The 228,880-nt window shown below is 65.6% G+C and carries 185 protein-coding genes, 1 tRNA gene, 1 pseudogene and 1 riboswitch (1 of these 188 cut by a window edge); of the genes and pseudogenes, 95 read left to right on the top strand and 92 right to left on the bottom strand.

What is annotated here, in order from left to right; all coding sequences use genetic code 11:
- Positions 1-165: 165 nt before the first annotated feature.
- Positions 166-1,128: an NAD(P)/FAD-dependent oxidoreductase gene (locus tag ACYVKQ_RS16520; protein ID WP_460676453.1), complete on the bottom strand. Its 963-nt coding sequence runs from the start codon at positions 1,126-1,128 to the stop codon at positions 166-168.
- Between the two features lie 352 nt (positions 1,129-1,480).
- On the opposite strand from ACYVKQ_RS16520, the gene ACYVKQ_RS16525 reads away from it, so the two are divergent.
- On the top strand, positions 1,481-5,026 hold the full coding sequence (locus tag ACYVKQ_RS16525; RefSeq protein ID WP_460676454.1) for a T9SS type A sorting domain-containing protein: 3,546 nt from the start codon (positions 1,481-1,483) through the stop codon (positions 5,024-5,026).
- A gap of 76 nt (positions 5,027-5,102) precedes the next feature.
- Here ACYVKQ_RS16525 and ACYVKQ_RS16530 read toward each other — a convergent pair whose 3' ends face one another.
- Positions 5,103-7,853, bottom strand: a complete 2,751-nt coding sequence (locus tag ACYVKQ_RS16530) for a 4-alpha-glucanotransferase (RefSeq protein WP_460676455.1) — start codon at positions 7,851-7,853, stop codon at positions 5,103-5,105.
- A 319-nt stretch (positions 7,854-8,172) separates the two neighbouring features.
- On the opposite strand from ACYVKQ_RS16530, the gene ACYVKQ_RS16535 reads away from it, so the two are divergent.
- Both ACYVKQ_RS16535 and tamL read left to right on the top strand, forming a co-directional pair.
- Positions 8,173-13,416 (top strand): translocation/assembly module TamB domain-containing protein, encoded by a 5,244-nt coding sequence (locus ACYVKQ_RS16535; RefSeq protein WP_460676456.1) that lies wholly within the window; start codon positions 8,173-8,175, stop codon positions 13,414-13,416.
- 6 nt (positions 13,417-13,422) lie between these two features.
- A complete protein-coding gene (gene tamL, locus ACYVKQ_RS16540) occupies positions 13,423-15,801 on the top strand; it encodes a translocation and assembly module lipoprotein TamL (protein ID WP_460676457.1) in 2,379 nt (792 codons plus the stop codon).
- 57 nt (positions 15,802-15,858) lie between these two features.
- Here tamL and ACYVKQ_RS16545 read toward each other — a convergent pair whose 3' ends face one another.
- The 9 genes from ACYVKQ_RS16545 to ACYVKQ_RS16585 form a co-directional block, all read right to left on the bottom strand.
- On the bottom strand, positions 15,859-16,983 hold the full coding sequence (locus ACYVKQ_RS16545; protein WP_460676458.1) for a serine hydrolase domain-containing protein: 1,125 nt from the start codon (positions 16,981-16,983) through the stop codon (positions 15,859-15,861).
- Between the two features lie 121 nt (positions 16,984-17,104).
- Positions 17,105-18,676 (bottom strand): N-acetylmuramoyl-L-alanine amidase, encoded by a 1,572-nt coding sequence (locus tag ACYVKQ_RS16550; protein ID WP_460676459.1) that lies wholly within the window; start codon positions 18,674-18,676, stop codon positions 17,105-17,107.
- 44 nt (positions 18,677-18,720) lie between these two features.
- Complete coding sequence (locus ACYVKQ_RS16555) at positions 18,721-20,268, bottom strand: hypothetical protein (RefSeq protein ID WP_460676460.1); 1,548 nt, start codon at positions 20,266-20,268, stop codon at positions 18,721-18,723.
- A 128-nt stretch (positions 20,269-20,396) separates the two neighbouring features.
- Positions 20,397-20,963, bottom strand: a complete 567-nt coding sequence (locus tag ACYVKQ_RS16560; protein ID WP_460676461.1) for a hypothetical protein — start codon at positions 20,961-20,963, stop codon at positions 20,397-20,399.
- A 36-nt stretch (positions 20,964-20,999) separates the two neighbouring features.
- Positions 21,000-21,581 carry an energy transducer TonB gene (locus tag ACYVKQ_RS16565; protein ID WP_460676462.1) on the bottom strand — a complete coding sequence of 194 codons (582 nt, stop codon included), beginning with the start codon at positions 21,579-21,581 and terminating at the stop codon, positions 21,000-21,002.
- Positions 21,582-21,759: 178 nt separating this feature from the next.
- Positions 21,760-22,251: a tetratricopeptide repeat protein gene (locus ACYVKQ_RS16570; protein ID WP_460676463.1), complete on the bottom strand. Its 492-nt coding sequence runs from the start codon at positions 22,249-22,251 to the stop codon at positions 21,760-21,762.
- A 184-nt stretch (positions 22,252-22,435) separates the two neighbouring features.
- Positions 22,436-23,392 carry a methylenetetrahydrofolate reductase [NAD(P)H] gene (gene metF / locus ACYVKQ_RS16575; protein ID WP_460676464.1) on the bottom strand — a complete coding sequence of 319 codons (957 nt, stop codon included), beginning with the start codon at positions 23,390-23,392 and terminating at the stop codon, positions 22,436-22,438.
- A gap of 244 nt (positions 23,393-23,636) precedes the next feature.
- Positions 23,637-27,380, bottom strand: coding sequence for a methionine synthase (gene metH / locus ACYVKQ_RS16580; protein ID WP_460676465.1), 3,744 nt, complete (start codon positions 27,378-27,380; stop codon positions 23,637-23,639).
- Between the two features lie 70 nt (positions 27,381-27,450).
- Positions 27,451-27,567: riboswitch (SAM riboswitch) on the bottom strand.
- 192 nt (positions 27,568-27,759) lie between these two features.
- A complete protein-coding gene (locus ACYVKQ_RS16585) occupies positions 27,760-27,882 on the bottom strand; it encodes a hypothetical protein (RefSeq protein WP_460676466.1) in 123 nt (40 codons plus the stop codon).
- A gap of 282 nt (positions 27,883-28,164) precedes the next feature.
- Here ACYVKQ_RS16585 and ACYVKQ_RS16590 point away from each other — a divergent pair, with 282 nt between their 5' ends.
- From ACYVKQ_RS16590 to ACYVKQ_RS16620, 7 genes are all read left to right on the top strand, one after another.
- Positions 28,165-29,247: a PA14 domain-containing protein gene (locus tag ACYVKQ_RS16590; RefSeq protein WP_460676467.1), complete on the top strand. Its 1,083-nt coding sequence runs from the start codon at positions 28,165-28,167 to the stop codon at positions 29,245-29,247.
- A gap of 190 nt (positions 29,248-29,437) precedes the next feature.
- Complete coding sequence (locus ACYVKQ_RS16595) at positions 29,438-30,574, top strand: alkene reductase (RefSeq protein ID WP_460676468.1); 1,137 nt, start codon at positions 29,438-29,440, stop codon at positions 30,572-30,574.
- Between the two features lie 285 nt (positions 30,575-30,859).
- The gene (locus ACYVKQ_RS16600; RefSeq protein ID WP_460676469.1) at positions 30,860-31,705 is read left to right on the top strand and encodes an SDR family oxidoreductase; all 846 of its coding nucleotides are present in this window, start codon (positions 30,860-30,862) and stop codon (positions 31,703-31,705) included.
- 100 nt (positions 31,706-31,805) lie between these two features.
- Positions 31,806-32,399: a gluconate 2-dehydrogenase subunit 3 family protein gene (locus tag ACYVKQ_RS16605; RefSeq protein WP_460676470.1), complete on the top strand. Its 594-nt coding sequence runs from the start codon at positions 31,806-31,808 to the stop codon at positions 32,397-32,399.
- Positions 32,400-32,502: 103 nt separating this feature from the next.
- The gene (locus tag ACYVKQ_RS16610) at positions 32,503-34,188 is read left to right on the top strand and encodes a GMC family oxidoreductase (protein ID WP_460676471.1); all 1,686 of its coding nucleotides are present in this window, start codon (positions 32,503-32,505) and stop codon (positions 34,186-34,188) included.
- Positions 34,189-34,366: 178 nt separating this feature from the next.
- Positions 34,367-35,704, top strand: a complete 1,338-nt coding sequence (locus tag ACYVKQ_RS16615; protein WP_460676472.1) for a family 1 glycosylhydrolase — start codon at positions 34,367-34,369, stop codon at positions 35,702-35,704.
- Between the two features lie 104 nt (positions 35,705-35,808).
- A complete protein-coding gene (locus ACYVKQ_RS16620; protein WP_460676473.1) occupies positions 35,809-37,761 on the top strand; it encodes a T9SS type A sorting domain-containing protein in 1,953 nt (650 codons plus the stop codon).
- A gap of 229 nt (positions 37,762-37,990) precedes the next feature.
- On the opposite strand, the gene ACYVKQ_RS16625 is transcribed toward ACYVKQ_RS16620, so the two are convergent.
- Entirely contained in the window at positions 37,991-39,499 is a 1,509-nt protein-coding gene (locus tag ACYVKQ_RS16625; protein WP_460676474.1) for a catalase, read from the bottom strand.
- 150 nt (positions 39,500-39,649) lie between these two features.
- Between ACYVKQ_RS16625 and ACYVKQ_RS16630 the strand changes: the two genes are divergently transcribed.
- Positions 39,650-40,582: a LysR substrate-binding domain-containing protein gene (locus ACYVKQ_RS16630; protein ID WP_460676475.1), complete on the top strand. Its 933-nt coding sequence runs from the start codon at positions 39,650-39,652 to the stop codon at positions 40,580-40,582.
- A 21-nt stretch (positions 40,583-40,603) separates the two neighbouring features.
- Here ACYVKQ_RS16630 and ACYVKQ_RS16635 read toward each other — a convergent pair whose 3' ends face one another.
- Entirely contained in the window at positions 40,604-41,527 is a 924-nt protein-coding gene (locus tag ACYVKQ_RS16635; RefSeq protein WP_460676476.1) for a DUF5996 family protein, read from the bottom strand.
- A 147-nt stretch (positions 41,528-41,674) separates the two neighbouring features.
- Between ACYVKQ_RS16635 and ACYVKQ_RS16640 the strand changes: the two genes are divergently transcribed.
- The 3 genes from ACYVKQ_RS16640 (at position 41,675) to ACYVKQ_RS16650 (ending at position 44,097) form a co-directional block, all read left to right on the top strand.
- Positions 41,675-42,436, top strand: a complete 762-nt coding sequence (locus ACYVKQ_RS16640) for an alpha/beta fold hydrolase (RefSeq protein ID WP_460676477.1) — start codon at positions 41,675-41,677, stop codon at positions 42,434-42,436.
- Positions 42,437-42,472: 36 nt separating this feature from the next.
- Entirely contained in the window at positions 42,473-43,330 is an 858-nt protein-coding gene (locus ACYVKQ_RS16645; protein ID WP_460676478.1) for an MIP/aquaporin family protein, read from the top strand.
- Between the two features lie 98 nt (positions 43,331-43,428).
- Positions 43,429-44,097, top strand: a complete 669-nt coding sequence (locus ACYVKQ_RS16650; protein WP_460676479.1) for an SOS response-associated peptidase — start codon at positions 43,429-43,431, stop codon at positions 44,095-44,097.
- An 11-nt stretch (positions 44,098-44,108) separates the two neighbouring features.
- Here the strand turns inward: ACYVKQ_RS16650 and ACYVKQ_RS16655 are convergent, their stop codons facing one another.
- The 6 genes from ACYVKQ_RS16655 to queA form a co-directional block, all read right to left on the bottom strand.
- Entirely contained in the window at positions 44,109-44,333 is a 225-nt protein-coding gene (locus ACYVKQ_RS16655) for a hypothetical protein (RefSeq protein ID WP_460676480.1), read from the bottom strand.
- Between the two features lie 215 nt (positions 44,334-44,548).
- On the bottom strand, positions 44,549-44,761 hold the full coding sequence (locus tag ACYVKQ_RS16660; protein WP_460676481.1) for a hypothetical protein: 213 nt from the start codon (positions 44,759-44,761) through the stop codon (positions 44,549-44,551).
- Between the two features lie 188 nt (positions 44,762-44,949).
- A complete protein-coding gene (locus ACYVKQ_RS16665; RefSeq protein WP_460676482.1) occupies positions 44,950-45,303 on the bottom strand; it encodes a hypothetical protein in 354 nt (117 codons plus the stop codon).
- 357 nt (positions 45,304-45,660) lie between these two features.
- Positions 45,661-46,461: an enoyl-CoA hydratase-related protein gene (locus ACYVKQ_RS16670; protein ID WP_460676483.1), complete on the bottom strand. Its 801-nt coding sequence runs from the start codon at positions 46,459-46,461 to the stop codon at positions 45,661-45,663.
- Positions 46,462-46,578: 117 nt separating this feature from the next.
- On the bottom strand, positions 46,579-47,262 hold the full coding sequence (locus ACYVKQ_RS16675) for a 2-C-methyl-D-erythritol 4-phosphate cytidylyltransferase (RefSeq protein WP_460676484.1): 684 nt from the start codon (positions 47,260-47,262) through the stop codon (positions 46,579-46,581).
- A gap of 135 nt (positions 47,263-47,397) precedes the next feature.
- Complete coding sequence (gene queA / locus ACYVKQ_RS16680) at positions 47,398-48,450, bottom strand: tRNA preQ1(34) S-adenosylmethionine ribosyltransferase-isomerase QueA (RefSeq protein WP_460676485.1); 1,053 nt, start codon at positions 48,448-48,450, stop codon at positions 47,398-47,400.
- A gap of 238 nt (positions 48,451-48,688) precedes the next feature.
- On the opposite strand from queA, the gene ACYVKQ_RS16685 reads away from it, so the two are divergent.
- The 4 genes from ACYVKQ_RS16685 (at position 48,689) to ACYVKQ_RS16700 (ending at position 53,202) form a co-directional block, all read left to right on the top strand.
- Positions 48,689-49,951 carry an ABC transporter permease gene (locus tag ACYVKQ_RS16685; protein ID WP_460676486.1) on the top strand — a complete coding sequence of 421 codons (1,263 nt, stop codon included), beginning with the start codon at positions 48,689-48,691 and terminating at the stop codon, positions 49,949-49,951.
- A 316-nt stretch (positions 49,952-50,267) separates the two neighbouring features.
- The gene (locus ACYVKQ_RS16690; RefSeq protein ID WP_460676487.1) at positions 50,268-51,131 is read left to right on the top strand and encodes an LOG family protein; all 864 of its coding nucleotides are present in this window, start codon (positions 50,268-50,270) and stop codon (positions 51,129-51,131) included.
- 189 nt (positions 51,132-51,320) lie between these two features.
- Positions 51,321-51,959, top strand: a complete 639-nt coding sequence (locus ACYVKQ_RS16695; protein WP_460676488.1) for an alpha/beta hydrolase — start codon at positions 51,321-51,323, stop codon at positions 51,957-51,959.
- A 73-nt stretch (positions 51,960-52,032) separates the two neighbouring features.
- Entirely contained in the window at positions 52,033-53,202 is a 1,170-nt protein-coding gene (locus ACYVKQ_RS16700) for a lycopene cyclase family protein (protein WP_460676913.1), read from the top strand.
- Positions 53,203-53,309: 107 nt separating this feature from the next.
- Here the strand turns inward: ACYVKQ_RS16700 and ACYVKQ_RS16705 are convergent, their stop codons facing one another.
- The 3 genes from ACYVKQ_RS16705 to ACYVKQ_RS16715 form a co-directional block, all read right to left on the bottom strand.
- Complete coding sequence (locus ACYVKQ_RS16705; RefSeq protein ID WP_460676489.1) at positions 53,310-54,002, bottom strand: ABC transporter ATP-binding protein; 693 nt, start codon at positions 54,000-54,002, stop codon at positions 53,310-53,312.
- 126 nt (positions 54,003-54,128) lie between these two features.
- Complete coding sequence (locus ACYVKQ_RS16710) at positions 54,129-54,350, bottom strand: DUF2795 domain-containing protein (protein WP_022821757.1); 222 nt, start codon at positions 54,348-54,350, stop codon at positions 54,129-54,131.
- A gap of 147 nt (positions 54,351-54,497) precedes the next feature.
- Positions 54,498-55,802, bottom strand: coding sequence for a DUF349 domain-containing protein (locus tag ACYVKQ_RS16715; RefSeq protein ID WP_460676490.1), 1,305 nt, complete (start codon positions 55,800-55,802; stop codon positions 54,498-54,500).
- A 408-nt stretch (positions 55,803-56,210) separates the two neighbouring features.
- Here ACYVKQ_RS16715 and ettA point away from each other — a divergent pair, with 408 nt between their 5' ends.
- From ettA to ACYVKQ_RS16740, 5 genes and pseudogenes are all read left to right on the top strand, one after another.
- The gene (gene ettA, locus ACYVKQ_RS16720; protein WP_460676491.1) at positions 56,211-57,878 is read left to right on the top strand and encodes an energy-dependent translational throttle protein EttA; all 1,668 of its coding nucleotides are present in this window, start codon (positions 56,211-56,213) and stop codon (positions 57,876-57,878) included.
- Positions 57,879-58,096: 218 nt separating this feature from the next.
- Entirely contained in the window at positions 58,097-59,164 is a 1,068-nt protein-coding gene (locus ACYVKQ_RS16725; RefSeq protein WP_460676492.1) for a Fic family protein, read from the top strand.
- Positions 59,165-59,371, top strand: a pseudogene (locus tag ACYVKQ_RS16730) (energy-dependent translational throttle protein EttA); the annotation flags it as partial.
- A gap of 98 nt (positions 59,372-59,469) precedes the next feature.
- Positions 59,470-60,423, top strand: coding sequence for an HNH endonuclease (locus ACYVKQ_RS16735; protein ID WP_460676493.1), 954 nt, complete (start codon positions 59,470-59,472; stop codon positions 60,421-60,423).
- 211 nt (positions 60,424-60,634) lie between these two features.
- Complete coding sequence (locus ACYVKQ_RS16740) at positions 60,635-62,110, top strand: M48 family metalloprotease (RefSeq protein WP_460676494.1); 1,476 nt, start codon at positions 60,635-60,637, stop codon at positions 62,108-62,110.
- Positions 62,111-62,188: 78 nt separating this feature from the next.
- On the opposite strand, the gene ACYVKQ_RS16745 is transcribed toward ACYVKQ_RS16740, so the two are convergent.
- From ACYVKQ_RS16745 to ACYVKQ_RS16755, 3 genes are all read right to left on the bottom strand, one after another.
- A complete protein-coding gene (locus ACYVKQ_RS16745; RefSeq protein ID WP_460676495.1) occupies positions 62,189-62,632 on the bottom strand; it encodes a carboxypeptidase-like regulatory domain-containing protein in 444 nt (147 codons plus the stop codon).
- 397 nt (positions 62,633-63,029) lie between these two features.
- Positions 63,030-63,665 (bottom strand): helix-turn-helix transcriptional regulator, encoded by a 636-nt coding sequence (locus tag ACYVKQ_RS16750; RefSeq protein ID WP_460676496.1) that lies wholly within the window; start codon positions 63,663-63,665, stop codon positions 63,030-63,032.
- An 847-nt stretch (positions 63,666-64,512) separates the two neighbouring features.
- Positions 64,513-64,929, bottom strand: a complete 417-nt coding sequence (locus ACYVKQ_RS16755; protein ID WP_460676497.1) for a carboxypeptidase-like regulatory domain-containing protein — start codon at positions 64,927-64,929, stop codon at positions 64,513-64,515.
- Positions 64,930-65,220: 291 nt separating this feature from the next.
- Between ACYVKQ_RS16755 and ACYVKQ_RS16760 the strand changes: the two genes are divergently transcribed.
- Positions 65,221-65,847: a hypothetical protein gene (locus ACYVKQ_RS16760; protein ID WP_460676498.1), complete on the top strand. Its 627-nt coding sequence runs from the start codon at positions 65,221-65,223 to the stop codon at positions 65,845-65,847.
- Between the two features lie 88 nt (positions 65,848-65,935).
- Here ACYVKQ_RS16760 and ACYVKQ_RS16765 read toward each other — a convergent pair whose 3' ends face one another.
- Complete coding sequence (locus ACYVKQ_RS16765) at positions 65,936-67,267, bottom strand: NAD(P)/FAD-dependent oxidoreductase (RefSeq protein ID WP_460676499.1); 1,332 nt, start codon at positions 67,265-67,267, stop codon at positions 65,936-65,938.
- 168 nt (positions 67,268-67,435) lie between these two features.
- On the opposite strand from ACYVKQ_RS16765, the gene ACYVKQ_RS16770 reads away from it, so the two are divergent.
- The 7 genes from ACYVKQ_RS16770 (at position 67,436) to treF (ending at position 76,157) form a co-directional block, all read left to right on the top strand.
- Positions 67,436-67,846 carry a hypothetical protein gene (locus ACYVKQ_RS16770; protein ID WP_460676500.1) on the top strand — a complete coding sequence of 137 codons (411 nt, stop codon included), beginning with the start codon at positions 67,436-67,438 and terminating at the stop codon, positions 67,844-67,846.
- Positions 67,847-68,172: 326 nt separating this feature from the next.
- A complete protein-coding gene (locus ACYVKQ_RS16775; RefSeq protein WP_460676501.1) occupies positions 68,173-69,333 on the top strand; it encodes an alpha-xenorhabdolysin family binary toxin subunit A in 1,161 nt (386 codons plus the stop codon).
- A 15-nt stretch (positions 69,334-69,348) separates the two neighbouring features.
- Entirely contained in the window at positions 69,349-71,838 is a 2,490-nt protein-coding gene (locus ACYVKQ_RS16780) for a hypothetical protein (RefSeq protein ID WP_460676502.1), read from the top strand.
- A 122-nt stretch (positions 71,839-71,960) separates the two neighbouring features.
- Positions 71,961-72,668: a hypothetical protein gene (locus ACYVKQ_RS16785; protein WP_460676503.1), complete on the top strand. Its 708-nt coding sequence runs from the start codon at positions 71,961-71,963 to the stop codon at positions 72,666-72,668.
- A gap of 32 nt (positions 72,669-72,700) precedes the next feature.
- Positions 72,701-73,309, top strand: a complete 609-nt coding sequence (locus ACYVKQ_RS16790; protein WP_460676504.1) for a hypothetical protein — start codon at positions 72,701-72,703, stop codon at positions 73,307-73,309.
- Positions 73,310-73,449: 140 nt separating this feature from the next.
- Positions 73,450-74,457, top strand: a complete 1,008-nt coding sequence (locus ACYVKQ_RS16795) for a glycoside hydrolase family 43 protein (RefSeq protein ID WP_460676505.1) — start codon at positions 73,450-73,452, stop codon at positions 74,455-74,457.
- 137 nt (positions 74,458-74,594) lie between these two features.
- Positions 74,595-76,157 carry an alpha,alpha-trehalase TreF gene (gene treF, locus ACYVKQ_RS16800; RefSeq protein WP_460676506.1) on the top strand — a complete coding sequence of 521 codons (1,563 nt, stop codon included), beginning with the start codon at positions 74,595-74,597 and terminating at the stop codon, positions 76,155-76,157.
- Positions 76,158-76,200: 43 nt separating this feature from the next.
- Here treF and ACYVKQ_RS16805 read toward each other — a convergent pair whose 3' ends face one another.
- Positions 76,201-77,796 (bottom strand): hypothetical protein, encoded by a 1,596-nt coding sequence (locus ACYVKQ_RS16805; RefSeq protein WP_460676507.1) that lies wholly within the window; start codon positions 77,794-77,796, stop codon positions 76,201-76,203.
- Positions 77,797-77,959: 163 nt separating this feature from the next.
- Positions 77,960-79,765 carry a M61 family metallopeptidase gene (locus ACYVKQ_RS16810; protein ID WP_460676508.1) on the bottom strand — a complete coding sequence of 602 codons (1,806 nt, stop codon included), beginning with the start codon at positions 79,763-79,765 and terminating at the stop codon, positions 77,960-77,962.
- Between the two features lie 133 nt (positions 79,766-79,898).
- Here ACYVKQ_RS16810 and ACYVKQ_RS16815 point away from each other — a divergent pair, with 133 nt between their 5' ends.
- Positions 79,899-80,084, top strand: coding sequence for a hypothetical protein (locus ACYVKQ_RS16815; protein WP_460676509.1), 186 nt, complete (start codon positions 79,899-79,901; stop codon positions 80,082-80,084).
- Positions 80,085-80,442: 358 nt separating this feature from the next.
- Positions 80,443-82,626, top strand: coding sequence for a T9SS type A sorting domain-containing protein (locus tag ACYVKQ_RS16820; RefSeq protein ID WP_460676510.1), 2,184 nt, complete (start codon positions 80,443-80,445; stop codon positions 82,624-82,626).
- Positions 82,627-82,746: 120 nt separating this feature from the next.
- Here ACYVKQ_RS16820 and ACYVKQ_RS16825 read toward each other — a convergent pair whose 3' ends face one another.
- The 6 genes from ACYVKQ_RS16825 to ACYVKQ_RS16850 form a co-directional block, all read right to left on the bottom strand.
- Positions 82,747-87,750 (bottom strand): LamG-like jellyroll fold domain-containing protein, encoded by a 5,004-nt coding sequence (locus ACYVKQ_RS16825; protein WP_460676511.1) that lies wholly within the window; start codon positions 87,748-87,750, stop codon positions 82,747-82,749.
- A gap of 420 nt (positions 87,751-88,170) precedes the next feature.
- A complete protein-coding gene (locus ACYVKQ_RS16830) occupies positions 88,171-89,127 on the bottom strand; it encodes a methionyl-tRNA formyltransferase (RefSeq protein ID WP_460676512.1) in 957 nt (318 codons plus the stop codon).
- A gap of 99 nt (positions 89,128-89,226) precedes the next feature.
- Entirely contained in the window at positions 89,227-89,760 is a 534-nt protein-coding gene (locus ACYVKQ_RS16835; protein WP_460676513.1) for a phage tail protein, read from the bottom strand.
- Between the two features lie 42 nt (positions 89,761-89,802).
- The gene (locus ACYVKQ_RS16840; protein WP_460676514.1) at positions 89,803-90,342 is read right to left on the bottom strand and encodes a phage tail protein; all 540 of its coding nucleotides are present in this window, start codon (positions 90,340-90,342) and stop codon (positions 89,803-89,805) included.
- A gap of 37 nt (positions 90,343-90,379) precedes the next feature.
- Positions 90,380-90,916, bottom strand: a complete 537-nt coding sequence (locus ACYVKQ_RS16845) for a phage tail protein (protein ID WP_460676515.1) — start codon at positions 90,914-90,916, stop codon at positions 90,380-90,382.
- A 636-nt stretch (positions 90,917-91,552) separates the two neighbouring features.
- Complete coding sequence (locus tag ACYVKQ_RS16850) at positions 91,553-93,901, bottom strand: patatin-like phospholipase family protein (RefSeq protein WP_460676516.1); 2,349 nt, start codon at positions 93,899-93,901, stop codon at positions 91,553-91,555.
- A 139-nt stretch (positions 93,902-94,040) separates the two neighbouring features.
- Here ACYVKQ_RS16850 and ACYVKQ_RS16855 point away from each other — a divergent pair, with 139 nt between their 5' ends.
- A complete protein-coding gene (locus ACYVKQ_RS16855; RefSeq protein ID WP_460676517.1) occupies positions 94,041-95,573 on the top strand; it encodes a T9SS type A sorting domain-containing protein in 1,533 nt (510 codons plus the stop codon).
- A gap of 94 nt (positions 95,574-95,667) precedes the next feature.
- On the opposite strand, the gene ACYVKQ_RS16860 is transcribed toward ACYVKQ_RS16855, so the two are convergent.
- The 6 genes from ACYVKQ_RS16860 to ruvX form a co-directional block, all read right to left on the bottom strand.
- The gene (locus ACYVKQ_RS16860) at positions 95,668-96,039 is read right to left on the bottom strand and encodes a DMT family protein (RefSeq protein ID WP_460676518.1); all 372 of its coding nucleotides are present in this window, start codon (positions 96,037-96,039) and stop codon (positions 95,668-95,670) included.
- A 99-nt stretch (positions 96,040-96,138) separates the two neighbouring features.
- Positions 96,139-97,359, bottom strand: a complete 1,221-nt coding sequence (locus ACYVKQ_RS16865; RefSeq protein WP_460676519.1) for a hypothetical protein — start codon at positions 97,357-97,359, stop codon at positions 96,139-96,141.
- Between the two features lie 107 nt (positions 97,360-97,466).
- A complete protein-coding gene (locus ACYVKQ_RS16870; protein ID WP_460676520.1) occupies positions 97,467-98,450 on the bottom strand; it encodes a zinc dependent phospholipase C family protein in 984 nt (327 codons plus the stop codon).
- Positions 98,451-98,477: 27 nt separating this feature from the next.
- On the bottom strand, positions 98,478-99,239 hold the full coding sequence (locus tag ACYVKQ_RS16875) for a DUF4241 domain-containing protein (protein WP_460676521.1): 762 nt from the start codon (positions 99,237-99,239) through the stop codon (positions 98,478-98,480).
- 75 nt (positions 99,240-99,314) lie between these two features.
- On the bottom strand, positions 99,315-99,902 hold the full coding sequence (gene def / locus ACYVKQ_RS16880; RefSeq protein ID WP_460676522.1) for a peptide deformylase: 588 nt from the start codon (positions 99,900-99,902) through the stop codon (positions 99,315-99,317).
- Positions 99,899-100,318 (bottom strand): Holliday junction resolvase RuvX, encoded by a 420-nt coding sequence (ruvX, locus tag ACYVKQ_RS16885; protein WP_460676523.1) that lies wholly within the window; start codon positions 100,316-100,318, stop codon positions 99,899-99,901. The genes def and ruvX overlap by 4 nt, the downstream gene beginning before the upstream one ends.
- A 449-nt stretch (positions 100,319-100,767) precedes the next feature.
- Between ruvX and ACYVKQ_RS16890 the strand changes: the two genes are divergently transcribed.
- Together ACYVKQ_RS16890 and ACYVKQ_RS16895 are read left to right on the top strand one after the other, a co-directional pair.
- The gene (locus ACYVKQ_RS16890; protein WP_460676524.1) at positions 100,768-102,657 is read left to right on the top strand and encodes a tetratricopeptide repeat-containing sensor histidine kinase; all 1,890 of its coding nucleotides are present in this window, start codon (positions 100,768-100,770) and stop codon (positions 102,655-102,657) included.
- A gap of 313 nt (positions 102,658-102,970) precedes the next feature.
- Positions 102,971-104,665, top strand: a complete 1,695-nt coding sequence (locus tag ACYVKQ_RS16895) for a S41 family peptidase (RefSeq protein WP_460676525.1) — start codon at positions 102,971-102,973, stop codon at positions 104,663-104,665.
- 62 nt (positions 104,666-104,727) lie between these two features.
- Here the strand turns inward: ACYVKQ_RS16895 and ACYVKQ_RS16900 are convergent, their stop codons facing one another.
- From ACYVKQ_RS16900 to ACYVKQ_RS16910, 3 genes are all read right to left on the bottom strand, one after another.
- Positions 104,728-106,575 carry a sensor histidine kinase gene (locus tag ACYVKQ_RS16900; protein ID WP_460676526.1) on the bottom strand — a complete coding sequence of 616 codons (1,848 nt, stop codon included), beginning with the start codon at positions 106,573-106,575 and terminating at the stop codon, positions 104,728-104,730.
- Positions 106,576-106,708: 133 nt separating this feature from the next.
- Positions 106,709-107,476 carry a response regulator gene (locus ACYVKQ_RS16905; protein ID WP_460676527.1) on the bottom strand — a complete coding sequence of 256 codons (768 nt, stop codon included), beginning with the start codon at positions 107,474-107,476 and terminating at the stop codon, positions 106,709-106,711.
- A 132-nt stretch (positions 107,477-107,608) separates the two neighbouring features.
- A complete protein-coding gene (locus ACYVKQ_RS16910) occupies positions 107,609-108,349 on the bottom strand; it encodes a hypothetical protein (RefSeq protein ID WP_460676528.1) in 741 nt (246 codons plus the stop codon).
- A 189-nt stretch (positions 108,350-108,538) separates the two neighbouring features.
- Between ACYVKQ_RS16910 and ACYVKQ_RS16915 the strand changes: the two genes are divergently transcribed.
- The 3 genes from ACYVKQ_RS16915 to ACYVKQ_RS16925 all read left to right on the top strand — a co-directional run bounded on the left by ACYVKQ_RS16915 (position 108,539) and on the right by ACYVKQ_RS16925 (position 111,182).
- Positions 108,539-109,744 carry a homogentisate 1,2-dioxygenase gene (locus ACYVKQ_RS16915; protein ID WP_460676529.1) on the top strand — a complete coding sequence of 402 codons (1,206 nt, stop codon included), beginning with the start codon at positions 108,539-108,541 and terminating at the stop codon, positions 109,742-109,744.
- A gap of 196 nt (positions 109,745-109,940) precedes the next feature.
- Entirely contained in the window at positions 109,941-110,471 is a 531-nt protein-coding gene (locus tag ACYVKQ_RS16920) for a hypothetical protein (protein ID WP_460676530.1), read from the top strand.
- 159 nt (positions 110,472-110,630) lie between these two features.
- Entirely contained in the window at positions 110,631-111,182 is a 552-nt protein-coding gene (locus ACYVKQ_RS16925) for a hypothetical protein (RefSeq protein WP_460676531.1), read from the top strand.
- A gap of 104 nt (positions 111,183-111,286) precedes the next feature.
- Here ACYVKQ_RS16925 and ACYVKQ_RS16930 read toward each other — a convergent pair whose 3' ends face one another.
- From ACYVKQ_RS16930 to ACYVKQ_RS16945, 4 genes are all read right to left on the bottom strand, one after another.
- On the bottom strand, positions 111,287-112,846 hold the full coding sequence (locus tag ACYVKQ_RS16930; protein ID WP_460676532.1) for a hydroxymethylglutaryl-CoA reductase: 1,560 nt from the start codon (positions 112,844-112,846) through the stop codon (positions 111,287-111,289).
- 140 nt (positions 112,847-112,986) lie between these two features.
- The gene (locus ACYVKQ_RS16935; RefSeq protein WP_460676533.1) at positions 112,987-113,757 is read right to left on the bottom strand and encodes a TonB family protein; all 771 of its coding nucleotides are present in this window, start codon (positions 113,755-113,757) and stop codon (positions 112,987-112,989) included.
- Positions 113,758-113,823: 66 nt separating this feature from the next.
- Positions 113,824-114,621, bottom strand: coding sequence for a WG repeat-containing protein (locus tag ACYVKQ_RS16940; RefSeq protein ID WP_460676534.1), 798 nt, complete (start codon positions 114,619-114,621; stop codon positions 113,824-113,826).
- Between the two features lie 408 nt (positions 114,622-115,029).
- Complete coding sequence (locus ACYVKQ_RS16945) at positions 115,030-117,843, bottom strand: right-handed parallel beta-helix repeat-containing protein (protein ID WP_460676535.1); 2,814 nt, start codon at positions 117,841-117,843, stop codon at positions 115,030-115,032.
- Between the two features lie 301 nt (positions 117,844-118,144).
- Here ACYVKQ_RS16945 and ACYVKQ_RS16950 point away from each other — a divergent pair, with 301 nt between their 5' ends.
- The 3 genes from ACYVKQ_RS16950 to ACYVKQ_RS16960 all read left to right on the top strand — a co-directional run bounded on the left by ACYVKQ_RS16950 (position 118,145) and on the right by ACYVKQ_RS16960 (position 123,337).
- Positions 118,145-119,467, top strand: a complete 1,323-nt coding sequence (locus tag ACYVKQ_RS16950) for an amidohydrolase (RefSeq protein ID WP_460676536.1) — start codon at positions 118,145-118,147, stop codon at positions 119,465-119,467.
- A gap of 387 nt (positions 119,468-119,854) precedes the next feature.
- Positions 119,855-122,332, top strand: a complete 2,478-nt coding sequence (locus ACYVKQ_RS16955; RefSeq protein ID WP_460676537.1) for a M4 family metallopeptidase — start codon at positions 119,855-119,857, stop codon at positions 122,330-122,332.
- 123 nt (positions 122,333-122,455) lie between these two features.
- Positions 122,456-123,337 carry an ATP-grasp domain-containing protein gene (locus ACYVKQ_RS16960; RefSeq protein ID WP_460676538.1) on the top strand — a complete coding sequence of 294 codons (882 nt, stop codon included), beginning with the start codon at positions 122,456-122,458 and terminating at the stop codon, positions 123,335-123,337.
- A 237-nt stretch (positions 123,338-123,574) separates the two neighbouring features.
- Here ACYVKQ_RS16960 and ACYVKQ_RS16965 read toward each other — a convergent pair whose 3' ends face one another.
- The 3 genes from ACYVKQ_RS16965 to ACYVKQ_RS16975 all read right to left on the bottom strand — a co-directional run bounded on the left by ACYVKQ_RS16965 (position 123,575) and on the right by ACYVKQ_RS16975 (position 125,869).
- Positions 123,575-124,360, bottom strand: a complete 786-nt coding sequence (locus ACYVKQ_RS16965) for an SDR family oxidoreductase (RefSeq protein ID WP_460676539.1) — start codon at positions 124,358-124,360, stop codon at positions 123,575-123,577.
- A gap of 8 nt (positions 124,361-124,368) precedes the next feature.
- The gene (locus ACYVKQ_RS16970) at positions 124,369-125,070 is read right to left on the bottom strand and encodes a hypothetical protein (RefSeq protein WP_460676540.1); all 702 of its coding nucleotides are present in this window, start codon (positions 125,068-125,070) and stop codon (positions 124,369-124,371) included.
- 64 nt (positions 125,071-125,134) lie between these two features.
- Positions 125,135-125,869 carry a tetratricopeptide repeat protein gene (locus ACYVKQ_RS16975; RefSeq protein ID WP_460676541.1) on the bottom strand — a complete coding sequence of 245 codons (735 nt, stop codon included), beginning with the start codon at positions 125,867-125,869 and terminating at the stop codon, positions 125,135-125,137.
- A 204-nt stretch (positions 125,870-126,073) separates the two neighbouring features.
- Between ACYVKQ_RS16975 and ACYVKQ_RS16980 the strand changes: the two genes are divergently transcribed.
- Complete coding sequence (locus ACYVKQ_RS16980; RefSeq protein WP_460676542.1) at positions 126,074-127,009, top strand: alpha/beta hydrolase; 936 nt, start codon at positions 126,074-126,076, stop codon at positions 127,007-127,009.
- A 15-nt stretch (positions 127,010-127,024) separates the two neighbouring features.
- Here ACYVKQ_RS16980 and ACYVKQ_RS16985 read toward each other — a convergent pair whose 3' ends face one another.
- Both ACYVKQ_RS16985 and ACYVKQ_RS16990 read right to left on the bottom strand, forming a co-directional pair.
- Complete coding sequence (locus ACYVKQ_RS16985) at positions 127,025-127,729, bottom strand: phospholipase D-like domain-containing protein (protein WP_460676543.1); 705 nt, start codon at positions 127,727-127,729, stop codon at positions 127,025-127,027.
- Entirely contained in the window at positions 127,726-128,970 is a 1,245-nt protein-coding gene (locus tag ACYVKQ_RS16990; RefSeq protein ID WP_460676544.1) for a glycoside hydrolase family 1 protein, read from the bottom strand. The genes ACYVKQ_RS16985 and ACYVKQ_RS16990 overlap by 4 nt, the downstream gene beginning before the upstream one ends.
- A 565-nt stretch (positions 128,971-129,535) precedes the next feature.
- On the opposite strand from ACYVKQ_RS16990, the gene ACYVKQ_RS16995 reads away from it, so the two are divergent.
- Positions 129,536-130,954 carry an APC family permease gene (locus ACYVKQ_RS16995; RefSeq protein WP_460676545.1) on the top strand — a complete coding sequence of 473 codons (1,419 nt, stop codon included), beginning with the start codon at positions 129,536-129,538 and terminating at the stop codon, positions 130,952-130,954.
- A 366-nt stretch (positions 130,955-131,320) separates the two neighbouring features.
- Here ACYVKQ_RS16995 and ACYVKQ_RS17000 read toward each other — a convergent pair whose 3' ends face one another.
- The 6 genes from ACYVKQ_RS17000 to rocD form a co-directional block, all read right to left on the bottom strand.
- Entirely contained in the window at positions 131,321-132,547 is a 1,227-nt protein-coding gene (locus ACYVKQ_RS17000) for a transglutaminase domain-containing protein (protein WP_460676546.1), read from the bottom strand.
- Positions 132,548-132,653: 106 nt separating this feature from the next.
- Positions 132,654-133,646: a porphobilinogen synthase gene (hemB, locus tag ACYVKQ_RS17005; RefSeq protein ID WP_460676547.1), complete on the bottom strand. Its 993-nt coding sequence runs from the start codon at positions 133,644-133,646 to the stop codon at positions 132,654-132,656.
- A 57-nt stretch (positions 133,647-133,703) separates the two neighbouring features.
- Complete coding sequence (locus tag ACYVKQ_RS17010; protein WP_460676548.1) at positions 133,704-133,982, bottom strand: hypothetical protein; 279 nt, start codon at positions 133,980-133,982, stop codon at positions 133,704-133,706.
- A 254-nt stretch (positions 133,983-134,236) separates the two neighbouring features.
- Positions 134,237-134,473, bottom strand: a complete 237-nt coding sequence (locus ACYVKQ_RS17015) for a hypothetical protein (RefSeq protein WP_460676549.1) — start codon at positions 134,471-134,473, stop codon at positions 134,237-134,239.
- Between the two features lie 445 nt (positions 134,474-134,918).
- Positions 134,919-135,155, bottom strand: coding sequence for a hypothetical protein (locus ACYVKQ_RS17020; RefSeq protein ID WP_460676550.1), 237 nt, complete (start codon positions 135,153-135,155; stop codon positions 134,919-134,921).
- Positions 135,156-135,401: 246 nt separating this feature from the next.
- Positions 135,402-136,664: an ornithine--oxo-acid transaminase gene (rocD, locus tag ACYVKQ_RS17025; RefSeq protein ID WP_460676551.1), complete on the bottom strand. Its 1,263-nt coding sequence runs from the start codon at positions 136,662-136,664 to the stop codon at positions 135,402-135,404.
- A gap of 196 nt (positions 136,665-136,860) precedes the next feature.
- Here rocD and ACYVKQ_RS17030 point away from each other — a divergent pair, with 196 nt between their 5' ends.
- From ACYVKQ_RS17030 to ACYVKQ_RS17080, 11 genes are all read left to right on the top strand, one after another.
- Entirely contained in the window at positions 136,861-137,769 is a 909-nt protein-coding gene (locus ACYVKQ_RS17030) for an LEA type 2 family protein (protein ID WP_460676552.1), read from the top strand.
- Between the two features lie 57 nt (positions 137,770-137,826).
- Positions 137,827-138,207: a RidA family protein gene (locus tag ACYVKQ_RS17035; protein ID WP_460676553.1), complete on the top strand. Its 381-nt coding sequence runs from the start codon at positions 137,827-137,829 to the stop codon at positions 138,205-138,207.
- A 9-nt stretch (positions 138,208-138,216) separates the two neighbouring features.
- On the top strand, positions 138,217-138,381 hold the full coding sequence (locus ACYVKQ_RS17040) for a DUF5522 domain-containing protein (RefSeq protein WP_460676554.1): 165 nt from the start codon (positions 138,217-138,219) through the stop codon (positions 138,379-138,381).
- Positions 138,382-138,487: 106 nt separating this feature from the next.
- Positions 138,488-138,727 (top strand): 50S ribosomal protein L28, encoded by a 240-nt coding sequence (gene rpmB, locus ACYVKQ_RS17045; protein ID WP_138076465.1) that lies wholly within the window; start codon positions 138,488-138,490, stop codon positions 138,725-138,727.
- A 206-nt stretch (positions 138,728-138,933) separates the two neighbouring features.
- Positions 138,934-140,580 carry an aminopeptidase P family protein gene (locus ACYVKQ_RS17050; protein ID WP_460676555.1) on the top strand — a complete coding sequence of 549 codons (1,647 nt, stop codon included), beginning with the start codon at positions 138,934-138,936 and terminating at the stop codon, positions 140,578-140,580.
- A gap of 156 nt (positions 140,581-140,736) precedes the next feature.
- A complete protein-coding gene (rpmG, locus tag ACYVKQ_RS17055) occupies positions 140,737-140,919 on the top strand; it encodes a 50S ribosomal protein L33 (protein ID WP_059068866.1) in 183 nt (60 codons plus the stop codon).
- 8 nt (positions 140,920-140,927) lie between these two features.
- Positions 140,928-141,089, top strand: coding sequence for a DUF4295 domain-containing protein (locus ACYVKQ_RS17060; protein WP_460676556.1), 162 nt, complete (start codon positions 140,928-140,930; stop codon positions 141,087-141,089).
- A 262-nt stretch (positions 141,090-141,351) separates the two neighbouring features.
- On the top strand, positions 141,352-142,326 hold the full coding sequence (ftsY, locus tag ACYVKQ_RS17065; RefSeq protein WP_460676557.1) for a signal recognition particle-docking protein FtsY: 975 nt from the start codon (positions 141,352-141,354) through the stop codon (positions 142,324-142,326).
- 398 nt (positions 142,327-142,724) lie between these two features.
- The gene (locus ACYVKQ_RS17070; protein WP_460676558.1) at positions 142,725-143,000 is read left to right on the top strand and encodes a hypothetical protein; all 276 of its coding nucleotides are present in this window, start codon (positions 142,725-142,727) and stop codon (positions 142,998-143,000) included.
- A 203-nt stretch (positions 143,001-143,203) separates the two neighbouring features.
- A complete protein-coding gene (locus ACYVKQ_RS17075; protein ID WP_460676559.1) occupies positions 143,204-144,349 on the top strand; it encodes an acyltransferase family protein in 1,146 nt (381 codons plus the stop codon).
- 157 nt (positions 144,350-144,506) lie between these two features.
- The gene (locus ACYVKQ_RS17080; RefSeq protein WP_460676560.1) at positions 144,507-144,833 is read left to right on the top strand and encodes a DMT family transporter; all 327 of its coding nucleotides are present in this window, start codon (positions 144,507-144,509) and stop codon (positions 144,831-144,833) included.
- Here ACYVKQ_RS17080 and ACYVKQ_RS17085 read toward each other — a convergent pair.
- Complete coding sequence (locus ACYVKQ_RS17085) at positions 144,830-145,411, bottom strand: Crp/Fnr family transcriptional regulator (RefSeq protein ID WP_460676561.1); 582 nt, start codon at positions 145,409-145,411, stop codon at positions 144,830-144,832. The two genes, ACYVKQ_RS17080 and ACYVKQ_RS17085, sit on opposite strands and share 4 nt — an antisense overlap.
- A 107-nt stretch (positions 145,412-145,518) precedes the next feature.
- Between ACYVKQ_RS17085 and ACYVKQ_RS17090 the strand changes: the two genes are divergently transcribed.
- Positions 145,519-146,052: a GNAT family N-acetyltransferase gene (locus ACYVKQ_RS17090; RefSeq protein ID WP_460676562.1), complete on the top strand. Its 534-nt coding sequence runs from the start codon at positions 145,519-145,521 to the stop codon at positions 146,050-146,052.
- Positions 146,053-146,216: 164 nt separating this feature from the next.
- Positions 146,217-147,530: a 30S ribosomal protein S12 methylthiotransferase RimO gene (gene rimO / locus ACYVKQ_RS17095; protein ID WP_460676563.1), complete on the top strand. Its 1,314-nt coding sequence runs from the start codon at positions 146,217-146,219 to the stop codon at positions 147,528-147,530.
- 222 nt (positions 147,531-147,752) lie between these two features.
- On the opposite strand, the gene ACYVKQ_RS17100 is transcribed toward rimO, so the two are convergent.
- A complete protein-coding gene (locus ACYVKQ_RS17100) occupies positions 147,753-147,956 on the bottom strand; it encodes a hypothetical protein (RefSeq protein ID WP_460676564.1) in 204 nt (67 codons plus the stop codon).
- Between the two features lie 159 nt (positions 147,957-148,115).
- Between ACYVKQ_RS17100 and bshC the strand changes: the two genes are divergently transcribed.
- From bshC to ACYVKQ_RS17120, 4 genes are all read left to right on the top strand, one after another.
- On the top strand, positions 148,116-149,696 hold the full coding sequence (gene bshC / locus ACYVKQ_RS17105; RefSeq protein WP_460676565.1) for a bacillithiol biosynthesis cysteine-adding enzyme BshC: 1,581 nt from the start codon (positions 148,116-148,118) through the stop codon (positions 149,694-149,696).
- A gap of 57 nt (positions 149,697-149,753) precedes the next feature.
- Positions 149,754-150,713 (top strand): hypothetical protein, encoded by a 960-nt coding sequence (locus ACYVKQ_RS17110; protein WP_460676566.1) that lies wholly within the window; start codon positions 149,754-149,756, stop codon positions 150,711-150,713.
- Positions 150,710-151,294 carry a 5-formyltetrahydrofolate cyclo-ligase gene (locus tag ACYVKQ_RS17115; RefSeq protein WP_460676567.1) on the top strand — a complete coding sequence of 195 codons (585 nt, stop codon included), beginning with the start codon at positions 150,710-150,712 and terminating at the stop codon, positions 151,292-151,294. The genes ACYVKQ_RS17110 and ACYVKQ_RS17115 overlap by 4 nt, the downstream gene beginning before the upstream one ends.
- Before the next feature lie 68 nt (positions 151,295-151,362).
- Positions 151,363-151,872 (top strand): ExbD/TolR family protein, encoded by a 510-nt coding sequence (locus ACYVKQ_RS17120; protein WP_460676568.1) that lies wholly within the window; start codon positions 151,363-151,365, stop codon positions 151,870-151,872.
- Between the two features lie 76 nt (positions 151,873-151,948).
- Here the strand turns inward: ACYVKQ_RS17120 and ACYVKQ_RS17125 are convergent, their stop codons facing one another.
- The 4 genes from ACYVKQ_RS17125 to mnmC2 all read right to left on the bottom strand — a co-directional run bounded on the left by ACYVKQ_RS17125 (position 151,949) and on the right by mnmC2 (position 155,128).
- On the bottom strand, positions 151,949-152,521 hold the full coding sequence (locus ACYVKQ_RS17125) for a GDYXXLXY domain-containing protein (protein ID WP_460676569.1): 573 nt from the start codon (positions 152,519-152,521) through the stop codon (positions 151,949-151,951).
- Positions 152,518-153,744: a DUF2157 domain-containing protein gene (locus tag ACYVKQ_RS17130; RefSeq protein ID WP_460676570.1), complete on the bottom strand. Its 1,227-nt coding sequence runs from the start codon at positions 153,742-153,744 to the stop codon at positions 152,518-152,520. Before ACYVKQ_RS17130 ends, ACYVKQ_RS17125 begins: the two co-directional genes overlap by 4 nt.
- Before the next feature lie 62 nt (positions 153,745-153,806).
- Complete coding sequence (locus ACYVKQ_RS17135) at positions 153,807-154,355, bottom strand: hypothetical protein (protein WP_460676571.1); 549 nt, start codon at positions 154,353-154,355, stop codon at positions 153,807-153,809.
- 92 nt (positions 154,356-154,447) lie between these two features.
- Positions 154,448-155,128, bottom strand: coding sequence for a tRNA (5-methylaminomethyl-2-thiouridine)(34)-methyltransferase MnmC2 (gene mnmC2, locus ACYVKQ_RS17140; protein WP_460676572.1), 681 nt, complete (start codon positions 155,126-155,128; stop codon positions 154,448-154,450).
- A 196-nt stretch (positions 155,129-155,324) separates the two neighbouring features.
- Here mnmC2 and ACYVKQ_RS17145 point away from each other — a divergent pair, with 196 nt between their 5' ends.
- Both ACYVKQ_RS17145 and rlmN read left to right on the top strand, forming a co-directional pair.
- Positions 155,325-155,753, top strand: coding sequence for a thioesterase family protein (locus ACYVKQ_RS17145; RefSeq protein WP_460676573.1), 429 nt, complete (start codon positions 155,325-155,327; stop codon positions 155,751-155,753).
- Between the two features lie 76 nt (positions 155,754-155,829).
- Positions 155,830-156,897, top strand: coding sequence for a dual-specificity RNA methyltransferase RlmN (gene rlmN, locus ACYVKQ_RS17150; protein ID WP_460676574.1), 1,068 nt, complete (start codon positions 155,830-155,832; stop codon positions 156,895-156,897).
- Positions 156,898-157,005: 108 nt separating this feature from the next.
- Here the strand turns inward: rlmN and ACYVKQ_RS17155 are convergent, their stop codons facing one another.
- From ACYVKQ_RS17155 to ACYVKQ_RS17180, 6 genes are all read right to left on the bottom strand, one after another.
- Complete coding sequence (locus ACYVKQ_RS17155; protein ID WP_460676575.1) at positions 157,006-157,707, bottom strand: hypothetical protein; 702 nt, start codon at positions 157,705-157,707, stop codon at positions 157,006-157,008.
- 44 nt (positions 157,708-157,751) lie between these two features.
- The gene (locus ACYVKQ_RS17160) at positions 157,752-158,420 is read right to left on the bottom strand and encodes a spondin domain-containing protein (protein WP_460676576.1); all 669 of its coding nucleotides are present in this window, start codon (positions 158,418-158,420) and stop codon (positions 157,752-157,754) included.
- Between the two features lie 65 nt (positions 158,421-158,485).
- Entirely contained in the window at positions 158,486-159,664 is a 1,179-nt protein-coding gene (locus ACYVKQ_RS17165) for a hypothetical protein (RefSeq protein ID WP_460676577.1), read from the bottom strand.
- 70 nt (positions 159,665-159,734) lie between these two features.
- The gene (locus ACYVKQ_RS17170) at positions 159,735-160,712 is read right to left on the bottom strand and encodes a YihY/virulence factor BrkB family protein (protein ID WP_460676578.1); all 978 of its coding nucleotides are present in this window, start codon (positions 160,710-160,712) and stop codon (positions 159,735-159,737) included.
- Between the two features lie 75 nt (positions 160,713-160,787).
- Positions 160,788-161,513, bottom strand: a complete 726-nt coding sequence (locus ACYVKQ_RS17175) for a DUF3891 family protein (protein WP_460676579.1) — start codon at positions 161,511-161,513, stop codon at positions 160,788-160,790.
- 155 nt (positions 161,514-161,668) lie between these two features.
- Complete coding sequence (locus ACYVKQ_RS17180) at positions 161,669-162,667, bottom strand: NAD-dependent epimerase/dehydratase family protein (protein WP_460676580.1); 999 nt, start codon at positions 162,665-162,667, stop codon at positions 161,669-161,671.
- A 153-nt stretch (positions 162,668-162,820) separates the two neighbouring features.
- On the opposite strand from ACYVKQ_RS17180, the gene ACYVKQ_RS17185 reads away from it, so the two are divergent.
- The 3 genes from ACYVKQ_RS17185 (at position 162,821) to ACYVKQ_RS17195 (ending at position 168,348) form a co-directional block, all read left to right on the top strand.
- The gene (locus tag ACYVKQ_RS17185) at positions 162,821-163,945 is read left to right on the top strand and encodes a patatin-like phospholipase family protein (RefSeq protein ID WP_460676581.1); all 1,125 of its coding nucleotides are present in this window, start codon (positions 162,821-162,823) and stop codon (positions 163,943-163,945) included.
- 665 nt (positions 163,946-164,610) lie between these two features.
- A complete protein-coding gene (locus ACYVKQ_RS17190) occupies positions 164,611-167,061 on the top strand; it encodes a TonB-dependent receptor domain-containing protein (RefSeq protein ID WP_460676582.1) in 2,451 nt (816 codons plus the stop codon).
- A 147-nt stretch (positions 167,062-167,208) separates the two neighbouring features.
- Complete coding sequence (locus ACYVKQ_RS17195; protein ID WP_460676583.1) at positions 167,209-168,348, top strand: PepSY-associated TM helix domain-containing protein; 1,140 nt, start codon at positions 167,209-167,211, stop codon at positions 168,346-168,348.
- Positions 168,349-168,442: 94 nt separating this feature from the next.
- Here the strand turns inward: ACYVKQ_RS17195 and ACYVKQ_RS17200 are convergent, their stop codons facing one another.
- The gene (locus ACYVKQ_RS17200) at positions 168,443-169,225 is read right to left on the bottom strand and encodes a DUF475 domain-containing protein (protein WP_460676584.1); all 783 of its coding nucleotides are present in this window, start codon (positions 169,223-169,225) and stop codon (positions 168,443-168,445) included.
- 141 nt (positions 169,226-169,366) lie between these two features.
- A complete protein-coding gene (locus ACYVKQ_RS17205; RefSeq protein ID WP_460676585.1) occupies positions 169,367-170,809 on the bottom strand; it encodes an amidohydrolase family protein in 1,443 nt (480 codons plus the stop codon).
- 270 nt (positions 170,810-171,079) lie between these two features.
- Here ACYVKQ_RS17205 and ACYVKQ_RS17210 point away from each other — a divergent pair, with 270 nt between their 5' ends.
- A complete protein-coding gene (locus ACYVKQ_RS17210; protein WP_460676586.1) occupies positions 171,080-172,465 on the top strand; it encodes a S41 family peptidase in 1,386 nt (461 codons plus the stop codon).
- A gap of 57 nt (positions 172,466-172,522) precedes the next feature.
- Here ACYVKQ_RS17210 and ACYVKQ_RS17215 read toward each other — a convergent pair whose 3' ends face one another.
- On the bottom strand, positions 172,523-173,350 hold the full coding sequence (locus ACYVKQ_RS17215) for a DUF6920 family protein (RefSeq protein WP_460676587.1): 828 nt from the start codon (positions 173,348-173,350) through the stop codon (positions 172,523-172,525).
- 227 nt (positions 173,351-173,577) lie between these two features.
- On the opposite strand from ACYVKQ_RS17215, the gene kbl reads away from it, so the two are divergent.
- From kbl to ACYVKQ_RS17230, 3 genes are all read left to right on the top strand, one after another.
- Entirely contained in the window at positions 173,578-174,825 is a 1,248-nt protein-coding gene (kbl, locus tag ACYVKQ_RS17220) for a glycine C-acetyltransferase (RefSeq protein WP_460676588.1), read from the top strand.
- A gap of 206 nt (positions 174,826-175,031) precedes the next feature.
- Positions 175,032-175,769 carry a DUF4386 domain-containing protein gene (locus ACYVKQ_RS17225; RefSeq protein WP_460676589.1) on the top strand — a complete coding sequence of 246 codons (738 nt, stop codon included), beginning with the start codon at positions 175,032-175,034 and terminating at the stop codon, positions 175,767-175,769.
- A 95-nt stretch (positions 175,770-175,864) separates the two neighbouring features.
- Positions 175,865-177,103, top strand: a complete 1,239-nt coding sequence (locus tag ACYVKQ_RS17230) for an exo-beta-N-acetylmuramidase NamZ family protein (RefSeq protein ID WP_460676590.1) — start codon at positions 175,865-175,867, stop codon at positions 177,101-177,103.
- A gap of 14 nt (positions 177,104-177,117) precedes the next feature.
- Here the strand turns inward: ACYVKQ_RS17230 and cdaA are convergent, their stop codons facing one another.
- The gene (gene cdaA / locus ACYVKQ_RS17235) at positions 177,118-177,963 is read right to left on the bottom strand and encodes a diadenylate cyclase CdaA (protein ID WP_460676591.1); all 846 of its coding nucleotides are present in this window, start codon (positions 177,961-177,963) and stop codon (positions 177,118-177,120) included.
- An 18-nt stretch (positions 177,964-177,981) separates the two neighbouring features.
- Complete coding sequence (folP, locus tag ACYVKQ_RS17240) at positions 177,982-178,863, bottom strand: dihydropteroate synthase (RefSeq protein WP_460676592.1); 882 nt, start codon at positions 178,861-178,863, stop codon at positions 177,982-177,984.
- Between the two features lie 138 nt (positions 178,864-179,001).
- On the opposite strand from folP, the gene ACYVKQ_RS17245 reads away from it, so the two are divergent.
- The 6 genes from ACYVKQ_RS17245 (at position 179,002) to ACYVKQ_RS17270 (ending at position 186,059) form a co-directional block, all read left to right on the top strand.
- The gene (locus tag ACYVKQ_RS17245; RefSeq protein WP_460676593.1) at positions 179,002-179,556 is read left to right on the top strand and encodes a DUF1599 domain-containing protein; all 555 of its coding nucleotides are present in this window, start codon (positions 179,002-179,004) and stop codon (positions 179,554-179,556) included.
- Positions 179,557-179,765: 209 nt separating this feature from the next.
- Positions 179,766-180,932 carry a BT_3928 family protein gene (locus tag ACYVKQ_RS17250; protein ID WP_460676594.1) on the top strand — a complete coding sequence of 389 codons (1,167 nt, stop codon included), beginning with the start codon at positions 179,766-179,768 and terminating at the stop codon, positions 180,930-180,932.
- 92 nt (positions 180,933-181,024) lie between these two features.
- On the top strand, positions 181,025-182,086 hold the full coding sequence (locus ACYVKQ_RS17255; protein WP_460676595.1) for an ABC transporter permease: 1,062 nt from the start codon (positions 181,025-181,027) through the stop codon (positions 182,084-182,086).
- Positions 182,087-182,165: 79 nt separating this feature from the next.
- Positions 182,166-182,687: a shikimate kinase gene (locus ACYVKQ_RS17260; RefSeq protein ID WP_460676596.1), complete on the top strand. Its 522-nt coding sequence runs from the start codon at positions 182,166-182,168 to the stop codon at positions 182,685-182,687.
- 72 nt (positions 182,688-182,759) lie between these two features.
- Positions 182,760-183,413: a sterol desaturase family protein gene (locus tag ACYVKQ_RS17265; protein ID WP_460676597.1), complete on the top strand. Its 654-nt coding sequence runs from the start codon at positions 182,760-182,762 to the stop codon at positions 183,411-183,413.
- 270 nt (positions 183,414-183,683) lie between these two features.
- Complete coding sequence (locus ACYVKQ_RS17270) at positions 183,684-186,059, top strand: T9SS type A sorting domain-containing protein (RefSeq protein ID WP_460676598.1); 2,376 nt, start codon at positions 183,684-183,686, stop codon at positions 186,057-186,059.
- A gap of 74 nt (positions 186,060-186,133) precedes the next feature.
- On the opposite strand, the gene ACYVKQ_RS17275 is transcribed toward ACYVKQ_RS17270, so the two are convergent.
- Entirely contained in the window at positions 186,134-186,310 is a 177-nt protein-coding gene (locus ACYVKQ_RS17275; protein WP_460676599.1) for a hypothetical protein, read from the bottom strand.
- A gap of 237 nt (positions 186,311-186,547) precedes the next feature.
- Here ACYVKQ_RS17275 and ACYVKQ_RS17280 point away from each other — a divergent pair, with 237 nt between their 5' ends.
- Together ACYVKQ_RS17280 and ACYVKQ_RS17285 are read left to right on the top strand one after the other, a co-directional pair.
- On the top strand, positions 186,548-186,820 hold the full coding sequence (locus ACYVKQ_RS17280; protein WP_460676600.1) for a hypothetical protein: 273 nt from the start codon (positions 186,548-186,550) through the stop codon (positions 186,818-186,820).
- 384 nt (positions 186,821-187,204) lie between these two features.
- Positions 187,205-191,464: a right-handed parallel beta-helix repeat-containing protein gene (locus tag ACYVKQ_RS17285; RefSeq protein WP_460676601.1), complete on the top strand. Its 4,260-nt coding sequence runs from the start codon at positions 187,205-187,207 to the stop codon at positions 191,462-191,464.
- 77 nt (positions 191,465-191,541) lie between these two features.
- Here the strand turns inward: ACYVKQ_RS17285 and ACYVKQ_RS17290 are convergent, their stop codons facing one another.
- The 3 genes from ACYVKQ_RS17290 to ACYVKQ_RS17300 all read right to left on the bottom strand — a co-directional run bounded on the left by ACYVKQ_RS17290 (position 191,542) and on the right by ACYVKQ_RS17300 (position 193,715).
- On the bottom strand, positions 191,542-192,276 hold the full coding sequence (locus ACYVKQ_RS17290) for a hypothetical protein (RefSeq protein ID WP_460676602.1): 735 nt from the start codon (positions 192,274-192,276) through the stop codon (positions 191,542-191,544).
- Positions 192,277-192,285: 9 nt separating this feature from the next.
- On the bottom strand, positions 192,286-192,966 hold the full coding sequence (locus ACYVKQ_RS17295; protein WP_460676603.1) for a hypothetical protein: 681 nt from the start codon (positions 192,964-192,966) through the stop codon (positions 192,286-192,288).
- 206 nt (positions 192,967-193,172) lie between these two features.
- Positions 193,173-193,715: a hypothetical protein gene (locus tag ACYVKQ_RS17300; RefSeq protein WP_460676604.1), complete on the bottom strand. Its 543-nt coding sequence runs from the start codon at positions 193,713-193,715 to the stop codon at positions 193,173-193,175.
- A gap of 202 nt (positions 193,716-193,917) precedes the next feature.
- Here ACYVKQ_RS17300 and ACYVKQ_RS17305 point away from each other — a divergent pair, with 202 nt between their 5' ends.
- From ACYVKQ_RS17305 to ACYVKQ_RS17325, 5 genes are all read left to right on the top strand, one after another.
- The gene (locus tag ACYVKQ_RS17305; protein WP_460676605.1) at positions 193,918-194,778 is read left to right on the top strand and encodes a ferritin-like domain-containing protein; all 861 of its coding nucleotides are present in this window, start codon (positions 193,918-193,920) and stop codon (positions 194,776-194,778) included.
- Positions 194,779-195,239: 461 nt separating this feature from the next.
- A complete protein-coding gene (locus tag ACYVKQ_RS17310; protein ID WP_460676606.1) occupies positions 195,240-195,923 on the top strand; it encodes a GAF domain-containing protein in 684 nt (227 codons plus the stop codon).
- A 140-nt stretch (positions 195,924-196,063) separates the two neighbouring features.
- Entirely contained in the window at positions 196,064-198,676 is a 2,613-nt protein-coding gene (locus ACYVKQ_RS17315) for a PAS domain-containing sensor histidine kinase (protein ID WP_460676607.1), read from the top strand.
- 264 nt (positions 198,677-198,940) lie between these two features.
- Positions 198,941-201,085: a glycoside hydrolase family 97 protein gene (locus ACYVKQ_RS17320; RefSeq protein ID WP_460676608.1), complete on the top strand. Its 2,145-nt coding sequence runs from the start codon at positions 198,941-198,943 to the stop codon at positions 201,083-201,085.
- 623 nt (positions 201,086-201,708) lie between these two features.
- The gene (locus ACYVKQ_RS17325) at positions 201,709-202,986 is read left to right on the top strand and encodes a PQQ-dependent sugar dehydrogenase (RefSeq protein WP_460676609.1); all 1,278 of its coding nucleotides are present in this window, start codon (positions 201,709-201,711) and stop codon (positions 202,984-202,986) included.
- A gap of 200 nt (positions 202,987-203,186) precedes the next feature.
- On the opposite strand, the gene ACYVKQ_RS17330 is transcribed toward ACYVKQ_RS17325, so the two are convergent.
- The 3 genes from ACYVKQ_RS17330 to pheS form a co-directional block, all read right to left on the bottom strand.
- Positions 203,187-203,260: transfer RNA gene (locus ACYVKQ_RS17330), tRNA-Asn, on the bottom strand.
- Positions 203,261-203,355: 95 nt separating this feature from the next.
- Positions 203,356-203,802, bottom strand: a complete 447-nt coding sequence (locus tag ACYVKQ_RS17335) for a hypothetical protein (RefSeq protein ID WP_460676610.1) — start codon at positions 203,800-203,802, stop codon at positions 203,356-203,358.
- 181 nt (positions 203,803-203,983) lie between these two features.
- Positions 203,984-205,024: a phenylalanine--tRNA ligase subunit alpha gene (pheS, locus tag ACYVKQ_RS17340; protein WP_460676611.1), complete on the bottom strand. Its 1,041-nt coding sequence runs from the start codon at positions 205,022-205,024 to the stop codon at positions 203,984-203,986.
- Between the two features lie 215 nt (positions 205,025-205,239).
- On the opposite strand from pheS, the gene ACYVKQ_RS17345 reads away from it, so the two are divergent.
- Both ACYVKQ_RS17345 and ACYVKQ_RS17350 read left to right on the top strand, forming a co-directional pair.
- A complete protein-coding gene (locus ACYVKQ_RS17345) occupies positions 205,240-205,578 on the top strand; it encodes a hypothetical protein (protein WP_460676612.1) in 339 nt (112 codons plus the stop codon).
- Positions 205,579-205,704: 126 nt separating this feature from the next.
- A complete protein-coding gene (locus ACYVKQ_RS17350; RefSeq protein ID WP_460676613.1) occupies positions 205,705-206,178 on the top strand; it encodes a hypothetical protein in 474 nt (157 codons plus the stop codon).
- Positions 206,179-206,279: 101 nt separating this feature from the next.
- On the opposite strand, the gene ACYVKQ_RS17355 is transcribed toward ACYVKQ_RS17350, so the two are convergent.
- The 4 genes from ACYVKQ_RS17355 to ACYVKQ_RS17370 form a co-directional block, all read right to left on the bottom strand.
- On the bottom strand, positions 206,280-207,566 hold the full coding sequence (locus tag ACYVKQ_RS17355; RefSeq protein WP_460676614.1) for a M16 family metallopeptidase: 1,287 nt from the start codon (positions 207,564-207,566) through the stop codon (positions 206,280-206,282).
- Between the two features lie 133 nt (positions 207,567-207,699).
- Positions 207,700-210,387 carry a TonB-dependent receptor plug domain-containing protein gene (locus ACYVKQ_RS17360; RefSeq protein WP_460676615.1) on the bottom strand — a complete coding sequence of 896 codons (2,688 nt, stop codon included), beginning with the start codon at positions 210,385-210,387 and terminating at the stop codon, positions 207,700-207,702.
- A 110-nt stretch (positions 210,388-210,497) separates the two neighbouring features.
- The gene (locus ACYVKQ_RS17365; protein WP_460676616.1) at positions 210,498-211,979 is read right to left on the bottom strand and encodes an ArnT family glycosyltransferase; all 1,482 of its coding nucleotides are present in this window, start codon (positions 211,977-211,979) and stop codon (positions 210,498-210,500) included.
- 162 nt (positions 211,980-212,141) lie between these two features.
- The gene (locus ACYVKQ_RS17370; protein WP_460676617.1) at positions 212,142-213,620 is read right to left on the bottom strand and encodes an ArnT family glycosyltransferase; all 1,479 of its coding nucleotides are present in this window, start codon (positions 213,618-213,620) and stop codon (positions 212,142-212,144) included.
- Between the two features lie 173 nt (positions 213,621-213,793).
- Here ACYVKQ_RS17370 and ACYVKQ_RS17375 point away from each other — a divergent pair, with 173 nt between their 5' ends.
- The 4 genes from ACYVKQ_RS17375 to ytxJ all read left to right on the top strand — a co-directional run bounded on the left by ACYVKQ_RS17375 (position 213,794) and on the right by ytxJ (position 216,956).
- Positions 213,794-215,773, top strand: a complete 1,980-nt coding sequence (locus ACYVKQ_RS17375; RefSeq protein WP_460676618.1) for an alpha-ketoacid dehydrogenase subunit alpha/beta — start codon at positions 213,794-213,796, stop codon at positions 215,771-215,773.
- 104 nt (positions 215,774-215,877) lie between these two features.
- Positions 215,878-216,213: a hypothetical protein gene (locus ACYVKQ_RS17380; protein ID WP_460676619.1), complete on the top strand. Its 336-nt coding sequence runs from the start codon at positions 215,878-215,880 to the stop codon at positions 216,211-216,213.
- Positions 216,214-216,273: 60 nt separating this feature from the next.
- Positions 216,274-216,615 (top strand): hypothetical protein, encoded by a 342-nt coding sequence (locus tag ACYVKQ_RS17385; RefSeq protein WP_460676620.1) that lies wholly within the window; start codon positions 216,274-216,276, stop codon positions 216,613-216,615.
- Positions 216,615-216,956, top strand: coding sequence for a bacillithiol system redox-active protein YtxJ (gene ytxJ, locus ACYVKQ_RS17390; RefSeq protein ID WP_460676621.1), 342 nt, complete (start codon positions 216,615-216,617; stop codon positions 216,954-216,956). Before ACYVKQ_RS17385 ends, ytxJ begins: the two co-directional genes overlap by 1 nt.
- A gap of 109 nt (positions 216,957-217,065) precedes the next feature.
- Here ytxJ and ACYVKQ_RS17395 read toward each other — a convergent pair whose 3' ends face one another.
- On the bottom strand, positions 217,066-217,473 hold the full coding sequence (locus ACYVKQ_RS17395) for an OsmC family protein (RefSeq protein WP_460676622.1): 408 nt from the start codon (positions 217,471-217,473) through the stop codon (positions 217,066-217,068).
- Positions 217,474-217,583: 110 nt separating this feature from the next.
- On the opposite strand from ACYVKQ_RS17395, the gene ACYVKQ_RS17400 reads away from it, so the two are divergent.
- The gene (locus ACYVKQ_RS17400; protein ID WP_460676623.1) at positions 217,584-218,360 is read left to right on the top strand and encodes a hypothetical protein; all 777 of its coding nucleotides are present in this window, start codon (positions 217,584-217,586) and stop codon (positions 218,358-218,360) included.
- A gap of 175 nt (positions 218,361-218,535) precedes the next feature.
- Entirely contained in the window at positions 218,536-219,438 is a 903-nt protein-coding gene (gene lipA, locus ACYVKQ_RS17405; RefSeq protein WP_460676624.1) for a lipoyl synthase, read from the top strand.
- A gap of 80 nt (positions 219,439-219,518) precedes the next feature.
- Here the strand turns inward: lipA and ACYVKQ_RS17410 are convergent, their stop codons facing one another.
- Positions 219,519-220,115 (bottom strand): DUF4136 domain-containing protein, encoded by a 597-nt coding sequence (locus tag ACYVKQ_RS17410; protein WP_460676625.1) that lies wholly within the window; start codon positions 220,113-220,115, stop codon positions 219,519-219,521.
- A 214-nt stretch (positions 220,116-220,329) separates the two neighbouring features.
- Here ACYVKQ_RS17410 and ACYVKQ_RS17415 point away from each other — a divergent pair, with 214 nt between their 5' ends.
- Both ACYVKQ_RS17415 and ACYVKQ_RS17420 read left to right on the top strand, forming a co-directional pair.
- The gene (locus tag ACYVKQ_RS17415; protein WP_460676626.1) at positions 220,330-220,626 is read left to right on the top strand and encodes an SH3 domain-containing protein; all 297 of its coding nucleotides are present in this window, start codon (positions 220,330-220,332) and stop codon (positions 220,624-220,626) included.
- A 66-nt stretch (positions 220,627-220,692) separates the two neighbouring features.
- Positions 220,693-220,989: an SH3 domain-containing protein gene (locus ACYVKQ_RS17420; protein ID WP_460676627.1), complete on the top strand. Its 297-nt coding sequence runs from the start codon at positions 220,693-220,695 to the stop codon at positions 220,987-220,989.
- Positions 220,990-221,076: 87 nt separating this feature from the next.
- Here ACYVKQ_RS17420 and gcvP read toward each other — a convergent pair whose 3' ends face one another.
- Positions 221,077-224,004 (bottom strand): aminomethyl-transferring glycine dehydrogenase, encoded by a 2,928-nt coding sequence (gene gcvP / locus ACYVKQ_RS17425; RefSeq protein WP_460676628.1) that lies wholly within the window; start codon positions 224,002-224,004, stop codon positions 221,077-221,079.
- A gap of 209 nt (positions 224,005-224,213) precedes the next feature.
- Between gcvP and ACYVKQ_RS17430 the strand changes: the two genes are divergently transcribed.
- Positions 224,214-225,449, top strand: a complete 1,236-nt coding sequence (locus ACYVKQ_RS17430; protein ID WP_460676629.1) for an NAD(P)-dependent oxidoreductase — start codon at positions 224,214-224,216, stop codon at positions 225,447-225,449.
- Positions 225,450-225,531: 82 nt separating this feature from the next.
- On the opposite strand, the gene ACYVKQ_RS17435 is transcribed toward ACYVKQ_RS17430, so the two are convergent.
- From ACYVKQ_RS17435 to ACYVKQ_RS17445, 3 genes are all read right to left on the bottom strand, one after another.
- Positions 225,532-226,371, bottom strand: a complete 840-nt coding sequence (locus ACYVKQ_RS17435; protein WP_460676630.1) for a DUF1206 domain-containing protein — start codon at positions 226,369-226,371, stop codon at positions 225,532-225,534.
- Between the two features lie 60 nt (positions 226,372-226,431).
- Entirely contained in the window at positions 226,432-226,998 is a 567-nt protein-coding gene (locus tag ACYVKQ_RS17440) for a hypothetical protein (RefSeq protein WP_460676631.1), read from the bottom strand.
- 436 nt (positions 226,999-227,434) lie between these two features.
- Positions 227,435-228,127: a hypothetical protein gene (locus ACYVKQ_RS17445; RefSeq protein WP_460676632.1), complete on the bottom strand. Its 693-nt coding sequence runs from the start codon at positions 228,125-228,127 to the stop codon at positions 227,435-227,437.
- A gap of 212 nt (positions 228,128-228,339) precedes the next feature.
- On the opposite strand from ACYVKQ_RS17445, the gene ACYVKQ_RS17450 reads away from it, so the two are divergent.
- Positions 228,340-228,880: the 5' end (the start) of a tetratricopeptide repeat protein gene (locus ACYVKQ_RS17450; protein WP_460676633.1), read on the top strand. It continues 1,007 nt past the right edge of the window; the window shows 541 of its 1,548 coding nt (coding positions 1-541); the start codon lies at positions 228,340-228,342; the stop codon falls past the right edge of the window.

Raw genomic sequence — 228,880 nt, forward strand, 5'->3', positions numbered from 1 at the left:
GCGCCCCGCGGTCCTTCCTGGACCGCGGGGCGCGCCTGTTTGCCCCCCCCCGTACCGGCGGCCTCTGCCAGGCGGCGGCCAAAGAGCGGCGCCCGGGTGGGGCGCTGGCCGCGAACCCCCAGCGGCTGGGTAAACTTATGGTACCGATTAACTACCCCCTGCGGATCAGGAGCATTCTTCGCGGGTTAGCTGCTCGTTACAACTAATAGCCGCTTGGGCACCTTCAGCTGCGGCAATGAGAGCTTGTTGTGCTGCAGGAGTGGTATCCCCCGCTGCATAGACACCGGGTACTGACGTTTGTATCCGCTTATCAACCCACACAGCTCCGTTACGCTGTAGATGTCGACAGCCTAGCTGTTGTGCTAAATCAGAACGCTGTTTCTGGTTGGGATGAATGAAAAGAGCATGACGTGCGAGCGTGGATCCATCATTGAATTCAATGTAGCGCATTTGCCCATCGGCCCGGCCAACCAGTTCGCGAATGGGCTGCTCGTACAGCTGGATGCCGTGCCGTCTGAGCCGATGGCGTGCGTGTTCGGACATCTTCGTCCAGCCATCCGTGCAAACGGCTACGTCTTTGGACCAGCGGCTGATGAGTAGGGCGAAGCCCGCGACGGATTTATCGTTGCCATACACCGCCAAGGCTTGGTCGCTGACTTCAAATCCGTGGCAGTAGGGGCAATGCAACACGCCGCGGCCCCAGAGCTCGTGCATGCCGTTGATGCTGGGCAGAATATCCATGATGCCCGTAGCCAGAATTATTTTACGCGTGGTGACTTCCCGGCCTGAGTCAAGGGTAAGATGAAAGGTACCGGTCTCAGGGTCACGAATAGCCTGCGAAACGCAGTTCTCGCGTTGTTCAATGGTAGGGTAGGGCTGTAACTGCTGATGGCCGATGCGCAATAGCTCTTGAGGCTTTATCCCGTCGCGGCTCAGAAAGCCGTGCACCGCGGGAGAAGGAAAGTTGCGGGTGCGGCCGCCGTCGCAAAGGAGCACGCGGCGTCGGCAGCGACCCAATACCAAGGCGGCACTAAGACCAGCGGCTCCGGCACCAACAATGACGACTTCGTAATCGGTAGCGGGGACGTGGCTTGGGCGCTTAAAAGGACGGCGGGCAGAAGCGGGCATGAAATAGTGAATACGAAGTGCTAGCCCAGCATACCCGGCATGCCAAGCTTGGGTTGTGGTTCATGGGGAAAATACATTTGAAGCCCTGCCGGATTTTCTGGTATTTGGCCCAGGTTTTTTCTCCCTGCCTATGCGACACCTCTTCCTCTTATTCGCTGCCAGCGCAATCAGCACGGTAGCCACAGCCCAGCTTACGGGCATCAAGACCATCGACCCTGGAGGCACCCCCGGCCCCAACAACTATTCTACCTTCAGTGCGGCTGTACAAGCACTGAATGCAGGCGGCGTAGGCGCAGGCGGGGTAACGTTTCAGGTAAAAGCCGGGGCGACATTCACCGAGATTGTCCCCGCTTTGACTGTAACCGGGACAGCTGCCAATCCCATACGGTTTGTCAAGGACGGCCGCGGTGCTAACCCTGTGCTGCAGACGGTGGGCACAGGTGCGGGTGACGCAGTGCTGACGCTGGACGGCGCAGACTACGTACGGCTCGACAGCCTGACGCTGCGGGAAAACCCAGCCAATACCACCGCCGCTCAAATGACCGAGTATGGTCTTTGGCTAAAGGGCGGCGCGACCAATAATACCGTGCAGGGTTGCAACATCGAGCTAAGCCGCAACAACGCCAACAAGTCGTACGGATTGTACCTGCTTGACGGTGGCAACAATGCCAACCGCTTTTACAACACGTCCGTGGTGAACTGCACCAGCGCCTACTACCTGGCGGGTGCCGCGGCCGTGTACGACACGGACATCGAAATCGGAACATTGCCGGGCGGACGCAGCCGCATCGCGCAGATCGGAGTGCCGGCCACGGGGGGGCCGCCCACCACGACCATCGTGTACGCCTTGTACCTGAAGTCGCAGCAGCGGCTGCGGGTGTACGGGCTGGAGGTAACCGACGTGCAGGGTCCGGGCAGCGTGTACGGGCTGTATTCGACGGGCACCACCAACTCGGCGGACCTGACGGGCAATACGCTGCGCAATGTGGTGAGCAATGCTACGGGTACCGGCATCGTGGAGGCCATCTACATCGACAACGGCACCACACACAACATCATCGGCAATCGGCTCGACAACATCCGGGCTACTGGCAGCAGCGCTTTCGCCGTGGGCATCGACGTGACGGGGGGCACCACCAGCAACGTCGTCAACAACTTTGTGTACAACGTGGCGGCCCCGGCCAGCACGGCGGGCACGGCGGTGCGGGCCCTGAGCCTGCGCGGCGGTACCACCAACAACGTGTTTCACAACACGGTGTTGGTGGAATATGCAGCCACGGTGGCCAGCAACAAGAGCGGCGCATTCTTCATGTCGGGCGCCAATACGCCGGCTTACCTGGCCAACAACATCTTTGTGAACCGCGTGACGGGCCTGACGCCCGGCGCGGGTGGTATCGGGGCCGCTTTTTTCAAGGCTACCAATACGCTGACTACGCTGGCCAACGGCTCGGGTAACAACCTGTACTACGCCGGCACGCCCAGCGCCGAACACCCCCTCTTTTTCGGAGCTAACACCGCCAATCCGGCCTTGGATATTACGCTGACGGACTACAAGCAGCGGGCCGCGCCGGCCGAGCAAACCTCCGTCACGGAGAACCCGCCGTTTGTGGGCGCGGGCGACCTGCACATCAGCCCGACGGTGCCCACGCAGGTGGAAAGCGGCGGGCAAAGCCTGGCTGGCGGCACGGGCGTGCCCCAGGACATCGACGGCGAAGCGCGCAACATTGCTACCCCAGACCTCGGGGCGGACGAAGGCAGATTCCTGCGCAATGACCTGACCGGCCCGGCCATCGTGTTGACGCCGCTGGGCAACACCAGCGCCCTGACCAGCCGTACGCTGAGCGGGGTGACCATCACCGACCCTAGCGGCGTCAACGTGGCGGCCGGCACCAAGCCCCGGCTATATTTTAAGAAGACCACCGACGCGAACGTGTTTACGGCCACCAACGACGCGACCGGCAACGGCTGGAAGTGGACCGAGGCCACTAACGCCGCTACTCCGTTCAGCTTCACGCTCGATGTGAGCAAGCTGCGCGCGGCCCCGGTGGCCGGCGACTCGCTGCAGTACTTCGTGGTGGCCCAGGACCTGGCCACCACGCTCAACGTAACTGCCAGCCCGGGCGTGGGCTTTGCGGGCACGTCGGTAACGGCCATCAGCAGCGCCCCGCAGCGGCCGTACGTGTTCCGCATCCTCGGTTTCCTCAGCGGGATAAAGACGGTGGGCGTATCGGCTGCGGCGGATTACCCTACGCTGACGGCGGCCGTGGCCGACCTAAACCGCAGCGAGCTAAGCGGCAACCTAGTACTCCGGCTGATCGACGCCAACTACCCCAGTGAAACGTACCCGATAACGCTCAACGCCAACCCCGGCACGCGGCCGACGCCCGCCACCGCGCCCCGCGCCGTGCTGATTCAGCCCGCCGCGGGCACCGGCAACGTGGTGCTGCGCGGCGCGGCCACCACGCCGCTGCTCGTCATCAATGCCAGCTATGTGGGCATCGACGGGGGCACGGCCCAGAACCGCCGGCTGCGGCTGCGCAACGACGGCACGGGCTCGGCCAGCGGGGTAATCTTCGCGGCGGGCCGCAACGTGGCTGTCAGCAACACCGAACTGGTAGCGGGTAGCAGCACCACGGGTTACGGTCTGGCTTTTGACGCCGTAACAGCCGGCCGGGTGGCCAACTGCTTGGTGCAGCGGGCCAACATCGGCGTGCAGTTGCAGAACGGCTGCGACTCGATCCAAGTCGTGGGCAACGAGCTGGGCGCTACCGTGGCCGCGGAGAAGCTCGGTACGGCCGGCGTGGTGGTGCTCAGCAGCCAGCACTTCGACGTGCGCGGCAACGCCATTGCCGGCGTGACGCGGGCTACGAGCCCTGCCGTGTCGGGCGTGCAGGTCAGCGGCACCTCGCGCGAGGGCTACGTGCGTGCCAACCAGATCAGCGACATTACCCACACGGGCAATACCACGGCCACGTCGTACGGGGCCGTGGGCGTGCGCCTGGCCTCCACCGACCCCAGCGCGAGCATCGTGGTGACGGATAACATGATCCGCGACGTGCTCAGCTACGGCGACGACGGCTTTTCCTTCGCGCCGCACGGCATGCTCGTGAGCAGCGGGGGAGGCTACGCGCTGGTGCACAACACCGTGGCGCTGACCGGCACGGTAGCGGGCGGGGCTACTCCGCAAACGGCCGCGCTGGCGCTGAACACGGGCCTCAACAACGTATCGGTGCTCAACAACATTCTGGTGAACAACATCAGCACGACGCCGGCGGGTGGCAAAGCCTACGCGCTGCTGGTGGCCGGCGGCGCCACGGCGTCGCTGGGGCTGATTAACAGCAACGACTACGTCGCCACCGGCGCGCGGGCCGTGCTGGCCAGCGTGGCGGGCACCGACGCCGCGACCCTGGCGGCACTGCGCACCGCTACCGGCCAGGACCAGCGCAGCGTATCGATAGCGCCCATATTCGTATCGGCTACCGACCTGCACCTGACCGCGCAGAACTGCGGCCTCGACGGGCGCGGCACGCCCCTGACCGGGCCGACCAGCACCGGGTTTGATATCGACGGCGAGCCGCGCAGCACCAGTGCGCCCGACATCGGGGCCGATGAGGCCAATGCCTGCGTGACGGCCGTAGCCGTAGCCAAAGCCAGCTGGCAAACCGACGTGTACCCCAACCCGGCGGCCGGACAGGTGACCGTGGCCGTGCGCGGCGCCCGCGGCCCGCTTACCCTGGAGGTTATCGATGCGCTGGGCCGGCCGGTGTACCGGGCCACGTTGCCCAGCGGCGCCGAGGTGCGCCAGCCGCTGGACCTGCGCGGGCAGGCCGCCGGCGTGTACCTGCTGCGCCTGAGCCGCGGCGCGGAGGTGAGCAGCCACCGGCTGGTGCTGCAATAAACCACCCGCCCGAAACGAAGAGCGGCGCCCCGGATCCGGGGCGCCGCTCTTCGTTTCGGGCGGGTAGCAAGATTGGCTAATGCACCGGGCCGCGGCCGCTGATTTCCACCAGCTCTTTTACCTGCTGGTTGAACGCGTCGGCTTGCTTCAGCTGCTCCAGCGGGAGGTGGAAGCGGTACTTCCAGAAGTGCTCGGGGTTGGCCGGCACGTTGATCTGCTCATCCAGCGGGTTCGAGCGGCGCAGCTGTTCGTCGAGGGCCACCAGGTCCTGGAGCGGGAAAATGGCCCACATGGCGGGGGAGTAGAGGTGCTGCACCAGCATCTCGCGGGTTATCCACGGTTCGCAGTAGAACGGCGCCGGCTGGCCGTGGTGGCCGAGCAGTTGCTCGAAGAAACGCTGCGTCCGCTCGTGGTCCTCTTCCCACCAGCCGCGGATGGTGCTCATGTCGTGGCAGGAGGGCGACACCACGGAGAGGTAAGCCGCGTCGTTGGGGTGCGAAAACTCGATGCCGGTGGCGGCGGGCATGCGCTGGATGTTCAGGCCCAGCATGCCCAGCTGGCGCATCACGCCGGGTACGGAGGCAGGCACCATGCCCAAGTCTTCGCCGCAGATGAGCATGTCGGTGGCGTAGCGCACGGGGGGCAGCTTCACCAGGCCCTGCTGGCGCCAGAACTCGTCGTGGCGGCGGAAAAAGAAGTCCACGTACAGCTCCTGCATGCGGTGGCGCGTCTGGTCGTCCAGGTCGCGGAAGGTACGCGACTTGTCCACCGTGATGCGCGGGTGCCACCGCTCGCCATGGGAGCCCTCGGCCTCCACGAACAGTACTTCAGTGAGCAGGCGGTAGAGGCCGGTACGCTGCCGGAGCAGACGCTCCTGCTCCGCGCCGGCCGCAAACGCCAGCCGGGGCTCGAACAGGGCTTCTACCTTGCGCTGGGTATTCACGGCTTCCTTCAGGCGGAAAGCACCGTGGCCGGCATCGTCGAGGAACTCCTCGCGCACGGCATGAGCATCAGGGCCGAACAGCTCTTCCAGGATGTGCCAGCGGATGTAGGGCGCGGTCAGGCGCTGCGCGTCCCACCAGCCCAGCCGGTCGCGGATTTCGTCGCGGTGCAGGGGCAGCGCGGGCGAGAAGTGGCCGAGCAGGCCTTCCACGGCGTGGTTGGGAATTTCCCAGATGCGGAAGAAGCCCAGGATGTGGTCGATGCGGAGCGCGTCGAAGTAGCGGCTGAGGTGGCCCAGGCGCTGCCGCCACCACTGGTAGCCGTCCTCGGCCATCTTTTCCCAGTTGTAGGTGGGGAAGCGCCAGTTCTGGCCCGTCACGGAGAAATCGTCGGGCGGGGCGCCGGCCTGCTGATCGAGGTGGTAGAGCTCGGGCTGCGTCCAGGCCTCCACCGAGTGGCGGTAGATGCCGATGGGCAGGTCGCCCTTGAGCACCACGCCGTGCTGGCGGGCGTACTCCACGGCTTCGCGCAGCTGCTTGTCGAGGTGAAACTGCGTGAAGAGGTGCAGGCCGAACTCGTCGAACTCGGCGTGGGCCGGGTCGAGCAGAGTGTCGGGCCACTGGCCGGGCTGCTGGTACTCGGCGGGCCACTGCCGGAAGTCCACGGTGTGGAACCGGTCGCGCAGGCCGCTGAACACGGCGTACGGGGCCAGCCAGCTTTGCTGCTTCTGGAAGAACTGCTGGTACTCCTTATCGGCCAGGAATTTCTTTTTCTCCTGCTTATAGAGGGCGCGCACAAATTTCCACTTGGCCTCCGTCACCGGCTGGTAGTCGACGAAGTCCCGGCTGTTGAGCAGCTCGCGCGTGGCGTGCAGCTCCTGGCGCAGCGCGGCGTCCTGCAGGGGCGCCACGGCGTCGAGGTTGAGGTACTGCGGGTGCAGAGCAAACACCGAAATGGCCGCGTACGGGTACGAATCGACCCAGGTGTGAGTGGCGGTGGTGTCGTTGATGGGAAGTACCTGCACCAGCTGCAGGCCGGTGGCCACGGCCCAGTCTACCAGCAGCTTCAGGTCGGGGAACTCGCCTACGCCCAGGCCCTGCTGGCTGCGCAGGGCAAACACGGGCAGGGCCACGCCCGCACCGCGCCAGGGCCCGGCCTGGTGGCGGTACAGCTCGTCGTGGCGCCAGCGCAGGGTGTCGCGCCCGCCCAGGGGCGGCAGTACGCGGTCGGGGCCGGCTTCCAGATCGATGCACTGCTGGCGCTGCGGGTCCCACAGGCCGTATTTGTACACGACAACCCGATCCGATTCGGCCAGCACGACATCGGCCGACCAAGTGGGGAACGTCGCGTCGGACAGCACCAGCGGCTTCGTGTTGTCCCAGGCGCCGAGGGCCGCGTCGGAGCCGAGCACGCACAGGCACTGGCCGGGCGCGACGCGCGGCGCCGTGAGCGAGAAGCGCACGGTGGCGTCGGCGGTGCGGGCGCGCGCTTGGCGGGGCTGGTGGCAAGGCGAGTCGGCCGGGCGGCGGAAGATGGCCTGGGTGAAGGCGTTGGTTTGCAGCTCGTACTCGGGCAGCTCCGGCGCGTGCCAGTACTCGTCGAGCACGACAAGGCCGTAAGTTTCGCCGGCCAGGGGCAGCTGGCGGTCGGGGCCGCCTTCCCAATGCACCGCGCCGGTGTTGTCGTCGACGAGCACGTACTTGTAGCGCAGCGCCGTGACGTCGGCCGGAACCTCCGTTTCGCCTTCCCAGGTATTGGTGGCGGGCTGATACGCCAGGCGCAGGGCGTGGTCCGGGTGCCAGTCGCCGAGCGCGGAGCTGCTGCCCCGCACTTCGAGGCGCTGGCCCCAAGCGGTAAAATAGGGAATGCGGAAACGGAGGCGCATAAAAAAAAGATGCAAGTAATCGGTAGGCAAAAGTCGGAGATTTAGCCGATTCTACCGCGTCCTGTTTTTGCGGAAGTACGCCCGCCCTCACTTGTTGCCCGCGCGGCCCCGCGGCGGATACGGCGCGCCTTCCTCCGCCCGGAGAAACGGCGCGGGCGGCGGCGGGTTCTGGGGCCGTTGATCAGGACCCGGGCAGCAGCGAAAAAGCGCGTCCGCGCGGCTACGGCCGGGGCCATGTAACATTCGGGGCCGATTGTTCGTCCGAAAGGCCTGAGCCGCTGCCAACTCTTATACAACGGCCGGCTTTATACTCTCTCTCTTGGCAAATTCTACGTCTTCCCCCGCTTCCCCCACGCAGGCTTCGTCGCCGGCGCCGCGCCACCGGCTGCCCGGTCCGGTACGCTGGCTGCTGTGGGGGCTCCTGGGCCTGGTCGGCTTGGTCTTGTTGGTGGTGATTGGGCTCGTGGTGGCCCTGCAGGTGCCGTCGGTGCAGGATTACGCCGCCGACAAAGCGGCTGGATACCTGCAAAACAAGATCGGCACGGAGGTACGCATCGGGAAGTTTCGCACGGACTGGCGCCGGGGCCTGGCCCTCGACGGGGTGTACCTGGAAGACCAGAAAGGGGATACGCTGCTCTCGGTGGGCAAGCTGGCCGTGGGCATCGACCTGTGGGCCCTGACCAAGTCGCAGATTAACGTGAGCAACGTGGAGCTGACCGACGGCACGGTGCACATCCGCCGCACGCTGCCCGACTCGACCTACAACTTCGATTACATCCTGGCGGCCTTCGCCACCGGCGACACCACCACGACCACCGCGGCCGACTCCACCGGCGGCTTCAAGTACGACATCGGCGACGCGCACCTGGCCCGCGTGTACCTGACCTACCGCGACGAAGTGGACGGCATGAACGTGCGCGGCCGCGTGGGCGACCTGGCCGTGGCCATGAACGAGGTGGACGTGGACCGCAGCGTGTACCGCATCAAGTCGGCCAGCCTGAAAAATACCGGCATCAACATCGTGCAGACCAAGGTGCCGCCCGATACGCCCGCCGAGCCGCTTACGCTGACCCTGGGCCTGGACCGCGCCACCCTCGACAACGTGGCCCTGAACTACCAGAACGACCCCTCCAAGCAGTACATCAAGACGCGCATCGGGCAGGCGCAGGTGACGGCCGACAACATCGACCTGATCCGCCAGCGCATCGGCCTGAACACGCTGGTGCTGCGCAACTCCGACATCAGCTACGCGCAGAACTCCACGGTGCCGGTGGAGCGGCGCGTGGTGAACCCCGCCGAAGCCGTGCAGAAAGTGGATTCGGCCGTGAGCCAGACCACCGGCGCGCCCACTTCCTGGCGCGTGGCTTTGCGGCAGTCCGACATCAGCGGGGTGCGCTTCGCCTTCGACAACCTCGACGAAGCCCGGCAGCGCACCCGCCTGCCGGCCATGGATTACAACCACCTGCTGTTCGACTCGCTGGCGCTGCGCACCCGCAACCTGGTGTACACCGAGAACCGCACCACCGGCCGCATCGATTTGCTGCGCGGCCGCGAGCAGAGCGGCTTTCGGGTGGACAAGGCCCAGGCCGACGTGGTGTACGACTCGGTGCAGATCCGGCTGGACAACCTCGACCTCATCACGCCCCACACCCGCATCCGCCGCACGCTGGCCATTGGGTTTGACTCGCTCGGTGCGCTGGCCGACACCCGCACGCTGGGCAAGACGCGCATCGAAGCCAACCTGCAAAACACCCGCCTGGGCTTCCGCGACATCCTGTACCTGGCCCCCGACCTGGTGACCGAAAAGCCCTTTACCAGCGGGCCCAACCAGTCGGTGCTCATCAGCGGGCAGGTAAACGGGCGCGTCGACAACTTCGCCCTGCGCAACCTGGAAGTCATCGGGCTGCGCAACACCATCGTGCGCGGCTCGGGCCGCATTCAGGGCCTGCCCAACACCGACCGCCGCCTCTACACCGACCTGAACATCCGCCAGCTGACCACCACCCGGCGCGACATCAACGACCTACTGCCCGCGGGCACTATTCCGCAAGACGTCATCGAGCTGCCGGAGCGCGCCACGCTCAGCGGCACCATCAAGGGGCGGCCCACGGCCAACGACTTGGCGCTGAACCTGAAGGCCAACACCTCGTTTGGCGGGGCTACCATCGCGGCGAACCTACGGCCGGGGCCGGCCGGGCGCGAGCCGGTGAATGCGCGCTTCAACCTGCAGGGCTTTCAGCTGGGCCGCCTGCTCAAGCAGCCCGACATCGGGGCCGTGACGGGCAGCGGCACGTACACCGGCGCCGGCTTCGAGCCCGCGACCATGCGCGGCCGCCTGGTAGCCAACCTGCAGCAAGCCCGCTACGGCAACTACACCTACCGCAACATCGCCGCCAACGTGGACATCACCGGGCAGCGCTACGACATCGACGCGCGCAGCCAGGGCGACCAGAACGCGGCCTTCGCCATCAAGGGAACGGTGGATTTGAGCAACCCCAACGCGCCGCAGTACTCTTTCAGCGGCAACGTGCAGAGCCTGAACCTGACGGCCCTGGGCTTCTACTCGGGCGGCAACCTGAGCGTGCGCGGCGACCTGGACGCCAACCTGACCGGCGCCGACCTGAACACCCTCAACGGCACGGTGAAGGGCACGGGCGTGCTCATCAACCTCAACGGGCAGGCCATTCCGCTCGACTCACTCGACGCCCGCATCGTGCAGCAGACGGGTCGCACGGAGGTAGATTTTGCCTCCAGCCTGCTGCAGGCCACGCTGCGCGGCAACACCCGCCTCGGCGACCTGGTCACCGAGTTGCAGCGCCACCTCGACCGGTACTTCGACCTGCCGGGCGTGCAGTACCGGGCGTCGTCGGTGGCGCGGCAGTTTACCTTCGAGGTGAACGTGCCGCGCACCGGCGCGCTGCTGCTGCCCAAGTTCGTGACCGGGCTGACGCGCATCGCGCCCTTCCGCCTGAGCGGCGGCTACGACAGCCGCGCCGCCAACCTGACGGTGCGCACCGACATTGCCCGCCTGCGCTACCAAGGCATCGTGTTCGATTCGCTGAAGCTGCGCGTAGGCTCCGATCCGCAGAAGCTTGACTACGCCGTGCTGCTCGACCAAGTGCGGCAGGACACCACCCTGCGCATTCCGAACCCCTCGCTGACGGGCTCGGTGGCCAACAACCAGATCGGCACCCGCCTGCGCATCGCCGAGTCCGACTCGCTGGAAAAGCTCAACCTGGCCGGCGTGCTGCAGGTGCTCGGCGGGGGCAGCAGCTACCAGTTCAGCTTCGAGCCGCAGCTGGCCGTGGACGGCAAGCGGTGGGTGGCCGCGCCGGGTAACTTCGTGCGCTACACGCCCGCCAACGGCAACATCGTGGCCCAGAACGTGCGCCTCTCGCGCAACGAGGGCGCCGCCGACCGCTTCCTGGCCCTGCAAACGCTGCCGGGCGCGCGCAACCCGCTGCAGGTGCAGATCGGCAACTTCGACCTCTACGGCCTCGGCCGGGCGGCCGGGCTCCAGGATTCGCTGATTGGCGGCACGCTCAACGGGCAGGCCGTGGCCTACAACCTGGGCCGTACGGGGCAGGCCTTCACGGCCGACCTGACGCTGGCCCAGCTGGCCTACAACAAGTACGTGCTCGGCGACCTGCGCGCCCAGGTCGTCAACAACGTGGCCGACCGCTACGACCTGGCCGCCCAGCTCACCAACACCGACGGCACCGACGCCCGCGTGAGCGGCTACTACGCCACCAGCGGCGCCATCGACGTGGTGGCCGACATTACGCGCTTCAACCTGAAAGCCATCGAGCCGTTCGCGGCCGGGCAAATCCGGGAAAGCACCGGGGCGCTGACCGGGCGCTTTACGGTGAGGGGCACCACCGCCGCGCCGCAGCTGCGCGGGGCCGCCCGCTTCCAGGACGGGGGCTTCACCCTCTCGCAGCTGGGGGCGCCCTTCCGCCTGTCGGGCGACGAGCTGGTGCTCAACGAGCGAGGCCTGCACTTCGACGACTTCGCCATCCTCGATTCGCTGGGCAACCGCGCCGTCGTCGACGGCTACATCGTGCCGGCGCGCAACTTGGCGCAGGTGGGCCAGTACCGGCTGGAGCTGCAGGCCACCACCACCAACTTCCTGGCTGTGCAAAGCACCCGCCGCGACAACCCGCTCTACTACGGCAAGCTGTTCGTGGACTCGGACACCCGCGTGACCGGCAACCTGCAGCGGCCCAACGTGCGCACCCGCGCCACCGTAGCCGAGGGCTCGGACCTGACCGTGGTGGTGCCCACCGACGAGGCCGTGGCCGTGGAGCGCGAGGGCATCGTGGTGTTTGTGGACAAGGACGCGCGCAAGCCCAACGCGGATTCGCTGCTGGCGCTGACCGCCGACGACATCGACAGCGCCGCCGTGGCCACGGGCTACGACGTGCGCGCCAACATCACCGTCAACGACAACACGCCCTTCACCATCGTCATCGACGAAGCCGCCGGCGACAACCTGCGGGTGCGGGCCGAGGGCACGCTGAACGCGGTGCTTGACGAGCGCGGCGCCCAGACGCTCACCGGCCGCCTCGACGTGACCGAGGGCCAGTACGAACTCTCGCTCTACGACCTGGCCGAGCGCAAATTCGACATTGCCGGCGGCAGCTACATCGTGTGGAGTGGCGACCCGTTCAACGCCCAACTCAACGTGTCGGCCATTTACCGCGTGCGCGCCGTGGCCGCCGACCTGATTGCCAACCAGCTGGACGCCGGCTCGGAGCTGAGCAACCTCTCGCGCAACCGCCTGCCCTTCGAGGTGTACCTGAACGTGACCGACCAGTTGCTCAAGCCCACCATTGGGTTCGACATTCGGGTGCCGGAGGGCACTACCAGCCCGGTGGCCGAGCCGGTGCGCGCCAAGCTGGAGCAGCTGCGCCAACCCAGCCAGGTCAACGAGCTGAACAAGCAGGTATTCGCCCTGCTGGCCCTGAACCGCTTCATCGCCGAAAACCCCTTCCAGAGCACGGCCGGGCCGGGTTCCTTCGTGGGCAACCAACTGCGGGGCTCGGCCAGCCAGGTGCTCACGGACCAGCTCAACAACCTCACCGGCGAGTACCTGGCGGGACTGGGTGTGGAGCTGGGCGTGGACTCCTACACCGCCGTGACGGGCACCGGCGCCCAGCAGAACCGCACCGACCTGAACGTGGCCGTGCGCCGGCAGCTGCTCAACGACCGGCTGAGCGTGCGCCTGGGCACCGACGTGCCGCTCGGCGGCGGGGGCAGCCAGGCCACGCAGGGGGCGGCCTCGGCCAGCCAGTTTGCCGGCGACGTGAGCATTGAGTACAACATCCTGCCCGACGGCCGCCTGCGTCTGCGCGCTTTCCGCAACAACGCCTACGAGGACATCGACGGGCAATTCATTCAGACCGGCGCGGCCCTGATTTTCCAGCGCGACTACAACTCCCTGCAGGAGCTCTTTGCCAAGACGCCGGAGCCCGTGAAACAGGCCGTGAAAGCCGACCGCAAAGCCCGCAAGGTCGAACAGAAAGCCGCGCAGGACACGCTGAAAAACAACGCTTTGAACTAACCGCAGATGAGCTACGATACCCTCAGGCTGGCTACGATGCGGCAGCTTACGTGCAGCGCCGCCGCGCTGCTGGCCGCCGTGCTGGCCGGCTGCAGCGGCACCCGCTTCATTCCCGATAACGACAAGCTTTACACCGGCAGTGCGGTGAAGGTGACCTCGCCCTACGCCATTCCGCGCGAAACCGAGCTGACCACCGAGCTGGAATCGGTCATTACCCCCAAGCCCAACGCCTCCATCCTCGGGCTGCGGCCCAAGCTGTACTTCTGGCACCTGGGCGAGGGCAAAACCAAGGGTCTGGGCAAATGGGTGGCCGATAAGTACGGCGAGGCACCGGTGCTGCTGAGCCAGGTGGACACGCAGAAGGTGAAGAACCTGATGCTCAACCGCCTCTACAACAACGGCTACTTCGCCGGGCCGGTGGTGCAGAGCAAGGTGGTGGCCAAGGGCCGCACGGCTACCGTCGACTACACGGCCAAAGTGCAGCGGCCCTACACCATCAAGGAAATTCACTTCCCCGAGCGCGACACGCTGCTCGACAACGACATCCGGAAGGCGCAGGCCGGCTCGCTGCTCAAGGTGGGCGACCCGTACAACCTGAAGCTGCTCATGGACGAGCGCACGCGCATCGACAACGTACTCAAGCAGAACGGCTACTACTATTTCGCGCCCGATTACCTGCTGTACGAGGTGGACAGCACCGAACACAACCAGGTAGACGTGTACATCCGGGTGAAGGGCAACATTCCGAAGCGCGCCAGCCAGCCCTACGTGCTCAACCGCGTAACGCTGAACACGCGCTACGGCCTGACGGACACCACCGAATCGATCAAGCCCATCATCTACCGCAAGTACCGCTACGTGCCCGATGAGAAGGTGTTCCGCGCGCGGGCCATCACCAACGCCACCTTCCTGTACCCCGACTCGCTGTACCGCCGCCGCCGCCACGACCAGACGCTGAGCCGCCTGATGAGCCTGGGCACGTTCAAGTTCGTCGACATCCAGTTCCGGCCCGCCCGGCAAAAGCCCGACTCGGCCGGTTACGGCTTCCTGAACGCGCAGGTGCGCATGACGCAGCTCAAAAAAAAGTCGCTGCGGGCGGAATTTCAGCTGGTGCAGAAAACCAACGGCTTCACCGGGCCGGGCTTCACGGCCTCGTTCCGCAACCGTTCGGCGCTGCGCGGGGCCGAGCAGCTGCTGCTCAACTTCGTGGGCACCTTCGAGCGGCGGCAGGCCCCGCGCAACGCCGACGCCAACACGCCGGTGTTCGGGCTGAACTCGGTGGAGGTAGGCGTGAACGGGCAGTTGCTGGTGCCGCGCCTCATCACCCCGCCGCTGCCCTTCCTCGACGTGCGCCTCCCCAACTCCGACTTTCAGCCGCGCACCTCCTTCGGGGCCGGCTACCGCTACGTGGAACGCCTGGACTTCTTCCAGGTCGATTACTTCAACCTGAACTACGGCTACAGCTGGAAAACCAAGATTACCAACGAGCAGGAGCTGCGGCCCATCGATCTGCAGTACATCCGCCTGGCCAAAACGTCGCCGGAATTCGACCAGCTGCTGGTGCGCAGCCCCTTTCTGGCCAGTTCCTTTCGCCAGCAGTTCATCCCAGCCAGCTCGTACCGCTACACTTACAACACGCAAGTGTACGAACAGCGCCGCTCGCAGGTGTACTTCAGCGGGCAGATCGAAGGCTCCGGCAACCTGGCCGCGGGCCTGAACCAGCTGTCGGGTGCCAGCCGCAACGAAAACGGCAAGTACGAAGTGATAGGCCAGGAATTTTCGCAGTACACCAAGCTGGACCTGGAGCTGCGCAACTACCTGCGCACCAACGCCAACCCCACCAGCGGCAACCGCATTGCCACCCGTGTGCTGCTGGGCCTGGGCCTGCCCTACGGCAACTCCGACGTGCTGCCCTACCTGAAGCAGTACGGCATCGGCGGCCCCAACAGCGTGCGGGCCTTCGCGGCCCGGCAGCTGGGCCCGGGCAGCTACCGCCCCGCCGGCACCCAGCAGCGCGCCTCCCGCTTCTATGATCAGGTGGGCGACCTGCGCTTCGAGGCCAACGCCGAGTACCGCCAGGATTTGTTTCCGTACGTGAAGGGCGCCCTGTTCGTGGACGCGGGCAACATCTGGCTCGTCAACCCCGACACGACCCGCCCCGGCGCCGATTTTGCCGCCAACCGCTTCCTGAAGGAGCTGGCCATCGGGGCCGGTGCCGGCATCCGCATCGACATTCAGTTCATCGTCATCCGCCTCGATTACGCCGTGCCCCTGCGCGTGCCCTACAACACGAGCAACATCCCGCCCGAGGAGCGGAAGTACTTCGCCAAGCCCGGCAGCCTCGCCGACGGGCGCCTGAACCTGGCCATCGGCTACCCCTTTTAGCGTTGAATACCACCACCCAGCGGGGCTTTCGGATTGATCCGAAGGCCCCGCTGGCCGTTAGCGGTAGTTTTCGGGCTTGTCCTGCGGCAGTCCCGGCACGAAGTAGTGCGCCACGGCCTTGGCCAGGTAGGGCGGAAAGCCGCCGCGCGTGTTGGTCAGCACCACGACGGTGAGCGGCGGCTGGCCCGCGTCGGCAAAGCGCACGATGTCGGCCAGGGCCGGCCCGCCGCTGTGGCCCACCAGCCGGTGGCCCTGGTACTGCTCGTGCACCATGCCCAGCCCGAAGTGCGTGGGCTGCTGGTTGCGCAGGTGCGCGGGGGCCCACAGCAAGGCCTGGTAGTCGGGGCGAAGCAGGGCGTTGGTATCGAGGCCCACAATCCAGTTCGCCAGGTCATGCACCGAGGCGTAGGCCCCGCCGGCGGCGTAAAACCAATCGGGAAAGCGCATGTCGCTGACGCGGTAGGCACCGGCTTTGGCATCCCAGGAATACACCTCCGAGGCCTGGGGCAGCACGTGGGCCGTGCGCACGAGGCCGCCGTCCTGGGCGTGGCTGAAGCGCGTGCCGGACATGCGCAGCGGCGTGAGCACCCGCTGCTGCAGCGCCTGCTCGAAGGACTGCCCCGTCACGCGCTCCACGATGGCCTGCAGCAGGGCGTAATCGGTGCTGACGTAAAAGTCCTTGGTGCCGGGGGCATACGCCAGGGGCTGCGCGGCGGCCGTGCGCAGGGCGTGGGGCAGGCTGCGGGTGGTTTCCAGCGGCACCAGGCGGATGCCCGACTGATGAGCCGCCAGCTCGCGCACCGTGATGGATTCCCACGCCGCTGGCACGGAATCGAGGTACGTGCCCAGACGCGCATCCAGCTGCAGCTTGCCCTCCTGCGCCAGCACCGCCAGCAAGGTACCCGTCAGCGGCTTGGTGGCCGAGGCCAGCTGAAACGCGGTGTGGGGCGTGGCGGGGGCTTGCCAGCCCAGGTGAGCCACGCCGTAGCTCTGCAGCTTCAGTACCTTGCCCGCCTGGATGACGGCCACGGCCGCGCCCGGAATATGGTGCCGCTGCATGACCCGGCGCATAAACGCGTCGACTGAGTCGGGCCTGGGCTTTGGGCCGGCCAGCAGCGGCTGATACGTGAGTAGCCCCAGGGCTGATAAAACACTCAGCAAGCAATAGGTAGCGCGGCGCATGGCACAAGGGAGGCTTGAAAATGGAACGAGGCAAGTCTACGAATACTTTCGTATGTATGCCTGCTTATTTCTCAGCCTCCGCCTCACATGATGATGTGAGGGCCCCAGGGCGCCTGCTCATTTATTGCTCCACGGCTTCCGTTTTGCTGCGGCCCAGAAACTTCTTAGCGCGCGTGCCCTCCAAAAACTGCTCGATGCCGGTGGTGATGCGCTCAGCCATCTGCTGCTGAAACGCCGGGTCGACGAGGCGCTTTTCATCCTCGGGGTTCGAGACGAAGGCCGTTTCCACCAGCGCGTTCGGAAAATCGGTGGGTCCGTTCAGGCCGAAGTTGAAGGCGCCCACGTTGCCCCAGCCCTGGAGCCCGGTTTGCAGCATCTGCTCGTAAATGGCCGCCGACAGCGGCCGGAATGCCACGTAGCGGTAGAAAGTGGACGTGCCGTTGGCTTCGGGGCTGCCGGCGGAGTTTACGTGCACGCTCACCAGCAGGTGCGGCATGGCCCGGCGCAGGCGCCGAACCCGCAGCTCGTTGCCCACGCTCACATCGGCGTCGCGGGTCATGAGCACGGTGGCGCCCTTCTGCTCCAGCTCGGCGCGCAGCTTCTGGGCAATGGCCAGGGTCAGCGTCTTTTCCATGGCGCCGCTGGCGCCTACCGCGCCCTGGTTGTCGCCGCCGTGGCCAGCATCCACGGCTACGGTAAGGCCTTTCAGCTCCAGCCGGGCCGGGGGGCGCCGCACCCGAATGGTTAGCACGTTGTTTACGTAGTTGATGCCGTAGCCCCAGCTCTGCCGGTGCTTCAGGTCGATGACGACGCGAAACACGTCGGGCTGCGGCTGCTCGTAGTACACGTCGGTGATTTCGCGCAGGCCTGTGCGCTGGGTTATCCAGTTGGTGTTCGAGGTAGCCCCAAACACGTCGACCACCAGCCGCGTGGGCGTCAGCTGCAGCTGCGAGCGGTAGGGCAGCCGCTCCTGCAGCGGCACACGCACGTAGTCGTACTGCTCGTCGCCGCCGACGCTCCAGGAGCTGGTCAGCGACTGCGGCACAAAGCCGCCGGGCGGCAGCAGGCGCACGGTTTCGTCGGGCACCCAAGCCGTCTGGCCTTCGGCCAGGCGCACGCGGTACTGCTCGCCCACGCGGCCCGTCACGTGCAGCAGCACCAGGGAGTCGAGGTAGCCGATTTTGGCCCCGCCGAGGCGGTCCTGCCCCAGGCCGTAGTTCAGGTAGGCCAGCGAAGAATTGGTGCGTGCCAGCTGCGGGGTGTTCGGGTCGAGCAGGCGGACCCGGCTCGTGGTCAACATGGAGTCGCGGCGGCCGTCGGGCAGCTGCACGCGTACCCAGAGCGGGCGGTTGTGGAGCGTGTCGCCGGGCTGCACCACGTAGCTGAGCTGGTACACGCCGCGCGCGGCCCCGGGCCCGGTGGCCGGCAGCTCGGTCAGGGCCACATCGCGCAGCCCCCCGGTGACGCGCGCCCCCGGCTGGGCTTTCACGCGCAGCTGCAGCCGGTCGCCGGGCTGCAGCCACTGATCCTGGGCCGGCACGGTTTCCGCCGATTCAATGAGGTGTGCCGCCGCAGGGACGGAACGCGGCGCTGGGGCCGCCGGGCGCTGGGCCCGGGCGGGCCGGGCACTTAGCGCGGCCGTACAGAAAAGCAGAAAAAACCACGGGCGGAAGCGGAACCGGAATGCAAGCATGCTGCAAAGAAACGGCGCCGGCGCCACCGGGATGCGCGGCCGGGCTACAAATGCAGCACCCGCCGCAGCTGCAGCCCGGCCGTAAGGCTGGTCATCCGCGAGTAGACTTCCACGGGCGGTTGGGCCTGGCCGTTGTAGTACCAGCTGATGACCGCCTGATCAGCGGCGCGGCGCCCCACGAAACGGGCGGCGTAGGCCAGCTGCAGCCCCAGCAGCGTACGCCGCCCAATGCGCGCCTCAAGCTCCCCCTCCAGCTGAGCCAGTACCCGCCAGCGGCGCGTGATGGAATAGGCAAATGAGAATTCGGAGTAGTCCTCGGTGGGCGTGGAGGACATCAGGCTATACACGTCGCCGAAGGCAACCGGACCGGTGTAGCGGTGAACCACCACGCCGCCCTTGGCCGTGGCGTACCACCGGTCGGGGCGCAGCGTCCAGCGGCGGCCGCTCATCAGGGCCCAGGCGGTGTTCAGGGGCCAGCCCGTTAGCTCGGTGCCGTGCTGCGGCGCCAGCACGTAGCTCGACTGGTTGGCAGGGCCGAGGCTGGCCGGAGCGGCGGCCTGCGGGTCGAAATGACCAAACAGCAGCACGTAAGCGGTTTGTGGGCCGGCCTCGACCAGCCAACCCGCCGGCCACTGGTAGCCCAGGCGGGCATTGAAAACCGGGAAGGATACATCGGCAATGGTGCTGGTGGGGCGGTGGCCGCTACGGCCTTGCCGGGCCAGGGCTGCGCCCATGCGCATTCCCCCCGTGAGGTACAGGCCGCGCGTGGGCAGCGGCTGCCACGGCTCGCGGCGCGGCTTTTCGGGTGGCAGGTAGGGCGTTGATATCAGTTTTTTCTTTTGCGCCTGCCAGTGGTAGCCCACGCCCAGCTCCACGAAACTACCGCGCGTTTCGGTGGTCGCCCCCAGCGGCTCGGGGCCGTTGGGGCCGCGAAACTCCACTTCCTGCCGCGTGCGGTACACGGGCGCTAGGCCGTAATGCAGCGCCAGCTCGAGGCTGACCACGTCGCGCCAGGGCAGCTCCCGCACCAGCCCCACCCGGGTGCTCAACAGCCCGTTGAAGCGCCGCCGGCGTTCCAGCGTCTGGCTGCTGGCGCCCCAGTAGCGCGCGTACGACGGGGGGCGCAGCGAAGTATCAGCCGGGGTGCTGAAACGCTGGCTGGGGGCGCTGGCGTACAGCAGCCCGAGCCCCACGGCCGACAGCAACCGGGTGCGGCCGCTGGCGCCCAGGGGCCGGGTGCGGCCCATCTCCAGGCGCAGCAGCGTCCCGCCGGCCACGAAGCCCAGGCCGGTGCTGAGCAAGGTGTCGCCCCGGCGTGTTTCGATGCTGAGGGCGGCTGGCAGCGACACCTGGCTCAGGGAAGCCCGGCCAAAATAGCCCGTCGCCCAGTGGCGCTGCACGAGCAGCGCCGGAAAAAACTTATCGGCGGCCAGCTGCCGGTAGCTGGCGGCGCTGCCCCCGAGGCCATCCCGCACCTCGCCGCCGGCTATGGTCAGGCTGGGGCGCAGCCCAATCTGCCAGCCGGCGGGTTGCTGCCCCAGGGCCGTCAGGGCTGTCAGACACAATATCGCGGCGGGATAACAGCGGGGCATCGGCAAGCAACGATTGGTGGAAATAGCGTAGCGGCCACACAAAAACTGGCCGGGAAAGCAGCTCCTGCAGGAGGCTTTCCCGGCCAGCAAACGTTGCACGGGCCAGATTATGATGCCGATACCATCAGTTATCGACCAGCGGCCGGTTTCTCACGCACGGCGTCGCCGAGGTCGTTCAGGTCGCGGCCGGTTTCGAGGGCCGTGAATTCGGCCTGCAGCGCTTTGATGCGCAGCTCCTGTCGGCCCGGCAGGTCCAGGCGGATGGCGCGGTAACGGGCGTTGAGGCGCCTGAACACGGCCGTGGCGTAGTCCCAATCGCGCTGGGACCAGGTGCGGCGCTTATCGCGCGTCTGGCGCAGCAGCTGGGTGTAGGCCGGCTCCAGGTTTTCTACGGAGAGGCGCTCGATGCCCGCGTAGGCGCCGAGCAGCTCCTGCGTGAAAGCCGAGGTGGCTACCGTATCGAGGGGCTGGCGGTTGCGCACCCGCGAGGCGGAGTCCCAGCGGGCGGCGCGGCCGCCGATACGCTCAATGGCCGAGCCGGCCTTGTCGGCCAGCGTATCGAGCTTGTTGGCGCTGTTTTTCACGGCGTCCTGCCGCTCACGCGGAGTGGAGTCGCAGGCAGTGGTGAGCAGGCCGGCCGCCAGCAGGGCGGCGGCCGACAAGGCGCGGAGGGGGAAGGCGGCAGAGGGGTTCATGGACGCATTTTACGCAACGCCGGCCAGACAAGATGCCTACTGGTTGCCGGCAATGCGGAACACGAAGGGCAACTCGTACTGCACGGGCACCGCGCGGCCGTCCTTGCGGCCCGGAATCCACTCGTTGGGGATGATGCGCGCCACGCGCAGGGCTTCCTCGTCGCAGCCCGCGCCGATGCCCGTCAGCACCTGGTGCTCCGAGGCCTGCCCGAGCGTATCCACCACGAAGCGCACGACCACGCGGCCCTGCACGTTTTTCTGGCGGGCCTGTTCGGGGTAGTTGAGCTGGCGCATGTACGCCGACAGCATCGGCTCGCCGCCCACGTACAGCGGCGGGCGGTCGAGGTAGCCCACCTGCCAGTCGCCGCCGACGTGGTGGCGGTAGGGTCGCTCGTCGGGCTTGCGGTAAAAGAGCAGCTTTTTCTGGTCGTAATCGTATCGCTGCACCAGCACTTTGCGGCCGCTGGCGGTGAGGGCGTAGTAGGACCAAGCGCCGAGCTTACGGCCCTTGTCCACGCGGCCGCTGTCGAGGTCACTCTGACGTACGCGGCCTTGTGCATGCACGGTGAGGGGCGCGCAACAGCAGGCGCCGAAGAGCAGAAGTAGAGGTAAACGCATGGGCGGAATGCAGGGGTAGCGGCCGGGAGAAAAGCCGCTCTGGGTGGGCAGGAAAAGAAACAGAGACGAGCAAAAAGCACAATCAGACCACATTGCAGTCCAATCGTACCCCTAAACTTACAAAGTTTTTTTGCGAACTTAATTAAGCTGACCCCCGAAAAATCAGGTGGTGACGAGCCTAATCCGCCGATTCGTCGAGGCGGCGCTGCAGGTCGTGGAGCTGGGCCTGCAGGCCCGGCAGGTGGGGGCAAAGGCGCCGCAGCCGGCGGAGCGTACGCAACGCGCCGCGGTCGTCCCCGACCATGCGCTGAATGGTGGCCTTGCCCGACAGGGCCCCGAAATGCCGGGGTTCACGGCGCAGCGTCTGGGCCACGTCGAGCAAGGACGCGCGGTACTCGCCGCGCAAGTAGTGCGCCGTGGCGCGTTTGTTCCAGCCCTCCGCGTAGGCTGGGTGTTGTTCGACAACCCACGTGAAATCGGCAATGGCGCGGGTAAAATCCTCGGCGGCCATGGCGCGCATGCCGCTTTCCAGGTGCTTGTTCAGGGCCACGTCGTCGGTTTCCAGCCACAGCTGCCAAATGCCCTGCTGCAGCGCCTCGATTTCGAGCGGCGCCGTGGCTGTGCGCAGGCGCAGGAAAAGCTCGTCGAGCTGTTGGGGGCGGTCGGGCATGGGGTCAATGATCAAGAAGGCGGCAATGATCAATTGAGCCGGAGAGCGGCGGAATCGGGCATGTTAGGTATCAATACGTACGCCGTTGCCGCGCGTTTTGGCGGGCTGGGGGTATAAGTGCCGAAACGGCCACGGCCGGACCTCGTGAGGACCGGCCGTGGCAATGCAACAGGAAAAGCAGCGGCTAGAACAGCTCGGCGGCCACTCGGCGCACGGCTTCGGCCCGGCCCATCGAGTAATAATGCAGGCAGGGCACGCCGCGCTGCATCAGCTCGCGGCTCTGCTGCACGCACCACTCGATGCCGATTTCGCGGGCCGAGGCGTCGTCGCGGCACTGGGCCACGGCTTCCACCAGGTCTTCGGGCAGGTTCAGGAAGAAGGAGCGCGGCAGCATGGTCAGTTGCTTTTTGGTGGTCAGCGGCTTCAAGCCCGGGATGATGGGCGCGGTGATGCCGGCCTCGCGGCACTTGTCCACGAAGTCGAAAAACTTCTGGTTGTCGAAAAACATCTGCGTGACGATGTAGTCGGCCCCGCAGTTGATTTTCTGCTTGAGGTAGCGCAGATCGGAGTTGAGGTTGGGCGCTTCGAAGTGCTTTTCGGGGTAGCCGGCCGTGCCGATGCAGAAGTGCGTGGCGGCCGTGTCCACCTGCTCCTCGTCGAGGTAGCGGCCGTGGTTCATGGCCTGCACCTGCCCGATCAGGTCGCAGGCGTAGGCGTGGCCGTCGGGGTGCGGCACGAAGCCCGGCTCCGACTTGATCGGGTCGCCGCGCAGGGCCAGCACGTTGTCGATGCCGAGGAAGTGCAGGTCGATGAGCGCGTTTTCGGTTTCCTCCTTTGAGAAGCCCCCGCAGATCAGGTGCGGCACCGTGTCCACGTCGAAGCGGCCCTTGATGGCGGCGCAGATGCCCACCGTGCCCGGGCGCTTGCGGGTGGTAATCTTCTCGAGCAGGCCGCCGGCGCGCTGCCGGTACACGTACTCCTCGCGGTGGTAAGTCACGTCGATAAACGGCGGCTTGAACTCGAGCAGCGGCTCGATGTTGGAAAACAGCGTTTCGATGTTTTCGCCCTTGCGCGGCGGCAGTACTTCGAAGGAGAAGAGCGTTTTGCCGTTGGCGCGGGCCAGGTGGTCGGTAACTTTCATGGGAAGCGCAAACCCTGGGCTTGCATGTCGTTGCTCGTGAGTGTTCCTCCCCAGGTGAGGAGTAATCGGGGGACAATCACAGGCGGCGTGATTGTCGTGGGCCGTCATGCCAAGGGCGCTTAAACATGACGTTGTTGAGGCGGTATTCTAAAGGGTTGAAACAACCATCCGACGCCAGGCCAACCGCTTCCGCGCCGGCTACAGGGCGTCCCCTTCTGCATGCAGAAGGGGACGCCCTGTAGCCTTAATCCGCAGTAGCCGTCACCGCTTCGGCGGAGGGCTCATAGTTCAGGTTCGGCGACAACCACCGCTCCAGTTCGGCAAACGGCATCCCCTTGCGCCGGGCCAGGTCGGCCACTTGGTCCTGCCCGATGCGGCCGAGCCCAAAGTAGCGCGCGTCGGGGTGGGCGTAGTAGAAGCCGCTGACCGCGGCCGTGGGGTGCATGGCCAGGTTTTCGGTGAGCGTGATGCCCGTCTGCTCCGCGCCACCCAGCAGCTCGAACAGCGTAATTTTCTCGGTGTGGTCGGGGCAGCCGGGGTAGCCGGGCGCCGGCCGGATGCCGCGGTATTCCTCTTTGATCAGGTCTTCGTTGGTGAAGTGCTCCTGCGGGGCGTAGCCCCACAGCTCGCGGCGCACCCGCTCGTGCAGGCGTTCGGCCAGGGCTTCGGCGAGGCGGTCGGCCAGGGCCTTGGCCAGGATGGCGGAGTAGTCGTCGTGCTGGCGCTCGAACTCGGCCACCAGCTCGTCTAGCCCGATGCCGGCCGTGACGGCGAAGCCGCCGAGGTAGTCGGCGCGGCCGGAGTCTTTCGGGGCCAGGAAGTCGGAGAAGGCGAGGTAAGGCAGGCCGGCCGCCTTCAAACTCTGTTGGCGCAGGGTGAAGGTTTCGGCCTGCACGCGCTGGCGGGTGTCGTCCTGGTAGATTTCGATGGTATCCGAATCCACCGTGTTGGCCGGCCAGAAGCCCACCGTGGCGCGGGCCCGGATCAGCTTTTCGTCGATGAGGCGCTGCAGGAGCACCTGCCCATCCTCGAACAGCCGGCGGGCGGCCTCGCCGTAGGTCGCGTCGTCGAGGATGCGCGGGTAGCGGCCCTTTAGCTCCCAGGCGTGGAAAAAAGGCGTCCAGTCGATGTAGTCCAGTAGCTCGGTCAGCGGGTAGTACTCGAACACCCGGGCGCCGAGGAAGCTGGGCTTCACGATGTCGGCGGCGGCCCAGTCGGCCTGGAACTTCTGCCGGCGCGCTTCCTCGATGGGCACGTAGTCCTTGTTGCGCTGGCGGCCGGCGTGGTCGTCGCGCAGCTGCAGGTACTCCCGAGCCACGTCGTTGGCAAAGGCGTCGCGGCCCAGGCCCAGCAGTTGCGAGGCCACCGGCACGGCGCGCGAGGCGTCGTTGACGTGAATCACTGGTCCGCCGTAGGCCGGCGCGATGCGCACGGCCGTGTGCAGGCGTGAGGTGGTAGCCCCGCCGATGAGCAGGGGCACGCGCAGGCCGCGCTTTTCCAGGGCCTGGGCCACGTACACCATTTCGTCGAGCGAGGGGGTAATCAGCCCGCTCAGGCCCACGATGTCAGCCTGCAGGCGCTCGGCTTCGCTGACAATCTTTTCCAGCGGCACCATCACGCCCAGATCGATGACCTCGTAGTTGTTGCAGGCCAGCACCACGCCCACGATGTTCTTGCCGATGTCGTGCACGTCGCCTTTCACCGTGGCCAGCAACACCTTGCCGGCTGTTTGCCGGGCCTCGGTGCCGCCCGACAGCGCCGCCGCGTCGCGCTCGGCCTGCATGTAGGGCTCCAGCCAGGCCACGGCGCGCTTCATCACGCGGGCCGACTTCACCACCTGCGGCAAAAACATCTTGCCCGCCCCGAACAGGTCTCCCACCACCGTCATGCCGGCCATCAGGGGGCCTTCGATGACGGGCAGCGGCCGGCCGAGTTGTTTGAGGGCTTCCTCGGTATCGGCTTCGATGTAATCAGTAATGCCCTTCACCAGGGCGTGCTCCAGGCGCTTCTGCACCGGCCAGCCGCGCCAGGCTTCGGCCTCCACGACCTTGGCCGCGGCGCCGCCCTTGGTCAGGCTCAGCAGCTCGCCCAGCTGCACGAGGCGCTCGGTAGCATCGTCGCGGCGGTCGAACAGCACGTCCTCCACGGCTTCGAGCAAGGGCTTGGGCACCTCGTCGTACACGGCCAGCTGGCTGGGGTTGACGATGCCCATGTCCAGCCCGGCTTTGATGGCGTGGTAGAGGAAGGCCGCGTGAATGGCCTCGCGCACGGGGTCGTTGCCGCGGAAGGAGAACGACACGTTGCTGACGCCGCCGCTGGTGAGGGCGCCGGGCAAGTGCTGCTTGATCCAGCGCACGGCCTCAATGAAGTCGATGGCGTAGCGGCGGTGCTCCTCGATGCCGGTACCCACGGTGAGGATGTTCGGGTCGAAGATGATGTCCTCGGCCGGCAGGCCTACCTCCTCGGTCAGGATGCGGTAGGCGCGCTGGCAGATGTCGATGCGGCGCTGGAAGGAGTCGGCCTGGCCCTGCTCGTCGAAGGCCATGACGATGACGGCGGCCCCGTAGGCGCGCACCAGCCGGGCGTGGTGCTTAAACACTTCCTCGCCTTCCTTCAGCGAAATGGAGTTGACGATGCTCTTGCCCTGGGTGCACTTCAGGCCGGCTTCGATGACCTCCCACTTCGAGGAGTCGATCATCAGGGGCAGGCGGGCCACGTCGGGCTCGGAGGCAATCAGGTTCAGGAAGGTGGTCATGGCCTCCACGGAATCGAGCAGGGCCTCGTCCATGTTCACGTCGAGCACCTGGGCGCCGCCTTCCACCTGGGCGCGGGCCACGGCCAGGGCTTCTTCGTACTGGCCGGCCCGGATCAGGCGGGCAAAGGCCCGGGAGCCGGTCACGTTGCACCGCTCGCCCACGTTCACGAATAGGCTTTCGGGGTAGATATTCAGCGGTTCCAGCCCGCTCAGGCGCGTGGCCCGGGGCCGCACTGGCAGCGGGCGCGGGGCGTAGCGGTCGGTGAGCTTCGAGGCCTCGGCAATGTGCAGCGGGGTGGTGCCGCAGCAGCCGCCCACGATGTTCACCAGGCCTTCCTGGAGGTACTCCTCCAGCACGGCCGCAAATTCCTGGGCCGATTCGTCGTAGCCGCCGAAGGCGTTGGGCAGCCCCGCGTTGGGGTAGGCCGATACGTAGCAGTCGGCCAGGCGGCTCAGCTCCTGCAGGTACACCTTGAGCTGCTTGGCCCCAAGGGCGCAGTTCAGGCCGATGCTCAGGATGGGCAGGTGGCGCATGGAGTTCCAGAACGCCTCCACCGTTTGGCCCGACAGGGTGCGGCCCGAGGCGTCGGTGATGGTGCCCGATATCATGATGGGCACCACGCGCCCGCCCTCGTCGAAGAAGCGCTGGGCGGCAAACAAAGCCGCTTTGGCGTTCAGGGTGTCGAAGATGGTTTCGATCAGCAGCGCGTCGCAGCCGCCGTCAATGAGGCCGCGCACCTGCTCGTGGTAGGCCGTGGCCAGCTCGTCGAAGCTGACAGCGCGGAAGCCCGGGCGGTTCACGTCGGGCGAGAGCGAGGCCGTGCGGTTGGTGGGTCCGATGGCCCCGGCCACGAAGCGCGGGCGCTCGGGCGTGCTGTACTCATCGGCGGCGGAGCGGGCCAGCCGGGCGGCCTCGTAGTTCAGCTCGTACACGATGTGCTCCAGGGCGTAATCGGCCTGGGCCACGGTGGTGCCCGAGAAGGTGTTAGTTTCGACGATGTCGGCGCCCGCGGCGAAGTACTCGGCGTGAATGCCGCGCACCACGTCGGGGCGCGTCAGACAGAGCAGGTCGTTGTTGCCGCGCAGGGGCTTGGGATGATCCTGAAACCGCGTCCCGCGGAAGTCTTCCTCGGTGAGCTGGTGGCGCTGAATCATGGTGCCCATGGCGCCGTCGAGCACGAGCACGCGCTGGCGGAGCAGATCGGCGAGGGGGGAGGCGGGCAGAGTCGGCATGTGGCTTTCGGAATTGAGGTGCGCAAAGCGCTATCCAGAAAGCCCCGGCAACCCGAGAAGGTGCCGGTTCCGCTCATCTTTTCCGAACGCGGCTTGCGCCGCCTCGGATGGGAGTTAGCACCTCTGCCGCAGCGGCTGGTTGCTAAGACGTCACAGGGCCCAGTCCCTCAGTCTTTCTGGATAAGCTGTAGCGAAGATAAACGACGCTCCAGTAATTAGCAAATCAAGTAAATATAATATTGTTAAAATCATATGGAAAATAAACCTGCGGAGCATCCGGGCCAAACGGCAGCGGCAATGCGCCACCGGCTATGAGCGGCGCAAAAAAAGCCCCGGCACCGTAGCGGGCCGGGGCGGTTAGCTGGCTGCGGAAGCCGAATTAGTCTTTTTTGACGCAGTTCGGGACGGTCTTGCCTTCCTTCTTCTTGGTGCCTTGCTGCTCGTAGCCTTTCCAGCACGGATCGTCTTTTTTATGGGAAGCGGTGGCTTTCTTAGTCGGCATGGGAATGGAGTAAGTGGCTGGGTGAATCACACTTACCCCAGGAAGTACGGCATTCCCCCGTTCTTGTTGGACTCCACGCAGCTTGTTCGATCAGCAGGCCCTGGCAGCAGACGCAAACTCATTTTTTGTCGTTCAACCGTGTAGGGCGCTTCGCCGCCAATGAGCAGTACGACGCGCCGCCAGCCGCATCCGCCCGACATTTGACTGGGGCTACTTTGCGGCCGCAGCAGACCACCGCCCGCGGCCCGTTGGGTACCGAACACGAACCGATCTACTTGCACCATGCGCACCGTTACGCTTCTGAGCCTGCTGCTGCTGGCCCGAATGGCCGGAGCCCAAACCGCCGCCCTACCCACCGGCACGGGGCTGCAGGCGGCTTACTACAACGGCACCAACTTCGAGCAACTGGTGCTGCGCCGGCGCGACGCAGCCATCGATTTCAGCTGGAACAAGCGGCCGCCGGTGCCCGGACTGGGGGCGGAGTATTTTTCGGTGCGCTGGGAAGGCTACCTGCTGGCTCCGACGACGGGCGTGTACGAGTTTTCGACGGTGATGGACGACGGGCTGCGGGTGTGGCTGGGCAGCAAGCTGCTCCTCAACGCTTGGCGCGAGCAGGACCACGTGCCCGCCGTGGTGCGCATCCGCCTGGAGGCGGGGCGCTACTACCCGCTGCGCGTGGACTACTTCCAAACCATCCTCGATACCCGGGCGCTGCTGCGCTGGCGCTTGCCCACGGGCGGCGCGCCAGTGGCCGTGGGCAGTGCCCATTTGTTTGCGGCGCTGCCTGCTTCGGCCCGGCCCATACCGCCCGCGCCGGCGGCACCGCCGCCGGGCCCCGTGCCCGCTCCGACCGTGGCAACCACCCCGCCGGCACCCCAACCCGCCATGGCCACGCGGCCCCGGGCCGCGAGCCGACGGGCGGCTCCTGCGGCCCGGCGGGCCGCGGCCGCGCCGGCCGTTGCCAGCGTACCGCCCGTAGCCGCGCCCCCGACCGACTCGCTGCCCGACCTGACGACCCTGAACACGGGCACGGCGCTGACCCTGCGGCACCTGTACTTTGAGCAGGGCAAGGCACGCCTGCTGCCCACGTCGCAGCCCGAGCTGAACCGGCTGGTGCGGGCACTGCGGGCGCAGCAGGCGCTGCGCTTCGAAATAGCCGGGCACACCGATAACGTGGGCGACGCCGCGAAAAACCAGCAGCTTTCGGAGCAGCGCGCCCGGGTAGTGCGGGCCTACCTGGTGCAGCGCGGCATCGACTCGGTGCGGCTGACGGCGGTGGGCTACGGCGGCGCGCGCCCCGTGGCCGACAACCGCGACCCGCAGCAGCGCCCGCGCAACCGCCGGGTGGAGCTGGTGGCGCGCTAGCCGGGCTCGCCGTACCGGCAATTGTTTCGGGCAGCGCGGTACCCTGCAAGAAACCGCCCGCGTGGCCGGGAGCCATAACCTGCAGCCCGATTTTGGGGTTTGAGTGCCATTGTGCCCACGTCGGGCCCTTGACAACCTTGAACCCAGAGCCACCAGCCGCATTCGGCAGGGGCCAATTTGACAGACTATTATGAGCCACCACACTCCGCTTCTGCTCTCGCCCTACAAGCTGGGCGCCATCGAGCTGGCCAACCGCCTGGTAATGGCGCCGATGACGCGCAGCCGGGCCACCAACCCGGGCAACGTGCCCACCGATTCCATCGTCACCTACTACCAGCAGCGCGCCACGGCCGGCCTCATCATCACCGAAGGCTCGCAGGTGTCCGCGCAGGGCGTGGGTTACATCAATACGCCCGGCATCTACACCCAGGAGCAGGTGCAGGGCTGGAAGCGCGTGACCGAGGCCGTGCACGCGGCCGGCGGGCGCATTTTCGTGCAGCTCTGGCACGTGGGCCGCGTGTCGCACCCGGCCTTTCACAACGGCGAGCTGCCGGTGGCGCCCTCGGCCATCAAGCCCGAGGGCGTGAAGGCCTTCACCGGCCAGGGCTTTGAGGAAGTGCCGACGCCCCGCGCCCTGGCGCTGGAGGAAATTCCGGGCGTGGTGGAGCAGTTCCGCCAGGCCGCCCGCAACGCCGCCGCCGCCGGCTTCGACGGGGTGGAAATCCACGGCGCCAACGGCTACCTGCTCGACCAGTTTCTGCAGGACGGTGCCAACCAGCGCACCGACGAGTACGGCGGCAGCGTGGAAAACCGCGCCCGCTTCGTGCTGGAAGTGGTGCAGGCCGTGGTCGATGAGCTCGGTGCCGACCGCGTGGGCATCCGCCTCTCGCCCCAGGGCAGCAGCAGCATCCAGGATTCCGACCCGGTGGGCACGTTCAGCTACGTCACCGAGCAGCTGAACCGCTTCGGCCTGGCCTACCTGCACGTCATCGAAGCCCTGCCCGGCCACCCCATGGCCCGCAAGCCCGGGGCCGAGGCCGTGGCCCCGCACCTGCGCCGCATCTTCCAGAATACGTTTATCCTGAACGGCGGCTACACCCAGGAAACGGCCGAGGAGGCGCTGGCCGGCCAGGAAGCCGACCTGATTGCCTTCGGGGTGCCCTTCATTGCCAACCCCGACCTGGTGGAGCGCTTCCGCAGCGGCGCGGCCCTCAACCAGCCCGATTTTGCCACCTTCTACGTGCCCGGCGACAAGGGCTTCATCGACTACCCCTCGCTGGCCGAAACCGAAGCCGCGCCGGCGGCCGTCGATTACCAGAACAACTAGCAGGCCGCAGCACCTGCGCCGAAGCCCCGGTTCCGCCCTGCGGAGCCGGGGCTTTTTGCTGCGCGCAACAAGGCAGCGCGGCCGATGGCGGACGGCGTCCGTAGCGGATGCTCGGCTTTCCGTCGAGCTTTTGCGTACGACGAAAAGACCCCTACACCTGACGCCTGCGCAACCATGGCCGCCAAGAAACCCGCCGCCCCCCAAACTGCCGCCAAGCCGGCCTCAAAGTCGACCGCCCCCCGAGCTGCCGCGTCTAAAAGCGACAAACGGCCCACCGCGGCCCAAATGAAGCAGCACGCCGAGAAGCTGCCCTATCCGGCCCGGCAGGCTGATATGAAGCTGCAGCCGCAGTCGGCGCTGTCGGGCTACCGTGCGGCCGGTAAGCTGCAGGGTAAAATCGCCCTCGTGACCGGCGCCGATTCGGGTATCGGGCGGGCCGTGGCCCTGGCGTTTGCCTTGGAAGGTGCCGACGTGGCCGTGCTCTACAACGAAAACGACGTGGACGCGCAGGAAACGCAGCGGCTGGTGGAGGCCCAAAAGCGCCGCTGCCTGCTGCTGAAGCTGGACGTGCGCGACCCGGAGCAGTGCAAGCAGGCCGTACGCCGCACCACCAAGGAGCTGGGCGGGCTGAACGTGCTGGTCAACAACGCCGCGTACCAGATGAGCCAGGAGAAGTTCGAGGACATTCCGGAGGAGCAGATCCGCCGCACTTTCGACACCAACATCCTCGGCTACATCTGGATGGCGCAGGCCGCTATTCCGCACCTGAAGAAGGACGATTGCATCATCAACACGGGCAGCATCGTGGGGCTGACGGGCATTCCGATTTTGGTGGACTACTCCTGCACCAAATCGGCCATTCACGCCCTGACCAAAAGCCTGGCGCAGTACCTGGGTGAGAAAGGCATTCGGGTGAACTGCGTGGTGCCCGGCCCCGTCTGGACACCCAATATTCCGGCCACCATGCCGCTGGAGGAAATCGAGAAGTTCGGCCACGAGGTGGCCCTGCAGCGTCCCGGGCAGCCCGAAGAAATTGCGCCGGCCTACGTGCTGCTCGCTTCGCAGGACGGCTCGTTCATGACCGGCTCGCTGGTGCACGTGACCGGCGGCAAGCTGAGCAGCGACCAGTAAGTCTGGGGTATGAAGGGAGAAGGGCAGGAGTGTAAGAGTTGGCCGAACAGTAGCTCTTTCCTGCCCTCCCAACCTCATAAACTCAATAACTTCTACCCTCATGCCTTATCCAATCGGCACCATCCGGGCGCTGCTCGAATCGCCGCACGTAAGCGAAGCCACCCGCGCGGCTTTGCTGGAGCGCCTCGATGCGCCGTCCTACGCGCCGCAGTTCTTCGACGCCGACACTTACCGCCTGCTGCAGGCCGTGTGCCAGCGGCTGCTGCCCCAGCCCGACCGCCCGACCGACGCCATCGACCTGGCGGCCGGCATCGACGCGCGCCTGCTGAGCGGGCGCTCCGACGGCTGGCGCTACGACGTGCTGCCGCCCGACCGCGAAGCCTACCGCTTGGGCCTGGGCGGGGTGCAGCAGGCCGCCCGAGTGCAGTTTGGCCGCGACTTCATGGCGCTGACCGGGGACGAACAGGACGCGGTGCTGGCCGCCGTGCAGGCCGGCACGGCCTCCGGCGAGGCCTGGCTGCAGCTATCGGCGGAGCGCTTCTTTGAGGAGCTGCTGGCCGAGGCCACTATTCTCTACTACGCGCACCCCCTGGCCCAGGAGGAAATCGGTTACGCCGGTATGGCCGACCTGCCCGCCTGGTCGCGCATCGGCCTTGAGGAGCGCGAAGACCGGGAGCCCGAAGAAGTGAACTAGTGAAGTGGTGAAATGGTGAGTTTGACGTGCTGACGTTGCTCCGTTTCTCCACCTGCCGCTCACTAGTTCATCCCCTAACTATTTCACCACCTGCCACACCAAAATGCCCGACGAAGAAGAACTCATTGAAGAAGGCGTAGTCAGCCCGGTGCAGCCCGACGTGCAGGACCCGCTGCTGCGCCAGCTGCTGAAAGACCAGCCCGCCCCGGCCGACACGACCGCCCCCCAACCCGCGCCGCTGCCCGCGCCCGCCGACGAGGTCGACTGCGTGGTCATCGGCACCGGGGCGGGTGGGGCGCCGCTGCTGGCCCGCCTGACCCTGGCGGGCCTGAAGGTGGTGGCCCTGGAGGCCGGCCCGCGCCACGAGCCGCGCCGCGACTTTGCCACCGACGAGCAGGCGCAGGCTTTCCTGTTCTGGAACGATGAGCGCCTTTCCGCCGGCCGCGACCCGCTGTCGTTCGGCAATAACAACTCCGGCACCGGCGTGGGCGGCAGCACCCTGCACTACACCGCCTACACCCCCCGCGTGCAGCCCGACGACCTGCGCCTGCGCTCGGAGTTCGGCGTGGGGCAGGACTGGCCCCTGAGCTACGACGACCTGGCGCCCTACTACGACGAGCTGGAGTGGCTGCTGGGCGTGTCCGGGCCTTCGCCTTATCCCTGGGGGCCCGAGCGCCGGCGCGGCTACCCGCTGCCGCCGCTGCCGCTCAACGGAGCGGCGCAGCTCATGCAGCGCGCCTGCCAGCAGCTGGGCATCCGCACCTCGCCGGCGGCCAACGCGGCCCTCTCCGCGCGCTACTACCAGGAAGGCATTGGCTGGCGCGAGGCCTGCACCAACCGCGGCTTCTGCCAGGCCGGCTGCTCCAACGGGGCCAAAGCCAGCATGGACGTCACCTTCATTCCGCTGGCCGAGGCCCACGGCGCGGAAGTGCGCGCGGGCTGCTTCGTAACGGAAATTGAGCGCGACGAGCAGGGCCGCGTGACGGGCGTGGTGTACCAGCAGGACGGGCAGGAGCACCGGCAGCGGTGCCGCACGCTGTTTTTGTGCGCCGGTGCGGTGGAAACGCCCCGGCTGCTGCTGCTCAACGAGCTGGCTCTGAGCAGCGGACACGTGGGGCGCAACCTGATGGCCCACCCCGGCCTGCAGCTCTGGGGCACCTTCCAGGAGGACGTGCGGCCCTACAAGGGCATTCCGGGCGGGCTGATTTCGGAAGACACGCACCGGCCGGCGGACGCGGACTTCGCCGGCGGCTACCTGCTGCAGAGCATCGGGGTGATGCCCGTCACCTTTGCCGCCCAGGTGGCGCGCGGCCGCGGCCTGTGGGGCCCGGCCCTGCGTGAGTACCTGCGCCAGTACAACCACGTGGCCGGCATCAACATCCTCGGGGACTGCCTGCCGCACGCCGACAACTACCTGGAGCTGAGCGAGGAAAAGGATGCCCGGGGCTTGCCTAAGCCGCGCGTGTACTTCACCAACCAGGAAAACGAGCAGCGGATGCTGACCCACGCGGAGCGCACAATGCGCCGGATCTGGGAAACGGCCGGTGCCCGCGACCTGTGGACGTTTTCGCGCTCGGCCCACGTCATCGGCACCTGCCGCATGGGCCTCTCGGGCGACGACGCGGTGGTGGACGCCGACGGCCGCTGCTTCGACGTGCCCAACCTCTACATCTGCGACAATTCCGTCTTTCCCAGTGCGCTAAGCGTCAATCCGGCCCTGACCATCATGGCCCTGAGCCTGCGCACGGCCGACCGGTTTCTCGCTAAGCAGCTGCGCCGCGACGCGTAAGACGCCGTGACCGGTACCGCGGCTGCGCGGCGTCCGCGCCACGAGGTAGCGAAACGGGGCCGGCGACCCTGCAACCACACACGCCAAGCAACATCAATCCGGAAGCAAGCGCGCCGCTTGAGCTAAACCCTCCCCACCGCCGGGGAGGACCGCTGCTGCCACCCGCCAACACCCTGCCATGCCCCAGAATTTTCTCACCCACATCAAGCACAAATTCGGCGACGGGCACTACGCCGGCGACGAATTCGGCGGGGCCGCCGGCCACGACGGCCGCGGCCTGCCCACCGGAGCACCCGGCAACTTCATGTTCGCCACCGGCATCGAGTGTTCGTACCCCACCATCGACCACGGCCGCACCCGCCGCGACCAGCTGGCCGAAACCGACCACTACGCCCGCTACAAGGAAGACTTGGGCCTGGTGCGCGAGCTGGGCCTGAAAGTGCTGCGCTACAACCTGCCGTATTACCTCATCCACAAAGCGCCCGGCCGCTACGACTGGGAGTTTGCCGACCTGGCCATGGCCGAAATCCAGCGGCTGGGCATCACGCCCATCCTCGATTTGATGCACTTCGGCGTGCCCGACTGGGTGGGCAACTTCCAGAACCCCGAGCTGCCGGTGCATTTTGCCGAGTACTGCGGCGCGGTGGCCCGGCGCTACCCCTGGGTGCGCTTTTATACGCCCGTCAACGAGATTTACGTGACGGCCCGGGCCTCCGCCAAGGACGGCATCTGGAACGAGCAGCTCAAAGACGACCGCGCCTTCGTGACGGCCATGAAGCACGTCACGGCGGCCAGCATCATGGGCACCCAGCAGATTGCCCAGCACCGGCCCGATTGCGTTATCGTGCAGAGCGAATCGGCCGAGTACATCCACGAGATGCGCGCCGTGCCTTCCGAAGAAATCTGCCTCACCAACAAGCTGCGCTTTCTGTCCCTCGACCTGCTCTACGCCCACCCGCTGGACTCGCAGGTGCTCCTGTATTGCCTCGATAACGGCCTGACGCGGGAGGAGCTCAACTGGTTTATGGCCGGCGAGCCGCCCGGCTACCAGATCATGGGCAACGACTACTACGGCCGCAATGAGCGCATCATCAAGCCCAACGGCGACTGGTGCGCGGCCGAAGACGTGCTGGGCTGGTACACCATGACGCGCCAGTACTACGAGCGGTACCGCAAGCCGGTGATGCACACCGAAACCAACACCTTCAACAAGGAAGACGCCGAGTGCTGGCTCTGGAAGCAGTGGGTCAACGTGATGCGCATTCGCCAGGACGGCGTGCCCGTCGTCGGCTTCACGTGGTACTCCCTGCTCGATCAGCTCGACTGGGACATCAGCCTGGCCGAAAAACGCCTCAGCGTGAATGCCTGCGGCCTCTACGACCTGGACCGGAAAATCAGGCCGGTAGGGGAAAGCTACAAGATGATGATCCGCGAGTTTGGGCAGATCACCATGGTGCCCCACGGCGAGCTGTTCGAAATAACGCCCAAGCCGGCCACGCTGAAAGTGGATGTGTAAAACGAAAAGCTACCCGGCGCGCTGGAACTTTGCCGATTTTGGATGATATTGGGCTTCCAAGTGCTTCTACGCCTTTTTCACTCACCTTTTTCTTTTTTGATTGCATGACAACATCACTACACAAACGTTTGCTGCGTGCTGGTAGCCTGCTGCCGCTGGCGGCACTGGGCTGGCTGCCCGTGCACCAGGCGCAAGCCCAGGGCCTGAACTACCAGGTAGCGGGTGCCGTCAATACCACTACCGCTTACGCCGATCTGGGTACGGCGGGCACGGTTATCACCACGGCCAACACCGACGACGCGAACTCCACGGCGCAACCCATCGGTTTCTCTTTCAGCTACAACGGCGCTACGTTTACCGATTTCGTGCTCAACACGAACGGCATCATGCGCCTGGGCACGGCTGCTCCATCGGTGGCCAACCTGTTTGCTAACTTCGAAGCCAACCAGGCCCCCGGTATCGACCCGACCAGCAGCACCAGCACGGCCAACGTGAACCTGCTGGCCCCGTTCAACTTTGACTTGGAATCGGGAACGGCGGCAGGCGGCGCTGAGTACCGGGTTGCCACCACCGGCGCGGCTCCAAACCGGGTGTGCACGATTCAGTGGAAAAACGTGCGCGACAAGGCTGGTATCGGTGCCACCGGTGCTGCTGCTCAGTACGACAGCTTCAGCTTCCAGGTGAAGCTGTATGAAACCAGCAACAACATCGAGTTCGTGTACGGCCCCACCACGCCGGGCGTAACCGGTGCCGACGGGCTGCGCTTCGCCACCGTAGGCATCAAAGGCTCGGGCGCCAGCGCCGGCCAGACCGTATTGGTGAACAAGACCTCTTCGGCCGCTGCTTGGTCGACGGCCGTGTTTATCACCGGTGAATACGGTGCTTCGGCCTTCAACTACCGCCGCGCCTCGCCGGCCGATGCCGGCCGCACGTTCCGTTTCGTACCTGCCGTATTGCCCGCCAACGACATTGCCGTAGCCGGCATTTACTCGCTGGGTCAGATTTCCTCCACGTACTACCCCGCACACGTAGTTACTGCCACGGTAACCAACAACAGCGCTACCACGAAGACCAACATTCCGGTAACCCTGACGGTAGCCGGCGTGAACACGTTCACCAACGTGCAGACGGTGGCTTCGCTGGCTTCGGGTGCTTCCACTACGGTGTCGTTTGCCGCTTACCCGCTGACGACCTCGGGCGCCAACACGCTGACGGTGACCGTGCCGGCTGACGACGTGGCGACCAACAACAGCAAAACCTTCGCCCAGAACGTGTCGACCGACCGTCTGTCGTACATCGAGGCCGGCCAGCCTTTCGCGGGCAGCATCAGCGTGAGCAGCACGACTGCCGGCGGTTCGTTGGCCGTTCGCTTCAATGCCATTACCCCCACGGTGGTTAACAGCATCAAGCCGACCTTCACCGGCGCCCCCACGGGCGCTGCCCCCACCTACCGAGTGGATCTGGTAACGGCGGCTGGTGCCAGCAGCACCCCGACGGGTACGGTGCTCTACTCTTCTCCCGTATTGACGCGTCCGACCGTAGCTGCGACTCCCGTCACGGCTAATATCTCGGTGCCGAACGTTGCAGTGCCGGCTGGTGACTTTTTCGTGGTATTCCGTGAGGTGAGCGGCGGTGTTGCCCTGGCCTACCAGTCGGAAGACCCGCTGCGCGCCAACACCTTCTACTTCCAGACCTCCGCTACGGGTGCCTGGACCCTGGTCAACACCACCACGCTGCGCACGCGCATCGCTGTGGAGCTGGGCCTGGGTACCGTTACCGCTTCGCGCCAGGAACTCGGTGCCGGCCAGCTGGCCGTATTCCCGAACCCGGCCGTATCGGGCGACTTCACCGTGAGCCTGCCGGCCATTGCTGACCAGCGCACGGCGCAGATCACCCTGCTGAACACCCTCGGCCAGCAGGTGCACACCCGCACCGTACAGCTGCTCGCCGCTGGCACCCAAGCCAAGGTGGACGTAAGCAGCCTCGCCAAAGGCCTCTACACCCTGCGTGTACAAGCCGGCGGTCAGGTGGCCACCAAGCAGGTAGTAGTAGAATAATTCCCGCGGGCCGCAACACTGCGGTCAGCCACTCTGAAAAGCCCGGCTTCTGCGCAGAAGCCGGGCTTTTTCGTTTCCATCACCAAGGCCGGTAGTTTACCGCACCACGGCAGCTACTGATTGCCCAAACGCACCTGGCATTGGATAGTCAGCAAAGACCAAAAAAGCCGGGCCCCACTGAGGCCCGGCTTTTTCGGGGCTGGGCAATCAAGGACTGAAGTCCTCCAGGCTATACCGTCGCCTCGGCCGGAGCTTGGTGCGTCGGCATGGTGATGTTCAAGCCCAGGCCCTGCGCAATGGCCATGCCCAGGCCGATGTCGGCGCGGAACCAGTGGCAGAGCTGGCGCTGCAGAATCTCTTCGCGCTTGGGGCCACCCACGCCGCTCATCGCGCCCACGATGTTCGTGATGGTGTTGCGCTGCGCCTCGGGCGTCATCAGGCGAAATAGCGCGCCGGGCTGCGAGTAATGGTCGTTTTCGCCGTGGGCGTTGCGGTCGTAGCGGTCGGCGAGGCCGTGCAGCTCCTCGGCCGGCTCGCCCACGCTCGGGTCCTCCGCGGGGCCGTCGAAGGAGTTGGGGAAGTAGTTGGGGCCGGCGCCGCCGTTGTCGCCCAGGGCCATCTGCCCGTCGCGCTGGTAGTTGGAGAAGCCGAAGGGGCAGCGGTTGACGGGCAGGTGCTCGTAGTTGGTGCCCAGGCGGTAGCGCTGCGCGTCGGGGTAGCCCAGCAGTCGGCCCTGCAGCATCTTATCGGGCGAGTAGCCGATACCGTCGACCACGTGGGCCGGGGCAAAAGCAGCCTGCTCTACGTGGGCGTGGTAGTTCACGGGGTTTTCGTTCAGCTCCAGCACGCCTAGCTCGTGCAGGGGGTAGTCGGCGTGGGGCCACACCTTCGTCAGGTCGAAGGGGTTCAGGCGGTACGCCGCGGCATCGGCCTGAGGCATGATCTGCACCTTCAGCGTCCAGCGCGGGAAGTCGCCGCGCTCAATGGCTTCGAACAGGTCGCGCTGGGCAAAGTCCGGGTCCAAGCCCTTCATTTCAGTGGCTTCCTCAGCCGAAAAGTTCTTGATGCCCTGCTCCGTGATAAAGTGGAATTTGACGTAGCACCGCTCGTTCTGCGCGTTGATAAACGAAAACGTGTGCGAACCGAAGCCGTGCATGTGGCGGTAGCCGTAGGGCGTGCCGCGGTCCGACATCAGAATGAGCACCTGGTGCAACGATTCCGGGTTCAGCGACCAGAAGTCCCACATGGCCGTAGCCGACTTGCAGTTGGTTTGCGGGTCGCGCTTCTGGGTGTGGATGAAGTCGGGGAACTTCACCGGATCCTTCACGAAGAACACCGGCGTGTTGTTGCCCACCAGGTCCCAGTTACCGTCTTCGGTATAGAACTTCACCGCGAAGCCGCGCGGGTCGCGCTCGGTATCGGCCGAACCTTTTTCGCCGCCCACGGTGCTGAAACGCAGAAATACGCGCGTCTGCTTGCCCACTTCCGCGAACAGCTTGGCGCGGGTAAACTGCGTCAGGTCGTTGGTCACGGTGAACGTGCCGTAGGCGCCCGAGCCTTTGGCGTGTACTACGCGCTCCGGAATCCGCTCGCGGTTGAAATGGGCCAGCTTCTCGTGCAGCAGGTAGTCCTGCAGCAGCACAGGGCCGCGCGGGCCGGCCGTTTGCGAATTTTGGTTGTCCCAGATGGGGCGGCCGGCAGCCGTGGTGAGGCGCTTCGGCTTCTGTTGTTCAGACATCGTTGGCAGCGGTTGGTTTGTTGAGGTGCTGCAAAGTTGCGGGCCTACTATTTATAAGAAAAATCAATACTTTTGATATGAGTATAGTTTTCGATAATACATGGACTGATTTGCTTTAGCCCGAGTAGTTCCATTCAGCCGCGCACCACCATGACCCTTCAGCAGCTCGAATACCTGGTTTCCCTCGCCACGCACCGGCAGTTTGTGCTGGCGGCCGAAAAGTGCTTCGTCTCCCAGCCCACGCTCAGCATGCAGGTGCAAAAGCTCGAAGACGAGCTGGGCGTACTGCTGTTCCACCGCACCAAAGGCGGCATTGAGCCCACGGCCGTGGGGGCGAAGGTGGTACAGCAAGCCCGCGAAGTGTTGCGCTCCGTGCAGCAGCTGCGCGAAGCGGTGCAACTGGAGAAAGGCGAACTGGTGGGCGAGCTGCGCCTGGGTATCATTCCCACGCTGGCACCCTACCTGGTGCCGTTGTTTCTGCTGGAGTTGGTGGAGCGCCACCCGCAGCTACGCGTGCGGGTGGAAGAGCTGCAAACCGAGCACATCGTGCAGCGCCTGAAAGCCAACCAGCTCGACGTGGGCCTGCTGGTGACCCCGCTGGAAGACCGGGCCCTGCAGGAAGTGCCGCTGCTAGAGGAACCGTTCCTGGCTTACGTAGCCGAAACCCACCCGCTGTTTCCGCAAACGGTCGTTCGGCCCGAGGACCTGGAGGCCCACGAGATGTGGCTGCTGCAGCAGGGCCATTGCTTTCGGCATCAGGTCCTGAACATCTGCACGCCGGCCGCGGCCGCGCAGCAGCGCCCGTTTACCTACGAAAGCGGCTCCATCGAAACCCTGAAACAGCTGGTGCGGCAGAACCGGGGCTACACCCTGGTGCCGGAGCTGTCGGTGCTCGACGGGGTGGGCCACAACCCCATGATCAAGCGCTTCGCCGCGCCCGAGCCGGTGCGGGAGGTAAGCCTGGTGGTGCACCACAGCTTCGTGCGCCGGCCGCTGCTCACCACCCTGCGCGACATCATCCTGCGGGGTACGCCCGCGCGGCTGCACGCCCGCGGCGCCGGCCAGAAGATCCGCTGGAAGTAAACGTGCACCGCCCGTGGAGGCTCAGTGACGCTCCAGCGCCCGGCGGTTCCAGTGCCCCAGGTTGGCTGCGGCTTCGTAAGTGCTCTGCAGAAAGTCGCGCAGCAGCGCGTGCGGGTCGGCAGCGGTGCGCACCGTGTCGTAGGGTAGCAGAAACTCGCCGAGCTGCGGGCTGAAGCCCGCGCCGGCCGGGCGCACGGCGGCCTCGGCAAAGCCGGGCGGGGTGGGGTAGGCGTAGCTGTAGAACGCCGCTTCCTGGCCGTTGCCGCCCGGCCACCAGCCCGCGCTGCTCACTTCTGCCGAGTAGGCCTCGCGCGTCACCCAGTCGGCCAAGTTGGGCACGCCGCCGGGGTGCGGTGGCGCCGGGCGGCCCGAGAAGCGCGTCACGGCCAGATCGAAGGAGCCCCAGAAGAAATGTACCGGGCTGACCTTGCCCGTAAAGTGGCTGCGAAACGCGCCCAGCGCTTGGTCGGCCAGCAACAGGATGCGCCAGAAGCGCTGCGCGGCTTCCGCGTCGTAGCTGCGGTGGTGCTCATCCTGCGCAAAAGGCGTGGCGTCCTCCACTTCCACCGGCACCGGCCAGATAGCCGCGGCAATGCCCGCCGCACGGAGCAGCGCGCGGTACTCCTGGTAAAAGTCGGCCACGGAGCGCGGAGCCAGGGCCAGACGGCGCACCTGCCCGTCGCTGGTGTAGAGCTGCAACTCGTGCTGGTGAAAGTCGAACACCACTTCGCAGGAGCCTGCCGCGTAGGGCATGCTGCCCGTCGACAGGCCGCGGGGCGTCACGTACAGCGGCACCTGCCACCAGTGGTTGAGCATGGGGCACAGCGCCAGCCGCGTTTTGCCCACCACCTGCGTCCACATGTGCAGGGTCTGGCGCGTGTCGGTCCAGGAATCGGCCGGTAGTTCGGGCCAGGCAAGGTCGGCCAGGGTGTGGGAGGTGGGCATGGTGAGCGGCAGGCAAAGGTGAAACGGCTGCGGGTCAAGGTATCAAATCCCGCGTTGGCGCCGGGGCCTTTTCACCCTGACCGTGGGTACCGCGTTACCCGCGGCCGTGCTTCGCGTAAGCAGAAACGCATCCGTTACCCCACCGCCATGACCGCCGCCGCAGTTCCTACGCTCGTCTTCCTGCATTACTGGGCCGGCTCCGGCCGCGAGTGGCACGCCGTCGTCGAAGCCCTCGGCAGCGGCTACACCTGCCTGACGCCCGACCTGGGCGGTTTCGGCGACGCCCCGCCGCCCGGCCACGGCCTGAGCGTGGCCGCCTACGCCGACGAGGTGCAGTCCTTCGTCGAGCACCACGCCCTGACCGCGTACGTGCTCGTCGGCCACAGCATGGGCGGCAAAATTGCCCTGGCCGTGGCCGCGCGCCAGCCCGCGGGCCTGCGCGGCGTAGCCCTGCTCACGCCTTCGCCGCCCACCCCCGAGCCCATGCGCGAGGAGGAGCGTCGGGCCAGCCTGCGCCACTACGGCGACCCGCGCGCCGCCGCCGACACCTTCGAGCGCATCACCGCCCGCGCCCTGCCCGACGCGGTGCGCCAGCAGGTGGTGGCCGATAACCTGCGGACCTCCAAAGCCGCCTGGGACGCGTGGTTGCTGCAAGGCAGCCGCGAAGACATCTGCGCGCTGCTGCCGCGGGTGCGGGTGCCCGTGTTTCTGGTGGCCGGCACCGCCGATGCCGTGCTGCCGCCCCAGGTGCACCAGCGCGAGCTGCTGCCCTGCCTGCCCGGTTCCACCACCTTGCACCTCATCGAAGGCGCCGGACACCTGCTGCCCCTGGAAGCGCCCGGCGAAGTGGCCGCGGCGCTGCGGCAGTTTCTGGGCGAGCTGCCGGCCGCCGCCAACCTCCGTACCTAGCCCTGCGTTGTACGGGCTGCCGCCTTTGCTTTGTCTATGTCCCTGGTTTCGTCGTTAGCCGGCGCGTGGCGGCGTCATTGGCCGCATTACGTGGCCGAGGCCGCTGGTCTGGCGTTTTTCGTAAGCTGCGCCAGCATCTTCACCGTGTTGCTGGAGCACCCCGCCTCGCCCGTGCGGCAGATGCTGGCCCACCAGGAATTGGGGCGCCGCGCCATCATGGGCGGGCTGATGGGGCTGGTCATTGTCGTCATCATTTACAGCCCCTGGGGGCAGCGCTCCGGCGCCCACATCAACCCCGCCGTCACGGCCGCCTTCTGGCAGCTGGGCAAGCTGCGCCGCGCCGATGCCCTCTGGTACCTGGCGTTTCAGCTCATCGGGGCCCTGGCGGCCGCCCAGCTGATGAAGCACGTGCTGCTGCGGCCCTGGTACCCGCACCCGGCCGTCAACTACGTGCTGACGCTGCCCCCGCCCGGCCCCCACGGCTGGTGGCTGGCCTGGCTAGCGGAGTTCGGCATCGTCTTCGTGCTGATGGGTACTACGCTGCTGATGCTGCACTCGGCTAGCCTGAAGCGCTGGACGGGCTGGGTAACGGGTGTGCTCATTGCGGCCTACATCATCTTCGAGACGCCCTACTCCGGCATGAGCCTGAACCCGGCCCGCTCCCTGGCGTCGGCCGTGGCCGCCGGCCAACTGCACGGCTACTGGATATACCTGACGGCCCCGCTGGCCGGCGCCTGGCTGGCTACTACCCTCTTCCGACGCTTCTACCACGGTCAGCCGCTTACCTGCGCCATTCTGGCTGGCTGCGAGGCGGCGCCCAACAGCCCCCACCGGCACGAGGACGCGACCGAACCGCCCGTGTACCCCGATTCGCAAGCAACCGAGAAAGACTAGCCCGGGGCCGACTGATTTTGCCCGCGGCGTTGTTATCATACCGGCCTATTCGGGCCAGAAGCCGTAAACCACCCATTCCCTCACTTTTCTTCGGACTTATGTGCGGCCGTTACACCTTCATCACCCCGGGGCCCGGCATCGAGCAGCGTTTCGATGCCACCTTCACGGAGCCGGCCCCGACGAGCTACAACGTGGCGCCGTCGCAGCGCATGCCCATCATCACCAACCTCGCGCCCCACGAAATCCAGCGGGTGCAGTGGGGGCTGATTCCGGCCTGGGTGAAAGACTTGCAGCAGGCCCCGAAGCCCATCAATGCCCGCGCCGAAACGCTGGCGGAAAAGCCCTCCTTCCGGCTGCTGCTGCAGCGCCGCCGCTGCCTGGTGCTGGCCGACAGCTTCTACGAGTGGCAGCAAACCGCGCGCGGTAAGATTCCGCACCGCATCCTGCGCCACGACGAGGCTCCCTTCGCCTTCGCCGGCCTCTGGGACGAATGGGCCGACCGCACCACGGGCGAAGTGATTCCCACCTACACCATCATCACCACCGAGCCGAACGAGCTGATGGCCCGCCTGCACAACCGCATGCCCGTCATTCTGCCCGATCGGGCCGCCGAGCAGGCCTGGCTGGCCGAAGACACCGCGGCCGCCGAGCGGCAGGCGCTGCTGCGCCCACTGCCCGACGGCCTGCTGAAGGAGTACGCCGTGACCACCTTGGTCAACTCGCCGGCTCACAACGATCCTTCGGTGCTGGAGCCCGCCGCGGCGTGAGTGTCCGGCGGTTAGCGGCGGCTGCCAAACAGCCCGCCGCGCTTGCGCCGCATGCCACCGCGGTTCTTCTTGCGCTTTTTGCGCTTGAATTTGTATCCGCCGCCGAAAGCATCGTTTTCGGCCGTGGTCAGCGTGGTCGTGCTGGCCTCAGCGGCCGCGGGCCCGCCGGCGTAAGCGCCTTCAAACGGAGCGGAAGCCAGCACGGCGAGCAGGAGGGAGAAGCAAAGCGTTTTCATAGTGGTGGAGAGCGGAGAAGTGGAGAAATCCTAGAATCGTTTGACGATGCAATTCTACGCCTGATCTGGCCTTCCCCACAAAAAAACGGCCTCACATGATGATGTGAAGCCGTTGGCGGAGCCAGAGCAAGTTTGTTTGAAACAGGCCAATTTAGGGGGGTGGGCGGTGTTTTTGGCGTGGCCGCTGACTTGGTAACCATCCCGATCATGCGGGCTCAACGGTGGCGTCGGCGCCGGGTGGCGCGACGCTTCTTCCGTTTCTTGCGCTTGTTCAAGGTACTTGAGCCTACCGCATCGGCGGCGTCCAGCGTAGCTGGAGCAGCGGCGGGAGCCGAAACCGGGAATAGAGCTTCGGCGTGGCTGGTTTCGGGTGTGGCGGCCGTGCCCAATACGAGTGTGGCCAGGGCATAGTAAAGCTGCTTACGCATAACGCAAGAGGTTAAGTGGTGGAAACGAAACGGTTCTGAAGTAAATCAATGTGTAAAATATATACAATAAATTATGTAAATATTTACAATATATGTATTCCGCAGTGTTGATACAACCGGTTTAGCACAACGCAGCCCGCTTTCTAGTGTTGAAGCGGGCTGCGTTGTGCTAAACCGTAATGGTGTGGTTATTTGGGCTGGTCGCCGTTGGGCTTGGCCCCGCCGGCATTGGCGTTGCCCTGACCTTGCCCGGCACCGGGCTTCGAGTCGTCGCCGTCGGTCATGTCCTCAATAGCGTCCTGGATTTGGTCGGAATACTTGCTGAGTACGATAACGGCACCGACGGCCAGCACGGCAATGCCGATGACCAGTTGCGTGGGCTTGAGGCGCTGGCTGGCCTTGCGCAGCAGAGCTCCGCCGTGGCGCAGCAGGTCTTCCATGTGGTCGTTGTTGCCCTGAATCACGTGGTAAGCACTTTCAAAAGTGCGGGCAATGTCTTCCGGGAGAATGTCTTCCAGTTGTTTTTGGATCTGGGTGTCCATAGCGGAGCAGATGAGGTAGATGGGTGTCGGAACAAACACCCGACGGGTAGCCCGCCGGGTGTGCAGGGGATTACGCAAAACCTTCGGTCAGGGCTACGCATGAGCAAGGAGTTTTTTGAGTTTTGATAGAATTGGCCTAAGCTCGACAGCCCAGTATACTCTTCAACTCGCCTTTTTTGTAGTGTCGAAGAGGCATGAGGCCGGGAGCGGCGCGCAGGGCCCCGCCATTGCTGCCGCGTTCCGCCACCCCTGCGGCGTCAATTACTATCCCGGGGCGGATACCGAGGCGGCCCGTAACGCCGCACGGCCCGCCTCCTGCGCAGGAAGCGGGCCGTGCGGCGTTACGGGCCTGAAGGGTTACTTCCCCTGGAAGCTGGGTTTACGCTTTTCGCTGAACGCCTGCACGCCTTCCTTGTAATCGTCGCTTTCGCCGGCAATCTGCTGGCAATAGGCTTCGTAATCGAGCATCTCATCAAGCGTAGCGGCCCCGGATTTATTGAGCATCTGTTTGATGAGCCCGATGGCCTTGGTCGGCGCCGAAGCATAGCGGGCGGCCAGCGCGTAGGCGGCCTCGTCGAGCTGCTCGGGGGCCACCACCTGGTTGACCAGCCCCAAGCGCAGCGCTTCGTCGGCCGGCACCTTCGAGCCCAGCGCGCACAACTCAAAAGCCTTGAGGCTGCCCACCAGGCGCGGCAGAAAATACGAGGAGCCGGAATCGGGCACCAGCCCTATGTTGATGAACACCTCAATCAGCGAAGCATCCGTGGAAGCCACGATGGCGTCGCAGGCCAGGGCCAGGGAACAGCCGGCGCCGGCCGCTACCCCGTTGAGGCGGCAGATGATGGGCTTAGGTAGGGCGCGCATGGCCCGGATGATGGGGTTGTAGCGCTTGTGCAGCGAGTCGTAAAACGAGCGTTGGCCGCCCTCGGCCGCTACCTGCTGCGAGGCCTTCAGGTCCTGCCCCGAGCAGAACGCCCGCCCGGCCCCGGTAAGGACCACCGCGCGTACCTGCGCATCGCGGGCTACCTGCTTAAGCGCGTCCTGCAGTTCGTAGCTCTGCGCGTCGTTGAAGGCGTTGAAGACGTCGGGGCGGTTCAGCGTGATGGTGGCCACGCCGTCGGGGCGCACCTCGTAGAGCAGGCAAGTGTAGTCGGGCATTGTCGGGGAATGAGCAAATGGGTGACGGACGCTGCCCAGCCGCTAGGCGGCCAAGAAAAGCGCCAATAAGAACCGGCCGGCGTTGCCGCCGGCCCGCGCAAACATAGGCCTATTCACTCATTCCTGGCCCAGCAGGGCCTCGGCCAGCAACAGGTCTTCCGGCGTGGTAATTTTCAGGTTGCGGTAGTCGCCGGCCACCAGCTGGATTGGGTGCAGGTCTTCCACCACGCTCGCGTCATCGGTAAACGTCGACAGCTCGGGCAGCTGGTAGGCGCGGCGCAACAGGTTCAGCTCGAAGCACTGCGGCGTTTGCACCAGGCGCAGGCGGGCGCGGTCCAAGGCGTAGGAGCCGGTGGCCGATAGGCCCCGCACCGAATCCTTGGGCGCTACCGCAGCCACGGCGGCGCCGTGCTGCTGCGCCGCGGCGTAGGTGGTTTCGATAACGGCCGCCGGCGTCAGGGGGCGCACCCCGTCGTGCACCGCCACCACGCCCGCGCGGTGCGCCTGCAGGTGGGCCAGGCCCTGCCGCACGGAGGCCCAGCGCGTGGCCCCGCCGGTCACCACCTCATGCGCCAGCTCGGGGGCGTGCTGCGCGTGCAGCTGCTGCCACACGGTTACCTGGTCGGCCGGCAGCACCAGCACCAGTTGTTGCACGCGCAAGGCCGGGTCGGCAAACCGCCGCAACGTGTGCACCAGCACCGGTTCGCCGCGCAGCTCCAGAAACTGCTTGGGTCGGTCGGCGCCCATGCGCGTGCCCGTACCCCCGGCCACGATGATGGCAAAACGACTTGTATCAGACATAAGACTTGCGAAATAAGAGGCGCGCCGCCAGGGCCCAAACGACACCGGCCCGGCCACCAAAGGTAGCCGGGCCGGTGCAGCCTCGCAGCAGCAGGCAGGCAGATGCTGCTGCGCGCAGCAAGCTCGAAGCGGATGCTACAGAATCAGCATGGCGTCGCCGTAGCTGAAGAACTTATACTTCTCCTTGATGGCCAGCTTGTACGCTTCGGAGAGCAGGTCGTAGCCCGCAAAGGCCGAGGCCAGCATCATCAGCGTGCTTTCCGGCATGTGGAAGTTGGTCAGCAGCGCGTTGGCAATCTTGAACTCGTAGGGCGGGAAGATGAACTTGTCCGTCCAGCCTTCGGTGGGCTTCAGGCGGGCGTTGGCCGACACCGACGACTCCATGGCGCGCATGGAGGTGGTGCCCACGGCGCACACGCGCTTCTTGGCATCCAAGGCCCGGTTCACCACCGTGGCCGAAGCGGCCGGCACGATGAAGTTTTCCGAATCCATCTTGTGCTTGGTCAGGTCCTCCACATCGACGGGGCGGAACGTGCCCAGGCCCACGTGCAGGGTTACCGGCACCATGTCCACGCCTTTGATTTCGAGGCGCTTGATGACCTCGCGGGTGAAGTGCAGGCCAGCCGACGGGGCCGCCACGGCGCCCGTGTGCTTGGCGTAGATGGTCTGGTAACGCTCCTTGTCGGCCACTTCCGGCTCGCGCAGGATGACCTCCTTGGGCAGGGGCGTTTCGCCCAGGTCGTGCAGGGCTTTGTAGAAGTCCTCTTCGGGGCCGTCGAACAGGAATTTGATCGTGCGGCCGCGCGAGGTGGTGTTGTCGATGACCTCGGCTACCATGATGCCGTCTTCGTCGAAGTACAGCTTGTTGCCGACGCGGATTTTGCGGGCCGGGTCCACCAGCACGTCCCACAGGTGCAGCTCCTTGTTGAGCTCACGCAGCAGGAAGACCTCGATTTTGGCGCCGGTTTTTTCTTTGTTGCCGTAGAGGCGGGCGGGGAATACCTTCGTGTCATTTACCACGAAAACGTCGCCGTCGTCGAAGTATTCGATGATATCTTTGAAGGTGCGGTGCTCGATGCGGCCACTGTCGCGGTGCAACACCATCAGGCGCGACTCGTCGCGTTGCTTGGCGGGGTGTTGCGCGACCAGGTTATCGGGCAGTTCAAACTTAAACTCGGAGAGCTTCATGGCCGACGTTGGGTACAGGCAAGAGTGCGGGGAGAATACGCAAAATTTTCGAGTTGCAAAAGTAGGCAACCCAGCCGGATATATTGTTATGTTTTAATCAAAAACTAGGATATCCGGGCGCGGCGCGGCCGCAACGGCCGGTATACGGCTGCGCCCGGCGCGGGGTGGCCCGGCCGTTCCCGGTTTGCCGATAACCTGCTTACTTGCTGTTGATTTCCGGCTATACGCCTTGCCCGCTATGAAAACCCTTCGCCTGACGTTTGAAAGTTTCCGCTTTGCCTGGCAGGCCCTGCGTGCCGACCTGTTGCGCACCATCCTCTCGCTGCTAGGCGTTACGGTGGGTATTTTCGCCATTATCGCCGTGTTCACGGTGGTCGATTCGCTCGAGGCCAGCATCCGCCAGAGCATGAACTTCGTCGGCGACAAGGTCATTTACGTGCAGAAGTGGCCGTGGGCCTTCGGCGGCGAATACCCGTGGTGGAAGTATTTCAACCGGCCCAGCCCTTCAGTGCGCGAATTTCGCGAGCTGCAGCGCTTCCTGACCCCCGGAAACAACCGCGGCGTGGCCCTGTTCGCCGCCCGCGGCGGCAATACGCTCAAGGCCGGCTCCAACAGCGTGGAGGACATTGCCCTGCAGGGTGTTACCTACGATTACCGCATCGTGTCGGAGGTGCCGGTGCAGGAGGGGCGCTACTTCACTCCCCAGGAGATGGATGCCTCGCGCAACGTGGCCGTGGTGGGCTACGACATCGCGCACAATCTGTACCCCAACGGCTCGGCCGTGGGCCGCGAATTCCGGACCCAGGGCCAGAAGTTCGTCATCGTGGGCGTAATGGAAAAGGAAGGCAAAAAGCTGCTCGACACGCCCAGCAACGACACCAACTGCCTCGTGCCGCTCGGGGCTTTCACCAAAATCTTCGCGCTGAGTACCGGCGGCATGGGCGGCGCGCAGGGTACCATCGGCATCAAGGGCGTCGACGACGACCCGGGGCTGCTGAACCTGGAAGCCGAGGTGCAGGGCGCCATGCGCAACGTGCGCGGCCTGAAGCCCCGGGAGGAAGATAACTTCGCCCTGAACCGGCCCGAAATGCTGGCCGACGCCATCACCAAGCTCTTCGGCGTGATTGGGGTGGCGGGCGCCTTCATCGGCGGGCTGGCCACGCTGGTGGGCGGCTTCGGCATTGCCAACATCATGTTCGTGTCGGTGAAGGAGCGCACCAATCTGATCGGGATTCAGAAGTCGCTCGGGGCCAAGAACTTCTTTATCCTAGCGCAATTTCTCTTCGAAGCCGTGTTTCTCTGCCTCATCGGTGGCGCGGCCGGGCTGTTTCTGGTGTGGCTCGTGACCCTGGTGCCGCAGGATTCCTTTAAGGTATTCATGACCATGAACCGTGTGGCGCTGGGCCTGGGCCTGTCGGTGCTCATCGGCGTCATCTCCGGCATCGTGCCGGCGGTGGTTGCCTCCATGATGGACCCGGTTATTGCCATCCGGGCGAAATAGCTTGGCAAATGGTCAAATGGCTGCATGGCTAAACGACTGGTCGTTCTAACGTGTGAACGACCAGTCGTTTAGCCATGCAGCCATTTAGCCATTCCTGCTCACTGGTAACAATTTCGCTATACCGTATAGGCTAATGTTAATAAATTGTTAACTTGGCCGCCCATACTTTTGGTCGTTCCGCCGCGTAGGCGTGAACGGCCTTTCTTTTGGCCCCTCTACATTCCCATTTTTTCACTCCCCGGTCCGCCGCGCCCGAACCTGTGCGGTTGCATCAGCCCAAGAAGAAGGCGGTCCGGTACATTACCTCAGCGTGGCTATGACCAAACTGAAAAAAAGCAGCAAAACCAAGCTTCAGGAAGAAGCCCACAACGCCGGCAGCGGCCAGACCATCGTGCAGCCCGACGTGAACGATAACAAGGTCACGACCATCAGCGACCTGCGCGAGCAAACCCACGGCGAACGAACCACGCACCTGGAGGACGAGCAGCGCATTCGCAAGCACTTCGTCGACAAGGACTGGAACGAGATTAAGATTGCCGACAGCTGGCAGATTTTCAAGGTGATGGCCGAGTTCGTGGAAGGCTTCGAAAAGCTCTCCAAGATCGGCCCGTGCGTGTCCATCTTCGGCTCGGCCCGCACTAAGCCCGACAACCCGTACTACCAGATGGCCGAGGAAATTGCGGCCAAGCTGGTGCGCCACGGCTACGGCGTTATCACGGGCGGCGGCCCCGGCATCATGGAAGCCGGTAACAAAGGCGCCCGCGCCGAAGGCGGCAAGTCGGTGGGCCTCAACATCGAGCTGCCCTTCGAGCAGACGCACAACATCTACATCGACCCGGACAAGGTTATCAACTTCGATTACTTCTTCGTGCGCAAGGTGATGTTCGTGAAGTACGCGCAGGCCTTCGTGGGCATGCCCGGCGGCTTCGGCACCCTCGACGAGCTGTTCGAAGCCATTACCCTGATTCAGACCCGCAAAATCGGGCGCTTCCCCATCGTGCTGGTGGGCTCGGCGTACTGGAAAGGCCTGTTCCAGTGGATCGAGGAAGTGATGCTGCACGAAGAGCACAATATCTCGGCCGAAGACATGCAGCTGGTGCAGATCGTGGACGACGCGGCCGAAGCCGTGAAAATCATCGACGATTTCTACCACAAGTACCTGCTCTCGCCGAACTTCTAAGCGGTTCGATCAGGCAAAACAGGCAAGCCCCCGGTGCGCAACCGGGGGCTTGCCTGTTTTGGGACATAGAACCATTTTGGGAATCTATAAGATATAGTGGTTTTCCGGCAGCTTGATGGTTATACTAGCCCCTAATCAGCCGCTGCCCGGTACACGCAGCGGCCTCCCGTGGACCGATAATCAGCCGCTATGATTCCCGTTAAATACGTTTACGTGGTGCCCCGCTGGGGTGGCAGCAGCTGCAGCGACTGGTACCCCTGGCTGAAAAAGCAGCTGGAGGAAGCAGCCGAGGAAGACCACTTCCGCTACGAGGTGCAGCCCCTGGATATGCCCTCCTGGGAAGTGCCCAAAATCAGCAACGCAGCCGCCTACCTGGCCAAAATGCTGCCGGCCGAGCGGCTGCAGCGGCAGGAAACCTACCTGGTGGGCCACAGCGTCGGCTGCCTAGCTATTCTGAATCACCTGGCGGCCATTCACCGGCAGGCGCCCGGGGTGCAGGTAGGGGGCGTGCTGTGCGTGGCGGGCTGGTTTCTCATCGATAACCCCTGGCAGGACATTCTGAACTGGATGAACGCGCCGGTAGATTTCGAGGGCGCCCGGCAAGCCATTCCGGCCGATAAGCTTGTGGTAATGCTCTCCGACGACGACCCGTACACCTCCGGCTACCAGCAGAACGAGAAGCTGTGGCTGGAGCGCATGCACGCGCACGTCAACATCCTGCCGGGCCGCCAGCACTTCAGCGCCTCCCAGGACCTGGACGTGCGCGACGCCGTGCGCGACCTGGCCGGGGCCTTCGACCACGCGGCCAGCGGCCGCAGCCTGCGCTGATCGGCAGCTCCGCCTGCTTTGCCGGCACCGGTAGCCCAAACATTCGGGCGGCCGGCGTTCTTTTGTGCTCGTGATGCCCCCCGAATACGATTACCTGCTGGCCGGCGGCGGCGCGGCGGGCCTGAGCCTGGCCTACCACATCAGCCAGGAGCCCCGGCTGGCCGGCAAGCGCGTGCTGCTGCTGGACCCGGAGCCGAAAAACCGTAACGACCGCACCTGGTCGTTCTGGACCGACGCGCCCACGCCCTACGACGCGGTGCTGGCGGCCGAGTGGCGGCAGCTGATCTTCCGCAGTCCGCAGTTTGCGGCCGTGCTGCCGCTGAAGCGCCACCGCTACTGCACGCTACGCGGCCTGGATTTTTACCGCTTTGTGCAGGCTGCCCTGGCCGCCCGCCCCGAGCAGTTTGTGCGCGTGTCGGCCCGCGTGGAGCACCTCGAAAATACCGCGGCGGGAGTCGTCGCCCACACGGCGGCGGGCACGTTCGAGGGCCGCTACGCCTTCGACAGCCGGCCGCCGCAGCTGACGCCGCAGCCCGGGCGGCGCTACCTCTGGCAGCACTTCGTGGGCTGGGAGGTGGAAACCGACTTCGACGCCTTTGATGCGGCTACGCCCGTATTCATGGATTTCAATGTGCCGCAGCACCAGGAGTGCCGTTTCGTGTACGTGCTGCCCTTCACGCCGCGCCGGGCGTTGGTGGAATACACGCTCTTTTCGGCGACGTTGCTGCCCCAGGCGGAGTACGAAGCCGCGCTGCGCGAGTACCTGCACGCGGCCCTGGGCGGACGTCCTTACCGCATTGCCGAGACGGAGCAGGGCGCCATTCCGATGACGGACCAGGCCTTCGCGCCGCGCGATGGGGCGCACATCGTGAATCTGGGCACCCGCGGCGGGCGCGTGAAAGGCAGCACCGGCTACGCGTTTCAACGGATGCAGCAGCACGCTGCCCGGCTCACCCAAAGCCTGGCGGCTGCCGGGGCGCCGCCCGCTGACCTGACCGGCGACCAGTGGCAATTCCGGTGGTTCGATACCTTGCTACTGGATATTATGCAACGGCGGGGCGAGCAAACCGGCGGGATTTTCGCCGAGCTGTTTCAGCGTAACCCGCCTGAGCGCATCCTGGATTTTCTGGACGAGCGCACCAGCTGGCCCGAAAACCTGCGCGTGATGAACTCGGTGACGCCGTGGCCATTTCTGCGCTCCATCCTGCACGAGCTGGCCGGACGGCCGGGGAGAAGGCAATGAGTAATTAACAATTAATAATGAGCAATGAGTAATGGGTGTAACTGCGCCAGCAGGTGGGCGTAGCCTCATTGTTCATTGTTCATTGTTCATTGTTCATTGTTCATTGTTCATTGTTCATTGTTCACCAGGCTCGCCTCGTCTTCCAGCCAGGTGCGGGCCGCTTCCACGGTTTCGGGGCTGAGCGGTTGCAGCTGCGGCGCCGGAGCCGACATGTTCAGCAGGTAGCCGGGCAGGTGCGGCAGCTGTTCCAGGTCGTGGGTGATGCAGAGGATGGTTTTGTGCCGCGCCTGGCCCCAGCGCTGGAGCAGGGCAAACACGCGGCGGCGGTAATACACGTCGAGCTGCTGGGTGGGCTCGTCGAGCAGCCAGAGCGCCGCGTCCTGCAGCAGCAGCTGGGCCAGCCACACGAGCTGCTGCTCGCCGCCGGAGAGCAGGGTAAAGTCGCGGTGCGCCAGATGCGCGGCGCCTACTTCCTGCAGGGCTTCGTCGGCCAGGGCGTAGTCGGCGGGCGTGTAGCCGGCCAGCAGTCCGCGGTGCTGCCGAAACCGGCCCATCACCACCAGCTCGCGCACCGTAATCGGAAACGTGACCACGTTGCGCTGCGGCAGGTGCGCCAGCAGCCCCTCCACGGCCGGGCGGCGCACCGTGCGCAGGTCGCGGCCCAGCAGCTGCACGTCGCCCCCGAAGGGCAGCTGGCCCGTCAGCACCCGGAAGAGGGTGGTTTTGCCGGCGCCGTTGTGGCCCACGATGGCCACGAAGCTGCTTTGGGGAATGGACAAAAAAAGGTTGCGGAGCAGCACCCGTGGCGCATACCCCGCAACCAGATTTTCCGCGCAGAGCGCAGGTAGTGGTTGGTTGTTGATGGCTGATTGTTGTTCGTTCAATGGCCTGTAGGTTGCCGTTGAACAGCAACAATCAGTAGTCAACTAATACTCGTCCTCGTTGAACATGAAGTCTTCCTTGGTCGGGTAGTCCGGCCAAACTTCCTCAATGCTCTCGTAGGGCTGGCCGTCGTCTTCGAGGGCCTGCAGATTTTCTACCACCTCCATCGGGGCGCCCGAACGGATGGAGTAGTCAATCAGCTCGTCTTTGGTGGCCGGCCAGGGAGCATCTTCCAGGTACGAGGCAAGTTCCAGAGTCCAGTACATAGTCAGGTTGTGCGTAAAAGGGGGAGTGTTGAGAAGTATGAGTAGCGGATGAGCCGCTAGCAAAAATCCGGCCGCCGGGCGTCCATAAGACAAGGCGTCAGGTGCGGGCGTTTGGCGAGACAACGCAAAACGCCCTGAAATGTTGGCCTACTGCTCGTAGCGCACGCGCAGGAACTCGATGAGGTCGTTTTTGGTGCGAATTTTCCGCTCAAACGCGCGAATCTTGCTCTGCAGCATGCTGCGGAAAGCCTCGTTGCCGGGCGAGTCGTTCAGCTTGCCCAGGTTTTCTTCGAGCACCAGCTGTTCCTGCCGGTCGTACTTGATGAACTCCTTGAGCGCGGCCACGCGCTGCGCGTACTGCTCGGCCGCCGGGGGCTTGGGCCCTTCCTGCGGCTGGCGCTTGCGGATGTAGTGCTCCAGGGAGCTGAGCTCGAACACCCGGTCGCAGGCGGAGAGAAACTGCTCCCACACGCGGTCCGACTCGGGGCCGCGCACCGGGCCCACCTTTTTCCAGGCCGTTTGCAGCTCCTTGGCGCGGGTCACGGCCTCGTGCATGGGCTTTTCCACCAGGGCTTCGGCTTCCTTCACCAGGTCGCGCTTGCGGGTGAGGTTGTCGTCCATGTAGTGGTCCTTGGCCTCGCTGCGCTTGGAGCTGATGTGCTCCTTGAGGCGGTCGAAGAAGCGGTTGTGGGCGGCGCGGAAGCGCGTCCACAGGTCGTTGGCGGTTTTGCGCGGCAGCGAGCCGCCCACTTCCTTCCACTCCTGCTGCAGCTGCTTGAGCTGGGCCGTGACGCCTTCCCAGTCCTCGGAGTTCTGCAGCGCTTCCGACTTGTGGATAAGTGACTTGTACTTTTCGAACGCGCGGTTCGTCATGGCCTTTTTATCGGCCTGGAACGCTTTCTTGCGGGTGTAGAAGTCTTCGACGGCCGCCTGGAAGCGCGTTTCCATCTCGTCGGTCAGCTCTTTGTTGACGGGCCCGGTCTTGATCCAGGCCTGGCGCAGGTCCTTGAGCACCTCGGCCCCGGCCTGCCAGTCGACGCTGGTGTGCAGCGCCTCGGCTTCCTCGATGATTTTGACTTTGGTTGCGAGGTTCTTCTCGCGGTTGCGGGCCACCAGGGTGCGGATTTGCTCCTCGGCCTCGGTGAGGCGGTCGTGCAGGGCGCTGAAGTCGCCCAGGCCGTCGTAGGAGCCGATCTGCTCCTTCAGGTGCAGGGCCTTCATCAGGAACGAGCCCTTGTTCTCGGACTCGTCGATGCGGGCCAGCAGGTCTTCCACCTTGCCCCGGAAGCTTTCAAAACGCTGCGCAAAATAGATCAGCGCGGCCTCCTCGGTGTCTTTCACTTGGCCAACCTGGCGGGCCGGCAGCTCCATGAACGGCCGAAGCCAAACCTGGTCGCCCTCAATGTAGCCAAACTGGCGGGCCTGGGTGAGCAGCTGGTTTTGCTGTTCCATACGGATAATAACCTCCTGGATAGGTGCGGGGTGGTGGGTGGCGGAAAACGAAAACGTGCAAGTTTACGGGTTTCGTAATGACTTGACGGTACGCAGCGGAGTGCGTGGGGTTGAGGGTAAGACAAGGACGCCCCGCCGGGCGAAGCGAGTTGGCATACGCAGCCGGAAGTTGCATTATATATCGGATACGACGCAAGTAAATTCGACGGGGTGGCTTTCTGTGCTGCCCGCGGCGTAGCTTTGTGTGAACGGCGTGCCCGGCTAAACAACAGCGGCCGCCCGTGGCCGAAGACCGTTGTGCCGAGCCCTGCCGGGGCATCTCTACCGCGTTGTGGTGCGGTGGAAATGCTCCCGGCGGCGCCCGACCCGACGGCCCGCAATTCCCGACTTATTCACCAGCTTTTCTGCATGAGCGACCAGCCCACCATCATTTTCTCCATGGCGGGGGTAAGCAAGGTTTACCCGCCCCAGAAACAGGTTCTCAAGAACATCTACCTCTCGTTTTTCTACGGCGCCAAAATCGGCGTACTCGGCCTCAACGGCTCGGGTAAGTCCTCGCTGCTGAAGGTCATTGCTGGCGTCGACAAGCAGATCCAGGGCGACGTGGTATGGTCGCCGGGCTACACGGTGGGCTACCTGGAGCAGGAGCCCCAGCTCGACCCCACCAAGACGGTGCTGGAAGTGGTGCAGGAAGGCACCGCCGAAACCGTAGCCCTGCTCAAGGAATTCGAGGAAATCAACGAAGCCTTCGGCGGCGAAGACCCCGACTTCGACAAGCTGCTGGAGCGCCAGGGCGTGGTGCAAGAGCGCCTCGACCAGCTCGACGCCTGGAACCTGGACTCGAAGCTGGAACGCGCCATGGACGCGCTGCGTACGCCCCCGGCCGATGCCATCGTAGGCAACCTCTCCGGCGGGGAGAAGCGACGCGTGGCTCTGTGCCGCCTCTTGCTGCAGGAGCCGGACGTGCTGCTGCTCGACGAACCCACCAACCACCTGGACGCCGAGTCGGTGCTGTGGCTGGAGCAGCACCTGCAGCAGTACAAGGGCACCGTCATTGCCGTGACCCACGACCGGTACTTCCTCGACAACGTGGCCGGCTGGATTCTGGAACTGGACCGCGGTGAGGGTATTCCGTGGAAGGGCAACTACTCCTCGTGGCTGGAACAGAAGGCCAACCGCCTCGCCCAGGAAGAGAAAACCGAGAGCAAGCGCCAGAAAACGCTGCAGCGCGAGCTGGAATGGGTGCGCATGGCCCCGAAGGCGCGCCAGGCCAAGAGCAAGGCCCGCCTCGCCGGCTACGACAAGATGGTGACGGCCGATGCCCGCGAGAAGGAGCAGAAGCTGGAGCTGTTCATCCCCGACGGCCCGCGCCTGGGGGCCCAGGTTATCGAAGCCGAGGGGCTGACCAAGGCCTTCGGCGACAAGCTGCTGTTCGAGAACCTCTCGTTTAACCTGCCGCAGGGCGGCATCGTGGGCATCATCGGCCCGAACGGCGCCGGCAAAACCACCCTGTTCCGCCTCATCACCGGGCAAATGGAGCCCGACGGGGGCACCTTCGTGGTGGGCCCCACCGTGCAGACGGCCTACGTGGACCAGCAGCACGACACGCTGGACCCCAACAAGTCGGTGTTTGAAACCATTTCGGGCGGCACCGAAACCATGCTGCTGGCTGGCCGGCAGGTGAACTCGCGCGCCTACGTGAGCAACTTCAACTTCCGCGGCGGCGACCAGGAAAAGAAAGTCGGCTCGCTCTCGGGGGGGGAGCGGAACCGCGTGCACCTGGCCACCACCCTCAAGCAGGGCGCCAACCTGCTGCTGCTCGACGAACCAACCAACGACCTCGACGTTAACGCCATTCGCGCCCTGGAAGACGCGCTGGAAAACTTCGCCGGTTGCGCCGTCATCATCAGCCACGACCGGTGGTTCCTCGACCGCCTGGCCACCCACATCCTCGCCTTCGAGGGCGACTCGCAGGTGGTGTGGTTCGAGGGCAACTTCTCGGATTACGAAGAGGCCAAGAAGAAGCGCCTCGGAGATGTAGAGCCCAAGCGGGTGCGCTACCGGAGCTTGAGCTAAGGATTACATCGCCTTTGGCAGAAACGCGCCGCTGGAATGGCTTCCAGCGGCGCGTTTGGTTTAGTGGCCAATGTATAGCAAACAGACATGTTCTATACACGTCCTCGGGCTTATGTAAAGCAAACGGCCATTTCCTTTACATATATTGCGGCATCTGATAAGAGATGTTGGTTTTGCTTATCAGATGCCGCATTTCTTTTCCGACCATACCAAAGTCCATGGCTGTTTCTTTGTGGCAACCCTCAGATTTGCCGCCCGCTACCGAGATAGAAACCAAAACCGTTTTGAAGAAGCTGGCAGAGGCCCGTGCGGCCTTGGCGGAGCTGAAGGGGGTATCCAAGACCATCCCAAACGAGGGGATTTTGCTGAACACATTACCGTTGCAGGAGGCCAAAGACAGCTCGGCCGTCGAAAACATCATTACCACTCACGACGAGCTATTCAAGGCTGCGTTGCAGACGGAGGGCATAAAGTCGCAGGCGGCGAAAGAGGTGAGCAACTACGCAGCGGCGTTGCGGCTGGGCTTCGGCCTAGTGCAGCGGTACGGCTTTTTGAGCGTAAATCATGTGGCGCATATTCAGGGAGAACTGGAACAGAATAATGCGGGCTACCGCCGCTTGCCGGGAACAACGCTCAAAAATCAGTTGGGTGAGGTGGTGTATATGCCCCCACAGGATTCGGCCGAGATTATGCGGCTGATGGGCAATCTGGAAGCCTATCTGAACGATGACACGCTCAGCGACGCCGACCCCTTGGTGAAGATGGCGGTGCTGCACTTTCAGTTCGAAAGCATCCACCCGTTTTATGACGGTAACGGTCGTACGGGCCGTATTCTCAACATCCTGTACCTGGTGCTGAAAGGTTTGCTGGATATTCCGGTGCTGTACTTGAGCCGGTACCTCATACGCCACAAAGCCGATTATTACCGGCATCTGCAACAAGTACGCGACACGGATAACTGGGAACCGTGGCTGCTATACATGCTCGACGGCGTAGCGCAAACGGCCCGCGAAACCATTACGCTGATCGGGGAAATGCGGGAGTTGATGCAGCGCACCAAGCAACAGCTGCGCAACTACCGCTTTTACAGCCAGGACTTGCTCAACAACCTTTTTCGCCACCCCTACACCCGCATTGAGTTTGTGCAGCAAGAGCTGGGCGTAAGCCGTATCACGGCCGCTGGCTATTTAAACCAACTGGCAGCCGATGGCTTGCTGCAAAAGCAAAAATTGGGGGTATCGAACTACTATATCAACCAGCCCTTGTTTGATCTGCTGGCCCGTTAAGACGCGTTGGAAAACTTCGCCGGTTGCGCCGTCATCATCAGCCACGACCGGTGGTTCCTCGACCGCCTGGCCACCCACATCCTCGCCTTCGAGGGCGACTCGCAGGTGGTGTGGTTCGAGGGCAACTTCTCGGATTACGAAGAGGCCAAGAAGAAGCGCCTCGGAGATGTAGAGCCCAAGCGGGTGCGCTACCGGAGCTTGAACTAAGGATTGTTTGATTTTAGAAAAAGAAATGCCTCGGCTGGTATCGGCCGGGGCATTTCTTTTTCCAATTCTACTTTAGCCGCCGCTACATCAAAGCTGCTGTGTCCACCGCTTCCAAGTCCTACCTCCACCGCTTCACCCACCTGCGCGTGGCCACGAGCCGTCAGCACGGCGAGGCCCCGTACAAGCCCGCCCTGCTGCTGGCCGTGCTCGACGGCATCGAAGACGGCAGCATCCAGGACAACCGCATCTACATCACCCCGGAGCTGCTGGCCGCCTTCCGCAGCCTCTGCCGCGACCTGAGCACCTCGGCGCTGTTTCGGGCCAACGACTTTTCCCTGCCCTTCTACCACCTCTCGGGCGACGGGTTCTGGCACCTGCGCACCCTGCCGGGGCTGGAAGTGCTGCTGACGGCCTCGCGCTCGGTCAAAAGCTTCCGCAGCCTGCGCGACACCGTCGAGTACGCCTACCTCGACGAGCCGCTGTGGGCACTGCTGCAGGAAACCGGGGCGCGGGAGGAGCTGCGCCAGGCCCTGCTCGGGCGCTACTTCCCGCAGACGCGCTTTCGCTACCAACCCCGCGCCGGGGCCGCCGAGGTGCTGGCCCTGCGCCAGCACATACTGGCTGAGCCGGCTGCGCTCTACCAGATCCGGCAAGCGCCCGCCGACGAGCTGCAGGTGGCCATTCGCAGCGGGGTGTTCAAGCGCGTGGTGCTGGAAGCCTACGACTTCACCTGCGCCGTGTCGGGGCTGCGGCTGGTGAGCACCCAAGGCGCCCCCAATCCTTTGCTTGATGCCTGTCACATCGTGCCCTGGGCAGTGAGCTACGACGACCGCATCAGCAACGGAGTGGCCCTGTGCCCCAACCTGCACCGTGCCTTCGACCGCCGACTGTTCTGGGTTGATGACGACTTCCGGGTGCGCATGGCCCAGTGTTTTCGCGAGCAAAGCGGCCAGGATTACGGCATCCGTCGCTTCGAAGGACAAATTCTGCGTCTGCCCGCCGAGCCCGCGTGGCAGCCCAGCCGGGAAAACTTCCGGGCCCAGCGAGGCTAGGCCGCAGCGGCGCCGACTCGACTGGCTGTACGGGCAGTTGTGCGGACAGCAGTCGGGGATGCTGAGCAGGACGGCCCCAGGCGGCGCGGGCGCTGCTGAACAGGGAGGCGGTGTCGATGGGAAGTGTCAGCATGCAACCTCGACGCCGGGGCCGCGTTGCAACACCAGCCGGCCGCAGGCTACTTTCTCCCACCGCACTCCTTCCTCTCCCATGCAAACCTTTCGAATGACAACCGCCGGCGCGGCGCTCCTGTTGCTGCTGAACTCCTGCTCCACCAACCCCGTCAGCGGCAAAAAAGAAGTTAGTCTGATGTCGGAAGGGCAGGAGGTGGCCCTGGGCAAGGAAGCCGACCCGCAGATTGTGGCCCAGTACGGGCTGTATGAAAATGCCGCCCTGCAGCGCTTCGTGCAGGAAAAAGGCCGGCAAATGGGCGCCGTGTCGCACCGGCCGGGGCTGCAGTACGAGTTCAAGGTGGTCGATTCGCCGGTCATCAACGCCTTTGCCATTCCGGGCGGCTACGTATACCTCACCCGCGGCATCATGGCGCACTTCAACAACGAAGCGCAGTTTGCCGGCGTGCTTGGCCACGAAATCGGCCACGTGACGGCCCGGCACTCGGCCCAGCAGCAAACCAAGGCCACGCTGGCGCAGGTAGGGCTGATTGCGGGGGCCATTGCCTCGCCGCGCCTCGGGCAGTACGCCGAGCAGGCGCAGCAGGGCCTGAGCCTGCTTTTCCTGAAGTTCGGGCGTGACGACGAGCGGGAGGCGGACCAGTTGGGCGTGGAGTATTCCACCAAAATCGGTTACGATGCCCACCAGATGGCCGACTTCTTCCAGACGCTGCAGCGCGAGCAGCAGCAAGCCGGCGGCGAGGCCCTGCCGCCCTTCCTCTCCACCCACCCCGACCCCGGCGACCGGTACAACACGGTGCACCAGCTGGCCACGGAGTGGCAACAGAAAAGCCCGGCTTCGACCAGTCTGCAGGTCAACCGCGACGCCTACCTGCGCCTGATCGACGGCATCGTGTACGGCGACGACCCCAAGCAGGGCTTCGTGGAAAACAGCGTGTTTTACCACCCCGAGCTGAAGTTTCAGTTTCCGGTGCCGCAGGGCTGGAAGTACCAGAACACCCCGCAGCAGGTGCAGATGGCCCCGCAGGACGGCAAAGCGCTGCTGATGCTGACCCTGGCCCCGGGCGAAACGCTGGAGGCGGCCGCGCAGCAGCTCGTGCAGCAGTACCAGTTGCGCGTGGTCGAGTCGAACAGCACCACCATCAACGGGCTGCCGGCCCTGGCCGTGGTAGCCGATCAGGTGGCCCAGCAGCAGGAAGGCGCACCCCAGCAGCAGGCCGCCCAGGTGTCGGCGCGCACCCTGCTGCACCTCATTCGCTACGGCAACGCCAACTACGTGCTGCTGGGCGCCAGCAGCCCCCAGGACTTTGCGGCCTACGCCCCGCAGTTTACCAGCACCGCCCAGGGCTTCCGCCCGCTTTCCGACCCCGACAAGCTCAACCGGCAGCCGGAGCGGGTGCGCATCAAAACGCTGAAGCTGCGCAGCAACCTCGCCCAGGCCCTGCGCAGCAACGGCGTACCCGAGGCCCGGCTGGAAGAAATGGCTATCCTCAACGGCATGCAGCTCAACGAGCAGGTCAACGCCGGGTCGTTGATCAAAGTAGTGGCGAAGTAAGCCTACCGTAAGGTGTCGGCCGGGTGGCCCGTTCCGCTGCGCCTGATGAGTTCGTCGCCACCTGCCCAGCAGCACAGTTCAGCGGATTTTGCCCGTATTACTGGTTTTCTTAATTCGTCCGTCCGATTTAAACTTGGTGCCGGGGAGCGGTTCCAGCGTCACGTCCAAAGGCTTGCAGTTGGCCAGCGGCTGTTCGAGGCTGGTGTAGCCGGCGGCGGTGATCTGCAGGACCGCGTCGCGCGGAATTGGCTTCTTCGACGTGACCAGGTAGCGCCCCTCTGCGTTGGTACTAAACGCGTCGGTGCTAAAGCCAGACCCCCGGCCGCGCAACATGACGGTGGCACCGGTCAGCGGGTAATCAAATTTATCGCTCACGCGGCCCGTAAGCGTGGTGCACTCAAGCGCGGCGGGCTCGGTAGCCGGTGCGACGCTCCGGGTCGTATCGGGCCGGGCAGGTAGCTGCTGGGCCTGCGTCGCGAGGGACAGCAGCGAAACCAGGGGCAGGAGAAGAAAGCGTTTCATAGCTGTATACAAGATGGGCGAAGGGCGCCGAGCCGGCTGCTGGATCAAATGGATTCTGGGGTTGGGGAGAAGAAAATTGGACAACTCGCAGCAACAGGCGTTGGCTAATATAGCAGCAATTTTTCGTAGCTGCCATTAATGGGTACGCGGCGGCTTTTTTTGCGCGCGTAACGGCGAGATAGTGACGGGGCAATAGCACAAAAACCAGTAAGCGCCAACCCGGTTTCACAGTGGGATATTGAATTATAATAAGGCACGCCAGCGCGCCGGGCGGGTTGGCCGTTTGGCAACAATTGGCTTACCAGCAACCCTATCGGTGGCTTATCGTTAGCCTTGCTGCGATAGGGTGGTCGGCAATCCAGTTTGGGCTGTCGGGCATGCACACAGGTAGCGGGTGTTAGGCCATTACCCAGCCTTCGCGCACGGCCTGCACCACCAAGCCTACCAGTGTGCGTGCGCCGGCTTTTTGCAGCAGCGCCCGGCGGTGACTTTCCACGGTGCGCACGCTCAGACACAGTTGATTGGCAATTTCCTGGTTGCAATAATCGCCTACTACCAAGCGCAGTACGTCTAACTCGCGGCGGCTGAAGGGGGTGCAAGGAGCCTGCCGCGACGGCGCAACCGGTACCGTCGTGGCCAGGTGGCTGTTCGTATCGCCACGCAGCCAGGGTTGCACGGTCGTAATTACTTCGTGGGGCGTCGCGTGGTGGGGCAGCAGCAGCGGGGTGCCGCCGCGTTGCAGATCCCGGCGGTGGAGGCTTGAAAGGCGACGTCCGGTCAGAATCAGTACTGTCTGTTGGCTACGGATTCGGTACAACTGGGCTACCACTTGGGGGAGTGGTGGGCCCGCCAGCGCGCTGTCGAGGATGACCAGGGCAAACAGGTGCCGACGAATGAGGGCCGGCAGCGCGTGCGCGTCGGGCGTAACGGTGCAGGCTAGATCAGGCCAAGCGTCGTGTAAGGTAGTGAGCAGGCCCTGGCGGTATAGGGAGGGAGGCGCTGCTACCAAAATCGAGCTTTCGGAGGCGGGCATAGGTGTTGGCCAAGTGTACAGTCATACAGTTGAGAACGGCAGTAACAATAGGTGTGCAAAAAAGAGGATCCAAAGCGGCAAACTTTGGTGGGGCGCAGTGCCGGCAATATCCTTTATATATAAATGATTTGCAATATATTTTACGGGATAAGTTATAGTTGGCGGGGGCTCAATGTAAGTGTAAACCACCCGAGGTTGGCCCTCAACCCCGGCAGCGCCTCAATGCCGCGAAGCGTCGTCCAGGAGGGCCAAAGCTGTTAAGGGCAGGGACTTGCTTGGAAGCGGGTTTTTCCCACTGGTGCTATGGCGATTCTGCCTTCTCCCGAAGTTGCCGATTAGGTGTCGGCCGAAAGTATGAGTGCTGATGCGACGCTGGGCGCAGTCAGTTGCGCTGCTTGATCGATCAATTGCAGGTAAGCTGCTTTGCGTTGCTGGGAGCCGGCAGTGTACGGCAGTAGCCTGGTGGCCGGCCGCCAGCGTACGCACTTATGCTGGATAATGGAGGGCATTCCGCATTGCCAGCACTCTGCGGCTGGGTAGCCGCGCGCTGCTGGCTTACCTCGCTTACCCCTTCTCCCCGCAGAACGGCCGATACCACTCTGCCACCGCTCCGCTGTTTCGACGGCTGACCTTGCCAGGTGTAGCGGTTTATGGAAGAGCAGCGCAATAGGAACGGCTGATGCGGACCCGCGCAACGGCGCTACTGAGTGGCCTCAGGGCTGGATGGCGTGCAGCCACAAGCGGCCCGGCATACCAGCGGTATACCGCAGAAGCCACGGCCCTGATACCCTTGAGGCTGTCACCACAAGACATTAGTTTCTGACAAGCCGTAGCGGCGGCAAAGCGCTTATTCCTCTTTGCGACCCACCGCCAGCAACTTACCATTGTTTCGGCCGCCGTGCTTGATGCGCGTACCGGGCAGCAGTTGCAGCGTCACGGCATTGGCTGCCCCGCAACGTACCGCCAGTTCCGCGTCGGCATAGCCGATCATGCTCACCTGTACCGGCTGCGCGGGCAGCATCGAGCTAAACGAATACAGCCCTTCGGCATTGGTGCTGTAAACCCGTTTGGTGCCCTTAAGCAGAACGGTAGCTCCAGGGAGCGGCTGCCCCTCTTCATTGAGGACCTGGCCATGAATGACCTGTGGTGCGGCGGGGGGCGTGGGAGCAGCGGCCTGACCAGGAGCCGCAGTGGACTGGGCAGTGGCCGCAGACATAGAAAGGAGAAGTCCCGCGAAAAGGCTGGCAGTGCAGAGGTGGCGCATGGTGGAAGCCGTTATAGTATTTAGGATGGGTTAAATATGCTTTTAATAATAATTATGTGCAAATAAATATTTGAATAAGTAAAATAAATGGATGGTCTAAGCATCATTGCTTGGGGCGCTGGTGGCCGAGGCGCAGCAAAAAAGTGGCGGGCATGTAAGCCCGGCGCTGCTCACGTTTCCCCCAATGATGTGATGCGCCACATAGCGGGGCCGTTCTACCTTGCGGCGGAATCGCCTGTGAGCGAAAACCGGCAACTGCCCCGGCCGGCGGGACACTTCTTTCTTCTGCGCATGCATCAGCCACGCACTTTTCTGCTTGCCAGCCTGCTGGGCCTGGCCGCCTGCTCGGCCAAAGAGCAAAACGACACGCACACCCCCGAAGCACCTGCTCCCGACGCGGTGGCGGCTGCGGCAGCTGAGGTGCCCAAGCCCGCCGCCGCGGATGCCCCGGCGCCCGCTGACGCTCCGGAGAACATTGCGCCCATCAACGCGGAGGCGTATGCCTTTACGCTAAACGGTGGCCCCTTCAGCAACCTGCGCGTGGCCGTGGCACACCCCACCGACCCGCAGCGGCCCGGCGCCGCCATCGGTTTCTGGAGTGCGCAGCGCGACATGGGCACTCAGCTCGATGCCGTCAATGAAAAGCCTACCGGCGTGCTGCTGCGCGTGCCCTCAGCCCCGGCCGACAAGCCCGGCACCTACCCCATCAGCGGCGGCGTGGTGATGCGCACCGGCGAAGGCGGCATCGGCGACCTGCCCATCGACAAGGGTACCGTCACCATCACGCGCTACGGCAGCCGGGTGGTGGGCACTTTCGAGGGCACGGGCACTTACACCGACATGCAGAACGGAATGAAACAGAGCACCGTGACCATCAGCAACGGCACCTTCGACCTGAAGCGCGGCAGCAACCGTTAAGCGCGGCCGGCTGCGTGGTCCATGAGCAGCGCGCCCCGGTCACGTGGTGGCCGGGGCGCGCTGGGTATTGGGGGACTTGCCGTTGGAGCTACACAATGGCTTTTTCGGCGGTGGCTTCCACCGGCACCGGTTCCCGCACGCGGCCGATGATGTAGCGCCGGCCTTTGTCGAAGGTGAAATAGCTCCAGATCCAGTTCAGGAGCACGAAGAGGCGGTTGCGGAAGCTTACTAGCGACACAAGGTGAACAAACATCCAGATCAGCCAGGCCAGAAAGCCCTGGGAGCGTAGCTCGCGGCCGGCCAGCTTGAGGTCGGCCACGGCGTGGTTGCGGCCGATGGTGGCCATGGAGCCCTGGTCGTGGTAGCGGAAGGCCTCCAGGGGCTGGCCGGCCAGCAGCCGCTCCAGGTTGCGGGCCAGCAGCTGCCCTTGCTGAATGGCGGGCTGGGCCATCATGGGGTGACCGTCGGGGTACTCCGCCGATACCATGGCCGCGATGTCGCCGATGGCAAAGATGTTCGGGTAGCCCTGCACGCGGTTGTGGGCGTCGACGGCGTAGCGCCCGCCCTTGCGCAGGCACTCCGGCGCAAGGCCCCGCACCGGCGCCCCGGCCACGCCGGCGGCCCAGATCAGCGTGCGCGTAATGAGCTGCTCGCCGGTGGTGAGCGTGACGGTATAACCGTCGTAGGATTTCACGCGCTTGTCGAGGTGCACCTGCACGCCAAACCGCTCCAGGTACTCTAGGGATTTGCGCGAGGCGTCGGCCGACATGCCCTTGAGCAGCGCGTTGCCGCTCTGAATCAAGTGGATGTCCATTTGCTTGAAGTCGATTTCGCGGTAATCCTTAGGGAAGACGTGCTTGCGCAGCTCGCTCAGCGCCCCCGCAATTTCTACGCCCGTGGGCCCGCCGCCCACGATGACGAAGTCGAGCAGGCTGTTGAGTTGTTCCTCGTCGCCGAGCTGCAGGGCCTTCTCGAAGTTCGACAGCACCGTGTTGCGCAGCTCGATGGCATCCTCCACGCTTTTCATGGCAATGGCGTTGCGCTCCATCTCCGCGTCGCCGAAGTAGTTGGTGGTGGCCCCGGTGGCAATGACCAAATAGTCGTAGCGCACCAGCCCGATGGACGTTTCCACCACCTGCCGCGCGGCGTCGATGCACTGCACCTCGGCTAGGCGAAAATAGAAGTTGGGCTGCTCGTCGAGGATTTTGCGGAACGGCGACACCACCGTGTCGGCCTCCAGGCTGGCGGTGGCCACCTGGTAGAGCAGCGGTTGAAACGTGTGGTAGTTCTGCTTGTCGATGAGCACCACCTGCACCGGCGCGTGGCGCAGCGCCTTGGCCAGCTCCAGCCCGCCGAAGCCGCCGCCCACGATAACGACGCGCGGCTTTCCCAGATCTTCGATTTTGGCCAGGCCTTCCATAAATAGCAATGAGGAGAAAAGTAAGGTGGGAAAGATACGCGCCCGGCCCGCGAATGGTCGGACTGGCCTGACCGAGCAAGGCCACGCGGCACCGCGCCAGTAAATCCTGCGTACGCCCGACTGCGTAATGGGGTAGTTCGCGTTTTCGGGACTTCTTCCGCCACCACCATGCCGCTACAGTTTTTCGTGGATACGCCCGGGCTGGCCATCGGATACGACGCGGCCAACGAGTGGCTGTACACCGATTGGCGTGGGGAACACGACCAGGCATCGTCGCAGGCGTGCTGCCTGCTGATGCTGGAGGCGCTACGCCGGCACCCCTGCCGCAAGATTCTCAACGACAACTCCAGCGTGACGCGGCAAACCATGCAGCTCACGCCCTGGAGCCGGTGGTGGCTCGGCGAGATGATGCACGCCGGCCTGCAGTACGTGGCCTGGGTGTACCCGCGCAACTTCGAGGCCCGGCAGGCCACCGAAAACGCCATCCGGTTTATCCAGCGCCCCGTCGTGGCCTCGTTCGACGACGTGGCCTCGGCTTACGTATGGCTGCGGCATCAACACGCCGGACCCGGCGCGTAACTCGAAAGCTATGAGATAGGTAGGGGGAAACAGCAGACAAAATCGGGGTTTTTTGTCCAGTATCACCGTGTCTAAATGGTATCTACGGAAGGTGTAATAGTACTTGGCGATTCTTTAATTGGGAATTTTATAGGTATTTGCTTGTCATGTAAGTAGATGCGTTTTCATATATATAGAGGGGTTTGCCCTGTGAACGTGAGGACTGCTATGCCGCGCCTCAAAAGTCATAGTCACAGCGGAGTCAGGTTCTTCCTGTAATGCGGCTGGGGGAGGTGGTAAGATTGGCTCAGGTTTCCATTCAATCCATCATTAAAATCCTCTACAACATGTCAGCCGATTCCACACCCACCCTCGCCCCCGGCGCACTGGCCAGCCCCGGCACCCCGGGCGGCCCCAAATTCGCTCTTTCCACAACCGAGTGGTTGGCTATCCAGACCTATGTGACCGATGCGCTGGCACTGCCCATCACCCCGGACGCCTTCCGCAAGTCGCTGGGGGCCGGCGCACCGAGTGACTTATCCGATTTTCAGTCGCTGATCGACTGCTACAAGGGCATTAACGCCCACTGCACGACCTGGCAAAACGAAACCTACCCGGCCAGCGTGAGCCTGGCCAGCGACGTCAGCGCCTACGGCAGCCGCAAGGCGCCGCTGTACTACGGCGCTATCCAGAAGGAAGCCGACATCCTGATCGATGATCCGGACAACGCGGCGGCCCTGAAGGCGCTCAAAGGCATCCTGGACAACCTCACGCAGCAGGCCCAGACCTACGCCGACAACGCCGCGCGCGTGTACAAGCAGATTCAGGACTTCGCCAACCAGACCGCGGCCGACAAAACCACCCTGTTGGGGCCCGATGGCAACAGCGGCCTGGTGAAGAAATACAACGACAAATACGGCAGCACCAGCACTGAGGTGCAGCAGCTCACCAAGCAGATAGCCGATCAGCAGGCCATCCTGAAAAGCGCCACCGACGAGTACAACCACGACGTCATCGTGGCGGCCACTTCGCCCACCTACGCCTGGGTGTTTCCGGCGGGCACCATCGCCGCCGCCGTGGTGGCGGGCGTGTACGGCAAGCGCGCCACCGATGCCCTGGACCTGATGCACGCCACGCAGGCCAAGATCAAGACCATGACGGATCAGGTGGCGGCCGATGCCAACCTGATGATTGCCATTCACAACGCCGAAATCGGCATGAGCGCCATTGGCCAGGAGCTGGCGGAGGCCCTGCCGGTGATTCAGAAAATCCAGGGCCTGTGGGGCGCCATCAAGGACGACCTGCAGGGCATCGTGGCGCTGATCGACGCGGACATCCGCAAGGCGCTGCCCATCATCATGAACCTGGGCATTGCCGAGGCCATTCAGGCCTGGAAGGACGTGGCCGACGAAGCCGATACCTACCGCAAGAACGCCTACATCACCGTGGACGGCAAAACCCAAGCTCCGGCTACGGTGGCCGCCCAGCCCGCCGAAGCCACCGCTTAAGGCCGCTGCACGACCATGGCAAGCAATCCGCAACTACCCCAAAGCGCCGCCGATTGGGCGGCGCTTTACACCACCCTGGAGGTGCAGGGCCGCGTGCCCCACGCCACCGACGCCCGCATCACGCCCGCCAGCGCCACCTTCCGGGGCATGTACCTCGATCTGCAGGCGGTGCAAAGCCAGCTCAGCGCCGCCGGCCCCGTGCCGCCCGTGGTAACGCTGTACGCCGACGTGCTGACCGTGCCCGACCACTTCACCTGGGTGCTCAACGGCACGGCCCTGGTGGTGCAGGCCCGCCGCGTGGAAGCCGGCGCGCAGGCCGCCGTGGTGCTAGACTACCGCCAGAGCCGCACGGCCAGCCTGGTGCTCTTCATGGCCGAAAGCAGCGGCACCTGGACGGCGCAGGCCGTCACGGCCGGCCAGCCTCAGCCCGTCAGCTTCGCGCTGGCGGCGCCGCTGGCGGGGGCGGGGGTGCACCTCAGCCTGTCCGGCCCGGACGGGCAGCCCCAGCTACAGCCGCTGACCTACGCGCAGGGAATGCCTGCCCTGCAACTGCCCGAGGCCCTGCCGCTGGCCCTGACCAACGCCTCCCTGTTCGGCTCGCTGCTCTACGACCAGAACCCGCCGCTGGCCCTGGGCATCATGAGCTGGGTGAAAAACTGGGCCGCCGAGGCCGACGAGTTGTCGGGCCTGTTCTGGCGCAGCGCCTCCCTGGCCACCCTGCTCACCTCGCAGCTCAACGCCCGGGCCAACGGGGCCGCCTTCGTGCCCTACCTCACGGCGGCCGTGTACACCCAGTTGGCCGAGGCCTTCGTGGCCGAGGCCCGGCAGTACGAGGCCGACTACATGGCCCTGAACACGCAGAGCGTGCTGACGGCCCAAAACATCGAGCAGGCCAAGGCCCTGCGCGACAACGCCCAGTACCAGAGCGCCTACGTGCAGGGCCTCAAGCAGCAGGCAGCCACCAACTACCAGAACGCGCAGGCCGCCGTGGACAAGGCCCTGCGCAACTTCAACGACCAGGAGCTGAAAGCCAAGCTGGTGGGCATCGATTTCGAGCAGATCGGCTTGCCGGAGTACGAGCGGAAAGCCATCGTGGCGGCCGTGTTCGAGCTGGTCGGGGCGGTGGTGGTCTTCACCGGCGCCATTGCCCTGATGGCGGTGGGGCAGGAGGAAGCGGCGCCCGCGGCGGCCGGCGCGGCCGTGGCCACGGCCGAGTCCGTTTCGGCCGCCGCCACCACGGCCTCCACCATCGCCAAGCTGGCCAAGGACCTGGCCGAGGTGATGAAGACGCTCAAGAAGCTGGTGGAAGGCCTGCAGAAGGTATACACCCTGGCCACGGCCATCGTGAAGGCGGCCGGCGACATCAAAGGCGCGCAGGGCATGGTGAAGCAGCTGCAGGCCATGGATCTGGTGACCGACGGGGCCGACCTTTCGGCTTCCGACGCCTGGCAGATCTTCGGCCTGCACGTGCACCGGGTGTTGGCCGAGCCCATTGCGAAAGGCATCGGCTACGCCCAGGACTACCAGGACGCCCTCGACGTGCTGGTGATTTACGGGCAGTCGTTGTCGTCGGCGCAGCTGGCGGCGGTGCAGGCCGGGCAGGAGTACGCCCGCGTGCTGCTGCAGGAGCAGCTGGCCGCGCAGCAGCAGGACCGCCTCGACGCGTACGTGGATGCCCTGCAGGTGGGCCAGCAGGTGACGGCCGGCGTGATGCAGCAGTTTTACCAGCGCTACCTCGACTCGAAGGAGTCGCTATTGGCGGCGCTGCAGAACTACCGCGCCTCCTATTTCTACTGGGCGCTGGCCCCCTCGCAGGTGCGTCCGCAGGTGGTCGATACCGTCAACAGCCTCGAAACCGGGCTGCAGTCGCTCACGGCCATGGCCCTGGATCAGGCCGCAGCGCTGGAGCACTTCAACCCCGCGCCCGAGGCCATGGCCAACAAGCAGGTGACCATCACGGACGCGGCCTTCCTGGAGGCGCTGCGGCAGCGGCAGCCCGCTACCTGGGCCCTGCCCGCCGCCGAAGCCGAGTTTCTGGGGCTGGACCGCGTACGCATCACGGCGGTGCGGGCTTGGCTGGAGGGCGCGCAGGCACCGGAGCGGCAGAAAATCAGCCTGAGCATCCGCACCTCCGGCAGCTACCGCGACCAGCTCGACGGCACGGGCTACCAGTTCTCGAGCGGGCCGCTCAAGCGCGCCTTCGAGTACCACGTGGAAGCGCCGGCCGGCCACCAGCCCAACCCCGACTGGCAGTTTGCCGACGGCACGCTGGGCTACGTGGAACTGGACGGCCGCGTGGACAACGAGGTGAAGTACGCCTACTTCCAGCCCACGCCCTTCACCGAGTGGACCATTCAGGTGAATCCGGCCCCGGCCAACGCCGGCCTCGACCTCTCGCAGGTCAGCCGCGTCACGCTGCAGTTTGAGGGCAGCGCCATCGGCACGGTGGTGGGCCGCCGGGCCCCGGCCGCGCCGGCTGGCCTCGTGGCCGAAACCACCGCTTAAGAGCACCGGTCTCCACCGCCGGGGGGCGTCGGAAAGCGGGCCGCAAGGCCCGAATTCCGGCGCCCTTTGGCATCCGGTGGCCGCTCGTTTTATCCTTCTTCACCCTTAGCCTTCCGAGCCTCTTGAACATTGCCAGTGCCTCCGTGGCCGAACTCTACACCGTGCCGGCCAGCGTATGGGCGGCCATTCACCAGCGCGTCAGCCTCACGCTGATGGCCCAGCCCATGGCCGCCGAAATCCAGCAGATGCTCCTGCACTTCCCCGACCTGGTGACCGTGTGCCAGCAGTGGCAGTCGACCACTTTTCCGGGCATCGTGGCCCAGAGCCGGCAGCTGGCGGCCTATGCTGCGCAGGCCCAGCAGGACTTCACGCCGCTCGCCGCCACCGTGGCCGCCCTCGACCCCAACGCCCCGCTGCCCGAGGCCGTGCGCGCCCAGGCCCAGGCCGCGCTGAGCCGGCTCAGCCAAAGCACCGCGGCGCTGCAGCAGGCCTTCGACGGCCTCAAAGCCCAGATTAGCCAGTTTCGCCTCGTCAACGGGCAGGTGGACACCGAGGCGGAGCGCTACGCCGGCCAGCTGGGCTTCTTGGGGGCGCCCGTTGCGCACGCAGTCCAGGCCGTGGAAGCGGCTACCGGCAGCGTGCTCGGCGACTGGAGCGCCATTGCCGACGACCTGCACGAGCTGACCATCAGCCCGGCCGACCTGACCCTGGCCGTGCTGCTTTCGCTGCAGCTGCAGATGGCCCTGCTGACCTGGCAGAGCATTGGGCAGGAAGTGGCGGGCTTTCAGCAGAACCTGATGGGCCAGCCGGCCCAGCCCGCCGCGGTCTAGGCCATCGTTCCACCGCTTGATTCTTCTTTACTATGTTAACTTCTTTCTGGCAGGCCGCCCAGGCCGGCCCGGTGGCCGAGGTACAGCTGCTGCCGCTCTCGCAGCAGGGCCGGCTGCGCGTCACCTACAACTGGCTGTATTCGGCCCTGAACTGCGACCCCAACGACGGCTCCACGTTTCTGTGGGTGGTCAACAAGCTCGACGAGCAGCACGTGACGCTCACGCCCAAGGACGGCTACCAGGGCCGCCGCCTCTACGCCAGCGTCCGCGACGACTGGAACTACTACGTGCAGGTGCAGGCCCCGCACTCCGCCGACTGGATTACCGGCGTGGGCCGCGACGAAATCCTGACCCTGACCTTCGCCGACCTGTTCGTGCGGTTGCAGGGCTTCAACGGCTGCTACCTGAGCGTAAACGGCGCGGCCGACAACCACGGCGGCCACCAGGGCTTCCGGGTGATGAGCACCGCCCCCGCGCCGGGGCCGGCCAGCACGTGGTTTATGCGCCCGGTCGCCTCGCTGCAGGCGGGGCTGGCCCTGCCCGTGGCCCCCACGGCGGCCGAGCTGCACCAGTCCCTGAGCGGGCTGGGCCAGCCGGTTTCGCAGGAGCAGGTGGCCAGCCTGCTGGAGGTGCTGAGCTGAGCCGGCGCCCCCACACGCACGCGCCCCGGCTGAGCTGCTTGCCCGGCCGGGACGCGTGCGTGTGGGGCGGAGGCGAGCGGCCGGCACAGCCCGCGCCGCCTGGGCTACGTAGAGCCAGCAACCGCAACCGCTGCTTTGCCATGACCGCTGCTCCCGGCTTCTACCAAAACCCCGTCTTCGACGCGGACTTCCCAGACCCGACCATCATCCGCGCCCCCGACGGCTGGTACTACGCCTACGGCACCCAGACCAAGCGCCCCGGCGGGCTGATCGTGAACCTGCAGGTGGCCCGCTCCCGCGACTTGGTGCAGTGGGACTACCTAGGCGAAGGACTGCCCGAAAAGCCGGTGTGGGCGCAGCATTCGCAGAAAATATGGGCCCCGCACGTCAGCCAGCACAACGGCCGCTACTACCTCTACTACTCGGCCCTGCCCGACAGCGGCCCCGGCCTGTGCCTGGCCGTGGCTACGGCCGAGGCCCCCGCCGGCCCGTTTGTCGATTGCGGCCGGCCGCTGCTGCAAACCGGCCTGCCGGGCTTCGCCGATATCGACCCGATGGCCTTCGACGACCCGGCCACCGGCCGCCGCTGGCTGTACTGGGGCTCGGGCTTTGGGCCGCTGCGGGTGCGCGAGCTGGCGCCCGACCGCGTGTCGTTCCAGCCGGGCAGCGAAGCCCTGGACCTGCTGTTTCCCATTGATAACGACGACCCGGCCAACTACCAGCGCCTGCTCGAGGGCAGCTGGGTGCTGCGGCGCCACGGCTGGTACTACCTCTTCTACTCCGGCGACAACTGCTGCGGGCCCGAGGCGCACTACGGCGTGCTGGTGGCCCGCTCGCGCCATGCCACCGGGCCCTTCGAGACGCTGGCCACGGCTACGGGCGGCCCCGGCACCATCCTGGAAGGCAACGCCGACTGGCGGGCACCCGGCCACAACTGCGTGGTGACGGACGCGGCCGGGCAGGACTGGCTGGCCTACCACGCCATCGACCCTGGCCAGCCCACCTTCGACGCCATCGACGCCGACCAGGGCTACTCGCGCCGCGTGCTGCTGCTCGACCGGCTGGAGTACACCGCCGACGGCTGGCCGCGGCTGGTCACTGGCGGGGTGGCTTCGCGCCGCCCGCAGCCCGCGCCGGTGGGGCAGTGACGGGACTTCTTGGCCAATCGGCCTTCGCTCGCGTACCGCATACCAGCGCGCCGGCGTTGGGTAATGCTCCGGGCCCCTCGCCAAGGTGACCGGGTCGGCCACCCGCAGCGGCCGGCGCTTTTTCTGCATCCTCGCCTATGAAACGACTTCTCTTCTGCGGCCTCGGCCTGCTGCTCGCGCTGGCGGCCTCGGCGCAGCCCTCGCCCCGGCAGCTGTACCCTTCGCTATTCGAGGCGGTGCAGCTGGGGGGCATCTTTCCCGACAGCAAAACCTTCGTGGATGCCCGGCCCAAAGTAGCGCCGGCCGACATCGAGCGGCTGTACCAGCAGCAGCGCGGGCGGCCGGGTTTCGAGCTGCGCCGCTTCGTGGGCGCGTATTTCGAGCTGCCGGCCGCCGCCACCGCCGCCTACCGCAGCCGCGTGGCCGCCGGCCTGCGCCCCCACCTCGACACGCTCTGGACGGTGCTGCAGCGCCAGCCGCAGGACTCCGTGGGGCCCTACAGCTCGCTGATTCCGCTGCCCCGGCCCTACGTGGTGCCCGGCGGCCGCTTCCGCGAGGTATACTACTGGGATTCGTACTTCACCATGCTGGGCCTGCGCGAAAGCGGCCGCCCGGCGCTGATCCGGGGCATGGTCGACAACTTCGCCAGCCTGATCGACCGCTACGGCTTCGTGCCGAACGGCAACCGCACCTACTACCTCACCCGCTCGCAGCCGCCCTTTTTCGCCCTGATGGTGGAGCTGCTGGCCCAGACCGAGGGCGACTCGGTGCGCCGCCGCTACCAGCCGCGGCTGCTGCGCGAGCACGCCTACTGGATGGCCGGCGCCGACTCGCTGGCTGCCGCCACGGCCACGCGGCGGGCCGTGCGCCTGCCCGGCGGCGAGGTGCTGAACCGCTACTGGGACGCCGGCGACTACGCCCGCGAGGAATCCTACGCCGAGGACGTGGCCACGGCCCGGCAGGGCCCGCGGCCGGCGCCCGTGTTTTACCGCCACGTGCGCGCGGCGGCGGCTTCGGGCTGGGATTTCAGCACCCGCTGGTTTGGCGAAGGGGGCACGCTGGCCTCCATCCGTACCACCGAGCTGGTGCCCGTCGACTTGAACTGCCTCCTCTACGGCCTGGAGCAAACCATTGCCCGCGGCTACCGCCAGCAGGGCGACGCGGCGGGCGCGCGGGTCTTCGAGCGCCGCGCCGAGGCCCGCCGCCGGGCCATCCTGCGCTACTGCTGGGACGCGTCGCAGGGCTGGTTTGTCGACTACGACCTGGCGGCACGGCAGCCGGCCAAGGTGCGTACCCTGGCCGCCGCGTTTCCGCTGTTTTTCGAAGTGGCTACCAAGGCCCAGGCCCGGCAAGTGGCCGCCGGCCTGCAGCGCGACTTTCTGAAGGCGGGCGGGCTGGTCACCACGCTCACCCGCAGCGGGCAGCAGTGGGACGCGCCCAACGGCTGGGCGCCGCTGCAGTACGTGGCCATCGAGGGGCTGGAGCGCTACCGGCAGCGTGAGCTGGCCCGCACCGTGGCCGAGCGGTGGGTGGCGCTGAACGCGCGCGTGTTCCGGCAGACGGGCAAGCTGCTGGAGAAGTACAACGTGGAAGACCCCGCAGTGCTGGCCGGCGGCGGCGAATACCCCACCCAGGACGGCTTCGGCTGGACCAACGGCGTGCTGCTGCGACTGATGAATCAATACCAACTGGCGCCCTGAGCCGGCGGCTGGACGGACAGGTAACCCGGGGTGCCTCGGCCGCTTAGCGTTTCAGCTTAGCGGGCAGAGCGGGCGGGGTGGCCGGGGCGGCGGCGCGCGCGGTTTCCTGGGGCTGCGTGGGCACGCGGGCCGGGCCGACGGGAAAGCGCAGGTTGGCGAATTCACTGGTGACGCGGCCCTGGGCGTCGGTAGCGTCGGCGCGGTTGGCCACCAGCTGCCAGGTGAAGGCCACGTTGGAGCGGCCCCCGTGCAGCTCCACCACGTCGAAGCCGGCGGCCGATTTGTTGGTCACGTACACCCCGGCGCAGTCTCCTTCGAGCTGGATGAACACCCGCAGCGGGTGCTGTTCCGACACGGCCACGTTGCGGGCCAGCAGCGGGTCGAGGGTGATATGAGCGCGGCCGTCGCGCAGCTGCCCGCTGCCGAAATCCTGAAACAGCACTTCCGGCGCCTCGGTGCAGTACATCACGCGGTTGCGACCCTGCTCGTCGGGTACCATGGTGCTCTTGGTGCCCTGCGAGAGGATGGCGTAATCGGTGTTGCCCGCGCGGCCGCCCACGAAGGCGTAGCCGTTGGCGCTGGCGCGGTAATCGAAGTAGCCGCCCCATCGGTCGTTGGCGGGCGTGGTGCCGCTCACAAACCCCACCATGCCGTAGCTCAGGCTCTGGCCCAGCACGCCCACCCCGGTGCCGAGGTTTTCAAACGTCGCCAGGTTGTTGCCGGTGCCGACCACCCCGATGCCGCTGCCGGCGCTGGTGCCCATGCCAAAAGCGCCCACGCCGGTGCCGTTGGCGGCCAGCCCCGAGCCCTGGCTTAGCAGGGTGCCGGCGGCGATGTTGTTGCCCAGGGCCACCACCCCGGTGCCGCTGGCGTGCTGGTTGAAGCCCCGCATGCCCGGTTGCGAGCCGCTGTTGGTGGCCCCGTTCACGCCCACGCCTCCGGTCGAGAGGCCGCCCAGACCAATGCCGGCGGCATGGTTGAGGCCGAACACCCCGTAGCCGTTGGCGTTGTTGTTGAGGCCGTAGACCCCCACGCCGGTGCTGTTGTTGAAGCCCGTTACGCCCTGCCCGGTGCCGGTGTTTTCGCCGTAAATGCTGCTAAAGGCCGCGCTGCTGTAGCCGTTGATGGGGTAGTCGAGCAGGTTAGCGGAGCTGTTGATGGCCCCGCTCGAGCCCGAGCCGTACACGGCAAACAGGTCACCGCTCTGGGCCGAGGCGCGGTTGACGGTGATGCGCCCGTCGGTCAGGAACCGCATCCGCTCGTTGGTGGCGGCGCTGCCGGTGGTCTTGACCACCAGCGGCTGCGCGTCGGTGGTGCCGAGGAAGTTGGTAGCGGGCGTGGTGCCGGCGTTGCCGGTGGTGGCCCAGTCGCCGCCCACGGTGCTGAGCTGGGTCCAGGCCGTGCCGGTGTAGTAGTAGTAGCCGGCCGGGGTATTGGTCTGAAACACCAGCAGGCCCTGCACAGGGTTGGCAATGGCGCTGGCCGCGGGTAGCCGCGGGGGCAGGAAGCCCTTGTCGGTGGCGCGCACTTCCAGGGCGGCGGCGCCGGCCGGGGCGTTGGTACCGATGCCCACGTTCTGGGCCCGGGCGGCAGCCGTCAGCAGCAAGGCGCTTAGCAGCAGGGAGTAGCGGTAATTCATAGCAGGAGGTGAGGTGAGACAATGGAACGCATAGTAAAATTCTGATTTATAGCTGAGGTTTGCACGTTGTCAGCCACGTTCAGGCATACCAAAGCCAGGCGTTGGCATACAAAAAGCCCCGGCTGCGGGGCAACCGGGGCTTTTTGAGGGCGTAGGCGGATTCTTACAGGTTTTTCAGCCAGGCCGTGCGCAGGGCCAGCTGCTCGGGCGTGGCCTGCGGATCCACCGCGAAGTGGTAGCGCTGCACCACGTCCTTTTCCTGGGTGCGGCAGCGCACTTTCTGGTCTTTGCCGTCGCGGCGCACGGTCAGCTCCACCTCGGCGCCGGGCTGGCCGCTCTGCATGGCCGTGAGGGTGGCGCGTAGCGTTTCGGGCTGCACCGCCGTGCCGTTGAACGCCACGAACTGGTCGCCGGGGCGCACGCCGCAGGCCTGCAGCACAGGGCTGACTTCCGAGAACTGCACGCCCGCTGCCTGCGCGGCGTAGCCGTTGGTGCCGAGCGAGGCCATCTTCTGGCCCGGGCGCCGGGCCGCGTCGTAGCGGATGCCCACTTTCGCGTAGTACTCGCGCAGCGGCAGCGGCTCGGCGTTTTCCACGTAGCGCCGGAAGAAGTCGCGGATGTCGGGGTAGGTCAGCTTCGTGAAGTCGTCGAAGAAGTGACGCTCGCTCACCGGCTTGCTCGGCCCGTACTGCTTGGCCAGCTCCAGCAGCACCTCGCGCAGCCCGCGCTTGCCGCCCGACAGCTCCAGCAGGCGCAGGTCGAGCAGGGCGGCCGTCATGGCGCCGCGCTGGTAGATGTTGCCGTACTGCTGCTGGCCTTCGTCGGAGAAGGAGTTCAGGCCGAGGCGCTTGAGCGAGTACGTGGTGTCGGCGCGCAGGTGGTCGTAGGCCACTTTGTCGTGCAGCGTCTGCAGGTAGTCGTCCAGCGAAACCAGGCCGCCGCGCAGCTGCATCATGTGGGCCGCCCACTCCGTGGTGCCCTCGTACAGCCACAGGTGCTGCGAGCCGGTGGGCTGCACGAAGTTGAAGCGTTCAATGATTTCGGAGTGGATGTTGAGCGGCGTCACGATGTGAAAAAATTCGTGCGCGGCCATGTCGGTAATGCTCTGCGCGTACTCGGGCGTGAGGGGCTCCTCCTTCAGCGTGTATTCCGAGCTGTACGAATGCTCCCAGGCGCCCTGGCTCTGGTCCTCAAAGTGGTAGAGGAAGGCGTAGCGCTTCACGGGCAGCTCCACCAAAAAGCTCTGCGCCGCGTTGAGCATCTTCTGCATGTGGCCCAGCAGCGGCTCGGCCTTGATCAAATCGGTCTTGGAGTAGCAGTACAAGGCCACTTCCGCGTCGCCGAGTTTGGTCGTGGCCTGGGTGAGCCGGCCGAGCAGAATGGGCGAGTCCACGGCGTGGTCGTAGTCCTGGGCGTGGTAGTAGCCCTCGGCGTCGGGTGTGAGGGCCGAGCCGGCCTGCCAGCCGCTGGGGTAGTTGATTTTCAGGCGCAACGGGTCATCCTGCATGCCCTGCGGGTAGCCCAGGATGGTCTGCCCGTTGAGCAGGGCGTGGTCGGCCTCCAGCGAGGAGCCGCACATGCGGTAGATGCGGTGCTCCTTGACGGGCGTATCCCAGGTTTCGGCAATGGTGTAGCGGATTTCGCGGGTTTTCTCCGGTTTGCTCAGCTGCCATTGGTTGGTCGATACCTGCTTGCTTTCCAGGGGCTTGCCCTTGGCGTCGAAGGCCTCGAACTTGCGCACGAAGCGGCCCATGTCCATGACCTGGTAGGTGCCCGGGGCGGTGGAGGCAAACTGGTAGATGCCCTGCTCCTTCTTGAGCTTGGGCAGCTGCAGCGTCACCTGAAACTCGTCGGTCGATTTGGCCGGGTCGATGGTGACGGTATAGGTCAGTTCCTTCGGCGCGGCCTGGGCCGCGAGGCCGGTGGAAAGCAAAGTGGCCAGCAGGCCGGCGCGCAGCGCGTGTTGCATGAGCAAAGGAAGAATGGGGAAACGGGTGCAAGGATGCAAAAAAGGCCGCAACGTTGCGCTCCGGCGGGCGGGCAGCCGAAAACGGCTAGCTTGGCCGTTGCCCGCGCGGCGTTCCGTCTTATTCGATTGCACGATGCGTCAATCCCTGTTACTGCTGCTGGCCCTGCTCGGGGCCGCTGCTTCGGCCCATGCCCAGCTGGGCGCGGCCCTCGAAATGGAACAGCGCGACCCGCGCACCGGCGAAAGCGCTGGAGAAGGCGGTAGCGCTGATAGAAGCACCATAGTAGCCCTTGCCGGGCACGCGGCTCCACTGCCTTAAGCCCTGGCCTCCTGGCCGGGGCTTTTTGCTGCTGCCCGGAACGGGGCTGGCGGATGTCGCAGGGCTGTTAGGATTATTGAATTATTGAAAGTGGCTGCCTGAGTAGGTGTGAATAGGGGCGATTGTGCGGATAATGCAAATTATTAGTGATAAGGCAGGGTTATGTCGTAGAATATGATTAAAAATTTAATGATGTAACTAAAGCAACAAAAACCGTTGCGGGGGCAAGAATATGCACATATAATATGGCTTAACAAAGAAAGTGATAGGATGTGCTATTGCGGGCTGGTTCAACGTGCGCTTACATTTCGGTGCAAATTTAATTTGTCTGCAGGCGTTCCTTCTTCTACTTCTTCCTATGAAAACAACTTGTACTCTTTCGGTTTTGGGTAATGCCTTGAAGCGTAGCGGCAATGCGTTCGTGCTGGGCTCGACCGTCGTCTGCGCCATGGCTTCCGGTGCCGCGGCACAGACCACGCCGGCGTTTCCGCGCAATGAACCCTTTAAGGGCAACTCAGTAAGCAACTTCACCTTCGGCGGCGCGGCGCGCCTGACCGGCACCGGCGGCGCGGGCAACGACGCGGTGGGCCAGGGCTACCTGCGCCTCACCGACGCGGTGACCAACCAGGCTGGGTACGCCATCGACAACGTGGGCTTCCCGGCCGGGGCGGGCTTCACCATCTCGTTCGAATTCTTCTCCTACGGCCGCACCACCACCGAGGGCGCCGACGGCTTCAGCGTGTTCCTAGTGGATGCGGCCAACCAGCCGAGCACGGGTTTCCGCATCGGGGCGTCGGGCGGCTCGTTGGGCTACGCGCAAAAGACTGTTGATCCGATAGCCCCGGGCGTCTCGCGCGGCTACATCGGCATCGGCATCGACGAATTCGGCAACTACTCGGCCGGCAGCGAAGGCCGCTCAGGTGGCGCGGCCACGGGCGACAGCGAAGGCAAGGTGCCCAACGCGGTGGCCATTCGCGGGGCCGGCAACGGGTCGTCGAGCACGGATTACCCGTACCTGACCGGCACCGGCCTCAACCAGTTGGGCTTTACGCTGGACGTGAACACCGCCCGCGCCCAGGCCGGCTCGGCCGATTACCGCCGCGCCTACATCGACGTGGTACCCACCACCGTGGGCGCCACCACCACCTACCGCATCACGGTGCGCATTCAGCACGGCACGTCCGTGTACACGGCCATCGACAACTTCACCGTGCCCACGCCGCCCCAGAACCTGCGCCTGGGTTTTGCCGGCTCCACCGGCGGCAGCACCAACGTGCACGAAATCCGCAACCTGAACCTGGTGCAGGTGCCCTTCGCCAGCGACGACGCGGCCACCACCGCCTACAACGCCGCCGTAACACTGCCCATCCTGGCCAACGACGTAGCCCCGGGCAGCAACCTGGACCCGGCCACCGTGGACCTGGACCCCAACACCACCGGGGTGCAAACTTCGCTGACGGTACCGGGCAAAGGCACCTTCGCGGTGAACGGCAGCGGCGTGGTTACGTTCACCCCCAGCGGCAACTGGGCCGGTACCGCTGCCGCGCCCTACACGGTGCAATCGGTGCTGCGCGGCGACTACACCTCCAGCCCGGCCAACATCACCGTGACGGTGCAGGGCGCCGACGTGGCCACCACTGTCACCGGCCCGGCCACGGCCACGGCCGGCACCAACATCACCTACGCCATGCGCACGGCCAACGCCGGCGGCCTCCCGGCCACCAACGTGGTGCCCCGGCTGCAGCTGCCCGCGGGCCTGCCGACCACCAACGTAACGGCCCCCGGCGGCAGCTACGACCCGGCCAGCGGCTGGGTCACCTTCGGGCCGATCAGCACCCTGAGCACCAGCACGACGGCCGTGACCAACTCGGTGACTTTCCGCGCACCCACCACCGGCCCGGTGGCCGGCCTGGCCACGGCCGCCTCCTCGGCGGTGCCCGATCCGGTGGATGCCAACAACTCGGCCTCCGTGACCACGGCCATTGGCAACGCCCCGCTGCCGGTGGAGCTGGTGCACTTCGGGGCCCGGGCCCAGGGCGCCGATGCCGTGCTGCACTGGCGCACGGCCCAGGAGAAAAACAACGACCGGTATGAGGTGGAGCGCTCCGCCGACGGCAAAGCCTTTGAGCGGGTGGCCACCGTGGCCGGCCGCGGCACCACTTCCTCGACCACCGAGTACCGCCACCTGGATGCGGGGGCAGCCCGCCACGGCGCCACGGCTTACTACCGCCTCAAGCAGGTGGACACCGACGGCACCAGCACCTACTCCGACATCCGCGTGGTGGAGTTCGGCTCCGAGGGTCCCGCTGTGCGCCTGTACCCCAACCCCGCCTCCGAGCAGGCTACCCTGGACCTGCGCGGCCTGGCGGCCGGCCGCTACACCGTCCGCATTCTGGATGTGACGGGCCGCCTCGTGCAGGAGCAGCAAGTAAGCGGAGCCCGGCTGCAAGTGCTGGCGCTGCAGCAGCTGCGCCCCGGTAGCTACGTGGTGCGGCTGAGCGGGGCCACCCGCGTGGTGTCGCTGCCGCTGGTGCGCTACTAGGCCGGCCGTGCCGGCTGGGCCCCAGCGCAGCGCGCTGCTGACGGGCGGCCCAGCCCCAAGCAAAAAGCGCCCCGGTTACCTGGTGTAACCGGGGCGCTTGTGCATGAGCCCGACTCGGGTTTAGTGGCTTATCACCACGGAGCGGTGCAGCACGCGGTCGGGCAGCTGCAGGCGCAGCGTGTACACGCCGGCCGGCAGGTGGCCCACCGACGCGCGCAGATCGGAGCCGGAGGTAGCCGTGCGCTGCTGGCTGAAGTCCAGCACCTGGCGGCCCTGCGCGTCGTAGAGCCGGGCGCCCACCAAGCCGTTGCTGCGTCCGCCCAGGCGTACCGTGAGCTGCTCGGTGGCGGGATTCGGAAACACCTCGGCCGTAAGTCCGGCCGCCGGTACGGCCAGCGTCACAATGTCCGATTCGTGCTGGCTGCCGTCGAGGTCGACCTGGCGCAGGCGGTAGTACACCACCGCGTGGTGGTAGCGGGCCAGGTTCTGGTCGACAAACTGATACTCGTGCGATACGGCGCTGGTGCCGTGGCCGGCCACCCGGCCCAGGGGGCGGAAGGCTTGCCCGTCGACGGAAGCTTGCACCTCGAAGTAGGCATTGTTCGTTTCCTGGGCCGTGGTCCAGCGCAGCCACGCATCGGCGCCGCGGCGCTCGGCCGTGAAGCGCACCAGCTCCACCGGCAGCGGCGAGGTGCCCAGCGTGCCGATAACCGTCTGGCTGAACGAGGTGACCGGGAACGTCACGGTGCCGGCGGCCGCGCTGGCCGAGGTGGCGCTGATGGGCGATTCAAACGCGCCGTCGCTGTTGCTGGGACGCTTCAGCAGCCGCAGCTGGGCTGCTGCGTTGGCCGCGTCGTCGGGGCTGATGTCGCGGGGGGTGAGGGTGTAGCGCACGGCGGCCGGCGAGGAGAAGCTGCCGCCGGGGTACTGATTGATGATCCAGTAAGCCGCGTTGAACGTGCGCGCCAGGCTGGGCTGAGTGCCCGACGGCCGTCCTTCCAGGCGAGCCACCACCACATCGAACGAGCCCGTAACCCCGCTGAAGCTGATGTCCACGTTGGTGCCGGCAAACACGGGGCTGGCATTGCCCGTCGAAACCGTCTGCAGGTTGCTCACGCCGTAGCCCACCGCGGCCGTGCTGGCAGCGCGGGCCGCGCTGCCGCTGAGCGTGCCCGAGGCGTCGCTGATCAGGTCGGCGGCCGGACCGCTGGCTTCGTTGAACTGGATGTAGGAAGTCAGGTCGGCCTCGTCGCCGTTGAGCACCAGGTGGCGGCGCCGGCGCACGTCCTGCTGGGTCAGCGCGCGGTTCCACTGGGCCACCTCGTCGATGTCGCCGGTGTAGAAGGGCGCGGCCCCGCTGAACGTGCCCACGTAGCGCACCGGCGTGGCCACGGGGGTATCGGTGAAGTTGCCGGTCTGCACGCTCACGCCGTTCAGGTAGATGGTGAGCACCGTCCCGGTGTAGGTCACGGCCACGTGGCTCCACGCGTTGTCGGTGATGGTGCTGGGGCTGGTTTCGATGCGGCGCAGCGCCGTGCCGGTGCCGAAGCCCGCCTCGATGCGGCCGTTGCCCGTCACGGCAATGTAGGGCGAGCGGGTGGCGTCGGCGCCGGGCTGGTAGCCCAGCACCCCGTACACGGCGCTGCCGCCGCCGTTATTCGGCCGGATCCACACTTCCTGGGTGTACTGCGGGCCGAGCACGAGGTTGGAATTGGTCGTGCCGAAATCCACCAGGCCGGTCGTGCCGGCGAGGCGCAGCGCCTGGCCGGCCTGCCGCGCCGGGCCGATAATGCGGCGGCTGCCGGTCGGGTTGGGGTTCGACGGCACGTAGTCGGTGCCGCTCAGGCGAAGGGTGGACACGGTGGCATCCAGCACGTTGCCCAGCTGGGCGCCCGGGGCCACGTCGTACACCAGCCAGAAGTAGTTGACGCCCGTTTGCAGCTGCTGCGTACCCGTCACGCTGAACGCCCCGTTGGGGCTGCCGACGGTGCTGCCGAAGGGCGTGGCGGTGCCGAACGCGGCGCTGGTGCCGGTGTAATACACGCGGGCCGCCGCCAGGTTGGTGCCCGGGTTCTGGCTGCCGGTGGTGGTGAAGCCCAACGACTGCACGACGAGCGGGTTGGCCGGGCCGCCGCCCACGGTCACGGCCACGCGCAGAATAGCCTGGTTGGTGCTGCCCGGCGGCAGGCCGCGCGTGCTGGCCTGCTCCGCCGTGCTTCCGCCGTAGGTGGCGGCATCCAGCACCGTGAAAGTGTTGGTGTTGCTGTTGGCACTCAGGGCGAAGCCGCTGAGCTGGGCCGTGGCATACACCGTGTGGCTACCGGTAGTCAGGGCCGTAAGCTGCGTGAAGCTCCAGTTGCCCGAGCCATCGGCCGTGGTGGTGCCGCGGTTGGTGAAGTCCACGTACACCGTCACGGTGCTGCCGGCCGGGGCCGTGCCCGTGTAAGTCGGGGTGTTGGTGGGCACGGAGCTGTTGTTGGCCGGCGTCAGCACCACCGGGGCAGCCGTTACGGGCTGGTAGGTGAGGCTGAACTGGGTAGCGGCCGTGTTGCCGTTGCCGGCGGCATCCTGTGCGCCGTTGGCCGGCACGTTTACCGTTACGGTTCCCGCGGCGGTCGGCGTGACGCTGAAGGAGTACATTGTGCCGCTGCCGCCAAAGCCCGACGCCGTGCCGTTGCCGACGGTCAGGTCGGCCACGCTGAAGCCCGTTACCGGTTCCGAAAACGTCACCGTGAAGGGAATGGGCGAAGCGCTGGTGCTGCTGCCCGAGCTGCCCGCCGACGAAGAAACGACGACCGTCGGCGCTACGGCGTCCACCAGCACGCCGGCGGTGGAGGCCACGTTGTTGAGCGTCAGGGTGGCGTTGTTGTTCAGCGCGTCGCGCAGGGTGCCCCCGTTCAGTGCCAGGCTGCCGAGCGTAATGCCGTTCGCGTCCTGCTCGCCGCTCTGCACCGTATAGCCGAACACCAGGGCCGAGCTACCGCTGCCCGCCGCGTAGCTGGCTTGCCGGGTGGTGGCGCCCACCACTAGGCTCAGCTGCGGCGTGCCCGTCACCACCACGGCCTCGTTGAAGTTGACGGTGAAGCTGAGCACGTCGCCGGCTTTGTAGGTGCCGCTGGGCGGCACGCCCACACTGGTTACGGCCGGCCCGGTCCGGTCGAGGGTGTATACTTCGCCGGTGGTGAAGGGCGCGTTGGCCACGCCGGGCGTCAGGCCGCTGGCAGTGGCCAGGTCCAGGCGCAGCGTGCCGCTGCCCGTGCCCGTGTTCACGGTTACCGTGTACGTGGTGCCCGAGCCCGCCACGCTGCTGATGCTGGCGCCGGCGAGGCCGCCGGAAGTGGTCAGGGTGAAATTGCCGGTCGTCAGGCCGCTCACGCCGTGGGCAAACGTGACCGTGTAGCCCACGCTGGCGGCGCTGGTGGGGCTGGCACCGGTTCGCACGATGGACGATACCGTGGTGGCCGTGCTGAAGGCGACGACGCTGCCGTAGCCGGTGCCCGCGCTGTTCGTGGCGTAGGCGCGCACCGAGTAGGTGGTGCCGGCCGCCAGGCCCGTCACGGCCTGCGAGAAGGCGCCCGGGCCGCTGCCGATGGCTACTTTGGTGTTGCTGGTGGTAGGCGTGCCGTTGCCCGGCAGGTACACCACGCCGCGCTCCGTCACGGTGCCGCCGCCCTCACTGGTCACGTTGCCGCCGAGCGTAGCCCCGCCGGCCGTGATGGCGCTGGCGGCTGCGGTGGTTACCGTCGGCAGGGTCACGCCCGCAATGCGGATGTAGTCGAAGGCCAGCTCTTCGGTGGCGTCGTTGCGCAGCTCGATTTTGAACTCCAGGTTGGCCACGGCGGCGCTGTTGGGCAGCACGCTGCTGCCCGTAAACACCACGTCCTGCAGCGCGGAGGTGAGCAGTTGGCCCGTTGGGTCGGCCACGCCGTTCAGGTCGGCGTCGCGGCGCAGCTCGCCCGAGGCCGTGATGCCGTAAAAGGCCCCGAACAGCGTCCAGGTGCCGTTGTTGGCGCGGTAGTAGAAGCGCACGTAGTCGATGGCCTCCCAGCCGTCGGCGCCGGCGCCCTGGCCCCGGCCCAGCCGCAGGGTAAAGCGCAGGTCGGAGTAGCCGGTGGCATCCACCGGGGCCAGCTGCACGGTGCTCGTGGGCACGGTGGCATTGGACAGGGAGTTGGTGCCTTCCCCGTACCAGTAGCCGCTGCCATTGACGTTGCTGAACGTCGAGTTGGTGCCGTTGAAGGGCGGCTGGGTGGCGGTGCGGAAAAAGCCCAGGTTGCCGGACACCACGAACGTGCCCGACTCGTAGCGCGTGCCCTCCCCGTCGGTTTCGAAGTCCTCGGTGTAGGGCAGCGCGGCCACGTCGTTCAGGAAGCTGCTGACGACGATGTTGCGCGACTGGCCGTTGCTCAGGTTGCTGCCGTCGCGCACGCTGAAGCTGATGACGCGCGTGCCGCGGGTGGCGGCGGTGGCGTCGGCGTTGCGGTAGCGCACCGAGCGCAGCACCGTTTGGTACACGCCGGGCGCGGCGGTGCCGCTCAGCGCGAGCGTGCCGCCCGCGAACGAACCGGTTACGTTGCCCGCGGGCGTAAACGTCAGCTCGTCTTCGCCGGCTACGTAGTTCGTAATCTGCACCGTGGCCCCCGTGAGGTTGGTGCCGCCCGGGTAGGCCACCGTCAGGCTGTTGGTTACCTGCACGGCCGGAGCGCCCTCGTTGTAGTTGATGGCCGCCGTTTCGATGGCGGCCAGGGCCGGCGGCGTCACGCTGCTGCCCGTGCCGGTCACCCGGATGTTGTCGAACACGATTTCTTCGGCGGTGCTGTTGCGGGTATCCACCACCACCTGCACGCGCAGCGAACCGCCCGTGGCCCCGACGTTGAAGGTGAAGTTCTGCAGGGCAGCCGTCAGCACGGGGGAAGGCGTAGCGGCCGTACGGTCGTCGGAAGCGGAGTTATTTAGGTTGGCATCCTGTCGCCAGTTGCCGCCGGCTCCGGCGCCCTGCGACTCATCGCCCATGAAGCGGCCAATGGTCACGAATGGGCCGTTGTCCAGGGAATACTGCACGCTCACGATGTCGTTATTCTCGACGCCGTTGCTGCTTGGGCCGCGCGGCGCAGCCAAAGCCACGGTTACCTGGAGGTTGGTGCGCCCGGTAACAGCTAATGCCTGCAGCTGCACAAAACCAGGTGCCCGGTCAGCAGCATTCGGCACATCGCTGCCGCTACGCACGCCCTCAGCTGCCCAGAAAAAACTGCCGTCGATTCCAGAAAAAGGCCCTAACGACGCAAGGCCAGTAGCGGGATTTTGAAATGGCAGTGTGCCTCGAACAAAATACTGAGTAGTAACTGACGCACTGCGCAAGTCAAACGTGTTCGACGTGTAGCGCGTGCCTTCCCCGTCAGTTTCGAAGCTTTCTTGATAGGACAGGTTTTGCGCCTGTGTCCCCAGTGTCAGCAGGCACAGCAGCGCCCAGAGTAGGTTTATTTTCATATATCAAGATTGGGCTAGTGAAAAACAAAGGTACGGCCGAGCGCGGGGCACTGAAAGTTATTGGTGGACCATTATGGGAAAGGCGCCCAAAACTTCCCCCGGCCCAATGCCCAGCGCCACCAGCTGCGCGCCGGTGAAGTAGCCTTCGTCGAGGGCCAGCATGTCGAGGCGCAGGGCCTCGCCGTGCCCGCAGGCCACCCACAGGCCCGCGGCCGCATCGGCGTGGAGCACGGTGCCGGCCAGCACCGGGCCGGCCGCAGCGGCCGGGTGCGGGGTCACGCCCAGCAGGCGCAGGGGCTGCCCGCGCAGCGTGGCCAGGGCCCCGCGGTTCCAGGGGTTGGCGGCCCGCACCAGCCGGTCGATGGCCGCGGCAGGCTCTTCCCAGCGCACGCACACGTCGGCCAGGGTGGCGCGCGGCCAGTAGCGGGCCAGCGCCGCGTCCTGCGGCTGGGGCTGCAGCGCCGGGGCCTCGCCGCGCAGGCTGGCCAGCAGGCGCAGCGCCACCGGCACGGCCCGGCCGGCCAGCTGGGCGCGGTGCAGCCCGTGCGTATCCGCCGGCCCGATGGGCACCGGCTCGGCCAGCAGCACCGGCCCGGTATCGAAGTCGGCGGCCATGCGGTGCACCGTCACGGCGCCGGCGGCCTCGCCGTTGCGCAGCTGCCAAAACAGCGGCTCGGGGCCGCGGTAGCCCGGCAGCGCCGCAAAGTGAAAGTTGAGAAAGCCGTGGGCGGGCACCTCCAGCACGCCGGCCGGGATGCGCCACGGAAAGGTAAACACCAGCACGGCCGTGGGGGCCAGCGGCGTGAGCCACTCCGCCAGAGCCGGGCCCAGCCGCTCGCGCCGCAGGCGCACCACGGGCAGGCCCAGACCGGCGGCGGCCTGCACCAGCTGCTCGGTTTCGTCGGGGGCCTGGGGCAGCAGCGGCACGGCCACGCCCGCCACGGCGCCCTGCGCGGCCAGGGCCTGCAGGGCGGGCAGCCCCAGCGTACTGCTGATGATAACGGCTAGTTGCATAGAAAGAGAAAAGCAAGCGGCAAACAAGCCGCGCTGGCCGCCCGGCGGGCCACGGCCCCGGCGGCCAGCGCGGTTGCTGCAAAGGGAAGGATGCGGCCGTTAGCTGCGCGACGGGAAGATGCCCTGCACGGCAATGGCGTAGTTCATCACTATCATCGGCTGGCGGTTCTCGTGGGGCTGCGAGCCGCCCGCGGTCGAGGTGCTGCCCGCCAGGGCGTTGCCGCCCATCGCGGCGTTCGAGGCGCCGGCGGAGTACTGCGTGACGCCCGCCGGGGCGGGGAAGTACCCGCTGGGCTGGTTGCCCTCCGCGGCGGCGCAGGTCTTGATCGTGCCCGTGAACGTGTGGTCGTGCGCCGGCAGCTGCGCCGGGGTCAGGGCCACGGTTTCGGCGCCGCCCACCTGGCCCAGCGTGTAGGTAGCGAGGCCGGGGCCGGCGCCCATGCCCAGCGCTACGCGGCCGCGCAGGTCGGGCAGCTTAAACGTCTGCACGCCGTCGCCGCCGTACTGCGTGCCGAGCAGCGAAAACAGGGCCTGGTTCTGGTTGATCGGAAGCGTCTGGCCCTGGCAGAACAGCCAGCCTTTCGGCGGGAAGTCGAAGCCCATGAGGCGGATTTCGCCAATAAATGGATCCATATCGGAAGAAGGAAAAAAAAGGAGGAAAGAGCGCGGCGTCGCTTAGTCCCGCTGCGGGTACACGCCTTCGGTGGCGATGATGTAGTTGATGGCCGTGACCGGCTGAATGTTCTTGTGGGGCTGCGCGCCCCCGGCCAGGCTGGTCTGGCCCGTCACGGCGCCCGGGGCCAGCGTAGCCGTGCCCGGCGCGCTGTTGTAGGCCGCCGCGCCTTTGTCGCCGAAGTAGGCGTTGTCGGGGCTGGTCTGGCCGGTGGGGGCCCCCGTGAGCACGTTGACGGTGCCGCTGATGGGGTGCTGGTGCGCCGCCAGCTGCAGGGCGCTGAGCGTGACGGTCTCGGTGCCCATCATCTGCCCGATGGTGTAAGGCGACAGCCCCGGTGCCTGGCCCTGGCCCACGGCTACGCGGCTGGCCATGTTGGGCAGGGCAAAGGTGCTCTGCCCGTCGCCGCCGTAGGTGGTGCCCAGCAGCGTATACAGTGCTTCGTATTCGGCAATGGACAGCAGCTGGCCCTGGCAGAACAGCCAACCGACCGGGGCAAAGTTGCCGGCGAAAATGCGGATTTCTCCGACGTAATTATCCATGGTAAACGGGCGAAAAAGAGGGGGAAAGGCGAAACGATTAGGGGCGCTGCGGGAAAATGCCCTGCAGGGCAATGACGTAGTTGAGCACCAGGAAAGGCTGGCGGTTTTCGTGGGGCTGCGAGGTGCCCACGGAGGCGCACACGCCCTTGACCGAGCCCGCCGCCATGGTGCCGCTGCCCGCAAATTCGCCGTACTGGTTGTCGGTCGTGTCGCTCAGGTAGGCATTGGCGGGCGAGCTGGCGTTCGAGCCCGTGGCATTCACGTTCAGCGTGGCCTCGAGGGCGTGCACGTGCGCCGGCATCTGGTCGGGAGTCAGCGCTACCGTTTCCGTGCCGGTCATCGTGCCGGGGAAGTACGCGGTCAGCCCGGGGCCAGCGCCGGCATCCACGATGGCGCGGCCGCGCAGGTCGGGCAGGGCAAACGTGGTTTTACCGTCGCCGCCGTACTGCGTGCCCAGCAGCGCAAACAGGGCCGTGTTGGAGCGAATCGCCAGCAGCGAACCGTCGCAGATAGCCCAGCCCCGCGGGGCGAAATTGAATCCGACGGCGCGGATTTCTCCCAGAATTGGGTCCATAGAAAGGGGTGTTGGAAAGGAGAAAGTGGATGGAAACAGCCTTTGCAGGCGGGAAATGCACGGCCAGCCGAGGGGCGCAGGCCCGTCGGGAAGTCAGCTCGTTGCAATAGGTAGGCAAGGCGGGGGCAGGCGGGCGGGGCCGTCGGGGGCGTCCGGCGCCGGGGCGGCGGCAGCGTATCCGAGCGGTAAACACAACGGCGATTTAAGCGGGCTTTTGCCAATAAGGCAGCCGCGTAAAGCACAATCGGGGTCGTAAATGTGCTAAAAATAGATGGATTAAAAACAATTTGCGCGGGCTATATTTCGCTGAAGCCATAAGGAAAAACAAGCGAGGGGCCAGGGAACGGAAAGCCTGGTGGCCGGCAGGCCCCGGAAAAAGTGGGGCCGCCGCGCGTTGAGGCCAGGGAGCGGCTTTTTCGGACGCTGCGCAAAGAAGGGCTTTGCGCGCGGGCGCGGCGGGCCAATGGCAGTCAACGGCGGCTGGTGGGCGGTCAACAGCGGCATTTGGTAAGGCCACGGCCCGGCCGGCAACGCGGCGTTGCCGGCCGGGCCGTGGGCGCGCATAACGACGCCGGCCGCCGCTTCAGCCGCCGAAGCGGGAAGTGGCGGCCGGTGGCACGCGCGGGGGGGGCGGGGCTAGTCCAGGGCCCGGTCGCGGAACAGTACGTAGCCGATGTGGGCAAACACGCCGAACTGGTGGTCCCGCTCGTCGTAGTGGATGAACTGCAGGGCCGCGGGCCCCACCGGCGTCTGGTACTGCAGGCCGGTCATCACCGTCAGGTAGGGGCGGCTCAGAAAGTTGGTGCGCTGGGCTAGCAAGGGGTTGTCGTCGCGCCGGTCCCAGGGCCGCACGAAGGCGTGCACGTACGCTTCGGTGCGCCACTCCAGCGTGCCGGCAATGCCGCGCACGTAGCGCAGGCCGCCCGCCGCGTAGGCCGTGCCGCGGTAGTTGTCGAGGAAGATGGTGCGCGAGTCGGGCAGCGGCAGGAAAGCCGGCGAAATGGTGAGCGTGGAGCGGTAGGTTGAAAATACGCCCTGGGTGGTGGCCACCAGTTCCGTCATGAAGCCCCAGGCGTGGGTGCGCGCGCCCACGGTATCGGCCTTGTTCAGGCTGAAGTACTGCTCCGTAAACAGCGTGCCCTTGAGCCAGCGGTGGTTGCGGGTGCGGCCGATCAGGTCTTCGGCCGTGGAGCCGGGCTCGTATTTCTCCTGGCCCGTTACGGCGCGGAAGCTGAACTCGGCCCGGCGCCCCTTGGTGGCGTACTGCCGGCGGTTCAGGGAGTTGCGCTGAAAAGCCAAGGCCCCGGTGAAGCCCTGGAAGCGGCTCTGGTCGAAATCCTCGTTGGTGCTGATTTCGTCGGTGTTGGCAAACCGGTCGCGGTTGGTGAAGGCCCCGAAGCTGAGCACGTAGCGGCTGCGGTAGTTCGGGCTGATGCCCACCTGCACGAAGGTTTTCAGGTCGCGCTGCTGCAGGGCCGTGTTCTGAGCTGCCCGCCCGGTGCCGATCAGCCCGCCCGTATCCTGGAAGTTGAAGTTGTTGAAGATGACGGTCGGCTCGACGTAGAACGGCACGCGGCCGGGGATGCTCACCCGGAACGAGCCCTCCGCCCCGTTGTAGAAGCGCCCGATGGTGGCGTCGGCCTTGACGGTGTAGAGGTAGCGGTTCAGGTAGCGGTAGGCGCCGCCGAGGTAGAAGTTGCTCATGGAGCGCGTGGAGAGCAGCACGCCCAGGTCGGTGGTCAGGTTGGAGTTCTGGCGCGCGTCCACGCTCAGCACGTAGCCCTCCAGCTTCCGGTCGTAGCGGATGCGCGGGTACACGTTGTTGAAGAAGTCGTTGTTGACCAGCCGGTAGTAGCCCTCCTCGATGTCGGAGGGCGTGTACGTGGAACCCGTGCGGCGGAAAAACTTCGTGACGAAGCCCTGCTGCATTTGCGGAATGCCCTGCACTCGGATGTCCTTGAACTCGGGCTTGGGCGCCCGGTTCTGGAACTCGCGGCGGCGTTGCTGCAGCGCCAGCGTGTCTTCGCGGCGCGGAATGCGGCGCAGGGCCACGGCCAGCTTTTCGGTGGCGGCTTGCTCGCCCAGGTCGATGAACTTCTTCACCTTGCCGAAGTCGCCGGCGGTCAGGCCTTCCAGGTTGGGCTGGATAAACACCCCGTTGCGCCCCACCGAGAGCGTATCGGCCGCGTTCGAGCCGAGGAAGATGAGGGTGCCGGTGAGCAGCTGGTCGTCCTTGCCGGTGGGGTATTTGCCGAAGGCCACGTCGCCCACGTTTACGCCGATGATGACGTCGGGCTTGAACTCGTCGCGCATCACGCCGGTGGGAAAGTTATCGACCACGGCCCCGTCGAAGAGGTAGCGGCCGTCGGGCTGGCGGATGGGGCGGAAAGCCAGCGGGTAGGCCATGGAATTGCGCACCGCGTCGGACAGGGAGCCGCTGCGCTGCACCACCCGCTCGCGGGTAAACACTTCGGAGGCCACCGCGCGGTAGGGCACCAGCAGCTTGTTGAAGTCGTAGCCCGAAATGGCACCGGCCGGCGCCAGCATCGTGGCCAGCACGTAGTTCAGCGTCACGTCGTCCACCAGCTTGGGCGTCACGCGCGCTTTCAGGGTCGAGTCGAGGGCCAGGCGCAGGTGCAGGGCCGCGGGCGAGGGGTCGGCGTCGTAGTAATTGAACACCTTGCCCTCGAGCGGGCGGCCCGTTACCCAGTCCTGAAACTCGGGGCTGATGACGATTTCCTCGATTTCGCGGGGCGAATAGCCCGAGGCGTACAGCGCGCCCACGATGGCGCCCATGCTCGTGCCTACGATGTAGTCGATGGGAATTTGGTTTTTCTCCAGCACCTTGAGCACGCCCACGTGGGCCAGGCCCTTGGCGCCGCCGCCGCTGAGCACCAGGCCTACTTTCTGGGCGAGGACCGGGCGGGGCAGGGTGGCAAGTACAAGCAACAAGAAGCCCAGCGAGAGGCGGAAAAAACGGGTCATATAAACGGAGGGAAGCAGGCGTGCAACGCGCTAGGTACGCAGGCCCCGGACCCGGGTTGTACGGCGGCATTTACTTGCCAGTCAGATTTGTTTTGCGTAATCTGCAGCCGTATTGTTCGCCTCATTTTATCTGCTTGTCATGAAACACCTATACGCCTGCCTGGCCCTGGCGTGCCTGGCCTTCGGGGCCCGGGCCCAAACCATTTACCGGCCCCTGCTGCGGCCGGGGGTAGTGTACCAGTTTGCCGAAGCGGGCACCGCCGGCGACACCACCCACACCGTGCGCCTGAGCTACGCGGGCCCGCACCCCGCGCCCGATTCGCTGGGCCGCTTCAACGGCCGGACGGTGCGCGTGCCGGCCCGCCCCACCACGTGCCCGTGGCTGAGTCACGTGCTGCGGCCCGACGGCCTGTTCGGGGCCACCGTTACCATCGGCTTCCGGCGCCACGAGTACCTGCTGCGCGCGGCCAACGGGCGCACGCTGCTGCTCAAGACGCAGGCCCCGCTCAACCAGCCGTGGGCGGCCACCGCCGCCGGCCTCACGGCCCGCACCACCGCCCGCGGCGTGGGCACGGTGCTCGGCGTGAGCGACTCCATCACCACCATCACTTTTTCCGACGGGCAGACGCTGCGGCTGAGCAAAACGTACGGCTTCATCGAAGGCCCGGCGCTGGGCAGCTACCTGAACGGGCAGCCGCCGCGCCGCCTCACGCTCACGGCCCTGGGCACGGGTGGGCGCTGGCTCGGGCAGCCCGCCGTTGGCCCGGCCGCCATGTACGACTTCCAGCCCGGCGACGTATTTCTGCGCTACAACAAGCAGGAAGGCACCCAAACGGGCTCCATCTGCTCGGAAAGCTGGGTGCGGGACAGCGTACTCACGCGCACGCTCAGCCGCGCCGCCGATACCGTGCGCTACACCATCTGGCGCCGCGTGCTCACGCGCAATTACGGCTCGCCCTCGGCCCCGGGCGGCTTCTGCCAGAACACGCCCGGCACCACGCTCACGCCCGGCTCGGTGCACAGCTTGGCGGTGGCGGTCAACGACGAAAACCCGCTGGCCCTGCTCACGCACACGCTTACCAGCGGCACGGTGGTGTGGCGCAACCTCACGCTGGCCGGGGTACGCACGGCCAACTTTCACGGCCGCAACGTGCAGAACACCATCACGCGGCAGGTATGTCCGTCGGCGACGCCCGCCGACAGCGTGGAAATGAGCGACATCCTCGACAACGGGACCACGGCCAGCTACGCCGTGGGGCTGGGGCAGGTGCTGTCCTGCACGAGCGGCATCTACTACACTTATTACAACACGCTCATCGGCTACCGCAAGGTGAACCTGCCCACCAGCACCGGCACCGAAACCTGGGGCAGCCTGCGCCCCTTTGCCAGCATCCTGAAGGCCGCCGACCACCGCCCGGCCGCTACCACCGCCGCTTTCCCAAACCCGTTTGCGCGCGAGCTAACGGTCCGGTTCGAAACGGCCCGGCCGCAGCGGGCCACGGTACGCGTGTACAACGGCCTGGGTCAGCTGGTGCAGCAACTGGAGCGGCCGGTGGCCGCCGGCGCGGCCGAGCTGCGGCTGCAGCTGCCCGCGCTGCCGGCCGGCCTCTACACCCTGCACCTGCAGCACGACGGCCGCACCGAGGTGCTCCGGCTCACGGCGGCCCAGTAACGACACCACCGAGGCAGCAAAAAGCCCCCGCTTATAAAGCGGGGGCTTTTTTTATGGTCGCGGCAAGGGCCTCAGGCGGGGCCGGTGCAGGCGCTTACCACTTGCGGAAGATGACGTACACCGCCGCCACCAGCAGCCCGAAACCTACCAGGTGATTCCACGCCAGCTTGTCGGACTTGAACACGAACACGGCGCACAGCGTGAACACCGTCAGCGTGATGACTTCCTGAATGACCTTGAGCTGGAACAGGTTGAACGGGCCGCCGTTGTCGGCAAAGCCGATGCGGTTGGCCGGCACCTGAAAGGCGTACTCGAACAGGGCCAGCCCCCAGCTCAGCAGCACGACCCCAATCAGCCCGGTTTTGGCAAACCACGGCAGCTTCTTGAAGTACAGGTGCCCGTACCACGCGAAGGTCATGAACAGGTTGGAAACAAAGAGCAGCAAGACGGTGGTGAGGGCTTTCATGGGTACAATCAGTGGAGTAAAAGTGGGGCAAGCGGCCACCCGGTAAAGCTGCTGCTCGGTGCTGCCGGCCTGCGCGTGGGCTGCCGGTGCCCCTCGCGCCTAGTGGTAATACGTCAGCCCGAGGCTCACCTGGCGGAAGTTGGTAAGGAAGGCGCGTCCGCGCACCGGAAACCCGCTGGTCGATTCAAACCGCGCGCCCGCGCCGAGCTGGGCCGAGCCGCAGTGAAACAGCATGCCCGTTTCCGCGAATAGGCCACGACCCAGGCCGTTAGCGGAGTCCAGCGACGATTCGGGGTCCTTGTCTACGTAGTAGGTCTTGCGAAACATCTGGGCATTGAGCAGGTAGCTCATCTGAATGCCGCCCTGCGCGTAAGGCCGCCAGCTGCTTTCGGGTCGGCGCAGCGTAACACGCGCCGTGAGCGGCCAGCGCAGCAGCGAGCCTTCGGTCTGGTAGCGGGTAGCCCGGATGTGGGTCATGCCGTCCAGGGGGCGCTCAATAGTGTTGTCGGAGCGGAAGCTGCTATGCGTGATGCCGGTGACAAAGCCAAAGTAATTGGAGAGGGGCAGCGTCAGCAGCACTCCGAAAGTGGGTGTGACCGGCCCCGCCACGGCTTTCTTCTGAGAGGTGAAGGGGTAGTACATGTACACCTGCGCAGCGCCGAGCTGCATGCCCAGCCGTATCCGCTCCCGGTTGCGGTCATGCCGGCTCACGGTCTGCTTGGGGGCGAGCGGCTGCACGCGGACGGGGGCCGTCGGGAACACGCACCGGTTGTAGTTGACGACGTACCGGCGCAGCGACTCGGCCGAGTACACGTATTTGCCCGCGTATGCCACTTGCGTGTTCACCGTCGGGCAATCGGCAAAGGAGGTTTGCAACACCTGCGCGAACTGCCCGGGCTTCAGCGGCATAGGTGCTACGCCGGGTTTATCGAGGTAATAAGTGGCGGGGAGCTTACCGGTTGGGTCCAGATACAGGCTGGCGCGGCCCGCCACCATTACCTGCAGCAGGGCCGGCACGTTGGCTTCGCCTCTGGGTACGGTGCAGCGGCGCACGTGCAGGCCGCTGTCGTCGCCGGCGGCCAGCAGGTCGCCGAGGCCGTACACGCGGACGTCCGCAGCAGCGGCGGTGCGGAAGTGCACCTCGGGCTGCGCGCGGTCGGCCTTGAACAGATCCACCTCGCCGCGCACGGTATCGGCGGGCGCGGCGGCCAGCACCACGTAGCCGGGTCGGTAAAAGGATTGTTGGGCCAGCGCCGCCGAATGGGTGAGTAAGGCCATGGCACCAGCGGCCACCAGCTTGGGGATTGAAGACGCCGTCATCGAAATAGGCAGATAAAAAGGGTCGTAAATATAGCAGCCGGCCGAGGCGGCAAAACGGGAGTGCGGCACCGGCAAGAGAACTGCTGGGGTGCCGGGCCGGCCTCAGCCTAGTCCACGTGGCCGCGGGTTTCCACTGCCGGCGCGGCTTTTTCTTCCTGGTCCTGCTGCGCCAGCTGCCGCGCCTGCGCCTCCGTGAGCTTGGGCAGGTTGCGCAGGTCGGGCTGGCCGGCATCCACCCAGCATGTGTACCAGAAGGCGCCCACCATGCGCACGGCCAGGCGCATCTGCCGCTCTACCTGCCCGCCCAGGCGCTGGTGGTACGCGCGGCTGAACTCCTGCGAGTACACCCGCATGGTGCGGCCGCCGCGCTCCTCGAAGCCGTATTTCTGGTCCGTCGGCAGCTGCTGCGTCACCTCCCGCTCGAAGCGCAGCACCGAGTCGACGGCGGCGCTGGAGCGGGCCACCACGCCCCAGATGGCGTCGGTAGGCTTGGGCAGGTAGGGCGCCGGCCCGGTAAAAAAGTCGTAGCCCGAGGCCAGCAGCTCGGGCAGCCGCGACTCCCACAGCCCGTGAATGCCGCGCTGCCCGGTGAGCTGCCCGTTGTAGTTGTGGGTGGTGTGCAGCGGCACGCAGGCGTCGGCCACGTAGTGCCCCAGGTCGGCCGAGAGGCTGATGATGCGCTCCGCGTCGCGGCTGCGAAAGGCCTCGGTCAGCTGGCCTTTCATGCGCACCACGTGCCAGGGTACGATGCCGTGGCGCTGCAGCGAATCTTCCCCGAAGCGGGCCACGGCGTCGGCGTAGCTGCGCGGCAGCTTGTAGGCGGCCGAGTCGCCGTACACGTCCAAATCGATGAAGTGGCGCGGCGCCTCGCCGGGCACCACGTTGCGGCGCGAGTCGGGCCGCGTGGCCTGCACCGTCAGGTACTCGATGCGGCTTTTATAAAAGCCCACCATTTCGGGTGGCAGGGTGAATACTGCCAGTCGGTTGATGCTGCGGTGCCCGAAAAAGCCCCAGGCGCGGGAGTCGGGCTGCGGTGGTGCCAGCCACAGCAGCAGAGCCAGGAAACCGGTGGAAACAGGGCGGCGAAGCATAGCGAGATAGTTTGGGCAACGCCAAAGTTAATTTGTTTGCCAGTTGATGACTTGAAAATCAGTTAAAAGGCGGCAGGGTTGTCCGGCCGTGTCGAAGCCGATGTAGCTGGCGTAAGAACCATCGCCGAAACCGCTCATAAATGCGGCGAGGGTTTGCCCCGCGACGCGATACAGAAAGCCTTGACGTGGCGTAGGACCCTCGAATGCAAAGCTGGTGATGAAGATTTGCTCCCAGCTGTTCTGGGTTTGGCGTAGCCGCTGGTCAAGGACGAGCATCGCCTGTTCGTCCATGAACAACCCCATGCCTGCGTCCACGCCGTAGCCGTAGTAGGCCTGCCCGTTGATGGGCTGGGGCTGTTGCCCGGGCCACACGGCCATTTGCCAGTGGTGTACCGGTCGGTTTGAAAACCGGATGCGAGCAAAGGCCACCCGCTCGTCGCCGTCGGCAAACTGGGCCAAGGCTAACTCAACCGGGAAGCTGCCCCGCGGAAACTGCTGAGCAAATGCCCGACCTCCCGCAACCCCGTCGTAAGCCACAATGCGACCAGAGGTAATAGGTAGGTTCCCTAAAAACAACGGCTTCAAGCGCAGGGTGGCTGAATCCTGTCGCACTTCGGTACCAGCCCTGAAAGCAGATTCAAGCAGTTGCGGCGAAGCGGTACCCAAGGTACCCGCACTGGGCAGGCTTGGCGCGCCGGGGGCTACCAGTCCATCGTCGGGGCGCCCCCTTTGGCAGGTTAACAAGCCGCAGGCGCACAGCCCGAGCAGAAAGCTACGGAATTGACTCACAAGCAAAAGAAGCCTAAAAAAACAACCCAGCCGGATTCCTCTGGCTGGGCTGGTAAGATAGAAACAGCAGCTGGCTTATCGCCCGCGCTGCCCCGCAAAGCGCATGCGGTAGTCGGCCTTGGCGTCGCCCTTAGCGATGCGCGTGAGCTTGCTCTTGATAATCTGCTTTTTGAAGGCTGAAATCTTGTCGGTGAACAGCACGCCTTCCAGGTGGTCGTACTCGTGCTGAATCACGCGGGCCGTCATGCCCGTGAAGGCTTCCTCGTGCACCTGCCGATTTTCGTCCTCGTAGCGCAGCACGATGTCAGGCTGGCGAAACACCCGCTCCCGAATGCCGGGAATGCTCAGGCAGCCTTCCTCAAAAGGCCATTCCTCGCCGCTTTCCTGCAGCAGCACCGGGTTGATGAACACGCGCTTGATGCCCGTTTCGGCCGGCGCGTCGTCGTCCTCGTCGTCGTCCACCATCGGGGCCGAGTCGATGACGAACAGGCGCACACTCTTGCCAATCTGCGGGGCCGCGAGGCCCACGCCGTGGGCGTAGTACATGGTTTCGTACATATCGGCGACGAGCTTTTGCAGCTCAGCCGCCGGAAAATCGGCCGGGATGTCCTTGGCGCGGGCTTTGAGCACCGGGTCACCGTAGGCCACGATGGGGTAAATCATACGGGGCGAGAATCGAGAAAAGATTGCAGAATGATGGTGGCGCTGACGCGGTCCACCAGGGCTTTGTCGCGGCGGGCTTTCTGGCCCAGGCCGCCGTCGCGCATGGCCTGGTGCGCCATGCGGGAAGTAAACCGCTCGTCCACCTCGTGCACGGGCACCTCGGGCAGCTCGCGGCGCAGCTTGCGCACCACGCCCACCACGGCGGAGGTCGAGTCGGTGGCCTCGTTCAGGAGCGTGCGCGGCATGCCGATGACGATGGCGGCCAGCCCGCCTTCCTGCTGGTGGTACTTCTTCACGAACTCGAACAGGTCCTTGCTGTGAATCGTGTCCAGCGGCGTGGCAATGAGCTGCAGCGGGTCGGTGACGGCCAGCCCCACGCGCTTGTGGCCGTAGTCGATGGCAAGAAGGCGGGCCATAAAAGAGCTTGACGATGAAAACAACCGGCTCCCGCAGGGTGCCGACCCGGCAAAGATACGGCGCCCGGCCGGCAGTGGATATGCGGCCGGGCCAGCCGGGCAGATTGCGGTGGCCCGCCGCTACCGCCAACCGGCACATCGATCTTGCTGAAAACGAAGAAACAATAATACTTTATCGGTTAGACGCATTCCTTTTAACTAGTTTTAGCCAGTTGCGGGATTCCCCTGCCCGCTACCATCCCGAACACACCTTGTTTGCACGCTGCTTTTCGTTGCCCTTCTCCGCGGCCCGTTGTCGAACGGCCCGCCACGTCGCCGCGCGCGCTACCGGCAGCCCACCGGGCGCGGGGCGACCCTCCGGCCCGCGCCGGCCTGGTTGGGTGGAGCAGAAAACGGATTTATCGTTAAATTCAGATTTTCTGGGGCTTGATTCCAAGGCAAAAAGCAAGGTGAAACACGGTTTAGCTCATTGGCAGGCTAGGTCCCGGAGCGGTTGGTGCTGGCTCGCGCTGGTAGCCGCCCTACTGCTGGCTGGCCCTGCCCGGGCCGCCGGCCCCGATGCCCGCGCCGACAGCCTGCGCCGCCTGCTGGCCACGAGCCGCCCCGATACCAACCGCGTGGAGCTGCTGATTCAGCTGGCCTGGGAGCGTACCGACGACGACCCGCTCGAAGCCATCCGGTACGGGCAGCAGGGCCTGCGCCTGGCGCGGCAGCTGGGGCAGCCCCGGGGCGAGTGCCGGGCGCGCCTGATGCTGGGCTGGGCTTTTCTGCGCGCCGGCGACTACCCCACGGCCGTTCACATCCAACTGCAGGCCCGGCGCCTGGCCGAAGCCGTGCGGTTTACCGGCGGCCTGATTCACGCCGATAACGCCATCGGTTACGCCTACGCCGAGCAGGGCAACCACGTAGCGGCCCTGCGCTACTACCGGCGTGCCCAGAAGCTGGCCGAGCAGAAGCGCGACTACGTGCTGCTCACCCCGATTCTGGGCAACATGGGGCAGGCGCACCTGCAGGCCGGCCGCACCGATTCGGCCCTGCACTACATCCGCCGCGGCTACGAGTTCGACCTGCGCTTCGGCGACTTGCACAGCGAAATCGGCGATTTGGCCTTGCTCGGCGACGTGGAAGTGCAGCGCGGCGATACCGCCGCCGCCCGCCGCTACTACTGGCAATCCATCGAGCGGGCGCGCGCCATGCCCGTGTCGTACGCGCTGTGCCGCTCCTACCTGGGCCTGGCGCGGCTGGCCAGCGCCAACCACCGGCCCGCGCAGGCCCTGGCCCTGGCCCGGCAGGCGCTGCAGGCCAGCCAAAGCCGCCGCTACGCCAAGGGCGTGTCGGATGCCAGCAGCTACCTGGCCGAAATCCACGCCGCCCGCGGCGACGCCGCCACGGCTTACCGGTTTCTGCAGGCCGCCGTGGCCACGCGCGACAGCCTCTTCAGCCAGCGCAAGGTGGCCTATGTGCAGGCTCTGGCCTTCGAGGAACAGATGCGCGAGCAGGAAGAAGCGGAACAGCAGCTGAAGGCTGCCGCTGCGCGCCGGCAAAACGTGCTGCTGGTCGCGCTCATCATGACCGCGCTGTTGGGCCTCTTATTGTACCTGCTGCTGAACCGGCGCCGCCTGCGCCGCGAAGTGGAGTTTGCGCGGGAGCGGGAGCGGCTGGAGCGGCAGCGCCACGCGGCCGTGCTGGAGGCCGAGGAAAAAGAGCGCCGCCGCATCGGCTCCGATTTGCACGATGGCATCGGCCAGCTGCTTTCGGCCGCCAAGCTGAACCTGCACGCCCTGCACCAGCAGCTGCGCCGCGAGCTGAACGGCCAGCTCAACGGCCACCAGCCGCTGCTCGACAACGCGGTGGAAATCGTCAACGAGTCTTTCCGGGAGGTACGCAGCATTTCCCACAACCTCACACCCAGTGCCCTGACCCGGCGCGGGCTGCCCCAGGCCGTGCGCGATTTTTCTACCCGCTTGCCCGCCGCCGGCCCCTTGCGCGTGACCGTGGATGCCCACGGCCTGCCCGAGCGCCTGGATACCACGGTGGAAAGCGTGCTGTTTCGCGTCATCCAGGAATTGCTGCAAAACATCGTGCGGCACGCCCACGCCACCGAAGTTACCGTGCAGCTGGTGCAGAACGAGGAATGGCTGACGGTGGTCGTTGAGGACAACGGCATCGGCTTCGACCCCCGGGCGCTGGGCCCAGAAGCCGGCATTGGCTTGCTCAACGTGCACACCCGCATGGCCTACCTCGGCGGCCAGGCTTACTTCGACGCCGCCCCCGGCCGCGGCACCACCGTCACGCTGGAAGTGCCGGTACGCCGGGAGGAAGAGGAGGCTGGCGGGTAGTACCCCGCCCCGCAACTGACCGGAGCGCGGCCGGTATGATGGCCCGATAACGCATGAGGCAGCGCTCTGACGCCAGCTGCGGGCCGCCCTATTAGGTGATTGACGTCCGGGGCTGGTAGTACGACCTTTGCTCCGCGGCTGCCGCTGAGCTCCTGGCGCTTGGTTTAATCGGATATAGCATTGTCTTTTTATTGGAAAATAGACTTGCTGGCCGCCCCGGCCCAATCGTCTCGGAATAGTTGAAGTAAATTTGACTAGTATTCTGAGACTCAGCCCGCGCCTTATCGCCCACTTCTCCTCGCCCGCTTCCGCTATGAACCCCGCTTCCCGCCCCGAAGCTTCGTCGCCGGACCCGGCGGCCGTGCGTCCGGCGCGGCGCCTGTGGCAGCGCTGGCGGCAGCCGTTGCTGCTCGGCGCGGCGCTGCTGAGCGGGGTGCTGCTGGGCTCGAACCCCTTCCGGCCGTCCGATCAGAACTCCGACGCCACCGCGCGCGGCTACCTGAAGTTCAAGGAAATCCTGAGCTACGTCGACCGCGACTACGTGGACTCGGTCAACGCCGAGGAGCTGTCGGACTACGCCATCAAGCGCATGCTGGAAAAGCTGGATCCGCACTCGGTGTACATCCCGGCCAAGGAGCAACAGCAGGCCGCAGCCTTTCTGCAAAGCGACTACGACGGGGTAGGGGTGGAGTTCAACCTGTTTCGCGACACCGTGACGGTGGTGGCCCCGCTCAGCGGCGGCCCGGCCGAGCAGGCCGGCCTGCACCCCGGCGACCGGCTGCTGGCCGTCGACGGGCAAAGCGTATCGGGGCAGCACCTGACCAACGAGCAGGTGTTTGCGCGGCTGCGCGGGCCCCGCGGCAGCACCGTGCGGCTGCTGGTGCTGCGCCGCGGGCAGGGCCGGCCGTTTACCTTCGCCCTCACCCGCAACCGCATTCCAAACACCTCGGTGGACGTGGCCGCGCTGCTCGCCGACGGGCAGACGGGCTACATCAAGGTTAGCCGCTTTGCCGCCGGCACTTACGAGGAGTTCAAGGAAGCCCTGAGCCGGCTGCGGCGCGAGGGCATGACGCGGCTGGTGCTCGACCTACGCGGCAACCCCGGCGGCTACCTCGACCGCGCCACCAAGATGGCCGACGAGTTTATCGGCGGCACGCGCAAAATTGTGTACACCGACGGCAAGGGCGACCAATACGACACCCAGACGTTTTCGCGGGTGGCGGGCGAGTTTGAGGACGGGCCGCTGGTCGTGGTGGTGGACGAGGGCAGCGCCTCGGCCTCTGAAGTGCTGGCCGGTGCCCTGCAGGATCAGGACCGCGCCCTGGTGGTGGGCCGCCGCTCCTTCGGCAAGGGGCTGGTGCAGCAGCCCATCACGCTGGGCGACGGCTCGGAGCTGCGCCTGACCATCGCGCGTTACTACACGCCCTCGGGCCGCAGCATCCAGAAGCCCTACCGCGACGGCGTGGCCGCCTACGACCGCGACATTCAGGAGCGCTACGCCCGCGGCGAAGCCTTCCACGCCGACAGCATCCACTTTGCGCCGCACCTGCGCTTCCGCACCGCGCGCGGCCGCACGGTGTACGGCGGCGGCGGCATCATGCCCGACGTGTTCGTGCCGCGCGACAGCACCACGCAGAATCGCTACTACGCCCGCCTGCAGGGCGCCAACCTGGTGCGCGAGTTTGCCCTCACGCTTTACCAGGAGCACCGCGAGGAACTGGAGCAGCTCACCTTCGAGCAGTTTCACCGCTCCTTCGACATCAGCGACATCCAGCTGCAGGCCCTGGCCGCCCGCGGCGCGCAGGAAGGCATCCGGGCCAATCCGGCCGCCCTGCACCGCTGTACGCCCGCGCTCCGGCACCAGCTCAAGGCGCTGGTGGCCCGCAGCGCGTACGGCAAGGACGCGTACTTCGCCGTGCTGCGCGACCAGGACCACGAGTTGAAACAGGCCCTGCAAACCCTGCAGGACGCCAACGCCAAGCTCGCCCTGAGCGGAGCGGCGGATTAGGCACCCGGCCAGCCGGAAATTTGCGGTCCGCAAAAACCAATCGTGGCCTGTTTGCACCCTTGCTAAGCCGGCACCGCCTGCAGCGCTTCGGGGTGGACGGCCGCCGGTACCGAAGGCAGCCGCAAACGGTAGCAGGCCCCGTGGTGGTTGTACTGTTCCAGCTGCCCGCCCAGCTGCTCGGCCAGCGAGGCCACTAGCCTGCGCCCGAAGGAGCGCGTGGCCACGCCGGCGGCCGGCGGCAGGCCGGGGCCGTTGTCCTGCACTTCCAGCACCAGGTCACCGGCCGCGTCGGGCCCGAAATACACGCGCAGCGCGGGCCGTTCGGCATCGGCGTAGGCGTACTTGAAGGCGTTGGTCAGCAGCTCATTCAAAATAAGGCCCAGGGGCACGGCCCAGTCCACGTCGAGGTGGGGGTGGCGCACGTCCACAGTCAGCTCGAACTGCGCCGGCGTGTGGCCGTAGGCGGCCAGCAGCCCGCCCGCCAAGTCGTGCACGTAGGCGTGCATGTCCACGCTGCCCAGGTGGTCGGTCTGGTAGAGGCGCTGGTGAATCAGGGCCATGGCCTCCACGCGCTGCTGGCCTTCGCGCACGGCCCGCACGGCGCCCGCGTCGGTGAGGCGGTTCGATTGCAGCCGCAGCAGGCTGGATACGATGGCCAGGTTGTTTTTGACGCGGTGGTGCAGCTCCTTCATGAGCACGGTGAGCCGGGCGGCCTGCTCGCTGATGCGCTGGTGCTGCGCGGAAATCGTGTCGTTGGTAGCGCGCAGGCGGCCGTTGGTGCGCCGGATGACGCGCTGCTGCCACCCCGACACGCCCAGCAGGAGCAGCAGCAGGCCGGCCCCCGCGCCCAGGCCCCACAGCTGCCGCCGCTGGCTGGCGTTGGCCTCGGCGAGGTGGGCAATCTGCGCCTCCTTTTTCTCGGCCGCGTAGGCGGCTTCCACCGAGGCCACGGCCCGGGTAATGTCCACGCTGACCAGCGCGTCCTGGCGTTTTTTCCACTCCTCGAGCAGCTCCACGGCGCGCTGGTACCGGCCGGCGGCGCGGTAGGCCAGGTAGGCCGCCTGCAGGGAGTTACAGAGGCGGTGCGGGTCGCCGGAGGCGCGGCCCAGGGCGAGGCTGCGTTCGGCCGCCTCGATAGCCGGGCCGGGGCGCTGCTGCTGGCGGTAGGCCCAGCTCAGGTTGCGGTAGGCGTGCTCAAGGCCGTTGCGGTTATTCTGCTGCTCGTACAGCGGAATGGCGCGCTGGAAGTAACGGATGGCCTCTGCCAGATCCGCGCCGCTGTCCATCAGAAACTGCCCGTAGTTGGCGTAGCACACCGGCAAAAAAGAAGGCTGCGGCCGGTGACGCTGCTCCACGTTCATGGCCCGCAGGTAGCACTGGCGGGCCGAGTCCAGCTGGTTCAGGTCGCGGTACACGATGCCCTGGGTAAGAAAGGCCCGGCTCAGCTCCGAGTACTGCCCGCTGCGGCGGGCGGCCGCGGCGGCTTGGTGGGCCAGGCGCAGGGCGCGCCGCGTGAGCACCGGCACCGCCTGCGCATCGCCGAGGCGCTTGTAGGTCTGCGCCATCAGGTTGTAGGCCGCGGCCTGCCCGCCGGCGTCGGCCTGCCGCTCAAACAGCGTCAGCGCCTGCTGCCCGTAGTAGAGGCTGGAGTCGAACGCGCTTTTGTTGCGCAGCGCGCTGCCCAGCAGCAGGTAGCCCTGCGCCAGCCCTTCGGGAAACGCCAGCTGCCGCGCCGCGCCGATGATGCGCCGGCTGCGCCGCAGCGCCGAGTCGTTGCGGCTGAACAGCTCCTGCCGGGCCTGCCGGCTCCAGCGGCGCACCTGGGCCGTATCGGCGGGGGGTACGGCGCCGGCTGGGCCGGGGGCGGCGAGCAGCAGACCCAGGCAGCAAAGCGAAAACCACGGACGCATGAACGTAAACATCGGGCGCCGGCGAAGTCCGGCCGCGGGTGCAAGGTAAAAGCCGCCGCTGCCGGCCGCCGCCGCTGGGGCGTGAGCAGCGGCCGGGCAGCAGTGAACAACCGGGTTTGGTAGGCCGGCGAAATCAGCGGTACTGAAAGTGCTGCAGGAAGGCCTCCTTGTACTGGCGGCCCAGTGGGACGGCCTGGCCCGATACAGTAGCTTCGGTTTCGCTGAACGACTCCACCTGGCTGATGTTGACGGCGTGGGAGCGGTGCACCCGCACCAGCTGCGGCACGCCCAGCCGCTCGAGCACGGTGCCCAGCGGCAGGCGCAGGGCGTACTTGCGCGCCGCCGTCACCAGCGTGGTGTAGGTGTTGTCGGCTTCCAGCAGCAGAATATCGGCCAGGGGCACGCGCACAAACTGGTAATTGTGCTTGATGAACACGTGCTCGTCGAGCTTGAGAATGGACTCGCGGGTCAGCGGCTCCCGGTCGGGCGGCACGGCCGGGGGCGCCACGGCGGCCAGGGGCGGCGCAAAGGAGCGCAGCGCCAACTCCACGGCGGCGCGCAGGCCGGCCACCGACACGGGCTTGGTGAGGTAGGCGGCCGGGCGGGTTTGCAGGGCGCGGTCCACGGTTTCCTTGTCGCCGAGGGCCGTCAGGTAGATAACCGGGACCGGGCGGCGGGCCTGCAGCCGGGTAGCCGTTTCGATGCCGTCCCACTCGCCCTGAATGTTGATGTCGCAGAGCAGCAGGTCGACGGGCTGCTGCGCGGCCAGCTCCAGGGCCCGGGGGCCGTTGCGTGCGGGGCCTACCACGGCGTAGCCCTCGGCTTCCAGCAGCTCGCTCAGGTCGAGGGCCAGCACGGCCTCGTCTTCGACCAGCAGGATGCGCACGCGGTTGTCGCTCATCGTTTGGGGAAAGGAAAGCAAGCCGGCGGGCGCCGCAGCGTTTGCATGCGGGCCCGGCCTTGGCTGCCCCAAGTTCGCCACCCGGGCCGAAACGACCAAAAACCAGTTGCTTAGGTGGCTCCCCGGTGCCGGCTACACTGCACCGGCTACGGCCGGGGCGGCGCCCACCGGCTGCAGCGGCCGCTCCGCTCCGCCCTCGAGGGTGGCCGGCGCCCGGCGCAGTGCCAGCAGCAGCACCGCGCACAGGGCCGTATGCCCCCAGATCAGCGCGGGCGTACCCAGGGCCCAGGGCTCGGCCAGCAGGCCCCGGTGAAGCAGGCCGTTCATCAGCTGAAACAGGTAGCCGAACTCGAACAGCAGCGGCCCGACGGCGAAGCCCAGCAGCCAGCGCCAGGGCCGCGGATTGCGAATGCGGCGGTAGGCCAGCAGCATGGGCGGAACGGAGAGGGCCGCCACCACGGCCGTCATCAGCACCCGGTAAGTGCTCAGGTGGATGCTGTCGGCAAACACGGTGCGCACGATGGTCAGCTCGTCGCCGCCGCCCAGCAGCGCCGTGAACAGGCGGGCGAAGGGGAGGTTGGCGAAAATCAGCGTGAAGCCCAGGCTGCGGCGGGCCGCGGTGCCGGCGCCGAGCAACGCCACGCCCAGCCACATCATCAGGTACGAAAACAGGGGGCCCGCCGCGGTAGCCAGGTAGCTCAGGGCGGGGTGGGCGCAGGTGGCACAGCTCTGCCACTCGTTGAAGTCGCGCGGGCCGAAGCAGCCGCACACGCGGCCCAGCACGCTCAGGTGCGCCAGTTCGTGCAGCTCGGTGAAAACGAGCACGGCCAGCGCAAACGCGAGCAGGTAGCGGGCAGAGGGGCGGAGCAGCATGGCAGCGAGGTCAGGTAAAGCCGCTGCAAATAAGGGCGCTGGGCGGGGGCGTGAAATAGCATATTGATGTGAAAGCCGGCGCTGGCAGCGCAGAATGGGCGGGCCGGCCGTAGCCGCTCCGCACGGCTTTTTCGTACCTTCACCGCCCCCGGCCGCCGGCCGCATTCCCACCCCGTTTCTTGTCTGATTATGCCGTATTACCACCGCCTCGGTCAGATTCCGCGCAAGCGCCATACCCAATTCCGCCAACCCGACGGCTCGCTCTACGCCGAGCAGCTGGTGGGCACCTTGGGCTTCCACGGCGTCTCGTCGCTGCTCTACCACCAGCACCCGCCCACCCAGATCAAGCGCGTGGGCACGCCCCAGCCCTACGCGCCCCGGCTGCTGAAGGACCGCCCGCTGCAGCCCACCCACCTGCGCACCCTGCCCCAGACCAGCACCGGTACCGATTACCTGGCGGCCCGGCAGACCATGATGGGCAACGCCGACGTGATGCTGAGCATCTGCAACCCCTCGCAGCGGCGCATGGACTACTACTACAAGAACGCCCTGGCCGACGAGGTCATCTTCGTGCACGAAGGCCGCGGCGAGCTGTGGAGCCAGCTGGGCAAGGTCGCGTTTGAGCCCGGCGACTACATCGTTATTCCGCGCACCATCATTCACCAGTTTCACTTCGAGGACGAGCCGGTGCGCCTGCTCATCATCGAGTCGTTCAGCCCGGTGGAGACGTGCCGGCGCTACCGCAACCACTTCGGGCAACTGCTGGAACACTCTCCCTACTGCGAGCGGGACATTCGCCCGCCCCACGAGCTGGTCACCGAGGACCCCGCGCGCGACGAGTACCGGGTGCTGGTGAAGCGCGAAGGCGCCCTGCACGAGCTGGTGTACACCCACTCGCCCTTCGACGTGGTGGGCTGGGATGGGTTCTTCTTCCCCTACGCCATCAGCATCCACGACTTCGAGCCCATTACCGGCCGCATTCACCAGCCGCCACCCGTGCACCAGCAGTTCGAGGCCCACAACTTCGTCATCTGCTCCTTCGTGCCGCGGCTGTTCGACTACCACCCCGAGGCCATTCCGGCGCCCTACAACCACTCCAACGTGGACTCCGACGAGGTGCTGTACTACGTGGCCGGCAACTTCATGTCGCGGCGCGGCGTGGATTTGGCCTCGTTCACGCTGCACCCCTCCGGGCTGCCGCACGGCCCGCACCCGGGCACGGTGGAGGCCAGCATCGGCAAGAAAGAAACCCACGAGCTGGCCGTGATGGTGGACACCTTCCGCCCGCTTTATCTCACCGATGTGGCCCTGCAGTACGAGGACACCGGCTACCCCCTGAGCTGGAACCCCGACTACCCGCACGCCGGCCCCAAGCCCGCCGACATGATGGACTGAGGCGGTGAAATAAGCAGGCGGTGAACGGGGAGCTGACGGTTGGAAAGCCAGAACGGAACTCACCGGTTTACCACCTCGCCATTTCACCATTTCACTGTGCGTTAGGACTACGGAACGAATCGACTACCGGACCCCGTTGAGGCGAAACCCTGCCCCGGCGGGGTTCCGTATGTTGCGCCACATTTCTTTCCTACACATGAAAAAAATCCTGTTTCTGTTTGCCGCCGTGCTCCTGCTGGGCGTCACGGCCTGCGAGAAGGTCGACAAGCTGCTGACCTTCTACATCGAAGATTCCCAGAACATTCGCGTGGCCGGCAGCGGCCTGCCCATCGGTTCCACGCTGCCCATTGCGCCGGTTGCCGTCAGCACCCGGTCCGAGGAGCGCTTCAAGAACGAGGACACCCGCGCCGACTTGGTGAAGGACGTGAGCCTGAACAAGCTCACGCTCACCATCACCGACCCGAGCACGGCCAATTTCGACTTCCTCGAGAGCATCACCCTCTACATCAGCACCGATCAGAACGACCGCGTACCGCTGGCGTCGCTGGCCAGCGTGCCCCAGGGCGTGCGCGTCATCGAGCTGACGTCCAGCGGCACCAAGCTGGATAAGTACCTGAAGGCCGCGAGCTACACGCTCACCACCGAGGCCAAGATACGCCGGGCCGTGTCGCAGGACATCAACCTGCGCGCCGACTCGAAATTCAAGGTGACGGCCGACCCGCTGTAAGTATTCCGGTCCGCTGCCAGTGCCGCGCCCGTTCGGTTGGCTTCGTGCCGGCCGGGCGGGCGCGTTGGCGTTGGCGCGCGGTTCAGAGCGCCCAGGAAATAGGACTGATGCCATCAAATCCTGTACCTTAACCGCACTATTTCAACCCTCACTTCTGGTATGAGAAAATTCTTACTGTTCCTGACGGCGGTTACTGTATTGAGCCTGGGCGGCTGCAAAAAAGTGGAGAAGGAAGTCGACAAGCTGCTGACCTTCTACATCGCCGACGACTACGCGTTTTCGCTGCCCATGGTGCCGGCCGTGCTGAGCGGGCAAACGGTGGCTGCTCCGCCCTTCACCACGAGCACCGACGCTACCGAGGAGTTTCGCAAGGCCAACACCGCCGCCAACTTGGTGAAGGATGTCAAGCTCGACGAGCTGACGCTGGCCATCGAAGGGCCGGCCGGCGCCAACTTTGACTTTCTCGAAAGCGTGAGCTTCTACATCAGCACCGATGCGCAGGGCACCGACAAGGTGAAGATGGCCTCGCTGACCAACGTGCCGCGCGGCGTTACGACCATCCGCCTTGAAACGAACGACACGAAGATGGACAAGTACCTGAAAGCGCAAACCTACGCCCTGACCGTGGAGCCAACTTTCCGCGGCGCCACCACGCAGAGCACTAACATGCGCATCAATTACAAATTCAAAGTCACGGCCGACCCTTTGTAACTGAAGGCAGAAGGACGGGAAACAAGTGAAAAATGCCCGGCGCCGCATCTGGCCGCCGGGCATTTTTCATTCGTCTCGTCCCTCCTCATTCCTCATTCGAGCTATTACCGGTTGCGGCCGTACTGCTCGTGCGAGCTGACCCAGTCGGAGGAGCTGATGGCGGCGGCCAGGCTCAGCTCGCCGGCCAGCACCACACCGGCCACGATTTCGGCGAACTTGTTGACGGTGCCGCGGCCCACGCAGCCCAGCATGCGCAGGCACTCATTCTGGGTAGCCAGGCCGGTGCCGCCGCCGTGCGTGGCCACGATGAGCGAGGGAATGGTGATGCTCAGGTACAGATCTTTTTCAGGCGTCACTTCGGAGTACACCACCCCCGCCGACGACTCCGACACGTTGGCCACGTCCTGCCCGGTGGCGATGAACATGGCCGTGATGCCGTTGGCCGAGTGCGCGCCGTTGTTGTTGGCCCCGGAGAGGAAGGCGCCCACGTTGCTTACCTGCCCGTGGTAGGCCAGCTGCTCGGGCGTCACGCGCATGCGCTGCTGCAGGATGTCGCGCTTGATGACGGCCTCGGCCACCACGCGCTTGCCGCGGGTGCGCATCACGTTGATCTGCGAGGCTTTCTTGTCGGTGGCGAAGTTCGACTCCAGGTAGAAGTGCCGAATGGGGGCGCCCTTGTAGTTTTCCAGCACCCAGGAGCAGGCCGCGAAAGTGGCCCGGCCCACCATGTTCTGCCCGGCCGCGTCGCCGGTGCTGTAGTTGAAGCGCAGGTAGGCGAATTTGTTGGCCAGGTAGGTGTCGATGTACTGCAGCTTGGCCACGCGCGAGGTGCACTCGGCCTCGGCCCGGATGGGCCCGATTTCCTGCTCGATCCACTGGGCAAAGTCGCGGGCGCCGCGCGCGTCGTCGAACACGAACACCGGGGCCCGCTGCATGGCGTCGCCGATGACGGTGCACTTCACGCCGCCACAGAGGTTCATCACCTGCATGCCGCGGTTGTAGCTGGCTACTAGGGTGCCCTCGGTGGTGGCCATCGGGATGAGGAAGTCGCCCTGGGCGTGCTCCCCGTTGACGCGCAACGGGCCGGCCAGCCCGATGGGAATCTGGGCCACGCCGGTGAAATGCTCGCAGTTGCCCTGCAGCATGTGCGGGTCGAAGGAGTACTTGGTCAGGTGTTCAAACTCCTGCCCGCTGAACTCCTGGGCGAATCGCTGCCGGGCCTTGATGGCGGCTTCGGAGTAATCGTCCTGCTCCTGCCGCGGGATGCGCACCCGGGAGTTTTCCTGGTGCACAATGGCGTCTTCCACCTCCACGTTCAGCTCGCCGAAGGGGTCGGTCTGAAACTGCAGGTGCACCGGGTGCATGCCCTCGGGCAGCGGCTCGGTGTGCAGCCGGATGGTGATGCTCTGGCCCACCGGGAAGTCGACGCCGCCGTCTTCGCCCAGCTCGGTGGCCGGGCGCACGTTGCCGTCGCCCAGGTCCAGCGTTACCTGCTCGGGGCCGAGGGTGCGGCCGTCCACGCGCACTTGGTCGAGGCGGGTGAGGCGCACCGTGTCGAGGCGGTTTTTGAGGGAGAAGGCGACGCCGCCGTTGTCGGGGAGGTTGTGCAGGCTGCCACGTGTGTAGAGCAGCTTGAGCAGCATGGGGCTCGGGGTGAAGATCATGGCCGGGGTAGGGTTCGGAAGATGGGTAGCGGCTGTGGTACGGCAGCGCGGGTGTGCGGGTATAAGTTTAAGACTTTCCGGGTGGAATGCTAGGGGGCTAACCCCAAGCAGCAAGCTGCTGCTGCCTACCGACCCGAGCCTTACGGCTTGTCGGCCCCAAACGTCACCAGCACCGTGTACTGCACCCGCACCCGTACGCCGTTCTGGCGGCCCGGCGCCCAGGGCCGCGGTAGCTGCTGCACCAGCCGCAGGGCTTCGGTATCGGCCGCAGCGGTCAGGCCCTTGATCAGGCGCACCTGCGTCAGCCGCCCATCCGGCTCCACCACGAAGCCGACGAACACCCTGCCGGCCGGCCCTCCGGCCACCAGTGGGCGCCGCAGGACGGCCACCAGCGCCTCCATCCCGCCGGGTGGCAGTGGCATCTGCTCCACGTAAGTATAGATCTGGACTGTATCGATAGGGGCGGGCGGCATGCTGTGGGAGGCCACGGTCACAGTAATCAGCCCGGTCCCGACTTGCGGACTATGGTCGATGGCCTCCACGGCGCGGCGCGGGGTGGCAGCCCCGGGCCGGCGAGCAGTACCGGACGCGGGTTTAGCGGTTTTCTTTGCTTGCGCTACGGCCTCCCGCGCCGTTAGTCCCTGCCCGAATACCAGCATCAGCCCCACCACAAACCCCCGCGCCCACAGACCCAGGCGTAGTGGCCGGCCGCCCAGCAGCCGTCCGCACACGCGCCCGTCAGGGGTCGCGTCGCGGACGACGGCCAGCTCAGCGGCCGATGCCTGGGTGAAGTCTATAGCCTCGCGGTTGCAGGCGGCGCAGTGGCGGCCCTGCGCGGTGGGCGTCATGCCGGCCCAGTCCTCGGGGCAAGCCAGCAGGCGGACGTTGGTGATGGGCAGTGCGTGCAGCATTGAGCGAACAATCTAACTTCGCTGGCTCAACGCTACAGCCGCGCGTGACCGTATTCGCTGGCCGCGCTACTCGAAGTATTCGCGGCCGGCGCTGTCGATGTAGCCCGTCTGGCCCGCCACCGTCGTCACGCGGGCTACGCCGGCCTCAAAAGGTTCGGCGGCGGCGTACTTGGGCTCCACCAGCAGCTTGCCGTCGGGGCCGAGGTAGCCAAAGCGGCCCTGCTGCTCCACGATGGGCAGCTGATAGCCGTTTTGCTCCACGGCGCGAATGGCATCGTATTCAGGGGCCAGGCGCAGGCGGCCGCGGTTGTCCACCACGCCCCACTTCGGGCCCTGGCGCACCAGCACCAGCCCGGCATGGTACAGGTCGCGCACTTCGTCGTACACGGGCGGCACCACAGCCGAGCCCACCGTGAAGCGGAAGCCCACCTTGCCGTTTTGCCGCACCGGGTCGCCCTGGGCCAAAAAGTCTTCTTCCAGTACCTCGGGCGGAGTGCTCAGGCGCTGGCCCGAGGGGCCGATATCGAAGGCTTCGCCACCGGGCAGCGCCACGGTGGCCCGGCCGTTGCGGAAGGTGCCGGCCCGCTCGTACTGCACGGGCGTGACGGGGTTGCCGGCCCCGTCGATGTAGCCGTAGCGCTGGCCCACGCGCACCCAGGCTATTTCATCCACGAAGGGCCCGGCCTCGTCGTAGCGCAGCGGTAGCACCACGCGCCCGCGGCGGTCGGCGTAGCCCCACTGGGCCCCCTTGCGGTAAGGCACCAGCCGGGCCTCGGGCGCCGCCTGGGCGGCGGCCCGGGACGGCAAATGCAGCAGCAGGCACAGGGCCAGCGGCAGCCACGTGAGGCGAATCGGGCGGGACACAAAAGCAGGTGGAGAGGGCAGGAGCATAGTGCGGGCTGCCGAAAATACGCAAATCACCAGACAGGTACGCCACGCCGGGGCGCTGGCCCTGCCGCGTCTGCCGGTCGCCTGGCCGCGCCGGCGCGAATTGCCCGCCGAAACCGAAGCCGGCCGCCTAACCGTGCACGACGGACGCATGTGGCCCCGCGTGGCCTGCGCCTGGAAACGGCCTCCCGGCGGCGCGGGCTCCGCGTGCTTGGTATGGCCGGGCCGTATGAGCCTACGCACACGCAAAGCCCCTCGCCGCTGTACCCGCGCGGTGCAGTAGCGCGCAGTGCTACTGCAGGCGGTTGCCCGCGCCGAAAGCACACGGCCCCGTCGGACTACCGACGGGGCCGTGTGCTTTCGGCAAACAACAGGGTGCCGAGGTTATTTTTTGATCAGCGGAATGGTCAACGTCGCATCCGGGCCGGTAAGGCGGGCGAAGTATGCCCCGCCAGCCAGGGCGGCCGTGGGCAACGGGTGGCGTTGGCCGCCGAGCACCTGGGCCTGGTACACGACTTTGCCGTGCGCGTTGCTCAGCGTCAGCAGGTATTCCGTGGCGGCCAGCCCGCTCAGATCGAGCGTAGCGGGCTGTTGATCCACCGGGTTCGGGAATACCGATGGGGCCGTGGCCACGGCAGCGGAGCCGAACTGCACCGTGCGGATGTCGGAGTAGGTGCTGGTGCCGTCCGTGTCCACTTGCTTGAGGCGGTAGTACACCAGGCCGCGGCCGGCGTACGCGTTTTCGAAGCGGTAGTTCGTGGCGCTGGTTTTGGTGCCCTGGCCCTGCACTTTGCCCACGGCGGCGAAGGTGCGCCCGTCCAGGCTGCGCTCCACCACGAAGTGGTCGTTGTTTTTCTCCTGCGCCGTGCGCCAGCTCAGCTGGGCCGTTTGGCCACTGGCCTTCACGTCGAAGGCGACCAGCTCCACCGGCAGCGTATTCGGAATCAGGTTGATGCCGGCTTCCGACGTACCCAGGTCGGCCCGGTACGCCACCGAGTTGATGGGGTCGGTGATGGTCAGGGCCGGGCTCACGCTGTTGGTCGCGAAGGTAATCGTGGCGTCGAAGGTACCGTCGGCGCCGGTCACGAACGAGCCCAGGTACTGCTTCGGCTCGCCGTGCGGAATGCTCTGCCCGTCGCCCGCAATGATGGGGCCGTTCTGGTTGTTGTCGGTGGCGTTGTCGCCTTTGTAGAGCTCCACCGTCACGCCGGCAAAGGCGGCCTGGCCGAAGTTGCGGCCCACGTAGCCCGTCACGCGCAGTTGCGTGTTGGCGCCGCTGGTCGTGACGAACTTACGCGTAATCACCGGGTAGTCCAGGCCGCCGTTGGAGGCGTTGGCGTCCAGCAGGCCGTCGTTGGGCGTTACGCCGTCGCCTTGCCCGTAGGGGCAATTGCAGCCCACCTGGTAGCCAGCGGGCGTGAAGTCGACGGCCAGCAGGCCCACGCCGCCGGTGGTGCCGTCGCCGTTGCCGAAGATGGAGTTGCGCGTGATGCGCACGTTGCGCTGCCCCCAGTTAATCACCACCCCGGACGACTGGTTGGTAGTGATGATGTTTTTCTCGATCAGGTCGGTGTTGGCGCTCAGGCGGGAGCCGTTGCGCTGCAGGTAGTGAATGCCCGAGCCTTCGAGACGGGAAGCGGTGCCGCCCTTGCCGTTGTTGATAATCGTGTTGTTGCGCACGATGTTGTTGCTTACCTGCCCGATTTCAAACTGAATGCCGCTGCTGTTGGCTTCGCGGATCAAGTTCTCTTCGATGAGTACCGGGCCGGCGGCCCCGTTGTCGCCGATGGTGATGTTGTCGCCGCCGGCCGTCAACCAGCCATTTTGCAGGAACTCGTTTTGCTTGATGGTGTAGCCGGCCGTGCCCGCCCCCCCCGAGTAGTTGATGCCCGAGCTGCCCGAGTAGGCGATGATGTTGTTCTGAATCGTGCCCGTGAAGTTCAGCAGCTGCAGCGTCAGGTTACTGGTGCCGTAGCCCGCGTTGTTCGGATTTTCCAGCGACGTGCCGGCTGTGCCGAGGATGCACTCCCGGACGCTGAAGCTGACAATGTTGTTGTTGGCCAGCACCGTCACGGCCCCGCCGCGGGCCGACACCCCGATCAGCGAGCTGTTGTTGGCCGAAAAGGTGAGGCCCGTCACGCCGGTCGGAAAGGCCAGCTCCACTTCGGGGCGGTTGACTTGCAGCAGCGTCACGTTGTCGGTGCCCACAAAACCACCCGTACCCAGCTGCCCGGCATTGGTGTCGGTGCTGGTGTTGGCGTCGCTGCCACCCCGGCGCACGTTCTTGCTCTGGGTGGTCGCATCGAGAGACACCGGATCGGTAATGGCGGGCAGGGCACTGGCCAGAACGATGAAGGCTCGGTCGAGGCCTGCGGAAGCGTCGCCGGTCAGCTGGCGCGCCGGCAGAGTCCGCGTGCCGGTGCCACCATTAATGCCGGGTTGGTCTTCCCCGTTCGGAATCATGAAAATAGCCGTTTCGACTTCGCTGGCTGGATTGTACGAGTAAGCGTTGGCTACCCCACCTCCGCCGGCTCCATTGCCGCTGTTGGCGCGCTGGTCCAAGCTGGTGTTAGACAGTGTGTTGCTGTTAATAATAAACTGCCGCAACGAGCCTTGGCCACTATCGTTGGTATTAACTATTGTGTTGAAGTTAAAGCCGAAGTCAATTCCAGTGTAGTCATCATTGTTATCGGCATCGGTAAAGCTCGTTTGTACCTGTGCAACCGTGGTAGCTGTGCTCAACGAGGCTAGGGTCGTGCCCGAACTGCCGTTGCCCGCGTCCACGCGCGCGGGGTTTTGCCCGCCTACGTAGTTTAGGTCGTCGGATTTACTTTCGTTAGCCCCCGTTATGACGTGGAAAGTCGGGACGGCCACCGCGTTCGAAAGCGTCTGGCCGGAATTTACGGCGCGTGTGGAGCGCACGGTGCCACTGACCACCCGAATCACATATTGGTGGTTGTCGCCAGAAAACGTGAAGCCGTACGTGCCGGTGTTGGCACCCGTGCCAGCGGTGGTGGTCGAGGTGACGAAGGTGCCGTCCTCGTAAATTTCCACCCGAACGCCATTCAGGCCGATTCCGGAAGCGTTGGCGTAGTTGGCGCCTCGGCCACCGCCGTAATTAACGTCCTCGAACACCCGGCCTCGGATGCTGCCTGCCTCGGCTGCCCCAAACGCAGCAATGGTGAACAGCCCGGGCAAGATTCCCCGTTTAAGAAGATGCGTTAGAGTAGCGTACGTTTTTTTCATTGTGGAATGGTGGTGCGACAACTGGTTTTGAAAATTATCGCAAAGTAAATCAATACAGTACGGAAATAAATCACCTAATTAAATCCAAAAACGAGTGCAATGCGTGGCGGCGGTTTGGCCTGTTTATGAAATTTTCAATGGCTATAACATTTCATCAATAGCATTCTGATCAGAGGAGTGGTTCAACCACTCAAGGATGCAATTATTATCCGCCGCGCTGTACCTTGGGGCGTATCCCGTTTAGCCGGTCCCCATGAAATTTCTGCGTTTTCCGGTTCTGCTAGCCTGTGGCCTGCTGGTGGCCGGCTCCCAGTCTGCCACGGCCCAAAAAACTACTGCCCTCGCATCCCGAATTGAAGCAGCGGCCGCCCGAATGCAGCCGCAGGTGGTTGCTTGGCGGCGCGACATTCACGAGCACCCGGAGCTGGGCAACCGCGAAACGCGGACCGCTGCCCTGGTGGCGGCCGAGCTGAAGCGCCTGGGCCTGGAAGTGCAGACCGGCGTGGGCAAAACCGGCGTGGTAGGCGTGCTGCGCGGCGGCAAGGCCGGCCCGGTGGTAGCGTTGCGCGCCGACATGGACGGCCTGCCCGTAACGGAGGAAGCCAAAGTGCCCTTCGCCTCCAAAGCACGGACCCAGTACAGCGGGCAGGAAGTGGGCGTAATGCACGCCTGCGGCCATGATACGCACGTGGCCATGCTGCTGGGCGCCGCCAACGTGCTCAGCCAGCTGAAGGCCGACCTGCCGGGCACCGTCAAGTTCGTGTTTCAACCGGCAGAAGAAGGCCCGCCCCCCGGCGAAGAAGGCGGCGCCAAGCTCATGATTCAGGAGGGCGTGCTCCAGAAGCCGAACGTGGAGGCTGTCTTTGGCCTGCACATCAATGCGCAGACGGAAGTGGGCCAGATCAAGTACCGGCCCGGCGGCATGATGGCCAGCGCCGACGTGTTTCAGATTCGCGTCCGGGGCAAATCGGCGCACGGCGCGTACCCCTGGCTGGCCGTGGACCCGGTGGTGACGGCGGCGCAGATTGTGGTGGCGCTGCAGAGCATCGTCAGCCGCGAGGTGCAGCTGACCGAGGATGCGGCCGTGGTAACGGTGGGCATGGTGCACGGCGGGGTGCGCAACAACATCATTCCCGAACAGGTGGAGCTGCAAGGCACCCTGCGCGCCCTGAACCCCCAGACGCGCACCCAACTGGCTCAAAGCGTACGGCGCGTCGCCACGAACATTGCCGAGGCCGCCGGCGCCGTGGCCGAGGTGGAAGTGCGCCCCGCCGCGCCGCTTACTTACAACGACCCGCGCCTGACCGAGCGCATGCTGCCCACGCTGCGCCGCGTGGCCGGCGCGGCCAACGTCACGCAGATGAAGGCCGTGACCGGCGCCGAAGACTTCGGCTGCTACCAGGAGAAAGTGCCCGGCCTGTTCCTGTACCTTGGCGGCATGCCCCGCGGAACCGATCCGGCCACCACGGCCCCGCACCACACGGCCGGCTTTTTCGTGGATGACAGCGGGCTGCAGCTGGGGGTGCGCACCCTGGCCCAACTGGCCTTCGACTACTTGAGCGGGGCGGGCCAGTAACGCATTTACTGCTTGTTGCACCGGTGCCGGGCCGGGCTTTGCCAAGCGCAGAGCCCGGCCCGGCACCAGCTTTTTACCTGGCTACTGGCCGCGCATACACGGTGTTGCTGGAGTAGCCAGCCGGAACTCCCTGGCAGATGAAGGAAGCAGTATCGGTGCGTCGCTTTAAATAGTGCAGTTCTAATGCTTGCGTTTGTTTTTGCGCGTCGCTACGCATGCTGTGTTGGTATGTTACGGATGTTGGGTATTTGATGAAAATAAAAATATTTTCGAAGTAAAAGCTTGAAGATATTGCAATAATTAAAAAATTATTAATTTAAGCCTCGCCAGATGCTGTTCTGGTATTTGTACAACTTCTTTTAGTCTCCCAAACCCTTTCCACTGTTCATGCTTAATAAATACTCTGCTTTGGGATTGGCGCTGCTCAGCAGCTTTGCCGCCCAAGCCCAGAACAATACGCGCCCGGCCGGACAGCGCGTCGACGGTGCCGACGGCCAACCCGAGTTCGTGCAGTTTCCGGCGGCCGCCCGCCCTGCCAACGCCCGCGCCGCGCTAGTCGCCGCCCTGCCGCTGACCCAAAACGACGAGCTGCGCCCCGCCCGCGCCGAAGCCGATGAGCTGGGAGTTACCCACGAAAAATTCCAGCAATTCTTCAAGGGCGTGAAAGTGGAGCACGCCTCCTACACTGCCCACAGCCGCAACGGCGCCGTGGAAAGCCTGAGCGGCGACTTCGAGCAGCTGCCGGCGGACCTGAGCGTGCGGCCGGCCCTGTCGGCCGACGCGGCCCTGAACGCGGCCCTGAGCTTCGTGCGGGCCCGCAAGTACATGTGGCAGACCGCGGGCGAAGCCCAGTTTGCTCAGGAAACCGAGGGTAAAAAGACCTTCCGTCCCACTGGTGAGCTGGTGCTGGTGCGCAACACCATGAGCATGGACGCAGCCAAAGCCGGGAAGCTCACGCTGGCCTGGAAGTTTGATGTGTACGCCGCCGAGCCGGTGAGCCGTGCCTACATCTACGTTGACGCTCAAAGCGGCGAAATCGTGAACCAGGACGCCATCATCAAGCACGCCGCCACCACGGCTTCCTTTGCCACCGCCTACTCCGGTACCCGCGCGCTGGCCAACGAAAGCTATACCACCACGGCCGGCACCACGGCTTACCGCCTGCGCGAATACACCCGCGGCCTCGGCATCGAGACGTACAACTCCCGCAAGGGCAGTAGCTACACCAACTCGGTGGACTTTACCGACGCCGACAACAGCTGGACGGAGTACAACAACACCAACTTCGACAACGTGGCCGGCGACGCGCACTTCGGCGCGCAGGCCACCTACGACTACTTCAAGGCCGTTTTCAACCGCAACTCCTACGATAACGGCGGCGCCAAAATCAAAAGCTACGTGCACTTCGACGACACGCCCGGCGACGGCGTGGGCTACGAAAATGCTTTCTGGAACGGCTCGGTTATGACCTACGGCGACGGGGCCAGCACCTTCAAGCCGCTGACGGCCCTGGACGTGTGCGGCCACGAAATCGGCCACGCCGTGTGCGAGCGGACCGCCAACCTGACTTACCAGAACGAGTCGGGGGCCATGAACGAGGGCTTCTCCGACATCTGGGGCGCCTGCGTAGAAGCCCGCGCCGTCAGCCAGCTGAGCCTGACCGGCAAGAGCACCTGGCTGATCGGCGAGGAAATCAAGAAGGCGGGCGGCGCCTTGCGCTCCATGAGCAACCCCAACGCCTACGGCCAGCCCGATACCTACCAGGGCACCTACTGGAAACCGACGACCAGCTCGCCCACCCAGGCCAACGACTACGGCGGGGTGCACACTAATTCGGGCGTGCTCAACTTCTGGTTTTACCTGCTCACGCAGGGCGGCTCGGGCACCAACGACAAGGGCAATGCCTACTCCGTGGCCGGCATTGGCATCGACGCGGCCGCCCGCATTGCTTACCGCACCGAAACCGTGTACCTGACGTCTTCATCGAACTACGCCGCGGCCCGCACCGGCTCCATCAACGCCGCCACCGACCTCTACGGGGCCGGCTCGGCCCAGGTAACGGCCGTGACCAATGCCTGGTACGCCGTGGGCGTGGGTGCCGCGGCCGGTGGCACCACCCCGCCCCCGACCACCGTTGCCTACTGCGCCTCCAACGGCACGAACCAGGGCTACGAGTGGATTGACTTGGTGCAGCTGGGCGCCATCAACCGCGCTTCCGGCAAGGACGCCGGCGGCTACTACAACGGCACCGCCACCAGCACCTCGGTAGCGGCTGGCTCGGCCCAGACCATCTACTTCTCGGCCGGCTTCGCCAGCACGGCTTACACGGAGTACTGGAAAGTGTACATCGACTACAACAAGAACGGCGTGTTCACCGACGCGGGTGAGCTGGTCGTGTCGGGCTCCTCGTCGAGTGCGGGCACGCTGAGCGCCTCCTTCACGGTGCCTGCCACCGCCAAGAGCGGCACCACGCGCCTGCGCGTCATCATGAGCGACGCTTCGGCCACCACGAGCTGCGGTGCGTTCAGCTACGGCGAAACGGAAGATTACACGCTGAATATCACCGGCGGTGCCGCCGTGGCTCCGACCACGCTGGCCGGCATCAGCGGCGCGACGCCCCTGGGCAATGAAGAAGCCCGTCAGGCCCACGCCTTCCCGAACCCCACCGCCGGCCTGCTGACGCTGGCCTTGCCCGATAACGCGGCCGTGCAGGCCGTGAAAGTGTACGACCAGCGCGGCGCCGAAGTGAAGGTGCGCGTGCTCGACCGCGGCCAGCTCGACGTGAGCACGCTGCGCGCCGGCATCTACCAGGTAAGCATTTCGGACGGGCAGAAAGCCTTCCGCACCCGCTTCGTGAAGGAATAGCCGACCCGCGACATTCCGCTTGCGGAATAAAAAGCCCGCCGTGTGGAACACGGCGGGCTTTTTTGCGGGTTCGGAGGCGCGGCCGTGCGTCCTGCGCCGCCCGCTCATCGTCTGTTCGCTCCTATGCACATTGCCCTTGTTACCTGCGACGCGCTGGCCCAGTACGCGGCCACCGGCGTCGCCAGCGAAGATCAGCTGCTCACCGACTACCTGCAGGCCCGCGGCGTGCGCGTCACGCCCGTCGTCTGGACCGACCCCGCCGCGCGCTGGCAGGACTACGACGCGGCCGTGCTCAAGTCGCCCTGGGACTACTTCGACCGCCCGACGGAGTTTCACCGGTGGCTCGACGAGCTGGACGCCCGCGGCGTGCGCCTGCTCAACCCTACCCACATCGTGCGCCACAACGCCGACAAGGCTTACCTGCGCGATATGGAATTGGCCGGCGTGCCCATCGTGCCCACGCGCTGGCTGGCCCGCGGCAGCCAGGTGCGCCCGGCCGAACTGCTGGCCGAGCTGGCCACCGACCGCCTGGTGCTGAAGCCCACCGTCAGCGGCGGCGCCAAGGACACCTTCGCGCTGACCGCGCCGCAGGCCGAAGCCGCCACCGCGCAGCTGCAAGCGTTGGTGGATGAATACGACTTCCTGGCCCAGCCCTTTCTGCCGCAGATTCAAACGACCGGCGAATGGTCGTTGGTGTTTTTCGGCGGGCAGCTGAGCCATTGCGTCCGCAAAACGCCCAAGGCCGGTGACTTCCGCGTGCAGCATTTCCTGGGCGGCAGCATTCACGCCGAAACGCCCGCGCCGGCCATTCAGCGCACGGCCGCCGACATCGTGGAGCGCTTCGCGCCCGGCTGCCTGTATGCTCGCGTCGACGGGGTGGAAACCGAGGAAGGCGGCTTCTGGCTGATGGAGCTGGAACTGATCGAGCCGTTCCTGTACCTGGAAACCGGCGGCCCCGCCGCCTACGCCCGCTACGCCGACGCCCTGCTGCGCCTGTTGCGGTAAAGAGGCGCGTCATGCCGGGCCGAGCGCGGCAGTTTTCCCGTTCGTGGCACCCACGGTACCCGCCCGACGGCCCCCAAATAGCGACGCCCGAACCCAGCGCGTGTGGTTTCGGGCGTCGCCGTTTGGACTAAGTTGTAACGACGGTGCCGCTGACGCAAGGCTAACGTCTTCGGTGGCTTGCCTACGTCGCCCTCCGATTCGGCGGCGCCGCGCCGTGACTGCAGCGGCTACTGTTGTTTAGAAGCCGTGGCCGACGAAACCGCCATCAACGGCCAGGGTTTGGCCCGTGATGTAGCTGGCGGCGGGCAGGCAAAGGAAGGCCACGGCCGCGGCCACCTCCTGCGGCTCGCCGATGCGGCGCAAGGGCGTGCGACTGAGCACTTCCTGGCGGTAGCTTTCGTTGCCCAGCACACCGGCGGCCAGCGGCGTCTGGATGTACCAAGGCGCCACGCAGTTGACGCGGATGCCGTCGGCGGCCCACTCGGCTGCCAGGTAGCGGGTGAGCTGCACCAGCGCGGCCTTGGTCATGCCGTATACGGCGCCGGTGCGCACGTGCGTGAGGCCCGCTACCGACGAAATATTGACCACCGTGCCCGCGCCGCTGGCCTTGAGCAGCGGGTGCGCGAGCTGGCACAGTCCAAAGGCGGAGTCGAGGTTGGTTTGCAGCACGTGCTGGTATTCCTCCGGCGAGTACTCGGTGGTCGGCTTGCGGATGTTGGTGCCCACGTTGTTCACCAGCCCGTCGAGGCGGCCCCAGCGGGCCTGCACCTCCTGCAGCAGCGCCTGCCGGCCCGCTGGCTGGCTGACATCGGCGGGCAGCGCGTGGGCGTCGAGGCCCTGCTGCTGCCAGGCCGCTACGGCTGCCTGCAGCGGCTCGGGGCGGCGGGCCACGGCCACCACGGTAGCGCCGAAGCCCAGCAGCTCGGCCGCTACGGCCGCACCAATGCCGGCCGAGGCGCCGGTTACCACGAACACACGGCCTTGCAGCGACCAGCGGGTGGCCGCATCAGCGGGAAAAGGCATGGGGCAGCTTATTTAAGTTGATATTCCACCTTCAGCTCCGCCAAGCCGTAGCCGTCGTTGCGCTCGGGGTTGGCCCGCCGGCTCACGTCGTCGAGGTGGTCGGTGCTGGTAAACACGTAGGTGCCCTGCGCCGTCAGCCACAGGCGCTTAACAAGGTTGAACGTGAGGCCCCCACCCACCGGGGCAATGATGGCCGTGCCCGGGTAATCGGGCCGCTCCGGGGCCAGGAACCCGGCGGGCTCGTTCGGGACTTTGTCGCCGTTGTACGCCTTCGGGTTGTAAATGGCGTAGCCGACGCCGGCCTGCACAAAGGGCTTCACGCGGGCGTATTGGTAGCGCGTGCTGGCGTACCAGGCCGGGTCATTCAGCGGCTCGAAACGCAGAAAGCCCGCGAGCGAGAGGTTGCGGCCGCGGAAGGCGAGGCCGCGCTCGGTGAGCTTATCAGTACCGGCCAGCTGAAACCACGTCACATCGGCCCCCACGGACCAGTGCGGGCGCCAGGTGTAGATCAGGCCGGCATTGAAGGTGGGGCCGGGCCGCAGCCCGCCCAGGTCGCCGCGGTAGATGGCCACGCCGCCGCCAGCTGCCGCGCGTAGCGGGCCGCGGTAAAAAGCGCGTCCCTGGGCGTCGTAGTGGCGGCGGGCCGACTGCGCGGCACCGGCCAGCGGCGCCAGCAGCGCCGCGCCGAGAAGAAGTGAGGCTATGCGCACGAGGAAGAGCAATGGTGAGAGTGCCGATACGCCCGCCGCCGGGCGGGCGTTGCCGGCCGCAAGCTTACTTGAACATGCCCTGGGGGTCGGGCAGCTTCTCCTTGAGCTGGGTAATAAGCTCAAAATCAATGCCGCTGAAGTCGATGGCGCGGGCTTTGTGCAGGGCTTCCCAGGCGGCGGGGTAATCCTCCCGGTAATACTGCACCCACGCCATCTGCTGCCACAGATACGCGCTGTTGGCCTCCACGCCTTGGGCGCGGCGCAGATGTTCCTCGGCGGTTTTCAGGTCCTTGGGCTTCTTCGCCTGGCCGTAGCGCAGCAGGTAGCTGGCGCCCAGGTCGCCGAGCAGCTGCGCGTCGTTGGGCGCCAGGGCCAGCGCTTGGTTGAAGAGGCCGATGGCCTGGTCGGGGGTGGCGCTGGCGGCCAGCAGGCCCAGGCCGCGGTAGGCCGCGGGGTTTTTCGGGTCGAGCACCCAGGCCAGGTTAAAGCGGTACAGGGCCGTGTCGGCCTTGCCTTCGGAAAGGTATTCGTAGCCTTTGCTGGCAAAGAAGCGGCTGGCTTCGGTGCGAGATGGAAAGCTTTGGTCGGCGCTCTGCAAGAAGCCGGCCCCTACCAGCTGCTGAGCCGCTTCGGGCGTGAGGCCACCGAACAGCGGTAGCTGCCGCCGAGCCGCCGCGGACACGTCGGCCGCGGCGCTGCCGCCCTTGGTTTTCGTTTTGACTTTTTGGGCCACGGCCGGGCTGCCCAGCAGCAGAGCCGTCGTCGTGAGGAGGGGAAGAAGCAGGGAAATTCGTTTCATCAGCACTAGCCGGGGCCGCAGCGGGCCGCCCCGGAATCCTAAAGGTAAGGCGCCGCCACGCAACGCCGTTGCGGCTTCAAACGCCGCCCCGCCCGCAAAATTGCCCCGGCCGGCCAGGAGCCCGGGCGAGGATGCGGCATCCGGCCCGGAGCCGGCTGCGTAAGTGCCCGCACCCCGCCCCCGGGGACTTGTTTGCCCGTTGTTATGACCTTATTCCGCTGGTTGGCTTTGCCGGCCTTACTGGGCCTGCCGCTGCTGCTGGCTGCCGCCAACGAATACGCGGCTGCCCTCGCCAGCTACCGTACAACCGACGTGGCTTACGTTCCGGCCGCTGATTCGGCGTACGACGCGCAGCGCCACTGCCTCGACGTGTACGCCCCCGCGGGCCCGGCCGCGTCCCGCCCCGTGGTGGTGTTCATTCACGGCGGCAGCTGGGACAGCGGCAACAAGGACTTTTACTTGTTTGTGGGCCGGCGGCTGGCCCGGCAAGGTGTGGTGGCAGTGGTACTGAACTACCGCCTGGCACCCCGGGTGCGGGTGCCCCAGATGGCCGACGACTGCGTGCGGGCGGTGCTGTGGGTGCAGGCGCACATCGGGGAGTACGGCGGGGACGCGCGGCGCATTTTCCTGCTGGGCCATTCCGCGGGCGGCGGACTGGCCGCTTTGCTGGCCACCGATAACGAGCTGTTCGCCCGGCGCGGCCAGCCGCGCAACCCGGTGCGCGGCGTTATCCTGGACGACGCCGCCGGCCTTGATATGTACGATTACCTGCAGCGCATGGAGTTTTCCGACGACCGGCAGTACCTCGTGCCCTTCGGGCCGGAGCCGGCCGGCTGGCGGCAGGTGTCGGCGCTGTACCACGTGCGGGCCGGGGTACCGCCCTTCCTCGTGTTTGTGGGCGGCAAGACGTATCCGTCCATCACGCGCAGCAACGAGCAGTTCCGGCAGCGCCTGGCCGCTGTCGGGGCCGCGCCGGCCTACCACGTGCTGCCCGGCAAGAAACACGCGGCCATGGTGCTGCAGCTCTACTGGACCGACAACGTTATCTACCAGCACCTGCTACCCTTCGTGGGGGCCGAGCCCACGACGGCACGGCGGCAGCCGGTAGCGGAGCAAGGAACGCCGGGGTCCAATCAGTAACCCTAACTTGGAGCGCTAGCCTTCGAACACGGCCATCTGCTCCCAGAGCCGCTCGAACTCCCGGTCGTAGGGCTGCACCACGACAGGGTCGTCGGTGATGAGCAGGTTTTCGAGGTTGTAGAGCGCCGCCGAGCGCGTCCAGTTGTAGCTGCCCGTGAGCACGGCGTGGTGGTCGGCCACGGCAAACTTGTGGTGCATGTGGTCGGCGGTATGGTCGACGCGCACGGGTACGCCGGCCCGGTGCAACTCCCGCACGTCGGAGCCGCGGTCCAGCAGCTTATCGTTGTCGGTGAGCAGGCGTACCCGCACGCCGCGGCGGTGCGCGGCCAGCAGGGCCTCGGTCAGCCGGTCGTCGGCCACGGTAAACACGCACACGTCCAGGTGGTGCGCGGCCTGCCCGATAAAGCGGCGAATGGCATTCACGCAGGCCTCGCCGGGGCTGAAAAACACCTGCGGGCTAGCCGCTTCGGCGCCTGGCAGCAGGGCCGTGGCCCCGGCCAGCCAGTTGATGATGGCCTTGTCGAGCGGAGTGCCCACAAATTCCTTGGCCAGCTCAAACACCTGCCGGCGCAGCTGCGTCACGTCGCCGCCCTGCTCGCCGAACGTGGCGGCCTCGCGGCGCAGTAGGCGCGCTTCATCGGCCGAAAGGGTGGCGTCGTGCAGGGCCAGGCGGAAGCGGGAAAGCAGCAGATCGTTGGCAGCGGTCAGGGCAGGGCTCATGCCGGCAAGATAAGCGGCGCCGCTTTGGTACGGGCAGGCTTGGGCGGTTGCGGGGCCGGCACGGCAGCCGCCACGCGCTGCTGGGCCTCCAGCAGGGCCTCGGCGTAGGGCTGGTAGAGCACGCGGCTGGGCGGGCCCTCGGGCTGCGGCTCGGCGTCCCACAGCCCGGCGCGGTGCCAGGGACGGTCCAGAAAGTCCCAGTCGGGACGGTCCACGATGGGGTAGAGGCACACGCCCAGCAGCGGCACGCCCGCCTGCAGGGCCGCCGCGCATTCGGTGGCTATGGCGTGCATCCAGTTGGGCCGGTGCTCGGCCGGGTGGCTGGTTTCGGTGATGACCACCGGCCGCTGGTAGCGACGGTACGCCTCCAGCAGCAGGCTGCGCAAGGGGCGCCAGCGCGGGTCGTTGGTTTCATTGGCCCAGCCCAGGCGCAGGCCGGTAGCGCTGTCCCACTGGTTGTCGTAGTAATAGTTGAAGCCGAGCAGGTCCAGGTACTCGGGCCGGCCGCCCAGCTCCGGGCACATGCGGCCGCTGAGCATGTCCACGGCCTGGTACTGGTGCTGGTGCCGCTCCCGGGCCTCGCGGAGCTGCCGGGCCGTGGCCCCCAGCGGCGGCACGATGTTCACGAGCGGCTCGGTGGTCAGGATGCGGATGCCGGGGTCGGCTTCGCGCAGGGCGGCCACCCCTTCGATGTAGGCGCGCATTAGCCCGTACTTCACCTCCCAGCCCTGGCCCACGCAATAGGGCACGGTACCGCGGGCTTCGCCGCCCAGCCAGCTCATGAAGCTCACCTCGTTGATGGGCGTCACGATCAGCTCCTCCTCGGGGCGCACGGAGCGGTAAAAATCGACGAAGGCGCGGCACAGCGAGGCAAAACGGCGCGCAAACTGCGGGTGCAGCGGCGTCAGGTCGTCGGGGTAGCCGAAGTGGCACAGGTCCCAGAGCTGCTGCACGCCGTGCCGCGCGCCGGCCGCCAGCAGCTCGGCCACGGTGCTCCAGTCGTACTGGTAGGGCGTGCGCTCCACCTGGCTCCAGCGGATGCCCTCGCGCACCGTGCCGATGCCGAAGGGCTGCAGGCGCTGGTAGTCCTCGTCGAGGAGCTGGTAGTGGCCGGTCAGGTGCAGGAAATCAACCCGGTGGCCAAAGCAATTCTGCTGATCGGTGCATTCATAGCCGCCCATCCAGAACGAGCGGAACGGTGAAGGGCGGCGCGCCGCGGCACGCTCGTCGAAGTAGGTCATGAACGGTAACTGGAAGTGGAGGCCGCGCCGGCGGTGTGGCCGAACGGCAGGAAAGCGGCAGATCGGGGGAATGCGGATAGGAACGGAGAGCGGGGCTGGCGGCGCTACGCCGCGGCGACAAGCGTGCCTGGGGCACTGGGTTTGGTTTCGGTGAACAGACGCTTAGCCCGATGCAGCCGGTAGCTGGTCGAGGGCCGCCGCGATTTTCGGAGCTGATAAGTTATGGCGGAAATCAATGTCGCCGGCCAGCGCCGCGCCTCGGGGCTGCTGGTACACGAAGATGGCCGCGCCCACCAACCCCAATCCAATACGCCCCGGGGTCGGGCCGACAAACGGCCGGTGAGGGCGGCGGCCACGAACCTGGGAGGGCAAGGGCCTGGCTGGCCTCGCGGAGGACAATTGGGGATTTGGCGTCGTAGCCCATAAGCTATTGTTCAGCAGAGGTGCACAGCTACGCAGGCCGGGTCGCTGGGGTTAAGCGCGGCGCGGCAGAGGCACGCCAACTGAACATTTCGCTTTTCTGCGACTTTTACGCCTCGCAAGTTCGCCCACTCCGCCTCCGCCTATGCAGCCTACCTCTACTCCGCCGACCGCTTCGGCTCCCCTGCGCCGCGAACTGGGCCTGCTTTCGGCCACGGCCCTGAACATGATTGACATGGTCGGCATCGGGCCGTTCGTGACGCTGCCGCTAGTCATGGGCTTCATGGGCCCTTACTTCCTGTTGGCCTGGGCCGTGGGCGCCGCGCTGGCGCTGGTCGACGGGCTGATCTGGAGCGAGCTGGGCGCCGCTTACCCCGAGGCCGGCGGCTCGTACCGCTTCCTGAAGCTGGCCTACGGCGAGCAGAAGTGGGGCCGGCTGTTGTCCTTTCTGTACGTGTGGCAGACGCTGGTGCAGGCCCCGCTGGTGGTGGCTTCGGGCGCCATCGGTTTCGCGCAGTATTTCGGCTACCTCGTACCCCTGGAGCAATGGTGGCAACCTAAGCTGGTCTCGGGCGTGGTGGTGCTGCTGCTCATCGCGCTGCTCTACCGCCGCATCGACGACATCGGCCGGCTGGGCGTGCTGCTGTGGGTGGGCGTGCTTGGGCTCATGGGCTGGCTGATTGTGGGCGGACTCACCCACGCCGCGCACCCGGTGGCCTGGCTGCCGGCCGGCGGCACGGCTGCCCTGCCCGGAGTGCTGTTTTCGGCTGCCATGGGGCAGGCCACCGTCAAGACCATCTACAGCTACCTGGGCTACTACAACGTGTGCCACCTGGGCGGCGAAATCCGGGAGCCCCAGCGCGTGATTCCGCGCAGCATCTTCCTGAGCATCCTCGGCATCATGGCCCTGTACCTGCTGCTGAACTGGAGTGTGGGCTCGGTCATTCCCTGGCAGGAGGCCAGCCAGTCGAAGTTCATCGTGAGCACCTTTGTGGAGCGCCTGTACGGGGCTACGGCCGCCAAAGCCGCCACGGCCCTGGTGCTCTGGGTGGCGTTTGCCTCGCTGTTTGCGGTGCTGCTGGGCTACTCGCGCATCCCGTATGCCGCCGCCGCCGACGGGGAGTTTCTGCCCCTGTTTGCCCGCACGCACCCCACCAAGCAGTTTCCGCACGTCTCGCTTTTGCTGCTCGGCGGCTTGGGCTTCGTGTTCAGCCTGCTGTTTAAGCTCGGCGAGGTCATCAGCGCCATCCTGGCCATGCGCATCCTGGTGCAGTTTGTGGGGCAGGCCGTGGGCCTGATGCTGCTGCGCCGCCGGCGGGGTACCCAAGGGCTGCCCTTCCGCATGCCGCTGTACCCGCTGCCGGTGCTGGTGGCCGTGGTGGTGTGGCTGTGGGTATTCAGCAGCATCCGGGACGGCATTCCGCTGGGCCAGGTAGCGGGTACGCCGCTGTTTCTGCCGTTTCAGGTGGCTGCGCTGCTGATGATGGGCCTCGGCACCGGCATCTTTCTGCTCTGGAGCCGCCGCCAGGGCCGTTGGCCTTTCGCTCCGCGGCGCACGGAATAAATCCAGAACGCCGAAAGCCCCTTGGCCGGCATTTGAAAGCAGCAGACGTCGCTATTGCCTCTGCCACTGAGGAAGACTGACCGGTGCTAACTGTACTTTGCCAAGTTATTTTATATAATTTATTTTGTAAAATCTATGGTTTAAGCTATGTTTACTCCGTTAGGGCCACCGCCACAAGTTTCTGTTTGCTGTGGCTGGTTGGCGGTCCGGCTTCCTGCATTTCCCGATTGATCAAGGCGCACCAGCAACTGCGCATTTCACCAGGCCCCGCTGGCCACCAGTCCCACACCACTCACCGAAAAGCCGGCCGTTGGGGCAAGGCTTTCCTGGAAAGCCCGCTTCAGCGTTGAGGCGGGTTTTTTGCCATCAGGGCGTGGCCGCGCCGGGTTCGTCTAGCTGACCGCCAAACAGGAGAGGGCGCAGCAGTTTGCCGGCTCGCAGGTAGCGCGCCATGAATATCTCGCAGCTGCGCAGCCGGGTCTCCGCCTGGCGCGCTAGCTCCTGCTGCTGCTGGTACGTGGCGTGAAGGCCCGGGTCCTGGAAGTGAATACTGGCCTGCAAAGCCCGCGAACGAGTAAAATCCTCGACGATAGGGGGCAGCATCTGCCGCATCTCCTCGTCGGATTTTCGGGGCTGGAACTGCTGGTTGTAATACTCCACAAAGGCGTTGAGCTTCACCACGCCCCGGTTAAACACGTCCACGGCCTCGTTGAAGAGGGCGCGTTGTTGGTTGTCCTGGTGAATGAAGTAGTTGGCCTCGCGCACCCGGTTGTTGGCCAGAAAATGGAAGATCAGGCCGTTTTTCACCCCGTTCTGCTCCACCCGGCGGTTGGTGGCGCGCAGGCGCTGCAGCGGGTCCTGCTGCTCGTACACGGCCACTGAATCCAGGTAGTGAAAGGGCCGCGCGGGCGGGGGCGGTACGGTGCCCAACTGAAACTGCATGGGCGTGCGGGGCGCTTTCAGCAGCTGCCACAGCGGGTCGAAGGGCATGTGCGACTCGATGGCCACGGCGGGCTTCATGCGGTAATAGTCATTGCGCAGGCTGACGTAGGGCTTGCCGTTGACGGTGCGCTTTTCCAGCGCCCAGGTCGGCTCCATCAGGTACCACTGCCCGTCGATGCGGGTGGCGCACCAAGCGTGGCCCACCGGGTCGCGCAGGCTGGCGTAGCCCGGCACCACGTAGGATTTCAGGCCGGCCAGGTTGGCCACCGCGTTGAACAGCTCGGCGTAGTGGCGGCACACGCCCCGGCGCTTGTCCAGCGTTTCCTGCACCACCACGGCCGGCGCCCGCTCAAACTCCAGCAGGTACTGGTTGTCGTGGTCGTAGCGGATCTGCCGGGCCACCCACACAAAGGCCGCGCGGGCCCGGTCGTCCTCGGAGGCAAAGGATGCCGTGATGTAGCGCGCCAGGCCCGCGGCCGTGCGCGTGGAGGAGTCGGGCACCAGCGCCATCTTGCGGTCCACGGCGGCGTACGGAGCGGCCGCCGCGGCCGGTTTTTTGGGCGTCTGCGCCAGCGCCGCCGGGCTCCACCCCATCAGCAGTACCATGCCGGCCGTAGCCGCCATTTGGCCCCCCAAGCGCATCATTTTCATACCAATCAACCGAATACCGTAAGCCGCAAAACAAATGTAGGCAGACGCCGCGGTAAGACCCTCGGCATCTGCCTACATGACGAAGCGCTTTACGGCTGACCGCCGGTTAGCCGCGGCGCAGTACCTGGGCGGCCTCCTTGGCGAAGTAGGACAGGATGGCGTCGGCGCCGGCGCGCTTGATGCTCATCAGCACCTCCAGCATGGTCCGCTCCCCGTCGACCCAGCCGTTCTGGGCCGCCGCCTTCACCATGGCGTACTCGCCCGACACGTTGTAGGCCGTCACGGGCAGCTGGGTGTTGTCGCGCACCTCGCGGATGACGTCGAGGTAGCTCAAGGCGGGCTTGATCATCACCATGTCGGCACCTTCCTGCTCGTCCAGGGCCAGCTCGCGCAGGGCCTCGCGGCGGTTGGCCGGGTTCATCTGGTAGCTCTTTTTATCGCCCTTCTTGGGGGCCGAGCCCAGCGCGTCGCGGAAGGGACCGTAGAAGGCCGACGCGTACTTGGCCGTGTAGCTCATGATGCTCACGTGGCTGAACGCGTTGCGGTCGAGCACGTCGCGGATCCAGGCCACGCGGCCGTCCATCATGTCCGAGGGGCCGATGATGTCGGCGCCGGCGCGGGCCTGGGCCAGGGCCATCTGCCCGAGCACCTCCAGGGTGGCGTCGTTCAGGATTTCGCCCGAGTCCGGGTCCACGATGCCGTCGTGGCCGTCGGAGGAGTAGGGGTCCATGGCCACGTCGGTCATCAGCACGATGTCCGGGAAGGTCTTTTTGATCTGGGCGATGGTGCGGGTATAAAGCCCGTCGGGGTTGTGGCTTTCCTGGGCGAGGCGGTCCTTGAGCCGGTCGTCGATGCTGGGGAACGGGGCAAACGCCTTGATGCCGAGCTCAACGCACTGGCCGATTTCGTCAATAAGCCGATCGGCGGTGAAGCGGTGAATGCCGGGCATGGACGTGACCTCGATGGTCTTGTTCTCGCCCTCGATCAGGAACACGGGGTAGATGAAGTCATGGACCGACAGGGTGGTTTCCTGCACCATGTTGCGGATGACTTCGGACTTGCGGTTCCGCCGGGGGCGGTGCGTGGGGATTAGTGCCATGAGAACGTATTAATCAACCGGGCAAAACAGCCGGGGCAAAGATAAAGTTGCCGGGCGCTACGGCATGTTGCCGTTGAGGAAGCTGCCCGTCAGGCCCAGCAGAATGGCCCCGACTATCAGCACCACCGCCACCAAGGCCCCGAGCCAGCCGCCCACCAAAATTCCCAGCCCCAGCCCGCCCAGGCCGAGCACCCAGGCCAGTAGCTGGTACCAGCTGCCCTGGCTGAGCTGAGGCGTCCGTAGCGGCCGGCGGGTGCGCTGCGCCGCTGATTTGAAAAGTGGGCGGGCGGCTTGGGCGGCCAGCGGCGGGGAAGCATGAGGAAGCCGACGGGGCAAGCCGGAGGCCGCCGCCCCAGGTCGTGCGGCACCTTTGCGCGGGGCGCTTACGGCAGCCGGGCGTGCGGCTGCCACCACGGCTGGCCCGGCTGCTGGGGGCGGCGGCACTGCTTCCGGCGGTGAGGCCTGGTAAGATGCGGTGGGTCGAAAAGTAAATGCCGGCCGGCTGCCCTGGCAGCTACCGAACAGCAGCAACAGCGCCGGAACAAACCGGCGGCGGAATCGGAAGGGCATAACACGCGGGGCACAATACCTCACATGTTAAAGAACTCCTGGAAGATTTCCAGCCAAGCGTGCTTGCCGCCGATGCCCAGTACCAAGAAATAGTCGCCGAGCAGCATGATGGCGGCGCCCACACCCAGGCCTAGCCAGCCGCCCAGCCACAGGCCCACCGCCACGCTGCCCACGACCAGCAGCGCCCCCAGGATGATGTGCAGGGTATTAGGTCGGGGCTCGTCCTCTGCCGGCCGGCGGGCCTGGTGCCGGCTCACTTGCCGCTGCGGTCGGAGGAGCGGTGTGCGGTGGCGCGCCCGTGGCCGGGCAGCAGCGGGCGTGCCCGTCGTCGGTGGTCGCCGAAAAGCGGCCGCAACCGAAGGAGCCGTTGCGGGGGCCGGGGTAACCAGCGTAGCCGCTTCCGCCGGCAGGTGAGCCAGCGTCGCTGCGGCTGGTGCGGGCTCAGCAGTGGCCGGTCCGGGCCGGAAGATAAATGTGGTTTGGGTGCTGGCGCAGCTAGCCAACAAGCCGCTCAGCAAGCCCGCGCAAAGGACAGACGACAGAAGGTGCGGAGTAAAAAAACGCATCAGCAAGTAGCATAGCCTGCGCCCACATAAGCCGCAGTGGACCTAGGTACGCACGGCCCGCAAAGCAGTTCGCCGCGCCGGGCCCTAACCAAGGCCCAGCGCGGCGCACCCAACACTCATTCCCGGTTCTACGCGACTAACGCTCCACGCTGTTCCGCTCGGCTTGCAGCGCCCGCGCCTCGCTTGCCGACACCACCACTCGCGTCGGCTCGGGCCCCTGCGAGCTGTGCATCAGCACCACCGCCTTCGTCGAGTCGGTAGCCTCCGCGGTGGAAAGCTCCCAGCTGGGCGAAGTAAGCGCCGACTTGGTGGTTTGGCAACTGGTCAGCGACAGCGCGGAAAAAGTCAACAGCAGGGCGCAACGGACTAGCATAAGGGCGGTTGATAGGTGGAAGCAGTGCAAAACTAGCCGGCACTGCAGCCGCCAAACCGCCAACCTCGCTGAATCCGTTCCACAGCTGTGTGAAAATCCGCACGGGCTTGTCGAACAGGTATTTAAACAGCCTGAAGCTAGCTGCCGCCCCGCTGCAAGCGCTGACTCAACGGGGCGGCGCGCGGAGGCAATAAAAAAGGCCCCGTTTACCGCGGTAAACGGGGCCTTGGCCTAAATCGGCGGTGCCTAGAATTCCAGAATCACCTTCTCAATCACGTCGCAGGCTTCGTGCAGCTGCTCCTCGGTGATGACCAGCGGCGGGGCGAAGCGGATGATGTCGCCGTGGGTGGGCTTGGCCAGCACGCCGCGCTCCATCAAGGTCACGCACACGTCCCAGGCGGTGCGGCCGTCGGGGCGGGGCTTAATGACCACGGCGTTGAGCAGGCCCTTGCCGCGCACCAGCTCCACCACTTCGGGGCGCTTGGATTGCACGCGGCGCATCCGCTCGCGGAATACCTCGCCCAGGGCCCGGGCGTTTTCGGTGAGCTTTTCCTCCAGCAGCACGTCGAGGGCGGCTACCATCACGCAACAAGCCAACGGGTTGCCGCCGAAGGTGCTGCCGTGCTGCCCGGGCTTGATGCCCAGCATGATTTCGTTGCGCGCCAGCACCGCCGACACAGGCAGCACCCCGCCGCTCAGGGCTTTGCCCAGCACCAGAATGTCGGCGTGTAGGCCCTCGTAGCAGGAGGCCAGCAGCTCGCCGGTGCGGCCCAGCCCGGTCTGGATTTCGTCGGCAATGAGCAGTACGTTGTGCTTCTTGCAGATCTGGTGGGCGTAGGCTAGGTAGCCATCGGAGGGCACCACCACACCGGCTTCACCCTGAATGGGCTCCACCAGGAAAGCGCACACGTGCGGGTCCTGCACGGCGGCTTCCAGGGCCCCGAGGTCGTCGTAGGGCACCACCTGGTAGCCGGGCACGAAGGGGCCGAAGCCGCCCGTGGAGTCCGGGTCGGTGCTGAAGGAGATAATGCCGGTGGTGCGGCCGTGGAAGTTGTGCTCGGCCACCACGATGCGGGCTAGGTTCGGCGCAATGCCCTTCTGCTCGTAGCCCCACTTGCGGGCCAGCTTCAGGGCCGTTTCCACGGCTTCAGCGCCCGAATTCATCAGCAGGGCCTTATCGTAGTTGAACAGCTCGCAGAGGTATTTTTCGGCCCGGCCGAGCTGGTCGTTGAAGAAGGCGCGCGAGGTCAGCGTGAGCTTCTGGGCCTGGTCGGTCAAGGCCTTGATGATGCGCGGGTGGCAGTGGCCCTGGTTCACGGCTGAGTAAGCCGAGAGAAAATCGTAGTAGTGCTTGCCTTCCACGTCCCAGAGGTGCACGCCCTCGCCGCGGCTGAGCACCACCGGCAGCGGGTGGTAGTTGTGGGCGCCGTACTGGTCTTCCAGCTGCATCAGATCGTGGCTGCTGAGCTGAATGGGGGCGGCGGTGGCGGGGGGCGTGCTGACGGACATGGCAGGAAATGTTGGGTAGGGAAATCGGGTCGGAGTGCCCAAAAGTACGGAAAACGGGTAGGGAAGGTGCTCGGTAGTAACTGGCTGAACAATAACAAAATACTGCGGGTGCCGTGAACAAGTCCGGAACGGGGCGCTGCCGGGCCGCGCCGGACGCCCTCTCCCATAGCCGATCCTGCTATCCTTTCTTCCGATCATGGCTAACCAGTCATTTTTCGGGCGGCATCCCGTGCTCGGCCTGCTGCTCGGCTTGCTTATCGCATTGATTGCCGGTGGCTTCATCGGTTACCGGGCCACCGACAACGGCAAGGATCTGCTGCCCACCCTGGAAAATGCCCGCATGAACGTCGGCAACATCACGGCCGACTCGCTCAAGGCGCAGGTGCAGGTGCGCCTGCGCAACCATGCGCCCGTCGGGCTGCGCATCGACAGCTTCAGCTACGTCACCCGCATCGACGGGGAACGGATGGCCCAGGGCCGGCAGAACGAGCCTACGGTGGTGAAGCGCCGCGGCAGCAGCCAGATCGAGCTGCCTGTCAGCGTCGACATGAGCCAGCTCAAACGCAAAATCAGGGAGATTCAGCAGGACTGCGTGGAGGTGCAGATGGCCCTGCAGCTGTACACCCGCCTGCCGCTGGTGGGGGTGGAGAAGATTCCGGTGCGCGTGTCCAAAAAGGTGTACGTGCCGAAAATGCCTAGAATCGAAGTGGCCGACCTGGACGTAACCGATCTGGGCCTCAGGCACGGCGAGGCCACCGTGAAGCTGCGCGTGACCAACCACAACCCCTTTCCGGTGACCATCCGCAGCGTGAGGTACAGCTTCCGCATCGGCGGCGACGACATGGAAGTGCGGGGCCTCGAAACCAAAGACGTGACCTTTCGCAAGCGCGGCACCGAAATCATGCCCATTCACGTCAGCTTTCAGCCCAAGGCCAGGCCCAAGGTGGCCTTCAAAGCCTTGTTCAAGGCCGAAAAAACGCCCTACGACCTGGAGGGCGTAGCCGTGGTGGCCGCCGGGCAGCATAATCCCCGCGACACGCGCCTGAACTTCAACAGCGCAGGCTCGCTGCAGGAGCTCAAGAACATTCCGCGTGAGGGCGAGTAACGGAGCCCGGCTGCGCACCTACCTTTGCGGGGCAACCCACCTTACGCTGCCCCTCGCATGGAAATCCTCCACCACCCCGATGCCCCCGCCGCCGTCGGGCCTTACTCCCAGGCCATCGTCAGCGGCGGGCTCGTGTTCTGCTCGGGCCAGACGCCGCTGAACCCGGCTACCATGCTCATCGAAGCCCGCACCATCGAGGAACAGACGCGGCAGGCGCTGCAGAATCTGGCCACGGTGCTGTCGGCCCAGGGCCTGGGGCTCAGCGACATCGTCAAGACCACGGTGTTCCTGAAAAACTTCGCCGATTTTCAGCGCATGAACGCCGTGTACGCCGAGGTATTCGGCGCGCACCGCCCGGCCCGCACGACCGTAGAAGTGTCGCGGCTGCCGCTGGAGGCCCTGGTCGAAATTGAATGTATTGCCGCGCTGCGGGGTTAAGGGGCCCAGATGAAAGCCAAGCCCCAGCCGCTGCAGCCCGGCGACTTTTACTACACCCCCGAAGGCTATATGGTCTTCACCGAGCAGTACCACCGGCGCCGCGGTACCTGCTGCGGCAGCGGCTGCCGGCATTGCCCGTGGCAGGCCCAGAAGGCCGTCAAGGCCCGGCGCTGAGCGGGTCTAACGCACTATTTTTCAGGGTTAGTTTGACTAATCCAGACTTTTGCCGATATTTGCGTCCCTTTTTCTAGCATCGTCACTCCTAAGTACACACATAGCCATGGCCCGAGTTTGTGATCTGACCGGCAAGCGCACGCGCGTTGGTAACAACGTGTCGCACGCCAACAACAAAACCAAGCGCAAGTTCTACCCGAACCTGCAGAAGAAGCGCTTCTACATCCCCGAAGAGGATGCTTGGGTAACCCTGCGCGTGGCCACGTCCACCATCCGCACGATCAACAAGAACGGCATCATGGCCGTGCTGAAGAAAGCCAAGCAGGAAGGCTACGTAGTTTACTAGGTAGTACCGCTTTCGGTATCGGGCAGTCGACAGCTGGGCCTCGGGCCCGGCTGTCGACTGCTTTTTTGCGTTCGGGCCAGCCGAATTTGCGCGGAACTTGCGCGTAGCGGCGCAACGGTCTGCCCGAAACTTCTTCCTTTGCTATAGCCCGGCCCCTTAGGCCCTGCCGCGCCGGCTCGGCGCCGGGCTTCACCGCCTCTACCGTTATGCTGACCTTTACGTCGTGGCTCCGTCAGGGAGCCTTCGCGCTGCTCTGCCTGGGCGCGCTCGGGGCCGAACCCGCCCTGGCCCAGCGCGCCGCCGGCCCCGGCCGCCCGGCCGATTTCCTGGACCCGGCCTTTCACCGCGGCCGCCGCGAAGCCCTGCGCCAGCTGTTGCCCGCCGGCTCGGCGGCGGTGCTGTTTACGGCGCCCGTGCGCAACCGCGCCAACGACGTCAGCTACATCTTCCACCAGAACCCCGACCTCTACTACCTCACCGGCTACGACGAGCCGGACGGGGTACTGGTGCTCTTCAAGGAGCCGCAGACGCTGGGCGGCCAAAACGGCGTGACCGAGGCCCTGTTCGTGCAGGCCCGGGACCCGAAGCGCGAGCTGTGGACCGGCCGCCGGCTGGGTAAAGACGGCGCCCGGCAGGAACTCAACCTGCAGTACGTAGCCGAGGGCAAGGATTTCGCCACCGCCGGCATTGCCTGGGACAAGCTCAGCCAACTGCTGCTGCTGGACCTGCCCAGCGACGTGCGCGACGACGCCGACAACCCCGCCGACCTCTTCAGTCTCGTGGCCACCTTCCGGCAGCAGGCCAAGGTGCCGGTGGATTTCAACCCGCGCGTGGCCGAGGCGCACCAGCTGATTCAGCGCTACGGCCTGACCAACGTGGACAACCTGCGGCCTTACCTGACCAGCATGGTCAGCGCGCAGCCGCAGGTGGCCGCCGACGCCTACGTGCAGGCCTACCTGAAGGCCGACAACGACGCGGCCCGCCAGAAGGCCGTGGCTGCCCGCCCGGCCACCCGCTTCGACGCCTCCACGCTGGGCGAGGCGCTGGACCAGCTGCGCGAGGTGAAGACGCCCGAGGAAATCAAGCTGCTGCGGCAGGCCGTGCGCATCAGCACCGTGGGCCAGCAGGAGGTGATGAAAGCCCTGCGCCCCGACATGGGCGAGATGGAAGTGCAGGGCCTGCACGAGTACGTGTACAAAAAGTACGGAGCCGAGTTCGAGGGCTACCCCAGCATCGTGGGGGCCGGCAACAACGCCTGCGTGCTCCATTACGAAACCAACGACAAGCCCCGCATCGGCACCGACCTGATTCTGATGGACTGCGGTGCCGAGTACCACGGCTACACCGCCGACGTGACGCGCACGGCCCCGCCCTCGGGCAAGTTCAACCCCGAGCAGCGGCAGATCTATGAGCTGGTGCTGGCCGCGCAGGACGCCGCCTTTCAGGCCTGCAAGCCCGGCGTGGAGTTCCGCGCCCCGCACAACGCGGCCGAGAAAGTCATTGCCGACGGCCTGAAAAAGCTCGGCATCATCAAGGCCGACGACGAGGTGCGCCGCTACTTCCCGCACGGCACCTCGCACTACCTCGGCCTCGACGTGCACGACCGGGGGCGCTACGGGCCCCTGGTGGCCGGCAACGTGATTACCGTGGAGCCGGGCATCTACATTCCCGAGGGCAGCCCCTGCGACAAAAAGTGGTGGAACATCGGCGTGCGCATCGAGGATGACCTGCTGATAACGCCCGGCGGCTACGATAATCTGTCGAAAGACGCGCCGCGCACGGTGGCCGAAATAGAGGCGATGATGGCCAAGCCCAGCGCCCTGGATGACTTTAAGCTGCCGACGCTGAAATAGCAGGGTCGACAGGTGTCAGCTGCGGGTTGTTTATCTGCCTGGACGTTTGCTCCGGCAACTTTCAACTAACAACTGACAACTAACTGTTTGACTTTTCAAAAACTACCCGTATCTTTGCAGTCCTAAAATCGAATCCCACGCCCTGACCGTACCACGATGGCCAAGAAAGGAAACCGGGTGCAGGTAATCCTGGAGTGCACCGAGCACAAGAACTCGGGCCAGCCGGGCACCTCGCGCTACATCACGACGAAAAACCGGAAGAATACCCCGGAGCGTATCGAGTTGAAGAAGTACAACTCGGTACTCAAGAAAATGACCGTCCACAAGGAAATCAAGTAAGCTGAGTCATGGCTAAGAAAGTAGTAGCTACCCTGAAAACCTCGGGCGGCAAGGACTGGGCTAAGGTTATCCGTGCCGTCCGCTCGCCCAAAACCGGTGCTTACACCTTCAAGGAGGAAATGGTGCCCGTGGACAAAGTGCAGGAGTTCATCGCTTCCGGCACCAAATAAGGCCTTTTCGGGTGCGTACGGTCGAACGGCTGTGCCAACGCCCATCCGGTTCCCTATGGGGCAACCGTTGCGCGCCCGTCAGTTAAGTGAAGAAGTCCCGCCTTTCCGTGGGACTTTTTTGCGTTGTGGAAGGGCGTACTCCTGAAGCCGTTGAACGACGGGCAGAGCCGCCTCCTTGGGCGGCTCAAGCGTAGGTGCAGACCGGCTCTTCTCATCATCGTTCAACGATGAGGCGTATGCAAGCGCCTCTACAATAAACCCCATGGGACTTTTCGATTTCTTTAAGAAGGACAAGGAAAACAAGGAGCAGCGTGAGTCGCTGGACAAAGGGCTGGAAAAAACCAAAACCAACTTCTTTGACCAGCTCAGCAAAGCCGTAGTCGGCAAGAGCACCGTCGACGAGGAGGTGCTGGACGAGCTGGAAACGGTGCTGGTGCACGCAGACGTGGGCATCGACACGACGGTGAAAGTCATCGACCGCATCGAGAAGCGGGTGGCCCGTGACAAGTACGTGGGCACTTCGGAGCTGGACCGCATCCTGCGCGAGGAAATTGCCGAGCTGCTGCAAAAGAACGACTCCGGCTCCACGGCCGTGCTCGAGCAGGCCGGCAACAACGGGCATCCCTTCGTCATTATGGTCGTGGGTGTCAACGGCGTAGGCAAGACCACGACGATTGGCAAGCTGGCCCACCGCTTCCACTCGGCCGGCAAGAAAGTGGTGCTCGGCGCGGCCGATACTTTCCGCGCCGCAGCCGTCGACCAGCTGATCATCTGGGGGCAGCGCGTGGGCGTGCCCGTCATTTCGCACGGCATGAACACCGATCCGGCCTCCGTGGCTTACGACGCCGTGCAGAAGGGCGTGGAAATGCAGGCCGACGTGGTCATCATCGACACGGCCGGGCGCCTGCACAACAAGGTGAACCTGATGAACGAGCTGAGCAAGATCAAGCGCGTGATGCAGAAGGTGATTCCCGACGCGCCGCACGAGGTGCTGCTGGTGCTCGACGGCAGCACCGGGCAGAACGCCTTCCTGCAGGCCAAGGAATTCACCAAGGCCACCGAAGTATCGGCCCTGGCCATTACCAAGCTCGACGGCACGGCCAAAGGCGGGGTGGTCATCGGCATTTCCGATCAGCTGAACGTGCCGGTGCGCTACATCGGCGTCGGCGAGAAAATGACCGACCTGCAGCTGTTTGACCGCCGCACGTTCGTCGACTCGCTGTTTTCGAAAAAATAAGGGCGGCCCGCCGTCCTGCTCCGCCAAAGCGCTCCCGGCCCCGCGCCGGGGGCGCTTTGGCGTTACATTGGCCCGACGCATCTTCCGTTGACTCCCATGTTTCGACCCCTGCTTCACGGCGTCAACCCAGCGCCGCCCTCCGGCATCCGCGAGGTATTGTTTGGCGACCTGCCCCTGGCCGAGTGGCTACGCTCCGACTACGACCTGGGAGCCGTTGAGCGGTGGACGTGGTTTGTGGCGGCCCGGCAGGCCCTGCTGCAAAACGACCCGGCGGCGGCTGAGCACGCCCTGCGCCGGGTGCTGACCGCCGGGGGGGGCTGGAGTCGCGGCAGTACCTGCAGGCTTGGCAGGCGCTGCGGGAGCTGGGGCACCGGCCACCGCCGGCCGAAGCCAAGCGTGTGCTGGGCGTGGTGGTGGAAGTGGGCATGGAACAAGGGTTCGACCTGGTGGCGGCTTATGCCGATGGCACCGCCCGCTACTACAACTACAGCGGCGCTGGCGTGGTGTGGGAGCGGCCCGACGATTCGTTGGCCGCCCCGGTGCAGGCACTGCTGGCGGCCGGAGAGCGGGTGGTTGGCCAGATTGGCCCCTGGGAGCAGCCCCGGCCTGCTGCCCCGCCCCAGGGCTCAGCCCGCATCAACATGCTGACGCCTGCGGGCCTGCATTTCGGCTAGGCATCGTTTGCGGCACTGTGGCAGGACGCGCTGGGCGGCCCGGTGCTGGCCGCGGCGCAAGAGCTGATGCAGGCGCTGATTGCCAAGGCGCAACCGGCACGTTAAGGCGCGGAGGAACTGGCGGACGGCACCCGGCTCCGCGCGCCGAATGATAATCTGCCAAACTAGACAACCGACGCGCCGGCCGGCGCATCTATCGGGTTATGCAGATTGTCTACCAAGCCCCCGCCCCGCCGCCGGTGCAGCCCGAGCGCCTCGACCCGTTTCTGAGCCAGAAGCTGCGGTTCTGGTCGCTGGTGGCCATGGTGCTGCTGGTGTACGTGCACGCGTACAATCTGCACTCCCGCTACCTGCAGCCCTGGACACCGGTCGATGAACCGCTGTCGGCAGCCACTTTCCTGCAGTACTTTCTGGCCAACGGGCTGCTGCGGTTCCGCATCCCCATTCTGTTCGCCATTTCCGGCTACCTCTTCGCCCACTACGACGTGGGTACCCCGCACGGGCAGCGAGTGAAGCGGCGGCTGCGCACCCTGCTGCTGCCTTACCTACTCTGGAGCCTGATTGGGTTGGCCTTCACCTGGGCGCTGGAGCAGCACCCGTACACCCGGCAGCTGGTGCAGCAGGCGTCGCTGAGCGTTTTTGGGCCCGACAACGCCTTCGTTAGCGGGTACTCGCCGGGGCAACTGCTGCTGCGCTGGTTGCTGCTGCCGGTGCCGTTTCAGCTGTGGTTTCTGCGCACGTTGCTGGTGTACAACCTGGCTTACCCGGCCCTGCGCTGGGTGCTGGACCGCACCCCGGCGGTGTACTTTGCCGTAGCCGCATTGCTCTGGCTGACGGAGTTCAACGTGCTATTCTTGGAAGGCACCGGCCTGCTGTTCTTCGCGCTGGGCATCTGGCTGCGCCGCCGCCGGGCGGAGGTGCTGCTGCGGCCGCGCTGGTTTTGGCTGGGGCCGCTGGCATTGCTGTGGCTGGGCATGGTGGCGCTCAAAACCTGGCTGGCCTTTTATTTCGACCAGCCGCCGTTTGTGCCCATGCTGCTGCTGCACAAAGCGGCCGAGCTGCTGGGCGTGGGCGTGATGTGGTTTGGCTCCAACGCCGTGGTGCGCGCCGCCATGCGCCGGCGCTGGTTTGTGTGGCTGACGGGCTTTTCGTTTATCGTCTACGCCCTGCACGTGCCCTTGGTCAACTACGCCACCGAAGCTGTGCTGGGTAACTGGCCGCAGCAGCAACTGCTCACGTTTTTGCTGCTGCCGCTGGTGGTGGTGGCTCTGGCGGTGCTGCTCGGGGCAGCGCTGCGCCGCGTGGTACCAGGTGTGTACGGCGTGCTGACGGGCGGCCGCGGGCTCTAGCATCCGCTTATAGCCGGTGTGTTGCAGGGCTCAAAGCCGTTAGGCGTCTGTTTGGGTAGTTGAGAACTGCTTTTACCAGCTCAGTTCGATTTTAACATCGGTAAAAAGAAACGCGGGGCGGGGGCCGGACCTTTGCGCCACACGTTTCGTTTTTGCCATGCATTGGGTGTTTTTGATATTGGCCGGCTTGGCCGAAGTTGCATTTGCGTTCTGCCTGGGCAAGGCCAAGCTGGCCGCCGGCGCCGAATCGGTGGGGTGGTACTCTGCCTTCGCGGGCTGCGCGGCCCTGAGCTTTTACCTGCTCAACCTCAGCCTGACGCAGATACCGCTGGGCACCGCCTACGCGGTCTGGACGGGCATCGGCGCGGTAGGCACCGCCGCCCTGGGCGTCCTCGCGTTCGGCGACCCGCTGACCGGCCCGCGCCTGTTCTTCCTCGTTACGCTGATCGGCTCCGTGCTCGGGCTGAAGGCGGTGTCGTCCTAGAGGCGCGGCGTTTTTTTCAGCTGAGCCCGCACGCGGCTCAGCGTGACCTGGGTGATGCCCAGGTACGACGCAATGTGCCCCAGCGCCACGCGCTGCAGCAGCTGCGGGTTCTGGCGCAGCAGGTCGGCGTAGCGCTCAGCGGCCGTGCGAAACTGCCGGGCAATGAGCTGCTGCTCGGTTTGCAACCACACGCGCTCCACCATTACCCGGCCCCAGTTGGCCAGGTGCACGTCCGTTTGGTAGAGCTGCTGCAGCGCCCGCATGTTGAGCCGAAACAGCCCGCTGTCTTCCAGCAGCTCAATGGTTTCGTAGCTCACGGCCTGCTCGGTGTAGCCGCGGATGGAAACCAGCACCGCGCCTTCGTCGGAAAACCAAAAGGTGACTTCCCGCTCCTGCTGCCGGGCATACGCCCGCGCGAGGCCGCGCTGCAGCACGTAGATGTGGTGCGCGAGCTGATCGTCGCGGAACAGCAAGGTTCCTTTCGGCAGCTCCACGTATTCAGCCAACGCCAGGACCTTCGCCAGCGAGGCGGGCGGCAAGGGGTAGATGGTTTGCAGAATCTCGGATAGCGTCATCATGCGCAGGTGGGGCGAAGGCCCGATGAATGGCCGCAGCCCCGAAGGTCAGCAGCGGCGCCGGCAATTCCGCCGCGCGGCCTCCTCACAACCTACTACCCAACAAACCCATGAACCAGTTTACCATCCGCCGGGCTACCGTGCACGACGTAGCCGCGCTGCAGCAGATCGGCCGGCAGACATTTTTCGAAACCTTCGCGGCCGGCAATTCCGCGCAGAACATGCAGGCGTATCTGGCGGAAGGCTTTGCCCGCGACAAGCTGGCGGCGGAGCTGCAGAATCCGGATTCGGCCTTTTACTTCGCGGAGCAGGAAGGCCGCGTCATCGGCTACCTGAAAGTAAACACCGGCACGGCGCAAACCGAAGCGCAGGCGGCCCCCGCCCTGGAAATTGAGCGGATTTACGTGCTGCAGGCCTTTCACGGGCAGCAGGTGGGGCAACGGCTGCACGACCAGGCTCTGGAGCTGGCCGCGCAGGCCCGGGCCGAGTACGTGTGGCTGGGCGTGTGGGAAGAAAACCCGCGCGCCATCCGCTTCTACCAGAAAAATGGCTTCGTGGCGTTCGGCCAGCACGTGTTCCGGCTCGGCGACGACGCGCAGACCGACATCCTGATGAAGCGGCCCTTGCCGGTGGAGCGTCCTTAATTGGAAGGAACGTTCGCAGTAGGAAAAGGCGTTGGCGTCTGCGTACCTTTGCCCTCCCATTTTTGCCCTCGGCAAAAAGCGGGCAATTTGTTCAGAACTAGGTGCTTCCCGAGCCGGTGCACCGCCTAACGATACGCGAGCTACACGCTCGCGCCCTCTGCAGAATGAAAGTAAAAGGCAATCGGGCCAACAAGGTCAACGTCATCACCCTGGGCTGCTCCAAAAACCTGGTGGACTCGGAAGTGCTGATGGGCCAGCTGCGCGGCAACGGCTACGACGTGACGCACGAATCGACCAAAGACGAGTCGGGCATCGTCATCATCAACACCTGCGGCTTCATCGACAACGCCAAGCAGGAAAGCATCGACACCATCCTGCAGTACGCCGACGCCAAGGAAGCCGGCAAGGTGGACAAGGTGTACGTGACCGGCTGCCTCTCGCAGCGCTACAAGGACCAGCTGGAAGTGGAAATTCCGCAGGTGGATGCCTACTTCGGCACCCTGGAGCTGCCCCAGCTGCTCAAGACCCTGAACGCCGACTACAAGCACGAGCTGGTGGGCGAGCGGCTGCTGACCACGCCCAAGCACTACGCCTACTTCAAAATTGCCGAGGGCTGCAACCGTCCCTGCTCGTTTTGCGCCATCCCGCTGATGCGCGGCAAGCACGTGGACAAGACCATGGACGACCTGGTGACCGAGGCCACCAAGCTGGCGCGCCTGGGCACCAAGGAGCTGATTCTCATCGCGCAGGACCTGACCTACTACGGCCTGGAGAAATACGGCGAACGAAAGCTGGCCGAGCTGGTGCGCCGCATTTCCGACGTAAGCGGCATCGACTGGATCCGCCTGCAGTACGCCTACCCCTCGCAGTTCCCGATGGAAGTGCTGGACGTGATGCAGGAGCGCGAAAACGTGTGCAAGTACCTCGACATGCCCCTGCAGCACATTTCGGACAACATGCTCAAGACCATGCGCCGCGGCATCTCGAAGCGCCGCACGGTGGAGCTGGTCGATCAGATCCGGCAGCGCATGCCCGATATTGCCCTGCGCACCACCCTCATTGCCGGCCACCCCGGCGAAACCGAGCAGGACTTCCAGGAGCTGTACGACTTCGTGGAGAAGACCAAGTTTGAGCGCCTGGGCATCTTTACCTACTCGCACGAGGAAAACACCCACGCCTACACCCTGGAGGACAACGTGCCCGCCGAAGTCAAGCAGGAGCGCGCCGACGCCATCATGGAGCTGCAGCAGGGCATTTCGATGGAGCTCAACGAGGCCAAAGTGGGCCAGACCTACAAGGTGCTCTTCGACCGCAAGGAAAGCGGCTACTGGGTGGGCCGCACCCAGTACGACTCGCCCGAAGTCGACAACGAAGTGCTGGTGCCCGCCACCGAGCAGTACGTGCGCCTCGGCGACTTTGCCCAGGTAAAAATCACCGACGCCTCGGACTTCGACCTCTACGGCGAGGTGGTGAAGTAGGAAACAGGAGAAAAGAACGTTATCCGGCCAAGGGAGGAACATGGTGCCGACCCGGCACCGCCGATCGAGTAAAAGCTCTTTCGGTCGGATATAACGCTTCGGATAAAACAGCGCAGCCACTGCCGTTTCGGGTAGTGGCTGCGCTGTTTCGTGGGGGCGGGGTCCGAGCAAGGTTCTGCGCAAGCACCGGACGACGCGTTGGGCTCAGCTCGGTAGGGTTTCCTAGTGCGAGAGGTTGCGGCGGTGCACGCCGCTGGTCCAGTATTGCCACATGCCGATGAAGGGCAGATACGCCACGGCCTGGAACCAGCGTCGCCGCTCCCAGCGGCCGGGAAATTCGCCGCTGCGGATGTGCCAGAGCGTGTAGAGCCACGGCAGCAGCACGATGGCCGCTAGCCAGACCCAGGAGAGGGTGAATAGGTGCATAACTGGGTGGAAAAGAGGTGGTGGGGCGGCTTAGCAATATAACGAATCGCAGCTGCATTTGCATGACGCAAGCGGGGAAAGAAAGTTGCCGGTGAACATTCGGCGCCGGGCGCGGTTTTTTCGCGAACGTTGCAGCCTGCAACGTCCCCCGTCTGCCCCATGCCAGTGCACTGTCTGCCCTACGCCGCCACCGGCGCGTTCAGCTCGTTTCTGACCGATTACCTGAACCAGGAACCGCGCCTCCAGCCGTTCTACCACCGCTTTCCGACGCTGGCGGCCTTTGCGGAGCAGATAGAGGAGAAGCGGGCGCAGTACCCGGCCGCTACGCGCGAGCTGCTGCACCAGGCCCTGCAACGCCAGTACGAGGCCCTGCCCGAAGTTCACCCGGCCGTGCAGGCCAACCTGGCCCTGCTGGAAAAGAGCACCACCTTCACCGTCACCACCGGCCACCAGCTCAACGTACTGACCGGGCCGCTGTACTTCATCTACAAGATTGCGACGGTCATCAAGCTCTGCCGGCAGCTCAAGGCCGCATACCCGCAGTACGATTTCGTGCCGGTGTACTGGCTGGCCTCGGAAGACCACGACTTTGCCGAAATCAACCACCTGCACCTCTTCGGCAAGCGCCTGGAGTGGCAGGCCGAGCAAACGGGCGGGCCCGTCGGCCGCATGAAGCTCGACGGCCTGGCCGAGCAGGTACTCGAGCAGCTGCCCGCCGACGTGCCCGCCGCCTTCCGCGAAGCCTACGCCCAGAGCCACACCTTGGCGGAAGCCACCCGGCGCCTCGTGCACACCTTGTTCGGGGAGTACGGCGTGGTGAGCGTGGAGCCCGACGACGCGGAGCTGAAAACGGTGCTGGCGCCGGTGCTGGCCGAAGAATTGCGCGCCCAGCCCGCCTACCATGCCGTGCAAGCCGCCGACGAAGCCCTGGACGCCGCCGGCTACAAGCCGCAGGTGTATACGCGCCCGCTCAACCTCTTTTACCTCACCGATGCGGGCAAGCGGGAGCGGCTGGAGCTGGAAGATGGCCACGTGGTGGTGCGCAACGCCGATCTGCGCTGGAGCACCGAGGAGGCCGTGACCCACGCCCAGGCCCGGCCCGAGTGCTTCAGCCCCAACGTAGTGCTGCGCCCCCTGTACCAGGAATTGCTGCTGCCCAACCTGTGCTACGTGGGCGGCGGTGCCGAAGTGGCCTACTGGCTGCAGCTGCGGGGCGTGTTTGAGCACTACCAGGTGCCCATGCCGCTGGTGCTGCTGCGCAATTCGGCCCTGTACGTGGGCCGCACCCACCTGGGCAAGCTGCGCAAGCTGGGCCTCTCGACCGACGATTTGTTCCGCCCGCTGCCCGAGCTGAAAAAGCAGGTGGCCGCGCTGGTGGGGCAGGAGGAGGTAAGCTTGGCCGCGCAGCAGCAGCAGTTGGCCGACGCCTTCGCGGCCGTGTCGGCCCTGGCCCAGCGCCTCGACCCGACGCTGGTGAAGACCGTGGCGGCCGAGCAGCAGAAGGTGACGGGCATCGTGGCCGGGCTGGAAAAGCGCCTGAGCAAGGCCGCCGAAACCAAGCACGAGACGGTGTACAACCAGCTGAGCGGCCTGAAGGAGAAGCTGTTTCCGGCCGGTGGCCTGCAGGAGCGCCACGACAACGTGCTCAGCATCGTGGTCAACAACCCCGGCTTCGTCGCGCTGCTCGTGGATGCGTTCGACCCGCTGGCGCTGCAGTTCACCGTCATCGAAGAAGAGTAAAGGACCGGGCCGATTCGTGTACTTTCGGGACCGGTGGTTTCCTGACTCAATTCGCGGATGCGCTCTTTTCTATCTTCTTTGTTTGCGGGCAGCCGCGGCCGTGAGCCGGAGCGGGACCTTTCCTTTGGCCTGCTCAGCTGCCACGGCATCCCGGCCCTGGTACGCGCCCGGCACTGGGAGCAGGTGGCGGCCGTGGCGGCCACCCTTACGAGCGACGAGCTTTCCCGCCTGCTTGATGGGCTGTGCCTGACCGAGCAGTACAGCCAGGAGCTATACCAGCTGCGCGCGGACGCCCCGACGGAGTTTGGGCAGTTGGTACTGGGGGCCTGGCACCTCTACGGCGCCTGGCAGGCCCGCACCGGCAAGTGGGGCAAAGACCTGACCCAAGCCGAGGTCAGTGGCTTTGTGCATTACCTGCAGCTGGCGCACGAGCAGCTCAGCGGTCCATTTCCCACGCCCGCCTACCGCTGCGAGGCCCGCGCCCGCCTGGTGCGGGTAGAAATGGGCTTCAGCGACGCCGACGCGGCAGTGGAGTCCTTTCACGAAAGCGTTGCCCTGGATCCGGGCAAGTTCTGGGCCCATCACCACCTCTTCAAAGTAGCCTCGCCCAAGTGGCTCGGCAGTCAGCCCGAGCTGCTGGGCTACATCGAATCCGTGGCGGAGCCGCAGGTGCAGTACGCGCTGTGGCTGATGTACTTGGTCGAGATGTACAGCGACGCCGACACCGAAGACGAGGCGACGGCCCAGAGCCGCTGGTACGCCGCGCACCGAGAGCTGCTGCAGCGGGTGCTGGCCCAGCCGCCGCTGCCCGTCGACAACTCATTGGTCGCGGTGTACGCCAACAACTACCTCGCCTGCCTCTACCACCTGCTGGGCGAACGTGCCCGCCGCGACGCGCTGCTGGAGCAGCTGGCGCCGCGGTTTACGCCCTACCCCTGGGCTTACCTGGGCATCGAATCGGAGCGCGACGAGGTCATGCACCGCCTTCGCGGCTCCGCCGCCCTGCCCCGGCCATGACCAAAGCCGAACTGCGCCAGCAGATGCTGGCCCGGCGCCGGGCGCTGCCACCGGCCGAGCTGGCCCGGCGCAGCGCGCAGGTGGCCGCGCAGCTGTTTGCCGGCTTCGACGTGGGGAGTTGGCGCACCGTCCACGTCTTTTTGCCCATACAGCGGCGGCAGGAGCTGGACACCTGGCCCCTGATCCGGCGGCTGTGGGCCGAGTGGCCGGCCGTGCGCGTGGTCGTGCCCGTGGTGCAGGCCGACGGCCTGCTGACGCACCAACGGCTCACGCCCGAAACGCCGCTGCATGCAAGCGCCTGGGGCATCCCGGAGCCGGTGGCCGCCCCGGTGGTGGCGCCGGCCGACATCGACGCCGTGCTGCTGCCGCTGCTGGCTTTCGACGAGCAGGGGCAGCGCGTGGGCTACGGCAAGGGCTTTTACGACCGGTTTCTGCTCGATTGCCCGCACGCCCGGCGCATCGGACTGAGCCTGGAGCCGCCCGTGACGCGCATCACCGACGTGTGGCCCGGCGACGTGCCGCTGCACGCCTGCGTGACGCCGGAGCGGGTGTGGCATTTTGCGGCGGATAACCAGGCTTAGTGGGCAATACCGGTCAGGTCGGAACCGTTGGGAAAGGTGTCGTTCACGCTTTCGAACCCTCATCCCCCATGGCCGAAATCCAAGCCGCCGCCCAGCCCCGGGGCACCAAGCCCCGCGCCAAAAAGCACGCGTTTCGCCTCGACATGACGCCCATGGTCGATTTGGCGTTTCTGCTGCTGACCTTTTTCATGCTCACCACCACTTTCGCCCGGCCCAACGTGATGCAGCTGACCATGCCCGACAGCCACGGGGAACCGACGTCCGTTGGGCAAAAGAACGCCTTGACCTTGCTGCTGGACAAAAACCAGCAGGTGCACTATTTCTTCGGGCAGAATGCCCCCAACGCCCGGCCCGAACTGCACACCACCAACTTTGGCGCGGAAGGACTGCGGCGGGTGCTGCTGGAGCAGCGGCAGCGCAACCCCAGAATCACGGTGCTGATCAAAACTACCCCGGCCGCGACTTACGGCGACATGGTGGACGCGCTGGACGAAATGACCATCACCGGCCAGAAAAAGTACGCTGTGGTGGACACCGACGCGCAAGATCTGGCTTTGTTGACTGAAACCGCACGCTAAGGGCGGGCGGATTGTAAGCAACACTCTCTCAGCGCAGCCGGGATACCGAGCCGCCGGCGTCGGGTCGGTGGGTGCTTCAGGGCCCGGTGGGACTCGCGGCGGCTTTTTCCACCTGCGTAATGCGCGCCTGGCCCCACGGGGCTATGCTGACCTGCACCCGCAGCGGGCCACGTCGGGCCCGGCGCTCCAGCTGCAGGGCGGTGCCTTCGGGCACGTAATAGCGTTCCAGTCCGTAGCGCACCTGCAGGCCCTGGCGCCAGGCGTTGGCAATCCAGCCGCGCAGCACGGCGTGGCCGGCGGGCGTGGAGGCCGGCGCGGCGGGGTACACCGCCACGGCCTCGTAGTGGCCGGCCGCGGTGGGGCGCAGCTCCACGTACACCGGCTGACGCCGCCGGGGCGGTTCCTCGCCCCGCCACAAGCGGCGCGGCAACTGGCTGATGTCGTAGTTCAGCGACACGTACTCGCCGCGCAGCAGGGCACGCGGGTCGACGGGAGACGTGCGCAGGGTGACGGACTGCCCGTAGCGACTGACGGCGTAGCCCGCCGCCGCTACCAGCAGCACAAACAGCACCTGAGCGGCCACTGCCAGCCGCACCCAGCGGGGGCGCCGCTCGGGGGCGGGCGAGAAAAGCAGGGGCGCAGTCGTCATGGCCGGGGGGCGGTGGGCTGATCGGTGGTGGGCAGGTTGCGGGCCTGCCGGCGCAGGTACCAGCTCAGGCCGAGCAGCAAGAGCCCGCCGAGCAGGAAAAACAGCGACTTATCCATAAAGCCCCACGTCAGCTTGAAGTAAGCCACCATGGTGGTCAGCACGAAGAGCACCGTGCCGAGGTTGACGCGGTCGGCGGCCTGCTCGCGGAAGCCGCGGTACAGCACCGAGCCGGAGTAGGCATACAGCACTACCAGCGCGGCCACGGCTAAGGGGAGCCCGCCGGGGAAGTAATAGCCCGGCAGCAAGAGAAGCCAGTCGGCCGCGCTGCTGAGGCGGCCGCGGGCGCGCTTACCGGCCACCGAAATCAGCAGCACCAGCAGCAGCGCGCCCAGGAAACCAATCCACTGGGGCCGCAGCCGGTCGGTGTAGCTGCCCGCTTCGCCGAACATGGCCAGCCCGAGCATGAACAGAAACGCGGCTACCAGCGGCGGGGCCTGCCAGGCGCGGGCCGCGGGCCGGTGCGGCTGCCAGTCGCCGAGGGCGTAGATGAGCATGGCGGGCACGAAAAACCAGGTGATTTTCAGGTGCAGGTGGCTGATCAGCAAGGCCACCTGCCACAGCAGCCCGGTGGCCAGCACGGCCCCGCAGAAGCCGTCGGGGCGGCGCCACCAGTAGTAGCCCAGCCCGCCGGCCAGCAGCCCCGCCGTGGCGTAGCTGTAAGTGCTCAGGCTGCCCACGGTGTAGCCCTGCGCCAGCACCCCGATGCCCACGGTGAGCAGCAGCAGCGAGCGGCTTTGGTAGAGGTAGGTCAGTCCCACGCCGGCTACCACCCAGGCCACCAGGCCCGTCATGTCGTAGCCAATGAGCTGGTAGAGCTGGCTGGTAAGCACGATGCTGGCTCCGAACAGCAGCAGCCCCAGCCCGACCAGCCCGATGCCCAGCCCGCGGTGCCCGCGGGCCAGAAAATGCTCCCCGGCCGCGTACGCGCCCACCAAGGCCCCGATGAGCAGGCCCAGACGCACAGCTTCTGGCAAGTCCTGCCAGTTGGCGGCCACCACGCTCAGGGCGCTCAGCCCCACCAGCAAGGAGCCCAGCAGCGGCAGCAGCCCGATGGCGCGCGGCTGCTCGGGGTACAGCGCCTGCAACTGCCGCAGCTGCTCGGGGCTGATAATGCCCCGCTCGACCCAACCCGGGCCTTCGGTTTCGAGGAATTGTTGACTCATGATGCGGTTTCAACTTACGGCTAAAACCACGTTTGCGTGACGCCGGTCCGGCTACGGCCGAGCTACAGGTCCTCTGGCAGGCGCGTGTTGCGGCCGGCGTTGAAGGCTTTGCGGCCCTGGCGCCGCTGCCGGGATTGTTCCGAGGCCTGCCAGCGGCTGCGCCGGTCCGAGTCGAAGTGCAGGCGGCTTTCGGCCAGCCAGGTGTTCTGGCGCACCATCAGGCCATTAAATGGGCAATCGGGGTAGCCGCAGTCGTGGCGGCCGTAGGTGCCCAGGTTGCGGTGCCGGATGCGCTTGTCCGCCAGCAGCCGCTGCTGATTTCGCCGCAGCTCCTCCCACGCGGCCTGCTCGTCGGCCACGGTTAAGCCTTGGCCTAGGGCCTGCAGGCGTAGGTACGTACGCGGGTCTTTCAGCTGCAGAAACTCGAAAAACTTCGGAAATACCTCGATGGCTGCGTCCCGTAGGCGCAGGCGCTGGGTGGCGTCCAGCTTCTCGTTTTCAAGCAGGCTGCGGAATAGGCCCAGGGAGTTGAAGTCCGAGTAGTGGTGGTAGTTGGCCAGCAGGTGCCGGTACTGCAATTCGGTAAGCTGGTCGAGGCGGCCAATTTTCATCCAGATGCTTAGGCGTACAAGAACACGGGCGCCGCCTCCGCCCGCGGAAACGACGCCCAGGGTACTGATGCGGGCTTGATTTGCCGGCGCGGCTACCGCTTCCAGGCCCGCGTCATTTCGCGCTTGCCCGCCGGGCCGGGCAAGGATTCCACCTGCCAGCCGGCGGCTTTCAGGCTGCGCTTGAACGAGCCCTTGGCGCAGTAGCTGACCAGGCAGCCGCCCGAGGTAGTGGCCGCGTACAGCTGCTCAAACACCTCGTCGGTCCACATTTCCGGCTGCTTTTCCGGCGCGAAGGCATCGAAATAGATAACCTGGTAGGTGTCCTCGGCCAGGGGCAGGTCCTGCAGAGCCCCCGGAATCTTCAGCAGGGCAAACTGCGTCGTCAGGGCTTCGGGCGTGTTCCAGGAGGCTTCGTGCAGCAGCTCGTAGCACTCCAGCAGCTCCGGATTGAGAATGTAGCGCTCGGCACCGAGCTTGCGGATGGTGGCGGCCGACAGCGGGTGCTTCTCGATGGTGTCGTAGAAAATGGGGGCCGTGGAGCTGAGGCTGCGCTGCAGGGTGAGCAGTGCGTTCAGGCCCGTGCCAAAGCCGATTTCCAGTACCCACACGGGGGCCGGACCGGTGGCCTTAGCCAGGGCGGGTTCCAGGCCGGCTTGCAGGTACACGTGCAGGGCTTCCTGCACGGCGCCGTGCGTAGAATGATAATGCTCGTCGAGGGCCGGCACGTAGAGGGTGCTGGAGCCATCGGCGGTAGGGCGTACTTCTACAATCATGGGGAACGGTGAAGAAGAAGGGGGGAACGGAACGTCCTTGCGGCCGGTACGGGGAAGGTAAGATACAGCAAATTAAACCGCCACCAATTCGGCATGCCGATATTTGCGCCGCCGGCGTTTCGTGGGTTTCAACCGCTCAACCGCCCTTAATCGTACGGGCCGGCCGGCAAGTTTCAGTACCGCTCATTTTTTTGCTATGGCCCGCCTCAAAGTTGCCCTGCCCGCCGCGTTTTCCGTCGTCACGGAGCTGCCCGTGCGCATCACCGACCTGAACTACGGGGCCCACCTCGGCAACGACGCGCTGGTGAGCCTGCTGCACGAGGCGCGCGTACGGTTTCTGGCCCAGATGCAGCTACCCGAGTTTGACCCCGTCACCCGGCAGGGCCTGATCATGGCCGACCTCGCGGTGGAGTACAAGGGCGAAGGGTTTTACGGCGACGTGCTGCGCGTGCAGATGGCCGCCACCGACCTGCACAAGTATGGCTTCGACGTGGTGTACCACGTGCACACTACCGCCGGCCGCGAGGTGGCCCGCGCCAAAACCGGCATGCTCTGCTTCGACTATACCACCCGCAAACTGCGGGGACTGCCCGCCGAAGCGGCCGCGCGGCTCGCCGCCGGGTAGTAGGCCCGCCTGCCCGGCCGTAAAAGCCTGCGCCCGAGCGGGAACCTAAGCCGCTGTTTGGTTGTACCTTTGTGCTATGATTACGCTGCCCATTGTCACCAAGCGGGATATCCGCAAACTCACCCTCGACGAGCTCAAGACCTTTCTGGTGGAGCACGGCGAAAAGCCCTTCCGTGCCAAGCAGGTGATGGAGTGGCTCTGGCGCAACGTGGCCCACTCCTTTGCCGAGATGAACAACCTCTCGCTGGCCACCCGCGAGCTGCTCGACGCGCACTTCAGCATCAACGCGGTGCAGGTGCACACCTCGCAGCAGAGCAAGGACGGCACCATCAAGTCGGCCTTCCGCCTGCACGACGGCCATATCGTGGAGGGCGTGCTCATTCCGAAGGACGACCGGATGACGGCCTGCGTGTCGTCGCAGGTGGGCTGCTCGCTCACGTGTAAGTTTTGCGCCACCGGCTACATGGAGCGCAAGCGCAACCTCGACGCGGCCGAAATCTTCGACCAGGTGGCCATCATTGCCCGCCAGGCCGAGGAAAACTTCGGCAAGCCGCTCACCAACATCGTGTACATGGGCATGGGCGAGCCGCTGCTCAACTACCAGAACGTGGTGAAAAGCGTGGAGCGCATCACCGACAACAAGGAGGGCCTGGGCATGGCCGCGCGCCGCCTGACCATCAGCACCGCCGGCATTGCCAAGATGATCAAGAAGCTGGCCGACGACGGGGTGAAGGCCAACCTGGCCCTGAGCCTGCACGCGCCCACCGACGAGAAGCGCAACACCATCATGCCCATCAACGAGTCGAACTCGCTGCCGGTGCTGAAGGAGGCGCTGCAGTACTACCACCAGCTCACCGAGCGCATGGTCACGTACGAGTACATCGTGTTCGACAACATCAACGACGGCATCGAGGACGCGAAGGCGCTGCTGGAAATCACCAAGTGGATTCCCTGCAAGGTCAACCTGATCGAGTACAACCCCATCAGCAACGCCGCTTACCTGAACGCCGACGAAGACCGCCTCATCCCCTTCATGAAGTACCTGGCCGACCGCGGTGTGCAGGTAAACCTGCGCCGCTCGCGCGGCAAGGACATCGACGCGGCCTGCGGGCAGCTGGCGGTGAAGGAAAAGCAGCCGGCCTAAGCGCCGCCGCTCCCAACGACAACGGCCCGCCGTGCAAGTGCTGCACGGCGGGCCGTTGTCGTTCGGGGCTCACAGGTTTCGGGGCCGGGTTGATGTTGGGTTGTCGCCCTACTTGGAGACGCTGTCCAGCCCCAGCATCAACAGGTAGTTGGAGCATTGTTCGGCCATCATAAAGCCAATTTTCTTGCCGACCCGCTCCATCTCGGATTGCTTTTGAATCGACTTTAGCCCGTAGGTATTAGCGAGGTCCTCCATGTGCGCGAGTATGGCGCCCTGCATGGCCGTCGCGAAGGTGCTTTCACGTTCGGCCTTGGTCATCTTGTCCAGCGGATGCTCGGCGTTCTTCTTCTCCAGGCGCTGGCAGATATCAGTCGTGATAAGGCTCAGCACCGCTTTTTCGTTGTCGTTGACGACGGGCTTGTCCTTCACTTCCGCAATGCCCATGCGCATTACCAGGCCCTGCGCCGCCGAGCACTCCCGGGCCAGGCGCAGCACCATATCCCGGCCGAGGGCTTCGCTGGCGGCCTGGTTTTTCTTGCGCTCGGCAAACATCGGCGTGAGCATCTCCATATGCTCGCCCATGGTTTCGGTCATCAGTTGCGTCAGCAGCGCTTTGCTTTCGGCCCCCGAGAGGTCGGCCAAGGGGCGCTGCTCGCCCGCCTGAACGATTTTGGCGCAGAGCGCGGCCGACAGGATGCGCACCGCCCGGGTGTGGCCCGTTGCGGTGTCGCCGGCGGCTACCGGGGCAGCTGCCCAGCCGGTAGTAGCGGCAAACAGGCAAAGAAATACGAGGGAGTAGAATAGCTTCATCCCCGCAAGATAAGGCAGCGGCGGCAGAGTGGCGTGAGCCTGCCTTAGCGGATGCGTTCCAGGTGAAAGGTGCCCAGCGGCGCGGCCGTGCCGCCCGGCGCCAGCGGCCCGCTGCCGATGCGGTCGATGGGCTGCGCGGGCACGGTAGGCTGGTTGGGCGAGGTGAAGTCCGAGCCGCTGTCGGTGCCGGCGTCGTAGGCCTGGGCGGGCACGATGAGGTGGGCCTGCCACTGCCCGTCGTCGCCGAGCAGGCGCTGGGCGGATAGGGCCACAAACCAGTCGGGGCTGGGGGCCACCATGCTCACCAGCGACACGGCCGGGTGCTGCCCGTCAACACGAATGGTGTCTGCCACCCGGCCCGGCGAGTTGAAGGCTGTCGGGTTATCGAGCACGGCCAGGGCGGCGCCGGCGCGCTGCATGGCCAGCAGCTCGGTGCGCAGGGCGCCGTTGTGGCCCAGCTCGGCCATGTCGCGGATGCCCTGGCTAGCCAGCGTACCGGGCACGAACAGCCGCGCCTCGGGCGTGTGCGACAGGCCGATGAAGGGCGAAAAATGCGCGCCGGCGGGGTAGGCCTGCGGGTGCGAGGCCGCGCTCCACGTCGCCTCGAAGGTGACGCGGTAGGTGGCGGCGCCCGGGTCGGGCGTGGCCACGTCCTGGTCGGGGGAGCAGGCCGCCAGGCCGGCCAGCAAAGTCAACAGGACGCGGAGTTTCATAGTGGGCAGCGGCGGATTATTACCTAACGCAACGCCCGCCGGCGCGGATTGGTACGCGCCCGGCTTTATTTCGCCGCCGATTTGATGCGGCCGAAGCGAAGCGACACGTCGAGGTACAGCGGGTAGAGGTAGCCGAATAACACCTCGCTATCCACCGGCGCCAGGTAGCCGGAGGCGATGTTGAAGGTCACGCGCGGCCAGTGCAGGCGCACGCCGTACAGCCCGCCGAAGCCTACGTTGCTGAGCAGGTAGTTTTCCGACGCCAGCGACACGCGCCGGCTTACGCGCGTGGTGCCGCCAATCATCACCACCGGAGCCTGCCCGAAGCCGTCGGTGCCCGTCAGGCCGTAGCCCAGGCCCAGGGTCAGGTTGTGGTTGGCGCTGCCGTAGGTAGTCAGCCCGTACACCACGCCGGCGCCCAGGGCCCGGTCGTAGGAGCCTGCGCCGGGAATGCGGGCGTACAGGGCGCCGGCTCCGACGCTGAGCCGGGGCGTCACCGGAAAGCTCAGCTTGGGCGTGATGGACAGGGCCTGGTTGTGCAGGGGCAGGCCCGGAATGGCCGAGGCCAGCACCCCCACCGAAAAGTTGTCGGTGACGCCGTAATTGGCGCCCACCAGGAATATCCAGATGTCCTGCACGTAGCCTTCGCCGCGGCGCAGGTTGCGGGCCGTCGGGGCAAAAAACAGGCGGTGCCCGTTGCCCACGTACTCCCAGCGCGGGCGGCGGGCCGTATCTACCACCTCCATAGCCGTGATGGTGGCCAGGGGCGTCACCACGCGGCCCAGGTCGGGGGTGTCGAACTCCAGCTCCTGTGGGCGGCGGGCCCGCAGCACGCCCACGAAGGAGGTGCCCGAGCGCAACGTTACGCGGTACGTGCGGCCCACCGAATCGGCAGGGGAAGTGGGGCGCGCTCCGCCCACCGCCTCAGTGATGCGGCCGCGCACGGCTTCCAGCTCGGGAGGGCTGAAGGGCCGCAGGGCCGTGCGGCCGTCGCGCAGCAGCGTGTGCAGCGTTAAGGCGCTGTCGGGGCGCAGGGCGCGGTAAAAGCGGGCTTCCTGGAAGTTGTCGGCCGAATAGTAGGGAAACAGGCCGTACGCGGCCTTTTCGCGGCCGTCGATAACCGGGCCCACGGCCGGGTGGATGGTCAGCAGCCGCGCGGTATCGGTGGGCGCAACGGACTGGGCCCGTGCCGACAGCAGCGGGTAAAGGAGCAGCGGTAACAGCAGCCGGTAGGAATAGCGCATGGGGCGGGAAATGTGCCTCAAGCTAATTTTTTCCCGCCACAATCATACATGTTGCCGGAGGCGGGCCGGGTTAGCTGCGCCAGCGGCCCTCGGCGTGGGGCCGACCGGTCTTTTGTTCTTCCTCGCTTTCGCCTGGCGGCACCTCGCGCACCTCGATGCGCACGGCGTGGGCCTTGGGCTGCACGTGCGCGCCGTAGCAGTCGGCGTACTGCTGGGTGAGCTCGGCGCCGAAGAAGATAATCAGCGAGGAATAGTAGATCCAGACCAGCAGCACAATGATGGAGCCGGCCGCGCCGAAGGCCGAGCCCGGATTGGAAGTGCCGATGTAAAAAGTGAGCAGGTATTTGCCAGCCACAAACAGCCCCGCCGTTACCAGCGCACCCACCCACACGTCGCGCCAGCGGATGATGGCGTCGGGCAGGAAGCGGTAAATCAGCGCGAACAGCACCGTGGTGACGCCAAATGACAGCACAAAATCGACCAAGCGGATAAAGAACACGGCCAGGTCGGGCAGCAGCTTCTGCAGGTAATCGGTGAAAAAGCTGAGCGTGGCGCTGATGACGAAGGAAATCAGCAGCAGCAAGGCGATGCTCAGGATCAGCCCAAAGGACATGACCCGGTCGCGGATGAACTGCTGCACCGCGCCCACGTTGTTCGACGTTTTCACGCGTAGGTTCCAGATACTGTTGAGGCATTCCTGCAGCGTAACGAAAAACGTGGTGGCCGTGAAAATAAGCGTGCCAATGCCCAGCGCTGCCGAAATACCACCCTGCTGCTGCTGGTGAATGGAGGCAATGGAATCCTGGATGACCTTGGCCGAGTTGGCGCCCACCATGTCGTTGAGCTGCCCGAACAGGCGGCCCTGCACCGCCTCCTCGCCAAACAGCGCACCGGCCGTCACCACCACGATAAGCAGCAGCGGTGGCAGCGAGAGCACCGCGTTGTAGGACAATGCCGCGGCCAGACGCAGGGAGTTGTTCTCGTTGAATTGGGCAAACGTATTGCTCACCAACGACGGCAGGGAAGCAAAGCTGAACGAAGAAGCCATGGGTACGGGCCCGTGCGGGCAGGAATAGTTTCAGCGGTACTACGGGCAGCCGGCAAACGGTGTTGGCGTCGGGCTTCAGCGGCGCAGCGTCCACTGCAGGGTTTCGACGGGCGCGGCCTTGATGGCGGCGCTCAGCTCCTCGTCGTGGCGGAACTGCAGCTGGCGCACCGCCGCCGCTTCCACCGACACGGTAAACTCGGCCGCCGCGAAGGGCCAGGGGTTTACCTGCACCGCTTTGTCGGCGGCCTGGCGCACGTCGTAGCGGCGGCCGTCGGGGCCCTGGCTGATTTCCAGGGCCCGCTCCATTTCGGGCAGCTCGTGGCGGCACAAAATCAGGCTGAGCCGGTCGCACCACTGCAGCAGGGCGTAGGCGCGCTGGGCTTCGTCCTTTTTCAGCTTCAGCTCGCGCCGCCAGCGCTGCTGGCACTGGCGCTGCTCGTCGAGGAAGGCATCGAGGGGCTTACTTTGCCCACGCAGCTCCTCGTACAGAAAGCTCAGGTGCATGCTGGTGAGCAGGCTGCGCCAGCGTCCCTGAAAGCGCGCCTGCCGCATCACCTCGGCCGCCTGCTCCGGCGAAAATTCCTTGGTGGTAAAGTCGGCCGGAGCGCCGGCGGGCGTCAGGGCGTAGCGGCCGTCCCAGCGGCGCTGCCCGTCGTCGTGCTGGGCAGCGGCGGCCAGCAGGCCCACCCACCGGTCGAGGGGCAGAAAGGCGGGCCACTGGTGCAGCAGCTGGGCCGCGAGCAGGGCGTGCGCCTGCTGGTAGATGAGTTGCCAGCCGGCGGCGGTGTAATTGACAATCATGGGCGTATGCGGAGCGTGGTGCTTGCGATACGCACCGGCCGGCAGCCCGGATACGCGTGGCGCCACTACGTTTACCCCGGAGCGGGCGCCCCGTACTTGCCGGGCACCTAAAAGCAGTGGTGCCACGACTTTCGGGTCGTGGCACCATCGGGGGCTTACTTCGCTGCGGCGGCCAGCGGGGCCAGGTACTGCGGCTCGGCCTGCAGGTGCTGGAGCATGTCGGCGGTCATGCGGTGCAGGTCGAACTGCGGCTGCCAGCCCCAGTCCTGGCGGGCGGCCGAGTCGTCGATGCTCTTTGGCCAGGAGTCGGCAATCTGTTGGCGCGAGTCGGGGCGGTAGCTTACCTGGAAGCCGGGCAGGTGCTGCTGAATGCTGCCGGTAATTTCGGCCGGCGAGAAGCTCATCGCGCCCAGGTTGTAGGAGGTGCGGATCTTGATCTGCTCGGCCGGGGCGTGCATCAGGTCCAGCGTGGCCTTGAGCGCGTCGGGCATGTACATCATCGGCAGATACGTGTCGGGCTGCAGAAAGCACTCGTAGGGCAGCCCGTGCACGGCGTGGTGGTAGATGTCGACGGCGTAATCGGTGGTGCCGCCGCCGGGCAGCGACTTGTAGCCGATCAGGCCAGGGTAGCGCAGGCTGCGCACGTCGAGGCCGTGGCGGCGGAAGTACCAGTCGAGCCACAGCTCGCCGGCCTGCTTGCTGATGCCGTACACCGTGCCGGGGTCCATCACGGTGTACTGCGGGGTATTGTCGCGCGGGGTGTTGGGCCCGAACACGGCGATGCTCGAGGGCCAGTATACGCGGCCGGTGCCGTGCTCCACGGCGGCGTTGAGCACGTTGAAGAGGCCGTCCATGTTCAGCTGCCAGCCAAACTCGGGGTTCTTTTCGGCCGTGGCCGAGAGCAGGGCGGCCAGGTGGTAAATCTGCTTGGGCTTGTAGCGCTGCATCACCTCCCCGAGGCGGGCGCGGTCGAGCACGTCGAGCTGCTCGAAGGGGCCGGCCTGGGCCAGCTCGGGGTGCTTGGGCAGGCGCACGTCGGCCGCAATGACGTTGGCGGCGCCGTACAGCTGGCGCAGTTCGTGGGTGAGCTCGAAGCCCAGTTGTCCGCCGGCGCCGATTACCAGAATCGTGTCGCCTGTGCCGGTTGTGCTCATACTAAAGCGGGGAAAGGGTGGGGGAATGCAGGTCAGGGCAGGATTGTGCAACGGGCCGGAACGGCCCGCGGCAAAGATACCGGGTTTGGCGCCGCGGAACTTCCCGGCGGGCGGTGCAACTGCCGAGGCCTGTACGGTTATCTTTGGGGTATGATGCACAACACGATACGCGAAGCGGGGGCGCGCTGCCGCCGTTGGGGACTGCTCGGGGGCCTGCTGCTCGCGGTGGCCGCGGCGCCGGCCGCGCGGGCCCAGACGGCCGCGCCCGTTACGTACCGCAACCTGGTGATGGAAGGCGGCGGCATCCGCGGCATTGCCTACGGCGGCGCCCTCGAAGAGCTCGACCGGCAGGGCATCCTGCGCGGCATCGAGCGGGTGGGCGGCACCTCGGCCGGGGCCATTCAGGCCGCCCTGCTGGCCGTGGGCTTTTCGCCGGCCGAAATCGTGCAGGAAGTCAACAACACGCCCATTCAGCGCTTCAACGACGGCCGCTTCATGTTCTTCGGCGGCTCGCACCGCATGATGAAGCAGTACGGCTGGTACCGCGGCGACGCGCTGGCCGAGCACCTGGCCCGGCTGGTGGCCCGCAAAACCGGCCAGCCCGACCTCACGCTGCTGCAGCTGCACCAGCTGGCCCAGCAGCAGCCCGGCCGCTTCCGCGACCTGTACACCACCGGCACCAATGTTACGCTGCAGCGCGTGCAGGTGCTCAGCTACGAAACCCACCCGCAGATGCGCGTGGCCGACGCGGTGCGCATTTCCATGAGCATCCCGCTGTACTTCCGCGCCGTGCTCCTGGACGAGCAGAACAACGTCATCCGCGGCAAGCCCGCCAAGGGCCAGCCCGTGCAGGTGATGGTCGACGGCGGGATGCTAGCCAACTACCCCGTCGACCTGTTCGACAAGCCGCGCTACCTGCCCGCTGGCCTGCCCCCGGCGCCGCCCGATGCCCGCGGCAACGTGTTCAACCCCGAAACGCTGGGCCTGCGCGTCGACCGGCCGGAGCAGATTGCGCTGGACACCCTCGCCAGCGGCCGGCAGGCCCTGGCCCCTTACGCAATCCACGACTTCCCGTCCTACATCGGGGCGCTCTACAACCTGACGGAGGAAAACCTGAACCCCACCCAGGCCTGCGACTGGAGCCGCACCATCAGCATCAACACGGCCGGGTTCAGCCCGAAGATCAAGCGCATGTCCGACGCGGAGAAGAAGCAGCTCATGGACAGCGGCCGGGCCGGCGTGCAGGCCTTCGTGCAGCGGGCGCAGGTACGGCGGTAACTACGTAGTGCAAAATCCGCAATTTTCCAGGCTGAAAACCGCATTTATAGCACCGCTACCGGCCCAGGGGCTGCGTAAAAGGACTCGTAGCCCTCGTCAAATGCGGCAACATGCATGGGAATCAGGTGTGGTAACCATGCACGGCGAGCGGCTCGAATGCGCCAGCTTCCGAGAAGCTGACCCATGACCAAGCGCCCCTCCGGCAGACGGCCGGAGGGGCGCTTGGCGTTTTATCGGCCGGCTAGGCGGCTTTGATAAGGGCTTACCCTGCGGCAGGCGGCGCTGGGTGAGCTACCTGCAAACGCTCCTGGGAAGGCCAGTCCACAGCCAGAAGGCGGTAACGGTTGGATGGTTTTCGCCGCGGCGGGCCATGCGGGAAGGATCAGGGAGACAAAAAGGTTTCGGGGCCTAGCCCCGGCCGCGGCGCGGCAAGCGGTGGTGTGCCCAAGAGTTGGCCGGCGGTGCAGACAGCATAACGAAGCGGCGATGTCCGGGAGCAAGCCTCGTCCGGTTGGCGGGCAAGCAGCCACTGCAAACGATTTTATTTAGAATAATTCTAATCAATTGTGTCAACTTTATCATAAAGTGGCGTTTGGGTTTTACTAATCGGAGGCTAGGGCTTTGCTTTGGGTGTTCTTTGGAATTATTCCAAATAAAGCTGCCGCATGAACTCATCTTATCTATTTGGCCTAACTGCCGTTTTTTCGGCCGCTGCGTCGCCCGCTTGGGCCCAGCAAGCCGCCGCCATCCGAGGCACCGTTACCACCCAGGACGGCTCACCCGCCGAAGCCGTCACGGTGGGCCTGAAGGGCCGCTCCCAGGGCGCCATCACCAACAGCCGGGGCCAGTTCGTGATTGAGCGCGTACGCGACGGGCAGTACACGGTGGTGGTGTCGGCCGTAGGGCTGAAAACGGCCGAGCAGCAAGTGACGGTCAGCGGCGGGCAGGCCGGGCCGGTGGACTTCGTGCTGGCCGAAAACGCCCAGCAGCTGCGCGAGGTGACGGTGCAGGGCAACCGCATCAATAAGTTCGTGCGCCGCGAGTCGGTGGACGTGAACAAGATGCCGCTCACCAACCTCGAAAACCCGCAGGTGTACGCCACGGTGGGCAAGGAGCTGCTGACCGAGCAGCTGGTGTTTACGGCCGACGATGCGACGCGCAACGTGCCGGGCCTGCAGAAAATGTGGGAAGCCACCGGCCGCAGCGGCGACGGGGGCGCCTACTACGCCTCGCGGGGCTTCGTGGTATCGAGCCAGCTGCGCAACGGCGTGGCCGGCAACGTGACCGGCGACATCGACGCGGTGAACCTGGAAAAGCTGGAGGTCATCAAAGGGCCCTCGGGCACGCTGTTCGGCTCGGCGCTGACCTCGTACGGCGGCCTGCTCAACCGCGTGACCAAAAAGCCGATCGACACCTTCCAGGGCGAAGTGGCCGTGGCCGCCGGCTCCTACGGCTTTCACCGCGTGAGTGCCGACGTGAACCTGGTGGACCAGAACGCGCCGGCCGACGAGCCGAAGACGCTGGCTTTCCGCCTGAACACGGCCTACACCTACGAGGACAACTTCCAGAACCGGGGCTACGCCGGCTTCAACAAGAACCTGGCCGTGGCGCCCAGCCTGCAGTGGCGCCCTTCCGACAAGCTGACCGTCAACCTCGACGCCGAAATTCACAAGGCGTCGGGCACGGGCCGGCAGATGATTTTCTTCTACTTCCCCTCGGCCCAGCTGGGCGCCGACCGTGCCGACAAGCTGCCGCTGGACTACCGGCAGTCGTACCAGGGGCCGGGGCTGATTCAGGACTCGCGCAGCACCAACCTGTTTGGGCAGGTGCAGTACCGCATTTCGCCCAGCTTCACCACCACCACCTACCTGACCAGCAGCCACAGCTACTCCAACGGCAACGGGCCCTATTTCTACTTGATTCCGGGCACTGATAACACCGTCAACTCGCTGACCCTGGCGCGCGCCGACCAATCGACGCAGAACAGCCGCCGGCAGGTGTGGGAGGTGCAGCAGCTCTTCAACGGCGACTTTCAGATCGGCAGCCTGCGCAACCGCGTGGTGCTGGGCCTGGACTTCCTGCGCTTCGACTCCAACCAGGACTTTCTGGGTGGCGTCATCGACGCGGTGCCGCTCACGCGGGGTGCCGGCAGCTACCGCGACTTCAACGGCACCCGCGTGGCCGCCGCCTACGCCACCACGCCCCCGGCGCACTACCTGGTCGTTACCAAGTCCAACACGTACAGCGCCTTCGCCTCGGACGTGCTGAACCTGACCGACAACCTGAGCGTGCTGGCCGCCCTGCGCCTCGACCACTACGACAACAAAGGCGGCATTTACTACTCGGCCAACGCGCCGTACAAGCAAACAACCCTGTCGCCGAAGTTCGGGGTGGTGTTTCAGCCGGTAAAAGACCGGGTGGCTTTCTTCGCCAACTACCAGAACAGCTTTAAAAACCCCACCGACGGCAACTACTTCGGGCTGGGCGGCGCCTCGGTGACGGCCAAGCAGGAGCAGGCCAATCAGTGGGAGGCCGGCGTGAAGCTGGATGCCGCCGAGGGCCGCGTCAGCGCCACCGTGAGCTACTACGACATCAAGGTGAAAGACATGCTGCGCACCCTGCCGCTGAATCAGCAGACGGTGCAGGGGCTCAACCTGCAAACCCAGGACGGCGCCCAGCTCAGCCGCGGCGTGGAGCTCAACCTGACGGCCAACCCCGTGACGGGCCTGAACGTGGTGGCCGGCTTTGCCTACAACGACTCCAAGTTTGAAAAAGCCACCGAGGACATCAACGGCCGCCGGCCCAACACCGCTTCCTCGCCCTACCTGGCCAACGCCTGGGTAAGCTACCGGCAGCCCGAGGGCGCGCTGCGCGGCCTGGGGGCGGGTTTCGGCGGCAACTACGCCAGCGAGAACCGCATTCAGAACACGGCCACCAACGTGTTTACGCTGCCCAGCTACACGGTGCTCAACGCCAGCATCTTCTACGACCAGCCCAAGTTTCGCCTCGCAGCCAAGGTGGACAACCTCACCGACCAGCAGTACTGGACCGGCTACACCACCATGAACCCGCAGAAGCTGCGCAGCATCATCGGCAGCATCAGCTACAAGTTCTAGGCCGCACCGGCAGCGCCGCCGGGGGCGGCGGTTTCGGGGGCAGCGGCGGCGAAGTAGTGAGTGAACGGTGGCCGCTGCTGACCTCGGACCGGCGCCCCCAGCGGCGCTGCCGACGGGCTTTGTACCTTTTTCTTTACTGCTTGGCCAATGACGCGCTTCAAACAAGCCATCGGCAAAATTCACCTCTGGCTCGGACTGACGTCCGGGCTGGTCGTGTTTATCGTGAGTCTGACCGGGGCCATCTTCACTTTTCAGGACGACATCCGCGACCTGACCGAGCCCTGGCGCAAGGTGCCGGTGCAGACCACGGCCATGGTGCTGCCCTCGCAGCTGCAGGCGGCGGCGCTGGCCGCGCACCCCGGCGTGGCCGCCAAGGACTGCTGGACCACCTACTTCGGGCCCGAACGCTCGGCCACGGTGTACTTCGTGGACAAGACCGGCGCGCCCCTGCTGGTGTACCTGAACCCCTACACCGGCCGGGTGCTGCACGAGCTGGACTTGCGGACGCACTTTTTCACCATCATCCAGGAAATACACATGCACCTGCTGCTGCCCGAAGCGGTGGCCAAGTGGGTGATAGGCGGAAGCATCAGCATTTTCGTGGTGATGTTGGGCACCGGCATCGTGCTGTGGTGGCCCAAGCGCAAGCAGGAGCGGAAGCAGCGCTTCACCATCAAGTGGGGCGCGCGGTGGCGACGCGTCAACTACGACCTGCACAACGTGCTGGGCTTTTACGTGGCCAGCATCGCGCTGCTGCTGGCCCTCACCGGCCTGTTCATGATTTTCCCCTGGATGCTCGACTCGACCATCTTCGCCATCAACGGCGGGCGGCGGTACCCGCAGGATAAGATGGCGGCCAAAGTGGATACCCTGCACACGGTGCCCGCCGCCCGGCAGCCCCTGCCCGACGTTATTTACCGCACGGTGCGCCGCCGCTCGCCCCAGGCCGAAATGGTGCTGATGGGGCCCGTCGGGACGGGCAAGGACCCGGTGTACTGCTGGGCCTACGGCAAGACGCTGCACTACTACCTGCGCGATGAGTACGGCTTCCACCCCGTGTCGGGCGAGGTGCTGCAGTTCATTCCGCACAGCCGCAAGAGCAACGGCACCAAGTTCGCCGACATGAACTACGACCTGCACGTGGGCCAGCTGCTGGGGCCGGGCGGCAAGGTGGTGGCCTTTCTCGGCAGCCTGCTGGCTGCCAGCCTGCCCGTAACGGGGACGCTGGTGTGGTGGGGCCGGCTCAACAAAGCCAAAAAGGCGCCGCGCCGCGTCGCCGTGGCCTAGGGCCCCCACGGGTGAAAAACCGTGTGGATAAGTCCACGAAAAAGCCCGGCCGCATTGGCCGGGCTTTTCAGTTTCAGTTAGACGGGAAGGCGGCTTAGCGCTCGGGCAGGCGCTGGTGGCGCGGCACGTTGAAGAGCAGCGACGTGGCCAGCGGCCCCACGAACATGAGCACCGTCAGCACCGTCAGGCCCGCGTCGGCGGCGTGGCTGCCGAGGAAGCGGCTGAAGCCCGAGGCCGGAAAGAAGTGCTCCACCAATGAAAGCAGCAGCTTCAGGCCCAGCACGCCGATGACCAGGAAAGCCGAGGTTTCGAGAAAGGGGTATTTGGCCATCAGCAGCACGAAGGCCTGCGCCACCAGCCGCATGGCCAGGATGCCGATGAACACGCCCAGGCAGATGAGGATGATGTTGTCGGTGAAGGCGACGACGGCAAACACGTTGTCGATGGAAAAGGCCAGGTCCATGAGCTCAATCAGCGCCACCGTGGCCCAGAACTGCCCGAACAGGCCCAGCGTGTGCCGGTACAGCCAGCTTTGCTCCTTGTCGGGGCCGCCGGCCTCGTCGTCGCCGCCGCCGCGGGATTTGGGGCGGAACTGGTCATAGGCCAGGTAGAGCAGGTAAAGGCCGCCGAGGGGCTTCAGAAACCAGAACTCGATGAGGAAGGAGGCGAACAGAATGCAGAGCCCACGGAAGACGTAGGCGCCGATGATGCCGTAGCGCAGGGCCTTCTGGCGCTGCTCCTTGGGCAGGTCGCCGACCATGGTGGCCAGCACCGCCGCGTTATCCACCGACAAGAGGCTTTCGATGATGATCAGGTTGCCGACAATGGCCAGCGAGGCAAGCGGGGTATCTAAAATTTGCTGCAGGGGAGCGTACATCGTGCAAAGGAGGGAATTCGGCGGCAAACCGGCCGGCTAGCCGCGCCGTTTACGGTCGAGCTGTGACAATACCGACAGTTCGGGCGTAAGGTTAAGTTCACTGCCGGCCGCGCGCCGCCGGCCAGTAGGTGGCGGCGGAGCTTAGTTCAGGCCCACCTTGCCCTTCACCGACTCGAAAATCTTGCGGGAGTCGAAGCCCACGCCGCGCTTGAACACGATTTCCATGCGCCGCAGCTGCTGGATGTCCTGCTCCGGGTCGCCGTCGATGAGCACCAGATCGGCCTGCTTGCCGGCTTCGATGGAGCCGATTTCCTGCTCGCGCCCGAGGTAGATGGCCCCGTTCAGGGAGCTGATGCGGATGGCCTGCACCGGCGTGAAGCCCGCTTCCACCAGCAGCTCCACCTGCCGGCGGTTGGCGTAGCCGGCAATGGTGCGGCCCGCGCCCGTCGGGTCGGTGCCGGCCACCAGCAGCCCGCCCGCGTCGTGGAACTGCTTTTCCCAGCCCATTTCCTTTTTAAACAGGGCCGTGCTGGCCGAGTCCTTGCGCTGGTTTTGCTGCCAGGTTTTGGTTTCGCGCTCTTGCAGCTGCGGAATCAGCGCCTCCAGGCCGCCGCCCAGCACCACCTCGCGGCCGGTGTAGGGCTCGAACACAGGCAGCGTAGAAGTCAGCGCTACTTTCTTGCTGATGAGGAAGCCGATTAGGCTCTGCATTTCGGGCGCGTTGGCGGGCAAGGCCAGCAGGCCTCGGCGGGCGGCGGGGTAGTCGCAATTGTCGGCCTGCTTGCCGGCGGCGAAGTCGGAGCTGGCCAGGAAGCCGTGCTCCAAGTTGTCGATGCCCAGCTCGGCGGCCTCGCGGTAGCTGACGGCGCAGAGGTGGCCGGTGACTTTGAGCTGGCGCCGGTGGGCCTCCTGCACTACGGCCGCGAGGTCGGCGCGGGTGGCGTGCATGTACATCTTGAAGGAGGTGCAGCCCTTGTCGGCCCAGAAATTGGTGGCTCGGGCCGCGTCCGCGGGGCCGTTGATGGTGTTCAGGGCCGGAATATCCAGGCCCGGCTCCTCCATGTAGGGCGCCGTCACGTCGATGTCGGGCCCGATGAGCTTGCCCTCCGCGACCATGCGCCGGATGGCCAGGTCGGTCTGCGGCTCGATGCTGCCGGCGGTGCGGATGGTGGTGGCCCCGCCCGCCAGGTACAGCCGCGGAAAGGAGTAGGGCATCTGCGCGATGTTGAAGTACTGGCCCGTGGGCATGGTGTAGTACAGGTGCTCGTGCAGCATCACCAGGCCCGGAATCAGCGTCTTGCCGGCGCAGTTAATCACCTGCGCGTCCTTGGGCACCTTCACCTTCTTCACGGGCCCCACCTGCTCGATGCGCCCGCCGCGCAGCAGCACGGTTTGGTGCAACTGCGCCGGCCGGCCGGTGCCGTCGATGACTTTGGCGTCGGTGAGGGCAATGAGCGGCGCGTCGGTGCGAATGAACTCGCGCACCTGTGGCGTAAAGGCGGGCTGGCTCTGGGCCTGGACCGTGGCAGGCAAGAGCAGCGGAAGGGCCAGGCGGAGCAGGTGGCTGGGTAGGGGCAGGCGCATGGGGAACGGCAGGAAGCGGTGGGCGGTGCGCAAGTATACGCAGGCCGTTCCGGCCCCGGGCCGCCCGGCTAGCTCCGCAGGCAGGGCCGGCCGTGAAGCATCTGCCCCCGCGGGGTTGGCCGCCGGGCCTCACATATACATGTGGTCAGGCAACGGGTTGGCGGCCAGCGAAGTCTGGCGGCATGTCGAGGGCCTGCGGCCGGCGTTCCGCCCCGCAGTACCTCCGATGATGCAGCCGCCTTAACCCCTCATTCCTTTTCGCGAAGCACCATGAACAAAGCAGCCTTCCTTTCCCTATTGGTCCTCGGGGCCGCCCCGGTCGCCGCCCCCGCCCAGGCCCTGCCGGCCGAGTCGCACTGGCAGGTGGTCAACACCGCCTCGGGCGATTTGAACCTCTGGACGCTCCAGCTACACCGCGGCGCGTTTCGCCTCTGCTCCCAGCCAGGGGCCCTGAAGCCGTATGCCCAGGAAGCAGCGGCCGACAAAGACCATCTGGCTAATAAAACCATTCACGGCAGCCTGATTTACATGACGGGGCAGGCGCGCCGCAGCGGCGACAGTCTGGTGCTGGAGGGCCACTACCAGTCGGTGCACAGCCAGCGGCAGTTCCGCGCCACCATTCACCGCGGGGTCTTTCGGGGCCGCATCTTCGCCGAAGGCAAGGCCGGCACGGCATTGCAGGGCCGCCGCCTGAGCCAGAAACAGCCGCTGCGGAACTATGCGGCAATCATCGATTCCGCCATTCAGACCACGGAGCGCCAAATCTACAACCCCCACCTGCTGCAGCAGGCGCCGTGGCTGGCGTTTAAGCAGCAGCTGCGCCGCCAGCGCCGCACCATTCTGGACGATTACCAGCTCAAAACCGTGTTTGCGCTCGGCGCGGCCCGCCTGCCCTTCAGCCACTTCGACCTCTCGGTGCGGCGCACGGCCGTGGCCCCGGCTGCGCGGAGCAACACCTCCACGGCCACCACGGCCGGCCCGGCGGGCAACGTGGCGCTGCGGGCGCTGTCGCCGCAAACGGCCTACCTGCAGGTGCGCTCCTTTGGCGGCACCCGCGCGGAAATGGACAGCGTGGTAAACCTGCTCAAAGCCAAGCCCTACCAGCACCTGATCATCGACCTGCGCGACAACCAGGGCGGTTCCATCGAGGCGGTGATGCCCCTGGCCCGCTACCTCTCGCCCGACACGGTGTACTTGGGCGCCATCGTCACGCGCCGCTGGTTTGCGCACTCCCCGGTGCCGCCCACGCCCGCCCAGTACCAGCGCCTGCAGCCGTTTTCCGAAGCCAGCTACGCGGGCATTCAGGAAGCCATGCACCAGGCCCCGGGCCTCTCGCTGATTGCCCCGCCCGACCCACAGGCGTTCCAGGGCAAGGTGTACCTGCTGGTCAATAAAGAGACGGCCAGCGCCTGCGAGCCGCTGGTGTACAGCTACCAGCACAACCAGCGCGCGGTGGTGGTGGGCGAAAACACCGCCGGCGCCATGCTCAGCGGCGACCGGTTCGATTTGCCCGCGCCCTTCGTGCTGCGCGTGCCCACCGCCGATTACTACACCGCCGACGGCAAGCGGCTGGACCTGGTAGGCGTAGCCCCCGATGTGAAAGTGGCTCCCGAAGCCAGCCTGGACTACGTGGTCAACACCTTGCTCAACAAGTAGCCAGCGGCCACGCGCCAGCCAGCACATTTGCCTTGCCGGTGCCCACCGCCGATCCGCTTAGTACCCGAAGCGTAGCCGCGCGCGCCAGTAGGTAAACTTGCCTTCCGGCAAAAACCAGCTGACTTCGCCCTCCTGCGGCAGCGTCATGCCGCCGATGCGGGCGTAGTCGCGGAAGCTGCCGCCCCAGGGCGTGGGCACGCCGCGGCCATTCACGTCGCGGAAGCGGCTGGGGGTGTAGACGCGCGTGACCTCGCCCTGCGGGCCGAAGTGAAACTCCAGCGCCACGGTGGTGGCCCCGTCGGTAAGGGTGGCCAGGGCCGAGCGCTCATCCAGGGCGCTCCACACCACGCCCTGCCCGGGCAGCAGGGCCGTGGGGTACCACGGCGCCTCGGCCAGGTAGCGCATGAGGGCGCCGGCGTTGAGCTCAGGCCGTCCGCGTTCATCGACTACCGGAACCAACCCCGCCCACCGGCCCTGCATGGCCCCGACGCCGGCCAGGTAGGAGTCGCGGATGCGCACCGGCAGCACCGGTAACATGCGGATGCTCGCGTCCCACACGAAGCCCGGCGGCCCGGTTCGTACATGGTGCTCGGCCGTGAATGGGCTCCAGGGCCGGGCAGGACCCGTGCGAAACTCGCCCTTTTCCTGCACGCGCGCGCTGCGAATCAGCGGCTGGCCGGGCGTGAGGGCAAAGTGCAGGTAGCGCGCCACCGGGGCGGGCAGGCCGCTGAGCTGCTCGGGCGAGTAAGTGGCCGCCGGGCCCGGCGCGGCCCGCAGCTGGGCCACGGCGCGGGCGGTGCTGCGGTTCCAGTAGGCGGCGCACACGGCCGCCGCGCCCGCCAGGCCGGCTACCACGGTTCCGGCTAGTTTTACCCAGTGTTTCATCTGCGTAAGCTGTTGGGCAGCCCCGCGGCTACCGGTTGGGAAGTGAAGGTAGAGGCCGGGCTGGTTCGAAAACATGACGTTTGTCGGCTGGCCGACCCCACTGCGGACGGTGCCCGGCGGGATGGAGAATCATTGCCCGCCAGGGCGTAGCTTTGATTACGGCTGCCGCCTGCCAACCCGCGCGGCGGCCGTACCTTCGCCTACCGATTCCTCAAGACCCCAATCCGATGTACACCACCCTTCAGCCCGACCTCCAGCAGCAGCTGGCCGAAATCAAGGAAGCCGGCCTTTATAAAAAGGAGCGCATCATCACCTCGCCCCAGGGCGCCGAAATCGAAACCGACGAGGCCGGCGAGGTGCTGAACTTCTGCGCCAACAACTACCTGGGCCTTTCCTCGCATCCCGAGGTCATCAAGGCGGCCAAGGAAGCCATCGATACCCACGGCTACGGCATGTCGTCGGTGCGCTTTATCTGCGGCACCCAGGACATTCACAAGGAGCTGGAGCGCAAGCTGGCCGAGTTTCTGGGCACCGAAGACACCATCCTCTACGCCGCCGCCTTCGACGCCAACGGCGGGGTGTTCGAGCCCCTGTTCAACGAGCAGGACGCCATCATCAGCGACGCGCTGAACCACGCCAGCATCATCGACGGCGTGCGCCTGTGCAAGGCCCAGCGCTACCGCTACAACCACAACGACCTGGCCGACCTGGAAAAGCAGCTCCAGGACGCCACCGCCAAGGGCACCCGCCACCGCATCATCGTGACGGATGGCTCGTTCTCTATGGACGGTACCATCGCTCAGCTCGACAAGATCTGCGACCTGGCCGATAAGTACGAGGCGCTGGTCATGATCGACGAGTGCCACTCCATGGGCTTCCTCGGCAAAACCGGCCGCGGCACCCACGAGTACCGCAACGTGATGGGCCGCGTCGACATCATCACCGGCACGCTGGGCAAGGCCCTGGGCGGCGCCATGGGCGGCTTCACCTCGGGCCGCAAGGAAATCATCGACATGCTGCGCCAGCGCAGCCGCCCCTACCTGTTCTCCAACACGCTGGCCCCGGCCATCGTGGGCGCCAGCATCCGCGTGCTCGACCTGCTGACGGAAAGCACCGAGCTGCGCGACCGGCTGGAGGAAAACACCAAGTATTTCCGCCAGCAGATGACCGCCGCCGGCTTCGACATCAAGCCCGGCGAGCATCCCATCGTGCCGGTCATGCTCTACGACGCCAAGCTGGCCCAGGAATTCGCCGCCAAAATGCTCGACAAGGGCATTTACGTAGTGGGCTTCTACTTCCCGGTGGTGCCCAAAGGCCAGGCCCGCATCCGCGTGCAGCTCAGCGCCGCCCACACCCGTGCCCACATCGACAAAGCCATCCAGGCTTTTATCGAAGTCGGCCGCGAGCTGGGGACTATCAAAGCGCCCGAGGCCCAGCAGCCCGAAGCCGGCCAGGTGGTGCAGAACACCCCGTGAGCGTAAGCCGAGCCCTAACTGTAAACCTGCGGCCCGCCGAAACATCGGCGGGCCGCGGTGTTTTGTCGGGGGCGTAGCCTACCCGGCGCGGCGGGCGCAACAGGTAGGGGGCAGGGTTCGAAAGCGTCTGTCCAGGACATTTGCTAGTGGCAGATGGGGCAAGTCAGGTTATAATCAATACATTTAGAAAATATATAAAACGCTATATGTCTGACGAAGCGCCGGCTTTTTCGCCCACGAAGTATGCCCGGCTGGGGGGCTTGGCTTACCTGATCATCATTGCCGCCGGGCTGCTGGGGGAAGCCTTGGTGCGCGGTACCCTGGTGGTGCCGGGCGACGCGGCCGCCACGGCGCAGCGCCTCACCAAGTCGGCAGGGCTGTGGCGGGCGGGCATTGCCGGCGACCTGCTGATGCACGTGCTCGACGTCGGGGTGATGTTCGTGCTCTACTCGCTGCTCAGGCCCCAGGGCCGGGGCGTGGCGCTGATGGCCCTGATCTTCAACGTGATTCAGACGGCGGTGCTGGCCCTGAACAAGCTGAACCTGCTGATACCCACGTTTCTGCTGGACGACGCGCTTTACCTGCGGGGCCTGGAGCCGGCGCAGCGGCAGAGCCTGGCGTACCTGTTCATCGAGGCGCACAGCTTCGGCTTTGGCATCGGCCTGCTGTTTTTCGGCTTTACCTGCCTGGGTTGGGGCTACCTGATGGTGCGCGCGCAATACCTGCCCCGGCTGCTGGGCTGGCTGATGCTGGTGGCCGGCCTGTGCTACATCGTCAACAGCTGCGCGCTGATTGCGGCCCCGAGCGTGGCCGGGCTACTTTTTCCCTTCATCATGCTGCCCCCGCTCGTGGCAGAAACCTCGCTGGCGCTGTGGCTGGTGGTGAAGGGCGTGGACATGGCCCACTGGCCGCAACCACGGGCCGCCGAGCTGGTGCACGCGTAAAGGCCCTGGCCGAGCGCCGCCGGCTCTATCCGGCCCTCGGGGATAAAAGCTACCTTCCAAGGCGTCTTTTCTTTCACCCAACTTCCTTTGGTGCCATGAAACTGCCTTTTGTACTGCCCTTGCTCTTGGTCGGCGGCGTGGCCTCGGCCTACCTTACCCTGGTGAGGCCCGCCGAGCCGCCCACAGCGCCCCCGGCCCCGGCAGCCAGCAACATCGTCAATGGCGCCGACCAGACCGAGGCCTACGTGAGCTACCTCAAGGGCAAGCGCGTGGCCATCCTGGCCAACCCCACCACCATCATCGGCAAGCGGCACCTGGTGGACAGTCTCGCGGCCCGGGGCATCAACATCGTGCGCATCTTCGGGCCGGAGCACGGCTTCCGGGGCAACGCCAGCGCGGGCGTGAAAGTCACCGACGAAAAGGACCCGGCCACGGGCATCCCGGTTATTTCCCTGTACGGCCCGAAGCGCAAGCCCTCCGCCACCGATCTGGCCGACGTGGACGTGATGATCTTCGACGTGCAGGACGTGGGCTGCCGGTTTTACACCTACATCAATGTGCTGCGCGACGTGATGGACGCCTGCGCCGAGCACGGCAAGGAACTGCTGCTGCTGGACCGGCCCAACCCGAACGGCTACCTGGTGGACGGCCCGGTGCTGGATATGCAGCTGAAATCGGGCATCGGGCAGTTTCCCATTCCTATCGCGCACGGCCTGACCATTGCGGAATTTGCCCAGATGGTGAACGGCCAAAAGTGGCTGCCCGAGGGCCGAACCTGCCGGCTCAAGATCATTCCGGTGAAAAACTACCGGCACGACCTGGAGTACGTGCTGCCGGTGAAGCCTTCGCCCAACCTGAACACCCAGCAGAGCATCCTGCTGTACCCGTCCACCTGCCTGTTTGAGGGCACGGTGCTCAACCTCGGCCGCGGTACGCAGTTTCCCTTCACCGTGCTCGGCGCCCCGGCGCTGCAGGGCCAGTACCGCTTCTCCTTCACCCCCGTCAGCATCCCGGGCATGAGCGAAACGCCGCTGCACATGAACCAGGCGTGCTACGGGCTGGACTTGCGTCAGTACGACGTGCGGGAGCTGCGCAAAACCGGCCGCATCAACCTGGCCTGGATGATTACGCTCTACCAGGCCTACCCCGACAAGGCGAAGTTCTTCGACAAAACCCAGAGCAAGGAAATCGGCAGCATCGACAAGCTGGCCGGCACCGCCGACTTCAAAAAGCAGATCGAAGCGGGCCAGACCGCCCAGCAGATTCGTGCCTCCTGGGAGCCGGGCCTGAGCCAGTACAAGCAGATGCGTAAGAAGTACCTGCTGTATCGGTAAGGGGCGGGGCAGCCTTACGCTGCCACCTCCGCGGCCGAGCGGGCCGAGGACGACGAAGCGGCCGGCCGGGGCTGCGCGTCGAAGAGGAACTCGTTGAGCTTGCCGCGCAGATCGGCCGAGGAAAGGTTGCGCAGCACTTCGCCGCCGCGCACCAGCGACATCTGCCCGGTTTCCTCGCTCACCACCAGCACCACCGCGTCGGTTACTTCCGTCAGGCCGATGGCGGCGCGGTGGCGCAGGCCCATGGATGCGGGAACGTCGGGGTTTTCGCTGACCGGCAGGATGCAGCGCGCGGCCTTGATGCGGCCTCCGGCAATGATGACGGCCCCGTCGTGCAGGGGTGAAGTCTTGTTGAAGATGCTCATGAGCAGGCGCTTGCTCACGGCCGCGTCGAGCAGGTCGCCCGATTCGGCGTAAAACTTTAGGTCCGAGGCCTGCTGAAAGGCGATGAGCGCGCCGGTGCTCTTTCCCGCCAGGCTCTTGGCTGCCTCCACGAAGGGCGTCACCGACATGCGCTGCTGCGGCGTCTCGCGGCGCCAGGAGAACATGCGCATGCGCTCCAGGGCCGTCACCTTGCCGATGTTGAGCAGGAAGCGGCGGATTTCCTGCTGAAACAGGATGATGCCCGCCAGCACGCCCACCGACATAAACTGCCCCAGAATCATGGTCAGCAGCTCCATGCCAGCGGCCTTCACCACCAGGTACACCAGGTAAATGGACAGGAAGCCCAGGAAGATGCGCAGCGCCACCGAGCCGGTGAGCAGCTTATAGATCTGGTAAAACAGGATGGTTACCAGCACCACGTCGACGACGTCGATCCAGCCGATGCGCAGGAAGCCGATGGCGACGGGGTTAAACATGGGAGCGGTAATTAAGTCTCAGGTGCTAAGCGTGTTTTCGAGTAGGCGGATGGTCTGCTCGGCTTCGGCCACGTCGTGCACGCGCACGAGGGCGGCCCCGCCGAGCACGGCCAGGGTATTCAGGGCGATGGTGCCGGGCAGGGCGTCGTCGGGCGTGAGGCCCAGGGGTTTCCAGACGAGGGTCTTACGGGAAAGTCCTACCAAAAGTGGCAAGTCCAACACGGTGCGCAGCTCCGGCAGGCGCCGCAACAACTCGTAGCCCTGCTGCGGCGTCTTGGCAAAGCCAATGCCGGGGTCGAGCACCACGTCGGCGGCGGGCCAGAGGGCGCGCAGGGCCGCGAGCCGGTCGCGGAAGTAGCGCGTGAGCTCCAGCAGCAGGTCCTCGTCGTAGTGGGCCAGCTGGGTCATGGTTTGCGGCGTGCCGCGCATGTGCATCAGGATGTAGGGCACCCGCAGGCGCGCCACGGTGGGGAACATGGCCTCGTCGAGCAGGCCCCCACCGATGTCGTTGATCATGTTGGCCCCGGCCTGCACGGCCTGTTCGGCCACCGCCGCCCGGAACGTATCGACCGACAAAAATACCTCCGGGAAGCGCTTGCGCAGGACCTCCACGGCGGGCAGCACGCGGCGCAGCTCCTCGTCGGGCGTGATGTCGTCGGCCCCGGGGCGGGAGGAGTAGCCGCCCACGTCGAGCACGGCTGCGCCGGCCGCGAGCATCTGCTCGGCGCGCTGCAGCAAGTCGGTTTCGGCCGCCGTACGCGAGCCGGCGAAGAAGGAATCGGGCGTCACGTTCAGGATGCCCATCACGCGCGGGCGGCTCAGGTCGAGCACGTAGCCGCCGGGGCAACGCAGCGTTTGCCGCCCCCGAAATAGCGTATCTTGCGCAACCAGACCAGTCATGGAAATTCGAGCTTGGCGTCCGGTGCTTGGTGCTTAGGGAGCCGCGAAACCAGCGCAGCCATCAAGTGGCTGAAATGGCAACGGCCTAGGCACTAGGCACGAAGCACCAAGCACTGTCTTAAAAATAGCTTTTTCACGTTGAACGACCAAACCCCGCGGCAATACGACCGGGTGATTGCGCAGTGCCGGGCGCTGTTTCTGGCCAAGACGCACGACTACGGTACGGCCTGGCGCATCCTGCGCCTGCCCAGCATCACCGACCAGATTTACATCAAGGCGCAGCGCATCCGCTCCATCCAGGAAAAGGGCCAGCAGTTGGTACAGGACCCCATCGACGACGAGTTCGTGGCCATCGTGAACTACTGCGTCATTGCCCTGATGCAGCTGGGCCTGCCCGCCGACGCCCCGCTCGACCTGGACCCGGCCGCCGTGGCCCAGGCCTACGACGAGCAGGTGGAACAGAACCGCCGCCTGCTGTTCGCCAAAAACCACGACTACGGCGAGGCCTGGCGGCAGATGCGCGTATCCAGCATCACCGACATCATCCTGATGAAGCTGCACCGCACCAAGCAGATCGAGGACCTGCACGGCCGCACCCTGGCCTCGGAAGGGGTGGAGGCCAACTACCGCGACATGCTCAACTACGCGGTGTTCGCGCTGATTCTGCGCGGCGCCGCGCAGGAGGCGGGGTAGGGGCGAGGTTGGGTTTAGGGGTTGAAGAAAATCAGCCGAACGTCATGTCTCGACATGACGGCCTTTGGGCTCACGCCGCTGTTTGCTGAACGGTCTCGCGGACTTCTTGCAGCTGCTGTCGGGGCGTGCTGCTTGCTCGCTGCTGTATTTCTCCTCTGCCCCGAACAATCCGCGTTGCCCGGCCGTTAGCCAGCCGCTTACTTTGTACTATGTCCACTTCCACCGCACCTGCTTCCACGGCCATGACGGCTGGCCGCCAGCCGTCCCACGTCATGCGCACGTTCGTCCGACTCTGCTGGCTGCTGCTCGGCGCGTTGTTTATCTTCTCAGGGCTGATTAAGCTCAACGACCCCATCGGCACGGCTTACAAGCTGGAAGAATACTTCGAGGTGTTTGCCGTTGATTTCGGCTCGTTTTTCCTCTACTTCAAGAACATGGCCCGCACGCTGAGCATCACGCTCAGCTCGCTGGAAGTGGTGCTGGGCGTGGCCTTGCTGCTGCGCTGGAACCTGCGCACCACGCTCTGGTCCCTGCTGGTGCTGCTGGTGTTTTTTACCTTCCTGACGTTCTACTCGGCCGCTTTCAACAAGGTCACCGACTGCGGCTGCTTCGGCGACTTCATCAAGCTGAAGCCCTGGCAATCCTTCTTCAAAGACCTGTTTCTGCTCGGCCTCTGGGTGGTGGTGTTCTTCAACCAGCGCTACCTGCGCCGCGTGTTTGCCAAGGGCACTTTGGGCACCATGTACGTGACGTTTGCGCTGGCCGTGGCCGTGGGCATCGGCGTGTACGCGCTGGGGCACCTGCCCTACTTCGATTTCCTGCCTTACAAGGTGGGCAACGACATCGGCAAGCTCATGCAGCCCTCGGCGCCGCTGCGCTACAAGTACATCATGGAGAAGAACGGCGCGACGCAGGAATTCACCGAGTACCCCACCGACACGCTCTGGAAGTTCAAGCAGATGGTGGCGCTAAACCCCGAGGACGGCCCGAAAATCACCGACTTCCGGGTGTGGGGCGCCGAGCAGGAGGAAATGACCAAGGAGGTGCTCACCGGCAACAAGCTGCTGCTCATCATTCAGAACACCGACAAGGCCGACCGGGACCGGTTCGACCAGATCAACCTGACGCTAGCCGGCGCCGACTCGTCGAAGAAGCAGATTACGCCCATGACCATCACCAGCAGCTCGCCCACCGAGTTCGACGTGTTCCGCCACGAGGTGAACCTGCCCGGCAAGTACTACTTCGCCGATGCGACGGTGCTCAAGTCGATGATCCGCTCCAACCCCGGCTTTCTGCTGCTCAAGGACGGCGTGGTGAAGGGCAAATTCCACTACCACGACATTCCCAGCCGCGCCAAGTTGGAGGAATTGCTGTAAGAGAGTTGGCAGTTGTCCGTTGCGAGGTGTCAGAGCAAAAGCGGCTGTCGGAACGAACTAACAACTGGCAACCCGCAACTGATAACTGACGAATGCTTCTTTTCATCCTGCGCCGCCTGCTGCACGGCGTGCTGATCCTGGCCGGCGTAGCCCTCACGGTATTCCTGCTGTTTCAGGTGCTGCCCGGCGACCCGGTGGCCCTGCTGGCCGGGCAGCGCAGCGACGTGGCCACCCGCGCCGCCATTGCCGCCGACCTCGGCCTGGACCAGCCCGTGCCCGCGCAGCTGGCCGGCTACCTGAACGACGTATCGCCGGTGGGCGTGCACCCGCGCGACTCGGCCGGCGTGGCCCGCTACGGCGGCCTGACCGTGCTGCCGCTGGGCAGCGACAAGGCCCTGGTGCTGAAGAAGCCCTACCTGCGGCGCTCGTTTCAGTCAAACAAGGACGTGCTCGACATTTTGCTCGACCACTTCGACGGCACCCTGTGGCTGGCCCTGGCGGCCATGCTGCTGGCGGCGGTGCTCGGCATCGGCTTCGGCATCGTGGCGGCGCTGCGGGCGCACACCTGGCTGGACCGGGTGCTGATGACCGTGTCGGTGCTCGGCATTTCGGTGCCCTCGTTCGTGGCGGGCATTCTCATTGCCATGACGTTCGGTTTCTACTGGAGCCACTGGACGGGCCTGAACCTGACGGGGCAGCTGTTCGAAACCGACCCGTTTACGGCCGAGTCGCACGTGGTGTGGCGCAACCTGCTGCTGCCGGCCTTTGCGCTGGGTGTGCGGCCGCTGGCCGTCATCGTGCAGCTCACACGCAGCTCCATGCTCGACGTGCTTTCCCAGGATTTCGTGCGCACGGCCCGCGCCAAGGGCCTCTCCAAGGGCCGCACGGTGTGGCACCACGCCCTGCAGAACGCGCTGAATCCGGTGGTGACGGCCGTGTCGGGCTGGCTGGCCTCGCTGATGGCCGGCGCCTTCTTTATCGAGTACATATTCAACTGGAAGGGCCTGGGCACGGTTACCCTGCGGGCCGTCGAAAACCTGGATTTTCCGGTGGTGATGGGCGCCACGCTGTTCGTGGCCTTTCTGTTCGTGGTCATCAACATCGCCGTGGACGTGCTCTACGCCGTGCTCGACCCGCGGGTCAAGCTGAGCTAAGACCGAAGCATGAGGATGGTCGCGCCGCGTACAGCGGTCCGCCCCGCCACCCTTCGTTATCCTGCCTCCTTTCTTGATCATGCGACTCTTCCTCGTCGGGATGCCGGGTGCCGGCAAGACTACCCTCGGGCGCGGCCTGGCCGTGCTCTACCAAGTGCCGTTCGTGGATCTGGACGAAGAAATTGTGCGGCGCGAGGGGCGCGACATTCCCGCCATCTTCGCGCAGGACGGGGAAGCGTATTTCCGGCAGGCCGAAGCCGCCGCGCTGCGGGCCGTGGTAGCGCGGCACGACGACGTGGTGCTGGCCACGGGCGGCGGCACGCCCTGCTTCCACCAGAACGCGGATTTTTTAAACCAGACCGGGGTGGCGCTGTGGCTGGACGTGCCCGTGCCCGAGCTGGTGGCGCGCCTGCGCCACGCCGCCGCTGCCCGCCCGCTGCTGGCCGAACTGCCCGACGCGACGGCGCTGGAAGCGCGGCTGCGGGAAACATTGGCGGCCCGGCAGCAGTTTTATGCACGGGCTGCTTTGCGCTGCCAGGGCGTGCATTGTACTTTGGAAGCCGTGCACGCGTTGATTACACGCTACCAAGCCACGGCCTAACCTTTTCGCGGTGGGTGCGTTTGCGCGCTGGTGGCTACTTTTGCCATGGAATCACACCTTCCCTTACCCCTTATGGAACAAAAGGCTGCTCCTGCGTCGGGCCAACTTCACAAGCCCAAGCACAAAGGTTCGGCGCAATTGTTTGACAACCCTGTGCTGGAGCGCATGACGCACACGCACATCGCCGCGCCCTTGTCTATCTTCTTCGGCGTTGCTGCCGTTAGCCTTTACTATAGCCTCCGCCAGGGCTTGCTGAGCGGGCTATCGGCGTTTGGGCTGTTTCTGGTGGGGTGGTTTGGCTTCACGCTGGTAGAGTACCTGATGCACCGCTTTCTGTACCACATGGATACGAACACGCCCGCCAAGGCCAAGTTTCAGTACACCATGCACGGCGTGCACCACGAGTACCCCAAAGACAAAACCCGCCTGGCCATGCCGCCCATCCTGACGGTGTTCGTGACCTCGCTGCTCTTTTTCATCTTCCGCTTCGTGTTCGGCAACGCCGGCTTCGGCATCCTGGCTGGCTTTGTGTTCGGGTACGCGCTGTACCTGTTCGTGCACTACGCCATTCACGTGTATAACCCGCCGAAGAATTTCCTGAAATTCTGGTGGCACCACCATGCCCAGCACCACTACCGGCAGGATGAAGTGGCCTTTGGCGTGTCGACCACCATCTGGGACCACATCATCGGCACCATGCCCGGCAACAAGACGGAAGCGAAGTAGCCTCCGACTGGCCCCAACACCGCCGCGCCCGCTCTACACCCCGTAGAGCGGGCGCGGCGGTGTTGGGGCCGTGGCTTGCGCGTAACCGAGGGCAAACCGGGGCGGCCAATGGCCAATCCGTAGAAAGCGCGTTGTGGACAGAAGGCTATTTGACCCGGTGCTTTGAAATAATGGCCAAAGTTGGCTCTGGCCTTTGTATACTTTCGCAGTTAGGGAGGCTGGGTGTTGCGTCGATGCCCGCCTGTTGTACCATATTTTAACAATGTCAGCATGCGCAAACTGTACCGCTTCGGCTTGATGGTAGGATTGGTGGTGCAGGCGGGGGCCGCCCAAGCCCAAATCGCCTTGTCTTCCTTTGACCCCAATACGCAGGATTTCAACACGCTTACCGCCAGCACGGGGCCGGCGGCGTACACCAACAATGTAACGCTGCCGGGCCTGTACTTGGGGTCGAACGTGTATTTTCAGAACTCGCCGACGTTTCCGTTTCCCAGCGGTTTTTACGATTACACCCCCGACCGGGTGGCGGCCAACGACGGCTCCGTAACAACGGCGCAGTTCTATAGCCTGGGCAGCAGTGGTTCCCCCGACCGCGCCATCGGCGGGCTGGCCACCGGCCAATCGGGCACGGGCTACGCCGGCTTGCGGTACAAGAACACGACGGGAGCCACCATCAGGAACCTGGCCGTGACGTACACCATGGAACAGTGGTACAATTCGGGTACCATCGACCAAGCTAATTTTCAGGTGCATTACCGCACGGGTGCTGCCAACGTCGCCGTCAATTCCATCTACGACGCCTCGGGCACCTGGACCCCGGTGTCGCAATTGAACGTGTTTGCTCCGTCGACCACCAAGCCGATTACCAACCAGAACGGCAACGTGGCCAGCAACCGGGTGACGGTGTCGTACACGATCCTCAACGTGAACCTGGCCAACAACGCCGAAATCATGCTGCGGTGGAAATACTCGCTGGACAACTCCACCAACGGCAACGGCCTTGGCGTGGACGATGTGACGGTGACGCCGGAGTCGAATATCTTTTACAGCAAGACCACTGGCAACCTCAACAACCCCAACTCGTGGGGGGCCAACCCGGATGGTACGGGCACCGCGCCGGCGAACTTCACGACCAATAACCAGATTTTCTACGTGCGGGGCGTGGCCCTGGGCAACAACCGTTTGGGTGGCTCGACCTGGACGGTGAGCGGCTCCAACTCAAAGATCGTGGTGGGCCAGGACGGGGAGCCGGCCAAGCTGCTGGTCGCCAGCAACGCCGACATCGACGCAACCATTGACGTGGCAACGGGTTCCACTTTGCGCCTGGAAAAAGCGGGTTCCGGTACGCTGAAGCTGGGTAACCTGAACGTGGGCAGTACCGTGGAGTACACCAGCACCACCGACGCGCACACCATCCTGCCCAAACAGTACAGCCGCCTGCGCGTCATCGGGGCAGGCGCCAAAAACCTGGGGGGACACGTGACGGTAACGGACACGCTGAGCTTCCGCAGCAATGCCGACGTGTCATTGGGCACCTACGACCTGACGCTGTCGTCGGTGGGAGCGATGGTGGGCACCTCGCCCAATTCGTTTGTGGTGACCAACGGCCGCGGCAAGCTGCGCCTGCCGGTAGCCGGTACCAACGGCCAGAACCAGAGCCAGGCCGTGCTCTTTCCGGTGGGCACGTCGTCGGCGTCGTACACGCCGATTGGCATTAAGCAGAACACGGCGCAAAGCCAGGATATCTTCGAGGTGCGCGTCATCGACAACGTCTACCTGCGCTACGACGCGCAGGAAAACCCCGTCGGGGCACCCATCACCAGCGAAGTGGTGAAGAAAACGTGGTTTGTCAGCAAGGAAACGCCCACCATCCCGAATGTGGACGTGCAGATGCAAATGGAGTGGAACGCGACGGATGCGGCCCCGGATTTTGCGACGAACCGCGCGTTTGTGGGCCACCATACCGGCGGTCGTTGGGACCAGGTCAGCACCCGTCCGGGCGCTACGCAGCCGCGGGCCGGCGCCTTTAGCGTGGTGCGTACCGGCATCACCAGCTTTTCGCCCTTTGGGGTGTCGTCCAGCGTCTCGGGGGTGCTGCCGGTGGAACTGCTGGCCTTCGGGGCCCGCTGCACCGGCGCGGTCGTCAGCGCCACCTGGGCTACGGCGCAGGAGCAGGATAACGCATACTTCGACGTGCAGCGTAGCCGCGACGGGCACGTGTTTAACACCATCGGCCGCGTGGAGGGCAGCGGCACCAGCACCCAGCGCCGCGATTACCAGTTCGTGGACCAGCAGCCCGTAAAGCAGCCGGCGTACTACCGGCTGCGGCAGGTCGATGTGGATGGCACCGAGTCATTCTCGCAGATAGTTGTGGTGGCGCCGTGCAGCCAGCGGCCCGCCGCCATGAGCCTGACAGTCGCGCCGAACCCGGGCAGCGACCTGTTTGAAGTCTGGAGCGGTGTCGCACCGGGTACGGTGCTGCATATTTCGGTGGTCAGCGCGACGGGCGTGCCGGTACTGCGGGCCCGGGTCACGGCCGGCGCCACGCGTCCGGTACTCGACTTGCGGGCCCAGCCCGCAGGCGTGTACATCGTGCAAGTAAGCACGCCGACGGGGGTGGAAACCACCCGGGTGGTAAAGCAGTAAGGCCGCATCGACAAGCAAAACGGCCAGGCTGTGCAGCCCGGCCGTTTTGCTTGTCGATGCGGCGTGCCGGACCGTTACCGGCGGCGAAAAAACTTGCTGAACAGCCAGAAGAGCAGCAGCAGCACCACCACCACACCGATGATGCCCGTGATGGCACCGGCCTTGAAGATGTCGCCGATGACTTCGCAGCCGGTCAGGGGCAGCAGCAGCAGGCAAAGTACTAGTGGCAGCCAGGGAAGTGAGCGTTTCATATCAGTGAAGGAGAAAGTACCAGACGAAACAGCCGCGTTTGGGCTGCCGAACTACTTTGCGCATACTGGTGGGTACTGCAAAAGGTTGGGCGCGGCGGACCGCCGCGCCCAACCCGGGAAACGTGTTCTGAGGGAGCGGTGCGCTACCTGCCGGCCGGGGCGGATGCTCGGCAGCCCGGAACGCGGCTGCGGCTGCGGCCGTGAACCATCAAGCCGACTTTCGTGTATCTTGGCGTAATGAGTAACGAAGTAGCCAACCTGAGTCTGGCCGAAGCCACGCGCCACGAGCCCGTGCTGCACTACGCTTACTGCGTCGACGCCAGCAACCGCCCGGTCAACCACACCGGCGACTGGCCCGAAGAGGGCCAACTGTACCCCATCCGCCTGGTGCCGAGCCGCCTCGAGGGCATGCCCCTGATCCACGTGCTCGGCTTCGAGGGCGCCGCTCCCTACTACAACGCTTTCGGCCCGCACCGCTTCGAGGTAGTGGCCGAGGTCTGGTTAAATTAACTGTCCTTTCGCAGCGGCGGCCTCGCGGGCCGTTGCCGAACCAAGCCGGGGGCTGCCGCAAGGCGGCCCCCGGCTTTTTTGTGCCCGGGCAGCAGCAGTGCAATGGAGCTAATTAATTAAAAATTAATGTGTAGCAAGCAACCCTCGTGGCAACGGTTCTCGAAGGTAACAGGCAACCGGCGGGGCCAAACCGCCGGGCTTCCTCATCATTTTTTCCTAGTTTGCAGAACCAGTCCTACGGGCAGCCGTGCAACCACCCAGCCCGGTTCTCACTCCCTGATGCGCTACGCGCCACACCAACCCTTTGCGGTTGGGTCTGGCGTGTGCCGTGTCCCAAGAAAACAGTATTTCCCTTTTCACCCTTTACCACCCCTTTTACGCCTAATGCACACACCCTTACCCCATGTACCGACGCCCACCAGCACCGGCCGCCCCCGTTTCGGCTGGGCCCTGCTGCTGGGGCTACTGCTCGGCGGCACTTCCGCTTGGGCTCAGGCCCCCCTGTCGGGGGCGTACACCATCAACAACGCCCAACCCACCGGCGGCACCAACTTCGCCAGCTTTGGCGCGGCAGCAACGGCGCTGAACACCAACGGAGTAAGCGGGCCCGTGACCATTACGGTGAGCGGTGGGCCGTATACCGAGCAAATCAGCCTGAGCGCGCTGACCGGTACCAGCGCCACGAACCGCGTCACCATCAATGGGGGCGGCAGCAAGATTCAGTTCGGCTCCAACACCTCGGCGCAGCGGGCCGTCATCACCCTGAACGGGGCCGACTTCGTGACCCTGAACAACCTGCAGGTGGACGCCACGGAAAGCGGAGCCTCCACCGCCACGTACGGCTGGGGCATTCAGCTGCTGAACAACGCCGATAACAACGTCATCAGCAACTGCACCATTACGAGCAGCCCCTCGTCCACGAGCTCGACCAACTTCCTGGGCATCGTGGCCAACAACTCGACCACCTCGCCGACGACGGGCGGGGCCGCCGGCACGGCCCTCACCGTGGAAAACAACACGATTGTGGGCGGCTACTACGGCATCAAGCTCGTGGGGACGTCCTCGAACCTGCTGAGCGGCTACCGCATTCGGGAAAACATCATCCAGGACTTCCACAACTACGGCATCGACGCTGACTACACCACCGGCGCGCAGATCATTGCCAACAACATCAGCCGGCCGACGCGCACGGCCGTGGGGGCTTTCTACGGGGTGTCGCTCGGGGCGGGCAATGCCAACACGGACATCGAGAAAAACCGCATCCACAACCCCTTTACCGGCAATACAGCCGCCACGGGCATTGCGTACGGCATCAGCATCTCGGGGGACGACCCCGCTGTGGGAGCGGAAAATGAAGTAATCAACAACTTGATTTACAGCTTCGACGGCGCGGGTACGGAATACGGCCTGTACAATTCCTCGTCGAACAACGTGCGCTACTACCACAATACCGTGGTGCTCGACAACACGGCCTCGGCGTCGGCTTCCGATTCGTACGGCTTCTACCAAGTAACCACCGCCACGGGCATCGAGCTGCGCAACAACGTGCTGGTGGTGCGCCGCGGCGGCAGCGGCGACCGGTACGCGCTGGGCTTCGCCACCACGACCTCGACCATCTCGTCGAACTACAACGACCTGGTGGTGGGCTCGGGCAGCACTTCCTACACCGGCCGCTACGGCACTGCCAACTTCGCGACGCTGGCCGACTGGAAAGGCGCCAACTCGGCGGCTTACGACCAGAACAGCGTGGACGCTGACCCGGCCTTCGCCGGCGCCGCGCCCAACAACTACCGCCCCACGGCCAGCCCGCTGAACAACGCCGGCACGCCGCTCGCGCGCGTGACCGACGACATCACCGGCGCCACGCGCGGCGCGGCGCCCGACCTGGGCGCCTACGAGTTTGCCCCCGCCGCCGACGACGTGGCCGTGGTGAGCATCGACTCGCCCGCTTCGCCGGTAGTGCCCGGCGCGGGCACCGTCACGGTGACCATCCTCAACAACGGCGGCTCGCCGCTGAACTCGGTTCGCCTGGAGTACACGCTCAACGGCGCGGCTGCCGTGGGCCAGACGTTTACCCTGGCCGGTGGCCTGGCTCCGGGCGCTACCCGGGTCCTCACCTTTACCACCACGGGCACCCTGCGCGTGGGCGCCAACCCGCTGACGGTGACGGCCAGCCTGCCCAACGGCAACGCTGACTCAAACCCGAGCAACAACACCCAGACCACGACGCTGTACACGTCCATGGCCGGCACGTACACCATCGACAAGACGCAGCCGACGGGCGGCACCAACTTCGCCAGCTTCACGGATGCGGCCAACCGCCTGAACGGCGGCGGCATCACCGCCTCGGTGCGCCTGAACGTGCTGAACGGCCCCTACACCGACCAGTTTTTGCTGGGCGTGGTGCCCGGCGTTAGCGCCACCGACACCATTGTGGTGGACGGCGGCACCGCCAGCCAGACGCTCAGCTACACCGGCGCCGTGGGCGTGCCCTCGGCCGTGCAGTTGAATGGCACCGACTACGTGACCCTGCAGAACCTGACCATCGATGCCTCGGCCGGTACGACCTTTGGCATCGGGGTGCATCTGGTGGGCCAGGCCAACCACAACCGCATTACCAATTGCGTGATTCGTGGCTCGGCCACCAGCACCACCAGCACCGCCAGCGCCGGTATTGCCGCCAGCGGCACCGTGGCCTCGGGCTCCGATGCGGGGGATGCCAGCAACCTGCGCATCGAAAACAACGTCATCAGCGGTGGTTACTACGGCATCATCCTGACGGGCGCCAGCACCACCAACCGCAGCACCGGCATCCGGGTCATCGGTAACGAAGTACGTGACTTCTACGGGTACGGCGTGGACGTGGAGAACTCCGCCGGCGCGCGCATCATCGGTAACAACGTCCACCGCCCCACCCGCACGGCCTCGACCACGACCTACGGGATATACCTGGTGGGCGACGTGAGCGCGGCAGTGGAAAACAACCGAGTCCACGACCTGTTCACTGCCAACGCGGCCAGCACCTCCGCGGCCTACGGCATCTACACCTCGGGCGACGCTGCGGCCGGTACCGAGAACGACGTGGTCAACAACCTGGTGTACAACTTCAACGGGGCCGGCACGGAGTACGGCCTCTACAACACCGGCGCCAACTTCGCCCGCTACTACCACAACACCGTGTCGCTGGACAACACGGCCGCTACCTCGGCCTCGCTGTCGTACGGCTTCTACCAGACCACGCAGGCCAGCGGCATCGAGCTGCGCAACAACCTGATCAGCGTCACCCGCGGCGGCAGCGGTGCCCGCTACGCCATCTACCTGGCTACCACCACGTCGACCGTCGTCTCGGACTACAACGACCTGTTCGTCGGCACGGGCAGCAACTACTACACCGGCCGCTTCGGCAGCAGCACCACCACGGGGCTGAACTTCGCCACCCTGGCCAACTGGAAAACGGCCAACAACAACGCCTACGACCAGAACAGCGTGCAGCTCGACCCGCTCTTCACGGGCAGCAGCCTGGTGCCCACCAACGTGCAGCTGAACGGGACCGGCTCGCCGACGACGCTTGCACGCGTGCCGCGTGACTTTGCCGGCACCACGCGCAACACGCCCCCCGACCCCGGCGCCTACGAGCTGACCCTGATTGCCAACGACGTGGCCGTGGTGAGCATCGACGCGCCGACGACGCCGGCCGTGCTCGGCTCGAACCCGGTGGTAGTGACCATCCGCAACGGCGGCACCGCCGTGCTGAACTCCGTAACGCTGAGCTACTCGCTCAACAACGGCTCGGCCACGCCCCAGACCTTCACGGGCCTGAACCTGGCTGCCGGCGCCACCCGCCAGCTCACCTTCACCACCGGCGTGGTGCTCGCGCAGAGCGGCACGTTTACGCTGACGGTAACCGGCAGCCTGCCCAACGGCCAGGCCGACGGCAACGCCAGCAACAACACGCAGACCACGACCTTCGACCAGCCGATGCCGGCCAACGACGAGCCTTGCGCGGCCGTGGCCATTGGGGCCGGGGTGTCAGGCTCCAACAGCGGCGCCAGCACCAGCCTGCAGAACGGCATCACGCTGCCCGCCTGCTCGCCCTCGATGTCGCCGAAGGACGTGTGGTTCACCTTCACCGCCACCGGCGCCACCACCCCGCTCTACCTGAGCGGCGACGCGGCCGGCATGGTGCGCGTGTTCAGCAGCGCCAGCTGCGCCAACGGGCCGTTCACGCAAGTGTTCTGCGCCTCCAGCGGCACCGCCAATACCTCGGTAGGCACCGTGACGGTGACCGGCCTGACGAACGGTCAGCAGTACTACGTGGCCGTATCGGGCTACGCTACCAACGACACGCCGGGCACCTTCCGCATCAGCACCACCCCGCTGAGCAGCCGTGTCCAGACCAAGGCCGCAGCCCTGGCCGTGTACCCCAACCCCAGCGCCACCGGCCAATTGACGGTGCGCCTGACGACCCTCACGGGGGCCGGCACGGTAGAATTGCTGAACGCCCTGGGCCAGTCGGTACGTCGGCAAGCGCTGCAGGGCGCCGGGGAGCACCACGTATCGACGCGCGGCCTGGCCGCCGGCGTGTACACCCTGCGCGTGCAGGCTGGCCAGGAAATCGTGTCGCGCAAGGTAGTGCTGCAATAAGCCCTGCCGCGCGGCCGGGTTCCGGTTCCCGCATCCAACCACCGGCCCCGGCGCATTGCCGGGGCCGGTGGTTTAAGTTAAAAAGCCCTTCCGACCACGTGGTCGGAAGGGCTTTTTCCATAATGGCCTACGCGGCGCCCGGGGCCGGCTCCACGGCCCGGATGATGACGGCTGGCGAAGCCGGAAAGCCGCCGTACCGAGCAAGCCGCAACCCGGCGGCTGGGTCGGGCTAGGGGCGCAGCAGCCGGGCACGCCAGCGGCGGCCGTCGGTGGCGGTGAGCTCCACCACGTAGGGGCCGGCCCAGCGCGTCGCGCAGGGTGAGCGTGGCGCCGGGGCCCAGCCCGGCCGGCAGGGCCACGCGGGCGGCGGCGCCGGCGGCCGGGTTGGGGTACACCTCCAGCGCCCCGGCCGGGGGCGCGGCGCCGGGCCCGGCCAGGGCCGTGACCTGGCGCGGGGCCGTGGCCCGCAGCCGGGCTATCCAGCCGGCCTGCGGCCCGCCGCCCACCGGGGCCGAGCCCACGGCCACGGCCACCGAGTCGCCGGCCAGCGCCTGCCAGTCGTAGGCGCGGATCCAGGGCGTGCCGGGGCCGGCGCGCAGTTCGCGCCGGCTCAGCCACTGGCCCGCGGCTAAGAGCCGGTGGATGTAGAGGTAGGGGGTGGGTACGTTGGCGGGCGCCGGCACGGCCGTGTCGTCGTAGGTGGCGGCCAGCAGCGTGCCGTCGGGCTGGCGGTGCACGCGCAGGATGGTGGACGAGCCGCTGCGCCCGGCGGGCAGGCGCGTCTGCCAGCGCACGTTCAGGGCCGTATCCACGGCCACCACTCAGGCCTCGCCGGGCGTGGCCAGCGGGCCGGGCACCGGCACCTGCACCCGGCAGTTGAGCACGTAACCGCCGCCGTTGGGTAACTCCAGCGTGTGACCGAAGAAACGGTCGTACACCTCTATCCAAGCTGAATCTCGAATAATAAGCATCCGGCGGCGGTGCTCCCGTCCCAACGAGTCAGTTAAAATAAGCAGCGGGTGAAACCCGCTCGCACACTGCGCGCTGCCGATGAGCAGGTATCCCCCGTCGGGTCGGCGCACTGCATCGGTACCGTAGGCGTTGCCGTACCACAGCGGCGACCCGTAGAAGCGCGTCCACAACAGCGTGCCGGCCGTGTCGGTGCGCATGAACTGATAACGCGAGGGGGAAAGCGGGCCGCCCACGTAGTGTTGCAGCGTCAGGCCCAGGATGCTGAAACCGCGCGCGTCGGGCAGCACGCAGGTAGGGAAAGCCCAGTTGGCGCTGGCCGAGTACGTGACCCCCGGCAAGGTGTCGCCGGCGGCAGTGATTTTCTGCAGAAAGGGCCGCGTCATCTGGATGCCACCCAGCAGCGGTCCGGGCACCGTAGCCACGAACACCCAGCCCCCGCGCCAGGATTTCAGGTCCTGCTCACCGGTGTGCATCACCCGGCCGCGGCGCTGCCATAGCAACGTACCAGCCGTGTCGTAGCAAGCACTCAAACTTGGGTATTGTGGGCTATCAGTTCCTGCTCCAATAATCCAATACTGCGTTGAAGCGACTCTTAAGCCAAGGAACAAGGTCAGCCGGGCCGGTGGTGCCATGATTATACCTTGCTCCCAGGGCGGCCCTGGACGTTGGCCAACGGCCGGCGCGGCGCTCAGCAGGCCCACAGCGGCGCGAAGCCGTCCGCGCCGTCCAATCTGGCTTAATCATGGCTCACCTGCAGGCGTTGCACGCTCATCGGGTGGCCGCTCATCACTAGGGTGCAGGCGTAAGGCCCCGCCGGCAAGCCACGCAGGTTCAGCACGGCTTGCTGTTGGCCGGTCTTGCAGGCGGCCCGGAAAATAGCCTGCTCGGCGTGCAAGGTGGCGTTTTTGCCGAGCCGGATGCGCAGCCCGTTCACGTGGCGGGCGGGCGAGGAGCGCCCGTACCCGTCGACGTACAACACGGTGCCGGGCCGCACGTCGAAGTAGCCGTTTTCGAGCAGCAGCTCCCCTACCACGTGGTAGGGGCCGCTGAAGGCGGTGTTGCCGCTGATGACGGTGGTAGCGGTGGGCGTGCCCAGCACCTTCACGGTGCTGGCAAACGAGCAGGGGCCCACCTGCACGTTGATGGGCGGCGCGACCTGGGTGGTGCTTATCGGGCTACTGAGCCAGCAGGCCAGCAGCAGGCCGGGCAGCCACGGCCACCGGCCGGTAGGGGCGTTGCGGGGGGAGTATTCGTGGGCATAAGCAATTGAGTATGACAAAAGAAATCATGAAACTACCGGAAGCCAAAGTAGTCGGAATACCTGCCATGTGGCAATCAGGCCCGGGCTTTTGGCGGGGCGTCGGTCACCCTGCGCCCCTGCCCCGCTGCCGCCCGGCTGTAACCTTCGGCCGGGTTTCCGCGAATGTGGTATCCGCCAGCGGCCGCATTGGCCTGGCGGTCATCCTTTTTGTCTTTTCCTTATGAGCCATCCGAATAAACCCCGCGTCAGCCCTGATTCCCCCGCCGCCCGTGCCCTTTCCGAAGCCGGCGACACCCAAGCCAACCACAACGCCGGCCAGCCGGAGCCGACGGACAGTACTGCTCGCAGCACCGAACCTGCTTCGGAAGGCGGCGCCTCGCGCTCCGCGCTAGGCGGCCTGGCCTCGCCGCTGCTGGCCCAGGCCCAGCGCTGGCTGCAGGATAGCGGCCTGCAGGACACGCTGACCCAGGTGCAGGTGCCCGAGCCGGTGAAGCGCCTGGCTGGCCAGACGGCCGACCGCTGGCGCCAGCTTTCTACCACGCAAAAAGTAGTGGGAGGCGCCCTCATCGCGGCCGGCGGGTGGTACCTGCTGAGCCGGCCAGGGCAGTCGGACGTAGACGGCGGCAGCGCCCGCCGCAGCCGCAAAGACCAGGCGGCCACGTTGCACGAACTGCTGCTTTTCGTCAATGACCGCGTGGAGGGCTACCAGCGCGCCGCCGACGAAAGCAACGACGCCGAGCTGAAGGGCTACTACAAGCAGCTGGTGAGCCAGAGCCAGCAGTTTGCCAACCAGCTCAACGCCCACCTGCGCCAGCAGGGCGGCGGCCGCGAAACCGGCACTACTCTCAAAGGCAAGCTGTACCGGGGCTGGATGGAGGCGAAAGCCGCCGTCACCGGCTACGACGAAAAAGCCATTCTCGGCTCCAACGTGTACGGCGAGGAATGGGCGCTGAAAGCCTACCAGGACGCCTTGAAGGACCGCACGCTCACCGGGGCCCTGCGCCTGGAAGTGGAGCGCCAGTACGCGCAGTCGCAGAAAACCTACCAGAAACTGCAGAAGCTAACCAACCAGCAGCGCTAGTCGCAGCGTTGAGTTCAAGCCCGGCGGGGGCGGCGCTACGGTGCCGCCCCCGCTTCTTTTAGGTGGTTGAGGCTTACGTACGTACGGGGCGCAGACGCCCATTGAGTGGGCCGCAGCAGAGCTTGCGCCGGTTTAGCGGCGGGGCGCAGTTGCGGCGGGTGCCAGCTGCTCTTGCCCCCGCCAGCGCCAGCAGACCGTGGCGTTTGCGCTGCCCTTGGTGCAGGGTTCCCGGCTGGAGCCAACGGAAGTCAAGCGGGCTTGCCAAGCCGATAGCAGGTAGTAATCTGTCACTGGAAGCCCCGGAGAGCAGAAAAGGGCTCAGCGCAGCCCCCGGCCGCTCCGGGCGACCAGCGCCGGAGCGGCAGTTGGTGGTCAGCGCGTGGACTGGGGCAGCCGAGCGTGGGTTACTTGAATTTGTTTGTATATTACGTGTGATTGTTTGACTTATTTTTATAATTCGCATGACTCTGGTATCCGGCATGACACCGTCCAATGAGGGCGAGCGGTTGCGCGCGCTGCGTGGCTACCACCTGGTGGGTTCCCTGCGCGACAAAATGCTCGACGAGGTAGCCCTCATCACGGCCCGGCTTTTTGGCGTACCCGTGGCACTGGTGTGGCTGGTAACAGCCGGGGAAGCGCACTTCCAGCCCGGCGCCGGCCCAGCTGGCTGCGCGCGCCTGCCCCGCACCGACCACCTTTGCTCGGCCGCGGTACTTCACGACCACCTGGCCATCTTCGAAAACGGCGCGCGACATCCCTGCGAGCTGGCGAGCCAGCCCGTGGCCGATCAGTTTCAGCTCGGCTTTTACGCCAGCCAGCCCTTGGTTACCTCCGCCGGGCACGCCATCGGGGCTCTCTGCATTCTGGACCACGAGCCGCGCGAATTGGGCGCCACGCCGCAGGCCGTGCTGGCAAACCTGGCCCAGGTAGTAATGGTGTGCATCGGGCTGCGCGCCTCGGCGGCCGAGGCGGCCTTGGTGCAGCCCTTCTGGGAACAGCTGGAAGAAGTTATGCGCAAGCCGCTGCGGCAGCTGCTCATCGCGGCCAACCAACTTCGCCGCACGCTCCCCGACGAGGAAGCACAGGCTGCGCACTGGCAGCAGGTGCACGCGCTGCTGCAGAGCATCATCCGGCAATTGACCTAGCGCCGGCCGCGGCGGCTACCGCCAGCCGGCCTTATCACGGCGCCGTACCCCGCCGAACGCCCGGCCGGCGCTATCTTTACCAGCACTTCGCGGGCCTGAAGCCCCGCCCCGTGCAGATATCCGCCCGCTTTCCTTCCGCCATGCCTGCTGTAGCCGCGCTGCTTCCGCTTTTCCATGCCTTGCCCGATGCGTGCCTGCTCCTGGCGCCGGACTTGGTCATTGAAGCCGTCAGCGACGCGTACCTGGCCATCACCCAGACCCACCGCGAAGCCCTGGTAGGACGGTCCCTGTTCGAGGTCTTTCCCGAGCAGACACCACGGCCCGGGGAGTGGGGGCTGGCTGACTTGCGGGCTTCGCTGGCGCAGGTGCTGGCCACCGGCCGGCCGCACGACATGGCCCGGCAGCGCCGCGACGTGCCCAACCCGGCCATGCCCGGCACCTGGATGGAGCGGCACTGGCTCGTGCGCAACACCCCGGTGCTGGACGAGCAGGGGCAAGTCAGCCACCTTCTGCACACGGTGCAGGACGCGACGGCGCAGGTGCAGACCGAGGTCCAGCTGCACAGCAGCCAAGCGCGTGAACACGCCGCGCTGACCGAGATGGAAATCCAACGCAGCCGCCTGCAGCTGATCGTGGACCAGGCGCCCACCCTGATGGCGGTGCTGGAAGGCCCCGAGCACCGCATCCAGCTGGCCAGCGAGGTATTTCAGCAGATGTTCGGCAACCGCGCGCTGCTCGGCAAACCCCTGCGTGAAGCCCTGATCGAGCTTCGCGGCCAGCCTTTTTTCGGATTGCTGGATGCCGTTTACCGCACCGGGGAAGCCCAGTACGGCCGCGAAGTACTGGCCTACATCGACCGTGACAATTCCGGGCGCAGGGTGCCCGTGTACTTCAATTTCACGTACCGGGCCACGTGCAATGCCACGGGGCAGGTCGGGGGGGTGCTGGTGATGGCCCACGATGTAAGCGAACTGGTGCAGGCGCGGCAGCGGGCGGAAGCGCAGGCGCAGCACACCCAGCTGCTCAACGAGGAACTGGCCGCCGCCAACGCCGAGATGCTGGCTAATAACCGGGAACTGCGGCAGGTGCAGGCTCAGGTGCAACAACTCAATAAGGAACTGCAGGCAGCTAACGCAGAATTTCTGGCCAATAATGCCGAACTAAGCCGCACGCAGCTGCGCCTGCGCCGGCTCAACGATGAGCTGGAAGCACACGTGGTCGAGCGGACCCGGGAAGTGCAGGCCGCCCGCACCGAAGCAGAGGCGCAGCGCGCCCGGCTGGAGCGCCTGTTCATGCAGGCCCCGGCCGCCATTTGCATCCTCAACGGGCCCGACCTGGTGTTTGAACTCGTCAACCCGAGCTACCAGCGCCTCTTGCCCAACCGTCCGTTGCTGGGGCGCTCCTTCCTGGAGGCCGTGCCAGAACTGGCCCGGCACTCGGTAATGGAGGTGTTCCAGCGCGTTTACCAAACGGGCTTTACGCACGAAGAATCCGCTATTCTGGTGCCCCTGGCGCGGGACGAGGACGGGGTGCTGGAAGACCGGTACTTCAATTACATCCAGCAGGCGCGCTACGACGAGCAGAACCGCATCGACGGGGTGCTGGTCTTTGCCTTCGAGGTGACCGAGCAGGTGCGGGCCCGCCAGGCCAGCGAAGCCGTGGCCCACCAGCTGCGCCTCATCACCGACGCGCTGCCCGTGCTCATCGGCTACCTGGACCACGACCAGCGGTACCGTTTCGCCAACCACGCCTACCAAGCGTGGTTTCAGCAGCCCCCCGAGGCCCTGCTGGGGCGCTCCGTGCGCGAGGTGGTGGGCGAGCAGGCTTACCAGGGCGTGCTCGGCTACATCGAGCGCGCCCTGGCCGGCGAGCGGCTCGACTTCGAGGCCCGCATGCCCTACCGCGAAGGCTTTACCAAATACATTCGGACCAGCTACGTGCCCGACGTGCAGGACGGCCGCGTCGCCGGCTTCTTTACCCTGGTGACCGACGTGACAGAGCAAGTGGAGGCCCGCCAGCAGGTGGAAGCCGCGAATGCCGAGCTGGCGGCCGCCAACGAGCAGCTCACGCGCACCAACCAGGACTTGGACAATTTCGTGTACGCCGCCTCCCACGACCTGAAGCAGCCCGTGAACAACCTGCGCGGGCTGTTCGACGAGCTGCACCGGTGCGTCACCTTCGCCGATCCGGCCGAAGAGCAGCTGCTCTTGCCCCTGGTGCAGGACGCGCTAGACCACCTGAGCGTCACCATTGACGACTTGGCTGCGCTGGGGCAGGCGCAACGCGTCAGCGCCATCCCCGCCGAAACCGTGTCGCTGGCCGAGCTGACGGAGGAAGTCCTGAGCACCCTGGAGCCGCAGGTGCGGGCGGCCCGGGCCCGCATCACCACCGATTTTGCGGCCCGGCCCACCATCCGTTTTCCCCGCGCCAACCTGCGCACCGTGCTCCTGAACCTGCTGGGCAACTCCCTCAAGTACGCCGATCCCCAACGGCCCGCGCGCGTGCACCTCTCGGTGTGGGTGGAGGACGAACAGCCGGTGCTGGTGGTGGAGGACAACGGGTTGGGGTTCGACGCGGCCCGGTACCGGAGCGAGCTGTTTCAGCTGTTCCGGCGCCTGCACCACCACACCCCCGGCTCCGGCGTGGGCCTTTACTTGGTCAACCGTATTGTGCAGGCCAACGGAGGCAGCATCGAGGTGGAAAGCGAGGAAGGCGCGGGCGCCACGTTCCGGGTGCGGCTCGGGCAGGCGTAGGGCATCCGCGGCAGTAGCGGGTACCAGCCGCGGAGTGTTGTCGCTGATGGGGGGAAGCGCCCCGCCAATCCGGGTCGGGCCCCGCCCCAGGTTGCGGACCCAACCCCGCGCTGGTCCGGTGCCGCAGTGCCGGCACACGCCCGAAGCCACCACGCTCGGAAGCTACCCGATAATGGGGTTATACTTGCGTAGTTTTTTTAGTTTTCTCCCGTTCTGCCCAGCTCCGGCCGACGCCCCAACCGGCCTTCACCCGCTTTCCTGCCCATGAAGCACCGCGCTTACCCACTCCTTACGCGCCGCGCCGCGCACCTGCTGCTGCTGCTCTGCCTCGGCGTCCTCGGCTTCGAGGCCCGCGCTGAAGAAATCAAGTCGCCCAACGGACAGCTGACGCTGAACTTCGATCTGCAACAGGGCGGCGTGCCTACCTACCGGCTCCGCTACAAGGGCCGCGATGTCATCAAAACCAGCAAGCTGGGGCTGGAGCTGAAGGGCACCACGAGCCTGCAGACCGGCTTCACCCAGGCCGACAAGCAGACCCGTAGCTTCGACGAGACGTGGACGCCGGTGTGGGGCGAAGCCAAAACCATTCGCAACCACTACAACGAGCTGGCCGTGACGCTTACGCAGCCCGAGACGCAGCGCACGATGCGCGTACGCTTCCGGGTATTCGACGACGGGCTGGGCTTCCGCTACGAGTTTCCGCGCCAGCCCAAGCTCGACTACTTCACCATCAAGGAGGAGCGCACGCAGTTTGCCCTGGCCGGTGACCATAAAGCCTTCTGGCTGCCCGGCGACTACGACACCCAGGAGTACAGCACCGTCACGTCGAAGCTGTCGGAAGTGCGCGGCAAGATGAAGGCGGCCACCACGCCCAACGCCTCGCAGACGCCGTTTTCGGCTACGGGCGTGCAGACGCCGCTGATGCTCAAAAGCCAGGACGGGCTCTACATCAACATCCACGAGGCGGCGCTCATCGACTATTCCTGCATGCACCTGGAGCTGGACGACCAGACGATGACGCTGGAGTCGCACCTGACGCCCGACGCGGTGGGGGATAAGGGCCTGATTCAGAGCCCGGCTAACTCGCCCTGGCGCACGGTCATCGTCAGCGACAAAGCGGGCGATATTCTGCTGTCCAAGCTGGTGCTGAACCTGAACGAGCCCACCAAGTTCAAGGACGTGTCGTGGATCAAGCCGGTGAAGTACGTGGGCGTGTGGTGGGAAATGATTACGGGCCGCAACTCCTGGTCGTACACCAACCTGGACAACATCAAGCTCGACTCGGTGGACTACCGTAAGGTGAAGCCCAACGGTACCCACGCGGCCAACAACACCCGCGTGAAGGAGTACGTGGACTTTGCCGCCCAGCACGGCTTCGACGCGGTGCTGGTGGAAGGCTGGAACACCGGCTGGGAAGACTGGTTCGGCAAGCACAAGGACTACGTGTTCGACTTCGTGACGCCCTACCCGGACTTTGACGTGCAGGAGCTGAACCGCTACGCCCAGGGCAAGAACGTGCGCCTGATCATGCACCACGAAACCTCTGGCTCGGTGCGCAACTACGAGCGGCACCTCGACACGGCTTTCCAGTTCATGAACAAGTACGGCTACACCGCGGTGAAAACCGGCTACGTGGGCGACATCGTGCCGCTGGGCCACCACCACTACGACCAGTGGCTGGTCAACCACTACAACTTCGTGCTGGAGAAGGCGGCCCAGCATAAGATCATGGTGAACGGCCACGAGGCCGTGCGCCCCACCGGCCTCTCGCGCACTTACCCGAACCTGATCGGCAACGAAGCGGCCCGGGGCACCGAGTACGAGTCGTTTGGCGGCAACAACGCCGACCACACCACCATCTTGCCCTTTACCCGCCTCGTCGGCGGCCCGATGGACTACACGCCGGGCATTTTCCAGACCCGCATCAGCGCCCTGAACCCGCAAAACAACTCCTTTGTGCACAGTACCCTGGCCCGGCAGCTGGCCTTGTACGTGACGCTGTACTCGCCCCTACAGATGGCGGCCGACCTGCCCGAGCACTACAACCAGCACCTCGACGCCTTCCAGTTCATCAAGGACGTGGCCGTGGACTGGGACGACACGAAAGTGCTGGAAGCCGAGCCCGGCGACTACGTCACCTACGCCCGCAAAGCCAAGGGCCGCAGCAGCTGGTTTGTGGGCAGCACCTGCGACGAGCAGGGCCGCACCTCCAAGATTGATCTGAGCTTCCTGGAGCCCGGCAAGAAGTACACGGCCACCATCTACGCCGACGCCGCGGACGCCCACTACGAGCGGAACCCGCAGGCCTACCAGATCCGCAAGCTGACGGTGACCCGCAAAACCAAGCTGACGCAGAGCTGCGCCCCGGGCGGCGGTTACGCCATCAGCCTCGTGGAAGCCGGCCGCTAGGCCCTTATCGGTTCGTGCCGCCGGAAGCCATTACCGGCAACCCGGCCAACGAAACCCGTTGGCTTCTGGCCCGCGCATCTGCTCGATGCGCGGGCTTTTTTTGCCCGCACCCGAAAGCCGTAGCCTGAAATACCGGCAGCTTCGAGCGGGCCAAATCTTGCGGGCGCACCTCTGGTAGCAGGGGGACTGACGCGAATTGTTGTCCGGGCCGCTAGCCATAAAAGGTGTTCCGGCCACCGAACCCCAAGCGCCGGCAATGCCCGCACAGACCCGGCATAGCCTGTTGCCGGGCTGTCAGAGATGCGCTCCATTCGGGAAGCTGCTTGGTGGCCCGCGAAGCACCGCCTAGATCGAAGAAGGATTGTCGTCCAACCACGACTCGCCGTGCTGGCGGAGGTGGGCAATGACTTGGGTCGGTGTACTGCTTCTGCCCACCCATGTTCGCCTTGGGGCACGGCAACGCCCGCCTCCGTCGACTTCAGAGAGTTCTGCCGCAGATACGGTGATAGGACTGGCAAATCATTTTCAGACCACCGATCTGCATAACAGTACCCCGCTGGCTGCGTACCCATCTATGTTGAGTTTGTTACGCAGCCGCTAGTCACACCCCAATGCCACCTTCCATGAACCAACGCCGCTTACTTACTGCCTCTCTTGTTCTGCTAGGTGGGCTCAGTGCCGCCTGCAACCGCTCCGGCCAAGAACAGCGGGCCCAGCAGCCGGCGGACGCCCCGGGCCAAGCCGCTACCGGCCGCCTCGCGCTTGAGACCCGGGCGGCCAACGTGCCCGAGCAGCGCCCGACGTTTCCCGAGCAAACCCGGGCCGCTAAGCTGCCCTCGGACGTAGCCTTCGAAGTGACGGTACTGGCTACGGGGCTGGCGCATCCGTGGGCCGTGGAACCGCTGCCCAGCGGCGACGTGCTGATCACCGAACGGCCCGGCCGGCTGCGCGTCGTATCGGCCGCGGGCCAGCTGGGGGCGCCCATTCAAGGCGTGCCTGCGGTGTACGCTGAGGGGCAGGGCGGCCTGCTCGACGTGGCGTTGAGCCCAAGCTTTGCCACGGACCGGACGGTTTACTGGTCGTTTGCCGAGCCCCGCGGTGCCGCGGGCAACGCCACCAGCGTGGCCAAGGGGGTGCTGTCCGCCGACCAGCGGCGCCTGGAGCGGGTGCGCGTCATCTTCCGGGCGCTGCCGGCGTACGCGGGCGACAAGCACTACGGCTCCCGCCTCGCCTTTGGGCCCGACGGCCTGCTGTACGTGAGCCTGGGCGAGCGTTCGGACCTGGAAATCCGGCCCCAGGCCCAGCAGCTGGACAGCCACATGGGCAAAACCCTGCGCCTGACCCCCGACGGCCAGCCGGCCCCGGGCAACCCCTTGATCGGGCAGGTCGGCGCATTACCCGAAATCTGGACCGTGGGCCAGCGCAACGTGCAGTCCCTGGCCTTCGACGCCAGCGGGCAACTCTGGTCGGTGGACATGGGCCCGCAGGGCGGCGACGAGCTGAACCGCCTTGAAGGGGGCAAAAACTACGGGTGGCCGCTGGTGACCTTCGGCGAGGAGTATTCGGGCGCGCCCGTTCCCAACGCCGTGACGACCAAGCCCGGCTTCGTGGACCCGGTGTACTACTGGGACCCGGTCATCGCCCCGTCGGGGGCACAGTTCTACACCGGCGACGCGTTTCCGGCCTGGCGCGGCAGCCTGTTTGTCGGCGCGCTCAAGGACCGGGAGCTGGTACGTCTGCAGCTGGAGCAGGGCCGCGTGACGGGGGAGGAGCGCCTGCTTTCCGAGCGCAAGCAACGCATCCGCGACGTGCGCCAGGGGCCGGACGGGGCCTTGTACGTCGTCACGGATGAGGCCAGCGGCGAGGTGTGGAAAATTGCCCCTCGCGCGGACCGCAAGTAATTTCAGCTTTCCGCAGGCAACGGCCCGGCTTGGCAGTTTGCAAGCTGCACAGTCCGCCTCGCGGCTTGGCCTTGTCTCAGGCAAACGTTTTGTAGCGGAACAGTCGCTGGGCTTTCAAGATAGCCCAGGAAATGCACCACTAGCAAAGGGAAAGCCCGGTAGCAGACTTGTTGCAGTCTATTACCGGGCTTTCGTTGCTGCGCTCCCTCCTGGGCTCGAACCAGGGACCCTCTGATTAACAGTCAGATGCTCTAACCGGCTGAGCTAAGGAAGCGGTTATGGCGGCGTTTGATTGCCGTTGCGGGTGCAATATTAGGCAGCACTTGCGGTTTACGCAAACTGTTGGCAATAATTTTTTAATAAAAAATGTTAGTTGGTGATATACAATAGGTTGTTACTGATGGCGGTGGTGTATTGGCGCAGTGGCCGCGGCGCCGGACCGCTGGTAAGCTGGCCCCGCAGGTCGAAGCGGGAGTTGCAGCAGGAGTCGGCCAGAAAGAAGCCCGAGGGGTCCATGCTCACCTTCGCGCAGGTATTGTAAGGCTGGTAAGGGCAGTTGCGCTCAAAAGCCAGGTACGACTGGGCGTTTTGGCGCACCACCACGATGCCCCGCACGCCCGCGTTCAGGTACACGTAGCCGCGGTCGAAGCGCAGGGGCGTGGCCTGCTGGGTACTCAGGTTAATTACTTCGTTGACGACGGCCGTCGGAATAGCCGGCTCCACGCTCGTGCCCGAGGAGCCGCAACCGCCCAGCAGCGGGAGTAGCGCCGCGCAGGCCCCGGCGCACAGCAGTGAAGGTCGGATGGAAAGCTGCATAACGGTAACAACGCGCGAAGGCGGTTTTTGTGTTCAGGCCAGACCGGCCAGCGCAAAATAAAAGCCCGGCGGCTGCAAGGCAGGCCGCCGGGCTTTCAATCGGCATGCTAAAAGCCGGCGTTGCCTGCGTACCCGGGGCCTTGGCGCCGGAGCGCGGCTCCCACGCCAGGGGCCCGCGGGGCTAGTGGATGGCCTCAAACTGGCGCAGGAAGCGCATGTCGTTCTGGGTGAAGAGGCGCAGGTCCTTGATCTGGTACTTGAGCATGGTCGGGCGCTCCAGGCCCATGCCGAAGGCGAAACCGGAGTAGCGCTCCGGGTCGATGCCGCAGCTGCGCAGCACGTTCGGATCGACCATGCCGGCACCCATGATTTCCACCCAGCCGGTGTACTTGCAGATGTTGCAGCCGACACCTTTGCAGATCAGGCACGAAATGTCGATTTCGGTGCTCGGCTCGGTGAACGGGAAGTACGACGGGCGCATCCGCATCTTCACATCGGCCCCGTAGAACTCCTGGGCGAAGTAGTAGATGGTCTGCTTGAGGTCGGCGAAGCTCACGTTTTCGTCGATGTACAGGCCCTCAATCTGGTGAAACACCATGTGGGCGCGGGCCGAAATGGCCTCGTTGCGGTACACCCGGCCAGGCATGATGGAGCGGATGGGTGGCTTCTGGCTCTGCATCAGGCGCACCTGCACAGTGCTGGTGTGGGTGCGCAGCAGGCGGTTCTGCTCCTCGCCGGCGGCGGGCGGCAGGAAGAAGGTATCCTGCATCTCGCGCGCGGGGTGGTTTTCGGGGAAGTTCAGGGCCGAGAAGTTGTGCCAGTCGTCCTCGATTTCGGGCCCCTCGGCCACGTTGAAGCCGATGCGCGAGAAAATGCGCACGATTTCGTCGCGCGTCAGGCTCAGCGGGTGGCGCGTGCCCAGGGCGCCCGGCACGGCGGGCAGGGTGTAGTCGTAGCCCGGGTCGGCGGGCTGGCTGGCGGCTTCGTCCTCGAGCTGCTGGCGGCGCTGGTCAAACTTATCCTGGGCCAGCTGCTTCAAGGCGTTGAGCTGCTGGCCAACGGCGCGGCGCTCCTCGGCCGGCACCGTTTTGAGCTGGTCAAAAAGGTCGGCGATGCGGCCCTTGCGGCCGGTATAGGCAATGCGAAACTGGTCGAGGCCGGCCGCCGTGGTGACGTCGTAGGCCTCGATTTCCTGCTGAAGCTGTTGGATCGTGTCCTGCATAAGTACCGGCAAAGATAGCCCGCGAACGGGAGTGATGCGTACAGTTGGCAGCCCCGTCCGGCCGCGTCCCGCGAAAAGAAGTTGGCTAAACCCGCCGGACTTCCGTATGAGGATCAAAACAGCCCCCTGGGCTACGGGTCGTTGGTAGGTGCTTGAAAGCAAACGGAGTACGCGCCCACGGCTGTTGCCCTTCCACCTCAACTAACCGTATCCTCATGCTTCGCCGTTTACTCCTGCCTGCCCTGCTCACCGGCCTGCTGGCCGTGGCCGAGCTTCCCGCCGCCTACGCCCAGCGCACCGCCCACCCGGGCCGCGGCACCCGCGCCCGCAGTCAGCCTAAGTCGTCCGACGACGTGAAGCTGGCCCCGGGCATGCGCCTGGGCCGCCCGCTGGCCCTCACCACCGATTACATGGGCCGCCCACTCAAGCCCAAAGCCAAGCTTACCTCCACGCCCGTCAAGGCAACCAAGGGCACCGCGACTTCCATGTCGGCGCGGGGCACCACGGCCTCCGGCGGCAAGGCGGCGCCCATCAAGAAAAGCAAGCGTCGCTGAACTGTCCGGCACGGCTTGGGGTTGGGGAGGTGCTCAACGCAAAACGGGGTGTAATCGGCTAGCCAGCACCCACTTCCTTGCGTACAAAGACCTTTGATTATTCCACCCACGCTTAAGATTTACCACATGAAACGGTTGGCACTTCTCGGATTGGCACTGGGCCTGATGACCCTGCAGGCACAAGCGCAGCAATCCTCCAAATCGAAATCGACCACGAAGCAAACCAAGTCCAGCAACGACGGCTGGGGCAGCAGTAGCAGCAGTGGTTGGGGTGGCGGCTGGGACGCCCCCGCGCCCAAGAAAAAAGCCGTGGCTCCGAAAGCCGCCGCGGCACCCGCGGCGGCCAGCGAAACCGCCGCTGAGCCGACGACTCCCGCCGCAACCGCTCCCGCGGCAGCCACTACCACGCCGACCGACGCCGCCGGCGCTGGTGCCGGTGGGTTTGGCGGCGGGGCTTACGGCGGCGGTTCCAACGAGCCCCGCCCGATCGAAGGCACCAGCGTAGCGCCGGGCTCGGCCCTGCGCCCCATGAGCCGCACCCGCTACGATTACCGCGGCCGGCCCATCGAGCAGAAGCCCTCGATGCGTCCGCGCGAGTAGTAGAGCTGGGCCGGGGTTGCCGCCGACCGGTCTGATAGATCCACAAAAAAGCCCTTCCGCCGCGGCAGAAGGGCTTTTTTGTGCCTAAATGAGGGCAGGAATCAAGCGGTAGCCGCTTCGGCCGCAGCTACGGGCTCCGCCGCGGCCGGCCGCGGCTGGGCTTGGTAGCGCAGCGTGGAGCAGTTATCGGGACGCAGCACTTCCTGGGCGGCGCGCAGCACGTCGGCGGGCTGCACAGCCTGCACGCGGGCGCTTTCCTCGTTTACCAGGTTGGCGTCGCCGATGAGTTTGGAGAAGGCCAGGTTCATGGCCCGGTTCAGCAGCTCCACCTCGCTGAACACGATGCTGGCTTCCGCCTGGTTTTTTACTTTCTCCAGCTCGTCGGCCTCGATGGGCCGCTGGCGCAGCTCCTCCACCACGGCCTCCACGGCGGCGTCGGCCTCGGCCAGGCTCACGCCCTGGTTGAGCTTGCCGCTGATGACCAGCAGGCCGGGCTCCAGGGACCCCATCACGGAGGCCGAAATCGAGTTGAACAGGGCCTGCTCTTTCACCAGACGCTGGTAGAGGCGGCTCGACTTGCCGCGGCCGAGCACGTCCGAGAGCAAATCGGCGGGGTAGTAGCCGGTCTCGGCGCGGCCGGGCATGTGGTACACCTTATAGAGGGCGCTCAGCGGCACGTCGGCCGTGACTTCGAGCAGGCGGGCCTCGGTCTGGCGCGGCTCGCGGGGCAGCTGCCGCTCGTAGCGGGTGCCGGCCGGAATGGGCCCAAACCACTTCTCGGCCAGCTGCTGCGCCTCGGCCAGGCTCACGGCGCCGGCCACCACCAGAATGGCGTTGGCGGGGGAGTAGTGCTTGGCGAAGAAGTCGCGCACCTGCTGCGTGGTGGCGTTTTCGATGTGGCTGATTTCCTTGCCGATGGTGGCCCAGCGGTAAGGGTGGTGCTGGTAGGCGAGGGGGCGCAGCTTCAGCCACACGTCGCCGTAGGGCTGGTTCAGGTAGGTCTGCTTGAATTCCTCCACCACCACTTTGCGCTGCACTTCCAGCCCGTTTTCGGAGAAGGCCAGGCTGAGCATGCGGTCCGACTCCAGCCAGAAACCTGTTTCGATGTTCTGGGCGGGCAGCGTGAGGTAGTAGTTGGTGATGTCGGGCGAGGTAAAGGCGTTGTTTTCGCCGCCCACGCGCTGCAGGGGCTCGTCGTAGCTCGGAATGTTCACGGAGCCCGAAAACATCAGGTGCTCAAACAGGTGGGCAAAGCCGGTGTGCTCCGGGTCTTCGTCGCGCGAGCCGACGTTGTAGAGCACGTTGAGCACGGCCATGGGCTGGGTAAAATCCTCGTGCACGATGCCGCGCAGGCCATTCGGCAGGGTAAATTCCTGGAAGTTGATCATGAGGCAAGAGGTGTGGGAGGCGCTAAAGCGTAGTAACCTACGAAAACGGCGCGGGGTTCGGCCGGCGGCAAAGAATGAGTAGAAGCGGGAAGCCCCCGGGCCGGCGCATCCGGTCCGGGGGCGCCGTGCCGTTTTAAAACCGGCCGCGCACGCCCAGCTGCCACACCCGGGCTACGGGGTACACGCTGGCATCGAGGCCGGCTGCCATGGGCGAGGCCCCGCCGCTGCTCACGTTGGGGTCGTAGCCGCGGTACGCGCCGCTGACAAGCAAGTTCTGCCCGCCCACCCACACGCTGAGCTGGCGCGCGGCCGTGTTCACCACGTCGTAGCTCACCGTGAGCTGGCTCAGGCGCAGGTGGTTGCCGCTGGCCAGGTCCTGATCGGTGGGGGTGCGGCCGTATTGGGGGCTGATGTAGTTACCCTGCAGCGGGGCGGGCACGTTGGTATCCTGGCGGGTCGGCGTCCAGTAGTTCAGGGCGCGGACCGAGTTGTTGGTGTAGCCGTTGGGCAGGTCCAGGGCCTGCAGCGTGGAGTTGAACACCTGGTAGCCGAAGAGGCCATCCACCTGCGCGTGCAGCTCCAGGCGCTTGTGGCGCAGCTGCTGGTAGAAGCTGAGCGCGTAGCGCGGCAACCCAGTGCCCTGGCTGCGCGCGTCGGCGTAGTTGCGCTGCCCGTCGTTGTTCACGTCGCGGTAGCGCAGGGTGCCGGCGGCGGGCGTGCCGGCCGGGTAAATGCCCTCCTGCTCGTAGGCAAAGAAGCGGGCAATGGAATGCCCCTCTTCCAGCCCCTGGTACACCAATGACTGGTTGCGGTAGGTCAGCTCTTCCAGCTGGTTCTGATTCAGCGAGGCGGCCAGCGACGAATTTCCCGTCAGCGCACCGGCCCGCCACATCCCGTTCAGGGTCAGCTCCACCCCGCGGTTGCGCAGCGTGGCTTCGGGAGTAATGTAGAGCACGCCCAGGCCGCCCGGCGACGGCACGATTACCGGCAGAATGGCCTGGGCGTGCTCGGTGCGGCGCTGGTAGACCTGCACGTCCAGCGTCACGCGGTTTTGCAGCACGCCCACCAGCAGGCCGGCGTCCAGCTGCCGGGTGCGGTCGGGGGTGAAGAAGCTGCTGGTGCGGCCCGCGCCGGCCCGCAGGGTGAGCGTGCTGAGCGCGGTTTGGTCGGCCAGAAAAGCCTCCTTGGCAAGGTGCCAGCTGAGCTGCCCGCCCGGAAACCAGATGGTTTGGGAGTTGCTACCAGCCTTGGCCATGTCGGCCCGCATCGAGGCCTGCACCTCGTAGCGGCCGCCGTAGGTGAAGCTGGCCGCCGCCGAAGGGCTGTGGAAGGGGAGGTGTTTCTGCCGCAGCTCGAAGTAGCTCGAGCCAAAGCCGATACCCGGACCGCTGATGGCGTACCGCTGCTGGTCGTTGCGCAGGCGGCTCTGAAACTCTTGCCGCAGGTAGGTCAGCGAAGCCGAGAGCTGGTGCCCGGCGCCGAACGTACGCTGGTAGCGCGCCCCGGCTTCGGCCACCCAGCTGTCGGCAAAGGTTTTCGACAGCTCGCTGCTGCGCTGCACCACGCCGCCGGGGTAGCGGATGTCGGGCGTGTGGTTCGATTCGCGCACGTACACCCGCTCGTAGCCGCCGCGGGCGTGCAGGGCGAGGCCGGGCAGCAGCTGGTAGGTGGCGCCCAGCTGGGTGAGCAGGCGGCGCGTGCGGGGCGTGCGGTAAAACTCGGTGGCCCGCTGCTCCGGGTTGAAGTAGGAAAAGCCGTAGGGGCTGGGCTCCTCGTTCAGCGGAGCGCTCAGCAGGGCCGTGCGCAGCACCTGACCCGCGTCGTTGTCGGGGCCGGGCTGGCGCTGGTCGAGCTGGGTGGCAGCGACTTTCAGGTCCAGGGTGAGCTTGCGCACCAGCTGCTGCTCCAGGTTCAGGCGCAGGTTGTAACGGCTCAGGCTGGAGTTGATGACCACACCGGCCTGTTGCAGGTAGTCGGCCGCCACGTAGTAGCGGGTGCCGCCCTGGTGGCCGTCGAGGCTGAGGTGGTGGCTCTGCACGCCCGCCACCCGCAGCAGGCGGTCCTGCCAGTTCACGTCGCCGCGCTGCTGCAGGGTGGCCTCGTTGTAGGGCGGCGCGCCCCCGCCGCCGGCATTGGCCCAGGCCGCGTTGGCCACCTCGGCAAACTGCCGGGCGTTGAGCAGCTCGTAGCGCCGGCGCACCTGCTGCAGACCACCGTAGCCGGCGTAGCGCACCCGCAGCGGCTGCGGCTCGTCGGCCGAACCGCCACCGCGCTTGGTGGTGATGCGGATGACGCCGTTGGTGCCCTGCATGCCGTAAAGGGCCGTGGCCGCGGCGCCCTTCAGCACTTCCACCGAAGCTACGTCTTCCACCGGCAGGCTAGCCAGCGGGTTGGCGCCCGGGGTGCGCGGCGTGGCGGCGTTGTTCAGGGGCTCCAGCGCGCCGGCCATGTTGCTCCACTGCTCCGGCTTCACGTCGTTGTTGTACACGGGCACCCCGTCGATGACGTACAGCGGCTGGCTATTGCCGGTGAGGTTGGCCACCCCGCGGATGCGCACCGTGGCCCAGGCCCCGGGCGCGCCGGAGTAAGGCGTCACCTGCACGCCGGCGACACGCGTAAGGCTGGGTTGAATGGTAGTAGCCGGGTTGGTCTGATCGGCAAAGCGCACCGTGCCCCCGGCCGGGGAATATTCCACCACCGGCAGCAGGCAAAGCGAATCGGAAGGGGCAGGGGCGGGGCTGAGCGGCGGTTCGGTCTGCTGGGCCTGAGCGGCAGCGGCGCTCCATACGAGGAGCGCACCAAGCGGTAGAATTCGATGCATATAGTCAGTAGTAAAAGAAGCGGCGACGAAGATAGATGCGCCGCCCCGCTTAATTGCACAAGCCCGCGACACTACCAAAGCCTTTCTGGGGCCGGTGGCGCCGCAGCCGCTCAGCGGCGCTGCTCCAGCCGGAGCGTGGCGCAGGAGTCGGTTTCGAGCAGCACCTGGGTGCGCCACTGCTGCTCCCATTGCCGGCGCAGCCGCCGCCCGCACACCACCACCGTCTGGCCCGCCGGCTGCTGGCCGATCTGCTCCGGGTAGGCGGCCGTCAGCCAGCCGCCGTGCCGTCGCTCCGTGGCCAGCCGGTAAAAATCCAGTGTGCCGTGGTAGCCGGGGTGAGCCAGGGCGAAGTCGCGCAGGGCCGGCAGGCGCTGCTGCTGCACCCGCAGATGGTCGCCGATGAACAGCGGGGCCTCGTCGCGCCCCAGCGTGGGCAGCGTGCCGATGAAGCGCAGCCGGCCGTACAGCGGCGCGGCCGCCAGCACCAGCATGCCGGCCGTCAGCGCCCAGGCCGGAGCAGCCGGCAAGAACCGTCGCCGCAACTCAGCGGCCAGTACGGCCACGCTCAGCGCCAGCAACGGGTAGATGGGCGCGTCGTACCACTCCAGCTTGGTGCTGGCCGCCGAGATGATGGCCAGGTGGCTGAGGGGCACCACCAGGGAAAGCAGAGCCAGCCGCCAACGGACCGTGCGCCGGGGCGGCCGCAGGCCCAGGGCCCAGCCCGCCGCCGTCGGCAGCAGCCACCAGGCATACTGGTGCCGCCACAGCCGCTCGAAGTACCAGAATCGGCTGTGGGCGTGGCCTTCCAGGGCCGAAAACGCCCGGCCACCCAGCTCGTTTTCCCACACGGCCTGCCAGTAGCCGGGGGCCAGCGCCTCGCGCAGCCCGTACCAGCCGGCCACCCCTACGGCAGCCAGCAGCACCGCCAGCCACACGGCCGGCCGCCCCAGCCGGGAGGTTGCGCCGCTGAGGATGGTAAACAGCAGCAGGCCCGGCAGCAGCAGCGCGCCGGCCACGCCCTTGGTGAGCACCGCCAGCAGGGCCCACAGGGCGCTGAGGTAGGCGTCGCGGGGGCAGCCCTGCTCCGCGTACCAAAACCACTGCAGCGCCAGCAGCGTGGTCCAGAGCGTCAGCAGCCCGTCGTAGTCGCCGGTGAGCACCACATGGTCGCGCAGGTAGCCCGGCGCGGTCAGCAGCACCAGTGCGGCCACCAGACCGGGCCAGGCGCCACCCAGCCAGCGGCGGGCCGCCGCGGCTACCACCAACGCCGTGGCCAGCGCCGTGAGGGCCGTGGGCAGGCGCACGGCCAGCTCGGTAGGCCCCAGCAGCTGCACACTCAGGGCCTGCAGCCAGATGAGCAGCGGGGGCTTGGTGTTCCACAGGTCCGGCTCGCCGTTGTTGGTCGTCACCAGCCACTGCCCGCTGCGCAGCATTTCCAGCGCGCTGACGCCCTGCCGCGACTCGTCCCAGAGCTGCATGGGCAGGTCGCGCAGGCCCGGCTGGCTGAAGAGCAGCAGCCAGGTAGCCCCAAGAATGGCCACGGTCAGCCACCAGGAGGCGTGGCGAGGCGAGTAAGCAGAAAAAGCAGCCACAGATAGCAGAAACGACGAAATTCAGGTGGTAAAGGTAGCGGGCGAAGCCTGTTCAGGAAACGGCGGGAGGGGTTGGATCGGGCAGCAGGAAGCAGGCGGCGCGGGTGTTGAATACCGGCCAGCAGGCTTCACGCAGACCGTTGGCATAAGCCCGGGAGAAGATCAGCGCCGCGCGAGCAGGCGCAGGGTCACGCACGAGTCGGTGCGCACCAGCACCTCGGTCTGGTAGCGCTGCTCCCAGGGCCGGCGTGCCGCCGCGCCGCAGGCTACCACCACCTGCTCGGGCGGCAGCGTGCCGGCTTCGGCGGGCCCGAAGTGGGCTACCTCGTGCCCGTGGGCGTAAGCCGCCGCCGCGCGGTAAAACTCGGGGCTGTCGTTGAACTCGCCGTTGTCGACCACGGCATAGCGCGTGAGGGTGGGTAGCTGCTCGTGCTGCTGACGCAGGTGCCGGCCGTAGAGCAGCGGCGCCTGCTCCCAGCGCCGCTGGTGCAGCTCGCGCAGGCGCGTGAGGCGGTCGGCGTAGGGCCCCGCCACGCACAGCAGCGGGAGCAGCACCAGCACGGCCGGGCGTGGGCGCCAGGCGTAGTGGGCGGCCACGGCCCGGGCGGCCCACACCACGCCGGCGGCGGCCAGTAGGGCCAGCAGCGGGTACACCGGCGCGTCGTACCAGGGCAGCTTGCTGCGGGTAAGAGACAGCACCAGCAGCTGGCTGCCTGCCACGCAGGCTACGCCCCGTAGGTGAGCCGCGCCGGCCGGGGCGCTGGCGGCGGGGCGCCAGGCCAGCCACGCGCCCAGCACGGCTGGCGCCAGCCAGGCGTAAAACTTGTCCTCTGCCAGCCACTTCAGGTAATACCAGAGCGGGCGGTTGTGGCCTTCTAGCTGCTCCACGGCCATGCCCAGCTCGTTGTCGGCCACGCCCTGCAAGTAGCCGGGCGCGGCCGCCTCGCGGATGCCGTACCAGGCCCCCGCCACGGCCACCACGCCCAGCACCGCCAGCCACGGCGCGGGCCGGCGCAGCCGGGGCAATGCGCCCAGCGCGTAGGCGGCCAGCAGCAGGCCTGGCACGGGCAGCAGCGCCGCCACGCCCTTGGTAAGAATGGCCAGCACGTAGCCCAAGCCGGTCAGGGCGGCCCAGCGGCGGCGGCCGCTTTGCAGGTAGTCGATCCAGCTCAGGCTGCCCGCCGTGAGGCAGAGCGTGAGCAGGGCGTCGAAGTCGCCGGAACGGGCCACGTGCAGCGTGGTGAAGCCGCCGGTGGTAACCAAGATTAGCCCGGCCAGCAGCCCGGCCGCCGGGCTGTGCAGCCAGCGCCGGCCGGCCACGTACACCAGCCCCACCGTGAGCAGGGCCGCCAGCGCCGAGGGCAGGCGCAGGGCCAGCTCCGTGGGGCCGAGCAGCCGGAAGCTGGTGGCCAGGGCCCAGAAGTGCAGCGGCGGCTTGCTGTTCCACAGGTCGGGCTCGCCGAGGTAGCGCACCACCAGCCAGTCGTCGCGCAGCAGCATTTCCAGGGCGTTGACGCCGGTGCGCGCTTCGTCCCACTGCTGCGCGGGCAGGCCCCCGAGCTGCCAGAACAACAAAAAACCGGCGGCGCCTGCCAGCAGCAGCGGGGCCACCCAACGCAGTATTCCAGGTCGTGACGCCACGCGGACAGGGTTAAGGTTGGCCGAAGCTACGCGGCGGCGGCCGGATTTAGGGCGGCTGCCGGCCTAGCGGCGGGGGGCGGCCAGAAGTGCGCCAATGGAAGAGAAACGCGCGGCGGTGCTTCGGCCCAACCTTCTACCTTTGCCGCCACCTTTCCCCGAACTCCTTCCACCCGATGAACTTCGACCGCAAAGACTACTCCAACGACGACCTGCTGCGCCTCTACGAAGGCCTCGTGAAGCCGCGCATGATCGAAGAGAAAATGCTCATCCTGCTGCGCCAGGGCAAAGTGAGCAAGTGGTTTTCGGGCATCGGGCAGGAAGCCATTTCGGTGGGCTCCACGCTGGCCCTGCACCCCGACGAGTACATCCTGCCGTTGCACCGCAACCTGGGCGTGTTTACCTGCCGGCAGTTGCCGCTGGACCGCCTCTTCGCGCAGTGGCAGGGTAAGAAAACGGGCTTCACCAAGGGCCGCGACCGGTCGTTCCACTTCGGCACCAATGAGCACCACATCGTGGGCATGATCAGCCACCTGGGCCCGCAGCTGGCCGTGGCCGACGGCATTGCCCTGGCCTCGAAGCTGAACAACGAAGGCAAAGTGACGGTGGTGTATTCAGGCGACGGCGGTGCCTCCGAGGGCGACTTCCACGAGGGCCTGAACGTGGCCGCCGTGTGGCAGCTACCGGTCATCTTCATCGTCGAAAACAACGGCTACGGCCTCTCTACGCCTTCCAACGAGCAGTTCCGCCACGGCTACTTTATCAACAAGGGCCCGGCCTACGGCATCGAGGCCGTGCAGGTGGACGGCAACAACGTGCTGGAAGTGTACGACACGGTGCGCCGCCTCGCCGAGGACCTGCGCCAGAATCCCCGGCCCGTGCTGCTGGAGGCGCTGACCTTCCGCATGCGCGGCCACGAAGAGGCTTCCGGCACCAAGTACGTGCCCCAGGAGCTGTTCGAAGAATGGGCGCAAAAGGACCCGGTCGAGAACTTCGAGCGGTGGCTGGTGGAGCAGGGCGTGCTCGATGAAGAAGCCAAGCAGCGCTACCGCCGCACCATCAAGGACGAAATCGACGAGGCCTGGCGCGTGGTGTTCGACACGCCCGAAGTCACGGTGGACGAGCAGGAAGAAGTGGCCGACATGTACCGCCCCTTCACGCCCGAGGACCGCACCCCCGCCCCGGACGCGCCCAGCACCGAGCGCCGCTACGTCGACGCCATTTCCGACGGGCTGCGCCAGAGCATGGAGCGCTTCCCCGAGCTGGTCTTGATGGGCCAGGACATTGCTGAGTACGGCGGCGTATTCAAGATTACCGAAGGCTTCGTGGCCGAGTTTGGCAAGGCCCGGGTGCGTAACACGCCCCTGTGCGAGTCGGCCATCATCGGCACCGGCCTGGGGCTGAGCATCAAGGGCAAAAAGGCCATGGTGGAAATGCAGTTCGCCGATTTCGTGACCTGTGGCTTCAACCAGATTGTGAACAACCTGGCCAAGAGCCACTACCGCTGGGGCCAGCACGCCGACGTGGTGGTGCGCATGCCCACCGGCGCCGGCTCGGCTGCCGGCCCGTTCCATTCGCAGTCGAACGAAGCGTGGTTTGTGCACACGCCCGGCCTGAAGGTGGTGTACCCCAGCACGCCCTACGACGCCAAGGGCCTGCTCTGCGCCGCCCTCGAAGACCCGAACCCGGTCATCTTCTTCGAGCACAAGATGCTCTACCGCAGCATCTCGGGGCCGGTGCCGAACGACTACTACACCCTGCCGATCGGCCAGGCCCGCCTCGCCCGTGAGGGCTCGGAGCTGAGCATCATCACTTACGGCATGGGCGTGCACTGGGCCGCCAAGCTGGCCGAGGACATGCAGCTCGACTGCGACATTCTCGACCTGCGCACCCTGCTGCCCTGGGACGAAGAAGCCGTACGCCGCACCGTGCAGAAAACCGGCCGCGTCATCCTGCTGCACGAAGACACGCTGACCGGCGGCATCGGCGGCGAAATCGGCGCCTGGATTGCCGAGCACTGCTTCACCTCGCTCGACGCGCCCATTCAGCGCGTGGCCTCGCTTGATACGGCCATTCCTTTCGCGCCCGGGCTGGAGCAGAACTTCCTGGCCGACAACCGGCTGCGGCAGTGCGTGGAAAAGCTGCTGGCGTACTAGGCATGTAGGGCGGGGCCTGGTCGCTTGGGCGTCCGGGCCCCGCCCTGCTAACTTCAGCCTTCGTATTTTCGCCCTGATACCGTTTGGCTTACCCCGCTGCCCTTGTGATTGAAACGCTTCGTTTGCGCCGGCTGAGCTGGCAGCTGCTTGTGCTGGTACTGCTGGCCGGCCCGGTGCTGAGCGGGTGCCGGCTGTTTAAGCCGTACCGCCTGCCCACCCCCACCGGGCCCGTGGTGAAGCAGAAGAAAACCAAGAAGAAGGACCCCAATGCCGTGGAAGCCGCCGACGGTTCCGTCACCGATGCCTCGGCCGATCCGCCCAAGGTGCAGAAAAACAGCTACGACAAAAACGGCCTGCTCAAGAAGCCCAAGCTCAAGCGGCGCCGGCTGAAAAACAAAAGCGGGCAACGCCGTTTCCTGGGCATCACCCTCCCGTTCTGATTTTACCCATTCGTTCCGAAGCTGCGTACAACGATGCGGCGTCAATCCAACTTCTCGCTTATGGTTCGTTCTTCCATGCTGATGCGCGTCATTGCGGCTGGCCTGCTCTGCTGGGGCCTGTCGGCGCTGCCCGCCGCTGCCCAAACCGAGTTTGTGTCGCACAAGCGAGCCGCCCGCAAGTCGCTGAAAGAAGCCAAGAAGTACACCGCGCCCGAAGACCTGCGCCAGAGCCACCTGGTGGTGGAACGCCGCGACCTGCGCCCGGGCGAAACCCCGGCGCGGAACTCCGCCGAGGGCGCCGATGGTTACCGCTTCGACAATACTGGCACGCCCCGTGTGAGCGACCAGAAGATGGTAACCACGGCTCGCAAGGCTAAAAAACAACCCAAAGACACCCCGTAATGCAGTGGACCCCGCTGACCCAGCCCGAGCAACTGGCCGACATCGTGCGCGAATCGGCTGAGCACCCCGTCGTCATCTTCAAGCACAGCACCAGCTGCTCCATCAGTGCCATGGCCAAAACGCGCCTGGAGCGCCAGTGGGCCGACGCGGGCCTCACCAACGTGAAAGCGTACTACCTCGACCTGCTGCGCTACCGCCCCATCTCCAACCAGATTGCCGAGCAGTTCGGCGTGCAGCACCAGTCGCCGCAGCTGCTGCTCATCCAGGAAGGCGCCTGCCGCTACGACGCCTCGCACATGAGCATTCAGCTCGGCGAAGTGAAAAAGAAAGTGGCCGCGTAAGCCTCCCAAAACGCCCCAAAAAGAACGTCATTCCGAGCGCAGCGCTTGGAATGACGTTTGTCTTTTAGGCCCGCCGACGAGCCGCCCAGCTCCGCTGTAACGAAGCGGTTTAGGCTTCGTACGAGAACTGAACCGATTGCCGGATTTCCGGGTTCAGGCTAAGGGCCACCGGGCAGGTGCGCGCAGCGTTTTCGAGCGTGGCGCGTTCTTTGGCCGAAAGTGAGGCGGGCATCTGAAATGCCAGCTCCACTTCGGCGATGCGACGCGGCTCGGCGGCCATGTGCTTGGTCACGCTCCACGTTACGCTGCTCAGGTCCAGGCCCTGCCGCTCCGCCACGATGCCCATGATGGTCATCATGCAGGAGCCCAGGGCGGCACACACCAGGTCGGTGGGCGAAAACGCTTCGCCGCGGCCGTGGTTGTCCACCGGCGCGTCGGTGTGAATGGTGGTGCCCGAAGCCGAGTGCGTGGCTTCGGTGCGCAGCTGGCCGGCGTACCGGGCGGTGGCAGTGCTCATAAAATCAGAAAAACTACAGAAGGATGCGCTCAAATTTACGTACTTTCGGACAGGGCCGCCCCCGGCGGGTGGCCGCGCGTATACTCCCCTCGTTGCCTTTCCCAGCTGCCGTGCGCACGTTCCTGTACTCCGCCTGCTTGCTCACGGCCGCGCTGCTGGTTTCTTCGGCCGCGCAGGCGCAGGAAGCGCAGGATGCTCCCGGCTACGAAAAGGAGTTTACCTACGGCATCAACCTGAACACCAACGCCGGCCTGATCGGCGGGGCGGCCATCCGCTCCACGCGCCGGCTCAACGACGACTGGGCACGCTTCTGGCTGCTGGAGGGCGTGGAAGTGAAAAGCCGCAAGGAACAGCGCGTGCAAAACAACGTCGGCGGCGTGTACGTGCGCGGCAAAACCAACTACCTCTTTGCCCTGCGCCCGAGCGTGGGCGTGCAGCGCACGATTTTCCGCAAGGCGGCGGAGTCGGGCGTAGAGGTTGACGCGCTGCTGGGCGCCGGCCCTTCCATCGGGCTGCTGCTGCCTTACTACATCTACTTCGACTACACCGTGCGCGACCCGCAGGGCGGGCCGTCCACCGAGGACATCCGGGCCGAGCAGTACGACCCCATCAAGCACGACGACGTCAGCAAAATCTACGACCGGGCCCCCATCTTTTCGGGCATCGGCGACGTGAAACCCCGCATCGGCGGCCATTTGCGCGGGGCGCTGAACTTCGAGTACGGCCGCTACCGCGACGCCGTGGCCGGGGTGGAAGCCGGGGTGCTGGTGGAAGCCTACACCAAGCGCCTGGTGACGCTGCAGCTGCGCAACACCCCCGACAGCCAGATCAACGACAACGTTTTTACCTCGGTGTACGTGACGCTATACATCGGCTCGCGCAAGTAAAAATGCGCCACCGGTTTGCCGCCGGCCGGGCTGCCCCTTGCGGCGCCTGGCCGGCGGCTTTCTTTTTGGAGCCCGCAGGAGCGGGTTTGCAACTACCTGTCGGGTCGCGCTGTTTAGCCGGCACCGGCGGCAATTACCTGCCTTGCCACAACCCGCTACCGACTACCTTTGTAGTATGGATACTCTCCTGACCTTACCCGTCATCCAGCCCGAAGCTGCGGCTCCGGCCAAACCGCGCAAGCCCGATTGGCTGCGCGTGAAGCTGCCTGTGGGCCCGGCCTACGCCAACGTGCGCAAGCTGGTCGACGAACACAAGCTGCACACCATCTGCGAATCGGGCAACTGCCCGAACATGGGCGAATGTTGGGGCGCTGGCACGGCCACCTTCATGATCCTGGGCAACGTGTGCACGCGTTCCTGCTCCTTCTGCGCCGTGGCCACGGGTCGCCCTACCGAGTATGACCTCGACGAGCCGCGCCGCGTGGCCGAAGCCATCAAGCTCATGGGCGTCAAGCACGCCGTCATCACCTCCGTCAATCGCGACGAGCTGAAGGACCGGGGCGCCAGCGTGTGGTACGAAACCGTGGTGCAAACCAAGCTGCTTTCGCCCACTACCACCATCGAAACGCTTATTCCGGACGTGAAAGCCAATTGGGCGGCGCTCGACACCATGATTGCCGGCGGCCAGGAAGTGGTTTCGCACAACATGGAAACGGTGGGCAGCCTCTACCGACTCGTGCGCCCGCAGGCCAAGTACGACCGTAGCTTGGAGCAGATCCGCCGCACCAAGGAAGCCGGCAAGCGCACCAAGTCGGGCATCATGCTCGGCCTGGGCGAAACCAAAGACGAGATGTACCAGGCGATGGACGACCTGGCCGCCAACGGCCTCGACATCCTGACGCTGGGCCAGTACCTGCAGCCCACCAAGCGCCACATCGAGGTAGCCGAGTTCATTCACCCCGACCTGTTCGCGCACTACAAGGAAGAAGGCCTGCGCCGCGGTCTGAAGTACGTGGAGAGCGGCCCGCTGGTGCGCAGCTCCTACCACGCCGAGCGCCACGTGAACGTGCCGATCTAAGCGCTGATTGCTCGTGGCAAGCATAAAAAAAGCCCGGCTCCTACGTAGGAGCCGGGCTTTTTGCAGTCAACGCCTTCAAGTTAGCGGCGGGCGGTGTTGTCGGTGGGCGGGTAGGCCTCCAACACACCGGTTACGATGCGGTGAACCTCGGGCTCCGAAATGGTCTGGTTATCCACGGCGGCCTGGCCGTAGCCGCGCCATACCAGCTCTTTGCGCTTGGCATCCACGAAGTCGATGATGACGTTGCCGGCTTTGTAGTCCTGCACCTGGTAGGGCGTGCGCATGCCGTAGCCGTACCAGAAGGGGTAGCCGTAGGCGCCGTAGTAGTTGGGCGAGGTGCGCTGCTTGTCCTCCACGCGGGCGGAGTAAGCCACGTACACATCGGGATTTTTGTCCGCCTTGGTCAGGCCCTTGCGCGTCAGCTCGGCTTCCACCGAACGACGCATGCGCTGATCAAAGAAAGAGTTGTAGCCCTTGGCCGGACCACCCTCGGCATCGGAGGGCTGCTCGGGGTACCACGCCCAGGTTTTGTAGGCGCGAAAGTTCACGGCGTGGTCGAAGTCGGAGGAGACGCCTACGCGCGAAACGGAGGCGCAGCCGGCGGTGCCCAGCAGCAGGGAAAGGCCCACGGCTGCCAGGGCCAACGGACGGGAAAACAATCGGGTGAAACGTTGCATAGTAAGTCTGATTGAGGAAAGCCCAAAAAACGACGCTGCAATACGCTGCGGGGTGTTTCCCAGGGGTACTTAACAAACAGAATTGGCGCCCGGCCCGTTCCCGAGAAGTAGGATTCACGGGAGAGGGTTAGAAAATAATAAGCCAATTTTATTTTGATTAAATGCACTTATCAGCCATATTAGAAGTTGTTTCCTGTTCCCACTCTGCACACCTATGCTGCCTTTAACCTTCGCTACCACGCTGCTGCTTGCGGCCGTTCAGGCTATGCCTGCCCTCGCCCAGATTCCCCCCATTCCCCAAAAGCCCGTGGAGCGCACCACCGGCACGGCTTGCGGCCTGTACGTGCGCCCCAGTACGCAAGCGCCTATGCTTTCCATTGTGGCACCCGGCACCCACGTGCAGGTGCTCGATTCCAGCGCCAACGCGCATTTTGTGCGTGCCGAATTCAGCAAGAACGGCAAGATGCTCTCGGGGTACATGTACCGGGCCTGCCTTGCGGGTAAACCATAGACCGACAATAAAAATCCGGCCTAGGCCTCAGGTATTTCGCTATATTCCCGGCATAATCCACCCTCTATGAACAAACCTGTACTCTTCCTTTCGCTGCTCTTTCTGGCCGCTTGCAGCGCGGCCAAAGACGACGGCAATACCAGCCGCGGCTCCAGCACCCCCGTTGCGCACAACACCGTGGTGGACTGCACGCTTTACGACGGCATGAAAAAAGAATCGGCCCAGCTGATGACCATTGCCTCCGGTACCGAAGTGCAGATCATGGACACAGTGGATCAGTACTTCGTGAAAGTGCGCGCCACCACCGGCGAAAAATCGGAAACCGGCTACATGTACCGCACCTGCTTCAAAGGCAAGCGCTAAGGCGCCTCGTATCCCAACAACCACAACGCCTCTTAATACAAAAAGGCCCGAAACCTGGTGGTTTCGGGCCTTTTTACTGGATGGTGCTTAGTACGACGGCCCTTTGTCCGTCGGCACCAGGTGCTCTTCCTGGTCCACGTACGCCTCAATGGGCGTGCAGGCGCAGATCAGGTTCCGGTCACCGAAGGCCGAGTCGATGCGCGACACGGTGGGCCAGAACTTGAAGCGGCGGGCAAAGTCCGTGGGGTAAGCGGCCTGCTCGCGCGAGTAGGGGCGGGTCCAGTCTTCCTGCAGCAGCACGGCTGCCGTGTGCGGGGCGTGCTTGAGCAGGTTGTCCTTCTGGTCGGCGCGGCCTTCTTCCACCTCGCGGATTTCCTGACGGATGCTGATCATGGCCTCGCAGAAGCGGTCCAGTTCCTCCTTGCTCTCCGACTCGGTGGGCTCCACCATCAGCGTGCCCGCTACCGGGAACGACACGGTGGGCGCGTGGAAACCGTAGTCCATCAGGCGCTTGGCAATGTCCTCGACTTCGATACCAGCCTTCTTGAACTGGCGGCAGTCGAGAATCATCTCGTGGGCGCAACGGCCGTGGGCGCCGGTGTACAGCACGGGGTAGTGCTCCTCCAGGCGGGCCTTGATGTAGTTGGCGTTTAGAATGGCAATCTGCGTAGCAGCCTTCAGGCCTTCTCCACCCATCATGTTGATGTAGGCGTAGGAGATAGGCAGGATGCTGGCCGAGCCCCAGGGAGCCGCCGATACGGCGCCTTCCGTGCGGCCGTCGGCATCCACCACCACGTGGCCGGGCAGGTAAGGCGCCAAGTCGGCTACTACGCCGATGGGGCCTACGCCGGGGCCGCCGCCGCCGTGGGGGATGCAGAAGGTTTTGTGCAGGTTCAGGTGGCACACGTCGGCGCCGATGTTGGCCGGCGAGGTCAGGCCTACCTGGGCGTTCATGTTGGCGCCGTCCATGTACACGCGGCCGCCGTGCTTGTGGATGAGGTTGCAGATGTCGATGATGCTTTCCTCGTACACGCCGTGCGTGCTCGGGTAGGTCACCATCAGGCAGCTCAGCTTATCCGAGTACTGCTCGGCCTTGGCCTGGAGGTCGTCGAGGTCGATTTCGCCTTTCTCGGTGCTTTTCACCACCACCACCTGCATGCCGGCCATGACGGCCGAAGCGGGGTTGGTGCCGTGGGCCGAAGCCGGAATCAGGGCCACGGTGCGGTGATGGTCGCCGCGGGCCTCGTGGTAGGCTTTGATGACCAGCAGGCCGGCGTATTCGCCCTGGGCGCCCGAGTTGGGCTGCAGGCTCACTGCGTCGAAGCCGGTCACTTCGCACAGCCAAGCTTCCAGGTCCTGGAAGATCTGCGCGTAACCCTGCGCCTGCTCGCGTGGGGCGAAGGGGTGAAGCTGGCCGATTTCGGGCCAGGTCACCGGAATCATTTCGGCGGTGGCGTTGAGCTTCATGGTACACGAGCCCAGCGAAATCATCGAGTGCGTCAGCGAGAGGTCCTTGTTCTCCAGCTGCTTCATGTAGCGCAGCAGCTCGTGCTCCGAGTGGTGCGTGTTGAACACCGGGTGCGTCATGAACTCCGAAGTGCGGACCAAGCCCTTGGGCCAGGTCAGCTCGCCCGCGGCGGGTGCCTGCGGGTTTTCCGTCGACGCCGGGGCGGCCTTGCCGAGCACTTTGGCGAAGGCGCACAGGATATCGGCGACATCCGCGGCTTCGGCGTTCTGGTGCAGCGAGATGCCTACGCTGCTCGTGCCGAAATAGCGCAGGTTGATGCCCTGGGCTTCCAGCTCGCCTTTCAGGGCCTGCTGCAGCTCGGTGCTTTCCAGCTTCACCGACACGGTATCGAAGTAGTTTTCCACCAGCAGCTCGGCGCCCAGCTCCTGCAGGCCCGTGGCCAGCTGGCGGGTGAGCAGGTGCACGTTGGCGGCAATCTGCTTCAGGCGCTCGGGGCCGTGGTAGACGGCGTACATGCCGGCGATAACCGACAGCAGCACCTGCGCGGTGCAGATGTTGGAAGTGGCTTTCTCGCGGCGGATGTGCTGCTCGCGGGTCTGCAGGGCCATGCGGTAGGCCTTGTTGCCGGTCGCGTCGATGCTCTGGCCGATGATGCGGCCCGGAATGACGCGCTTGTAGGCGTCCTTGGTGGCGAAGAACCCGGCGTGGGGGCCGCCGTAGCCCATCGGCACACCGAAGCGCTGGGAGTTGCCCACCACGGCGTCGGCGCCCATCTCGCCGGGCGAGGTGAGCAGGGTGAGGGCCAGCAGGTCGGCGGCCACGGCCACGAACTGGCCGCGCCCGTGCGCCTGGGCGATGAAGTCGGTGTAGTCGAACACCTCGCCGTCGGCGGCGGGGTACTGCACGATGGCGCCGAACACGGCCTCGTCGGAGAGGTCGGCCGTGCGGTGGTCGCCCACCAGGAGCTCGATGCCCAGCGGCGTGGCGCGGGTGCGCAGCACGTCGATGGTCTGGGGCAGCACCTGCTCCGAAACGAAGAACTTGGTGGCGTTCTTCTTCTTGGTCAGGCCGTGGAACATGTTCAGGGCCTCGGCGGCGGCGGTGCCTTCGTCCAGCAGGCTGGCGTTGGCAATTTCCAGGCCCGTCAGCTCAATGACCATCGTCTGGTAATTGATCAGGGCCTCGAGGCGGCCCTGGGCAATTTCGGCCTGGTAAGGCGTGTAGGCGGTGTACCAACCCGGGTTTTCCATGATGTTGCGCAGGATAACCGGCGGCATCTGGGTGTCGTGGTAGCCCAGCCCGATAAAGGAGCGGAATACTTGGTTCTGGCCCGCAATCTGCTTGAACTTCTGCAAAAACTGCCGCTCGGTGAGGGCGGCAGGCAGATTCAGCTCGTGCTTGAGGCGGATGCGGGCCGGCACGGTTTCGTTGATCAACTGCTCCACCGACGCGACGCCGATGGTGTGCAACATCTCGGCCACGGCCGCAGCGTCAGGACCGTTGTGACGGTCAACAAACACGTCGGCGGGCTTGAAGGACAACTTCATACAGAAAACGGATGGGTTGGCGGGGAAATGAACCTTGGTAAGTCCCTAACAAAGGTAGGCTGAAAAGGCTTCACGCTTAAACCATTCCGGGGGCAAAAAAGTGCTTGATGGGCACCAGCAGCCGGGCGCGTCGGTACCACGGGGCGGCGGTGGCCGGCACTTTGGCTGAAACCGATAGTTTTGCCTTTCCCCACCCGACTTATTCTCCCATGGCAACCCTCAAGCTCGGCCTTATCCGCGAAGGCAAAATTCCCGTTGACCGCCGCGTGCCGCTCACGCCCAAAAAGTGCGTGGAAGTGCAGCAAACCTGGCCGCAGGTGCAGGTGGTAGCCCAAAGCAGCGACATCCGCAGCTACGCCGACCAGGAATACCGCGACCTGGGCATTGCGGTGCAGGCCGACGTGGCGGACTGCGACATCCTGCTGGGCGTGAAGGAAGTGCCCGTGGAGCAGCTGATTCCCAACAAAACCTACCTGTTTTTCTCGCACACCGTCAAGAAGCAGCCTGCCAACCGCAAGCTGCTGCGCGCCGTGCTCCAGAAGAACATCACGCTGGTCGACTACGAGCTGCTCACCAACCGCGAGGAGCAGCGCGTGGTGGCCTTCGGGCGCTGGGCGGGCATCGTGGGGGCCTACAACGGGCTGCTTACCTACGGCCGCAAGCACGGCCTCTACGAGCTCAAGCCCGCCTACCGCTGCACCGACCTCGACGACATGCAGGAGGAATACTTCAAGGTGAAGGCGCTGCCGCCCATCAAGATTGCCGTGACAGGCTCGGGCCGCGTGGCCAACGGCGCGCTGGAAGTGCTGCGCCAGATGGGCATCCGCCAGGTTAGCGTCTACGACTACTTGTACCTGGATTTCGACGAGCCGGTGTTTGCGCAGCTGCGCTCCTCCGATTACAACGCCCGCCAAGACGGCCGGGTGTGGGACACGCCCAACTTCCACCACCACCCGGAGGAGTACCTCTCCACCTTCGACAAGTTTCTGCCCGTCACCGACCTGCTGATTGCCTGCGCCTACTGGCACCCGCAGGCCCCCAAGCTGTTTACGGAGGAGGACACGCGCCGCGCCAACTTCCGCATCAACACCATTGCTGACGTCACCTGCGACATCGACGGCAGCATCCCGGTCACCAAGCGCAGCACCAGCATCCCCGAGCCGGCGTTCGACTACAACCCCCGCACCGGGGAGCTGGAGCCGGCGTACGCGCACCCGCTTAATATCACGGTCATGGCCGTGGACAACCTGCCCTGCGAGCTGCCCCGCAACGCTTCCCGCGATTTTGGCCGCCAGCTCATCGACAACGTGCTGCCCCACCTGTTCGGCCCCGACCCGGACGGCATCATCGAGCGCGCCACCATTGCCCGCGCCGGTCAGCTGCTGCCGCGCTACGAGTACCTGCGCGACTACGTGGGCACCGACGTGCTGACGCCCGTGCAGTAGAAGCTGCTACCGCTACCGCGCAAAACCGCCCCGAACAAGCGTTCGGAGCGGTTTTGCATTAATAGGAAGAGCCAATTCCAGGCTACACGCCGCGCAGAATCGGGTACTTGGCCCGCACCAGCATGTACAGCCCATAAGCCACCATGCCCAGCGCTACGATGAGCAGCGGGGCGGTTCCCATGGCCCCGAGGAAGTCAAAAGCTCCTTCGGTATCTTGGGCTTCACTGGGGTTGGCGTGGCGGGCGGCCTGCACCAGAAAATACCCCAAAATACCCCACACGATGCCGCGGGCCGTGTAGCCCAGCTGCCCTACGCGGTACACCAGGCGCTGCTGGTCGGCCGGCAGCTGGCTGCTGTTGACGTGCTTGGCAAACGAGCCGGAATACGCCCGGATCAGCTGGTATACCCCGATGCCGATGACGAACAAACCGATGGCCCCCACCAGCCATTGCCCGTAGGACTGCTCCATGAGCGTCGCCACGAAGGACTGCCGGGTATTGCCGCTGCCGCCGTCGGCCGTGGTATTTTCGAAGGCCGCCTTGCCCGCCACGTACGCCAGAATGGCGTAGGCCAGGGCTGAGCCTACGTAGCCGATACGGGTGAAGATGCCCTTGGCGCTGTTGCCCTTGCCCTCGGTGTCGCGGATGGCCTGCACCAGCCGCCACACCACGTAGCCGGCCAGCCCGAAGGCTACCAAGCCCAACAGCCAGCGGCCCATGGGCATGTTTTGCACCGTTTGAAGCACTTGCTGTTTATCGGCGGTGCGGCCGCCACTCAGGCCAGTAGCGGCCATCACGGCCAGAGCCCCGAGGATGCAGTACACCACGCCCTTGGCGGCGAAGCCAAAGCGAGCCAGCGCGCGGATACCGTCAGAGGGTGAGGCTGGCAGGCGGCTGGGAATATGGGAAGTCAGAGTTGCCATGAGAGTAGGTTCGCTAGGTAAACCCTTGGGCATACGCAGCAAACCGCCGCCGGGATTAGCTCAGGAATTCTGGTGGCCAAAAATGCCGCCGGGCCGGTACACCTTGGCGCCCAGGGCACGTAAGGGGCTATTCTCGGGCAGGTCCAACGTCAGGATAGGCTTGTTGTCAAGCGCCTCGCTGCGCAGCAGGCGGTCAAGGTTGCCGCCGGGCTGCAGGTAAGGAATGAAAAACCGATCAGCCAGGTCGGTAATGAGCAGGTTGCGGATGTCGGCCGTGTCCTGGCTGACCACGTGTACGTCGGGTTCGAACGGGGTGACGAAGAGCAGGCGACCGGCGGCCACGGGTGTCTCGTACTCGAAGCGGGTGCTGGGCTGAATGCCCCGTCCCAGGGCATAAATCACCGGCTGGTATTCGCCCTGCAAAAAATAGCGGAGCAGCGCCTGCTCCAGCCGCGAGTGAAAGCCCGATAGGATGCAGTGGCCGCGGTAGCGCTGCTCCATGGCCCACAGGAAAGTCTGACGCTCAATGGCGGCCGGGTAGTCGCGGGAACAGAAGAAGGCTGTTTTGGGCAGCCTGAATATGGCTTTGTTACCCAGCGTGTAAAGCTCCTCCGGGTTGATACGCATAACAGCCACGATGCTAGCCGGCAAGTTAAGCTACGAACAGAGCGCCTGGCACCGTCGACGGCATAAAAAATGCCCCGTAAACCTAGAGATAGGCTACAGGGCATTGACTCGGGCGGTTCAGCCGTGGCTTAGAACGTGCGGTGGAACCAACGCTTGATGTCATCCATCGTTTCTCCGGTTTCTTCTCGCAGGCGGCTATACCACTCGGCTGATCGGCCTTCTTCGTAGGTCAGGTCATCACCGGTGAGGTGGCCCCACTTCTGATGTGGTCTGGCCTTTGATTTCGTTCCAGGTGCTGCGGGCGCGCCATTCGGTGCGGTCCGCGATGCTGTGGCTGTTCAGATCCATGAGCGGCAAACGTCAGGATGGAAGGGGCCGCGTAGGCTGGGAGCCGTAGTTGCCCAGTAGTTTTTTCCGCACTACCCGGCCGCGCAACTCAGGAAAAGCCGTTGCTGAGCGCAATAATCGCCAGGATGAATACGCTGACGAAGGTGACGCCGGTACCAATGCCCCAGCCCGCTGCTGCTTTGCCGATTTTTTTCTGCCGGGCCTGCCGAGCATACCCTTGGTAATAATCCTGGTCACGCAGCAGCTCCGGATGGGGCGCACCGGCCTGCAGCCGCGCTGGTTTCGGCCCACTGGCTCCGATGGCCACGGCTACCCCGGCGCTGGCAGCCAGGCTCAGAGGCGAAAAATGCATGAGGAACGGCGTTACAACCCCCGTACCCAAAGCTCCCCAGAAAACGCCTTTAGAAGGCCGGTAGTGCCGCTTGGCATCGGTGCGGCCCAGTGCGTGGCGCTGCTCGGCGTTGAGGCCCAGCAGTATCGGCGACAACGAATCGGGTGCCGCCGTACGCGCCGAATCGGGTGCCGCTACGCTGTCCATGGGCTGGTCCAGCGCGGCCGCTTCCGGGCTGGGTTCCCAGACCTTTTCGATGTCGGTGAAAGTAGCCTCTACGCTACGGGAAGCAGCCACTGGTAACCCATCAGCAGGCTCGAGGGATAAGCTTGGCAAAGCTGCCGGCGCTACAGCGGCCAGCAAAGGGGCATCCGGCAGGGGGGCTGAGGCTAAGGATTGGGCACTGGCGGACAAGGGCAGCCCAAGCAATAAGAGGTAGACGAAGCGCATGACGGTGGAGGCTGGAAAAGAAGAAGATGGCAGCAACTACCGCAGATAAGCGCGGACCCCCGTTCGAAAAGGTGGTCGATAATGACTTTATATCATGGGCTTGCGTTTCGGCAGTGGGTTATAAGTCAGTTGTTTGTCTGTTTTTCATGTGACGTTATAAATATTTTCATCGAATAGTTATCCAGGCGCTAGGCGTGTAGCTTAGCAGCGCCATGGACGACTTACGCACCACCCTCGCCACTTTCTCGCCCGACGACCGAAAGGAATTCCTGCGTTTTCTGCAGCGCCAGCGCCGCAAGGAAAAGGGGCGCAAAGACGCCCAGCTCTGCGAATTGCTCTGGCACAAGCGCGACTACAGCACCGCCGAGCTGCTGGCGCAGCTGTATCCGCCCAACGAGCCTAACGCCACCGCCTACTACGCCCTGCGTAAGCGCCTGCTGCGGCAGGTGACTGATTTCCTGCTCCTGAAACAGCGCGACCAGGACCTGACCGCCGCCTCCACCGTACGCGGGCAGCTAAGCCTGGCCCAGTACCTATTCGATGCGGGTATTCCGCGGCTGGCCTGGGCTACCCTGCGCAAGGCCGAGAAGCTGGCCAGCCAGAACGAGCAGTACGAGCTGCTCAACACGGTGTACAACCTGCAGATCGAGCACGCCCACGGAGAGCACGCCGAACCGCTCGACGAGATTATCCGGCGGCGCAACCGCAACAAACCCGCCGCCGAAGAGGAAGAGCGCGCGGCCATCGCCTACA

The sequence above is a fragment of the Hymenobacter coalescens genome (genome assembly GCF_054783195.1).

Bases quoted from the DNA above. Each gene is read 5' to 3' on its own strand.
- ACYVKQ_RS16520 (WP_460676453.1), bottom strand. From the start codon at position 1,128: ATGCCCGCTTCTGCCCGCCGTCCTTTTAAGCGCCCAAGCCACGTCCCC.
- ACYVKQ_RS16530 (WP_460676455.1), bottom strand. From the start codon at position 7,853: ATGCGCCTCCGTTTCCGCATTCCCTATTTTACCGCTTGGGGCCAGCGC.
- tamL (WP_460676457.1), top strand. From the start codon at position 13,423: ATGAGCTACGATACCCTCAGGCTGGCTACGATGCGGCAGCTTACGTGC.
- ACYVKQ_RS16545 (WP_460676458.1), bottom strand. From the start codon at position 16,983: ATGCGCCGCGCTACCTATTGCTTGCTGAGTGTTTTATCAGCCCTGGGG.
- ACYVKQ_RS16550 (WP_460676459.1), bottom strand. From the start codon at position 18,676: ATGCTTGCATTCCGGTTCCGCTTCCGCCCGTGGTTTTTTCTGCTTTTC.
- ACYVKQ_RS16555 (WP_460676460.1), bottom strand. From the start codon at position 20,268: ATGCCCCGCTGTTATCCCGCCGCGATATTGTGTCTGACAGCCCTGACG.
- ACYVKQ_RS16560 (WP_460676461.1), bottom strand. From the start codon at position 20,963: ATGAACCCCTCTGCCGCCTTCCCCCTCCGCGCCTTGTCGGCCGCCGCC.
- ACYVKQ_RS16565 (WP_460676462.1), bottom strand. From the start codon at position 21,581: ATGCGTTTACCTCTACTTCTGCTCTTCGGCGCCTGCTGTTGCGCGCCC.
- ACYVKQ_RS16570 (WP_460676463.1), bottom strand. From the start codon at position 22,251: ATGCCCGACCGCCCCCAACAGCTCGACGAGCTTTTCCTGCGCCTGCGC.
- metF (WP_460676464.1), bottom strand. From the start codon at position 23,392: ATGAAAGTTACCGACCACCTGGCCCGCGCCAACGGCAAAACGCTCTTC.
- metH (WP_460676465.1), bottom strand. From the start codon at position 27,380: ATGCCGACTCTGCCCGCCTCCCCCCTCGCCGATCTGCTCCGCCAGCGC.
- ACYVKQ_RS16585 (WP_460676466.1), bottom strand. From the start codon at position 27,882: ATGCCGACTAAGAAAGCCACCGCTTCCCATAAAAAAGACGATCCGTGC.
- ACYVKQ_RS16590 (WP_460676467.1), top strand. From the start codon at position 28,165: ATGCGCACCGTTACGCTTCTGAGCCTGCTGCTGCTGGCCCGAATGGCC.
- ACYVKQ_RS16595 (WP_460676468.1), top strand. From the start codon at position 29,438: ATGAGCCACCACACTCCGCTTCTGCTCTCGCCCTACAAGCTGGGCGCC.
- ACYVKQ_RS16600 (WP_460676469.1), top strand. From the start codon at position 30,860: ATGAAGCAGCACGCCGAGAAGCTGCCCTATCCGGCCCGGCAGGCTGAT.
- ACYVKQ_RS16605 (WP_460676470.1), top strand. From the start codon at position 31,806: ATGCCTTATCCAATCGGCACCATCCGGGCGCTGCTCGAATCGCCGCAC.
- ACYVKQ_RS16610 (WP_460676471.1), top strand. From the start codon at position 32,503: ATGCCCGACGAAGAAGAACTCATTGAAGAAGGCGTAGTCAGCCCGGTG.
- ACYVKQ_RS16615 (WP_460676472.1), top strand. From the start codon at position 34,367: ATGCCCCAGAATTTTCTCACCCACATCAAGCACAAATTCGGCGACGGG.
- ACYVKQ_RS16620 (WP_460676473.1), top strand. From the start codon at position 35,809: ATGACAACATCACTACACAAACGTTTGCTGCGTGCTGGTAGCCTGCTG.
- ACYVKQ_RS16625 (WP_460676474.1), bottom strand. From the start codon at position 39,499: ATGTCTGAACAACAGAAGCCGAAGCGCCTCACCACGGCTGCCGGCCGC.
- ACYVKQ_RS16630 (WP_460676475.1), top strand. From the start codon at position 39,650: ATGACCCTTCAGCAGCTCGAATACCTGGTTTCCCTCGCCACGCACCGG.
- ACYVKQ_RS16635 (WP_460676476.1), bottom strand. From the start codon at position 41,527: ATGCCCACCTCCCACACCCTGGCCGACCTTGCCTGGCCCGAACTACCG.
- ACYVKQ_RS16640 (WP_460676477.1), top strand. From the start codon at position 41,675: ATGACCGCCGCCGCAGTTCCTACGCTCGTCTTCCTGCATTACTGGGCC.
- ACYVKQ_RS16645 (WP_460676478.1), top strand. From the start codon at position 42,473: ATGTCCCTGGTTTCGTCGTTAGCCGGCGCGTGGCGGCGTCATTGGCCG.
- ACYVKQ_RS16650 (WP_460676479.1), top strand. From the start codon at position 43,429: ATGTGCGGCCGTTACACCTTCATCACCCCGGGGCCCGGCATCGAGCAG.
- ACYVKQ_RS16655 (WP_460676480.1), bottom strand. From the start codon at position 44,333: ATGAAAACGCTTTGCTTCTCCCTCCTGCTCGCCGTGCTGGCTTCCGCT.
- ACYVKQ_RS16660 (WP_460676481.1), bottom strand. From the start codon at position 44,761: ATGCGTAAGCAGCTTTACTATGCCCTGGCCACACTCGTATTGGGCACG.
- ACYVKQ_RS16665 (WP_460676482.1), bottom strand. From the start codon at position 45,303: ATGGACACCCAGATCCAAAAACAACTGGAAGACATTCTCCCGGAAGAC.
- ACYVKQ_RS16670 (WP_460676483.1), bottom strand. From the start codon at position 46,461: ATGCCCGACTACACTTGCCTGCTCTACGAGGTGCGCCCCGACGGCGTG.
- ACYVKQ_RS16675 (WP_460676484.1), bottom strand. From the start codon at position 47,262: ATGTCTGATACAAGTCGTTTTGCCATCATCGTGGCCGGGGGTACGGGC.
- queA (WP_460676485.1), bottom strand. From the start codon at position 48,450: ATGAAGCTCTCCGAGTTTAAGTTTGAACTGCCCGATAACCTGGTCGCG.
- ACYVKQ_RS16685 (WP_460676486.1), top strand. From the start codon at position 48,689: ATGAAAACCCTTCGCCTGACGTTTGAAAGTTTCCGCTTTGCCTGGCAG.
- ACYVKQ_RS16690 (WP_460676487.1), top strand. From the start codon at position 50,268: ATGACCAAACTGAAAAAAAGCAGCAAAACCAAGCTTCAGGAAGAAGCC.
- ACYVKQ_RS16695 (WP_460676488.1), top strand. From the start codon at position 51,321: ATGATTCCCGTTAAATACGTTTACGTGGTGCCCCGCTGGGGTGGCAGC.
- ACYVKQ_RS16700 (WP_460676913.1), top strand. From the start codon at position 52,033: ATGCCCCCCGAATACGATTACCTGCTGGCCGGCGGCGGCGCGGCGGGC.
- ACYVKQ_RS16710 (WP_022821757.1), bottom strand. From the start codon at position 54,350: ATGTACTGGACTCTGGAACTTGCCTCGTACCTGGAAGATGCTCCCTGG.
- ACYVKQ_RS16715 (WP_460676490.1), bottom strand. From the start codon at position 55,802: ATGGAACAGCAAAACCAGCTGCTCACCCAGGCCCGCCAGTTTGGCTAC.
- ettA (WP_460676491.1), top strand. From the start codon at position 56,211: ATGAGCGACCAGCCCACCATCATTTTCTCCATGGCGGGGGTAAGCAAG.
- ACYVKQ_RS16725 (WP_460676492.1), top strand. From the start codon at position 58,097: ATGGCTGTTTCTTTGTGGCAACCCTCAGATTTGCCGCCCGCTACCGAG.
- ACYVKQ_RS16740 (WP_460676494.1), top strand. From the start codon at position 60,635: ATGCAAACCTTTCGAATGACAACCGCCGGCGCGGCGCTCCTGTTGCTG.
- ACYVKQ_RS16745 (WP_460676495.1), bottom strand. From the start codon at position 62,632: ATGAAACGCTTTCTTCTCCTGCCCCTGGTTTCGCTGCTGTCCCTCGCG.
- ACYVKQ_RS16750 (WP_460676496.1), bottom strand. From the start codon at position 63,665: ATGCCCGCCTCCGAAAGCTCGATTTTGGTAGCAGCGCCTCCCTCCCTA.
- ACYVKQ_RS16755 (WP_460676497.1), bottom strand. From the start codon at position 64,929: ATGCGCCACCTCTGCACTGCCAGCCTTTTCGCGGGACTTCTCCTTTCT.
- ACYVKQ_RS16760 (WP_460676498.1), top strand. From the start codon at position 65,221: ATGCATCAGCCACGCACTTTTCTGCTTGCCAGCCTGCTGGGCCTGGCC.
- ACYVKQ_RS16765 (WP_460676499.1), bottom strand. From the start codon at position 67,267: ATGGAAGGCCTGGCCAAAATCGAAGATCTGGGAAAGCCGCGCGTCGTT.
- ACYVKQ_RS16770 (WP_460676500.1), top strand. From the start codon at position 67,436: ATGCCGCTACAGTTTTTCGTGGATACGCCCGGGCTGGCCATCGGATAC.
- ACYVKQ_RS16775 (WP_460676501.1), top strand. From the start codon at position 68,173: ATGTCAGCCGATTCCACACCCACCCTCGCCCCCGGCGCACTGGCCAGC.
- ACYVKQ_RS16780 (WP_460676502.1), top strand. From the start codon at position 69,349: ATGGCAAGCAATCCGCAACTACCCCAAAGCGCCGCCGATTGGGCGGCG.
- ACYVKQ_RS16790 (WP_460676504.1), top strand. From the start codon at position 72,701: ATGTTAACTTCTTTCTGGCAGGCCGCCCAGGCCGGCCCGGTGGCCGAG.
- ACYVKQ_RS16795 (WP_460676505.1), top strand. From the start codon at position 73,450: ATGACCGCTGCTCCCGGCTTCTACCAAAACCCCGTCTTCGACGCGGAC.
- treF (WP_460676506.1), top strand. From the start codon at position 74,595: ATGAAACGACTTCTCTTCTGCGGCCTCGGCCTGCTGCTCGCGCTGGCG.
- ACYVKQ_RS16805 (WP_460676507.1), bottom strand. From the start codon at position 77,796: ATGAATTACCGCTACTCCCTGCTGCTAAGCGCCTTGCTGCTGACGGCT.
- ACYVKQ_RS16810 (WP_460676508.1), bottom strand. From the start codon at position 79,765: ATGCAACACGCGCTGCGCGCCGGCCTGCTGGCCACTTTGCTTTCCACC.
- ACYVKQ_RS16815 (WP_460676509.1), top strand. From the start codon at position 79,899: ATGCGTCAATCCCTGTTACTGCTGCTGGCCCTGCTCGGGGCCGCTGCT.
- ACYVKQ_RS16820 (WP_460676510.1), top strand. From the start codon at position 80,443: ATGAAAACAACTTGTACTCTTTCGGTTTTGGGTAATGCCTTGAAGCGT.
- ACYVKQ_RS16830 (WP_460676512.1), bottom strand. From the start codon at position 89,127: ATGCAACTAGCCGTTATCATCAGCAGTACGCTGGGGCTGCCCGCCCTG.
- ACYVKQ_RS16835 (WP_460676513.1), bottom strand. From the start codon at position 89,760: ATGGATCCATTTATTGGCGAAATCCGCCTCATGGGCTTCGACTTCCCG.
- ACYVKQ_RS16840 (WP_460676514.1), bottom strand. From the start codon at position 90,342: ATGGATAATTACGTCGGAGAAATCCGCATTTTCGCCGGCAACTTTGCC.
- ACYVKQ_RS16845 (WP_460676515.1), bottom strand. From the start codon at position 90,916: ATGGACCCAATTCTGGGAGAAATCCGCGCCGTCGGATTCAATTTCGCC.
- ACYVKQ_RS16850 (WP_460676516.1), bottom strand. From the start codon at position 93,901: ATGACCCGTTTTTTCCGCCTCTCGCTGGGCTTCTTGTTGCTTGTACTT.
- ACYVKQ_RS16855 (WP_460676517.1), top strand. From the start codon at position 94,041: ATGAAACACCTATACGCCTGCCTGGCCCTGGCGTGCCTGGCCTTCGGG.
- ACYVKQ_RS16860 (WP_460676518.1), bottom strand. From the start codon at position 96,039: ATGAAAGCCCTCACCACCGTCTTGCTGCTCTTTGTTTCCAACCTGTTC.
- ACYVKQ_RS16865 (WP_460676519.1), bottom strand. From the start codon at position 97,359: ATGACGGCGTCTTCAATCCCCAAGCTGGTGGCCGCTGGTGCCATGGCC.
- ACYVKQ_RS16870 (WP_460676520.1), bottom strand. From the start codon at position 98,450: ATGCTTCGCCGCCCTGTTTCCACCGGTTTCCTGGCTCTGCTGCTGTGG.
- def (WP_460676522.1), bottom strand. From the start codon at position 99,902: ATGATTTACCCCATCGTGGCCTACGGTGACCCGGTGCTCAAAGCCCGC.
- ruvX (WP_460676523.1), bottom strand. From the start codon at position 100,318: ATGGCCCGCCTTCTTGCCATCGACTACGGCCACAAGCGCGTGGGGCTG.
- ACYVKQ_RS16895 (WP_460676525.1), top strand. From the start codon at position 102,971: ATGAACCCCGCTTCCCGCCCCGAAGCTTCGTCGCCGGACCCGGCGGCC.
- ACYVKQ_RS16900 (WP_460676526.1), bottom strand. From the start codon at position 106,575: ATGCGTCCGTGGTTTTCGCTTTGCTGCCTGGGTCTGCTGCTCGCCGCC.
- ACYVKQ_RS16905 (WP_460676527.1), bottom strand. From the start codon at position 107,476: ATGAGCGACAACCGCGTGCGCATCCTGCTGGTCGAAGACGAGGCCGTG.
- ACYVKQ_RS16910 (WP_460676528.1), bottom strand. From the start codon at position 108,349: ATGCTGCTCCGCCCCTCTGCCCGCTACCTGCTCGCGTTTGCGCTGGCC.
- ACYVKQ_RS16915 (WP_460676529.1), top strand. From the start codon at position 108,539: ATGCCGTATTACCACCGCCTCGGTCAGATTCCGCGCAAGCGCCATACC.
- ACYVKQ_RS16920 (WP_460676530.1), top strand. From the start codon at position 109,941: ATGAAAAAAATCCTGTTTCTGTTTGCCGCCGTGCTCCTGCTGGGCGTC.
- ACYVKQ_RS16925 (WP_460676531.1), top strand. From the start codon at position 110,631: ATGAGAAAATTCTTACTGTTCCTGACGGCGGTTACTGTATTGAGCCTG.
- ACYVKQ_RS16930 (WP_460676532.1), bottom strand. From the start codon at position 112,846: ATGATCTTCACCCCGAGCCCCATGCTGCTCAAGCTGCTCTACACACGT.
- ACYVKQ_RS16935 (WP_460676533.1), bottom strand. From the start codon at position 113,757: ATGCTGCACGCACTGCCCATCACCAACGTCCGCCTGCTGGCTTGCCCC.
- ACYVKQ_RS16950 (WP_460676536.1), top strand. From the start codon at position 118,145: ATGAAATTTCTGCGTTTTCCGGTTCTGCTAGCCTGTGGCCTGCTGGTG.
- ACYVKQ_RS16955 (WP_460676537.1), top strand. From the start codon at position 119,855: ATGCTTAATAAATACTCTGCTTTGGGATTGGCGCTGCTCAGCAGCTTT.
- ACYVKQ_RS16960 (WP_460676538.1), top strand. From the start codon at position 122,456: ATGCACATTGCCCTTGTTACCTGCGACGCGCTGGCCCAGTACGCGGCC.
- ACYVKQ_RS16965 (WP_460676539.1), bottom strand. From the start codon at position 124,360: ATGCCTTTTCCCGCTGATGCGGCCACCCGCTGGTCGCTGCAAGGCCGT.
- ACYVKQ_RS16975 (WP_460676541.1), bottom strand. From the start codon at position 125,869: ATGAAACGAATTTCCCTGCTTCTTCCCCTCCTCACGACGACGGCTCTG.
- ACYVKQ_RS16980 (WP_460676542.1), top strand. From the start codon at position 126,074: ATGACCTTATTCCGCTGGTTGGCTTTGCCGGCCTTACTGGGCCTGCCG.
- ACYVKQ_RS16985 (WP_460676543.1), bottom strand. From the start codon at position 127,729: ATGAGCCCTGCCCTGACCGCTGCCAACGATCTGCTGCTTTCCCGCTTC.
- ACYVKQ_RS16990 (WP_460676544.1), bottom strand. From the start codon at position 128,970: ATGACCTACTTCGACGAGCGTGCCGCGGCGCGCCGCCCTTCACCGTTC.
- ACYVKQ_RS16995 (WP_460676545.1), top strand. From the start codon at position 129,536: ATGCAGCCTACCTCTACTCCGCCGACCGCTTCGGCTCCCCTGCGCCGC.
- ACYVKQ_RS17000 (WP_460676546.1), bottom strand. From the start codon at position 132,547: ATGAAAATGATGCGCTTGGGGGGCCAAATGGCGGCTACGGCCGGCATG.
- hemB (WP_460676547.1), bottom strand. From the start codon at position 133,646: ATGGCACTAATCCCCACGCACCGCCCCCGGCGGAACCGCAAGTCCGAA.
- ACYVKQ_RS17020 (WP_460676550.1), bottom strand. From the start codon at position 135,155: ATGCTAGTCCGTTGCGCCCTGCTGTTGACTTTTTCCGCGCTGTCGCTG.
- rocD (WP_460676551.1), bottom strand. From the start codon at position 136,664: ATGTCCGTCAGCACGCCCCCCGCCACCGCCGCCCCCATTCAGCTCAGC.
- ACYVKQ_RS17030 (WP_460676552.1), top strand. From the start codon at position 136,861: ATGGCTAACCAGTCATTTTTCGGGCGGCATCCCGTGCTCGGCCTGCTG.
- ACYVKQ_RS17035 (WP_460676553.1), top strand. From the start codon at position 137,827: ATGGAAATCCTCCACCACCCCGATGCCCCCGCCGCCGTCGGGCCTTAC.
- ACYVKQ_RS17040 (WP_460676554.1), top strand. From the start codon at position 138,217: ATGAAAGCCAAGCCCCAGCCGCTGCAGCCCGGCGACTTTTACTACACC.
- rpmB (WP_138076465.1), top strand. From the start codon at position 138,488: ATGGCCCGAGTTTGTGATCTGACCGGCAAGCGCACGCGCGTTGGTAAC.
- ACYVKQ_RS17050 (WP_460676555.1), top strand. From the start codon at position 138,934: ATGCTGACCTTTACGTCGTGGCTCCGTCAGGGAGCCTTCGCGCTGCTC.
- rpmG (WP_059068866.1), top strand. From the start codon at position 140,737: ATGGCCAAGAAAGGAAACCGGGTGCAGGTAATCCTGGAGTGCACCGAG.
- ACYVKQ_RS17060 (WP_460676556.1), top strand. From the start codon at position 140,928: ATGGCTAAGAAAGTAGTAGCTACCCTGAAAACCTCGGGCGGCAAGGAC.
- ftsY (WP_460676557.1), top strand. From the start codon at position 141,352: ATGGGACTTTTCGATTTCTTTAAGAAGGACAAGGAAAACAAGGAGCAG.
- ACYVKQ_RS17075 (WP_460676559.1), top strand. From the start codon at position 143,204: ATGCAGATTGTCTACCAAGCCCCCGCCCCGCCGCCGGTGCAGCCCGAG.
- ACYVKQ_RS17080 (WP_460676560.1), top strand. From the start codon at position 144,507: ATGCATTGGGTGTTTTTGATATTGGCCGGCTTGGCCGAAGTTGCATTT.
- ACYVKQ_RS17085 (WP_460676561.1), bottom strand. From the start codon at position 145,411: ATGATGACGCTATCCGAGATTCTGCAAACCATCTACCCCTTGCCGCCC.
- ACYVKQ_RS17090 (WP_460676562.1), top strand. From the start codon at position 145,519: ATGAACCAGTTTACCATCCGCCGGGCTACCGTGCACGACGTAGCCGCG.
- rimO (WP_460676563.1), top strand. From the start codon at position 146,217: ATGAAAGTAAAAGGCAATCGGGCCAACAAGGTCAACGTCATCACCCTG.
- ACYVKQ_RS17100 (WP_460676564.1), bottom strand. From the start codon at position 147,956: ATGCACCTATTCACCCTCTCCTGGGTCTGGCTAGCGGCCATCGTGCTG.
- bshC (WP_460676565.1), top strand. From the start codon at position 148,116: ATGCCAGTGCACTGTCTGCCCTACGCCGCCACCGGCGCGTTCAGCTCG.
- ACYVKQ_RS17110 (WP_460676566.1), top strand. From the start codon at position 149,754: ATGCGCTCTTTTCTATCTTCTTTGTTTGCGGGCAGCCGCGGCCGTGAG.
- ACYVKQ_RS17115 (WP_460676567.1), top strand. From the start codon at position 150,710: ATGACCAAAGCCGAACTGCGCCAGCAGATGCTGGCCCGGCGCCGGGCG.
- ACYVKQ_RS17120 (WP_460676568.1), top strand. From the start codon at position 151,363: ATGGCCGAAATCCAAGCCGCCGCCCAGCCCCGGGGCACCAAGCCCCGC.
- ACYVKQ_RS17125 (WP_460676569.1), bottom strand. From the start codon at position 152,521: ATGACGACTGCGCCCCTGCTTTTCTCGCCCGCCCCCGAGCGGCGCCCC.
- ACYVKQ_RS17130 (WP_460676570.1), bottom strand. From the start codon at position 153,744: ATGAGTCAACAATTCCTCGAAACCGAAGGCCCGGGTTGGGTCGAGCGG.
- ACYVKQ_RS17135 (WP_460676571.1), bottom strand. From the start codon at position 154,355: ATGAAAATTGGCCGCCTCGACCAGCTTACCGAATTGCAGTACCGGCAC.
- mnmC2 (WP_460676572.1), bottom strand. From the start codon at position 155,128: ATGATTGTAGAAGTACGCCCTACCGCCGATGGCTCCAGCACCCTCTAC.
- ACYVKQ_RS17145 (WP_460676573.1), top strand. From the start codon at position 155,325: ATGGCCCGCCTCAAAGTTGCCCTGCCCGCCGCGTTTTCCGTCGTCACG.
- rlmN (WP_460676574.1), top strand. From the start codon at position 155,830: ATGATTACGCTGCCCATTGTCACCAAGCGGGATATCCGCAAACTCACC.
- ACYVKQ_RS17155 (WP_460676575.1), bottom strand. From the start codon at position 157,707: ATGAAGCTATTCTACTCCCTCGTATTTCTTTGCCTGTTTGCCGCTACT.
- ACYVKQ_RS17160 (WP_460676576.1), bottom strand. From the start codon at position 158,420: ATGAAACTCCGCGTCCTGTTGACTTTGCTGGCCGGCCTGGCGGCCTGC.
- ACYVKQ_RS17165 (WP_460676577.1), bottom strand. From the start codon at position 159,664: ATGCGCTATTCCTACCGGCTGCTGTTACCGCTGCTCCTTTACCCGCTG.
- ACYVKQ_RS17170 (WP_460676578.1), bottom strand. From the start codon at position 160,712: ATGGCTTCTTCGTTCAGCTTTGCTTCCCTGCCGTCGTTGGTGAGCAAT.
- ACYVKQ_RS17175 (WP_460676579.1), bottom strand. From the start codon at position 161,513: ATGATTGTCAATTACACCGCCGCCGGCTGGCAACTCATCTACCAGCAG.
- ACYVKQ_RS17180 (WP_460676580.1), bottom strand. From the start codon at position 162,667: ATGAGCACAACCGGCACAGGCGACACGATTCTGGTAATCGGCGCCGGC.
- ACYVKQ_RS17185 (WP_460676581.1), top strand. From the start codon at position 162,821: ATGCACAACACGATACGCGAAGCGGGGGCGCGCTGCCGCCGTTGGGGA.
- ACYVKQ_RS17190 (WP_460676582.1), top strand. From the start codon at position 164,611: ATGAACTCATCTTATCTATTTGGCCTAACTGCCGTTTTTTCGGCCGCT.
- ACYVKQ_RS17195 (WP_460676583.1), top strand. From the start codon at position 167,209: ATGACGCGCTTCAAACAAGCCATCGGCAAAATTCACCTCTGGCTCGGA.
- ACYVKQ_RS17200 (WP_460676584.1), bottom strand. From the start codon at position 169,225: ATGTACGCTCCCCTGCAGCAAATTTTAGATACCCCGCTTGCCTCGCTG.
- ACYVKQ_RS17205 (WP_460676585.1), bottom strand. From the start codon at position 170,809: ATGCGCCTGCCCCTACCCAGCCACCTGCTCCGCCTGGCCCTTCCGCTG.
- ACYVKQ_RS17210 (WP_460676586.1), top strand. From the start codon at position 171,080: ATGAACAAAGCAGCCTTCCTTTCCCTATTGGTCCTCGGGGCCGCCCCG.
- ACYVKQ_RS17215 (WP_460676587.1), bottom strand. From the start codon at position 173,350: ATGAAACACTGGGTAAAACTAGCCGGAACCGTGGTAGCCGGCCTGGCG.
- kbl (WP_460676588.1), top strand. From the start codon at position 173,578: ATGTACACCACCCTTCAGCCCGACCTCCAGCAGCAGCTGGCCGAAATC.
- ACYVKQ_RS17225 (WP_460676589.1), top strand. From the start codon at position 175,032: ATGTCTGACGAAGCGCCGGCTTTTTCGCCCACGAAGTATGCCCGGCTG.
- ACYVKQ_RS17230 (WP_460676590.1), top strand. From the start codon at position 175,865: ATGAAACTGCCTTTTGTACTGCCCTTGCTCTTGGTCGGCGGCGTGGCC.
- cdaA (WP_460676591.1), bottom strand. From the start codon at position 177,963: ATGTTTAACCCCGTCGCCATCGGCTTCCTGCGCATCGGCTGGATCGAC.
- folP (WP_460676592.1), bottom strand. From the start codon at position 178,863: ATGACTGGTCTGGTTGCGCAAGATACGCTATTTCGGGGGCGGCAAACG.
- ACYVKQ_RS17250 (WP_460676594.1), top strand. From the start codon at position 179,766: ATGTCCACTTCCACCGCACCTGCTTCCACGGCCATGACGGCTGGCCGC.
- ACYVKQ_RS17255 (WP_460676595.1), top strand. From the start codon at position 181,025: ATGCTTCTTTTCATCCTGCGCCGCCTGCTGCACGGCGTGCTGATCCTG.
- ACYVKQ_RS17260 (WP_460676596.1), top strand. From the start codon at position 182,166: ATGCGACTCTTCCTCGTCGGGATGCCGGGTGCCGGCAAGACTACCCTC.
- ACYVKQ_RS17265 (WP_460676597.1), top strand. From the start codon at position 182,760: ATGGAACAAAAGGCTGCTCCTGCGTCGGGCCAACTTCACAAGCCCAAG.
- ACYVKQ_RS17270 (WP_460676598.1), top strand. From the start codon at position 183,684: ATGCGCAAACTGTACCGCTTCGGCTTGATGGTAGGATTGGTGGTGCAG.
- ACYVKQ_RS17275 (WP_460676599.1), bottom strand. From the start codon at position 186,310: ATGAAACGCTCACTTCCCTGGCTGCCACTAGTACTTTGCCTGCTGCTG.
- ACYVKQ_RS17280 (WP_460676600.1), top strand. From the start codon at position 186,548: ATGAGTAACGAAGTAGCCAACCTGAGTCTGGCCGAAGCCACGCGCCAC.
- ACYVKQ_RS17285 (WP_460676601.1), top strand. From the start codon at position 187,205: ATGCACACACCCTTACCCCATGTACCGACGCCCACCAGCACCGGCCGC.
- ACYVKQ_RS17305 (WP_460676605.1), top strand. From the start codon at position 193,918: ATGAGCCATCCGAATAAACCCCGCGTCAGCCCTGATTCCCCCGCCGCC.
- ACYVKQ_RS17310 (WP_460676606.1), top strand. From the start codon at position 195,240: ATGACTCTGGTATCCGGCATGACACCGTCCAATGAGGGCGAGCGGTTG.
- ACYVKQ_RS17315 (WP_460676607.1), top strand. From the start codon at position 196,064: ATGCCTGCTGTAGCCGCGCTGCTTCCGCTTTTCCATGCCTTGCCCGAT.
- ACYVKQ_RS17320 (WP_460676608.1), top strand. From the start codon at position 198,941: ATGAAGCACCGCGCTTACCCACTCCTTACGCGCCGCGCCGCGCACCTG.
- ACYVKQ_RS17325 (WP_460676609.1), top strand. From the start codon at position 201,709: ATGAACCAACGCCGCTTACTTACTGCCTCTCTTGTTCTGCTAGGTGGG.
- ACYVKQ_RS17335 (WP_460676610.1), bottom strand. From the start codon at position 203,802: ATGCAGCTTTCCATCCGACCTTCACTGCTGTGCGCCGGGGCCTGCGCG.
- pheS (WP_460676611.1), bottom strand. From the start codon at position 205,024: ATGCAGGACACGATCCAACAGCTTCAGCAGGAAATCGAGGCCTACGAC.
- ACYVKQ_RS17345 (WP_460676612.1), top strand. From the start codon at position 205,240: ATGCTTCGCCGTTTACTCCTGCCTGCCCTGCTCACCGGCCTGCTGGCC.
- ACYVKQ_RS17350 (WP_460676613.1), top strand. From the start codon at position 205,705: ATGAAACGGTTGGCACTTCTCGGATTGGCACTGGGCCTGATGACCCTG.
- ACYVKQ_RS17355 (WP_460676614.1), bottom strand. From the start codon at position 207,566: ATGATCAACTTCCAGGAATTTACCCTGCCGAATGGCCTGCGCGGCATC.
- ACYVKQ_RS17360 (WP_460676615.1), bottom strand. From the start codon at position 210,387: ATGCATCGAATTCTACCGCTTGGTGCGCTCCTCGTATGGAGCGCCGCT.
- ACYVKQ_RS17375 (WP_460676618.1), top strand. From the start codon at position 213,794: ATGAACTTCGACCGCAAAGACTACTCCAACGACGACCTGCTGCGCCTC.
- ACYVKQ_RS17385 (WP_460676620.1), top strand. From the start codon at position 216,274: ATGGTTCGTTCTTCCATGCTGATGCGCGTCATTGCGGCTGGCCTGCTC.
- ytxJ (WP_460676621.1), top strand. From the start codon at position 216,615: ATGCAGTGGACCCCGCTGACCCAGCCCGAGCAACTGGCCGACATCGTG.
- ACYVKQ_RS17395 (WP_460676622.1), bottom strand. From the start codon at position 217,473: ATGAGCACTGCCACCGCCCGGTACGCCGGCCAGCTGCGCACCGAAGCC.
- lipA (WP_460676624.1), top strand. From the start codon at position 218,536: ATGGATACTCTCCTGACCTTACCCGTCATCCAGCCCGAAGCTGCGGCT.
- ACYVKQ_RS17410 (WP_460676625.1), bottom strand. From the start codon at position 220,115: ATGCAACGTTTCACCCGATTGTTTTCCCGTCCGTTGGCCCTGGCAGCC.
- ACYVKQ_RS17415 (WP_460676626.1), top strand. From the start codon at position 220,330: ATGCTGCCTTTAACCTTCGCTACCACGCTGCTGCTTGCGGCCGTTCAG.
- ACYVKQ_RS17420 (WP_460676627.1), top strand. From the start codon at position 220,693: ATGAACAAACCTGTACTCTTCCTTTCGCTGCTCTTTCTGGCCGCTTGC.
- gcvP (WP_460676628.1), bottom strand. From the start codon at position 224,004: ATGAAGTTGTCCTTCAAGCCCGCCGACGTGTTTGTTGACCGTCACAAC.
- ACYVKQ_RS17430 (WP_460676629.1), top strand. From the start codon at position 224,214: ATGGCAACCCTCAAGCTCGGCCTTATCCGCGAAGGCAAAATTCCCGTT.
- ACYVKQ_RS17435 (WP_460676630.1), bottom strand. From the start codon at position 226,371: ATGGCAACTCTGACTTCCCATATTCCCAGCCGCCTGCCAGCCTCACCC.
- ACYVKQ_RS17440 (WP_460676631.1), bottom strand. From the start codon at position 226,998: ATGCGTATCAACCCGGAGGAGCTTTACACGCTGGGTAACAAAGCCATA.
- ACYVKQ_RS17445 (WP_460676632.1), bottom strand. From the start codon at position 228,127: ATGCGCTTCGTCTACCTCTTATTGCTTGGGCTGCCCTTGTCCGCCAGT.